The 184,229-nt window shown below is 70.9% G+C and carries 158 protein-coding genes; 88 read left to right on the top strand and 70 right to left on the bottom strand.

All coding sequences use genetic code 11. The features are described 5' to 3' along the window. Window positions 1-76 precede the first annotated feature (76 nt). Window positions 77-1,369 carry a helix-turn-helix domain-containing protein gene (locus ACESM1_RS11270; RefSeq protein ID WP_372620106.1) on the bottom strand — a complete coding sequence of 431 codons (1,293 nt, stop codon included), beginning with the start codon at window positions 1,367-1,369 and terminating at the stop codon, window positions 77-79. 167 nt (window positions 1,370-1,536) lie between these two features. After that, window positions 1,537-2,238 carry a response regulator transcription factor gene (locus tag ACESM1_RS11275; protein WP_372620107.1) on the bottom strand — a complete coding sequence of 234 codons (702 nt, stop codon included), beginning with the start codon at window positions 2,236-2,238 and terminating at the stop codon, window positions 1,537-1,539. A gap of 103 nt (window positions 2,239-2,341) precedes the next feature. On the opposite strand from ACESM1_RS11275, the gene ACESM1_RS11280 reads away from it, so the two are divergent. From ACESM1_RS11280 to ACESM1_RS11290, 3 genes are all read left to right on the top strand, one after another. After that, window positions 2,342-3,103 carry a HugZ family protein gene (locus tag ACESM1_RS11280; protein WP_372620109.1) on the top strand — a complete coding sequence of 254 codons (762 nt, stop codon included), beginning with the start codon at window positions 2,342-2,344 and terminating at the stop codon, window positions 3,101-3,103. 135 nt (window positions 3,104-3,238) lie between these two features. Then, the gene (locus ACESM1_RS11285; RefSeq protein WP_372620111.1) at window positions 3,239-4,834 is read left to right on the top strand and encodes a phosphoenolpyruvate carboxykinase; all 1,596 of its coding nucleotides are present in this window, start codon (window positions 3,239-3,241) and stop codon (window positions 4,832-4,834) included. 64 nt (window positions 4,835-4,898) lie between these two features. Further along, window positions 4,899-5,315: a DUF2237 family protein gene (locus ACESM1_RS11290; protein ID WP_372620113.1), complete on the top strand. Its 417-nt coding sequence runs from the start codon at window positions 4,899-4,901 to the stop codon at window positions 5,313-5,315. Window positions 5,316-5,318: 3 nt separating this feature from the next. Here ACESM1_RS11290 and ACESM1_RS11295 read toward each other — a convergent pair whose 3' ends face one another. Genes ACESM1_RS11295 through ACESM1_RS11315 form a run of 5 tightly spaced genes read right to left on the bottom strand, consistent with a single transcriptional unit; the run spans window position 5,319 to window position 11,541 of the window. After that, window positions 5,319-6,524, bottom strand: a complete 1,206-nt coding sequence (locus ACESM1_RS11295) for an MFS transporter (RefSeq protein ID WP_372620114.1) — start codon at window positions 6,522-6,524, stop codon at window positions 5,319-5,321. Continuing rightward, window positions 6,521-9,421, bottom strand: coding sequence for a DNA polymerase I (gene polA / locus ACESM1_RS11300; RefSeq protein ID WP_372620116.1), 2,901 nt, complete (start codon window positions 9,419-9,421; stop codon window positions 6,521-6,523). Before polA ends, ACESM1_RS11295 begins: the two co-directional genes overlap by 4 nt. Further along, window positions 9,381-9,605 (bottom strand): zinc-finger domain-containing protein, encoded by a 225-nt coding sequence (locus ACESM1_RS11305; RefSeq protein WP_372620118.1) that lies wholly within the window; start codon window positions 9,603-9,605, stop codon window positions 9,381-9,383. The genes polA and ACESM1_RS11305 overlap by 41 nt, the downstream gene beginning before the upstream one ends. Window positions 9,606-9,652: 47 nt before the next feature. Beyond that, window positions 9,653-10,585: a 2-dehydropantoate 2-reductase gene (locus ACESM1_RS11310; protein ID WP_372620120.1), complete on the bottom strand. Its 933-nt coding sequence runs from the start codon at window positions 10,583-10,585 to the stop codon at window positions 9,653-9,655. Window positions 10,586-10,605: 20 nt separating this feature from the next. Next, the gene (locus ACESM1_RS11315; protein WP_372620121.1) at window positions 10,606-11,541 is read right to left on the bottom strand and encodes a 2-dehydropantoate 2-reductase; all 936 of its coding nucleotides are present in this window, start codon (window positions 11,539-11,541) and stop codon (window positions 10,606-10,608) included. Between the two features lie 72 nt (window positions 11,542-11,613). Here ACESM1_RS11315 and ACESM1_RS11320 point away from each other — a divergent pair, with 72 nt between their 5' ends. The 4 genes from ACESM1_RS11320 to ACESM1_RS11335 are packed head-to-tail and all read left to right on the top strand — an operon-like array spanning window position 11,614 to window position 16,125. Further along, entirely contained in the window at window positions 11,614-13,251 is a 1,638-nt protein-coding gene (locus ACESM1_RS11320; protein WP_372620123.1) for an efflux RND transporter periplasmic adaptor subunit, read from the top strand. A 2-nt stretch (window positions 13,252-13,253) separates the two neighbouring features. Beyond that, complete coding sequence (locus ACESM1_RS11325) at window positions 13,254-13,979, top strand: ABC transporter ATP-binding protein (RefSeq protein WP_372620125.1); 726 nt, start codon at window positions 13,254-13,256, stop codon at window positions 13,977-13,979. Beyond that, window positions 13,976-15,298 (top strand): ABC transporter permease, encoded by a 1,323-nt coding sequence (locus tag ACESM1_RS30395; RefSeq protein ID WP_372620126.1) that lies wholly within the window; start codon window positions 13,976-13,978, stop codon window positions 15,296-15,298. The genes ACESM1_RS11325 and ACESM1_RS30395 overlap by 4 nt, the downstream gene beginning before the upstream one ends. Window positions 15,299-15,327: 29 nt before the next feature. Next, on the top strand, window positions 15,328-16,125 hold the full coding sequence (locus ACESM1_RS11335; RefSeq protein WP_372620127.1) for a class II aldolase/adducin family protein: 798 nt from the start codon (window positions 15,328-15,330) through the stop codon (window positions 16,123-16,125). 60 nt (window positions 16,126-16,185) lie between these two features. Here the strand turns inward: ACESM1_RS11335 and ACESM1_RS11340 are convergent, their stop codons facing one another. Together ACESM1_RS11340 and ACESM1_RS11345 are read right to left on the bottom strand one after the other, a co-directional pair. Further along, complete coding sequence (locus ACESM1_RS11340) at window positions 16,186-16,605, bottom strand: hypothetical protein (RefSeq protein ID WP_372620129.1); 420 nt, start codon at window positions 16,603-16,605, stop codon at window positions 16,186-16,188. Between the two features lie 96 nt (window positions 16,606-16,701). Next, window positions 16,702-17,349, bottom strand: coding sequence for a hypothetical protein (locus ACESM1_RS11345; RefSeq protein WP_372620130.1), 648 nt, complete (start codon window positions 17,347-17,349; stop codon window positions 16,702-16,704). Between the two features lie 37 nt (window positions 17,350-17,386). On the opposite strand from ACESM1_RS11345, the gene ACESM1_RS11350 reads away from it, so the two are divergent. Further along, the gene (locus tag ACESM1_RS11350; protein ID WP_372620132.1) at window positions 17,387-18,217 is read left to right on the top strand and encodes an aldo/keto reductase; all 831 of its coding nucleotides are present in this window, start codon (window positions 17,387-17,389) and stop codon (window positions 18,215-18,217) included. A 166-nt stretch (window positions 18,218-18,383) separates the two neighbouring features. Here the strand turns inward: ACESM1_RS11350 and ACESM1_RS11355 are convergent, their stop codons facing one another. The 4 genes from ACESM1_RS11355 to ACESM1_RS11370 form a co-directional block, all read right to left on the bottom strand. Further along, window positions 18,384-19,649, bottom strand: coding sequence for a Gfo/Idh/MocA family protein (locus ACESM1_RS11355; protein WP_372620134.1), 1,266 nt, complete (start codon window positions 19,647-19,649; stop codon window positions 18,384-18,386). Window positions 19,650-19,764: 115 nt separating this feature from the next. Then, window positions 19,765-20,226: an SAM-dependent methyltransferase gene (locus ACESM1_RS11360; protein ID WP_372620135.1), complete on the bottom strand. Its 462-nt coding sequence runs from the start codon at window positions 20,224-20,226 to the stop codon at window positions 19,765-19,767. Beyond that, a complete protein-coding gene (locus ACESM1_RS11365) occupies window positions 20,223-21,617 on the bottom strand; it encodes a TRAP transporter large permease subunit (protein WP_372620137.1) in 1,395 nt (464 codons plus the stop codon). Before ACESM1_RS11365 ends, ACESM1_RS11360 begins: the two co-directional genes overlap by 4 nt. Window positions 21,618-21,634: 17 nt before the next feature. Continuing rightward, the gene (locus tag ACESM1_RS11370; RefSeq protein WP_372620139.1) at window positions 21,635-22,186 is read right to left on the bottom strand and encodes a TRAP transporter small permease subunit; all 552 of its coding nucleotides are present in this window, start codon (window positions 22,184-22,186) and stop codon (window positions 21,635-21,637) included. A 147-nt stretch (window positions 22,187-22,333) separates the two neighbouring features. On the opposite strand from ACESM1_RS11370, the gene ACESM1_RS11375 reads away from it, so the two are divergent. From ACESM1_RS11375 to ACESM1_RS11410, 8 genes are all read left to right on the top strand, one after another. Then, window positions 22,334-24,424 carry a proton-conducting transporter membrane subunit gene (locus tag ACESM1_RS11375; protein ID WP_372620141.1) on the top strand — a complete coding sequence of 697 codons (2,091 nt, stop codon included), beginning with the start codon at window positions 22,334-22,336 and terminating at the stop codon, window positions 24,422-24,424. Next, complete coding sequence (locus tag ACESM1_RS11380) at window positions 24,421-25,380, top strand: respiratory chain complex I subunit 1 family protein (RefSeq protein ID WP_372620143.1); 960 nt, start codon at window positions 24,421-24,423, stop codon at window positions 25,378-25,380. Before ACESM1_RS11375 ends, ACESM1_RS11380 begins: the two co-directional genes overlap by 4 nt. Beyond that, window positions 25,380-26,048, top strand: a complete 669-nt coding sequence (locus ACESM1_RS11385) for a hydrogenase-4 component E (protein WP_372620144.1) — start codon at window positions 25,380-25,382, stop codon at window positions 26,046-26,048. Before ACESM1_RS11380 ends, ACESM1_RS11385 begins: the two co-directional genes overlap by 1 nt. A 157-nt stretch (window positions 26,049-26,205) precedes the next feature. Further along, window positions 26,206-27,660 (top strand): proton-conducting transporter membrane subunit, encoded by a 1,455-nt coding sequence (locus ACESM1_RS11390; RefSeq protein ID WP_372620146.1) that lies wholly within the window; start codon window positions 26,206-26,208, stop codon window positions 27,658-27,660. Beyond that, entirely contained in the window at window positions 27,657-29,168 is a 1,512-nt protein-coding gene (locus ACESM1_RS11395) for a hydrogenase expression protein HypE (protein WP_372620147.1), read from the top strand. The genes ACESM1_RS11390 and ACESM1_RS11395 overlap by 4 nt, the downstream gene beginning before the upstream one ends. Beyond that, window positions 29,168-29,401: a hypothetical protein gene (locus ACESM1_RS11400; RefSeq protein ID WP_372620148.1), complete on the top strand. Its 234-nt coding sequence runs from the start codon at window positions 29,168-29,170 to the stop codon at window positions 29,399-29,401. Before ACESM1_RS11395 ends, ACESM1_RS11400 begins: the two co-directional genes overlap by 1 nt. Before the next feature lie 10 nt (window positions 29,402-29,411). Next, window positions 29,412-29,966 carry an NADH-quinone oxidoreductase subunit B family protein gene (locus ACESM1_RS11405; protein ID WP_372620150.1) on the top strand — a complete coding sequence of 185 codons (555 nt, stop codon included), beginning with the start codon at window positions 29,412-29,414 and terminating at the stop codon, window positions 29,964-29,966. Window positions 29,967-30,708: 742 nt separating this feature from the next. Continuing rightward, a complete protein-coding gene (locus ACESM1_RS11410) occupies window positions 30,709-31,626 on the top strand; it encodes a hypothetical protein (protein WP_372620152.1) in 918 nt (305 codons plus the stop codon). Window positions 31,627-31,629: 3 nt separating this feature from the next. On the opposite strand, the gene ACESM1_RS11415 is transcribed toward ACESM1_RS11410, so the two are convergent. The 12 genes from ACESM1_RS11415 to ACESM1_RS11470 form a co-directional block, all read right to left on the bottom strand. Then, window positions 31,630-34,665: a caspase family protein gene (locus ACESM1_RS11415; protein ID WP_372620153.1), complete on the bottom strand. Its 3,036-nt coding sequence runs from the start codon at window positions 34,663-34,665 to the stop codon at window positions 31,630-31,632. Window positions 34,666-34,669: 4 nt separating this feature from the next. Continuing rightward, complete coding sequence (locus tag ACESM1_RS11420) at window positions 34,670-35,686, bottom strand: hypothetical protein (RefSeq protein ID WP_372620155.1); 1,017 nt, start codon at window positions 35,684-35,686, stop codon at window positions 34,670-34,672. A 68-nt stretch (window positions 35,687-35,754) separates the two neighbouring features. Then, complete coding sequence (locus ACESM1_RS11425) at window positions 35,755-36,492, bottom strand: PP2C family protein-serine/threonine phosphatase (protein WP_372620156.1); 738 nt, start codon at window positions 36,490-36,492, stop codon at window positions 35,755-35,757. Beyond that, window positions 36,489-37,082 carry a type VI secretion system-associated protein TagF gene (gene tagF, locus ACESM1_RS11430; protein WP_372620158.1) on the bottom strand — a complete coding sequence of 198 codons (594 nt, stop codon included), beginning with the start codon at window positions 37,080-37,082 and terminating at the stop codon, window positions 36,489-36,491. Before tagF ends, ACESM1_RS11425 begins: the two co-directional genes overlap by 4 nt. Next, window positions 37,067-40,618: a type VI secretion system membrane subunit TssM gene (gene tssM, locus ACESM1_RS11435; protein ID WP_372620159.1), complete on the bottom strand. Its 3,552-nt coding sequence runs from the start codon at window positions 40,616-40,618 to the stop codon at window positions 37,067-37,069. The genes tagF and tssM overlap by 16 nt, the downstream gene beginning before the upstream one ends. Then, window positions 40,615-42,051 carry a type VI secretion system protein TssL, long form gene (tssL, locus tag ACESM1_RS11440; protein ID WP_372620160.1) on the bottom strand — a complete coding sequence of 479 codons (1,437 nt, stop codon included), beginning with the start codon at window positions 42,049-42,051 and terminating at the stop codon, window positions 40,615-40,617. Before tssL ends, tssM begins: the two co-directional genes overlap by 4 nt. Before the next feature lie 27 nt (window positions 42,052-42,078). Further along, window positions 42,079-43,404, bottom strand: coding sequence for a type VI secretion system baseplate subunit TssK (gene tssK, locus ACESM1_RS11445; RefSeq protein WP_372620161.1), 1,326 nt, complete (start codon window positions 43,402-43,404; stop codon window positions 42,079-42,081). A 117-nt stretch (window positions 43,405-43,521) separates the two neighbouring features. Next, the gene (gene tssJ, locus ACESM1_RS11450) at window positions 43,522-43,983 is read right to left on the bottom strand and encodes a type VI secretion system lipoprotein TssJ (RefSeq protein ID WP_372620162.1); all 462 of its coding nucleotides are present in this window, start codon (window positions 43,981-43,983) and stop codon (window positions 43,522-43,524) included. Next, window positions 43,980-45,485: a type VI secretion system-associated FHA domain protein TagH gene (gene tagH / locus ACESM1_RS11455; protein ID WP_372620164.1), complete on the bottom strand. Its 1,506-nt coding sequence runs from the start codon at window positions 45,483-45,485 to the stop codon at window positions 43,980-43,982. Before tagH ends, tssJ begins: the two co-directional genes overlap by 4 nt. Before the next feature lies 1 nt (window position 45,486). Then, the gene (locus tag ACESM1_RS11460) at window positions 45,487-45,777 is read right to left on the bottom strand and encodes a PAAR domain-containing protein (protein ID WP_372620166.1); all 291 of its coding nucleotides are present in this window, start codon (window positions 45,775-45,777) and stop codon (window positions 45,487-45,489) included. A 6-nt stretch (window positions 45,778-45,783) separates the two neighbouring features. Further along, complete coding sequence (locus ACESM1_RS11465; RefSeq protein ID WP_372620168.1) at window positions 45,784-46,374, bottom strand: DUF6931 family protein; 591 nt, start codon at window positions 46,372-46,374, stop codon at window positions 45,784-45,786. Continuing rightward, entirely contained in the window at window positions 46,374-48,326 is a 1,953-nt protein-coding gene (locus tag ACESM1_RS11470; RefSeq protein WP_372620170.1) for a type VI secretion system Vgr family protein, read from the bottom strand. Before ACESM1_RS11470 ends, ACESM1_RS11465 begins: the two co-directional genes overlap by 1 nt. 231 nt (window positions 48,327-48,557) lie before the next feature. On the opposite strand from ACESM1_RS11470, the gene ACESM1_RS11475 reads away from it, so the two are divergent. Then, the gene (locus ACESM1_RS11475) at window positions 48,558-51,545 is read left to right on the top strand and encodes a CHAT domain-containing protein (protein ID WP_372620172.1); all 2,988 of its coding nucleotides are present in this window, start codon (window positions 48,558-48,560) and stop codon (window positions 51,543-51,545) included. Between the two features lie 67 nt (window positions 51,546-51,612). Continuing rightward, a complete protein-coding gene (locus ACESM1_RS11480) occupies window positions 51,613-53,811 on the top strand; it encodes a serine/threonine-protein kinase (protein WP_372620174.1) in 2,199 nt (732 codons plus the stop codon). 179 nt (window positions 53,812-53,990) lie between these two features. Here ACESM1_RS11480 and ACESM1_RS11485 read toward each other — a convergent pair whose 3' ends face one another. Further along, complete coding sequence (locus ACESM1_RS11485; protein WP_372620176.1) at window positions 53,991-54,476, bottom strand: type VI secretion system tube protein Hcp; 486 nt, start codon at window positions 54,474-54,476, stop codon at window positions 53,991-53,993. A gap of 34 nt (window positions 54,477-54,510) precedes the next feature. Beyond that, entirely contained in the window at window positions 54,511-57,156 is a 2,646-nt protein-coding gene (gene tssH / locus ACESM1_RS11490; protein ID WP_372620177.1) for a type VI secretion system ATPase TssH, read from the bottom strand. A 126-nt stretch (window positions 57,157-57,282) separates the two neighbouring features. On the opposite strand from tssH, the gene tssA reads away from it, so the two are divergent. The 11 genes from tssA (at window position 57,283) to ACESM1_RS11545 (ending at window position 70,064) form a co-directional block, all read left to right on the top strand. Further along, window positions 57,283-58,428, top strand: a complete 1,146-nt coding sequence (gene tssA / locus ACESM1_RS11495; protein ID WP_372620179.1) for a type VI secretion system protein TssA — start codon at window positions 57,283-57,285, stop codon at window positions 58,426-58,428. A 190-nt stretch (window positions 58,429-58,618) separates the two neighbouring features. Further along, window positions 58,619-59,128, top strand: coding sequence for a type VI secretion system contractile sheath small subunit (gene tssB, locus ACESM1_RS11500; RefSeq protein ID WP_372620181.1), 510 nt, complete (start codon window positions 58,619-58,621; stop codon window positions 59,126-59,128). A 4-nt stretch (window positions 59,129-59,132) separates the two neighbouring features. Beyond that, window positions 59,133-60,623 (top strand): type VI secretion system contractile sheath large subunit, encoded by a 1,491-nt coding sequence (tssC, locus tag ACESM1_RS11505; protein ID WP_372620182.1) that lies wholly within the window; start codon window positions 59,133-59,135, stop codon window positions 60,621-60,623. A 113-nt stretch (window positions 60,624-60,736) separates the two neighbouring features. Further along, entirely contained in the window at window positions 60,737-62,293 is a 1,557-nt protein-coding gene (tssC, locus tag ACESM1_RS11510) for a type VI secretion system contractile sheath large subunit (protein WP_372620183.1), read from the top strand. Continuing rightward, window positions 62,290-63,114 carry a type VI secretion system accessory protein TagJ gene (locus ACESM1_RS11515; RefSeq protein ID WP_372620185.1) on the top strand — a complete coding sequence of 275 codons (825 nt, stop codon included), beginning with the start codon at window positions 62,290-62,292 and terminating at the stop codon, window positions 63,112-63,114. Before tssC (ACESM1_RS11510) ends, ACESM1_RS11515 begins: the two co-directional genes overlap by 4 nt. A gap of 5 nt (window positions 63,115-63,119) precedes the next feature. Next, window positions 63,120-63,635, top strand: a complete 516-nt coding sequence (tssE, locus tag ACESM1_RS11520; protein WP_372620187.1) for a type VI secretion system baseplate subunit TssE — start codon at window positions 63,120-63,122, stop codon at window positions 63,633-63,635. A gap of 147 nt (window positions 63,636-63,782) precedes the next feature. Continuing rightward, entirely contained in the window at window positions 63,783-65,609 is a 1,827-nt protein-coding gene (gene tssF / locus ACESM1_RS11525; RefSeq protein ID WP_372620189.1) for a type VI secretion system baseplate subunit TssF, read from the top strand. Further along, complete coding sequence (gene tssG / locus ACESM1_RS11530; RefSeq protein WP_372620191.1) at window positions 65,606-66,817, top strand: type VI secretion system baseplate subunit TssG; 1,212 nt, start codon at window positions 65,606-65,608, stop codon at window positions 66,815-66,817. Before tssF ends, tssG begins: the two co-directional genes overlap by 4 nt. Beyond that, the gene (locus ACESM1_RS11535; protein WP_372620192.1) at window positions 66,814-68,328 is read left to right on the top strand and encodes a class I SAM-dependent methyltransferase; all 1,515 of its coding nucleotides are present in this window, start codon (window positions 66,814-66,816) and stop codon (window positions 68,326-68,328) included. Before tssG ends, ACESM1_RS11535 begins: the two co-directional genes overlap by 4 nt. Before the next feature lie 130 nt (window positions 68,329-68,458). Further along, a complete protein-coding gene (locus ACESM1_RS11540) occupies window positions 68,459-69,025 on the top strand; it encodes an OmpA family protein (RefSeq protein WP_372620194.1) in 567 nt (188 codons plus the stop codon). 25 nt (window positions 69,026-69,050) lie between these two features. Beyond that, complete coding sequence (locus ACESM1_RS11545; protein WP_372620196.1) at window positions 69,051-70,064, top strand: hypothetical protein; 1,014 nt, start codon at window positions 69,051-69,053, stop codon at window positions 70,062-70,064. Window positions 70,065-70,126: 62 nt separating this feature from the next. Here ACESM1_RS11545 and ACESM1_RS11550 read toward each other — a convergent pair whose 3' ends face one another. The 6 genes from ACESM1_RS11550 to ACESM1_RS11575 form a co-directional block, all read right to left on the bottom strand. Then, a complete protein-coding gene (locus ACESM1_RS11550; protein ID WP_372620198.1) occupies window positions 70,127-70,480 on the bottom strand; it encodes an ArsR/SmtB family transcription factor in 354 nt (117 codons plus the stop codon). Window positions 70,481-70,552: 72 nt separating this feature from the next. Next, window positions 70,553-71,203 (bottom strand): flavin reductase family protein, encoded by a 651-nt coding sequence (locus tag ACESM1_RS11555; RefSeq protein WP_372620200.1) that lies wholly within the window; start codon window positions 71,201-71,203, stop codon window positions 70,553-70,555. A gap of 63 nt (window positions 71,204-71,266) precedes the next feature. Then, entirely contained in the window at window positions 71,267-72,043 is a 777-nt protein-coding gene (locus ACESM1_RS11560) for an ABC transporter permease (RefSeq protein WP_372620202.1), read from the bottom strand. Continuing rightward, the gene (locus tag ACESM1_RS11565) at window positions 72,040-72,834 is read right to left on the bottom strand and encodes an ABC transporter ATP-binding protein (protein ID WP_372620204.1); all 795 of its coding nucleotides are present in this window, start codon (window positions 72,832-72,834) and stop codon (window positions 72,040-72,042) included. The genes ACESM1_RS11560 and ACESM1_RS11565 overlap by 4 nt, the downstream gene beginning before the upstream one ends. Window positions 72,835-72,838: 4 nt before the next feature. Beyond that, a complete protein-coding gene (locus tag ACESM1_RS11570; RefSeq protein WP_372620206.1) occupies window positions 72,839-73,909 on the bottom strand; it encodes an ABC transporter substrate-binding protein in 1,071 nt (356 codons plus the stop codon). A gap of 75 nt (window positions 73,910-73,984) precedes the next feature. Next, window positions 73,985-75,049 carry an LLM class flavin-dependent oxidoreductase gene (locus ACESM1_RS11575; protein ID WP_372620207.1) on the bottom strand — a complete coding sequence of 355 codons (1,065 nt, stop codon included), beginning with the start codon at window positions 75,047-75,049 and terminating at the stop codon, window positions 73,985-73,987. Window positions 75,050-75,174: 125 nt separating this feature from the next. Here ACESM1_RS11575 and ACESM1_RS11580 point away from each other — a divergent pair, with 125 nt between their 5' ends. Both ACESM1_RS11580 and ACESM1_RS11585 read left to right on the top strand, forming a co-directional pair. Next, window positions 75,175-76,110, top strand: coding sequence for a LysR family transcriptional regulator (locus tag ACESM1_RS11580; protein ID WP_372620208.1), 936 nt, complete (start codon window positions 75,175-75,177; stop codon window positions 76,108-76,110). 31 nt (window positions 76,111-76,141) lie between these two features. Then, complete coding sequence (locus ACESM1_RS11585) at window positions 76,142-77,299, top strand: M24 family metallopeptidase (RefSeq protein ID WP_372620210.1); 1,158 nt, start codon at window positions 76,142-76,144, stop codon at window positions 77,297-77,299. Here ACESM1_RS11585 and ACESM1_RS11590 read toward each other — a convergent pair. From ACESM1_RS11590 to ACESM1_RS11605, 4 genes are read right to left on the bottom strand one after another with little or no spacing between them, the layout of a single operon-like run. Beyond that, a complete protein-coding gene (locus ACESM1_RS11590) occupies window positions 77,283-77,831 on the bottom strand; it encodes a MarR family winged helix-turn-helix transcriptional regulator (RefSeq protein WP_372620212.1) in 549 nt (182 codons plus the stop codon). The genes ACESM1_RS11585 and ACESM1_RS11590 overlap by 17 nt on opposite strands. Before the next feature lie 3 nt (window positions 77,832-77,834). Next, complete coding sequence (gene pcaG, locus ACESM1_RS11595; RefSeq protein WP_372620214.1) at window positions 77,835-78,413, bottom strand: protocatechuate 3,4-dioxygenase subunit alpha; 579 nt, start codon at window positions 78,411-78,413, stop codon at window positions 77,835-77,837. Window positions 78,414-78,424: 11 nt separating this feature from the next. Next, entirely contained in the window at window positions 78,425-79,141 is a 717-nt protein-coding gene (locus ACESM1_RS11600) for a protocatechuate 3,4-dioxygenase subunit beta (protein ID WP_372620216.1), read from the bottom strand. Window positions 79,142-79,155: 14 nt separating this feature from the next. Further along, entirely contained in the window at window positions 79,156-80,919 is a 1,764-nt protein-coding gene (locus ACESM1_RS11605; RefSeq protein WP_372620218.1) for a mandelate racemase/muconate lactonizing enzyme family protein, read from the bottom strand. Window positions 80,920-80,995: 76 nt separating this feature from the next. On the opposite strand from ACESM1_RS11605, the gene ACESM1_RS11610 reads away from it, so the two are divergent. Next, entirely contained in the window at window positions 80,996-81,925 is a 930-nt protein-coding gene (locus ACESM1_RS11610; RefSeq protein ID WP_372620220.1) for a hydroxymethylglutaryl-CoA lyase, read from the top strand. An 11-nt stretch (window positions 81,926-81,936) separates the two neighbouring features. On the opposite strand, the gene ACESM1_RS11615 is transcribed toward ACESM1_RS11610, so the two are convergent. After that, entirely contained in the window at window positions 81,937-82,932 is a 996-nt protein-coding gene (locus ACESM1_RS11615) for a Bug family tripartite tricarboxylate transporter substrate binding protein (RefSeq protein ID WP_372620221.1), read from the bottom strand. Window positions 82,933-83,060: 128 nt separating this feature from the next. On the opposite strand from ACESM1_RS11615, the gene ACESM1_RS11620 reads away from it, so the two are divergent. The 4 genes from ACESM1_RS11620 to ACESM1_RS11635 are packed head-to-tail and all read left to right on the top strand — an operon-like array spanning window position 83,061 to window position 87,566. Continuing rightward, window positions 83,061-84,023, top strand: coding sequence for an NAD(P)H-dependent flavin oxidoreductase (locus ACESM1_RS11620; RefSeq protein ID WP_372620222.1), 963 nt, complete (start codon window positions 83,061-83,063; stop codon window positions 84,021-84,023). Further along, complete coding sequence (locus ACESM1_RS11625; protein WP_372620224.1) at window positions 84,020-85,219, top strand: CaiB/BaiF CoA transferase family protein; 1,200 nt, start codon at window positions 84,020-84,022, stop codon at window positions 85,217-85,219. Before ACESM1_RS11620 ends, ACESM1_RS11625 begins: the two co-directional genes overlap by 4 nt. Beyond that, window positions 85,216-85,959 carry an enoyl-CoA hydratase/isomerase family protein gene (locus ACESM1_RS11630; RefSeq protein WP_372620226.1) on the top strand — a complete coding sequence of 248 codons (744 nt, stop codon included), beginning with the start codon at window positions 85,216-85,218 and terminating at the stop codon, window positions 85,957-85,959. The genes ACESM1_RS11625 and ACESM1_RS11630 overlap by 4 nt, the downstream gene beginning before the upstream one ends. Beyond that, a complete protein-coding gene (locus ACESM1_RS11635) occupies window positions 85,956-87,566 on the top strand; it encodes an AMP-binding protein (RefSeq protein ID WP_372620228.1) in 1,611 nt (536 codons plus the stop codon). Before ACESM1_RS11630 ends, ACESM1_RS11635 begins: the two co-directional genes overlap by 4 nt. 6 nt (window positions 87,567-87,572) lie before the next feature. On the opposite strand, the gene ACESM1_RS11640 is transcribed toward ACESM1_RS11635, so the two are convergent. From ACESM1_RS11640 to ACESM1_RS11650, 3 genes are all read right to left on the bottom strand, one after another. Then, window positions 87,573-88,442, bottom strand: a complete 870-nt coding sequence (locus tag ACESM1_RS11640; RefSeq protein WP_372620230.1) for a succinate--CoA ligase subunit alpha — start codon at window positions 88,440-88,442, stop codon at window positions 87,573-87,575. Beyond that, complete coding sequence (locus ACESM1_RS11645) at window positions 88,439-89,575, bottom strand: ATP-grasp domain-containing protein (protein WP_372620232.1); 1,137 nt, start codon at window positions 89,573-89,575, stop codon at window positions 88,439-88,441. The genes ACESM1_RS11640 and ACESM1_RS11645 overlap by 4 nt, the downstream gene beginning before the upstream one ends. Before the next feature lie 83 nt (window positions 89,576-89,658). Next, entirely contained in the window at window positions 89,659-90,462 is an 804-nt protein-coding gene (locus ACESM1_RS11650) for an alpha/beta fold hydrolase (protein ID WP_372620233.1), read from the bottom strand. A gap of 134 nt (window positions 90,463-90,596) precedes the next feature. Here ACESM1_RS11650 and ACESM1_RS11655 point away from each other — a divergent pair, with 134 nt between their 5' ends. From ACESM1_RS11655 to ACESM1_RS11665, 3 genes are read left to right on the top strand one after another with little or no spacing between them, the layout of a single operon-like run. Beyond that, complete coding sequence (locus ACESM1_RS11655; protein ID WP_372620235.1) at window positions 90,597-91,568, top strand: tripartite tricarboxylate transporter substrate binding protein; 972 nt, start codon at window positions 90,597-90,599, stop codon at window positions 91,566-91,568. Window positions 91,569-91,571: 3 nt separating this feature from the next. Further along, window positions 91,572-92,555, top strand: coding sequence for a dihydrodipicolinate synthase family protein (locus tag ACESM1_RS11660; protein WP_372620237.1), 984 nt, complete (start codon window positions 91,572-91,574; stop codon window positions 92,553-92,555). Then, entirely contained in the window at window positions 92,552-93,760 is a 1,209-nt protein-coding gene (locus ACESM1_RS11665) for an MFS transporter (protein ID WP_372620239.1), read from the top strand. The genes ACESM1_RS11660 and ACESM1_RS11665 overlap by 4 nt, the downstream gene beginning before the upstream one ends. 3 nt (window positions 93,761-93,763) lie before the next feature. Here the strand turns inward: ACESM1_RS11665 and ACESM1_RS11670 are convergent, their stop codons facing one another. From ACESM1_RS11670 to ACESM1_RS11705, 8 genes are read right to left on the bottom strand one after another with little or no spacing between them, the layout of a single operon-like run. After that, on the bottom strand, window positions 93,764-94,624 hold the full coding sequence (locus ACESM1_RS11670) for an aspartate/glutamate racemase family protein (protein ID WP_372620241.1): 861 nt from the start codon (window positions 94,622-94,624) through the stop codon (window positions 93,764-93,766). Between the two features lie 10 nt (window positions 94,625-94,634). After that, on the bottom strand, window positions 94,635-95,420 hold the full coding sequence (locus ACESM1_RS11675; protein ID WP_372620242.1) for an SDR family NAD(P)-dependent oxidoreductase: 786 nt from the start codon (window positions 95,418-95,420) through the stop codon (window positions 94,635-94,637). Window positions 95,421-95,425: 5 nt separating this feature from the next. Beyond that, on the bottom strand, window positions 95,426-96,397 hold the full coding sequence (locus ACESM1_RS11680) for a Bug family tripartite tricarboxylate transporter substrate binding protein (protein ID WP_372620243.1): 972 nt from the start codon (window positions 96,395-96,397) through the stop codon (window positions 95,426-95,428). A gap of 37 nt (window positions 96,398-96,434) precedes the next feature. Next, window positions 96,435-97,046 carry a carboxymuconolactone decarboxylase family protein gene (locus tag ACESM1_RS11685; RefSeq protein ID WP_372620245.1) on the bottom strand — a complete coding sequence of 204 codons (612 nt, stop codon included), beginning with the start codon at window positions 97,044-97,046 and terminating at the stop codon, window positions 96,435-96,437. Further along, on the bottom strand, window positions 97,043-97,885 hold the full coding sequence (locus ACESM1_RS11690; RefSeq protein WP_372620247.1) for a polysaccharide deacetylase family protein: 843 nt from the start codon (window positions 97,883-97,885) through the stop codon (window positions 97,043-97,045). The genes ACESM1_RS11685 and ACESM1_RS11690 overlap by 4 nt, the downstream gene beginning before the upstream one ends. Before the next feature lie 3 nt (window positions 97,886-97,888). After that, complete coding sequence (locus ACESM1_RS11695) at window positions 97,889-98,710, bottom strand: alpha/beta fold hydrolase (RefSeq protein ID WP_372620249.1); 822 nt, start codon at window positions 98,708-98,710, stop codon at window positions 97,889-97,891. Further along, window positions 98,707-99,792, bottom strand: coding sequence for a ketopantoate reductase family protein (locus ACESM1_RS11700; protein WP_372620250.1), 1,086 nt, complete (start codon window positions 99,790-99,792; stop codon window positions 98,707-98,709). Before ACESM1_RS11700 ends, ACESM1_RS11695 begins: the two co-directional genes overlap by 4 nt. Next, window positions 99,789-100,790: a Bug family tripartite tricarboxylate transporter substrate binding protein gene (locus tag ACESM1_RS11705; protein ID WP_372620251.1), complete on the bottom strand. Its 1,002-nt coding sequence runs from the start codon at window positions 100,788-100,790 to the stop codon at window positions 99,789-99,791. The genes ACESM1_RS11700 and ACESM1_RS11705 overlap by 4 nt, the downstream gene beginning before the upstream one ends. 124 nt (window positions 100,791-100,914) lie before the next feature. Between ACESM1_RS11705 and ACESM1_RS11710 the strand changes: the two genes are divergently transcribed. Beyond that, complete coding sequence (locus tag ACESM1_RS11710; RefSeq protein ID WP_372620362.1) at window positions 100,915-101,595, top strand: GntR family transcriptional regulator; 681 nt, start codon at window positions 100,915-100,917, stop codon at window positions 101,593-101,595. A gap of 9 nt (window positions 101,596-101,604) precedes the next feature. Here ACESM1_RS11710 and ACESM1_RS11715 read toward each other — a convergent pair whose 3' ends face one another. Genes ACESM1_RS11715 through ACESM1_RS11725 form a run of 3 tightly spaced genes read right to left on the bottom strand, consistent with a single transcriptional unit; the run spans window position 101,605 to window position 106,456 of the window. Continuing rightward, on the bottom strand, window positions 101,605-102,372 hold the full coding sequence (locus ACESM1_RS11715; RefSeq protein ID WP_372620253.1) for an SDR family NAD(P)-dependent oxidoreductase: 768 nt from the start codon (window positions 102,370-102,372) through the stop codon (window positions 101,605-101,607). Window positions 102,373-102,384: 12 nt separating this feature from the next. Next, window positions 102,385-104,346 carry a hydantoinase B/oxoprolinase family protein gene (locus ACESM1_RS11720; RefSeq protein ID WP_372620254.1) on the bottom strand — a complete coding sequence of 654 codons (1,962 nt, stop codon included), beginning with the start codon at window positions 104,344-104,346 and terminating at the stop codon, window positions 102,385-102,387. Between the two features lie 28 nt (window positions 104,347-104,374). Beyond that, window positions 104,375-106,456 (bottom strand): hydantoinase/oxoprolinase family protein, encoded by a 2,082-nt coding sequence (locus ACESM1_RS11725; protein WP_372620256.1) that lies wholly within the window; start codon window positions 106,454-106,456, stop codon window positions 104,375-104,377. 381 nt (window positions 106,457-106,837) lie between these two features. Between ACESM1_RS11725 and ACESM1_RS11730 the strand changes: the two genes are divergently transcribed. From ACESM1_RS11730 to ACESM1_RS11750, 5 genes are read left to right on the top strand one after another with little or no spacing between them, the layout of a single operon-like run. Continuing rightward, window positions 106,838-108,430 carry an ABC transporter substrate-binding protein gene (locus ACESM1_RS11730; protein WP_372620258.1) on the top strand — a complete coding sequence of 531 codons (1,593 nt, stop codon included), beginning with the start codon at window positions 106,838-106,840 and terminating at the stop codon, window positions 108,428-108,430. A gap of 40 nt (window positions 108,431-108,470) precedes the next feature. Then, a complete protein-coding gene (locus ACESM1_RS11735) occupies window positions 108,471-109,475 on the top strand; it encodes an ABC transporter permease (RefSeq protein WP_372620260.1) in 1,005 nt (334 codons plus the stop codon). Continuing rightward, window positions 109,475-110,329, top strand: coding sequence for an ABC transporter permease (locus tag ACESM1_RS11740; protein ID WP_372620262.1), 855 nt, complete (start codon window positions 109,475-109,477; stop codon window positions 110,327-110,329). Before ACESM1_RS11735 ends, ACESM1_RS11740 begins: the two co-directional genes overlap by 1 nt. Next, window positions 110,319-111,335, top strand: a complete 1,017-nt coding sequence (locus tag ACESM1_RS11745; protein WP_372620263.1) for an ABC transporter ATP-binding protein — start codon at window positions 110,319-110,321, stop codon at window positions 111,333-111,335. Before ACESM1_RS11740 ends, ACESM1_RS11745 begins: the two co-directional genes overlap by 11 nt. Beyond that, window positions 111,332-112,303, top strand: a complete 972-nt coding sequence (locus ACESM1_RS11750; protein WP_372620264.1) for an ABC transporter ATP-binding protein — start codon at window positions 111,332-111,334, stop codon at window positions 112,301-112,303. Before ACESM1_RS11745 ends, ACESM1_RS11750 begins: the two co-directional genes overlap by 4 nt. A 6-nt stretch (window positions 112,304-112,309) precedes the next feature. Here the strand turns inward: ACESM1_RS11750 and ACESM1_RS11755 are convergent, their stop codons facing one another. Next, on the bottom strand, window positions 112,310-112,807 hold the full coding sequence (locus tag ACESM1_RS11755; RefSeq protein WP_372620266.1) for a cupin domain-containing protein: 498 nt from the start codon (window positions 112,805-112,807) through the stop codon (window positions 112,310-112,312). Next, window positions 112,807-114,111 carry an NAD(P)/FAD-dependent oxidoreductase gene (locus ACESM1_RS11760; protein WP_372620268.1) on the bottom strand — a complete coding sequence of 435 codons (1,305 nt, stop codon included), beginning with the start codon at window positions 114,109-114,111 and terminating at the stop codon, window positions 112,807-112,809. Before ACESM1_RS11760 ends, ACESM1_RS11755 begins: the two co-directional genes overlap by 1 nt. A gap of 85 nt (window positions 114,112-114,196) precedes the next feature. Here ACESM1_RS11760 and ACESM1_RS11765 point away from each other — a divergent pair, with 85 nt between their 5' ends. From ACESM1_RS11765 to ACESM1_RS11785, 5 genes are all read left to right on the top strand, one after another. Next, on the top strand, window positions 114,197-115,081 hold the full coding sequence (locus tag ACESM1_RS11765; protein WP_372620269.1) for a VOC family protein: 885 nt from the start codon (window positions 114,197-114,199) through the stop codon (window positions 115,079-115,081). Window positions 115,082-115,175: 94 nt separating this feature from the next. Beyond that, the gene (locus tag ACESM1_RS11770) at window positions 115,176-116,777 is read left to right on the top strand and encodes an ABC transporter substrate-binding protein (RefSeq protein ID WP_372620271.1); all 1,602 of its coding nucleotides are present in this window, start codon (window positions 115,176-115,178) and stop codon (window positions 116,775-116,777) included. 4 nt (window positions 116,778-116,781) lie between these two features. Next, window positions 116,782-117,762: an ABC transporter permease gene (locus tag ACESM1_RS11775; RefSeq protein ID WP_372620273.1), complete on the top strand. Its 981-nt coding sequence runs from the start codon at window positions 116,782-116,784 to the stop codon at window positions 117,760-117,762. Beyond that, window positions 117,759-118,592 (top strand): ABC transporter permease, encoded by an 834-nt coding sequence (locus ACESM1_RS11780; RefSeq protein WP_372620274.1) that lies wholly within the window; start codon window positions 117,759-117,761, stop codon window positions 118,590-118,592. The genes ACESM1_RS11775 and ACESM1_RS11780 overlap by 4 nt, the downstream gene beginning before the upstream one ends. Next, the gene (locus ACESM1_RS11785; protein WP_372620276.1) at window positions 118,589-120,205 is read left to right on the top strand and encodes an ABC transporter ATP-binding protein; all 1,617 of its coding nucleotides are present in this window, start codon (window positions 118,589-118,591) and stop codon (window positions 120,203-120,205) included. The genes ACESM1_RS11780 and ACESM1_RS11785 overlap by 4 nt, the downstream gene beginning before the upstream one ends. 6 nt (window positions 120,206-120,211) lie before the next feature. Here the strand turns inward: ACESM1_RS11785 and ACESM1_RS11790 are convergent, their stop codons facing one another. From ACESM1_RS11790 to ACESM1_RS11810, 5 genes are read right to left on the bottom strand one after another with little or no spacing between them, the layout of a single operon-like run. Next, complete coding sequence (locus tag ACESM1_RS11790) at window positions 120,212-121,201, bottom strand: ABC transporter ATP-binding protein (protein ID WP_372620277.1); 990 nt, start codon at window positions 121,199-121,201, stop codon at window positions 120,212-120,214. Continuing rightward, window positions 121,189-122,196: an ABC transporter ATP-binding protein gene (locus tag ACESM1_RS11795; RefSeq protein WP_372620279.1), complete on the bottom strand. Its 1,008-nt coding sequence runs from the start codon at window positions 122,194-122,196 to the stop codon at window positions 121,189-121,191. Before ACESM1_RS11795 ends, ACESM1_RS11790 begins: the two co-directional genes overlap by 13 nt. 3 nt (window positions 122,197-122,199) lie before the next feature. Then, a complete protein-coding gene (locus tag ACESM1_RS11800; RefSeq protein ID WP_372620281.1) occupies window positions 122,200-123,126 on the bottom strand; it encodes an ABC transporter permease in 927 nt (308 codons plus the stop codon). Then, window positions 123,110-124,087, bottom strand: a complete 978-nt coding sequence (locus tag ACESM1_RS11805) for an ABC transporter permease (protein WP_372620282.1) — start codon at window positions 124,085-124,087, stop codon at window positions 123,110-123,112. The genes ACESM1_RS11800 and ACESM1_RS11805 overlap by 17 nt, the downstream gene beginning before the upstream one ends. A gap of 18 nt (window positions 124,088-124,105) precedes the next feature. Next, window positions 124,106-125,617 carry an ABC transporter substrate-binding protein gene (locus ACESM1_RS11810; RefSeq protein ID WP_372620283.1) on the bottom strand — a complete coding sequence of 504 codons (1,512 nt, stop codon included), beginning with the start codon at window positions 125,615-125,617 and terminating at the stop codon, window positions 124,106-124,108. 373 nt (window positions 125,618-125,990) lie between these two features. Between ACESM1_RS11810 and ACESM1_RS11815 the strand changes: the two genes are divergently transcribed. Continuing rightward, window positions 125,991-127,724 (top strand): M28 family peptidase, encoded by a 1,734-nt coding sequence (locus tag ACESM1_RS11815; protein WP_372620285.1) that lies wholly within the window; start codon window positions 125,991-125,993, stop codon window positions 127,722-127,724. Between the two features lie 3 nt (window positions 127,725-127,727). Here the strand turns inward: ACESM1_RS11815 and ACESM1_RS11820 are convergent, their stop codons facing one another. After that, the gene (locus ACESM1_RS11820) at window positions 127,728-128,849 is read right to left on the bottom strand and encodes a M20 family metallopeptidase (protein WP_372620286.1); all 1,122 of its coding nucleotides are present in this window, start codon (window positions 128,847-128,849) and stop codon (window positions 127,728-127,730) included. Between the two features lie 36 nt (window positions 128,850-128,885). On the opposite strand from ACESM1_RS11820, the gene ACESM1_RS11825 reads away from it, so the two are divergent. Both ACESM1_RS11825 and ACESM1_RS11830 read left to right on the top strand, forming a co-directional pair. Beyond that, a complete protein-coding gene (locus ACESM1_RS11825) occupies window positions 128,886-129,917 on the top strand; it encodes an NADPH:quinone reductase (RefSeq protein WP_372620287.1) in 1,032 nt (343 codons plus the stop codon). Window positions 129,918-129,988: 71 nt separating this feature from the next. Then, complete coding sequence (locus tag ACESM1_RS11830) at window positions 129,989-132,070, top strand: hydantoinase/oxoprolinase family protein (protein ID WP_372620289.1); 2,082 nt, start codon at window positions 129,989-129,991, stop codon at window positions 132,068-132,070. Window positions 132,071-132,112: 42 nt separating this feature from the next. On the opposite strand, the gene ACESM1_RS11835 is transcribed toward ACESM1_RS11830, so the two are convergent. Then, entirely contained in the window at window positions 132,113-133,954 is a 1,842-nt protein-coding gene (locus tag ACESM1_RS11835) for a hydantoinase B/oxoprolinase family protein (RefSeq protein WP_372620291.1), read from the bottom strand. 117 nt (window positions 133,955-134,071) lie between these two features. Here ACESM1_RS11835 and ACESM1_RS11840 point away from each other — a divergent pair, with 117 nt between their 5' ends. Both ACESM1_RS11840 and ACESM1_RS11845 read left to right on the top strand, forming a co-directional pair. Beyond that, a complete protein-coding gene (locus ACESM1_RS11840) occupies window positions 134,072-135,832 on the top strand; it encodes a hydantoinase B/oxoprolinase family protein (protein WP_372620293.1) in 1,761 nt (586 codons plus the stop codon). Then, window positions 135,819-137,864, top strand: a complete 2,046-nt coding sequence (locus ACESM1_RS11845; protein WP_372620294.1) for a hydantoinase/oxoprolinase family protein — start codon at window positions 135,819-135,821, stop codon at window positions 137,862-137,864. The genes ACESM1_RS11840 and ACESM1_RS11845 overlap by 14 nt, the downstream gene beginning before the upstream one ends. 2 nt (window positions 137,865-137,866) lie before the next feature. On the opposite strand, the gene ACESM1_RS11850 is transcribed toward ACESM1_RS11845, so the two are convergent. After that, the gene (locus tag ACESM1_RS11850) at window positions 137,867-139,882 is read right to left on the bottom strand and encodes an FAD-dependent oxidoreductase (protein ID WP_372620296.1); all 2,016 of its coding nucleotides are present in this window, start codon (window positions 139,880-139,882) and stop codon (window positions 137,867-137,869) included. A 95-nt stretch (window positions 139,883-139,977) separates the two neighbouring features. On the opposite strand from ACESM1_RS11850, the gene ACESM1_RS11855 reads away from it, so the two are divergent. The 15 genes from ACESM1_RS11855 to ACESM1_RS11925 all read left to right on the top strand — a co-directional run bounded on the left by ACESM1_RS11855 (window position 139,978) and on the right by ACESM1_RS11925 (window position 155,060). After that, window positions 139,978-141,603, top strand: coding sequence for an FAD-dependent oxidoreductase (locus tag ACESM1_RS11855; RefSeq protein WP_372620298.1), 1,626 nt, complete (start codon window positions 139,978-139,980; stop codon window positions 141,601-141,603). A gap of 82 nt (window positions 141,604-141,685) precedes the next feature. Further along, window positions 141,686-142,663 (top strand): Bug family tripartite tricarboxylate transporter substrate binding protein, encoded by a 978-nt coding sequence (locus tag ACESM1_RS11860; RefSeq protein ID WP_372620300.1) that lies wholly within the window; start codon window positions 141,686-141,688, stop codon window positions 142,661-142,663. A gap of 171 nt (window positions 142,664-142,834) precedes the next feature. After that, the gene (locus ACESM1_RS11865) at window positions 142,835-144,244 is read left to right on the top strand and encodes a xylulokinase (protein ID WP_372620302.1); all 1,410 of its coding nucleotides are present in this window, start codon (window positions 142,835-142,837) and stop codon (window positions 144,242-144,244) included. Between the two features lie 49 nt (window positions 144,245-144,293). Beyond that, window positions 144,294-145,253 (top strand): ABC transporter permease, encoded by a 960-nt coding sequence (locus ACESM1_RS11870; protein WP_372620304.1) that lies wholly within the window; start codon window positions 144,294-144,296, stop codon window positions 145,251-145,253. A gap of 13 nt (window positions 145,254-145,266) precedes the next feature. Then, window positions 145,267-146,226: a sugar ABC transporter substrate-binding protein gene (locus tag ACESM1_RS11875; RefSeq protein ID WP_372620306.1), complete on the top strand. Its 960-nt coding sequence runs from the start codon at window positions 145,267-145,269 to the stop codon at window positions 146,224-146,226. Window positions 146,227-146,235: 9 nt separating this feature from the next. After that, window positions 146,236-146,973: an ATP-binding cassette domain-containing protein gene (locus tag ACESM1_RS11880; protein WP_372620307.1), complete on the top strand. Its 738-nt coding sequence runs from the start codon at window positions 146,236-146,238 to the stop codon at window positions 146,971-146,973. An 88-nt stretch (window positions 146,974-147,061) separates the two neighbouring features. Beyond that, the gene (locus ACESM1_RS11885) at window positions 147,062-148,120 is read left to right on the top strand and encodes an ABC transporter ATP-binding protein (RefSeq protein WP_372620309.1); all 1,059 of its coding nucleotides are present in this window, start codon (window positions 147,062-147,064) and stop codon (window positions 148,118-148,120) included. Then, a complete protein-coding gene (locus ACESM1_RS11890; protein WP_372620311.1) occupies window positions 148,117-148,950 on the top strand; it encodes a hypothetical protein in 834 nt (277 codons plus the stop codon). The genes ACESM1_RS11885 and ACESM1_RS11890 overlap by 4 nt, the downstream gene beginning before the upstream one ends. Next, window positions 148,947-149,984, top strand: coding sequence for a Gfo/Idh/MocA family protein (locus tag ACESM1_RS11895; RefSeq protein WP_372620313.1), 1,038 nt, complete (start codon window positions 148,947-148,949; stop codon window positions 149,982-149,984). Before ACESM1_RS11890 ends, ACESM1_RS11895 begins: the two co-directional genes overlap by 4 nt. A gap of 50 nt (window positions 149,985-150,034) precedes the next feature. Further along, entirely contained in the window at window positions 150,035-151,282 is a 1,248-nt protein-coding gene (locus tag ACESM1_RS11900; protein ID WP_372620314.1) for an ABC transporter substrate-binding protein, read from the top strand. Further along, a complete protein-coding gene (locus tag ACESM1_RS11905) occupies window positions 151,279-152,196 on the top strand; it encodes a carbohydrate ABC transporter permease (protein ID WP_372620315.1) in 918 nt (305 codons plus the stop codon). Before ACESM1_RS11900 ends, ACESM1_RS11905 begins: the two co-directional genes overlap by 4 nt. After that, window positions 152,196-153,008, top strand: a complete 813-nt coding sequence (locus ACESM1_RS11910) for a carbohydrate ABC transporter permease (RefSeq protein ID WP_372620317.1) — start codon at window positions 152,196-152,198, stop codon at window positions 153,006-153,008. Before ACESM1_RS11905 ends, ACESM1_RS11910 begins: the two co-directional genes overlap by 1 nt. Window positions 153,009-153,046: 38 nt before the next feature. Then, window positions 153,047-153,382, top strand: a complete 336-nt coding sequence (locus tag ACESM1_RS11915; protein ID WP_372620319.1) for a carboxypeptidase-like regulatory domain-containing protein — start codon at window positions 153,047-153,049, stop codon at window positions 153,380-153,382. Next, complete coding sequence (locus ACESM1_RS11920; protein WP_372620320.1) at window positions 153,379-154,149, top strand: shikimate dehydrogenase family protein; 771 nt, start codon at window positions 153,379-153,381, stop codon at window positions 154,147-154,149. Before ACESM1_RS11915 ends, ACESM1_RS11920 begins: the two co-directional genes overlap by 4 nt. Further along, window positions 154,146-155,060 (top strand): polysaccharide deacetylase family protein, encoded by a 915-nt coding sequence (locus ACESM1_RS11925; RefSeq protein ID WP_372620321.1) that lies wholly within the window; start codon window positions 154,146-154,148, stop codon window positions 155,058-155,060. The genes ACESM1_RS11920 and ACESM1_RS11925 overlap by 4 nt, the downstream gene beginning before the upstream one ends. Window positions 155,061-155,076: 16 nt before the next feature. Here the strand turns inward: ACESM1_RS11925 and ACESM1_RS11930 are convergent, their stop codons facing one another. Together ACESM1_RS11930 and ACESM1_RS11935 are read right to left on the bottom strand one after the other, a co-directional pair. Further along, window positions 155,077-156,786: a gamma-glutamyltransferase family protein gene (locus ACESM1_RS11930; protein ID WP_372620323.1), complete on the bottom strand. Its 1,710-nt coding sequence runs from the start codon at window positions 156,784-156,786 to the stop codon at window positions 155,077-155,079. Window positions 156,787-156,871: 85 nt separating this feature from the next. After that, window positions 156,872-158,122: an NAD(P)/FAD-dependent oxidoreductase gene (locus ACESM1_RS11935; RefSeq protein ID WP_372620324.1), complete on the bottom strand. Its 1,251-nt coding sequence runs from the start codon at window positions 158,120-158,122 to the stop codon at window positions 156,872-156,874. 161 nt (window positions 158,123-158,283) lie between these two features. Here ACESM1_RS11935 and ACESM1_RS11940 point away from each other — a divergent pair, with 161 nt between their 5' ends. The 7 genes from ACESM1_RS11940 to ACESM1_RS11970 are packed head-to-tail and all read left to right on the top strand — an operon-like array spanning window position 158,284 to window position 165,936. Continuing rightward, window positions 158,284-159,165 carry an oxaloacetate decarboxylase gene (locus ACESM1_RS11940; protein ID WP_372620326.1) on the top strand — a complete coding sequence of 294 codons (882 nt, stop codon included), beginning with the start codon at window positions 158,284-158,286 and terminating at the stop codon, window positions 159,163-159,165. Window position 159,166: 1 nt separating this feature from the next. After that, window positions 159,167-159,769: an HD domain-containing protein gene (locus ACESM1_RS11945; protein WP_372620328.1), complete on the top strand. Its 603-nt coding sequence runs from the start codon at window positions 159,167-159,169 to the stop codon at window positions 159,767-159,769. Between the two features lie 7 nt (window positions 159,770-159,776). Next, complete coding sequence (locus ACESM1_RS11950; protein WP_372620330.1) at window positions 159,777-160,310, top strand: TRAP transporter small permease; 534 nt, start codon at window positions 159,777-159,779, stop codon at window positions 160,308-160,310. 13 nt (window positions 160,311-160,323) lie between these two features. Next, a complete protein-coding gene (locus ACESM1_RS11955) occupies window positions 160,324-161,643 on the top strand; it encodes a TRAP transporter large permease (protein WP_372620331.1) in 1,320 nt (439 codons plus the stop codon). 39 nt (window positions 161,644-161,682) lie between these two features. Then, complete coding sequence (locus tag ACESM1_RS11960) at window positions 161,683-162,702, top strand: TRAP transporter substrate-binding protein (protein WP_372620332.1); 1,020 nt, start codon at window positions 161,683-161,685, stop codon at window positions 162,700-162,702. A gap of 43 nt (window positions 162,703-162,745) precedes the next feature. After that, window positions 162,746-165,052 (top strand): xanthine dehydrogenase family protein molybdopterin-binding subunit, encoded by a 2,307-nt coding sequence (locus tag ACESM1_RS11965; RefSeq protein WP_372620334.1) that lies wholly within the window; start codon window positions 162,746-162,748, stop codon window positions 165,050-165,052. Continuing rightward, window positions 165,049-165,936 carry a TauD/TfdA dioxygenase family protein gene (locus ACESM1_RS11970; RefSeq protein ID WP_372620336.1) on the top strand — a complete coding sequence of 296 codons (888 nt, stop codon included), beginning with the start codon at window positions 165,049-165,051 and terminating at the stop codon, window positions 165,934-165,936. Before ACESM1_RS11965 ends, ACESM1_RS11970 begins: the two co-directional genes overlap by 4 nt. A gap of 25 nt (window positions 165,937-165,961) precedes the next feature. Here ACESM1_RS11970 and ACESM1_RS11975 read toward each other — a convergent pair whose 3' ends face one another. Together ACESM1_RS11975 and ACESM1_RS11980 are read right to left on the bottom strand one after the other, a co-directional pair. Continuing rightward, window positions 165,962-166,744, bottom strand: a complete 783-nt coding sequence (locus tag ACESM1_RS11975) for a class II aldolase/adducin family protein (protein ID WP_372620337.1) — start codon at window positions 166,742-166,744, stop codon at window positions 165,962-165,964. Window positions 166,745-166,763: 19 nt separating this feature from the next. Then, window positions 166,764-167,744, bottom strand: coding sequence for a Bug family tripartite tricarboxylate transporter substrate binding protein (locus ACESM1_RS11980; RefSeq protein WP_372620338.1), 981 nt, complete (start codon window positions 167,742-167,744; stop codon window positions 166,764-166,766). Window positions 167,745-167,910: 166 nt separating this feature from the next. On the opposite strand from ACESM1_RS11980, the gene ACESM1_RS11985 reads away from it, so the two are divergent. Genes ACESM1_RS11985 through ACESM1_RS11995 form a run of 3 tightly spaced genes read left to right on the top strand, consistent with a single transcriptional unit; the run spans window position 167,911 to window position 171,319 of the window. Further along, the gene (locus tag ACESM1_RS11985) at window positions 167,911-168,711 is read left to right on the top strand and encodes an HpcH/HpaI aldolase family protein (RefSeq protein ID WP_372620340.1); all 801 of its coding nucleotides are present in this window, start codon (window positions 167,911-167,913) and stop codon (window positions 168,709-168,711) included. Between the two features lie 7 nt (window positions 168,712-168,718). Then, a complete protein-coding gene (locus tag ACESM1_RS11990; RefSeq protein ID WP_372620341.1) occupies window positions 168,719-169,813 on the top strand; it encodes an Ldh family oxidoreductase in 1,095 nt (364 codons plus the stop codon). A gap of 39 nt (window positions 169,814-169,852) precedes the next feature. Continuing rightward, window positions 169,853-171,319: a protein adenylyltransferase SelO gene (locus tag ACESM1_RS11995; protein ID WP_372620343.1), complete on the top strand. Its 1,467-nt coding sequence runs from the start codon at window positions 169,853-169,855 to the stop codon at window positions 171,317-171,319. Between the two features lie 4 nt (window positions 171,320-171,323). Here the strand turns inward: ACESM1_RS11995 and ACESM1_RS12000 are convergent, their stop codons facing one another. After that, window positions 171,324-172,142, bottom strand: coding sequence for a hypothetical protein (locus ACESM1_RS12000; RefSeq protein ID WP_372620344.1), 819 nt, complete (start codon window positions 172,140-172,142; stop codon window positions 171,324-171,326). Window positions 172,143-172,215: 73 nt separating this feature from the next. On the opposite strand from ACESM1_RS12000, the gene ACESM1_RS12005 reads away from it, so the two are divergent. Then, window positions 172,216-173,589, top strand: coding sequence for an acyclic terpene utilization AtuA family protein (locus tag ACESM1_RS12005; RefSeq protein ID WP_372620346.1), 1,374 nt, complete (start codon window positions 172,216-172,218; stop codon window positions 173,587-173,589). Window positions 173,590-173,593: 4 nt separating this feature from the next. Beyond that, window positions 173,594-173,911 carry a DUF4387 domain-containing protein gene (locus tag ACESM1_RS12010; RefSeq protein ID WP_372620347.1) on the top strand — a complete coding sequence of 106 codons (318 nt, stop codon included), beginning with the start codon at window positions 173,594-173,596 and terminating at the stop codon, window positions 173,909-173,911. 6 nt (window positions 173,912-173,917) lie between these two features. Here ACESM1_RS12010 and ACESM1_RS12015 read toward each other — a convergent pair whose 3' ends face one another. After that, a complete protein-coding gene (locus tag ACESM1_RS12015; protein WP_372620349.1) occupies window positions 173,918-174,760 on the bottom strand; it encodes an alpha/beta fold hydrolase in 843 nt (280 codons plus the stop codon). Continuing rightward, entirely contained in the window at window positions 174,760-175,926 is a 1,167-nt protein-coding gene (locus tag ACESM1_RS12020) for an acyl-CoA dehydrogenase family protein (protein ID WP_372620351.1), read from the bottom strand. The genes ACESM1_RS12015 and ACESM1_RS12020 overlap by 1 nt, the downstream gene beginning before the upstream one ends. Between ACESM1_RS12020 and ACESM1_RS12025 the strand changes: the two genes are divergently transcribed. Continuing rightward, on the top strand, window positions 175,925-177,091 hold the full coding sequence (locus tag ACESM1_RS12025) for an aminotransferase class V-fold PLP-dependent enzyme (protein ID WP_372620353.1): 1,167 nt from the start codon (window positions 175,925-175,927) through the stop codon (window positions 177,089-177,091). The two genes, ACESM1_RS12020 and ACESM1_RS12025, sit on opposite strands and share 2 nt — an antisense overlap. 11 nt (window positions 177,092-177,102) lie before the next feature. Beyond that, a complete protein-coding gene (locus tag ACESM1_RS12030) occupies window positions 177,103-178,203 on the top strand; it encodes a DSD1 family PLP-dependent enzyme (RefSeq protein WP_372620354.1) in 1,101 nt (366 codons plus the stop codon). A gap of 24 nt (window positions 178,204-178,227) precedes the next feature. Here the strand turns inward: ACESM1_RS12030 and ACESM1_RS12035 are convergent, their stop codons facing one another. Then, entirely contained in the window at window positions 178,228-179,529 is a 1,302-nt protein-coding gene (locus tag ACESM1_RS12035; RefSeq protein ID WP_372620356.1) for a D-alanyl-D-alanine carboxypeptidase family protein, read from the bottom strand. 370 nt (window positions 179,530-179,899) lie between these two features. Here ACESM1_RS12035 and ACESM1_RS12040 point away from each other — a divergent pair, with 370 nt between their 5' ends. From ACESM1_RS12040 to ACESM1_RS12055, 4 genes are all read left to right on the top strand, one after another. Continuing rightward, window positions 179,900-180,418: a phasin family protein gene (locus ACESM1_RS12040; RefSeq protein WP_372620358.1), complete on the top strand. Its 519-nt coding sequence runs from the start codon at window positions 179,900-179,902 to the stop codon at window positions 180,416-180,418. Window positions 180,419-180,784: 366 nt separating this feature from the next. Then, window positions 180,785-181,138, top strand: a complete 354-nt coding sequence (gene clpS / locus ACESM1_RS12045; protein WP_372620360.1) for an ATP-dependent Clp protease adapter ClpS — start codon at window positions 180,785-180,787, stop codon at window positions 181,136-181,138. A 148-nt stretch (window positions 181,139-181,286) separates the two neighbouring features. Continuing rightward, window positions 181,287-183,638, top strand: a complete 2,352-nt coding sequence (gene clpA / locus ACESM1_RS12050; RefSeq protein WP_372620361.1) for an ATP-dependent Clp protease ATP-binding subunit ClpA — start codon at window positions 181,287-181,289, stop codon at window positions 183,636-183,638. Between the two features lie 99 nt (window positions 183,639-183,737). Beyond that, a complete protein-coding gene (locus ACESM1_RS12055; RefSeq protein ID WP_372620363.1) occupies window positions 183,738-184,079 on the top strand; it encodes a carboxymuconolactone decarboxylase family protein in 342 nt (113 codons plus the stop codon). Window positions 184,080-184,229: the final 150 nt, after the last annotated feature.

The raw sequence follows: 184,229 nt of genomic DNA on the forward strand, positions 1-184,229 counted from the left end.
CGCCATCGGCAACCTCCTTGACCGCTTCAGCCCCGAAGAATGCACCGACTACCTGCGACACTGCGGCTATGCACAGTCAGGCCAATAATGGTCTAGCCCGCGCGAGTTCTGCACCGGCGGCCAGCGGCGCGTCGCTGCCGATGCGGCGCAGCAGGCTGCCGAAGTCTTCCGCCGAGCCGTCGTCCCACCGCGAAGGCGGCCCATTTGGTAGCTGCATCCCGGCCATCACCGCGGCGCGCGCTTCGCGCGGCGTACAGCCGAAGGCAGAACGGAAGCTGCGGCTGAACGAGCTGGGGTCGAAGAAGCCGACGCGCTCCGCGAGGGTCGCGATCGGCACGGCGGCGAGCGCGGGGTCGGAGAGCAGCGTGTGCACGACCTTCAGCCGCAGCGACTGGATGTAGGTGGCAACACCCCCGTGCGGCTCCATCAGCCGGTACAGCGCAGAGCGCGACATCCCGGTCATGCGGCTGAGGCGCTCGGTGTTCAGTGTCGGCGAGGCCAGGTGCTGGCGGATCAGCGCACGCACCCGCTCGAACTGCGCCACGGCCACGGCTTCAGCCGTCACGGCGCGCGGTGCGGCGGTGCGGAGCAGGCAGGCGGAGAGCATGGCCCGCGTCACCTCCCCAAGGGCAGCCACGTCGGCGGGCGTGGCCTCGCGCAGGTGACGCTCGAGCAGTAGCAGGTAGTCGGCCAGCATTGGCACGCCGGGCCCGTGCAACGGCCCTGGCCCGAGCGCGGCGAGCCCGGCCGAAATCGCAGGGAAGGCGTCACGCGGCAGGTTGATGGAGACCCACTCGCTGGCGGTCCAATCGCTGATCCAGGGTTCGGCCAGGGAGAACAGGAAGGGCTGGCCCGGTGCGAAGACATGCCGGTCCTCGCCGAGCTGCACCTTGTTGGTGCCATGCCGCAAGACGCGCACGACCCAGTGGTCGAGGGCGTCCCGGCGAAGATGATCCCGATGCCGCTCGAAGCGGCACGCGCTGATCCGGCTGATGCTGAACATCATGTTGCCGAGCAGCCAGTTCTCGTTGCGATAGTATGGCGTGCTCGCCACCGGGTCGGGCACCAGGATCGTGTTCAGCGTCTGGAAGCGAGCGTTCCAGGCGTCCAGCCGCTGGCGATGTGGCAACCCGTCCGCCGTGAAGACGATGGGTTGCAGGCGGTCGGCAGATGCGGGTGCCGCCTCGGTCTGCCCAGCATGGGGCGGGTCATGCGTAATCGCGCCACCTCCCGCGTTAGGGCATCGCGCTGAACCACTACGGTTCTGACAGCAGTTGGGAAAGTCGAAACAAGAGGGTCGCGCGTCCGCACACGCAAACGTGAGGTCGGGCTCGCCGCCGGACGCGTGAGCGCCCGACGGGGCGGCCATCGCGGTTGATCTCGGGTAGATCGGGCCCCTGGCATCCGTACCCCCGGAGCACCGACTGTCAGCCCGAAGCGACGGGCATGCGGGCACGGGATCAGCGCAGGCCTGCGTGCGGTCACATGACTGCTTCGTGTCTGCCGACGTCCCGACCAGCTCCGCGCCGGCCGCTCCTACGCCTCCTTGTAGCGATACCCCAGCCCGTACAGGGTCTCGATCTGCGCGAAGTCGTTGTCCACCTGGCGGAACTTCTTGCGCACGCGCTTGACGTGGCTGTCGATGGTGCGGTCGTCCACGTAGATGTTCTCGCCATAGGCCGCGTCGATCAGCTGGTCGCGGTTCTTCACCATGCCCGGACGCACCGCCAGCGCCTTCACCAGCAGGAACTCCGTCACCGTCAGCTGCACCTGCTGGCCCTTCCAGATGCAGGTGTGCTTCGTCTCGTCCAGCACTAGGTCGCCGCGCGCGATGATCCCCCCCGCCGGCGTGCCGCTGCCCTCGGCGCGAGAGGCCTCGTTGCGGCGGAGCAGGGCGCGGATGCGCTCGAGCAGCAGGCGCTGGCTGAAGGGCTTGGTGATGTAGTCGTCGGCGCCCAGCCGCAGACCCATCAGCTCGTCCAGCTCGTCATCCTTGCTGGTGAGGAAGATTACCGGCATGGCGCTGCGCTGGCGAAGGCGCTGCAACAGCTCCATCCCGTCCATGCGCGGCATCTTGATGTCGAGCACGGCCAGGTCCACCGGCCGCGCCATCAGCCCTTGCAGCGCGCTTTCGCCATCGGTGTAGGTGCGGACCTGGAAGCCCTCCTGCTCCAGCGTCATGGAGACGGAGGTGAGGATGTTGCGGTCGTCGTCGACGAGCGCGATGGTAGCGGCCACGGCGGTCACTCCTTGGGGTCGGCGGCTTCTGGACCCCGGCAGGGCTATGATGCGGTTCTGAGCCCAGATTGTGGCAAAGACGGGTCGGGCAATCGGAGACGATATGGCGACGGAAGGTCTTGGTTTCGAGGCAAGGCGGCTGATCCGCGCCGCCAGCGCCGCCACGCTGGCCACCAGCGCGGAGGGCATGCCCTTCGCCAGCCTGGTCACCCCGGCGACGGAAGGCGACCTCTCGCCGCTGCTGCTGCTCTCCTCCCTCTCCGAGCATACCCGCCACCTGAAGGCGGAGCCGCGCTGCTCCCTGCTGTTCGTCGGTGCGCCCGAGGGCCTCAATCCGCAGACCGCGCCGCGGGTGACGCTCACCGGGTTGGCCGAGCAGGTCCCGGCGGAGGAGGTGGCGTCGCTCAAGGCCCGCTGGCTGGCGCGCCACCCCTATGCGGCGCTCTACGCCGATTTCGGCGACTTCGCACTCTGGCGGGTCCGCCCAGGTGGCGCGCTGCTGGTCGGCGGCTTCGCCCGCGCCACCCGCCTGCGGCTGGCGGATCTGCTGCCGGACCCGGCTGCGGTGGCGGCGCTGGCAGCGGCGGAGGCGGAGATCCTCGGCCATGTGAACGCCGACCACCCCGATGCCGTCGCAGTGATCGCAGAACGGCTGCTCGGCGGGCCGGCTGGGGCCTGGCGCCTCGCAGCGGTGGACACCGACGGGTGCGACCTGGCGCTGGAGGAACGGGTGATGCGCCTGGACTGGCCGGCGCCGGTCGCCGACGCGGATGGCGTGCGGGCCGGGCTGATCCGGGCGGCGCGGCAAGCGCGTGCGGCGCAGCAAGGGTTTGCACCGCAACACAAGCCCTTGTCAGGCGAGTAACCGGCCGGTTCGCATTGCGTTCCGGTGCTTAGCCGCCCTAATTTCGCCGCCCTCGCCCGCGAAGGGTGCGAGTGCGCGCAGACACCGGCCTGACCTTTCCACCAGCCGGGCTCTGCGCCCCACCGGAGGAACTTGATGACGTCCGTTGATGCTGCGCTTTCGGGAACCGGCGTGACCGGCCCGGCGGCCATTCACGCCAACCTCACCGCACCGGGCCTCTATGCGCATGCCCTTCAGCGCGGCGAAGGGCGGCTCTCCGCGGACGGGGCCTTCATGGCGGTGACCGGCCAGCACACCGGCCGATCCGTGCAGGACAAGTTCGTCGTGGACGACCCGGAGGTGCATGACGCCATCTGGTGGGGCAAGGTCAACCGGCCGATGCCACCGGCGAACTTCGCCAGGCTGACGGCGAAAGTGCGCACCTGGCTCGGCCAGAAGCCCGAGCTGTTCGTCCAGGACCTCTATGCCGGCGCCGACCCTGCGCATCGCATCCGCGTGCGGCTGGTGACCACGAACGCCTGGCACGCGCTGTTCGCGCGCAACATGTTCATCCGCCCGCCGCGGGAGGAACTGGCCGCCTTCAAGCCGGACTACGTCATCCTGCACGCGCCGGAATACGAGGCGGACCCGGAGGAGGATGGCTGCCGCAGCGCGACCTGCATCGCGCTGTCCTTCGCCGCGCGCACCATCTGCATCGCTGGGACCAGCTATGCCGGCGAGATCAAGAAATCCATCTTCACGGTGATGAACTGGATCCTGCCGGAGCGCGGGGTTCTGCCGATGCATTGCAGTGCCAATGTCGGCAAGGCGGGCGATGCGGCGCTGTTCTTCGGTCTGTCGGGCACCGGCAAGACCACGCTGAGCAGCGACCCGGAGCGTGCGCTGGTCGGCGACGACGAGCATGGCTGGTCGGATGACGGCATCTTCAACTTCGAGGGCGGCTGCTACGCCAAGGTCATCAAGCTGTCCCGGGAGGCCGAGCCGCAGATCTGGGATGCCTCGCACCGCTTCGGCGCGGTGCTGGAGAACGTGATCGGTGACGCGTTCGGAAACCTCGACCTGGACGACAACAGCCTGACCGAGAACACCCGGTCCTGCTACCCGATCGAGTTCATCCCGAACACGGTGCCGGGCGGTGTCGCGGGCAAGCCGAGAAACGTCGTGATGCTAACGGCGGACGCCTTCGGCGTGCTGCCGCCGATCGCGAAGCTGACGCCGGCGCAGGCGATGTACCACTTCCTCTCCGGCTACACCGCGCGCGTTGCGGGCACCGAGAAGGGGATGGGGAAGGAGCCGCAGGCGACCTTCTCCACCTGCTTCGGCGCGCCCTTCCTGCCGCGCCATCCGGAGGTGTACGGCCGGATGCTGGAGGAGCGCATCAAGCGGGACGGCGCGCAGGTATGGCTGGTCAACACCGGCTGGACCGGCGGCGCCTATGGCACCGGCAAGCGGATGAGCATCCAGCACACCCGCGCGCTGCTGCGCGCCGCGCTGGATGGCAGCCTGACGAAGGCGGAGTTCGTGCGCGATCCCTTCTTCGGCCTGATGATCCCGAAGGCAGTGCCGGGAATCCCGAGCGAGGTGCTGAACCCGCGCGAGACCTGGGCCGACAAGGACGCCTATGACCGCCAGGCGAAGCAACTGGTCTCGCTGTTCGAGAAGAACTTCGAGAGCTTCGCCGGCGCCGTCGGCGATGACGTGAAGGCCGCCGCGATTCGGGCGGCTGCGTAACCCGCGTAGCCCCCGCGCAAGCGACCCCCTCCCCCGCGCGCGGGGGAGGGGGTAGCATTGGGCCATGCCCCTCGACGACACGAACCGCCGCCGTGGCGGCGGCGAAGGCCCGCCGCCGGCGAAGAACGTACTTGGTGGAGCGCTACTGCCCTGCTCGGTCGCGCCCCTGACCGGCTTCTTCCGCGACGGCTGCTGCAACACCGGGCCGCATGACCTTGGCCTGCATGTGGTCTGCGCGCAGATGACGGCGGAATTCCTCGCCTTCTCCAGGGCGCGCGGCAACGACCTCTCGACGCCGCAGCCCGAATACGGATTCGCCGGCCTCAAGCCCGGCGACCGCTGGTGCCTCTGCGCCGCGAGGTGGGAGGAGGCGCGCGCGGCCGGCATGGCGCCGCCGGTGCTGCTGGAAGCGACCCATGTCGCGGCGCTGGCGGTGGTGGCGCTGGACGATCTGCGCGCGCACGCGCTGGACGCGGGGTAGCGGCTACCGCCGGCGGACTTCCTGCAGCGCGGCAACCACGGCGGTGATCGCCATGAAGCCGGCGCCGAGCAGGAACACCGCGTTCGGGTGGCCGGCATCCATCAGCCAGCCGAAGAGCCGCGGGCCGATCAGCCCGCCGTTGTTGACGCCGGTGGAGACCAGGCCGAAGGCCGCGCCCGCCTGGCCGGGCGGGGCCGCGGCGCGCACCATCATGTCGCGCGAGGGCATGCAGAGCCCGGTCAGCACGCCCGAGAGACCGAGCAGCGCGACGACGGCGACGCCGGGCAGCGGCAGCGTGGCGACGCCGAGCGTCAGCACCGCCGCGGCGGCGAAGCCGGCGGCCGCCACCAGCCCATGGCGCTGCGATCGGTCTGCCAGGCCGCCGCCGAGCAGCACGCCGCAGGCCGAGCCGACCAGGAAGGCGGTCAGCCCCGCGCTCGCCGTCGCCAGCGACAACTGGTGGCCATCCACCAGCGCGGCGATGGCGAAGCCGTTGGTGCCGCTGATCGAGAGCGAGATCAGGACGAAGAATCCGGTAAGGCTGAGGATCGCCGGGCTCAGCAGCCGCGGCGGCTTCTCCCCCTCGGCGCGTTTCGGCTTAGACACCGCCACGTCGCGTGGGCAGGCCAGCCAGAGGAAGCCCGCCACGCCGAAGGCCGCGAGCCCGGCGCAGAGCACCGCCCCATGCACCCCGAACACCGCTGCGAGACCAAGCATGGCCGCAGGCGCGGCGGCACCGCCGGCGTAGCCGGCGAAGGTATGCAGCGAGAAGGCGCGGCCCATCCGGGACGAGCCGATGCCGCCGTTCAGCAGCGCGTAGTCCGAGGGGTGGTAGACGGCATTCGCCAGCCCGGCGATGGCGCCGGCCAGGATCATCCAGCCATAGCCGCCGAAGATCGCGAAGGCGGTGAAGGCGATGCCGCCAGTCACCAGCCCCGCGGTCAGCACACGCCGCGGCCCGATGCGGTCCACCAGCAGGCCCATGGGCGCCTGGGTCAGCGCGGAGACCACGCTGAACACGGTGACCACCAGGCCGAGCTCCAGGAAGCTGACGCCCAGTTCCGGCCGCAGCAGCGGAAACAGCGGCGGGAACACCAGCATGTGCATGTGGCTGAGCGCATGCGCGGCCGCGACGGCGGTCAGCAGCCGTCGTTCCTCGCCGGTCCACCCCTGCGCCCCGGGAGGGATCGCGGCCGTTGCAGTACTCAATGCGCCTCCGCCCAGTTGCGCCCATGCCCGACTTCGACGGCCAGCGGGACCGACAGCGTGGCGGCGTTCTCCATCACCTCGCGCACCAGGCGCGCGGTGGCTTCCGCCTCCGCCTCGGGGAGTTCGAAGACCAGCTCGTCATGCACCTGCAGCAGCATGCGCGCGGAGAGACCGGCTTCGCGCAGCGCGAGCGGCAGCCGGACCATGGCGCGCTTGATGATCTCGGCCGCGCCGCCCTGGAAGGGTGCGTTGATCGCGGCGCGCTCGGCGCCGGCGCGGCGGGCCTGGTCTCTGGCGCCGATCTCGGCGATCCAGATCTTGCGGCCGAAGGGGGTTTCGACGTAGCCGCGGGTGCGGGCGTCCTCCTTCAGCCGTTCCATGCAATCGCGCACGCCGGGATATTGCGCGAAATAGGCGTCGATGATCGAACGCGCCTCACCCGGCGGGATGCCAAGGCGCGCCGCCAGGCCGAAGGCGGACATGCCGTAGATCAGGCCGAAATTGATCGTCTTGGCGCGGCGCCGCGCTTCCTTGTCCACCTTGGCGGGATCGAGGTGGAAGATGTCGGCGGCGGTCCGGCTGTGGATGTCCTCGCCGCGCGCGAAGGCCTCCTTCAGCGACGGCACGTCGGCGACATGCGCCAGGATGCGCAGCTCGATCTGGCTGTAGTCCGCGCTGAGCAGCACGTTGCCGGGTTCGGCCACGAAGGCGGTACGGATGCGCGCCCCTTCTTCCGACCGAACCGGGATGTTCTGCAGGTTCGGTTCGGTGGAGGAGAGGCGGCCGGTGGTGGTGACGGCCATGGCGAAATCGGTGTGCACGCGCCCGCCGCCATCCGCCTTCTGGGCCAGCGCATCCACATAGGTGGATTTCAGCTTCTGGATCTGCCGCCAGTCCAGCACGCGGCGGGCGAGCTCCACGCCCTGCGCGGCCAGCTCCTCCAGCACGGAGGCATCGGTGCCCCAGGCGCCGGTGAGCTTGCTGCGCTTGCCGCCGGGCAGCTTCATTTCGTCGAACAGGATCTCCCCGAGCTGCTTCGGCGAGCCGACATTGAAGGGGCGCCCGGCAAGCTGGTGGATGTCCTTCTCGTAGGTTACCAGCTTTTCGGAGAAATCCTCGCCGATGCGGGCGAGCTCGGCGGCGTCCACCTTGATGCCGGCGAGCTCCATGTCGCGCAGCACCGCCACCATCCGCCGCTCCACCTGCTCGTAGAGCGAAAGCGCCTTCGCCTCCCGCAGCCGGGGCTTCAGCAGCGACCACAGGCGCAGCGCGACATCGGCGTCCTCGGCGGCATAGGCGGTCGCCTTGTCGAGCGGGACCTGGCTGAAGGGGATGCGCGCACGGCCGGTGCCGGTGACGGAATCGAAGGTGATCGGCGTATGGCCGAGATGCCGCAGCGAAAGCTCGTCCATCCCATGCCCGTGCCGCCCGGCATCCATGGCGTAGGAAACCAGCATGCTGTCATCCACCGGCGCGACGGCGATGCCGCCGTTCTCCACCCGGCACAGCACTTCCATGTCGTATTTGGCGTTGTGCAGCACCTTGAGGACCGAGGGGTCCTCCAGCAGCGGCTTGAGCTCGGCCAGCGCCGCACCGGCGTCGAGCTGTGCGGGCCGCCCCTCGCCCATCAGGTCGCCGCTGCCTTCGTGGCGCAGCGGCACGTAGCAGGCGCGGCCGGGTGCCGTGGCGATCGAGAGGCCGACGAGATTGGCCTTCAGCGCATCCAGGCTGTCGGTTTCGGTGTCGAAGCCGATCACGCCCGCCTCGCGCGCGGCGGCGATCCAGCTGCGCAGTGCGTCCGGCGTGGTGACGGTCTCGTAGGGGCCGAAGGGCGCCGCCGCGGCAGGGGGCGTTGGCATCGCCTGCGCCGCGCTGGGCGAGGAGAGGCGGTGGTTGCGCGTGGTGGGTGCGGCGCCGTCGCCGAAGCCGAGGCGCGCGAGCAGGCTGCGGAAGCCGTTCTCGCGCAGGAATTTCTCAAGCGCCGCCGGCTGCGGCGCGCGGGCGACCAGCTTCTCCACCGGGGCGGGCAGCGGCGCGTTGTCGTCCAGCTGCACCAGGCGGCGGCTGATGCGCGCCTTCTCGGCGTTCTGCTCCAGCGCCTCGCGCCGCTTCGGCTGCTTGATCTTCGCCGTGCTGGCCAGCAGCGTTTCAAGGTCGCCGTATTCGGCGATGAGCTGTGCCGCGGTCTTGATGCCGATGCCGGGCACGCCGGGGACGTTGTCGGTGGCATCGCCGGCCAGCGCCTGCACCTCGACCACCTTGTCCGGCGTCACGCCGAACTTCTCCAGCACCTCGGGCTCGCGGATCGGCTTCTGCTTGATCGGGTCGAGCATCTCCACGCCGGGCCGGATCAGCTGCATCAGGTCCTTGTCGCTCGACACGATGCTGACGCTGCCGCCCTCGGCGGCGAACACCTTGGCATAGGCCGCGATCAGGTCGTCCGCCTCGTAGCCCGGCTGTTCCAGGCGGCAGACGCCGAGCGCATCGGTCGCGTCGCGGATCAGCGCGAATTGCGGCACGAGCTCCGGCGGCGGCTCCGGGCGGTGCGCCTTGTATTCGGGGTAGAAGTCGTTGCGGAAGGTGGTCCGCGCGCTGTCGAACACCACCGCGATGTGGGTTGCCGCGTGTTTCGCGAGGAACTGCGACAGCATGGAGGTGAAGCCATAGACGGCGTTCACATGGGTGCCGTCCGGCCGGGTCATCGGCGGCAGGGCGTGGAAGGCGCGGAAGATGTAGCCCGAGCCATCCACCAGGATCAGCCGCTTCTCCCCCGGCGCGACCGGGGGGAGGGGGCCGTTCGTGCCGTTGCCGGCGCTCGCCGGCGTGGCTTCCGCGACGATCCCGCCGGCGGCGGGCTCAGTGTCCGCCGTCGTCACCCGCACCCTCGGCGAGCACATATGTGCTCGAGCAGTAGGGGCAGGTCACCTGCCGGTCCACGATGCGCAGCCACACCTGCGGGTGGCCGAGCTGCCCGCCGCCGCCGTCACAGGCCACGGAGCGGGTCTGCACGGTGAAGGTCTCCACCGGCGTCACGCCGGGAATGAGGACGGGCGTGTAGCCCGTCTGTCGCGGATCGCGCATGCGGCTCCCTTGTGCTGGCCGGGCGGAAGATAGGCCCCCGGGGCCGATCAGGCCAGTCCGCCCGCTTCCCGCAGGCGCCGCTGGTCCTGCGCCCTGGCGTGGAGCAGGGCGGCGCGCTGCAGCTCGTGCGGGATGCCGGCGCGGCGCGCGCCCTCGACCAGGAAGCCGAGGATGTGGTCGGCCTCGTTCGGCCCGCCCCGCTCCACGTCCCGCAGCAGGGAGGTGATCGCGGCGCTCCGTTCGTCCGCGAAGGCCCGCTCGACGAAGGGCCGCACATCGGCCGAGACGGCGTGCCCGTTGGCGGCGGCGACGGCGGCGTTGCCCTCGAGCATCGCCAGCGCCAGGTCCCGCCCGCCGGCGCGCACGATATCGCCGATCGCCGCGCGGAACAGCACCGTGGCGCCGGCCAGGGTACCGATGATGACCAGCTTGTCCCACATCCGTTGCAGGATGTCGGGCACGGCGATCGCCTCCAGCCCGCGGCCGCGGCCGAGGGCGGCGGCAAGCACGGCGGCGCGGCCGCCCATCCGCCCGTCCTGCTCGCCGAAGACGAGTTCGCTCAGCTCCCCGGTCTGGCGTACTACGCCGTCCGGCGTCATCCCGGCGACGATGCGCGCCATGCCGCCCCAGACGCGCTCCCGCCCGAAGGCGGCGTTGAGGCGGTCCATGTGCGACAGGCCATTCAGCACCGGCAGTACCGCGGCACCGGCCTCGACCGCAGGGCGGATGGTGTCGATGGCGCTGTCGAGGTCGTAGGCCTTGGCGGTCAGCAGCACCGCGTCGAAGCCCGGGCCGGCCACCGCGGCCGTGGCAACCGAGCGGCGGATGTCGCCGGCCGGGCTTTCCACCACCAGCCCATCGCGGGCGAGCTGTTCGGCCCGCCGCGGCCGCACCAGGAAGGTCACGTCGAGACCACGTTCGATCGCGCGCCCGCCAAACACGGCGCCGAGCGCCCCGGCGCCAAGGACCAGCATCCGCATCGGCCCGTCCCTTCCGTGGATCAGCCCGTGGCGGGCAGCCGCCCCGCCTGCCGGCGCTCATCGTAGGCGCGGGCATGCAGCACGGCCAGGGCGTGTAGCTCCGTCGGCACCTCCACGCGGCGCGCGGCCTCGGTGAGCCAGGCGAGGATGTGCTCTGCCTCGGTCCGCCCGCCAGCCTCCAGGTCGCGCAGCATGGAGGCGGTGTAGGCGCTGGCCGGGTCGGAGAACAGCGCGCGGTAGCTCTCCAGGAATTGCGACGTCATCGCATGGCCGTGCGCAGCGGCGATGGCGGCGTTCCTCTCGAGCAGGGTCAGCAGGAAATCCCGCCCCCCGGCACGCACGATCTCGCCGACATTGGCGCGCATCAGCACCGTGCCGGCGGCGACGGTGCCGAGATGCACCAGCTTCTCCCACATGCGGCGGGCAATGTCCGGCACCGCCTCGGCCTCCAGCCCGTGGGAGCTGCCGAGGGCGGCGGCAAGCGCGGCGGCGCGGCCGTCCATCCGCCCGTCCTGCTCGCCGAAGGTCAGCCAGCGCCAGTCGCCGAGGTGCTTCACCACGCCCGCTTCCGTCAGCGTCGCCTGGCACTTCGCCAGCCCGCCCCAGACGCGGCCGCGGCCGAAGACGGCGTTCAGCGCGTCCATATGCGCTAGGCCGTTGAGCACCGGCAGCACGCAGGCGCCCGCCTCGACCGCCGGGCGGATCGCGGCGATCGCGCCGTCCAGGTCGTAGGCCTTGCAGGAGAGCAGCACGACGTCGAAGCCCGGCCCGGCCGCGGCGAGCGTGGTCACCTGCCGGCGGATGTCGCCGAGGGGGCTTTCGACCACCAGCCCGTCGCGGGCGAGCTGTTCCGCCCGTCGCGGCCGGACCAGGAAGGCGACATCCAGGCCGCGTTCCAGCGCCCGCCCGCCGAAATAGCCGCCGAGCGCCCCGGCGCCGAGCACCAGAATCCGCATGTCGTCCCCCGTGATCTTTTGGTGCAACACCGACATTGGCGAGTTACATCATCCTGCGCAAATCAGGATCCCATGCGCCGCTTCCCGCTCCTTCTCGCCGTCCTTGCCGCATTCGGCGCCGTCGCCTGGTGGGCCGGTGCGCCCGCCGCCATGGGCTGGCTGCCCGCCCTGCCGGGTTGGGCCGGCGGCGGCGCCACCGACGGGCCGCAGCTGCGCCTGGCGGAGACCGATCGCGGCCCGATCACATCGGTCGTCGCGGCGACGGGCACGGTGAACCCGGTGCTCTCGGTGCAGGTCGGCAGCCAGCTCTCGGGGCAGATCCGCGAGCTGTTCGCCGACTTCAACACGCGTGTCACCGCCGGCCAGCCGGTCGCACGGCTCGACACGCGCACCATCGAGGCCCGCCAGGCGGCCGCCGCAGCCGACCGGGACTCCGCCGACGCCGCCGTGCTGGTGGCGCGCGCCCAGGCGGAGCGCGCCGCGGCCGAGCTGGGCTCCGCCACCGCCCAGCTCACCGCCGCGCGCGCCCGCGCCGACAGCGCCGACGCCCAGGCCCGCGACGCCGAGGCCGAACTCCGCCGCGCAACCGAGCTCCGGGCCCGCGGGGTGAACGCCGAACGCGATCTCTCCCGCGCCCAGTTCGCCGCCGAGCGGATGCGCGCCGATGCCGCCGCCGCCCGCGCCGCCGCCGCCCAGCAGGAAGCGGCACTGGCCGGCGCCGAGGCGGCGATCCGCACCGCCCAGGCGCAGGTCGCCGCCGCCGAGGCCGCGGCGGCGCAGCGTGCCGCGCAGCTCCGCCAGGTGGAGGTGGATCTTGCGAATGCCACCATCCGCGCGCCGATCGACGGCGTGGTGATCTCGCGCAGCGTTGATATTGGCCAGACCGTCGCGGCCAGCCTGCAGGCGCCGGTGATCTTCATGATCGCCGCCAGCCTCGACGAGATGGAGGTCTGGGCCACGGTGGACGAGGGCGACATCGGCCGCATTCGCGCCGGGCAGGAGGTCAGCTTCACCGTTGCCGCCCATCCCGGCGTGGATCTGCGCGGCTCGGTGAAGGAGATCCGGCTGGCGCCGACCACTGTGCAGAACGTGGTGACTTATACAGTCGTGGTCAGCGCTCCCAACCATGGCGGCCGGATGCTGCCAGGCATGACGGCCACGCTGCGCATCGTGACGGACCAGCGCGCCGCGGCGCTGCGCGTGCCCAATGCCGCGCTACGCTGGCGGCCACCCGGCGGTTCGGCCGACGCCGTGCCACAGCCCGGCGTCGGCGGCGGCCCGATCGAGCAGGCGCTGCGCGAGCTGCCGGACCTGACGGACACGCAGCGCGCCGAGATCGCAGCCGCCCAGGCGGAGCTGCGCGAGCGGCTGGCGAACCTGAACGGCGAGCCCGAGGCGCGCCGCCGGCAGGCCCAGGCGGCACGCCAGCGCATGGTTGGGCGTTTCAACGCCGTGCTGACCGCCGAGCAGCGCGCCCGGCTGGCGGAGATGCGCGCGGGCGGTCGCGGCCGCGGCGCCGCCGGCACTGTCTGGGTGGCGGAGGAGGGGGAGACGCCGCGGCCCGTGGCGGTACGCACTGGCCTGACCGACGGCTCCGTCACCGAAGTCCTTTCGGGGCTGGAGGCGGGCATGCGCGTGGTGGTCGGCACGGAGCGCGCCACCGGTCGCGCCACCGCAGCGCGCACGGCGACCGGGCCGAGGCCCTTCTGACCGTGCCGCTGATCGAGACCGAGGGCCTGAGCCGGCACTACCCTGCCGGCGACGGAGTGGTGGCGGCGCTGCAGGCGGTGACGCTGGCGATCGGACCGGGCGCCTTCGTGGCGGCGATGGGGCCCTCCGGCTCCGGCAAATCGACCTTCCTGAACCTGATCGGCTGCCTGGACCGGCCGACGCGCGGCACCTATCGGCTGATGGGGGAGGACACCGGCACGCTCTCCGCCGACCGCCTGGCGGAGCTGCGCTCGCGCCGGCTCGGCTTCGTGTTCCAGTCCTTCAACCTGCTGCCGCGGGTGGATGCGCTCGGCAATGTCGAGCTGCCGATGGTCTATCGCGGCGTGTCGCGCCGGGCGCGCCGCGACCGCGCGGCGGAGGCGCTGGAGCTGGTCGGGCTGGGTGAGCGCCTGCACCACCGCCCGACGCAGCTTTCGGGCGGGCAGCAGCAGCGCGTGGCGATCGCGCGCGCGCTGGTCAACGGCCCCGACCTGCTGCTGGCGGACGAGCCGACGGGCGCGCTCGATTCCCGCACCGGGCTTGAGATCATGGCGCTGTTCCAGGAGTTGAACCGCGCCGGCGTGGCGGTGCTGATGGTCACCCACGACGCTGAGGTCGCAGCCTTCGCCAGCCGCACGCTGCGCTTCCGCGATGGCAGGCTGGTGGGCGACACACGGCAGGCGCCGCGCGATGCGGCCGCGGCGCTGGATGGGAACCTGGCGGCATGAATGTCGAGGTCCGCCCGGAGCGGAGGCCGCCTTCCGCCACCCCGGCGCCGCGCATCCTGCCGCCGCTGCCGCCGTCGCGGGCCGGCATGGCGCCGGCCGAGGCGCTGCGCGGCGCGCTCGGCGCGCTGGCGGCGAACAAGCTGCGCGCGATGCTCACCGCGCTCGGCATCTTCATCGGCGTCGCGGCGGTGATCGCCACCGTCGCGGTGGGCGCCGGTGCGCGGGACCAGGTGCTGCGGCAGATCCAGTCGCTCGGGGCCAATGTGATCGTCGTCTGGGGCGGCAGCGTGAATGCGGGCGGCGTCCGGCTCGGCGCCGGGCAGCGGCAGAACCTCACCTGGGACGATGCCCGCGCGATCGAGCAGGAGATCGGCGCGGTGGCGGCGGCCTCGGGCAATATTCGCAGCCAGCAGCAGGTGATCGCCGGCAACCAGAACTGGGCGACCGCGGTGCAGGGCAGCGACCCGCAGATCTTCGCGGTGCATGACTGGCCGGCCGAATACGGCAGGCTGTTCACCGCCGAGGAGGCGGCTGCGGGACGCAAGGTGGCGGTGCTGGGCGCGACGGTGGCCGAGATGCTGTTCGGCGAGTCCGACCCCGTTGGGCAGGAGATCCGCATCCGCACCACCCCCTTCCAGGTGATCGGCGTTGCCGCGCGCAAGGGCCAGAACGCGCAGGGCCAGGATCTGGACGATGCGGTGTTCATCCCCTTCTGGGCCGCGCGGCGCAGCGTGATGGGCGCCAGCGCCACCCGCTTCCGAGCGGTCAGCTGGATCGCGATCAACGTGCATGAGGGCGAGGACATGCACGCCACTGAGGAGGAGTTGCGCACCCTGTTCCGCCAGCGCCATCGCGTCGCGCTCAATGAGCCCGATACGGTGAACGTCCGCAACATGGCGGAGGTGGCAGCGACGCGGGACGCTTCGGCGCGGACGCTGTCCACGCTGCTGGCGGCGGTCGCGGCCGTCTCGCTGCTGGTGGGCGGGATCGGGGTGATGAACATCATGCTGGTCAGCGTGACGGAGCGCACGCGCGAGATCGGGCTGCGCCTGGCGGTGGGCGCACGGCGCCGCGACATCCTGGCGCAGTTCCTGCTGGAGGCGGTGATGCTCGCGGTGCTCGGCGGGCTCGCCGGGGTGGCGGCCGGCATCGGCGTGTCGCACCTGATGTCGGGCCTCGCCGGCTGGCCGGTGCTGATCCAGTGGGACGCGGTGGCGCTGGCGGTTGCCGTTTCCGGCCTGACCGGCCTGTTCTTCGGCTTCTGGCCGGCGCGGCGGGCGGCTATGCTCGACCCGATCCAGGCGCTGCGCAGCGAGTAGCGCACGCCCCGTCCGGAGGAAGGAAAGACATGCCCGACAGCGCCGCCGACCGTTTCCGCATCCCCTCGGTGCGAGACCGCGTCAGCACGGAGGAATGGCAGGCCCGCGTGGACCTCGCGGCCTGCTACCGGCTGATGGCCCTCTACGGCATGGACGACATGGGGGCCAACCACATCTCGCTCGCCGTGCCGGGGGAGGAGGGCGCCTTCCTCATCAACTCCTACGGCATGATGTACGAGGAGATCACGGCGTCCTCGCTCACCAAGATCGACATCGAGGGGAACGTGCTGATGAAGCCCGAATTCCCCGACGGGCTGAACTACGGCGTGAACCGCGCCGGCTTCGTGATCCATGGCGCGATCCACAAGGCGAAGCACGAGTACAAATGCGTCATCCACACGCACACCTGGCCGGGGATGGCGGTGAGCAGCCTGGAATGCGGGCTGCTGCCGATGAACCAGACGGCGATGCGCTTCGCCAAGATCGGCTACCACGACTACGAGGGCGTGGTGCTGGACCTCTCCATGCAGGAGAAGCTGGTGCGCGATCTCGGTGACTACCCGGCGCTGATCCTGCGCAATCACGGGCTGCTGACGGTGGGGCGGACGATCGGCGAGGCGTTCAACTGGATGCATCGCCTCGAACTCTCCTGCAAGGCGCAACTCGCCGCGCAGGCGACCGGGCAGAAGATCATCGAGGTGCCGAAGAAGGTGGTCGAGGAGACCTGGAACAACTACCAGCCCGGCACGCGGCGGCCCTATGGCGTGATGGAGTGGCCGGCGCTGCAGCGCAAGCTGGACCGGATCGACCCGAGCTTCCGGGATTGAGGCAGCACCGCCGCCGCGCCGGGAGCGCGCGGCGGCGGCATCGCCCGCGATGCGTCGGGGTCAGCGCATCGCGGCGATGTCGAGGATCTCGGCCTGTGGCAGGCCGGTGACCGGCCCGGCGGCGGTCAGAGCGCCGGTCTCCAGGTTCGCCATGTGCAGCGTGCCGGCTGCGAGGACCCAGGCGGTATCGGCGCCGCCTTCCGCCGCGATGATGTCCGTCGCGACACCGGCCCGCCGCCCTTCGGCCGCGGCGGCGACACGCTCCGGCGCATCGGGCTCCACAGGCTGGCCGGCGCGCGCGGCGATGCGCATGAAGGCGTCCTGCAGGGCATCCGCCGCGGCGTCTCGGTCGCGCAGGATCGCATTGGCCACGCCGAACAGGGGAACCGACTGGCGCTCGTACGCCGCCCGCAACGCTGCCCGATCGCCACGCGCAACGGCGGCGAGCAGCGTGGCGATCTCGGCCGGCGCATCCATCATCACGATATCTGACCCTGTCCAGCCAGCCTGCAAGCTCGTTGCGCGCGCGTCCACCCGGACGCTACGCGTCGCGCGTGCCGATGGATGCGGGCCGGGTCAGTTCCCGAACAGGCGTTGCAGCCGCAACAGGATGTCCGGCAGGGAGAGGGCGGAGGGCGCGGCGGAGGCGGCGGGGACGCTGCCCTCCGGCACCCGGGCGCGGTAGCGCGTCAGCGCCTCCCGCGTGCGGTCGAGGCGCAGCTCCGTCGGCTCGGAACTGCCGGAGCCGGCGCCGAAGCCGATCATGCGGACCAGGGCCGTGTTCGCGGTGCGCAGCTCGGCCGCTGCGCGTTCGGCATCCTCGGGCCGCGGTGCGCAGACCAGGTTGCGGCCTTCCAGCGTGCAGGGCATCTCGAAGAACTGGTTCGGCGGGAAGCGGAGCTGGGCGGTGCCGGTCAGCGCCAGCAGGCCGCGGCCGGCGCCTTCCAGCGTCAGGTCGCGCGCCACCACCACGGGCACCAGCCTGCCGCCGCGGTCCTGCACTTCCAGCAACAGGGAGGAGCCGGCGGCGCTCTGCGCGCGCTCCACCGGCTCCCGGTGGCGGAGCTGGCAGTCGGCGCGGTCGGTCATCCGGTCCGTGACGCAGGACAGCCGCCAGGTGCCGATCTCCTCCGGCGGGACGGCGGCGGGCGTGGTTGTCTGCGCCGCTGCGGTTGCGGCGAAGCCGGCCAGGGCGAAGCTGACGAGGAATCGTTTGGCGCGCATCATGGGAGATCATGTAGGCAATGCCGGGGACGGTTCCATGGCAATGGTGCAACTTCCGGACGGCACAGAGGTCCCGGCGCTGGGACAGGGCACCTGGCGCATGGGCGAGCGCGGCGGCGACCGGCGGGCGCAGGCGGCGGCGCTGCGGCTCGGCCTCGACCTCGGCATGACGCTGATCGACACCGCCGAGATGTACGGCGAGGGCGGCGCCGAGGAGGTGGTGGCGGAGGCCATCGCCGGGCGGCGCGACGAGGTGTTCCTGGTCTCCAAGGTCTATCCGCACAATGCCTCGCGCGGCCGGCTGCCGCGGGCGCTGGAAGCGAGCCTGAAGCGGCTGCGCGTGGAACGGCTGGATCTGTATCTGCTGCACTGGCGCGGCGGCGTGCCGCTGGCCGAGACGGTGGAGGCGATGCAGCGTGCGCGGGCGGAGGGCAAGATCGCGCGTTGGGGCGTTTCCAACCTGGACGTTGACGATCTGGAGGAGTTGGGGCCGGCGCTGGCCGACTGCACGACCGACCAGGTGCTGTGGAACCTCGAGGCGCGCGGGGTGGAGTTCGACCTGCTGCCCTTCTGCGCGAAGCACGGCATGCCGGTGATGGCCTATTCGCCGATCGGCCAGGGCGGGACGCTGCTGCGCGAATCCACGCTGGAGGTGATCGCGGCGCGGCACGACGCGACGCCGGCGCAGGTGGCGCTGGCCTTCGTGCTGCACCGGCCCGGCGTGATCGCGATTCCGAAGGCGGCAGATCCCGCGCATGTCCGGGAGAATGCGGCGGCGCGCGCGCTCAAGCTGGCCGTTTCGGACATGAAGGAGCTCGACTCCGCCTTCCCGCCGCCGCGGCGCAAGCGTCCGCTGGAGATGATCTGATGACGGCGCGCCTTCACGCCCCTTCGTGAAGGCCTTCTGACGCGAGCGCCGCTCCGCGGCTCGGCTGCCGCATCTGCGGCGGGCGCCGTTCGGCGCCTCGGCCGTCACGAAACGTGCCGGCCGCCACCGGATCACCGGCACCGCTTCCCCTCTGCAGGGCGGCGCTTCAGCCTTTCCAGGTCAGCGGCGCGATCGGCGGGAAGGTGGAGCCGATCGTCCGCACCGGGCCGAAGCGCTCGGGATACTGCAGCGTCTCTACCAGCTCGGTGATGTGCACGCCGAGTTCCGCCGAAAGCCGGCAGGGCCGGCCTTCGCGGATCGCCTCGGCCAACTCGGCGGGGCCGCGCAGGAAGTCCACCGGCTTGTTCCGCGCCGAACTGCGGAAGGCCGGCCGGCGCGCAAAGGCGTAGCGCCGGTCGAGCCGCAGCCCGTGCAGCGACCAGGGCACGCGCAGCGCATGCTCCAGGCGGTTCCGCAGCGCGCCGAGCGTCGAGCCCAGCTGCGCGGCGAGTCGGCCCGGTGCTTCGCGGCGGAGATAGACGGGCGCGGCATCGTCGCGCACGCAGGGGGTGTGGAGCACGCCCTCGTCGCCGATGATGGTGATGGAGCGGTCCGGCGGCGCGACCAGGCTGCAGCTGACCCGCGCGACGATGTTGCCGTCGTATTCCAGGCAGCCCTCGGTCAGGTCGGGCACCCCGGCGGCGCCCGCGACGCCCTTTTCGGGAAGCTGGCAGGCGGCGAAGGCGTGCACGCGCCGCGCCGGCCCGAAGAAGGCGGCGAGCCAGGTGAGGACATAGCCCGCATGTTCATAGGTGCAGCCCGTCGCGAACTCGTCCTCCACCGGCCAGGGGGCGCCGGAGGCGCTGCGCCAGCGCTCGGGGTGCTGGCGGTGGATCATCCCGTCGTGGAAATTCGCATGCACGAGGCGGACGCGGCCGATGGCGCCGTCTCGCACCGCCTTCCACATCGTCTGCGCCGTCTCGCCAAGCAGGCTGGCCGGGGCGGCGGCGAGATGCAGGCCCTGCCGCTGCGCCAGCGCCGCGAGCTCCGCCGCCTCCACCGACGCCATCGCCAGCGGCTTCTCGGAATAGACGTGCCGGCCGGCCTCGAGACAGGCGCGGGTCAGGGCGAAATGGCTGGCGGGGTTGGTGAGGTTCAGCACCATCTCGACCTCCGGCGCGGCCAGCAGGTGGTCGAGATCGCGGAAGGAGAGCAGGCCGTGGTGGCGGCAGAAGGCGGCGAGGCGATCCGGCTTGCGGTCGTAGGCGCCCACGATGCGCAGCATCGGGTGCGCGCCGATGGTCGCCATGTAGAAATCGGCCACGAAGCCGCAGCCAAGGATGGCGATGCCGATCGGCCGCTGCCCGGGCAGGGCCGGCGGGGCAGCGTGTCGGGGGGTGGCCGCCAGGGCCGGTTTTCGAATGCCCCCCATCTTCCCCATGCCGACACCACGCCCGTTGCGCGGGAACAATAGCCTGCGCAACGGACTGGCGTCATCCAGGACGGCACGGATGCGGAATAACGTCTTTGAGACCGCGTGTCGGCGGCTACCAGTAGCCCCGCATGATCTCGCGCGCCCAGTCCGGCTCCCGCACCTCGCCGCGCGGATCGAAGCCGGTCATATGCGGCTTGATGTCGAGCACCGGCGTGCCGTCCACCGCGTCCAGCCCGGCCACGCGGATGCGCATCCCGTCCACGCCGAGCAGGCGGCAGGTGGTGACGCCGAGCCGGTTCGGGCGCGGCGAGCCGCGCTGCGCGAGGATACCGGTGCGCGGCCAGTCCGTGCGGCCGCGCGGATGGCGCGCGTTGCGCTCCAGCTTCGCCGGGTCCAGCCGGTCGAAGACGAAGACCACGACGATGTGGCTGAAGCCATCGAGGCCGAGTGCCGCCTCGGGGCCGAGCTGCGCGGCATCGAGCACGATCTCCGCCTGCACCGCGTCCCAGGCATCGTCCGCCGGCTCGGCCCGGCCGCCGCGGACATGGCCGATGGGGGTGAGTGAGATGCTCACTGGAAGATCGGCACCGATTGCGGGTCGGGGATCTGCGGCGGGGGCACGTCGATGATCACCGTGCTCGGGTCCACCCGCGGCCCGCGGTCGAGGAACCAGGTGACACTCTCCGGCCAGGCGATGACGATCGCCACCAGCAGCAGCTGCAGGAACAACCAGGGAATGGCGCCGAGGTAGATGTCCTTGGTCAGCACCTCCTTCGGCGCGATGCCGCGCAGGTAGAACAGGGCGAAGCCGAAGGGCGGATGCATGAAGCTGGTCTGCATGTTGATGCAGATCAGCACCCCGAACCACACGAGGTCGATGCCCAGGTTCTTCGCCACGGGCGCGAGCAGCGGGATGACGATGAAGGCGATCTCGAAGAAGTCGAGGAAGAAGGCCAGCAGGAAGATGAAGACGTTGACGAAGATCAGGAAGCCTGTCGCCCCGCCGGGCAGGTAGCTCAGCAGGTGCTCGATCCAGATGCCGCCGTCCACACCCTGGAACACCAGGCTGAACACCGTCGCGCCGATCAGGATGTAGATCACCATGGCGGTGATGCGCATGGTGTTGGACATCGCCTGGCGGAGCAGCGCCCAGGTGAAGCGGCGATTGGCCGCCGCCAGCGCGATGGCGCCCACCACGCCCATCGCGCCGGCTTCGGTCGGCGTCGCCAGCCCCATGAAGATGGTGCCGAGCACCATGAAGATCAGCACGATCGAGGGCACCATGCCCTTCAGCACGCGCCACCACAGCCGCCAGTCGCGCGGCCGCAGCGCCTCCGGCGGCAGCGGCGGCACCTTCTGCGGCGCGACGATGCTGACCACCGCGATGAAGGCGAGGAACAGCGCGATCTGCAGGAAGGAGGGGCCGATCGCGCCGGCATACATGTCGCCCACGCTCTGGCCGAGCTGGTCGCCGAGCACGATCAGCACCAGCGAGGGCGGGATCACCTGCGTGATGGTCCCGGATGCCGCGATCACGCCGGTGGCGATGCGCATGTCGTAGCCGTAGCGCATCATGATCGGCAGGCTGATCATGCCCATGGCGATCACGCTGGCGGCCACCGTGCCGGTGATGGCGCCGAGGATGGCGCCGACGATGATCACCGCATAGGCAAGCCCGCCCGGGATCTTGCCGAAGAGCTGGCCGGTGCCTTCCAGCAGGTCCTCCGCCAGGCCGCAGCGTTCCAGGATGGCGCCCATCAGCGTGAAGAAGGGGATCGCCAGCAGCAGGTCGTTGGAGAGGATGGTGAAGACGCGCAGCGGCAGATTGAACAGGTAGGCGTCGGTGAACAGGCCAAGCTCGATCGAGACGAAGCCGAAGAACAGCCCGACCGCGGCCAGCGAGAAGGCGGCCGGGAAGCCGATCAGCAGGAAGATGATGAGGCCGCCGAACATCAGCGGCGGCATGATGTCTTCCCAGCCGCTCACTGTTCAGGCCGCGTATAGGCGGCGTGCAGCGATTCCTTCGGCACCCAATGCCCGCGCAGCACCGCGATGCGCTTGATCAACTCGGAAAGCCCCTGCGCCGTGATCAGCATGAAACCCAGCGGCATCAGCAGCTTCACCGGCCAGCGCAGCAGCCCGCCGGGCGAGGAGGAGGTCTCGTTCTGCGCCCAGGACTCCAGGAAGAAGGGCCAGCTCATCCAGGCCAGCAGCGCCATGGCCGGCAGCAGGAAGAGCGCGATGCCGATCACGTCCACCCAGACCCGCGCGCGGTCCGGCAGTGCGCCATAGACCAGGTCCACCCGCACGTGCTCGTTGCGGAACAGCGTGTAGCTGCCGCCGAGCATCACCATGCCGGCGAAGAAATACCATTGCGCCTCCAACGAGGCGTTTGAGCCCAGCGAGAAGGCGTAGCGCAGCCCCGCATTGCCGGCCGCCAGCAGGCAGGCCAGCAGTACGAACCACTCCGCCACCCAGCCGAGCCGGGTGTTCAGCGCGTCCACGGCGCGGCTGAAGGCGAGCAGGGGGCCCATCGGCCTTGGCGTGACCTCCCGGAACGGGCGCCCCGGCGGCGCCCGACGGTGCGGACTTAGCGCCACGGCCATGGCTTGGGAAGCGCTGAGGCCTGCCCGGCGCAGGTGGACGGCTTTCAACCCGGCGGGCCCTTCTGCCGTGCCGCCGTGGCCCGTAAACTCGTCCGCCGTGGCAATGCCATCCTCTGCGCCGTGCTGACTGCGCTCCTTCTCACCCTGCTCGGCCTGCTGCTCCTGCCGCTGGCCGCGGCGGCGCCGCTGGCCCGTGGGGTCGCCGCCGCGGTGGTGCATGGCGGCTCGCTCGCCGCTTCGGTGGCCTTCGCCGGCGTTGCGCTGGCGGCGCTGCTGACGGGGGGCGCCCTGCCGCAACCGCTGCCGCTGGCCGCGCCCTTCGGGCCGATGCTGGTCGCGCTCGATGCGCTCTCCGCCTGGTTCCTGCTGCTGCTCGGCCTGGCCGGCGCCTGTTCGGCGCTGTTCGCCCTGGCGCATGAGAGCCAGGCGCCGCCGCGGCTGCTCGCGGCCTATCCGCTGTTCCTCGGCGGCATGGCGCTGACGCTGGTGGCGGCGGACGGGCTGACGCTGATCCTGGGCTTCGAGGCGATGTCGCTGGCCAGCTGGGCGCTGGTGGCTGCCGACCATGCGAAGCCAGAGAACCGCCGCGCCGCGCGCCTCTACCTCGTTTTCGCCGCGCTGGCGGCCGCCTGCCTGATCCCGGCCATCGGCCTGCTGGCCGGGGCGGCTGGCGAGCTCGGCTTCGAGGCGATCCGCCAGCACCCGCCGCGCGGCTGGCTTGCGGCGCTGATCCTGGCGCTGGTGGTGGCCGGCGCCGGCGCCAAGGCCGGGCTGGTGCCGCTGCATGCCTGGCTGCCGCTGGCCCATCCGGCAGCGCCGAGCCATGTCTCGGCGCTGATGTCGGCGGCGATGACCAAGGTCGCGTTGTACGTGGCGGCGCGGCTGCTGTTGGATCTCGGCGGGCCGGCGCAGCCGCTGTGGTGGGGCGTGCCGCTGGTGGTGCTCGGTGCGGCCTCGGCGGTGCTCGGCGCGCTCCGCGCCAACCTGGAGGAGGAGGGCAAGACGCTGCTCGCCTGCTCCACCATCGAGAATGTCGGGCTGGTGGCCATCGGGCTGGGCCTCGCCGCCTGTTTCCGTGCCGCGGACCTTGCGCCGCTGGCGGCGCTGGCGGCCGGGGCCGCGTTGCTGCACGCACTCAATCACGCGGTCTTCAAGACGCTGTTGTTCCTCGGCATGGGGGAGGTCGCGCATGGCGCGGCGTCGCGCCACCTGGACCGGCTCGGCGGGCTGATCCATGCCATGCCCTGGACCGCTGCCTGCGTGCTGCTGGGCGCGGCCGCGGCGGCCAGCCTGCCGCCACTCTCGGGCTTCGCCAGCGAATGGCTGTTGCTGCAGGCGCTGCTGGCGGCCTGGCGGGTCGGCGACCTGATGTTCCAGCTGCTGATCCTTGCCGTGGCGGCGCTGGCGGCGCTGGCGGCGGCGCTGGCCGCGAGCGCGATGGTGCGCTTCTTCGGCCTGGTGTTCCTCGGGCGGCCTCGCACGCCACGCGCTGCCGGGGCGGAGGAGTTGCCGGGGGCTGCCCGGCTCTCGCTGCTGCTGCCGGCGGGGCTGACCGTGCTGCTCGGCCTGATCCCCGGCCCGATGCTGGCGCTCGGCGGCGAGGCGCAGCGCATCCTGGCGCGCGAGGCGATGGAGGGGCGCGCCGGGCTCTTCACCGTGGCGGTGGGCGATGGCGCCTCGCGCTACTGGCCGATCGGCATCGCGCTGCTGCTGGCGGCCGCGGGCGTCGCCGTCTGGGCGGCGGTGAAGCGGCGGGCGCCATCGGTCGCCCGCGACATCACCGGCGAGGACAGCGCACGGGGCCCGGCCTGGGATTGCGGCTTCGCCGCGCCGCCGCAGCACCTGCCCTTCGGCGACCCGGTGACCCAGCCCTCCGCGGCGGGGCTCGGCCAGCCGCTGCGGCGGATGCTCGGCCAGCCGGCGCTGGCGGCGCGCGAGGCGGTGACCATGCCGGATCCCGGCACCGTCGCGCCGGCGCGGCTGGATGCCGGCTTCGCCGATCCGTCCTTCGCGCTGCTGCTCGCCCCGCTGGCGGCGGCGCGCGAGGCGGTGGTGTCGCGCACCGAGCGGTTGCGCGGCCTCACCATCCGGCAGAGCCTGGTGCTGCCCTTCGTCACGCTGGTCGCGCTGCTCGTGCTGATCGCCTGGATGGAGGGAGGTGGATGAACCCCATCGCCGCGGTCTTCACGCAACTGGTGCATCTCGCGCTGGTGCTGGCGGCGGCGCCGCTGGTGGTCGGCGGCATACGTTGGCTGAAGGCGCGCATGATGGGTCGCGTCGGCGCGCATCCGCTGCAGCCCTGGCGCGACATCCTGAAGCTTCTGAAGAAGCGCCCGGTGCTGGCGGAGAATGCCAGCTGGATCAGCCGCGCCGCGCCCTATGCCGCCGCCGCGGCGGCGCTTGCCGCGCTGGCGCTGGTGCCGAGCTTCGCGCGTGGCATGGCCTTCGCGCCGTTGGCCGACCTGGTGCTGATCGCCGGGCTGCTTGCGCTCGGCCGGGTTGCGCTGGCATTGGCCGGGCTCGATGTCGGCACCGCCTTCGGCGGGCTCGGTGCGGCGCGGGAGATGTCCTTCGCGGCGCTGGCCGAACCGGCGCTGCTGCTGGTGGCGCTGACCTTCGCGATCCTCGCCGGTAGCACCGGCCTGGAGGCCATCGCCGCCACCTTCCAGGATGGTGCCGTCGGGCTGCGCGTCTCGCTGGTGCTGGCGCTGATCGCGCTCTGCGCGGTGGCGGTGGCGGAGAATGCGCGCATCCCGGTGGACAATCCCGCGACGCACCTGGAGCTCACCATGGTGCATGAGGCGATGATCCTGGAAGCCTCCGGCCGGCACCTGGCGCTGTGGGAGGCGGCGGCCGCACTCAGGCTGACGCTGTGGCTGGCGCTGATTGCGGCGGTGTTCTTCCCCGTCGCCACCGCGCCGGCCGGCTTCGCGCCCCTCGGCTGGATCACGGGGCTGTTCGCCTGGGTCGCGAAGATGGCGCTGCTCTGCCTGGCGTTGGCGGCCTTCGAGAGCGCGATCGCCAAGATGCGCGTGTTCCGTGTGCCGGAATTCCTGGGCGTCGCGCTGCTGCTCGGGCTGCTCGGCGGGATCCTGCTGTTCGTCTCGACGAGGCTGGCGTGATGGGCTTCGGCAGTGCGGCCTATGATGTCTCGCACCTGTTCGGCGGCGGCGTGCTGTTGCTGTCCTTCGTGCTGCTCTACCAGCGGCGGATCGGCGCGGTGATCAACGCCTTCGCGGTGCAGGGCGCGCTGCTGGCCTGCGCCGCGGCGTGGCAGGGATATGTGCAGGGCGCGCCTGGGCTCTACGTCACGGCGGTGATCGCCTTCGGCGCCAAGGCGGTGGCGATCCCGCTGGCGTTGCGCATGCTGGTCGGGCGGCTCGGCCAGCACACCGCGGTGGAAACCGCGCTCGGCGTCGGTGGCTCGCTGCTGGCGGCGATCGGGCTGGTGGGCCTGGCGGTGATGGTGGTGCTGCCGGTGACGGCGGGCGGGGCGACGCCGCTGGCGCGGGTGGACCTGACCATCGCGCTGTCCGTCGTGTTGCTCGGGATGCTGTCGATGATCGCGCGGCGCAACGCGATCAGCCAGGTGATCGGGCTCCTGAGCCTGGAGAACGGGCTGATCCTGGCCGCGGTGGGCGTGGCGGGGATGCCGCTGGTGGTGGAGCTGTCCACCGCTGCGCTGGTGCTGATGGCGGCACTCGTCGCGGCGGTGGTGGTGTTCCAGATCCGCGAGCGGCTGGACACGCTCGATACGCACATCCTGGACCGGCAGCGGGGCGACGCATGAGCGGGCCGCAGGCGCGCGAAGCGGCCCGGGCACCGGGCCGAGGCCGCGAATGCGGCCCGCCGCCGATGCGGCAAAGCCAAGCGGCCGGCTTGCGGCACTGCCGCCAGGCCGAAGCGCAGCGAAGGCTGGGCGCCCGGCGTTTGAGGGTATCACAAGGATGATGCCGCTGCCGTGGATCCTTGTCTTCTTTCCATGGTTCGGCGCCGTCGTTCTGGCGCTGATCCCGCCACGCTTCGGCATCGGACGCTTCGTCAATATCGGCATCGCCGCAGGCTCGCTGCTGATCGCGCTGATCCTGCTCGGCCATCCGCATGGCGAGCAGGGCTGGACGCGGACCGACGCGCTCAACCTGCCCTTCGTCGCCGTCGCCGCCCTGGTCGGGCTGACCACAGCGGTCTTCTCCGCCGCGACGCTGGATGCCGAGCGCTTCGACGAGCTCCGCATCCGCGCCTATCACGCCGTCTTCCAGCTCTTCATGGGCGCGCAGTTCCTGGCGCTCGTCTCCGACAATCTCGGCGTGATGTGGGTGGCGATCGAGATCGCGACACTTGCCTCCGTGCTGATGGTCGGCATCCACGGCACGCCGGCGGCGGTGGAGGCGGCGTGGAAATTCTTCATCCTCTGCGGCGTCGGCATCGCGCTGGCGCTGTTCGGGGTGATCCTGCTGTACCTCGCCGCGCAGCCGGTCGTGGGCAGCGGCGATCCGGGCCTGTCCTGGGCGGCGCTGCATGCGGTGGCGGCGCGCTGCGATCCCGGGCTGCTCTCGCTCGCCTTCGTCTTCCTGCTGGTGGGCTACGGCACCAAGGCGGGGCTGGTGCCGCTGCATTCCTGGCTGCCGGATGCCGAAGCCGAGGGACCGCTGCCGATCTGCGCCGTGCTCTCCGGCCTGCTGCTGAACGCGGCGCTGCTGGCGATCCTGCGTGCCGAGGCGATCGTCGGCGCCAACCCGGCGGCGCTGCCGGCGGGGCCGTTCCTGATCGGCTTCGGGCTGCTCTCGCTGCTGCTGGCCGCCTTCTCGCTGTGGCGACGGCGCGATGCGCGGCGGCTGTTCGCCTGGAGCTCGATCGAGCATGTGGGCCTGGCGACGTTTGCCTTCGGCCTCGGCGGCGCGGTGGCGAACCTGGCGGGCATCATCCACCTGCTCGGCCATTCGCTGGTGAAGAGCGCGGTGTTCTTCGCCGTGGGCGCGGCGGCGCTGATCAAGGGCAGCCAGAAGGTGGAGGATATCGGCGGCCTCGCCGCCAGCCACCCGGCGCTCGGCTGGGGTCTTGCGCTCGGTATCGCCGCGCTGGCGGGCATGCCGCCCTTCGCGCTGTTCGTCTCGGAGTTCCGGCTGGTCGCCGAGGGCGCGGCGCGCTTCCCCTGGCTGGTGCTGCCGGTGGGCCTCGGCCTCCTGGTCGCGGCGGCCGCGCTGATCCGCACGCTGCAGGCGCTCTGCCTCGGCGCGCCGACGCGCGACAACCCCGTGGCGGGCGCCTTCCCGCTGCCGGGCGGGCTGCTCTGGGTGAGCGGGCCGGTCTGGCTGCATCTGGTGCTGGCGGTGCTGCTCGGCTTCGCCGCGCCCGCGGGCTTCGTCGCGCTGCTGCGCGAGGGCGCGAGGATCCTCGGATGACCGGCGCAGCCTCCGACCTGATCCGCCGCGGCGCCCCGCAGGGCTGCCGCCCTTTCGAGCGCTTCCTGTTGACGCGCGACGCCTTCGCCGCGATGCGCGACGCGCTGCCGCAGCAGCCGACGCTGGCGCTGCTCTCGCTCTGGGCGGAGCCGGCGATGGTGCATGCCGCCTTCCTCGACGAGGCGGAAGGAGGGCTGCTGCTGGCCGGCGTGCCGGGCGAGGCCAGCTATCCCGCGCTCTCGCCCGTGCGTCCTGGCGCGGTGCGGTTCGAGCGGATGATCCGCGATCTCTGGGGGCTGGCGGGGGATGGCGCGGTGGATCTCCGCCCCTGGCTGGATCACGGCCGCTGGCCGGTGACGGCGCCGCTCTCCGCCCGCCCGCCGCGGAATGAATCCGCGCCGCTGCAGCCGGAATTCCTGCCGGTCGAAGGCGAGGGCTGGCACCAGATTCCGGTCGGGCCGGTGCATGCCGGCGTGATCGAGCCCGGCCATTTCCGCTTCAGCGTGCAGGGCGAGGTGGTGGTGCGGCTGGAGCAGCTGCTCGGCTACACGCACAAGGGCACGCTGTCGCTTATGCAGGGCAAGTCGCCGCGCGCGGCAGCGCGGTTCGCGGCGCGGCTCTCGGGCGACACCACCGTGGCGCACTCCCTGGCATTTGCGCTGGCCGCCGAGGCCGCCACCGGCACGCAGGCGCCGGCGCGCGCCGCGCAGCTGCGCGCGGTGATGCTGGAGCTGGAGCGCATCGCCAACCACCTCAATGATTGGGGATTCATTTGCAACGACGCGGCCTTCGCCTGGCCCCATGCGCGTTGCGGCGTGCTGCGCGAAGGCGTGCTGCGTGCCAATGCCGCCGCGTTCGGCCATCGGCTGATGATGGACCTGGTGATCCCGGGTGGCCTCGCCGCCGACATCGCGCCTGGCGGGCAGGCGCCGATCCTTGCCGCGCTGGCGGCGGTGGAGGCGGAAATGCCCGCGCTCGCCGCGGTCTATGACAGCCATGCCAGCCTGCAGGACCGCGTGGTCGGCACCGGCTTCCTGCGACCCGAGCTTGCTGCGCGCTTCGCCGCCGGCGGCTTCGTCGGGCGCGCTTCCGGCCGCGGCTTCGATGCGCGCCGTGCGCTGCCGCATGCGCCCTACGACGCGCTGCCGCCGGCGGTGACGGTGCTGACCGAGGGTGACGTGGATGCGCGCGTGCGGGTGCGCGTGGCGGAGCTGAAGGAGAGCATCGGCCTGGTGCGCACGCTGCTGGACTCGCTCGCGCCCGGCGAGTTGCACGCCGCGCTGCCGCAGCAGGGCGGGGAGGGCATCGCCGCGGTGGAGGGCTTCCGCGGCGAGGTGTTGACCTGGATGGCGCTGGATGACGGAGGCTTGATCCGCGCAGTGTTCCCGCGCGATCCATCCTGGCTGCAGTGGCCGCTGCTGGAGGCGGCCATCGAAGGCAACATCGTCGCCGACTTCCCTCTGTGCAACAAGTCGTTCAACTGCTCCTACAGCGGAGTGGACCTTTGATGGCGCGCTATCCGACGCCTGCGGGCGAGGCAACCGGGGCCAGCGGGATGTTCACCGTCACGCTGACAAAGCCGGGGCCGGGCCGGCAGGTGGCCGAGCACTGGGCCTATGACGAACGCGCGCAGGCGCTCGCCGAACTCGGCCTGATCGTCGAGCGCGTGCCGGCGGGCACCGAGCTCGTGCTGCGCGACCCGGAAGGCACCGACCTGCTGCGCATCGCGAAGTTGGCCTAGGACGACGGGAATGCTCTGGCCCAAGCTCGCGAAACGCCTGGTCTCCCGGCCGCTGACCGATGCGGTGCCGCTGGCGCCCGAGGAGGTGGTGCAGGCGCTCGCCGCCCGGCTGGAGGCGACGTCGCGCGCCCGCCTCGGCCGCAGCCTGTCCATCCGCGAGGTGGATGCCGGCAGCTGCAACGGCTGCGAGCTGGAGGTGAACGCCATGGCCGGCGTGCTCTACGACATGGAGCGCTTCGGCCTGCGCATCGTCGCCAGCCCGAAGCATGCCGATGTGCTGCTGGTGACCGGGCCGGTGACGCGCAACATGCGCGAGGCGCTGGAGCGCACGCGCGCCTGCACGCCGGAGCCCTGCTGGGTGGTCGCGGCTGGCGATTGCGCGGCGGATGGCGGTGTCTTCAAGGGCAGCTACGGCGTGGAATCGGGCGTGGCGCAGGTCCTGCCGGTGGACCTGGTGATCCCCGGCTGCCCGCCGAGCCCGATGCAGCTGCTCGAAGGGCTGCTCTCGCTGCTCGAAGCGCAGGATGAGCCGCGGAAGGCGCCGGGCGGCCACGGCGGGCGATAATGGCGCCCGCTCCCGGGTTCGGGGGCACGGCAAAAAGAATGGGCCGGCCGCATTGCTGCGACCGGCCCGAAGGGCCGATCCCCCGTTGGAGGTCCGGCCTCGTCGGCATCGGCCTGCCGGGAAATGGCCGATACCGAAGCGTTCGGCGCCGCCCCGCCGGACGGCGCCGGAAAACCCTCAGCCCTGCCGGGCCGAAGCGCGGCGCGCCCGCTGCGCGGCTTGCCGCGTGCGCCTCGCCTGAGCCGCCTGGCGCTGCCGGCGCGGCGCCTGCGCCGTCTGGCGGCGCTGCCGTTGCTGCGGCCTGGCCTGGGTTCCCGGCTCGGCCTGTGCCACCTCCTGATAGGCGGTGGGCGGCGACACCGCGCTGGCCGGCGCGGTGAGCAGCAACGGCGCGCCGAGAGCAAGCGCAAGAAGCGAAACTCTGAACAACCTCGTCATCGGCGATGTCCTGGGAAAGGCGTGGATGGGTGTGGAAGCACGCGTCCAAGCGCCCGGGGGCAACGCCGAACAGTGCGGAAGCATGGACAGCAAGGCCTCTCGCCCGCATGGGGGCGGGCTGAAATTGCGGTAATGAGCGCGCTCGCGTGCGTTTTCTTGCTGCGCCACCCCTCGGGTCGGCACACCAGACCGGTCCTCTCACAGCCGGGCCGATGCTGGTCTATGATCGTGGCCGCGAAGGTCACCGCCGCGGGGCGGCGAACGGCGCGGACAAGCGAGCCACCAGAGTTCCGGACAACCCGCCATGCGCCGCCTCCTCTCCCTGATGCTTGTCCTGCTTCCCGGCCTCGCCAGCGCGGAAACGCTGCGCGTCGGCCCCGGTCAGCGCTTCGAGCGGCCGAGCCAGGCCGCCGCCGCCGCACGGCCCGGCGATACCGTGCTCATCGCACCGGGCCGCTATGTCGATTGCGCCATCTGGCGCGCGGCGAACCTCCGCATCCGGGCCGATGGCGGGCAGGTGGAGATCACCGGCCCGGTCTGCGGGCACAAGGCGCTGTTCGTCACCGCCGCGCCCGACATCGAGATCGTCGGCCTCGCCTTCCTCGGCGCGACCTCGCAGGGCGGCAACGGTGCCGGCATCCGCGCCGAGGGCGGCAACCTGACGATCCGCGCGAGCCGCTTCGAGGCGAACGAGAACGGCATCCTCACCGCCCAGAACGCCGGCGCCACGCTGCTGATCGAGGACAGCGTCTTCCTGCGCAACGGCGCATTGCGCGAGGGGCGGGACTGCGCGCACGGCGTCTATGCCGGCGGCATCGGCGCGCTGGTCATCCGCCGCAGCCTGTTCGAAGGCACGCGCGTCTGCCACCACGTGAAGTCACGCGCCGCCCGCACGGAGATCACCGACAGCCGACTTCTCGACACGCCGGAAGGCCGCGTCAGCTACCTGGTGGACTTGCCGAACGGCGGCGATCTGCTGCTGCGCGGCAACACGCTGCGCAAGGGGCCGAACTCCGGGAATGCCGGTACCGCCGTCGCCATCGGCTTCGAAGGCGTTCGCCACCCCACGCCGCGGCTGCGCGTCGAGGCGAACCGCTTCGAGAACCTGCAGCCGCGCGGCACCGTCTTCGTCGCCAACCGCAGCGAGACGCCTGCCGAGCTGATCGGCAACATGCTCAGCGGACACGTCACGCCGCTCACCGGGCCGGGCAGCGTGCGCTGAGCGCTACCGCCGGACCTGCGCCATCGGAAAGCTGCGCAGGTCGCGCTGGGCGGTGCGGAACACCGCGTCCTGGCGGTGCCGCTTCTCCGCCGCCAGCTGCGGCACGCGGCGCATCACCCATTCGCCGAGCGCCAGCGCGCTGACCCTGCCTTCGCCATCCACCGCGGCGCGGCCCTGCAAGCCCTCGCGCAGCGCATAGGCGAAGACGCCGTTGCGGTCGTCGTAGCTGTCCAGCGCCTCCTGCACGCTGGTGCTGGCAGCGAGCAGGAAGCGGCCGGTTTCGTTGCCGAGCGCCGAGAGCTGATCCAGCGTCAACTGCCCGGCATGGCAGGTATCGAGCAGCAGGAAGCCATCGCGCGCGCGGATGCGCGAGACGGCGGCGACCAGCGTGGCATCCTCCAGCCCCTGCCGCCGCAGCGCATCCCAGCTCGATCCGTCCGTCACGTCGTGCGGCAGGAACAGGAAGCGGTTGTCGGGCTCGGTGCGCACGCCGTGGCCGGCGATGTAGAGCACGAAGGTGTCGCCCGGCAGGGTGTCGCGCGCCGCCGCCTCCAGCGCGCCGAGCACGCCCGCCCGCGTCGCTTCCGCATCGCGCAGCACGGTGGTCCGCACCTCCTGGAACAGGCCTGCGCCCTGCGCGCGCAGCGTCTCGGCGACCGTCATCGCATCCGGCACCGCATAGGCGAGGTTCAGCGTCGGGTTGGCATAGCGGTTCACGCCGATCGCCAGCACCACCAGCCGCCCGGCCCCCGCCGCGGCCTGCGGCCCGGCGGCGCGGCGCAGATCCAGCGTCGGGCCCTCGGCGAACACCGTGCGGTCGCCGCCATGCAGCCGGGTGGTGATGCGGTTCGGCCCGGGGTCGAGCGGCACTTCCACCGTCGTCGCCGCGCCGGCGGAAACGGATTCCACGCGGGCGGCGATGCGGTCGTTCACCAGCACGTCGAGCGGGCCAAGCCCGAGCCCGCGATCGGTGGCGGTGAAGGTGAGGCGCAGCGCGGTGGCCTCCTCCGGCAGGTCGCGCGCATCCCAGGCCAGTTCGGCGCAGCCCGCGTCGCTGACGATGCAGGCGCTGCCCGGAGCGAGTAGCGGCAGCCGGCCGAGCCGGTCCCGCACCTCGCCAAGCTGCGCCAGCCGCGCGAGGGCCGGCGCGCTGTCGCCGGCCAGCCGTGCACGCACCGCGGCGGGCGCGTAGAGCGCGCGATAGGCCTGGCGGAAGCTCGCCCATTCCGGTGTCTGGTTGCGCGCGCGGTTGAGGTGCAGGCCGACGAGCTCCTGGCCCCCGTTCGGCGCATGGTCGAACAGGCCCTCCGGCGTCCAGATCACCCAACGCAGCGTCTCCGCATGGATGAACAGCGCCGCATGCTCCGTGATGTCCGCGTCCGCGAGGCGGTACCAGCGCAGCGTGCCGTCGCCGAGCGCGGCCACCGCGACATCGCCGGCCGCTGCGACGCCCCAGGCGGCGCCGGGCAGCGAGAGCGCCGCGCGCGGCCGCCCGGCGGTGTCGTAGAGGCGCAGATGGTTGTCGGTGCCGAGCAGGATGCCACGGTCGCCATCGAGCAGCGTCAGGCTGCGGGCGAATTCACCCTCGCCCATGCGCAGCACCGTCTGGCCGAGGCGGGGGCGGTTGGAGTTCCGCCAGTCCGGAGCCAGGGCGAGCTTGCCGCCGATGGTCGCCCGCGCGGCGGTGAAGCCGCCTTCCTCGGCGGTGGCGCGGCCGAGCTGGCCGGACACCGCGTCGAACACCAGCGGCGCGGCGCCGGGGCGCAGCGCGATGCGCAGCCGCGTGCCGTCCGCCGTGATGGCCAGGCTGACGCCCGTGTTGCGGAAATCGGCCCCCGGCGGGCGCGGCGCGATCGCCACCGTGCCGTCCGGCGCCAGCCGCCCCCAGCCGGGATCGGCGGCCGCGAAGGCCAGGCCGCCGCCCTGGGGGATGGTCAGCAGATGCGCGATGGCGTCACGCGCGGCAGGGATGTCGGTGGCCGGGCCGAGCCCGAAATCCGCCCAGCGCCGGATGACGAAATCGCGCCGCTCCGCCGCCGCCGCCGGCGCACCGGGCACCGCGACGATGCCGCGCGCCGCTGCCGTGGCCGGCGTGGCGGCCGGGTTGGGAAGCCGCGCATAGCCGGCGGCGTGCAGCTGCACGCCGCCGCGTCCATCCGCCGCCCAGGCGACGGCCGGCAGGCCCTCGCCCGTCAGGCCCTCGATGCCGGGGATGAACACCGTGCGCAGATCGCCGGCGGCCAGCACCTCCACCCGCAGCCGGTCCTCGAAGCCGAGCGCGACCAGCGCGCCATCGGGCGACCAGGCGAGACCGAAGGGCCGCGCGCCCTGCACCGGCACGCGTTCCGCCAGCCTGCGGCCGGCGCGCGCCTCATGCACCCGCACCTTGCCATCGGCGCCGGTGGCGGCGAGCAGCGCGCCCCCCGGCGCGAAGCCCACCATCCGCGCCGGCCCGGCATAGGCGGCGTCTTCCCACAGCGGGCGGCCGTTGCGTGCATCCCAGACCCGGATCCCGGCCCGCCCGCCGAGTGCCGCGGCCAGCAGCCCGCCATCCGGCGAGACGGCCAGGTGCTGCACCGGCGCCGGCAGGCCAGGCAGCCGGGCGAGCAGCGCGCCGCTGCGCGTGTCGAACAGGTAGATGCAGAAGGCGCCGTCCCAGGCACCGCCCGTGAAGCCGGCGGCGAAGGCGCGCAAGCCGTCCGGCGTCAGCGCCACGGCGTAGAGCTCGCCCTCGCCTTCGGGCGCGATGGGCGGGCGGAGGACGCCGCGCGGCGTGCCGTCGGGCAGATCCCACAGGCGCAGCGTCTTGTCGTCCGAGACGCTGGCGAGCAGCCGCCCGGCCGCATCGGTCGCGAGCCGTGCGACCGGCGCGGTGTGGGCGGCGGCCTCGATCCGCAGGAAGGGCTGCGCCGGCGGCTCCGCTGCCGGGCGCGTCCCCGCCTGCTGCGCCCCCGCCTGCTGTGCCGAGGCCGCCGGAAGGCGCAGGCCGGAGGCGAGCAGCGCCGCCCCGGCCAGCGCGGTGCGGCGTGGCAGGATCATGCCGTCAGCTGGCGGCCAGCTCGAAGCCCTGGCCTTCGACGAGGCGCTGCGCATTGCCGACGCTCTCCGCGAAATTGTCGCGCCGGGCGATGTTGCTGGCAGCGAGCGAGCGCACATCGCCCTCATTCGCCACCGCCGCGACCGCCGGGCGGCTTCCAAGGCTACGCCCCTCCGGGAAGGCGGAGGAGGGGGCGTATCCGCGCAGGCCCGTGCTGGTCTCGACCAGCGCGAAGCCGCCGGTGGCGGGTGCCAGCGTCACCCGCTCCCGCGGGCTGACCCGGGCGACTTCGGGCGCAGCGGGGTCGGGACGCAACTTCAGCGGAACGGTGGTGCGGGCAGCCACCGGCACGACGCGGCCGACCTGGGCGCCGGCGGCCACCTGCTCCTTCACGCCGGGGGCGACGGTCTCGATCGCGGTGTCGAACTGGGCGCCGCGCTCGGTGATGCGGCCGTTGATGGTCTGGGCGAGCTGCAGATCGCGCTGCGTCATCGCGCGCAGATTGGCCATCGCGTTCTCGGCCTGCCCGCGCTGGATACGGCCGGCGCGCAGATCCTCGCGGACGCGCTGGGCGGTGGCGAAGCGGCAGTCCATCAGCTGGTTGAAGGCGAGCTGGGTGCGGTCGAGCTGCGCATTCTCCACCGCCAGGTCGCCGGCGATGGTCTGGTTCAGCGTGGCCTGGTCCACCGCCTGCTGCTGGCGGGCCTGGAAATAGCCGGTGGTGCCGCCCGCGATACCGCCGGCTGCGGCGCCGATGGCCGCCCCGGCCGCGATGTTGCCGCCGCGCTGACCGGTGGCCGCGGCGATCAGCCCGCCGAGGATGGCCCCGCCCACAGCGCCCATCGCGGCGCCGCGGATGATGTCCTCGGCGAAGAAGTTGCCGGTGGAATCCAGCGCGACCACCTGCGCCCGGCAGGCATCCGAGCCGTCATCCGTGCCGATTCGCGCCTCGCGCGTCGTGCAGGCGGCGAGCAGGGCCACGGATGTCGCCATGGCGACATAGCGGCGAAGTCTGGGCGACATGGTACCCCCAAAAGGCGCAAGATGATGACCCAGGGTAGTCTTTACCCGGGCGAAGTTCCAGCGCCGCGCTATGCCTCGGCACCGGCTTCCACCGCCACGGCGGTGACGTTGTCCGAGGCATGGCGCGCCAGCGCCGCGGCGATCAGCAGCTCCGGCGCCAGCGCCGCATCGGGCACCGCGAGCAGCGTCGCGATCTCGGTGACCGGAAGCGTCTTCGAAAGGCCGTCGCTGCACAGCAGGAAGCGGTCGCCGGGCAGCACGCGGTCGGTGCATTTGTCGATCTCGAGCCCGTCCTCGCCGGCGCCGACGGCGCGGGTGATGACGTTGGCGCGCGGATGGCTTTCGGCGTCCTCGGGCCGCACCATCCCGGCATCCACCAGCTCCTGCACCAGCGAATGGTCGCGCGTCACCTGTTCGAGGCTGCCGTCGCGCAGGCGATAGAGCCTGGAATCGCCGGCCCAGAGGCAGGCGAAGTGACCGTTGCGCACGATCAGCACCACCACCGTGGAGGCGATGGTGCCGCGGTGTTCCGCGCCGGTTTCGCGCAGCGCATCGTGCACCAGCAGCAGGCGCTGGCGCACCTCGCCCAGCATGCGGCCGGCCGGCAGGTCATCGGGGATCGCCGCGAGCGCGTCGCGGATCATGCCGGAGGCAACCTCGCCCGCTTCATGACCGCCGGCGCCATCGGCCACAGCCCAGAGGCCGGCATCGGGCCGGTCCACATAGGAGTCCTCATTGTGTGTGCGGCGCGCGCCGGGATCGGTCTTGCCGGCGGAGCGGAAGCGGGTGGCGAGCTGCTCGCTCACGGCACGGCGTCTCCCGGGGCGGGGGGGGTGGCGTCCTGCAGCATCGCAGCGAAAGCCGCCGGGCCGGGCAGGGCGCCGGCGACGAATTGCCGCGGCGCGACGCGCGGCGCGCCGATGGTCCACCAGGAGCCCAGTGCACCGCCGGTGCCGCAGCCGGCCGGCAGGGCGGCGATGCGCTCCGCCACGCGGTCGGGCTCGGCATCGGCGAGCACGGCATCGAGCCCGGCGGCTTCCAGCAGGTCGAGCCAGGCCGGGTCCGGCGCCGGCGCGGCGGAGAGGCCGGCGAAGGTGGCGGCCAGCGTCAGCGGCCAATGGCGCCCGCTGCGGTCCACGCTCGGCAGCATCACGCCGGCGGCCGCCTCCGGCCCGCAATGGCCGGCGGGCAGGGCAAAGCGCCAGATCGGCGCCTCCAGCCAGGCGGGCAGCCAATCCTCGCCGAGGATGGCGCGGCTGCCCGACATCGCCTCCGCCAGCCAGGCATCCCAGGGCTCGGCGAAGCCGCGGGGAAGGCCGCGGCTGACGAAGTCGCCGCGCGCGGGTAGCTTCCCGAGGAAGCCGCAACGTGCCGAGAGGGCTACAGCGCCGGGCACCGGAATTCCTGCAGCACCGTGCTGGCAAGTGGGTTGAGGGTGGAGGAGGCGCGGATGTCGTAGGTGATGCTGCGCTCGCCGGCGCGGAAGCTGAGCGTGAAGCGCTCCGCGGCGCCGCCGCCGGTGATCTGGCCCTGCTGGAACAGGCGCAGCAGCGCCCAGGGGCCGTTGGCCTGCAGCACGCCGGGCCCGCTGGTCGGGGCCGGGTCGAAGACCAGGCGCACATTGGTCATCCGGTTGGCGCCCGGCCAGGTCACCTGGGTGGAGCGCGTCGGGCCGTGGGCATAGGTGATCACCACGCCGTCCAGATCCAGCGTCGCCTGCCGCGCCCCGGCATCGAGCTGCGCCGGCGCGATGTCGAAGCGGAAGCCGGGTTGCGGGCCGCCGGCGAAGAAGATGTCGCGGATCACGGCCGCGCGCTGGAAGTTCGCCACCGCATCGGCGGAGACCGGCGCCGGCACGCCATCCAGCGCCTGCGGCCGCCAGTTGCGGCCGGACATGTCCACGAAGGGCCGGATCTGGGTGTTGAAGAAGCTGTCCAGCATGCCGCCGGGGGCGAAGAGCCGGGCGAAATCGTCCATCGGGATCTCGTTCGGCGCACCGCGGCGGAAGGGAAAGCGCCCCTCCACCGCCTGCCGGCAGAGCTGCGCCGGCGAGATGCCACCGGCCGCCGCGCCGCCACCGCCGGCAGCGCCACCCGCCGCACCGCCATTCCAGGCCGCCGCAGCCTGCGCGCGCACGCCGCCGCCGCGCAACGCAATCGCGTTGCTCGCCAGGCTGGTGAGCCAGCGCGCCACCGGCTCGGGCTGGCGCGAGGCCTCAGCGCGCATGATGGCGATCGGGTCGGCGCCGGTCGGCAGCGGCGCGGCCGCGCCGCCCTGCTGCGCCGCCGCCACCTGGGCGAGCTGCTGCTGCAGCTGGGTGACCAGCGCGAGCAGGTTGTCGAGCGGCGCGCCGGGGCCGCTGCCGACCAGCTGGCGCAGCGCCTCGTAGCGCTCGTCCACCGCGATGCCAGGCGGCGGCGGCGGCGGGCCGCCGGCCTGGCCGAGCACCGCGCTGAGCCGCGAGGCCGCGGCGCCGGCCGCCCCGGCGCGCTGCGCCACTGCCTGCGCGGCCGCCGCTGCGCCCCCGGCCGCGGCGGCCGGCGGTTCCGGAGATACGCTCAGCGTGAGCTGGCGCGTGATGGCGACCAGCAGGTCGCGCATCGGCGATTGCGGCGCGCCCAGGATGAACAGGTCCTGCACCGCCTGCGGCAGGTTGCGCAGCGGCACCACGTTCAGGTCGGCGAGCATCGCCTCCCAGTGGCGGACATAGTCGTTGACGTAGAGGGCGACGACATCGCGCTCCAGAGTCTGCACCGCCGGGCTGTTGGGGTCGATCTCCGAGCGCTGGCCGAGCACCCAGGATTCGCCCGCGACCTCGCGCGCCGCCTGCGGCAGCGAGGGAAGTAGCACGCGGTGGAAGCCGTCCACCGTGTAGAAGCCCGGAATGCCCTCGGTCAGCGGCTTGCCGGAGCCGCGGATGAACAGCCGCGCACCGGCGGCGCCCGCGGCATCGCCCGGCCGCCAGGGCGGCAGGCGCACCGCCGCGCCGGAGGGGCGGATGCGCGAATAGACGCGCTCGGCGAGCGGGATGCGGCTGAAGGCGCGCTGCGCTTCCTCGACCAGCGCGCCGTCCAGCGCCACCTGCGGCAGCGGGTTGGCCAGCAGCGCGATGAGGTGTGAATCGAGCGAATCGCGCAGCGGCTGGTTGGGCGCGCCCGGATAGGCATTGGCCCAGTCGAGCGCCATCCACTCCCGCACCAGGTCACGGTCGAGCGGCCCGGCGGAGCCGAGCATGAGGTAGATGCGCGTCGCCTCGTAGAGCAGGTCGGGCTGGTTGAAGGCGCCACGCATCTGCGCCTCCAGCCGCCACAGCAGCCGCGGCAGCAGCGCGCGCTGGACGGCATGGCGATAGGTCACGTTCCCGGCGGCGGTGAGCTTGCCGGCTTGCGACATGCCAAGCCCCGCATCGGCCGCCGCGGCCTGCGCTGGCAGGGCGCGCGCGGCATCCAGCACCGGTGCGATGCGCGCGAGGTCGCCATCGCCGACCGGATCGGTCAGCACCGGCCCGGCCATCTGCTCATAGGCGGCGAGCGAGGCGGCGAAGCGCGCCGCGCCGCTCTCGGCGTTGCCGCGCTCCAGCCACAGCCAGCCACCACCGCCGAGCATCAGGATGGCGCTGCCCGCCCAGGCGGCGACGCGCAGCGCGCGGTCGCGGCGCACCCCGGCGGGATTGGCGACGCCGAGCATCGCCTCGCCGAACACCACGTCCTTCAGCAGGCGCTCGAGGAAGTAGGAGCGTCCCGATTCCGGGCGCAGCGCCGGGGCGCGGCGCTGGTCGATGCCGAAGCCGCGCGCCAGCACGCCGGTGAGGCGATCGATCGGCGTGCCTTCCTGCGTGCCCGACGCGAAATAGACGCCGCGCAGGAAGGGCGCGGGATCGAGGCGGGAGCCACCGAAGGCTTCGACGAGGAACTCGTTGAGCGGCGCCTCAAGGCTGGCGAGCTGGGTCGGGAAGCCGGCAATGGCGGCGCGGCGGTCCGGGTTGCGCTCGGCCTGCAGGCGATCCAGCACGCGGCCCTCGACCCGGTCGAGCAACGCCTTGAACTCGCCGCCGAAACCGGCGAGCGGCTCCTTCTCCGCGGGCGGGAAGGTGACGCCCCAGACCTGCGCACGGCGTTCGCGGTCGAGGTCGTCGAAATACTCGGTGAAGCCGCGCAGCAGGTCGGCCTTGGTCAGCAGCAGGTAGACCGGCACCCGCACGCCGAGCCGGTCCGTCAGCTCCTTCACCCGCTTGCGGATGGCGCGCGCGTGGGAGAGGCGCTCCGGCTGCGGGGCGGAGGCGATCTCCGGCACGCCGATCGCCACCAGCACACCGTTCAGCGGCTGCCGCGGACGCGAACGCTTCAGCGAATCGAGGAAGGCATCCCAGCCCGCCCTGTCCACGTTCTGGTCGGAATCCTGCGTGGTGTAGCGGCCGGCGGTGTCGATCAGCACCGCCTCGTCGGTGAACCACCAGTCGCACATGCGCGTGCCGCCGGCACCCGCCACCGCGCCCTGGCCCATCTCGGCGGCGAGCGGGAATTTCAGGCCGGCATTCAGCAGCGCCGTGGTCTTGCCGGCGCCGGGCGGGCCGATGATGACGTACCAGGGCTGCTCGTAGAGGTAGCCGCGCGTGCCGCGCGCCTTCGCCAGCGTGCCGAGCGCGCCGGTCAGCCGCTCGCGCAGCTTCGCCGCTTCCTCATCGGCCGCCAGCTTCGACGGGTCGGGGCCGGAGGTCGCACCCTCGACCAGCGCGGCCTCCTTCCTGCGGCGGCTGCGGCCGATCCAGAAATTCGCGCCGAACCAGACAAGCGCGATGACGGCGACGATCGCCGCGCGGATGATCCAGTCTTCCAGGAAAGACAGCAGCGGGCCGAACACCCAGACCAGCACCGCGATCAGCAGTGCGCCGATGCCGGAGAGGATCCAGCGCCAGGGCAGGCGAGACATCATCGCGCGCCCTCCCGGCGCAGCAGCACTTCGATGCGGCGGTTGGCCTCGCGCCCCTCGGCGGTGGCGTTGCTCTCCACCGGCTCGGAATCGGCGCGGCCCTCGGCGGTGACGCGGCCGGGATCGCCGAGGCCGCGCAGCAGCGCATTGCGCGCCGCCTCCGCCCGCGCGGTGGAGAGCGCGAAGTTGGAGGGGAAGGCGACAGTGCGGATCGGCACGTTGTCCGAATGCCCGATCACCAGGACGGGCCCCGGCTCGTCGCGCAGCGCCTCGCCGATGCGGGTCATGATCGGCAGGAAGCTGCTGGTCAGCGTGGCGCTGCCGGAGCCGAACATGCCGCGGTTGCGGATGCGGATCAGTGGTGCCGAATCGCTGCCCAGCACGCGGACGATGCCCTGCTCGATCTCGGGCGCGAGGAAGGCGCGCAGCTTGTCGAGCGGCCCGGGTGCGGGTGGCGTGAGCGGCGGTGGCGGCGGCGGCGGCGGGCGCACCGGCGCGGCGCGGGCGATCTGCGGCATCGCGGCGGGCGGCGCTGCCTGGGCGCGTGCGAGCAGCCCGTCCGTGCCCGATTCCAGATCGCCCGAGAGCCAGACGAACAGCCCGCCCAGGACGGCGGCGACCGCGCTGGCCATCACCCAGACCGGCACCCGCGCCTTGCTCGGACGGTAGGGCGCCGCGACGCCGCGCCAGCGGGGCGAGAGCTCGGGGTCCGGCGGGGCGGCGCGCTGGCGGATGATGGTCGCGTGCAACTCCTCCCGCACGCGATCGAGCTCCGCGGGCCCGCGGGGCGAGAGGCGGTAGCGGCCCTGGAAGCCGAGCGCCAGGCAGAGATACATCAGCTCCAGCACCGGCAGGAAGGTCGCCGGGACCTGCTGCATCTTCTGCAGCAGCGCGAAGAAGCGCTCGCCGCTGCCGGTCTCCTGGTGGAAGGTGCTGACCAGCGACCTTCCGGCCCAGGCGCCCTGGCTGCCCCAGGGGGTGTTCAGCACGATGTCGTCGAGCGCGGCGCAGAGCGCGTAATGCGCGGGGCGCAGCTGGTCCATCGGCACGTTGCCGGCGCGCGCCTCCTGCTCGAAGCGGCGCATTGCGGCGACCGCGCGCTCGCGCAGCTCGCCCGGATCGGGCTGGGCGACGGTGTTGCGCAGCCGGCCCATGAGTTGCAGCAGCGGCTGCGCCGCGGCGACCAGCGGCGAGGAGCCGACATGCGGCACCTCCACCGCCGCATCCAGCGGCGCGGCGGCATAGGCGGCGGCCGGCGGGGGCGCCGAGGCGAAGGGATCGCGCCCCTGCGGCGGGGCTCCGAACGAATCACGCGCCGGCGTCGCGCCGCCGAAGGGCGTGCCCGCCGGCTGCGGTGGCGGCGCGCTGCGCCCGCCCGGCGCAGGCCGGATGACGGTGCGGTCGTCATCGGGTTCGTGGAACGGGTTGTCGCTCACCCTGTCCTCCCGTTCGCTGTGTGTGCGCTAGCCGCGGATCGCCCAGAGTTCCAGCCGCAGGTTCGGGAACTCGCCCGAGACATGGATGGCGAAGCCGCCGGAATTCTGCATGTGTGCCCAGTGCGGGCTGCCGCGGTCGAGCTCGAAGTAGGTCGCACCCGCGTAGAAGGGGATCTGCCGCGGCGCCACCGGCAGCGGGCGGACGGAAATGCCGGGCATCGCCACCGTCACCAGCTCGCGGATGTATTCCGCCGCACCGATCTTGACCTGCTGCGGGAACAGGCGGCGCAGCTGCTCGGCCGGCATGTCCGCCTGCACCGACAGCACGAAGGAGGCCGCGCGCAGGATGGAGCGGTCGGTCAGCGGGCCGACGCGCACGCCGTGCTTGCGCTCCTGCAGCGGGATAGCCACCGCGGTCTGCTCGATCACTGCCGAGAGTGAGCGGCGCAGATCGGCGACCACCGGTGCGTAGCTGCGCTGCAGATCCTCGTGCCGATAGGCGGGATAGGTGCCGGGTCGGCGCGTGCTTTCGGTGAAGGTGGCGAATTCGCCGGCCATCTGCACCAGCGTCGCGTAGAGTTCCTCCGGATGCACCGCGCCGGCATCGGCCCAGTGCATCATCAGCTTCTGCCAGCGGTTGACCGATTGCAGCAGCAGGAAGTCCGCGACTTCCGCCACGCCACGGGCGCCGGGGGCGCTGAGCCGGCCGGCCAGCGCCTCACCGCGCTGGTTCAGCATGCCGGCGAGCTCCGCCAGCAGCCCGGCCAGCGGCTGCACCGCCGCGGCGAGCAGCGCTGGCGGAATCCAGCGCTCATCCAGCACCACCTGGCGGGTGGCGGAGACCTCCACCACGCGGGCGAGGCCGATGCAGAGATAACCGGAGCGGTCCTCGCTCTCGAGCATGTAGCGCAGGCGCAGCTTGCCGACCTGCAGCTCGGCCGGCTGGGGGGAGGCGGATTGGGTGTCGTAGGCGCCGAAGGGCAGCGCACCATAGCGGCCTTCGCCTTCCGGTCCGGCGACCTCGGTGGCACCCGGCTGGCGAATCGGCAGCGCGAGATAGACCAGCGCGTTGCGCGTGTTCTCCGGCAGCTCTAGCGGCGGCGGGTGGTCAGCCTCGCTCGGGATGGCGAAGGCGGTGCCGTCCTCGAACAGGCCGGCGGCGCTGCCCACGGCGAATCGGCCGGTGGCGAGCAGATCGCGGTCCAGCGTGAGCTCGGTCACGCCCCAGGGGTGCGCGCGCAGCGGCCGGAAGGCGCCGCGCACGAGCGATTCCAGCCAGCGGTCCTGCTGCTGGAAATGCTGCGCACGCAGGAACATGCCTTCCTGCCAGATCACACGGCTGGACCAGCTCATGCTCGCCTCATGTTTCGGCGCAGCCCATGCCTGCCGTTCTCCCGTCCCTGCGCCGCGAGGCTATCAGTATCGCGCGGCGGCGGTAAGCCAATTCAACCGCCGCGTGTCGCGGCCGGGTCAGGATTCGACGTTGGCGACCACCGCGTTGCGCTCCAGGCGCACCTTGATCTTCGTCGGGCCGCTGGTTGCGATCGGCAGCACGGCGCGCCAGCGCGCGCCGGCATCCACGTCGCGGAACAGCGCGACCAGGCCGATCGCCTGCACCCCGGCCCGCGGCTCGCGCACGATGGTGCGCTTCTCGCCGGGCGCGATGACGAACTGCTCGGACCCGGCGCTGTCGGCGCCGAGGGTGTCGCGCTCCCGCTCGGTCAGCGCGAAGACGTCGCCGCGCTCGAACTTGGCGGTGGCGTTCAGCAGGTAGACCTGCAGCGCGACGGGGGAGGGGCGGCCGCTGGCGTCCGGGTTCTGGTCCGCGCCGCCTTCCACCTCGATCGTCACCACGGCCGGCGGCGGCGGCGGCGCCGCGCAGGCGCCGAGTGCGAGCAGCGAGGCGAGCGTGGTGCGTCGGGTGGCTTTCATGAATCCTCCGGTCTGGCTGCAGCCTCGCGCAGCGCTTCCTCATAGGCCCGGGCGAAGGCCTTGCCGAAGGCGCTGTCGAAATCGTCGGAGAGCGCGCGCACGAGCGCCTCGTGCTGCGCCTCATAGGCTTCGAAGGCGCGTGCCTTCTTCTGCATCGGCAGCAGGCCGCCGCCGGCCTGCGCCTGCGCCGCCTCCGGCGAGAGCTGGGCGAGCAGCTCGCGGACCGCCGTCTGCATCGCCGCCACCGAGGCCAGTTCGTGCAGCTTCAGGTCGCGCAGCGCCTCGGTCACCGCCTCGGCCGGCCCCATGTTGGTGCGCCTGCCGGTGCCGAGCAGGGCGGAGAGCGCATCGTCGTCATCGGCCGAGAACTTCAACGGATTGTTGCCGCGGGCGCGGATCATCGTCTGCTCGATGCGGAACTCGCCCTTGATGGCGGCGCGCGCGATCAGCACGGCGCGCAGGCCGGAGACCATGGCCCGGAAGGCGCTCCCGAGCGCCTCCATCGCTGCCACCGGATTCTCGAGCCGCGCGCCGGGCATGCCGGCGCCGCGCACGAAAGCCGCGAGCAGCGCGGTGTCCGGCGCGGCGGCCGCCGACGCCACGGGCTGCGCGATCGGTGCCGCGACAGCCGGTGCCGGCATCGGGGCGGGCGTGAAAGCGGGAGGCGCTGCCTCCACGAAGGGCGCCGCGGCGGGTGGCGGCGCCGGCGGCGCGGGGAAGGGCTCTGGTGTGGCGTCGCCGAACGACGAGGCGGCGGCGGGGGGCGGCGGGGGTGTCCCGGCGAAGCCGGGCGGCCCCGCCTGCCAGGGTGTCGGCGGTTCGATCGCCGGCGCCGGCGGCGCCGGGGCGGGCGCGGTCGGCGGCAGCAGCGGCTCGTCGAGGTCCCAATCGTCGGGCAGCAGGTTGGCCGGGCCGGGGGCGGCGGAGGGTGGGCGGAAGGCGTCCGACACGGAGGAGCTGTGATCGGCGATGCTCGGGCCCTGGAAGGGCTCCGGCTCGGACGGCGCGAAGGGGTCGAAATCCGGCGGCAGCAGCGACGATTCGTCGCGCCACCCGGAAGCCGGGCCAACCGGCGACTCGGCCGGTGTCATGGCCGGCGCCGGCGCGAAGGGATCCTCGTCGAACGGGTTGGCGCCGCGCATACCGATCTGCGAGGTGCCCGCGCCGCGCGACGGCACCACCGCATCCTCCTCGATGCGCAGTTCGATCTCATACGCGCCGAGCCGGATACGGTCGCCGTCGCGCAGGTCGCGCACCTGCCCCTGGCCGATCGGCTCGGCCTCGCGGTTCAGGTAGGTGCCGTTGGTGCTGGTGTCGGCGATCTGCCAGCCACCGCTGCGGAAGGCCAGCACGCAATGCCGCTTCGAGAGATGGCGATCCGGATCGGGCAGCACCCAGGCATTGTCGGGCGCGCGGCCGATGGAGAACTCGCCGCCGCCGGTCACGCGTGTCTCCGGCGCGACGCTGTCGGGACAGCGGAGCGTCGAAAGTGTCAGACGCATCTCAGCCGCCGATCAGGACGGTGGGAAAGCCGAAGACGATGGATCCGCCATGTGCGCAGGTGTCGCCCATCCGCGCCGCCGGCATGTTGCCGATCAGCACCGTGGCGGAGCCCTTCGCGATGGTGTTCGGCGGCCCGACGCAGATCGCCGGATCGGTGGCGCGCGCAGCGGGCATGTTGCCGATCAGCACCGTCGGGAAGCCCATGGCGATGATGCCGCCGACATGCGGCACCGGCCCGGTGAACATCGGGCAGAGATGCGGGTCGGCGAGGCGGGAGGCGGGCTGTCCCATGGCGTGTTAACCCCCAGGCGGCAGGCGGCCGGCACCGCCGGCGGCGATGTCGCGGGCGCTTTCCAGGAACCGCGCGAGGCGCGCATCGCGCTTGAGCGGATCGCCGCGCACCGCGGCGAGGTTGACCGCGCCCGAGATCGCGGTGCCGGTCAGGTGCGGCGCCGGTGGCACCTTCGGGACGTCGGGCGGGGCCATCGAATCGCCGGCCCAGAAGGCGCCGACCGCCGCCCAGGCCTCCGGCGTGTCGAGCCCCTGCAACTGCGCCAGCGCGAAGGCGGCGCGGCGGCTCTCGTCGGTCTGCTTGCGCACCCAGGTCTCGGCGGCGGCGCAGAGCTCGGCGAGGCCGGGGGGCGCATCGGCGGGCACGGTGTGGCGGGCGCACATGCAGGCCCACCACACCGCCTCCCGCTTCGGCAGCGCATGCGCGGTAAGCTTCGCGGCCTCGAGCAGGAAGCCGCCACCGGCCAGGCGCTCCAGCGCCTCCGTCACGCGGGTTGCGCCGGCGATCAGGGGCATCGCCTCCGGCGGGGGGGCGATGCGCTCGATCAGCTCCGGCAGCATGCCGTCGAGCTTGGTTGGGGGTGCGGCCTGCTGCATCAGTTGATCATCACCACGCCGCCCTTGAGGGTCAGCATGCCGTCGCCCTTCACGGTGGTCATTGGCGAGGCGAGCTCGGCCATACCGTCGGCCTTGAGCTTCAGCATCGGGCCCTTGATGGTTACGCCGTCGGGCGCGATCTTCACTTCGCTGCCGCCGACCTTCAGCGTGATGGACTGCGCCGCCTCGATCGTCACCGCGCCGGCATCGGCCTTCATGGTCACGTTGCCTGTCTTGACGCCGAGATCATAGTTGCCGGTCTTCACGCCCATCTTGTAGTTGCCGGTGTCTACGCTTTCCTCGTAGTTGCCGGTCTTCACGGTCAGCGTGCGGTTGCCGTCTTCCACGATCAGGGTCTGATTGCCCTTCACCGTAAAGTCCTGCTTGCCCTTGATCAGGACCGTCTCGTCGACCTTCACCTCGACGATGCGGCAATTGTCCACCTTCAGCGTCAGGTCGTTCTCGACCTTGATGTTGAAGTCCTTCTGGGCGTGCAGGTAGACCTGTTCCTCGCCCGCCTTGTCGTCGAAGGTGAACTCGTTGAAGTCGGCCGCGGCGCCGTCATCCACCGAGCGGCTGCGGAAGCCGGACTTGGTCTTTTCCGCCTTGCTGTAGATCGGCGTGTCCACGCCGTTGTAGAGCCCGCCAAGCACCACCGGCCGGTCCGGGTCGCCATCCATGAAGGCAACCGCGACCTCGGTGCCGACGCGGGGGATGAACTGGCCGCCCCAGCCCTTGCCCGCCCAGGGCTGCACCACGCGCGCCCAGATGGCCTGGTCGGGCGCCGCCTCGGCGCGGTGGTCCCAGAAGAAGCGGACCTTCACCCGCCCGAGGTCGTCGGTGAAGATGTTCCCCTCGCCATCGGCGCCGAGCACGATCGCGGCGTGCACGCCGTCCATGCGCGGGCGGCGGGTCTGCAGCGGCTGGCGCCAGGGTGTCGCTTCCGGGAAGATCTCGAAGCTGTTGCCGTAGCTGGGCGGGCCGGAGCCGGTGAGCCAGGTCTCGTCGGCCGCCTGATGCACCACGGCGCGCACGCCGTATTTGCCGGGCGGCAGGAAGGTGTCCTCGCCGATCACCTCGAAGATGTGGCCAGGGGCGAGCGGGATCCAACTGCCATCGCCCGCCAGCAGCGAGGCGCCAGCCTCGGCCGCCTCCATTCGCAGCCGCGCACGGGCCGCGGCGGCGGCGGGGTCGTCGGTGCCGGCCGGCCAGACGAAACTGTCCGGGCTCAGCGTGCCGGTCGCCGCCAGCACCGTCGCCTGCTCGCCCTTCACTTCGGTGGTGGGCGAGACCGGGTCGTAGTCGGCGGTCATCTCCTTGCCGCCGGCGATGCCCTGCACCGCGTGGATGGCGTTGACCAGCGCGCCTGCGGCCGGCAGCGCACCGATGTCGCCGAGGCTAGCGTTGGCATCGGTGACGACCAGCGTCTCGCCTTCGAAGAAGTAGTACCAGCCCGCCTCCTCCATGATGCGCGCGGCGAAGCGCAGCCGGTCCTCGTTGAACTGGGTCCGGTAGGGCAGCGGCGGGTTGTCGCCGGTGATGCGGAACTCGGTGCCGGAGATCTGGCTCTCGTCGAGCAGCGCCTCGATGATCTCCTGCGCCGTCTTCTCCTGGAAGACGCGGCAGTCATTGGCCAGCGACAGCGCCCAGAGCTTCGGCACGATCTTCAGCGTGCAGGTCTCGTAGCCGCGCGCATCCTTGCCGAGCGGGATGTATTCGCGCACCAGGCCGTGGAAATCCCGCTCCACATCGTCGCGCCGCAGACCGACCACCGCGGGCTTCTGCAGGATGTCGGCCGGCGCGAAGGGCGCGCGGACATGGACCGCGGTGACCTCGATCTCATACGGCTCGGAGATCGCCTCGCGCACATGCAACCGCGTCGGCGCCAGCACCTCGGCGTCGCCGTCAAGAGACATCCAGATCAGTGCACCCGAGCGAACGGGCAATTCCACCGCCATGTCCTCGCCCTGTTGCCCCGACCACACCGCCCGGGCACAGCCATGCTACCCTTCCCCGGAGGCGTGCGCCAGTCGCGCGGTTCTCCCCGTGAAGTTGACGAAACACTTGTTGGCGGCGCGCGCACGCCGCACCTTGCTGTTAATGGTTCTTGCGAGGGCGACGGAATGGGCGGGTCCAGCGTGCCGACCGGAGCACGCCGTTGGCCGACAGGCCGGCTGCTCCCGATGCTGCTCGTGCTTTCGGCCTGCACCGCGCCGCCACCCTCGGCCTATGTCGGTGGCAGCGGCGGCGCTGCCGGCGGCGGCGAGCCGGTTGGCGCGAACACGGTCGGCGAGGCCTGCACGCGCCAGGCCGCGCCGGGCGGCGGCGCGGACATCTACTGCGGCACCTGGCAGCAGCCGAGCGCGAGGCTGCGTCCCGCCGGTCCGGCCGGGCCGGCCGAACTCGCGGCGCTGGCCGGCTCCGGTCCCTGGCGGGCCGCGCTCGACGCCCGCTATGCCTGCGGCGCGCCGCGCCCGACCACCATCCTCGGCGATGCGCCGGCGCTGCTGATGGAATGCACGCGCCGGCTGGGTGGCTGGCCGCATCTCGCCCTCGTCACCTCCGTCGGCGGCGACGGCTGGCTTGCCGATGGCGTGCTGCCGGCGCTCCCGGCGTTGGAGCGTGCGATCGGGCTGGCCACCGGCCGCGCGCGGCCGGAAGGCAGCGGCGCCGCGGCCTCCGGCGCCGAGGCGCTGCTGGCCGAGCGCTTGGCGGCGCGCGCTTTCGGCTCCGACGACATCGGCACCTACCAGGCCCTGATGGCCGCCGGCAGCCGCGCCAACCAGGCCGAGAACGCCGCCGCGGCCGAGACCGCCTACCGCGCCGCGCTCGGCGTGCAGGAACGCGCGCTGGGCAATGACGACCCGGCGCTGGCGACGACACTGGCACTGCTTGCGCTGCAACTCTCGAACCAGGGCCGCTATCCGGCGGCCGAAGCGGCGCTGGCCCGCGCCGAGTCGCTCGCCGCCCGCCCCGGGGCGGAGGAGGTGCTGCCCGCCCGCCTGGCGCATTACCGCGCGCTGCATCTGCTGAACCTCGGCCGCCACGCGCAGGCATTGGCGCTGCTCGACCAGGCCGCGACCGGCTTTGAGCGGCAATTGCCGCCGGCGATGCTCTCCGGCCGTCCCGCCCTGGCCGACGGCTTCGGCGAGGTGGAGGTGATCGCGCGGCCACAGGTTCGCTCCGCCCTGCTCGGGCTGATCGAGGTGCGGCGCTACCGCGGCGTGGCGCTGCGCGCCCTCGGCCGGCCCGCGGAGGCGGAGGCGGCGGTGCGTGGCGCGGTGACGCTCGCGCGGTCCAATCGCGTGGTGGCGCCGGTGGTCTCCGCCCGGCTGACGCGGAGCGCTGCGATGGTGGAGGCGCAGCAGGGCGACACCGCCGGCGCGGCGAGCGGCCTCTCCCGCGCCGCGCTCGCCTTCGCCCGCGGCCTGCCCGGCACCCGGCCGGTGGCACGCACCGAACTGCTGCGCGCCGGCGTGATGGCCAGTCTCGGCCGGCAGGAGGAGGTGCTCGCCTCCTGCCGTGTGGCTGTCGGCGTGCTGACCACGCTGCGCTCCGGCATCGAGGCGGAGTTGCTGGAGCCCTGCCTGGCCGCCTACGCGGCGGAGGCGGCGCGCGATCCCGGCAGCGCCCAGGCGGTGCTCGCCGAGATGTTCGCCGCCGCGCAGCTGGCGCAGTCCGGCGTGACCAGCCGGCAGATCGACCAGGCGACGGTGCGCCTGGCCGACGCGGCGCGCGACCCGCGCGCGGGCGAGGCGATCCGCCGCTACCAGGATGCGCAGGTGGCGCTCGGCGAACTGCTGCGCGAGCGCGACGAGGCGGCGGCCGAGGGCGCGGCGCGTGCCCCGGTGCCGGAGGCGCTGGCGCGGCGCATCGAGGAAGCGCAGGCCGAGCTGGCCGAAGCCGATGCGGCCTTGCAGGCGGCGGCGCCGAAATACGGCCAGCTGGTGCAGCAGGCGGTGACGGCGCGCGAGGTGCTGGCGGCGCTCCGCCCCGGCGAGGCCTTCGCCAGCGTGGTGCTGACCGGCGGCGGCGGCGGCTGGACCTTCGTGCTGCGCGAGGGCCGCATCGCCGCCGCGCCGGTGGTGGGCGGGGAGGCGCGGATCGCCGCCCTGGTGCGCCGGGCGCGCGCCGGCATCGAGCGTACCGGGCCGGAGCTGCCGCGCTTCGACACCGCGGCGGCGCAGGAGCTCTATGCGGCGACCCTCGGCGCGCTGGCGCCGGCGCTCGAAGGCGCGACGGCGCTGGCGGTCGCACCTTCCGGCCCGCTGCTGGCGCTGCCCTTCGAGGTGCTGCTCACCGGCCCCGCCGATCCCGACCGGCTGGCCGAGGCGCCGTTCCTGGTGCGGCGGATGGCGATCGCGCATGTGCCGGCGGCGGCGAATTTCGTCGGGCTGCGCGGGCTCGCGCCTTCGGCGGCGGCGCGGCCCTGGTTCGGCTTCGGAGATTTCCGCCCGCCCTCCCGCGCCCAGGCCGCTCGCAGCTTCCCCGCCGAAAGCTGTGCCGAAAGCGCGCACCTCCTCGCCGCGCTGCCGCCGCTGCCGGCCGCGATTCGCGAGCTGGAGGTGGCGCGCCAGCTGCTCGGCGCCGCATCCGCCGACCGGCTGCTCGGCCCGGCCTTCACCGCCGAGGCGGTTCGCCGTGCAAGCCTGAACGAATACCGCGTGCTGCACTTCGCAACCCACGCCGTGCTGCCCGCCGAGATCGCCTGCCAGCCGGAGCCGGCGATCATCGCCTCGACGCCGGCGAATGCGCCGGACGCCGCCCCGGCGCTGCTGACGGCCTCGGCCATCGTCGGCCTCGACCTCGACGCGGATCTGGTCGTGCTGTCCGCCTGCAATTCCGGCGGGCCCGGCGGCAGCACGGCGGGCGAGAGCCTGTCGGGCCTGGCGCGCGCGTTCTTCTATGCCGGCGCGCGCGCCTTGCTGGTGACGCATTGGGCGGTGGACGACCAGATGGCGGCCTATCTGGTGGCCACGACGCTGGCCATCCGTCGCGAAGGGCAGGGCGCCACCGCCGCTCTGCGTGCCGCGCAGCTCTCCGTGCTGCAGGATGCCGGGCGCATCCTGCCGGCGCAGGTGGCGCACCCCTTCTACTGGGCGCCCTTCACGGTGATCGGCGAAGGCGGCGCTGCAAGCCCGGTTTCGCTCGGCGCCGCTTCGCGCCTATGATCAACGAAGCAGCAATCTCCGCCCGGCATTGCAGGGCGGGCGCGATGCGCGGCGCAGGGGGACAGGCGTGACGGAGCCAGGTAGCCGGCTCGGCAAGTACGAATTGCGCGGGACCCTGGGGCGCGGCGCCATGGGTGTCGTCTATGACGGCTGGGACCCGGTCATCGCCCGTCGCGTGGCGATCAAGACCGTGAAGGTGCCGGACCCGACCGACGCCGAGGCGATGGAGGAACTCGCCCGCTTCCGGCGCGAGGCGCAGGCAGCCGGGCGGCTGACCCATCCGAACATCGTCGGCGTCTACGACTACGGCGAGGACGGCAACATCGCCTACATCGTCATGGAGTTCGTGGACGGGCCGACCCTGAAGAGCCTGCTCGAGAAGCAGGAGCGCATGGCGTTGCCCGAAGTCGCGCGGGTGATGGAGGACGTGCTGGCCGGGCTGGCCTTCAGCCATGCGCGCGGCATCGTCCACCGCGACATCAAGCCCGCGAACGTCATGCTGAGCTCCGACGGGCGCGGCAAGATCGCCGATTTCGGCATCGCGCGGATCGAGAGCAGCAGCATGACCCAGGCCGGCACGGTGATGGGCACGCCGGCCTACATGTCGCCCGAGCAGTTCATGGGCCAGACGGTCGATGCGCGCACGGATATCTATTCCTGCGGCGTGCTTCTCTATCAGTTGCTGACCGGCGAGCGGCCCTTCGAGGGCGGCATGACGGCGATCATGCACAAGGCGCTGAACACGGAGCCGCCGAAGCCCTCGGAGCTTTCGGTGACGGCTCCGCCGGCGCTCGATGCGGTGGTTGCGCGCGCCATGGCCAAGCGGCCGGAGGGGCGCTGGCCGAATGCGGAGGCCTTCGCCGCGGCGATCCGCCAGGCGCTCGCGGCACCGGCGGCTGCGGCCGAGTCGCCCTCCGATGCGACGATGATCTCCGCGCCGCGCGCGGCGCCGCATCCGGCCCCCACACCGCCCCCTGCGCGGGCTGCCGCAGCCGCACCGGCAACGCCGGCGCGGAAAGGATTGCCGATGGTGCCGATCGCGGCCGGTGTGGTCGCGCTGGCGGCGATCGGTGGCGGTGCTGCGTTCTTCCTGCTCGGCGGAGAGGCGCCGCCGCCGCCCGTGCCGGTCGCCTCGGTCCCCGCGATCAGCACGCCTGCTCCCACGCCCATCGCCGCGCCGCCGGCGATGCCCGTGCCCACGCCTGCGCCGGCGCCGGCAAGCCAGGCGGCGGCGCCGCCCGCCACGCCCGCGCCTGCCGTGCCACCGCTTGCCGTGCTTCAGCCGGCGCCCTCGCCAGAACCGATCACGCCGGCACCGATCACGCCGGCACCGATTGCGCCGGCGCCGATCGCGCCGGCACCGATCGCGCAGGCGCCCCCGCCAGGTCCGCAGCCTCAGGCCGAAGCGCCGGCGCCTGTCGCGCAGGCTCCGCTGGTGCCCGCCCCTCCGGCGCCCGTCGTGCAGGCGCCGGTGAGCGAGCCGGCCCCGGCCCCGTCGCAGACACCCGCCCTGCCACAGAACTTCGCGCTGGCCCCGGTGGCGCCGCCGCCCGCGCCGGCTCCGCCTCAGCCGGTGGCGCTGCCCTCGGCGGCATCGATCCGTGCGGCGTTGGCCTCGGCGCTGCCGCCACTCTCGTGCTCGCTGATCTCCGGCACGGTCACCGAGCAGCAGGTGACGCTGCGCGGGGTGGTCGGACTTGGTGCGCCGGAGCGGGCGTTGCGCGACGCCGCCACCGCCGCCGCCGGCCGATTGCCGATCGACTGGCGCGTCAACGGGTTCGATGCGCCGTTCTGCCAGGCACTCGATGCGCTGCGGCCCGCGGCACAACCCTTCGGCACGCCCGGCGCGCTGAGCGTGGCGCTTGCGGGCAACACGACAAGGCTGAGAGACGGCGAACTGGTGACGGTTGTGGTGAATGGGCCGGACTTCCCGGCCTATCTCCACGTTTCCTTCCTGGTGCATGACGGCACGCTGGCGCATCTGCACCCGACGCCGAGCGATCCGCAGCGCCTGCTTCCTGCGCGTGGCACGCTGCGGCTCGGCGATCCTTCGATCGGCGGTCCGGCCTGGGCGGTTTCGCCGCCCTATGGCACCGACCTGATCATCGCGGTCGCCTCCTCGGTGCCGCTGTTCGACCGCCCGCGGCCAGAGGACGAGGATATCGGTGCCTTCCTGCGCGGCCTGCGCGCGGCGCTGGAGCAGGCGCGCCGCCGCGGTGCACGGGTGGCGGCCGATGCCTGGGTGTTGGAGACGGCGGCGCGGTAGAGGCGATCACGCAGCGGCAGGACCGTCCCGCAGCGCGGCTCGCCGCCACGCGTGCCCGGCTTCCCCGCATGAGCGGTGGCGGGCCGGCCGCAGGGCCCTGAAACAGGATCGGGCCGACCTTTCGGCCGGCCCGTCCCGCACGACAGGCTCCCCGGATGGCTGATCCGGGGCGGCCAGGATCAGGCGTTGGCCTGCATCTTCTCGAGGTCGAAGGAGACCTTCTCGCCGTCCGTCGGATTGAGCTTCGCGTCGAACTTCTTCGGCGTGACCTCGATCTTGGAGAAGTTCAGCGACAGGCTCTCGGACGGCTTGTCGCCGCCGCTCGACAGCGAGTATCCGGAGATGCCGCAGTTCCACAGCTTGATCACCATGAAGGTGTCCTGCTTGTTCTTGCTCGTGGAGGTCATCTTGATCTCGACGTCACGGTCGAGCAGGCCGGCGACCGATTCCTCGAAGAACTTGGAGGAGGAGGTCGCGTCCCAGGTCTTGGTGACGGTGATCTCGCTGATGCTCGGCTCGCTGCCCTCGCGGTTCGCGCCGGCGCCGCGCGCCGAGCCGATGCCGCGGCCGGCACCCATCTGGAGCGAGCCGAGCTCGACCCAGTCCTTGAAGCCCTCGGTGTCCACCGTACCCTTGATGTCACCGTATTTCATGTAGATTGCCATGATCCAGTCCCTTTCCTGCCTGCCCTCGTGATCCTCACGCCGCCTCGACCGTGTAGACGAAGCCGCCATCCGGGGCGAGGCCGACCCGGATGCCCCCGACCTGGCGTCCGTCCGCCAGGTGGGACAGCACCTCTGCCGAGAGTTCCGGCAGCAGTGTGCGCGAGAGGATGTTCTCCACGTTGCGAGCGCCGGATGAAGCTTCCGTGCAGCGCGCTGCGATTGCTTCGACAAGCGCCGGATCCCAGTCGAACCCGGCGCGATAGCTTTCGAAAACCCGCTTGCGGATCTTGTTGAGCTGCAGGCCGACGATCCGCCTGATGATCTCGTCCGGCAGCGGGAAATACGGCACCAGCGTGACGCGGCCGAGGAAGGCCGGCTTGAAGTACTTCATCAGCTCCGGCCGCAGCGCGGCGGCGAGCCCATCCGCGTCCGGCATCGTCTCCGGATCGGCGCAGAGCTTGGTGACCAGGTCCGTCCCGGCGTTGCTGGTCATGATGATGACGGTGTTCTTGAAGTCGATGTCCCGGCCTTCGCCGTCCTTCATGTTGCCCTTGTCGAACACCTGGAAGAACACGTCCTGCACACCGGGGTGCGCCTTCTCCATCTCGTCGAGCAGCACGACGGAATAGGGCTTGCGCCGCACCGCCTCGGTCAGGATGCCGCCCTCGCCATAGCCGACGTAGCCGGGCGGGCTGCCCATGAGGAGCGAGACCTTATGCTCTTCCTTGAACTCGGTCATGTTGATGGTGGTGAGGTTTTGTTCGCCACCGTAGAGCAGCTCGGCCAGCGTCAGCGCGGTCTCGGTCTTGCCGACGCCGGAGGTGCCGACCATCAGGAACACGCCGATCGGCTTGCGCGGATCGGTGAGGCCTGCGCGGCTGGTGCGGATCGCCTGCGCCACGGCTTCGAGCGCATGCGGCTGGCCGACGACGCGTGCTTCCATCGCGTCCTTCAGGTTCAGCACGGTGCGGATCTCGTCGCCGCGCATGCGTCCGGCGGGGATGCCGGTCCAGCTCTCGACGATCTCGGCCACCGCCTGGCCGTCCACCACCGGATGCACCAGCGGATGCTCGCCCTGCAGGTCGCGCAGTTCCTTGCTGAGCGCTGCGAGCTGCGTGCGCAGCCCGTCCTTGTCGCGCGTATCCTCCGGGTTCTCCACCACGGTGCGGATCTCGGCGAGCTCGTTGGCGAGCGCCTTCTCCCGTTCCCAGCGGGCATCGAGCCCGACCAGGTCGCCTTCGGCCGTGCTCTTCTCGGCGATCAGCTCGTCGCGTCGCGCGGCGAAGTCGGCGCCGGCGGCCATCTCGCGGCCGATGATGCCGAGCTCGGTGTCGATCAGCTCGATGCGCCGGCGGCGGTCCTCGATCTGCGCCGGGATCGCGGCCTGGCTCATGGCCACGCGCGCGCAGGCGGTGTCGATCAGGCTCACCGCCTTGTCGGGCAGCTGGCGCGACGGGATGTATCGCGCGGAGAGGCGCACCGCTTCGCTGACCGCCTCATCCAGGATGCGCACCTTGTGGTGCTTCTCCAGGGTGCCGACCAGGCCGCGGATCATCGCGATGGCGACGGGGATGGTCGGCTCCTCGACCTTCACCGTCTGGAAGCGGCGAGTCAGCGCCGCATCCTTCTCGAAATACTTCTTGTACTCGGCCCAGGTGGTGGCCGCGACGGTGCGCAGCTCGCCGCGTGCGAGGGCCGGCTTCAGCAGGTTGGCGGCGTCGTTCTGGCCCTGCTGGCCGCCCGCGCCGATCAGCGTATGCGCCTCGTCGATGAAGAGGATGACCGGCTTCGGGCTGGCCTTGGTTTCCTCGATCACCGATTTCAGCCGGTTCTCGAACTCGCCCTTCACGCCCGCGCCGGCCTGCAGCAGCCCGAGGTCGAGCGTGCGCAGCACCACGTCCTTCAGCGCCGGCGGAACGTCGCCCGAGGCGATTCGCAGCGCCAGCCCCTCGACCACCGCGGTCTTGCCCACGCCGGCCTCGCCAGTGAGGATCGGGTTGTTCTGGCGGCGCCGGGTCAGGATATCCACCACCTGGCGGATCTCGGTGTCGCGGCCGAGGATCGGGTCGATCTTGCCGGCGCGCGCCCGCGCGGTGAGATCCATGGTGAACTGGTCGAGCGCGGTGCCGCCGCCCATCGGCGCGGCCGGCTCACCGCCGGCGCCTTCGGCGCCCGCGGCGGCCGAGGGTGCGGCGGACTGCGATTCCGGCGTGGCGCCGCAGATCGAGGCGTAGTCGCGCCGCAGCTGGTCGGCCGGGATGCGCGCGAACTGGCCGGATGCCTCCCGCGCCCGGCGCGCCAGCGTCTCGTCCGCGACGAGGGCAAGGATCATGTGGCCGCTGCGCACGCGCGTGGCACCCTGCTCGATCGAGGCGAGCAGCCAGGCCTGCTTGGCGAGTTCCACGAGCTCGGGCGAAAGGCTCGGCGCGCGGGCGTTGCCGGTCTTCATCCGGTCCAGCGCCTTGCCGAGGTCCGCCGCGAAGCGCGCCATGTCCACGCCGTAATGGCGCAGGATCGCCGCGAAATCGGTGTCCGAACGATCACCGAGAGCGACGAGCAGGTGCTCGATTTCAACATTGTAGTGGCTGCGCGACAGGGTGAGCCCCGCCGACGCTTCCAGGGCTCGCCGACACGTATCGTTAAGACGTCCGACAAGCTGCTTGAGATCAACCGAAGCCATGGGCCCCCCTTTGGCGCCACAACCCTATGTGATAATGACCCGGTCAGTCCAGCAACGATAGCGTTTCACGGGTTTCACCGGCCTCCCGAAACGACGCCATCGGCATCACGGACAGGAGAGCGCCGCATGCCTGACGACACGCCCGCGCCCGTTCTGCCTGACGGCTTCGACCTCGAGGCACTGCTGGCTGCGATTCCCGGCGACGCGCCGCAGGGCGCCGACCTGCGGGAGGACTACTCCGCCCAGTCCCCCTATTTCCGCCTCCGCGACGCGCGGTCCGAGGCGCGCGAGGCGGAGCGTCGTGCCGAGTCGCTCGGCGACGATGCCGAGGCCTCGACGCCCGCGCAGTGGAAGACCGTGGTCTCGCTGGCCAAGTCGGCGCTGGCGGAGCGCACCAAGGACATCGAGATCGCGGCCTGGCTCACCGAGGCGATGGTGCGGCTGAACGGGCTGCCCGGGCTGACCGCCGGCGCGCTGCTGCTGCGCGGCCTCGCCGAGCGCTACTGGGACGGCGTGTTCCCGCTGCCGGACGAGGACGGGATCAGCACCCGCGTCGCGCCCGTGACCGGGCTCAGCGGTGCGGAGACGGACGGCACGCTGATGCCCGCGCTGCGTCGCCTGCCGCTGTTCACCCGGCCGAGCGGCCAGCCCTTCGGCTGGTGGGAGTGGGAGCGTTCGCAGGAACTCGGCGCAATTGCCGATGCGGCGCGGCGCCAGGCGCGGCTGGATGCTGGCACGGTGCCGCCCGATGAGGTGGAGAAGGAAGCGGTCGCCGCCGGCGTTGCGCATTTCGGGCGGCTGCGCCGCAGCCTTGCAGATGCCTCCGCCGCCTGGGGCGGCATGGGCGAGACGATGGATCGGCTCGCCGGCGCGGACGGCCCGTCCACCGGGCGGGTGATGGCGCTGCTGCGCGCGATGGCGGAGGTGGTGGACCGATTCGCCCCGGCCGTCGAAGCGGAGGCGCCGGACGCCGCCGAGGAGGCATCGGCGGCGGAGGACGGCGCGGCAGGGCCTGCCGGCGGCGCGCCGCGCGCCGGCGGGGCGGCGCCGGGCCGCAGCCGGGAGGAATACCTGCGCCAGCTGGTGGAGATCGCCGATTATTTCCGCCGGACGGAGCCCAATTCGCCCCTGGCCTACACGCTGCAGGACGCGGTCCGCCGCGCCCGCCTCTCCTGGCCCGACCTGCTGGTCGAGCTGGTGCCGGACGAGACCACGCGCCTTGCGATCCTCACCTCCCTGGGCATCAAGCCGCCCGAACCGCCGAGCGAGTGATCCGCCCGGCCGCCTGAAGGGCGGCGGCCGGTGCTGTTTTCGGACTCTCCCCTCGCAGTTCCTTGACCCATGGTGGTGGAACCTCTTAGCATTAGCGCAATCCGCGGTGAGCACTCGGCGCGGCCCTGCCGCTGCGGGGGGCGGCCTTTCCGGCTGCCGCGGAACGCCAAAGCCGCGAGGGGTCCACGTCATGAGTGAAAGCGTACACGGCAAGCTCAACCGCGTGCGGAAGCCGCGCGTGCACATCACCTATGAGGTGGAGACCGAGGGCGCGGAGGTCGTTCGCGAGCTTCCCTTCGTGGTCGGGGTGATGGGTGATTTCTCCGGCGACCCGACGGCGCCGCTGAAGCCGCTGGCCGACCGCAAGTTCGTCCAGATCGACCGCGACAACTTCAACGACGTGATGGCTTCCTTCACGCCCGGGCTGAAGCTCAAGGTGGACAACACGCTGGCCGGCGACGGCAGCCAGATGTCGGTGGACCTCGCCTTCAAGTCGATCGACGATTTCGACCCGGCGCGCGTGGCGCAGAAGGTGCCCGCGCTGGCCGCCATGCTCGAGACCCGCGCCAAGCTGCGCGACCTCATGAGCAAGGTGGATCGCTCGGAAGAGCTGGAAAGCCTGCTCGAGCAGGTGCTGAGTTCCGAAGCCGAGCTGAAGTCGCTCTCGGAGCAACTCGGCCTCGACAAGAAGGAGGGCTGAGCCGATGTCCGAAAGTGCAGCCGCGGGCGGCGCCGCCGCCTCGACGACGGAATCCTTCAGCCTCCTGGACCAGATCGTCTCCGCGACCAAGGCGACGGAGCCGGATCGCGCACAGGACCTGGTGAAGAACCTGATCGAGCAGGCGCTCGCGGGTACCGTCACCATCGACAAGAACCTGTCGCGCACCTTCGACCGCGCCATCGCTGCGATCGACGCCAAGGTGTCCGCGCAGCTCAACGCGATCATGCACGACCCGAAGTTCCTCAAGCTCGAGGGCTCGTGGCGCGGGCTGCACTACCTCGTGCAGAACAGCGAGACTTCCGTCTCGCTCAAGCTGCGCGTGCTGAACCTGCCGAAGCGCGAGATGACGCGCGACCTGACCAAGGCGGTGGAGTTCGACCAGAGCCAGCTGTTCAAGAAGCTCTACGAGAACGAGTTCGGCACCCCGGGTGGCGAGCCCTATGGCGCGCTGATCGGCGACTACGAGTGGACCAACCACCCGGACGACGTCGAGACTCTGCGGCTGATGTCGAACATCGCAGCCGCCGGCTTCTCGCCCTTCATCTCGGCGGCCGGCGCCGGGATGTTCGGCTTCAAGGACTGGCCGGAACTGTCGAAGCCCCGCGACCTCGCGAAGATCTTCGATGGGCCGGAATACATGAAGTGGCGCAGCTTCCGCGACAGCGAGGACAGCCGCTTCGTCAACCTGGTGATGCCGCGCGTCATCGCCCGGCTGCCGTATGGCGAGAACACCAAGCCGGTCGAGGAATTCGGCTACGAGGAAGCGCCGTCCGACGAGGTCACCGGCGCGGCCAAGCCGATGGGCCACCACGACTACTGCTGGATGAATGCGGCCTACGTGATGGGCGCGCGGCTGACCGACGCCTTCGCCAAGTATGGCTTCTGCGTTGCGATCCGCGGCGCCGAGGGCGGCGGCAAGGTGGAGAACCTGCCGACCCACGTCTTCACCTCGGATGACGGCGACAGCGACAGCAAGTGCCCGACCGAGATCGGCATCACCGACCGGCGCGAGTTCGAACTGTCGAATCTCGGCTTCCTGCCGCTCTGCCACTACAAGAACCAGGACTATGCGGTGTTCTTCGGTGCGCAGAGCACGCAGAAGCCGAAGAAGTATGACCGGCCGGAGGCGACCGCCAATGCGGCGATCTCCGCGCGCCTGCCCTACCTGATGGCGACCAGCCGGTTCGCGCACTACCTGAAGGTGATGGCGCGCGACAAGATCGGCTCCTTCATGGAGGCGTCGGACTGCGAGCGCTGGCTGAACCGCTGGATCAGCAACTACGTCAACTCGAACCCGAGCGCGGGTCCCGAGACCAAGGCCCGCTACCCGCTGCGCGAGGCGAAGGTCGAGGTGAAGGAGATCCCGGGCAAGCCCGGCTCCTACAACGCGGTGGCGTATATGCGACCCTGGCTGCAGATGGAGGAACTCACCACCTCCATGCGCATGGTCGCGCGCATCCCGCAGAAGGGGTGACCGGGCTGGCGTCCGCGCGCGGCCGCGCGGACGCGCCTCGGCCGGTGCCGGCCGCCATTCCCTTTGCGAGGTCAGCTTCGATGTGCCGCAGGCGAGGGATGGGGGGGCGGTAGGTGGACGAGACGATCGTCCTCCGTCCGTCGCGTCCGGCCGCTTCCCCGCTGCGCGAAGCGGTGCTGGCCGGTGCCTTCCTCGGCGAACGGCATGCCGAGGCCGGCACCCGCCTCGCCGGATTCGCGCGCGGCGGCACCGCTGCGGCGGCGGTGCGCGAGTGGTTCGGCGCCGCGGCGGAGCGCCTGCTGCATGACCAGGAGGCGCTGCGCGGCGCGCTGGACCGCGACATTGCCGCACTCGATGCCGCGATCGGCCGGCAGCTCGACGCGATCCTCCACCATCCGCGGCTGCAGCGGCTGGAAGGCAGCTGGCGCGGGCTGCACTGGCTTGCCGAAGGGATCGAGCCCGGGCGGAAGGTCAAGCTCCGCGTCTTGCAGGCCAGCTGGGCGGAGATCTGCCGCGACCTGGAGCGCGCGCCGGAATTCGACCGCAGCACGATGTTCCGCCTCATCTACGAGGAAGAGTTCGGCATGCCGGGCGGCGAGCCCTATGGCGTGCTGATCGTGGACCACGAATTGCGCCACCGTCCGGCAGCAGGTGCGCCGACCGACGATGTCTCGGCTGTCGCATCGCTCGCTGCGGTGGGCGCGGCCGCCTTCGCGCCGGTGGTGATGGCGGCGCATCCCGCGCTGCTCGAAGTGGAAGCCTGGCCCGAGCTTCAGGCGGTGCAGGATGTCACCGCCCCGCTCGCCGGGCCGGAGCATGCACGCTGGCGTGGCCTGGCTGCCCGCGCCGACCTGCGCTTCATCGGCGTCACCCTGCCGCGCCTGCTGGCGCGTGCGCCCTGGCGCGATGACCCGGCACGGGTGGACCGTTTCCGCTACGCCGAGCATGCGCCGGGCTGGCGGAGCCGCGTCTGGATGTCGGCAGCCTACGCCTTCGCCGCCAGCGCCAGCCGCGCCTTCGCCCAGCATGGATGGCCGGCCGATGTGCGCGGCGTGGAAACCGACCGCGTGGGCGGTGGCCTGGTCGAGCACCTGGCCGAGGAGCGTTTCGCCTCCGGCCCAGCCGAGGCCTGGCACCGCATACCGGCCGAGATTTCGCTGACCGACCGGCAGGAGCGCGCGCTGGTGGATGCTGGTCTGATGCCGGTCTGCGCCATGCCCTATGGGCGGGAGATGGTGTTCGGCTCGGTGCGCAGCCTGCAGGCACCGGGGCGCTATGGCGGCCCCAATGCGGCGGCGGCGGACGCGAATGCGCGGATGTCGGCGCAGGTCAATGCGCTGCTCTGCGCGGCGCGCTTCGCGCACTACCTCAAGGTGATCGGCCGCGACATGGTGGGCAGCTTCCAGGAGGCCGACCGCATCCAGCGCCGGCTGCACGAGTGGCTGCAGCGCTATGTCAACGCCAACAGGAACGCCACCGGCGACCAGCGTGCCCGCTACCCGCTCGCCGAGGGTCGCATCTCCGTCGAGGAGAAGCCGGGCAAGCCCGGCGTGTACGGCTGCACGGTGCATCTGCGCCCGCACCACCAGCTTGACGACGTTTCCGCCACCTTCATCCTGCTGACCGAGATCTCGGCACCAGGCCGCAGAGGAGCCAACGCAGCACCATGAGTGGCAACGCTCCCAAGCCCGGCGAAGCCGGGAATTTGTTCCACGCCGGAAAGCTGGCCGATGCCGTCGCCGCGGCCGGCGCGGCGGTGAAGCGAGCGCCGGGCGACCTCGGCGCGCGCATCCTGCTGGCCGAGCTGCTGGCCTTCTCCGGCAATGCGGAGCGGGCGGACGTGATCCTCGACGCCGCGGCCGATGTCGAGCCCGCGGCCGCGGTGGCGGTGGCGGAGTTCCGCCAGCTGCTGCGCGCCGAGGGGGCGCGCCGGCAGCTGTTCCGCGATGGTCGCGTGCCGGAATTCCTCGGCGAGCCGAATGCCGCGCAGCGCCACGCGCTGGCCGCGTTGGTGGCCTTGCGCGCCGGCGACGCGGCGGAGGCCGCGCGGCTCTCGGCGGAGGCGGAGGCGGCGCGACCCAAGGTCGCCGGCCGCCACGAGGGCCACGCATTCGACGACATGCGCGACGCCGACGACCTGCTGGCCGCCAGCTTCGAGGTGCTGACCACCACGGGCAAGTATTTCTGGATCCCGGTCGAGCGCGTCGCGAGCGTGGAATTCCACGCGCCGCGGCGCCCGCGCGACCTGCTGTGGCGGCGCGCCAGCATGTCGGTGAACCAAGGGCCGGATGGCGACGTCTACATCCCGGCCATCTATGCGCCGCCCGAGGGAATGGACGACGCCTCGCTGCTGCTCGGCCGCTCGACCGACTGGGTCGGGCCGGAGGAGGGGCCGGTGCGCGGCCTCGGCCAGCGCACCTTCCTGCTCGGCGAGGAGGCTGCGACGATCATGGAGCTGAAGACGCTGACCTTCGGCGCCGCAGAAGGCTGAGCGGGATGTCCGGCCAGGGTAGCGGCGGGCGGCGGGAGCGCACCGAGCAGCGCGCCCAGCTGCCGCTGCTCGACCGGCTGCTGGATGACGCGCCCGACCAGGAGCGCGACCGCGTGCTGTCCAACGCCGAGGTGCTTCAGAAGCTGCGCGAGGCGGTGCGGCGCGACCTGCAGTCGCTGCTCAACGCAAGGCGCCGCTGGCGCAGCTGGCCGCCGGCCTTGCGCGAGCTGGCGACCTCCCCGGTGGGCTATGGGTTGCCGGATTTCAGTTCCGGCGCCTTCGGCGATCCGGCGCGACGCGAGCTGCTGCGCCGCGAGGTGGAGGACACGATCCGCCGCTTCGAGCCGCGCTTCCTGTCGCTGAAGGTGCACCTGGTGGATGCCAACGACCAGCTGAGCGGCACGCTGCGCCTGCGCATCGAGGCGCTGCTGGACGCCGACCCCGCTCCCGAGCCCGTCGGCTTCGACACCCTCCTCGACACCGCCAGAGACGACGTCGTGGTGCGCGAGACCGCGGCGTGACCAACATGTCGCACACTGCAGACGAGATCGGCGCCCAGGCCGGCAAGGCCGGCCCGCGCGCAGGGCGGCCATATGGCCCCACGCAACAGCGCGTAGGCGCGCTAGCCAAGCCCGCGGATGCGGGCGCCGGCGCCTGAGGCCAGAACAATGTCCGACGCGCTGCTGCCCTATTACAACCGCGAGCTCGATGCGATCCGCAGGCTCGCAGCCGAGTTCGCCGTCGCGCATCCGAAGATCGCCGGCCGGCTGCGGCTGTCGCCCGACTCGGTGGACGATCCTCATGTGGCGCGGCTGCTGGAAGGCGTCGCCTTCCTCGCCGCGCGCGTCCACCATCGGCTGGACGACGAATTCCCCGAACTCACCGATGCGCTGCTGGAAGTGCTCTACCCGCACTACCTGGCGCCATTCCCTTCCTGCTTCGTGGCGCGGATGGCGCCGCAGGCGGGGCTGCAGAACGCTGCCTCGCTGCCCTCCGGCCTGATGGTGGACACCGAGCCCGTGCGCGGCGAGCGCTGTCGCTACCGCACCGCCTATCCGGTCACGGTCTTCCCGGTGGAGATCGAGGCGGCTCGGCTTTCCGGCCTGCCGATCATGGCGCCGGCCAACCCGCTGGCGACCGGCGCGGTGGCGTGCCTGCGGCTGACGCTGAAGGGGCTGGCGCCGGATGTCAGCTTCACCAAGCTCGGCATGGACCGGCTGCGGCTGTTCCTGCGCGGCGCCGGCGCGGCAGGACTGCATGAGCTGATCTGCGCCCATGCGATCTCGGTCGGCTATGCCGATGGCCCCTCCGATCCACGGCCGGTGATCCTCGGGCCGGAGGCGATCGAGCCGGTCGGCTTCGCGCCGGAGGAGGCGCTGCTGCCCTGGCCGGCACGCAGCTTCGCCGGCTTCCGCCTGCTTTCCGAATACTTCGCCTTCCCGGAGAAGTTCCTGTTCCTCGATCTCTGCCGGATGGACGCCAAGACGCTGGTCGGCGCCGGCAACAAGCTCGAGGTCTTCATCTGGCTGTCGCGTGCCGTGCCGGAGCTTGAGCGGGTGGTGGATGCCGGCAGCTTCGCGCTGGGCTGCACGCCGCTGGTCAACCTCTTCCCGCAGCGCTGCGAGCCGATCCGGCTGGACGACACCGCGATCGAGTACCGCGTCGTACCCGATTCGCGCCGCCCGACGGCGACCGAGGTGTGGTCCGTCACCCGCGTGCGGGAGCCGTTGCAGGATGGTGGCACGCGGCCCTGGCGGCCGTTCCATCGGCTGACGCATGCCGACCCCGATGCCGGAACGCCCGGCGGCTCCTACGCGGTGGTGCGCCGCGCGGCGCCGCCGCCGGATGCGGGCACCGAGATGCATCTGGCGCCGCACGACCCGGACCTCGCGCCACGGCGTGCGCGCGATGCCGTGCTGTCGGTGGATGCGCTGTGCCTGAACCGCGACCTGCCCACCGAACTCCCCTTCGGCGGCGGCCGCCCCGGGCTCAAGCTGGTGGAGGGTGCGACGGCGGTTTCGGGCGTGCATGCGATGACGGCGCCGACGCCGACGCTGCGCCGCACGCTGCGCGACCGCACCGCCTGGCGGCTGGTCTCGCAGCTGTCGCTCGGCCATCTCTCGGTGGTCGGCGGGGCGGAAGGCGCAGCGGCGCTGCGGGAGGTGCTGCGCCTGCACGATCTCCGCGATTCGGCCGAGACGCGGGCGGCGGTCGCGTCGCTGCTGGAAGTGGCCGCAGTGCCGGGCGCCGCCAGGCTGCCGGCCGGGCCGCGCGGCATGGGTGGGTCCTTCTGCCGCGGGCTGGACGTGACGCTCACCTTCGATCAGCGCGGCTGGCAGACCGGCGGCCTCTATGTGTTGGCTTCGGTGCTGGATCGCTTCCTGGCGCTGCATGCCTCGGTGAATTCCTTCGTGCGGACGCGCGCCGTGCTGCGCGGCACCTCCGGCAACGCTGCCGCCTGGCCGGCGCGTGCCGGCTGGCGCGTGCTGCTGTGAGCACGCCTGCCTCGCCGCTCGAGCGTCTGGCCAAGGAGCCGGAGCGCTTCTCCTTCGACGCCGCGGTCCGACTGCTCTGCGCCGATCGCGACACCGACGAGCCGGCGGAGGCGGCGCGCTTCCATGCGGCGCACGGGCTCGCCTATCCCGATGGCGACGTGCTGCGCTACACGCCCGGCAACGGGAAGGAGCCGGCGGCGCTCGCGCTTGGCCTGATCGGGCTGACCGGACCCGCCGGTGTGCTGCCGCGCCACTATTCCGAGGCGGTGGTGCAGCAGGTGCGCGGCCGCGCGCGCGGCCTGCCGGATTTCCTCGACATGCTGGCGCACCGGCTGGTCGCGCACTTCGCCACCTCGGGCACGAAATACCGCATGCACCGTGCCGCCGACATGGCGGCGCTGGCCGATTCGCCGGAAGCGGGGCCGGTCGCCGGCCTGCTGCTCGCGCTCGCCGGCCACGGAACGCCGCACCTTGCCGACAGGCTCGCCGCCGGGGCGGAGCCGCTGATGCACTATGCCGGCCTCTTCGCGATGCGACCGCGCTCGGCGGAGCGGCTGCGCGCGCTGGTCTCCGATTGGCTCGGCCAGCCGGTGGAGGTGCTGCAGTTCGCCGGCGCCTGGCTCTCGCTGCCAGCGGACCAGCGCACGCGGCTGCCGGTGGGCCTCGGCTCCGGCCGGCATGCGCGGCTCGGCGTGGATGCCACCATCGGCGTGCGTGCCTGGGACGCCTCGGCGCGGATCGTGCTGCGTCTGGGGCCGCTTTCGGGCCCTGCCTTCGACGCGCTGCTGCCCGACCGGCCGGCGCTGGCGCGGCTGGTTTCGCTGGTCCGCTCCTTCCTCGGCGTGGAGACGGGTTTCGCGGTCAATCCGGTGCTCGCTGCCGCTTCGGTGCAGCCGCTGCGGCTGGACGCGACGGCGGATCCGGCGCCGCGGCTCGGCTGGAACACCTGGCTTCCCGCAGTCGGGCGCCGCGCCGACGGCGTCGAGGCGGTGTTCGAAGCCGAGGTGGTCGAGGGCTTCCGACCGGCCGCGTCAGCGGCCACGAACCCCCGTGCCGCCGGGGTGGGGAGCGAAACCCGCGCCACCGAAGCGGCCCCCGAACCCCGTGCCGCTGCGGCGGCCCTTGAACCCCGTGCCGCTGGCGCGGCCCCTGAACCCCGTGCCGCTGGGGCGGCAACCCAATCCGCCGCTGGAGGCGCATCTTCATGAGCAATGCCTGGGGTGGCGGCTACGTCACCGACATCACCTATGACTTCGGCTACTACCGTGAGCAGTCGCCGCAGCAGCTCAAGCTCACCTGCCTGCTCTCGGGCGTCGCCTGGGATGTGCCGGCGGAGGGCGCACACTACCTGGAGCTCGGCTGCGGTGTTGGCGTCGGCGCGCTGATCATCGCCGCGGCGAACCCGTCCTGGCGCGTCACCGCGCTGGACTTCAACCCCGCCCATATCGCCCAGGCGCGCGGCATGGCGCAGGAGGCCGGGCTCGACAACATCACCTTCATCGAGGCGGACCTGACCGAGTTCGCCGAAGGGCCCGTTGCGGCAGGGCTGCCGCCGGCCGACATCATCACCACCCATGGCGTCTGGAGCTGGGTCTCGCCGGGCGTGCGGGCGGGCATCGTGCGGCTGGTGCATGCCAAGCTCACCGCCGGTGGCGCCTTCCATGTCAGCTACAACGCGCTGCCGGGCTGGCAGGGAATGCTGGCCCTGCAGCGCCTGGTGCGCGAATCCGGGCTTCGCCTTGCCGGGCGCAGCGACCGCCAGGCGCAGGCGGGCTTCGGCGTGCTGCGCGAGCTGGCGGCGGCGGAGGCGCAATCCTTCCGCGGTGATGCACGCCTGGCCAGCTGGCTGTCGGACCACCCGATCCACTCGCCGACCTACCTGGCGCATGAGTTCATGAACGAGCACTGGTCCCCCTGCTGGCACGCCGATGTGGTGAAGGCGCTGTCGGCGGCGCGGCTCGACTGGGTCGGCTCGGCTGGGCTGGTCGAGAACTTCACCGAACTCGCGATGACCCCGCCGCAGCGCGCCGTCTATGACCGCTTCGAGGACCCGGTCATGCGGGAACTGGTCAAGGACATGTGCATGGGGCGGATGCTGCGGCACGACGTCTATGTGCGCGGTGCGTCCCGCATCTCCGCCGCGGCGCGGGATGCGGCGTTGCGGGAGCTGACGCTCGCGCTGGTGGTGCCGGCGCCGCGCGTGCAGCTCGAGGTGCAGGTGTCGGCTGGCAAGGCCGAGCTCTCGCCGGCCTTCTACCGCCCGGTGGTGGAGATGCTGGCCGCCGGCCCCGCGACCGTCGCCGCGCTGCTGAAGGCCCCGGGCGCGGCAGCCACCCGCGAAAACCCCGCCGAGCTGGCCGGCCTGCTCGTCGGCACGCGCCAGGCCGTGGTGATGGCGCGGCCCGGCGCCGCGGCGGAAGGCAGCGCGATGCGGCTGAACGCGACGCTGGCGCGGCGGCTTGCCACCACCGAGAATCTCAACCGAGGCGTCGCGCTGGCCAGCACGGCGATCGGCGGCGGCTTCGGCTGCTCGACCAGCGAGCTGTTCATGGTCGGCCGCCTGCTGGCAGGCGAGACGCATGATCGGATACCGGCCTGGTCGGCCGAGCTCGGCGAGGGCCTGGACGAGGAGAACCAGGGCCGCGTGCGCGAGACGATGCAGCGCGGCCGGCAGGAGACGCTGCCGCTGATGCGCATGCTGTCCTGCGTGCCCGCGTGACTCCTGTTCCGCTGACATTGCACGTCGGATGTGCTTTGCTTCGGCAGGGTACTGGATCTACGGCAGGGTCGCTGGACCGGCTCGCTCCGGTCAGGCGCGGCTGCGCCACAGAAGCAGGGGGGACGACCGGATGCGGCACGCCATAGCGATCGCGGTCCTGCTGGGCGCCTTCGCGCTGCCCATCGGCGCCGGCGCGCAGCAGAATCCGAGCTCGCAGCAGATCATCGACGCGCTGCGCCCGGGCGGCAACGTGCTGGGCGGGGCGACGCGCGGCATCCGCCCGGTGACGCCTGGCGCACCCGCCGGGGCGCCGTCGCAGCCCGCGACGGCCGCCGCGCCGGAGGCCGCACCGTCCGTCAACCTGACGGTCAATTTCATGACCGGCTCTGCCGAGCTGACGCCGCAGGCGGTGCGCGCGCTCGACGAGCTCGGCCGCGCGCTCGCCAGCCCCGACCTCGCCGGCTACCGCTTCCGGGTCGAGGGCCACACCGACACGGTCGGCAGTTCCGAGCTGAATCAGGCGCTGTCGGAGCGCCGCGCGGCGGCGGTGGTGGCGTACCTTGCCTCGCGCTTCGGGATTCCCTCGGCGCGGCTGGAGGCGGTCGGGCTGGGCGAGAGCCAGCCCGCCGTCCCGACCGGCGACGGGGTGAACGAGCCGCGCAACCGCCGGGTCCAGGTGGTCAACATCGGCGCCTGACCGCATCCCGGCAGGGCGGGCCGCGATGCCGCCGCATGGCAAGGACGATACGGTCCGGCTGCGGCCGGCGACGCTGAAGCCGTCGCCGGCACCGCAAGCGGCGCGGAGTCACGGCGGCGCGCGTCCGCTGCTGCTGGCCGGGGCGCTTCTTCTGCTCGGCGCGATCGGCGCGGTGCTGTTGCTGCGGAGCGGCCCGGCACCCCTTGTCGAGGCGCCACCGGCACCGATGGTCGCGATGCCCGCGCCCCCGGCGCCCGCGCCGCCGCCCGTCGCCATCGCCCTGGCGAGCGAGGCGGAGATCCTGGCGAACCGCGCCCCGGAACTCGTCATCCGCCGCCTGGCGCCCAATCCCGATGTGCTGGTGCTGGACTTCCCGACGCTCGGCGAGCAGGCGCGCATGCTGAACCGGATCGCGGCGCTGGTGGAGAAGGCCGGCCTGCCGCGCGACCGTGTGCTGGACGATGTGGCACTCGATGCGGCGGTGCGCGCCGGCGGCGGCACGGCGGAGACCTTCTACTATGGCCACAACTACCGCGCCGCCGACCTGGCGCGGTTCTTCGCGCTGGCCCAACGGGACGGCGTGCGGCTGACCGCGGAGGAGGAGCGGCTGCGCGCGTTGCTGAGCGATCTCGGCTGGCTCCGGATGGATGCCGGCGGCGCGCTGGTCTCGGTGCCGCAGGAAGGCGTCGAGGCCTGGCTCGATGCGGGCGCCCGCGCGGCGATGCTGCGCCACGAGCTTTCGCATGGCGAGTTCTTCACCAATCCCGCCTATGCCGCGCAGGTCTGGCGCTTCTGGCGCGAAATGCTCACCGAGGAGGAGCGGCAGCGCTTCCGCGCCGTGCTCACGAACGCCAGCTACGACCCGGCGCAGGAGGAGGTGATGGCGAACGAGGCGCACGCCTTCCTGTTCCACACCGCGGATGAGCGCTTCTTCAGCCCGGCAATGGCCGGGCTTTCGCCTGAACGCGCAGCGGCGCTGCGGGACGCCTTCATCGCCGGGTTGCCGCCCGGCTGGTTGAGGGATGCGATGGCGCACTGAGCGCGCACCGGCCAGCTGCCCGATCGCGCAGATCGGTCACGATCCGCGGGATCTGTCATGCGTCACTGCGTGGCCTCCACCGCGGCCGGCGCCATTGGACAGAAGATCCCATGCAGCGCGGACAGCAGCTGGGTGACACGCGGATCGGCGATGCGGTAGTGGAGCGCCGTGCCCTGCCGGCGGGCCACCACCAGCCCATCCTCGCGAAGGCGCGTGAGATGCTGGGAGAGCGCAGGCTGGCTGAGGCCGGCGCTGTCCGCCAGCCGTCCGACCGTCACCTCGCCCTCCGCCGCCAGACGGCAGAGCACCAGCAGGCGCCGGTCGTTGCCGAGCTGGCGGAGAAGGGAGGCCGCTTCGAGCACCTGCGCTTCGAGCGCGGGCAGTCCGGCCGGTATGGGGGTATCCGTCGAGGTCATCGCCGTTCCATTCGCTTCTTCGCATCTTACCACATGCATCCGCGGATGTGATCGCGAACAGCGGGCCGGCGCCTACTCCTTCGCGGGTGGCCAGGCGCGGCGTGCCTGGAAGGCATCCAGGCTGATGCGCGGCATTTCGAAGCGGTCCGTCGTCCGCACATAGGCGTTCGGCGCCTCCATCCGGCCGATGAGCCGGAGCCTGGCCGTGTCGATGTAGTGGCGTTCGGCGTCCAGGACGCAGTCGTCCCGCACATGCAGGGCGAGCGCGCGTCCGAGCACCAGCAGATACGCGCCGATCGGGATCGTCTGGAAGGTTTCGCACTCCAGTGCGACCGCACTCTCGGCGATGCGCGGCGGTGCGACGCGGGTGGATGGCAGCGTGCCAAGACCGGCCTGTGCGATCTCGTCCACGCCCGGCGGGAACTCCACCGCCGTGACGTTCATCGCTTCGGTCGTGTCCTCCCCCACCAGGCAGACGACGAACTGGCCGGTCCTGCGGATGTTCCCGACGGTGTCCTTGCCGCCGCCCGACGCCCTGGGGCCGATGCTGAAGCCAACGACGACCGGGTCGTTGGCGAGCACGTTGAAGAAGGAAAAGGGCGCCGCATTGCAGCGTCCCTCCTGGTCCAGCGTGACGACCCACGCGATGGGCCGCGGCACGATGGTGGAGGTGACGAGCTTGTACTGCTCCTTGGGCGGCAGGCTGGGCAGGTCGAACAGCATGGCGGGTCCCCCGAAAGAGCTGAGCGGCGCGGTTCGGCCGGCCGCAGCCTGCCCCGCGTGCCGTCAGCTGCGGAAATGCTCCTCCGCCCGCGCCCAGAAGACGATGCGCCGCTGCGCCCATTGCAGCGTGGCGTGCAGGGTGACTCCCATGATCGAGAGCACCACGAACAGCGCGAAGGCCGCCGCGATGTCGAGAGAGAAATTCGCCTGCAGAATCAGGAAGCCGATTCCCTTATTGGCCCCGACGAACTCGCCGACGATGGCGCCGATCACGCTGAACACGATGGCGGTGTTGAGCCCTGCGAAGATGAAGGGCAGGGCGTTCGGCAGCCGCAGGTAGCGCAGGATCTGCCACCGGCTGGCCGAGAGCGCGCTCATCAGGTCCAGCCGATCCTGGTCCACCGCCTTCAGCCCGGCGATCACGTTCACCAGCACCGGGAACAGCGAGACCAGCGCCACGATGACGATCTTGGATTCGATCCCGAATCCGAACCACACGATGATCAGCGGCGCCACCGCCACCTTCGGCACGGTCTGCAGCGCGACCACGTAGGGGTAGACGATGCGCTCCGCCGTCGGGAAGACCACGACCATGGTGCCGATGGCCAGCCCCAGCAGGCTGCCGGCGACGAAGCCGGCGACCGCCTGGAAGGCAGTGATCGCGGCGTGGCCGAGGTAGTTCGCCTCCGCGAAGCCGTTGACGAAGGCGCTTGCCACCGCGCTCGGCGCCGGCACCAGGTAGGGCGGCACCTCGAGGACACGGATCACCGCCTCCCACAGTGCGATGAAGGCCACGAAGGTGGCCAGTGGCAGTCCGGCGCTGCGCAGCCTGGCGCTCACAGCGCTGCCGCCGTCTGCGTGCCGCCGAGCAGACCGCGGATGTGGTGGACCATTCGGGCGAACTCCGGTGCCAGCGTGTCGTCCATGCTGCGCAGCCGCGGCATCGGGTTGGCGATCACGTCGATGATGCGGCCGGGGCGCGCCGACATCACGACGATGCGGTCTGCGAGGAACACCGCCTCCGCGATGCTGTGGGTGATGAACAGCACGGTCTTGCGGCTGGCTGCCCAGATCCGCTGCAGTTCGAGGTTCATCTGCTCGCGCGTCATCGCATCGAGCGCGCCGAACGGTTCGTCCATCAGCAGCAGCGGTGCGTCGTGCACCAGCGCGCGGGCGATTGCCGCACGCTGCTGCATGCCGCCCGACAGCTCCTGCGGGTAATTGTTCTCGAACCCGCCGAGCCCGACCAGCTCCAGCAGCGCCTTCGCTTTCGCCGTGTACTCGGCGCGCGGCAGCTTCAGCACGTCGGCCGGCAGCAGGACGTTGTCGAGCACCGTGCGCCAGGGGAACAGCACGGGTGTCTGGAAGACGATGCCGACGTCACTGCGGGGCCCGCTCACCGGCCGGCCATAGAGCATGATGGCTCCGGACGTCGCCGGCCGCAGTCCCGTGACCAGCTTGAGCAGCGTGCTCTTGCCGCAGCCGGACGGGCCGACGATGGCGACGAACTCCCGGTCGGCGATGTCGAGATCGAGCCCCGCCAGCGCCTCCACCGCGGACTCGCCGCGTCGATACACCATGCCGAGGTCGCGTATGGTCAGCGCGGCCCCGGTCGCGGCAGGCGACGCCATCAGATCAGGCCGCGCGTGCCCGCTGGACGATGGGCGCGGTATCCATCGCGTTCACCCGGTCGAGGAACTCCGTGGTGAACAGGCTGGCGCTGTCCACCGTCGCCGGCAGCAGCTTCTGGTCCACCATGAAGGCCTGGGTCGCATCCCATTGCGCCTTGGTCATGCTGCCCCAGGGCGTCGTGCTGTCGTCCCAGCGTTTCCACAGCTCGGCGGAGCGGGTCAGCACATGGGTGGCGCGCGCCATCGCCTCATCCTCCGAGAGGCCGGTCGGGCGGGTGAACATCTTCCAGTGCTCGCGCACCGTCGCCTGGGGCGCCACCTGCGCGAAGATGGAGCCGGCGACCACGCCGCGCAGCGCGCCGACGACCGCATCCGGGTTCTGCCGCATGAAGCCGGAATTGGCGATCAGCACCGTGGAGGGCTGGTCGCGCTGGAAGTAGCGCAGCTTCACGCCGAGCGTCTCGATCACCGCATGCTGCGCGCGGAACAGCGAGAGCGCCTGCACGCGGTTGGCGCGCAGCGCCGCGGCCGCCGCCGCGCCGTTGCCGACCGGCAGCATCTGCACATCCGATTGCGGGTCGAGCCCGGCATCGGCAAGCATGGCGCGCAGCGACGGGATGGCGCCGGAGGCCAGGTTGGCGACGCCGATGGACTTGCCCTTCAGGTCCGCGAGGCTGCGGATCATGCTCTCCTCCGGCACCACGACCTCGTAGATGTTGCCGCGGTCTTGCAGGTAGACGGCCTGGATCGGCAGCGTCGGATTACGCTGCTTGGCGAGGATCATCACCTCCATCCCGATATAACCGATCTGCGCCTGGTTGGTCGCGACCAGCTGCAACGTCGCCGCCGAGCCCGCTGCACTGCCGAATTCGGCCTCGATGCCCTGCTCGCGGTAGAAGCCGAGCGGAATGCCGAGGAAGAGGAAGCCGTGATAGGCCTCGATCGTCGCCGAGGCCCCCCAGATCCGCACCTTCGGCATGGCCTGTGCGCGTGCCACGCGCGCCCCGCCGAGGATCGCCGCCGCCGTGCCCGCGACGCCAGCCTTTGCGACACCGCGCCTGCTAATTCCGGTCATTGCCGTCTCCCTCTTACCAAGCCCCCGTGATGTTCCGCCTGTGCCGCTGCCCTTGTCGAGGGGCTTTCTCGCGGGTCAGTCGGCGAATCGCGGCATCACCTTCTCGCCGATCAGTTCGATGGATCGCATCACCTGGTCGTGCGTCGTGTGGCCAGCCTGGAGGAAGAAGATCATCTGGTCGATCCCGACCTTGGCCCATTTCTCCACCTGCCGGCAGACCGTATCCGGGTTGCCGCCGATCGCCATCGCATCCTCGATCAGTTCGTCGTTGCTGCGCTTGCCGATCTTGTCGCTGATCCTGCCGACGCCGCCATCGGTGGCGAAGCGCACCCGGTTCAGCTCCGCATCGTTGTCACCGTAGTACCACCGCGCCGCGGCGCAGGCGAGGTCGCGCCCGGTGCGGTCGTCGTCATGCACGCAACTGATCGCGAAGACGCCGGTCTGCGGGTTCGGCACGCGTGCGACCAGCGTGGAGGCATCGGCGTTGCGGATCGCCTCGCGGTAGGCGGCGATGGAGGGCGCGGTCTCCTCCGGCGTGTTGCGCGTCACGCCGATCACCCCGAAGCCCTGCCGGCCGGCATGCTGCCAGGTTTCCAGTGTGGAGGCGGCAACCCAGATCGGCGGATGCGGGCGCTGGACGGGGCGCGGCACGACATGGCGCGCGGGCAGGTCGAAATGCTCGCCCTTGAAGCCGGGGAACAGGTCGTTCTCCAGCATGCGCAGCACGGCTTCCATGGACTCGCGCCCGACATCGCGCCCGATCGCCGGGTCGTGGCCGAGGCCGGTGACGACATAGGGCGAGGTGCCGCGGCCGGCGCCGAAGTCGCAGCGGCCGTTGCTCAGCACATCGAGGGTCGCGACACGCTCGGCGATGTAGAAGGGGTTGTGCACGGGCATGAGGATCACGCCGAAGCCGAGACGCATGGTCTTCGTGCGCTGGCTGATCGCCGCCAGCACCATCTCCGGCTGGGAGCAGTGGCCGATCTCGATGAAGAAGTGCTGCTCGGTGATCCAGAAATGGTGGAAGCCGGCGGCATCGGCGGCTTCGGCCTGGGTCAGGCAGTTCCAGAAGCCGGTGCGTTCGGTGGTCTCGGTCCAGGGCCGCGGCATCTGGATCTGCGTCATCAGTCCGAACTTCATGCGCCGGCCGGTCCCCAAGCTTTCTCGGAGTGGGAACGCTATGGCGCGGCCAGCCTTCCGTCAAAGGCATAACCGGCATAGCGTCCATAACCCGGATGTTTGATCGCGCGGCGAAGGGAGACGCGATGGACACGCGTGCGCTGCGGTATTTCCAGGTAGTCGCGGAATACGGCTCCTACAGCCGCGGCGCGGAGTGGCTGCGCATCTCGCAGCCCGCCGTCAGCCGCCAGATCCGCCGGCTGGAGGAGGAACTCGGCTGCGAGCTGTTCCGCCGCAACGGCCATGGCGTGACGTTGACCGAGGCCGGGCGCGTGCTGCTGGAGCGCTCCCAGGCCGCGTTCCGCACGCTGGACCAGGCGCGCGCCGAAATCCGCGGCGGCGCGCAGGGCCCGACCGGCGCGGTTTCGATCGCCGTGCCGCCGGCGGCGGGGCGATGGCTGGTGCCGCCGCTCGCCGAGCAGATGGGGAAGCAACTGCCGGGCGTGCAGCTCCGCGTGCTCGGTGGCTTCTCCGGTACGATCGACGAATGGCTGGTACGCGGCCGCGTGGATCTCGCCCTGGTGCATGATCCGCTGCCGCGCCGCGGCTTTTCCATCACGCCGCTCGCGGAGGAGGAGGTGTGCCTGGTGGGCCTCCCGGGCGCGCCCGGCCTTGCGCGGCGGCATGTGCGGCCCGCCGACGTGCTGCGCCTGCCCTTGGTGCTACCGGGGCGGCCCAACGCCTCGCGCCGCCTCCTGGATGCCTGGCTGGCCGCGGAGGGAGGTGCGCCGCCGCCGCGGGTCGAGGCGGACGACCACTCCGTGCTCCGCGCCCTGCTGCGCGCCGGCGCCGGCTACACCCTGCTCACACGCGGCGGCTTCGCGCAGGAGGCGCGGCGCGGCGAGCTTGCCGGTGTGCCGTTCCGCCCGCGCGTCTGCTGGACGCTGGCGCTGGTCGCCGCCTCGCAGCCGGCCGATCCGGATGTCATTATGCCGGTCGCACGGCTGCTGCGGCGTGTCGTCGGCGATTCGGTTCGCAAGGGCTGGCCGGCCCGTGCGCTTGCCGGCACCGCGCTGCCCTGACTAGCCTGCCCGCAACGGAGGGCAGGGCCGCATGTCGAAGCACGATTTCACGCCGGAGGAATTTGCTGCCCGCCTGCGTCGCGCGCGCGAAGCGGTGGGCGCGGCCGGTCTCGACTGGCTGGTCGTGCTGCATCCCGTCTCGATCCACTGGCTGACCGGCGGCGAGGCGAAATCCTACCAGGCCTTCCAATGCCTGCTGCTGGCAGCGGAGGAGAAGCCGCTGACACTGCTCTCGCGCGGCTCCGATATCGGCGAGTGGCGGGACGACGCGCTGGTGGACGAGGCCGTGTCCTGGGGCGGGCCGGAGCCCGAGGATCCGATCGCCGCCTTCGCCCGGTTGGCGCGGGAGCGCGGGCTGCTTTCGGCGCGCGTCGGCATCGAGGTGCCGGGCTACTACCTGCACCCGCACCACTACGTCCAGTTGAAGGACCTGCTTGGCGGCGCGCTGGTTGCGGAGCCGACCAACCTGATCCACGAGCTGAAGGCGGCGAAATCGCCAGCGGAACTCGTGCTGGTGCGCCAGGCTGCGGCGCATGCGGATGCGGCGCTGCACGCCTGCCGGGCCGTGGCGACCGCGGGCCGCAGCGAACTGGAGGTGGCGGCGGAGGCCTATCGCGCGCTGCTCGCCAGCGGCTGCGGCCTGCCGGCGAGCACGATGAACCTGGTGAGCGGCGAGCGGCTCTGCTACCCGCATGGCGCGCCGACACAGCGCGTGCTGCAGCCGGGCGATGGCGGCAACATCGAACTCGGCGCGGCCTTCCGCCGCTACACCGCGACGCTCGGCCGCAATTTCCAACTCGGCAAGCCGCCGGTGCGGCTGCGCGAGATCCATGCCGTGGTGCGGGAGGCCGGCGACGCGATGATGGCCGCGATCCGGCCCGGTGTTCCGGCGGTCGAGCCGCACCTCGCCGCGAAGCGAATCATTGCCAAGGCGGGCTTCGATGCGGGGCGGCTGCACACCTCCGGCTATGGGCTGGCGCCGGGCTTCCCGCCTTCCTGGGGCGAGCCGCTCAACATGTTCGGCGGCGCGACCGGCGTGATCGCGGAAGGCATGGTGCTGACGATCGAGCCGCCGATCTTCCTGCATGCGGAGCGACTTGGAGCGCGCCTGATCGACAACGTCGTCGTCACCGCGAGCGGCGCCGAGATTCTCTCACACGTGCCACGCGAAATCATCGAGGTCGGCTGACTGGCCGCGTGCGCCGCGGCTCGCCCTCCGGCGCGGCAAGTGCGGTCTGGCGGCGCGCTTCCGCTTCCAGCTTGCGCAGCGCGGAATCCATCACGCGCCGCTCCTCCTCGGACAGGCAGGCCTGGAAGGCGGCGTCGCGCTCCCGCGCGGCGGCGATCAGGCCGGCATAGGTGCGGCGACCCTCGGCCGAGAGGCGCAGCGCGACCTCGCGCGCGTCCTCCCGGCCGATCTCGCGCAGCACCAGGCCGCGCTGCACCAGATCTGCGACCGCGCGGCTCGCCTGGCTCTTGTCCAGCCCGCTTTCCCTGGCGAGATCCTTGAGCGTCAGCGGCGCGAAATCGCCGAGCAGGGCGAGGATGCGCCATTCCATCAGGCTGACGTCGAAGCCCTGGCGGTAGCGCAGCGCAGCACCACGCGAGAGCGCATTTGCCACGCGATGCATGCGGTAGGAGATCAGGTCCTTGATGGTCTGCGCGCCATCCGGCTCGGCATCCGGATCGGCGGGCGAGGTGCGGCGGCGCGCCGTGGGCATGCGTCAATCCTCGAAGAAGGGTGTCTCGGCCTCGGGCGGGCCGTGCAGCAGCAGGTCGAAGCGGAAGGCGGGGATGTTGTCCTCCATTCCGTCCGGGAGCGCCACGAGCCTGTGGCGCAGCGCTGGCGGCAGGGCGAGCAGCACCGGGTCCTGTGCGTTTGTCGGCTCGCCGGGGAAGAAGACGGTGGTCAGCAGTCGGCCCATGATGCCGGAGCCGATCAGCAGCAGGTTTACATGCGGCGCACGCGTGCCGGCAGGATCGGCATAGGAGCCAGGCCGGATGGAACGGAAGCTGTAGCGCCCCTCCGCATCCGTCCAGGCGCGGCCCCAGCCGAGGAAGCCTGGATCGGCTTCACCAGCGGCGGCGTCGAGCGGGTGGGCGAAGCGGCCAGCGGCATCGGCCTGCCACGCCTCCAGGACGACGTTGACGCAGGGGCGGCCGCCTTCCTCCAGCACGCGGCCGCGCAGCAGGATGCGCTCGCCATGCGCGGCGCCGCGCGCCATATCGCTGTCGCCTTCGCGAAAGAAGCTTTGCGGGAAGAAAGGGCCGATGGTGTGCCAGGGCGTCGGCGTGCGGGTCATGGCGGCGCGCCTCAGGGCAGGGCGGGCGTGGCGCGGCGGCCGCGCAGCACCAGGTCGTGCACGAAGCCGAGCCACTCGCCGGGCACCTCGGCCGGCGGAAGCTGGCGCGCCATCAGGCTCTCGCGCGCCGCCGCGTCGGGCACGGCGTTGAGCAGCCGGTCATGCGCGTTCAACGGATCGCCCGGGAAATACATCTGCGTCACCAGCCGCGAGAGGCAGGAGGGGCCGAGCACCGACATGTGGATGTGCGGCGGCCGCCACCAGCGCCCGGACTCCGGCACGGGATAGGCGCCGGGCTTGATGGTGAAGAAGGCGTAGCTGCCTTCCTCGTCGGTGCGCGTGCGGCCATTGCCGATGAAGTCCGGATCGAGCGGCGCGTCCCGCGTGTCGAGCGGGTTCAGGTAGCGGCCGGCGGCGTTGGCCTGCCAGAGCTCGACGATGGCGCCGCGCACCGGCCGGCCATCCTCGTCCAGCACGCGGCCGGCGACATGGATGAGCTGGCCGATCGCGATGCGACCGGGCGCAGTGCGAGCGAGGTCGTTGTCGCCGGGGTGCAGCAGCGGGCCGAGGTCGCGCGGCCCGGTCAGCTCGGTGCGCGTGAGCGGGCGGCGGAACGGCGCGCGGTTCGGGTTGCGGCGCACCGTGTTGGGATAGCCGGCGATGGGCACGGCGGGCTGCACCTCTGCGCGCAGCGGGTCGAAGCAATTGGCGGGCAGATCGTCCGGCATGCGGTGCATCTCCTTCAACACACGACGATCGGCTCGGCGGTGGCCAGCGCGGCGAGGCGCGCGGGATCGGGTGTGAGGCCGAGGCCAGGGCCGGTCGGCGGCGTCAGACGGCCGTCGGCGATGGCGAAGGCATCCGGCGCGACGATGTCCTCCGCCAGCAGGGGCCAGCCGCAATCCACAGGGTGCGGATCATCGAGGCGCAGCGCCAGCGCCATCTGCGCATTGGCCGCGGTGCAGAGGCCCGTCTCGTAGAAGCTGTGCAGCGCCGGCGTGAGCCCGAGAAGCCGCGCCACCGCCACCATGTCGCGCAGCGCCGCGACGCCGCCCCAGTAGAACAGGTCGCTGAGCACGATGCCGAGGCCCGGCCGCCGCGCCGCCGCGGCGAGATGCTCCGGCGACAGGATGCACATGTTGGTGGCGAGCGGCGTCGTGACGTGATGCGCGAGGCGCGCCATGCCCTCGAGCCCGTCGGTCGGGTCTTCGAGGAACTCGAGGCTTAGCGGCTCGAGGGAGATGCAGAGGCGCCGCGCCTCCTCCACCGGATAGGCGGCGTTCGGATCAAAGCGCAGCCGCGCCGCGGGCCCGAGCGTGGCGCGCAGTGCGGCGAGCGCGGCGAGGTCCCAGGCGGCATTGCCGGCACTCTTGTACTTGAAGGCGGTGACGCCCCAGCGCGCGGCGATGCCACCGGCGAGATCGGCCACCCGCGCGGCGTTGCCGGCATCGGCCATGTGCGCGGCGAGTTCCGCCCGGTTCAGCATGCGCCCGGGGACGGCGGCGGGAAGCGGACAGGCAATGGGGACGGAGCCGCCTTCAACGTGATCGCCGAGTGCGGTGCGCAACGACAGGCCATCGTGCCGCGCCGCGGCGTCCCAGGCGGCGAGGTCGAGGCCGGCGAAGGCGGCCATACCGTCGCGACCCTGGCGGTTCTCGAAGCCGATGCGCGCGAAGCGGCGGCGCAGGGCGGCGCGGCCGCTGCCGATGTCCTGGCCGATCCAGCCGCGCGCCATGGTCGCGACCAGCGGCGCGATGGCGCCATGCGTCTCGCCCCAGCCGACGGTGCCACCGGCGGTGCGCAACTCCACCAGCGTGCGCGCCTGGCGGTCGGTGATGTACATCGAACTGACATAGAGATCGCGCAGCGGCAGGGCGATCCGGTGCAGTCGCACCTCACGCACGGCCAGCGCATCGCTCCCCGTGGTGATGGTGGGCGACGGGAAGGGAGAGGCGACGGCGGCGCCGATATGCGCGGCGAGGCGCGCGGTGCCGCCGGCCTCGCCGGGATCGGGCCGCAGTGCGAGCCGCACGTCGAAGGCGCGCGCCAGTGCCGCGAGATCGCGCAACCCTTCCGGCCCGCCGGTCCGCGCATCGGCGACGAGCAGCGTGCGCGCGGGGTCGAGGCAGGCGGCGACCGGGTCCTGTGTGGCCGGCTCGTCGTTCTCGAGCAGCGGCGGCGGCGCCATCGGCCCGCCGGGCAGCGGCGGCGCGCCGAGCGCGTCCCGCAAGGCGCCGCGGGCGGCGAGGACGGCGCCGAAGGCGGCACGCTCCACGCCATCCAGCGACAACCAATGCCGCAGCGCGCCTTCCGGCATCTGCGCCAGCGCTGGCGTATTCACCAGGTCGCGCGCCAGCCGCAATGCTGCCGCTGCCGCATCGGGCGGCAGCGCACAGGCGCCGTTCTCCCCGCTCCCGGCGCGCAGCACGATGCGATCGTCCAGCAGTTCCGCGGCGGTGATGCGCGGGCCGTGGATGTGGATGGTGGCAGGCATCGCGGGGGGCATGGCCCTTCCCATGTTGACCGGCTTGACGGAGTTAGTTTACTTCCTCAACCAATTCGTCGCAAGGTCCGATGCCGCCATGTCCAACGGTCCCGAGGTTAATCTGTGCGAGTGCCTGGCCCGCGACGGGCTGCAGCATGAGGCGAAGGTGATTCCCGTCGAAGCAAAAGCCGCGATGCTGGAACGCATCGCCGATTGCGGCTTCCGCCGCATCGAGATCACCTCCTTCGCGCACCCGAAATACGTGCCGCAATTCGCCGATGCCGATGCCGTGCTGGCGGCGGTTCGGCCGCGGCCGGGCGTGCTGTTCAAGGCGACCTGTCCGAACCCGCAGGCGGTGACCCGGGCGCTGGCCGCGCATGCGCGCGGGCGCGGGCCGGAGGAGCTGAGCTTCCTGGTCTCCGCCTCGGAAGGCCACACGCGGAAGAACCTGAGGCGCTCGCGGGAGGAGCAATGGGCGAATGTGGCGGAGATGGCGCGCCTTGCCGGCGATGCCTTCACGCTGGTCGGTACCATCTCGGTGGCCTTCGACTGTCCGTTCGATGGACCCGTTCCGCCGGACAGCGTGATCGCCGATGCGCAGCGCTTCGCCTCGCTCGGCGTCAGGCGCATCGCGATCGGCGATACCATCGGCAGCGGCACGCCGCCGCGCGTCAAGGAGCTGGTACGCCTGCTGCGGGAGGCTTTGCCGGACGCGCTGTTCATCGCGCATTTCCACGACAGCCGCGGCACCGGCATCGCCAATTGCGTTGCCGCGCTGGAGGCGGGGCTGCGCCATTTCGACACGGCGCTCGGCGGCACCGGCGGCCATCCCGCAGGCATCGCCTATGGCGAGGGCTTCACCGGCAATGTCTGCACCGAGGATCTCGCGACGCTGTTCGCCGCGATGGGCGTCGAGATGGGCCTCGACCTCGACCGCGTGCGGGAAGCCGGCCGCGCGGCCGAGGCGCTGCTCGGCCGCCAGCTCTATGCGCGCACGGTGCGCATGGGCGAGAAGGCCACCGGCTGATCCCGACCGGATCAGTTCGCCGTGATGCCGGCCCGCTGCACGACCTCTCGCCACATCGGCACTTCCTCGCGCAGCCGTGCCGCAAGGGGAGCGGGGCCGTCCAGCAGGAGGCGCCCACCGGAATCCCGCAGCCGCTGCGCCAGCACCGAACCCTGCGCGAGCGGCGCGACCTCGCGCGCGAGCAGGTCCACCACCTCCTGCGGCGTGCCGCGAGGGGCGAGGATGGCGTACCAGATGACCATGCTGTAGCCGGGCACGGCTTCGGCGATGGCGGGCACATCTGGGACAACCGGGCTGCGTTGCGGCGAGGTCACGCCGATGCCGAGCAACCGTCCCTCGCGGATATGGGTGACGCCTTCGATCAGCCCGGTCACCATGAGGTCGGTGTCGCCCGCATAGAGCGCGTTGACGGCCTGCGCGACGCCGCGATAGGGCACGTGCATAAGGTCGATGCCCGCGCGCACCTTCAGCAACTCGCCCGCCAGGTGCGTGGTGGCACCGACACCGGAGGAGCCGTAGGTGATCTTGCCCGGCTCCGCCTTCGCGTGGGTCAGCAGGTCCTGCAGGCTCTTCACCCGACCATCCAGTCTGGCGAGAATCGCGAGCGGCACTTCCGAAACCAGCGTCACCGGGACCAGATCATTTAGGGGGTCGTAGCCGGGATTGCTGCGAAGCGCCGGGACGATCGCAACGGAGCCGGTCGTGAAGACGAAGCTGTGCTCATCGCGCGCCGCGAGCACCGCCTGGATGCCGAGCGCACCGCCCGCGCCAGGCCGCGCCTCCACGATCACCGGCTTGCCGAAGCGCTGGCTGAGGTGGTCCGCGATGAAGCGCGCCGGCACTTCGACAGGGCCGCCAGGCGCGAAGGGCACCACGAACCGGACGTTGCGGCTCGGCCAGCTGGCGCTGGTGGCGACCTGCGCCCGCGCCAATGCAGGCAGGGCGAGCGCCGGCAGGGCGGCGAGAAGCGTGCGTCGATCCGGGCGGATTTGGCGATCGCGGGGCATCCGGGCGTCTCCTCGGTTTATTGTTGACATCATCAACAGACTGCTCCATTGCCGCCGACCGTTGATATTGTCAACGGAAAATGCCGTCGCGTTTGTGAGTCGCGTTCGGGAGGAGTGAGATTTCGCGGATGGTCGAGCGCCTGGGTTTCCCGAGCCGCCTGCCGGCGCTGCTCGGCATCCGCCTGCCGATCGTGCAGGGCGGCATGTCCTGGGCGTCCTCCTCGGCCGCGCTGCCACTGGCAGTGGCGCGTGCCGGCGCGCTCGGCACCATCGCGGCCGGGCCGATGCGGCCGGAGGCGCTGGTGGCCGCGATCCGGGAGCTGCGCGCCGGCACGGATGCGCCCTTCGCGGTGAACGTGCCGCTCTACAACAAGCGCTCGGCGGAGTTCCTCGACATCGTCGAGGCGGAGCGCGTGCCGATCATCATCGCGTCGCAGGGCGGTCCGAAGGCGCTGCCGCGCTTCCGCGCGATCGGGACGAAGTGGGTTCACGTCGTTGCCTCGCCGCTGCACGCCGCGAAGGCGGCGGAAGCGGGGGTGGACGCGGTGATCGCGGTGGGCGGGGAGGCTGGCGGCCATCCGGCGCCGGACGAGGTCTCCGCGATGGTGCTGGTGCGCGCGGTGGTGCGCGCGGTGACCATCCCCGTGATCGGCGCAGGGGGCGTCGCGGATGGCGCCGGCATCGCCGCGATGTTCGCGCTGGGTGCGGAGGGCGCGCAGCTCGGCACGCGCTTCCTGATGACGGAGGAGGCGACGGTGCACCCCGACTACAAGGCGCGCGTGCTGGCGGCGGGGATCAGCGACACGCGGCTGGTCGGGCGCGGGCGCCTGCCGATCCGCCAGCTCCGCAACCGGTTCACGGACGAGGTGGATGCCGCCGAGCGCGCCGGGCGGCCCGCGGAGGAACTGGCTGCACTGCAGGCGAGCCGCTCGTTGCGCGAGGCGGCGCTGGAGGGCGATGTGGAGTTCGGCAAGGTGGAAGCCGGCCAGACCGCGGGCCTGATCGACGACATCCCGCCCGCCGGCGAGCTGGTGCGGCGGCTGGCCGCGGAAGCCGAGGCGGTGCGGCTGCGCTTGGCGGGTGCGGCATGAAGCCGCTGGCGGGGATCACCATCCTCGACCTCTCGCGCGTACTGGCCTGCCCCTTCGCCTCCATGGTGCTGGCGGAACTCGGCGCTGAGGTCATCAAGGTGGAGCAGCCCGGCAGCGGCGACGAGACGCGAGGCTTCGAGCCCTTCGCCGAAGGTCCGCAGGGCGAGCGCGTCAGCGGCTACTACATGGCCTGCAACCGATCCAAGCGCTCCATCACCGTGAACATGCGCCATGCCGAAGGGCGCGCGATCATCCGCGGCCTGGCGGCGCAGGCGGATGTGCTGGTGGAGAACTTCCCGCCCGGCACGCTGAAGCGGCGCGAGCTGGACTGGCCTTCGCTGCGCGAGGTCAATCCGCGGCTGGTCTTTCTCTCCTGCACCGGCTTCGGGCAGAGCGGGCCATACGCCAAGCGCAAGGGCTACGACACGGTGTTCCAGGCGATGGGCGGGCTGATGTCGCTGACGGGCGAACGCGGCGGCGGGCCGGTGAAGCCGGGGCTGCCGGTGGCGGACCTGACCTCCGGCCTGTGGGTGGCGATCGCGATCCTGTCGGCGCTGCGCGGGCGGGATGCAACGGGGCAGGGCGGCTTCGTGGATTTCTCGATGCTGGACGGGCAGGTCGCGCTGCTGACCATCGCCGCCGCACGGCTCTTCGCGCTTGGCGAGGTGCCGCCGCGGCTCGGTACCGAGCATCCCGGCCGCGTGCCGACCGCAAGCTTCCGCTGTGCCGATGGGCGCTTCCTGCACATCACCTGCAGCGACCAGCACTGGCTGCCGCTGTGCAAGGCATTGGGGCTGGAGGCGCTGGCGGCGGATGCGGGCCTCGCCACCAACGCCGGCCGGCTGGCGCGGCGCGCGGAGGTGATGCAGGCGTTGGATGCGGCGATGGCCCGGCTGACGCGGGCGGAGGCGGTGGCGGCGCTGGATGCCGTCGACGTGCCGAACGGCCCGGTGCTGGCGCTGGACGAGGTGGTGGCCGACCCGCATGTGCAGGCGCGCGGCATGGTGCATCGCTTCGCGCATCCGGCGCTCGGGGAGTTCCCGGCGCTGCGCGTGCCGTTCCGCTTCGAGGGGTGGGACGATCCGGCGGTGGCGCGCCCGCCGCTGCTGGGCGAACACACCGAGGAGGTGCTGGCGCAGCGCCTCGGCTACGATGCGGTGCGCATTGCGGCGCTGCGGGAGGAAGGCGCGATATGAGCGATGATCCGATCCTGTTCGAGCTCTCCGCAGAGGGCGTGGCCACGGTCCGGCTGAACCGCCCGGCCGCGCGCAACGCCCTGAACACGGCGCTCGCCCTGGGGCTGCTGGAATCGGCGCAGCGCGCGGTGGCGGAGGGCGCGAAGCTGGTGCTGCTGCGCGCAGCCGGCACGGTGTTCTGCGCCGGCGCCGACCTCAAGGAACGCCAGGGCATGAGCGACGACCAGGTGCGCGCCCGCCGCGTGAAGGCCTTTGCCGCCTACAACGCGATCGAGCGCCTGCCGATGCCGGCGATCGCCGTGGTGGAGGGGCCGGCGATCGGGTCAGGCTGCGAGATCGCCGCCGCCTGCGACTTCGTCGTCGCCACGCCGGCTGCCAGCTTCCGCACGCCGGAGGCGCTGTGGGGCACGGTCGGCGCCACGCAGCGCCTGCCGCGCGTCCTCGGCAAGCGGCTGGCGAAGGACATGATGTTCACCGGCCGCACGCTCTCCGCCGAGGAGGCGCGCGAAGCCGGGCTGGTGACGCGCGTGGTGGCGCCGGAGTCGCTGGAGACCACGCTCGCCGACATGGCCGCGACGATCGTGAAGGCGCCGGCTTCGGCGCTCGCCCTGGCGAAGCGCTGCGTTGACGAAGGCGTGGAGCGCGACCCGCGCGGCGCGCTGGCAACCGAACTGATGGCCATCGAGGAGAGCCTGGCCGCCGCCGAATGGCGCCGCACCATGGCGGGCTTCGGGCGGTGAGCGACTGGGTTCGGCGCCGGCTCTCGGACTTCCTGGACGCAAACGCCGCCGGGCGCGGCGCGGCCGAGGCGCTGGTCACCGAGAAGGAACGCCTCAGCCACGCCGCGCTGCGGGAGGAGGCGCGGGCCGTCGCGCGTTCGCTGCTGGCGCTGGGCATCAGGCGTGGCGAGCATGTCGGCGTGCTGACCGGCAACGACGCCGACTGGGTGCGCATCTTCTATGGCGCGGCGCTGATCGGCGCGGTGACGGTGCCGGTGAACACGCGCTTCAAGGCGCCGGAGATCGCCTTCGCGCTACGCCAGGCGGATTGCCGCGCGGTGTTCGTGCGTGGCCGCTTCCTGAGGATCGACTTCGCCGCGGCGCTGGCCGAGGCGGAGCCCGCCGTCGCCACCGGGCTGCCGGGCGAGGCCCTGCCGCTGCTGCGCCAGGCCGTCGTCATGGGCGAGGAGGTGCCGGCCGGTGCGCTCCCATGGTCCGACTTCCGCGCGCGCCAGGCGAGCGAAGCGGCACTGGAGGAGGCCATCGCCGCAGTCACGCCGGACGACCCTCTGCTGGTGCAGTTCACCTCCGGCACCACCGCCTATCCGAAGGGCGTGCTGCTGACGCATACCAACATGCTGCGCAACGCCTGGGCCGTGTCGCAGCGGCTCGGCGTGCGGCCCGATGACCGCTACCTGAACTGCCGGCCGTTCTTCCATGTCGCCGGCTCGACGCTCTCGCTGCTGGTCTGCCTCGTCACCGGCGCGACGATGGTGACGCCCCCGACCTTCGAGGCGGGCGCCGCCCTGCGACTGCTGGAGCAGGAGCGCTGCACGCTGACCAGCGGCAATGACAGCATATTCCAGATGCTGATGGCGCATCCCGAGTACCGGCGCGAGCGCCTGCATCTGCGCGGCGGCTGGGCGGCAGCCGGTCCCATCACGATGCGCCGCGTGATCGAGGAGATGGGGGCGAAGGAGCTCTGCTGGGCCTATGGTCTTTCCGAAGCTTCGCCGAATGTGGTGCTGAGCGACCATCGCGACCCGGCGGAGCTGCGCATCTCCGGCCGCGCCGCCCCGCACCCCGGCGTGGAGGTGCGCATCGCCGATCCCGCTACGGGCCGCATCCTGCCGCCCGAGGCGCGCGGCGAGATCCAGGTGCGCGGCTGGGGCATCATGCGCGGCTACTACAACAACGCGGATGCGACGGCGAAGACCTTCACGCCGGATGGCTGGCTGCGCACCGGCGACCTGGGCGCGCTGGATGCAGAAGGCCGGCTTCGCATGGAAGGTCGGCTGAAGGACGTGCTGCGCGTTGGCGGCGAGAATGTCGCGCCGGCGGAGGTGGAGGAGGTGCTGCTCGCCCATCCCGCCATCGCCATGGCGCAGGTGGTCGGCGTGCCGGATGCGCGGCTTGGCGAGGTGCCGGCGGCCTTTGTCACGCTGCGCGCCGGTGCGGCCCTGACGGACGCCGAGTTGCTGGATTGGCTGCGCCCCAGGCTGGCGAATTTCCGCATGCCCCGGCACCTGCGGATCGTGCCGGATTTCGAGGCGATCGGCATGACCGCCAGCGGCAAGGTGCAGAAGACGAAGCTGCGCGAGCACGCGGTGGCGCTGTTCGCACGCTGATCCGCGTCAGCGCGCCAGCAGCTTCTTCAGGATTGCGATGGCCTCGTAGGGCGTGTTCGCGGTGTGCGCGCCGGCTTCGCGCAGTGCGGCGAGCTTCGCTGCCGCACTCTCGCGCTCGCTGCCGATCAGCGCGCCGGCATGGCCCATCTGGCGGTCGGCCGGGGCGTGGCGTCCGACCAGCGTCGCCACCACGGGATGCGGGAAGCGCGCCAGCGCCTCGGCCAGCGCGTATTCCTTGTCGCCGCCGATCTCGCCGCAATAGAGCACGGCGCGGGTACGCGGATCATCGGCCAGCGCAGCCAGATACTCGTCCGGGTTGCGCCCGATCACTGCGTCGCCGCCGACATGGATGGCGATGCGCTGGCCGATGCCGGCCGCCGTCAGCAGCCGCGCGACGGTGAGCGTCAGCGTGCCGCTGCGGCCGATCAGCGCCACCTCGCCCGGGCTGCAGAAGGCCGGGGCGACGGAGCCGAGGAGACCTTCTTCCGGCACGCAGAGGCCGAGCGTGTTCGGCCCCACCAGCCAGCTTCCGGCCGCCCGCGCTTCCTCCGCCGCGCGCAGCGAGTCGTGCAGCGGCACGTATTCCGCCGCGGCGACGATGGTCGGGATGCCTGCGGCCGCGCATTGCCGGATGGCATCCGCCGTGCCCTCGGGCGGCGTGTAGAGCACGGCGGCGTCGGGCTGTTCCGGCAGCTGCGCCAAGCTGTCGAACAGCGGCAGGCCATCGAGGCTGCCGCCGCCACGGCCGAGCGCGATGCCGCCCAGCAGCTGCGTGCCGGCCTCCTTCATCGCCGTGACCTGCCGTGCGGCGTAGCCGCCGGTCGGGTTGAACACCACGACGCGTTGCGGGAAGCGCTCGAGGAAGGGGAGGGTCATGCCACGTCCTCGGCCATCCGGCGCACCAGGGCCAGCGGGTCTTCCTCCAGCGCGGCGATTCCGGCGGCGCGCAGGCGCTGCGTCGCCGACGCCACGTCGAAGCCGCGCGTCGCGGAAGGCGCGGCGGCGAAGCCGACGAAGAGCGGCTTCGGCGCCGGCTGCTTCGCGAGGAAGGCCAGCAGGCCGTCGATGCGGTCGCTCAGTGGGCGGGAGGCGAGCGTGGTGTAGAAGAGGATGGCCTTCACCTCCGGTCTTGCCGCGATCTCGAAAGCGGCGGTGAGGCGCGCCTCGGTCGTGTCCATCGGGCCGCCATGCAGGTTGTCCATGAAGCAGGCGGCGCGCAGGCCGTGGTCGGCGATCAGGTCCATCAGGAACATGCCGAGGCCCGCGCCGGCCGAGACCAGCGCGACATCGCCGGGCATCTCCACCAGCGCGAAGCCGGCATTGCGCGCGCGGCGTTCGAGCGGCGTCAGGGCCGTGTCCTCCAGCGCCGCGCTCATCGCTGTGGCGTCCGCATCGTGGCGGCCGGCGGCGACGGCATCGCGCACCAGCTTGGCGTCGCAGGCGACAAGGCCCGCCCGCGTGACCGCGAGCGGATTGATCTCCAGCAGCGCGAGGTCCTCGTCCCGCGCGATGCGGGCCAGCCGGGCGGCCAGCCGCGCCACGCGCGCCGCGAGTTGCGCCGGCAGGCGCTCGCGGATCGCCGGGAACACCTGCTCCGCGGCATCGGGGGCTTCGGCGTGCAGCGCGACGCGGCGGAGGTCGCCGGCGGTCTCGATCTCGACACCGCCTTCGGCGGCGAACAGCAATTCCTGCGTCTGCCGCGTGCCGTCCACCCGAAGCGCGAGGTACAGCTCCTGCTCGATCGGCACGGCCTGCTCGACCAGCACGGCGACGGGACCGGCGATGGCGGCGATCGCCTCGCGCGCGGCGGCGAGTTCGGCGGGTGTCGTCCGGCGCACCAGGCAGCGCTTGCCGCGCCCGCCTTCGAGGACCTGGGCCTTGACCACCAGATCAGGCAGGGCGCCGAGCCATGGCGGCGCATCCTCCCCCGGCGCGAGAGCCACGCCGCGCGGCAGGGCGATGCCGTGGCGCCGCAGCAGGGCCTTGCCGTCGGCTTCCGTCAGCCGCATCCGCCTTCCTCCGCGTGACGTCGCAATTGGTTGATACGATCAACGATGGGGTGGTGCAATCGGGCGCGCGCTGCGCCCGTGTCTCAGCCGCCGCGCCTGGCCAGGAAATCCAGCAAGGTCCGCGTGCAGGTCTCCGGCGCCGCGTCGCCGATGTTGTGCGGCATGCCCTCCAGCGAGACCAGCTGCGCATCGGGAATCAGCGCCTGCATGCGCTCGTACTGGTCGTTGGAGCCGATGGGCTCGTGCCCCGGCGCGACGATCAGCGTCGGGCACGCGATGCGCGGCAGCTCGTCCTCCCAGTCGCGGCTGCTCATGTGGGCGACGAAGCGGCCGACGAAGGGCAGGTCGTTGCTGCCGGTCTGGCGGCAGAACCAGTCCACCAAGCCAGGATCGGCATCGGGCGGGAAGCGTTCGGCGATGCCGGCGCGCATGAAGGCCTCGAGCCCCATCGCCGCGGCCTTGGCCGGCCAGGTGCCGGCTTGGCTGTTCTTGAGCCCCGGCGTGGAAGCGAACAGCGCCAGAGTGGCGACGCGGCCGGGATGTGCCATCGCCAGACGCTGCCCGACATAGCCGCCCGCCGAGAGCCCGACGACATGCGCGCGCGCGACGCCAAGGTGGTCCAGCAGCTCCACCACATCGGTGACCAGCCGTTCCACGGTCAGCGGCTGCGCTTCCGTCGGGATCTGCGAGGCGCCATGGCCGCGCAGCTCCAGGCTCAGCGTGGTCCAGTGGCGCGCCAGCTCCGGGATCCAGCCGAACCAGCGGCGATAGGCGCCCATGGCGGCATGCAGCAGCAGCACCGGCGTTTCCGGCGTGCGCCAGGGCGGCGTGAAGTCGTCCACGCGCCAGGCGAGCCGGATGCCGTCACTGGCCGTCAGGAAAGACATGTTCGGCTGCAGCATCAGTGGGTCCCGCCTCGGTTGCGAATGCTCGGGGCCGATGGTCACGCGACCGGCGCCATTGCGCAATCTGCCCCCGCGGTTACGATCGGGGCAGCCGGATAGGAAAGGGAGAGAACGAGATGAAGATGCTCCATCGTCGTCATGTGCTGGCCGCCGCTGCCGCGCTGCCCCTGGTGCGCCCTGCCGTGGCGCAGAGCTATCCCGAGCGCCCGCTGCGCGTCGTCGTGCCCTTCGGTCCGGGCGGTGGCACCGACAACCTGGTGCGGGTGATCGAGCCGCATGTGCGCGAGGCCTTCGGCCAGGCGCTGGTGATCGAGAACCGCGCCGGTGCGGGCGGCACGATCGGTACCGACCTCGTCGCGCGCGCGCCGGCGGATGGCTACACGGTGCTGGTGGTGGACAGCAGCTTCGCCATCAACCCCTCGCTGTTCCCTAGCCTGCCCTTCGATCCGGCGAAGGATTTCGTGCCGGTCAGCCTGCTGGCGACCGGGCCGGTGATCCTGCTGGCGCATCCGTCGCTGCCGGTGAACTCCGTGCAGGAGCTGGTGGCGATGGCGAAGGCGCAGCCGGGGCGGCTCAGCTACGCCTCCGGCGGCAACGGCGCCTCCACGCATCTGGCGGGCGAGCTGCTGAAGATGGTGGCCGGCATCGACCTCGTGCATGTGCCCTATCGCGGCACCGGCCCGGCGACAACCGATGTGGTGGCCGGCCATGTGCCGCTGATGTTCAACGGCATCAGCGCCGCGCGGCCGCATGTGGATGCCGGCAGGCTGAAGCCGCTGGCCGTTACCGGAGAGCGACGCGCCGGCGCGCTGCCGAATGTGCCGACATTCGCCGAGTCCGGGCTGGCGGGCGTTGCGGCCTCCACCTACTGGGGCGTGTTGGCGCCGGCTGGCACGCCGCAGGCGGCGGTGACCCGGATCGCTGAGGCGTTCCGCGCCGGCGTCACGCACGCGGCGGTGCAGGAGCGCCTGCGCAGCCTGGGCTTCGAATCGATCGGCGGGCCGCCTTCCGCCTATGCCGAGAACCTGCGCACCGAGACGGCGAAATGGGCCGAGGTGGTGCGCCGGGCCAATGTGAAGCTCGACTGACGGATGCGCTACGCAGCCGGAGAGGCGCGCGACTGGGTGCGGGCCAGCCTCTCCGGCTATCTCACCATCCTCTACACGCCCTTCCACGCCGACGGCGCGCTGGATGAGGCAGGGCTGCGGCACAATGTCCGCCGCACCATCGCGCTGCCGGGCGTCGGCGGGCTTTCCGTGCATTCCCTGCACCAGGAGTTCTGGGCGCTGACGCTCGCCGAGCGGAAGTGCGTGACGGAGATCGTGCTGGACGAAGCCGCCGGGCGCGTGCCGGTGGTGATCGGCTGCTCCGATCCCGCGGCGGCGAATGTGGTGGAACTGGCCCGGCATGCGGAGGCCTCGGGCGCGGACCTGGTCATGGTCTGGCCGCCTTATTACGGGCCGCGCGATGCCGCCGGGGTGCGCGCCTTCTACGAGCATGTCGCGGCCCATATCGGCATCGGGATGGTGGTGTACAGCACCACGCTCTCCGAGCTCGGCTACTACCTGGCGCCGGAGCAGGTTGAGGCGCTGCTGCATCTGCCGAATGTCTGCGCGGTGCAGGACACCACGCTGAACTTCGCCAGCTATGCGCGCATGATGGAGCGCGTGGGCGACCGCATCTGCGTCTCCACCTCGCTCGAGGAATACTTCCTGTTCGGCCGGCTGACCTTCGCGGAGCGCGCGCCGCGCTTCATGATCGGGTCTTCCCGCCCGGTGCTATGCCAGACGCTGGAGGTGCCGCATTGCGGGCGCTTCGCGGACGCCGCGCTGCGCGACGACTTTGCCGCGGCCGCGGTCCACCTGCGCGAGATCAGCGCCATCGCCAGCCGGCTGCAGAGCCGCTATTTCGCGCAGGGCTTCCACCACGTCGCGCTGTTCAAGACCCTGGCGGGGCTGCTCGGCATGGAGGTGGGTGAGGGCTGGCGCCCGGCACTGGCGCCGCCCGATCCGCGGGACGTGTCGGAGTGCATTGCCTTGCTGCGGCGCGCAGGCCTGCTGGCGGAGACCGCATGAGGGCACCCTGGATCGCGGCACTTGGCGCGACGCTGCTGATGCAGGTCATCGCCTCCTTCATGGCGCAGAGCCTGCCGGTGGTGGCGCCGCTGCTGACCGAAAGCCTGGACCTGGCGGCGGAATCGATCGGCAATCTCTCGGCGCTGAACGCGCTCGGCACGGTGCTGTTCCTGGCCTTCGGCGGACCGTTCCTGGCGCGGCTGGGGCCGGTGCGGATGCTGCAGGCGGGGGCGGCGCTGTCGGCGCTGGGGCTGCTGGCGCTCGACATCGGCACGGTGCCCGCCCTGGCCTTCGCGGCGCTGCTGCTGGGCATCGGCTACGGGCCGAGCCCGCCGGCGGGCAGCCGCATCCTGGCGGCGACGGCGCCACCGCAGCACCGGAGCCTGATCTTCTCGGTGAAGCAGGCGGGCGCGCCGCTGGGCGGCGTGCTGGCGGGGCTGATCACCGCGCCGATCGCCAGCGCCTTCGGATGGGGGACGGCGCTGATCGTCTGCGCGGCGACGGCCTTGGTCGCGGCGGCCTCGATCCAGGGGTTGCGACAGGAGTTGGACGCGGAGCGCGACCGCACGCGCTCCGTCTCGCTGGCGAGCGTGTTCAGCCGCGGCACGCTGGCCGCACCCTTCACAGCGTTGCGCGTGGCGCCGGCGATCCTGCCGCTGACCTGGCTGGCGATCTCGTTCGCCATCGTGCAGGGCTGCCTGTTCACCTTCACCGTCACCTGGCTGGTGGAGACGCGCGGGCTCTCGCTGGTGCAGGCGGGCAGTGCCTTCGCGGCGATGCAGGGCTCGGGCGTGGTGGCGCGCATCGTGCTCGGCTGGCTGGCGGACCGCACGGGGCGGCCGGTCGTGAACCTGCTGGTGCAGGGGCTGGTGGCCTCGGGCGCCGTGCTGCTGCTGGCCGCAATGCCGGCCGCGCCAAGCCTTGCACTGGCGGCGACGCTCTCGGGCCTCGCCGGCTTCGTCGCGGCGAGCTGGAACGGCGTCTACATGGCGGAGGTGGCGCGGCTCTCGCCGCGCGACCGCGTTTCGGATGCGACGTCCGGGTCCACGCTGCTCACCTTCCTCGGCTATGTGGCCGGGCCGGCGCTTTACGGCGTGATCGTGACGCTCAGCGGCGGCTGGGTGGTGCCGATGATCGCGATCGCCGCACAGCTCGCGGTGGTGACGCTGCTGGTGGCGCCGTCGCTGCTGCGGGCGTCGCGGTAGCGCTCAAACGAACTTGCGCCGCCGCGTGCGCTTCGGCGGATCGGCGGGGAAGGCCAGGCCGCTGGCATCCACGCCAAGGTCCACCAGCATCTTCGCCTGCGCAACCGCGGCGCTGTAGCCCTCGAGCACCGGCACGTCCCAGCCGAGCGCGGCCAGCCGCTCGCGCAGCGGCGTCTGCAGCCAGTAGGCGGCGGAACAGCCGAGGATGATGCTCTCCGCGCCGTCCTCCTCGATCGCGGCGACGGCTTCCGTCACCGCGGATTCCAGCATGGCGGAGGGCTCGCCGCGGGCGTGGCGCTCGCTTTCTTCCTGCACGTTGGGGCGGCCGGCATGGGCGGGGCGGGGCAGGGGGAATTCCACGTTGCGGATCGAGGCGCAGCGGTCCGTCATGCGGTACTGCACGACCAGGTCCGCCATGCGCAGATTGTGGTTCTCCGAGATGTCGAGGACCGTGAAGCGCGTGCCAAGCAGGCAGGCCGCGTGCATCTGGGCATGCGCGCAGGCGGTGACGACGACGCGATGGCGATGGCCGATCTCGCGCGCCTCGACATAGCCGGGATCGCCGCCGCCGAGCAGGATGATGGCATTCCACTTGCCGCTCTGGCAGGCCTCGCGCACCAGCGGCAGGCGGTTGACGCCGGTGATGGCGAATTCCTCGCGCATCTCGACGGGGTGCTGGCCATGCGTCGCCGGCGCGCCGGGATGCACGTCCCACTCCACATCCTGCAGCAGCGGCGCCAGGCGCTCGCCGTTCAGCAGCATGTCTTCCTTGCGGCCGCGGAAGGCGCGCATGCGATAGCCCGCGCCCTCCGGCAGGGAGAAGGCGCTTATCAGCAGGAAGCGGTAGCGCGCGGGCTCGCTCATGCGCTGGTCCTCAATAGGCGGAACGGCCGCCATCAGCGGCGATGGTCGCACCGGTGATCATGCGCGCCGCATCCGACGCCAGAAAGACAGCGGTCGCCGCGATATGCTCCGGCTCGCCGACCCAGAAGGGGTATTCCTTGGCGCGGCCGACGGGATCCTGCGGGTCGCGGTGCGCGTCCTGCTCCGTCAGCTCGCCCCAGTCGCGTTTGATGCGGTCGGTTATCACCCGGCCGGAGGCGATGACGTTGGCGCGGATGCCCTGCTTCGCATAGGTGCCGGCCAGCGCGCGGGTCAGGCCGAGTACGGCGCTCTTCGCGGCGGTATAGACGTGGAAGGGGCTCGCCCCGCGCAGCGCGGCGCCGGAGGACATGTTGACGATGGCGCCGCCCCCGGCGCGGATCATGTGCGGGATGGCGTGGCGGCAGCAGAGAAAGGTGCCTCGCAGGTCGAGGCCGATGGTGCGGTCGAACACGTCGAGCCCCACATCGGTGATGTTGCCGTCCTGCGGATCGGTGCCGCCGGCGCAGTTGTAGAGGATGTCGAGCCGTCCGAAGCGCGCCACCGCGGCCGCGACGGCAGCGGCGACCTGCGCATCCTCGCGCAGGTCGGTGGGCAGCGCGATGGCTTCGCCGCCCGCGGCGACCACGGCCGCCGCGCTGCGTTCCGCCCGCGCGGGATCGAGCTCGCAGACCGCCACCTTGGCGCCGGCCGCGGCGAAGGCGAGGCAGGCGGCGTGGCCGATGCCGCCGCCGCCGCCGGAGATGAAGGCGACCTTGCCGTCGAGACGTGGGTTCACCGCGTTCAACCCGCCTGGATGCCGGCCTGACGGATGATCGGGCCCCATTTCGCAAGCTCCCGCTCGAAGCGGGCGCGGTACTCCTCGGGCGTGCTGCCGCGCGGGACGAAGCCGAGGGATTCGACGCGCTCCTTCACCGCAGGCACCTTCAGCACCTCCGACAATTCGCGCGCAAAGCGCTCAGCCGCCGCGGCGGGCGCGGCGGCGGGCAGCCAGAAGCCCCACATCGTCTCGGCATCCATCTCGGGCAGGCCAGCCTCGGCAAAGGTCGGGATGTCCGGCATGGAAGGCGAGCGGGCGTCGCCGGTGACGGCAATGCCTTTCAGCCGGCCGGATTCCACATGCTGGCGGGTGGAGCTGATGCCGGCGAACATGATCTGGGTCTGCCCGCCGAGCAGGGCGGTGACGCCGGGGCCTGTGCCCTGGAAAGGCACGTGCACGATGTCGATCCGTCCGACATGGCGCAGCAGCTCGCCCGATAGATGGGTGGAGGTGCCGTTGCCGCCGGAAGCGAAGTTCACCCGGCCCGGATTGGCACGCGCATAGGCCAGCAGCTCAGCCACGGTGCTCGGCGGGAAGGTCGGCGCCGCCACCAGGATCACCGGCGCGGTCGCCGCCAGCGCCACCGGCCGCAGGTCCCGCTGCGTGTCGTAGGGCAGGTTGCGATAGAGCCAGGGATTCACCGCAATGGCGGTATCGATCATCAGCATGGTGTGGCCGTCGGGCTCAGCCTTCGCGACCATGTTGGTGCCGATCGTCATGCCGCCGCCGGCGCGGTTCTCGATCAGCACCGGCTGGCCGAGCCGTTCCTGCAGATGCGGCGCGACGATGCGGCCGAGGATGTCTGTGCCGCCGCCCGGCGGCACTGGCAGGATCACGCGGATCGGCCGGCTCGGCCAGGCCTGTGCGACCGCTGGCCGCGCGAGCGTGCCGAGGGCGAGCGCCGCCGTGGCGGTGCCGAGGCTGCGTCTGCGCATAATGCGTGATCCCCTTCCCGTTCCATGCCTGGGCGACTCAGGCGACGACGCGGCCGCCGACGCGCGGCTTCTTCTGCCATTCGCGCTCGATCGCCAGCACCTCCGGCGGCTCGACCTTCACGCCGAGGCCCATGATCAGCGCACCGGCGGCGATGTAATAGGCGGCGAGCACCGCGATGTCCGTCGCCTGGCGGGGTGTGAAGCTGCGTTGCACGGCCTGCCAGGTCGCATCCGGCGTGCCGCCGAAGCCGGTGACGGCGAAGGTGAAGTCGCAGAGCGCGGTGTCGGCGGCGTTCATTCCGTCCGGCGTGCGGCCCGCCTTGATGGCCGCGAGTTCCGCCTCGGTGACGCCGGCATCGAGTGCCAGCGGCGAGTGATGCGCCCAGGCATAGGGGATGTTGCGGCCGACGATGCAGATCACCAGCTCGCGCTGGCGCTCGTTCAGCTCCGTGCCGTAGCGGCCGTAGTGGCCGACGGCGGAGAAGCGCGCCAGCGCTTCCGGCGCATGGCCGAGCGAGGTGAGCAGGTTGGAAACCCAGCCCCGGCTTTCCGCCACCTTCGCGAAGACGCCGGCGGTCTCGGGCGCCGTCTCGGGCGTCGGGTCGGGCAGGTTGCAGGCGCGGGCGGGGCCGGTCCAGTCGGCGCTCATGCCTGGCCTCCCGCCACACGGGCCCGGAACTCCTGCTGCAACTCGTCCAGGGTGAGGAACACGGCGCCCTCCGCGGTCAGGGTGTCGATCAGCTTCTCGAGCATCAGCATGCGGTGGCCGCGCCCGACGACATAGGGGTGGAAGGTGTAGACCAGCGCGCCCCATTCCTCGGTGCGCTTCATGTAGGCGAAGTCGGCCACCCAGTTCTCCAGCACGGCGTTGGCGTTGGACAGGCCGGGCAGCACCTCGGTCTTGGCGCGGATGAACTCGAAATGCGGGTGGTCGTCTAGCGACCAGCTGATGGGGATCTCCACCAGATCCGTGGTCTCGCCGAACTTCATCGGCTGGTCGGCCGCCACCACATCGCCACGTCGCGCGAAATAGGGCTGGCAGTCATGCCCCATCATGCTGCTGTCGTAGCGTAGGCCGTGCTGCGCGATCAGGTCGATGGTGCGGTCGCTGATGTCCCAGGAGGGCGAGCGGTAGCCCACGGGCTTGCGGCCGGTGAGCTTCACGATGGTTTCCACGGCTCGGCCGAACTCGTCGGCCTCCCGCTCGGCTTCCAGCCAGGCGGGCGGTACGTGGCTCCAGCCGTGATGGCCGACTTCATGGCCTTCCTTCACCACGCGCTCGCAGGCGGCGGGATAGGTCTCGATCACCACGCCGGGGATGTACCAGCTCGACCTGATGCCGCGCGCGTGAAGCAGGTCCAGCAGGCGCGCGGCGCCGACCACGCCGAACTCGCCGCGCGAGGTGGGCGTCGGTGTGGTCATGCCGCGGGCGGCAAAGCCGGACCAGGTGTCGAAGTCGAAGGAGAGGCAGGCGATGTGGCGTGGCATGGCTCAGACCTTCGGATGGCCGAACTTCGCCGAGAGGAAGGCCAGGATGTCGCTCACGCAGCGATCGGCCATCATGTCGGCGATGTTGTGCGGCATGTGGGGATACTCGATCATCTTCACGTCCGGGATGCGCTCGCGCATCGTATCGTAGCTGTTGGCGCTGCCGACGGTCTCGCCGCCGGGATAGATCACCAGGGTCGGCGCCTTGATGCGCGGAAGCTCCTCGCTCCATTCCTGGGTCGCCATGTAGCCGATGAAGCGCACGACATAGGCGGGGTCGTTCTCCGCCGTCTGCTTCAGGAACCACTGCACCATGCCGGGATCGGTGCTCTCCAGGTCGAAGCGCATGGCGATGGTGCGCGTCAGGAAGGGTGTCAGGCCCTCCTTCTCGATCATCGGCAGCCAGTCCAGCGCGCTGGGGCTGAGGCCGGGGGTGGAGCCGACGACCGCGAGTCCCAGCACGCGCTCCGGCCGGGTGATCGCCAGCTTCTGCGCCAGGTAGCCGCCGGCGGAATTGGCGACGATGTGCGCCTGCTTCGCGCCCACGGTGTCCATGAGCTCCTCGACGTCCTTCACGAAGCGGTCCATCGAGAGTGGTGTTTCGGGCTTCGGAACCTCTGATCCGCCGTGGCCGCGAAGATCCATTCGCACGACGCGGAAGTGCCGTGCCAGGCCGGGCACCCAGGAGTAGAAGCGCTGCGAGTCGCCCATCGCCGAATGCAGCAGCACCAGCGTCGGCGGCGACGTCCAGGGGTCGGTGAAGTCATCGATGTAGTAGGCGATCTTCAGGCCGTCGCTCGCCGTGAAGCTCTGGCGTTCCGTCATGCGGTGGTGCTCTCCGTCTGCCCGGCGATGCGGGCGATGTTGCCGGGATCGAGGGGCAGGCGCCCGCGCTCGGCCTCGGCGATCAGCGCGGCGATGCGCGCATGGGTAGGCGCGGGAAGGCCGAGGCGCGCGGCCTCCTGCGCGATGTAGCCGTTGAAGAAGGCGACCTCCGTGGGACGGCCCTTGGAAAGGTCCTGCAGCGTGCCGGACATGCCGCCCTCCGCCATGCTCGCCGCCTGCACGGCCATGGCCGCGAGCGCCGCCGTCTTTGCCTGCGGATCGCCCTGGGCGGCGTGTCGCCAGGTTTCCGGCGGTTCGCCGAACAGCTTCTGGAGTCGGAAGCCCAGCGCCTCGCCCACAGCGATCGCCTCGGCGGCGAGGCGGATGGCGATGCGGCGGGTGTCCTCTCGCGAATAGACCTGCTTCAGCGAGAGGCCGGTCAGCCCGGACAGACCGGAGGTCATCGTGTTGGCCGTCAGCTTCGACCAGCGCTCGGTCCAGAGATCGGTGGTGACCGCGCTGGTATCGGCGGCAGAGAGCAACGCCGCGATCCGCTCCGCGCGCGGCGTGCGGCGGCCATGCACCTCGCCCACCTTGAACACCGTCCCGCCGGCGGCACCACGCTTGCGCGACCGCTGCATCTCGCCGGGGCCGGCGAGCAGCACGTCGAGTCCGCTGCCGATGGCGCCCAGCACGCGCCCCCACCCGAGGGCACGTGCCACCCGCTCCTCCACCAGTGCATTCTGCAGCGTCACCACCGGCACCGAGGGCGAAAGCCACGTGGCGAGCAGCGCGGCCGCCCAGTCGGTGTCGTAGAGCTTCACGGTGAGGAAGGCGACCTCCGCGTCCAGCGATCGCAAGCGATGCGCCTCGCCGAGATGCCAGGCCTCCGGATGGGTGCGCTGCGCGCCTTCGGGGCTGTTCAGCAGCAGGCCGTTGGCCTGGATGGCGGCGACATGCTCGGGCCAAGCGTCGATCAGCACCACCTCGTGGCCGGCAGCCGCGAGGCTGCCGGCGACAAAGCTGCCGACCGCGCCGCCGCCGAGCAGCGCGATGCGGCCCGGGGCGGCCGCGCCGCTCATGTCGGCGTGATGCCGGCCCGCCGCACGATATCCGCGAACTTCACCTTGTCGGCGGCGATGCGCTGCGCGAAGGCGTCGGGGCCCAGCTTGCCCGGAGTGATGCCTTGCGCCGCGAAGCGTTCGCCGAAGGCTGCACCGTCGAGGATCGGCCGCACCGCGCCATGCGCCTTCTCCACGATCGCGCGCGGAAGCCCCTTCGGACCGACCAGACCCCACCAGGCGCCCATGTCGAAGCCCGGATAGCCGCTCTCGGCGACGGTCGGGATGTTGGGCGCCATGGCGAGGCGCTCGGCGCTGGAAACGGCCAAGCCGCGCAGCGTACCGGCCTGGATGTGCGGCCAGGTGGGCGGCACGGAGATGAAGGAGACCTGCACGCGGCCGGCGGTGAGGTCCACCATCGCGTCGGCGTCGCCGCGATAGGGCACGTGGTTCATCTCGATGCCCGTCACCGCCATGAACAGGCTTGAGGTGAGATGCGGGCCGGCGCCGACGCCGGAGGAGGCGTAGCTCAGCGCTCCAGGCCGCGATTTCGCCAGAGCCACCAGTTCCGCGACGTTGCGCGCCGGCACGCTGCTATGCACGACGAGGAAGTAGGGCGCGGAGGCGCAGAGGGCGATCGGCGTGAAGTCGGCGACCGGGTCGAAGCTCACATCGCGTCGCACGAAGGGGGCCAGCACCTGCGCGCTCGACATCATGTAGAGCGTCTCGCCGTCCGGCGCGGCGCGCTTCGCCGTGTCGGCGGCGATGGTCCCGGCGGCACCGGTGCGGTTCTCCACCGTGAAGGGCTGCTTCAGCGCCTCGGCGAGCGGCGCGGCGACGGCACGTGCGACCAGGTCGTTGGCGCCGCCGGCGGGATAGCCGACAAGGATGCGGACCGGCCGTGTCGGCCAGTCGGTCGCCTGCGCCCAGGCGGGGCCCGCGAGTGCGGCGCTACCGAGCCCGAGCAACGCGCCGCGGCGCGTGATGGCGCCGCCGGGTGCCTTCGACTGATCATGCATGGTGCTGTTCTCCCTGTCTTGTCGCGCAGACCGTAGCGTGATGCGCCGGCGCACTGGAATCGCCTGCTGGCCGCCTTGCATGCCCAGCCTTACCCGAGCGTCATACGTGATATATCAGTTGAGCATGACACTCGACCCACGCCAGCGCAAGCGGGCCTCCGCAGCGCAGCCGATCGTCTTCCCGAGCCGGCAGGAGACCGTGGCCGCGGCCTTGCGGCTCGACATCCTGCGTGGCCGCGCGAGCGCCGGATCGCGGCTGGACATCGACGAGATCGCCGCCCGGCACGGCGTCAGCCGCACGCCGGTCCGCGACGCGCTGAAACAACTCGAGGGTGAGGGCCTGGTGCAGGTCCTGCCTTACCGCGGCGTGGAGGTGACGCGACTTTCCGGCGAGGATCTGCGGGAGCTCTTTTCCATCCGCATCGCGCTGGAGCGGTTGGCGGTGGCGCGGGCCGCCGCGAATGTCTCGCTCGCGGAATTGGAAGGGCTGCGGAAGATCCTGCGGCGGATGGATCGCGCGCGTGGGCGCGATCAGTCATGGACCACGCTGAACACCTCGTTCCACGACGCGGTGCATGCGGCCTCTCGCTCGCCACGCCTTATCGAGATGATCCGCGTGCAGAGGACGAATGTGGACCGCTACGTCCGGGCCGGCGCCGCCGACCTCGGGACCGAGGCACAGCAGCAGGAGCATTGGGCGCTGCTGGAGTCGCTGGCCGCGCGCGATGCCGCGGCCGCACAGTCCGTCATCGAGCGCCATCTGACCCGTACGGCGGAGACGCTGGTGCGCCTGGCCGGCGCCTGACGGCCCCGCTCAACTCCGCGCTCGGGTGGAGGCGCCGTCCCGACGGTTGATGTGCCCGCCGGCGCCGACATCGAGCACTGATCCGGTCATGAAGGCCGCCTCGTCCGAGCAGAGGAACAGGATCGCGCCCGCGAAATCCTCCGGACGGTTGGCACGGCCGAGCAGGTTGCGCGCACGGATCGCATCGGCATAGCCCGCCGGCATGGTCACTTCGGCGCTGCCCTCGGCGAACCCCGGCCGGGCGGAGTTCACCCGCACGCCGGAGGGGCCGAGTTCCAGGGCGAAGGCGCGCGTCAGGTACTCCAGCGCGCATTTGGAGGCGCCGTACGGCACGCCGTTGCCGCGGATCACCTCGGCGGCGGAAGAGGTGACGTTGACGATCGAGCCGCGCCCGGCCGCCGCCATCGCACGGCCGATGCCCTGCATGAGCCGGAATGGCGCGCGGGTGTTGACGTCGAGGATCAGGTCGTATTCCGCAGGCGTCACCTCCATCAACGGGATGAAGGGGTAGAGGCCGGCATTGTTGATCAACACCTCGGGCGCGCCGCCCGCGGTCGCGGCCGCCACCAGCCCGTCGAGCGCCGCGTCGTCGCGCAGGTCGGCGGCGTGCAGCGCGAGGCGCGATGCCGGCAGGTCCGGCGCACCGGCGGCGAGCGCGGCGGGGTCACGGTCCGAGAGCAGCAGCATGGCGCCTTCGGATGCGAAGGCGGCGGCCAGGGCACGGCCATAGACCCCGGCGGCACCGGTGATGACGACCTTGCGATTCTCGTAGCGCATCGGCGTGGTCCTTCAGGCGATCTGCGGGAACTCGGCATGCAGCGCGGCGCGGGCCGCCCGCACCTCGGTGCCGTCGCCGCGCCGGTTCGGATCCGCGGCGACGGCGGCGAAGATCCGGCGCTTGGCATAGTGGCGCCAATGCACAGGCAGGCCAGCAAGCGCTTCGGTCAGCACGGCGTAGTTGGCTTCCGTCCAGACCAGCTCGAAAGCCGCGCGTTCGGGGCCAGCGTCGAAGGCGGGCTGCGGCGCGGCGGCCATCGCCGCGCGGCGGGCTTCGGTGGCGAGGGGATCGCCGGGCACCACGCCATAGTCGCGCGCCGCCGCTTCGGCGCTGACCTTGCCGGCCGCGACATCATCGAGCACCGCCTCGACAGGCCGCTGCCAGGGCGGGCCCCAGCCGGACGCGCCGGAGCAGACGATGCGGATCACGTCGCCGGGATCGAGCGCGACGACATCGGTGTTGCCCAGGTTCTCGGCGCGCGGCGTCCCCGGGTTGCGCCAGAACTCCGAAGGCGCACCGGCACGCCCGCCCAGCACGCCCCAGGAGCGGAAATGCGTGCGGTCGCGGTTGCGCGCCGTCACCACCGTGCCCGGCGCCTGCACGCGGAACTCCAGCACCGTCGCCAGCCCGCCGCGATGCAACCCGGCCCCGCCGGAGTCCGGCGAGAGGCCGTAGCGCAGCACGCGTATCGGCACCTCCGCCTCGTTGATCTCGACCGGCGTGTTCTTGAGGAAGCCGCTATTCGCGCCGGAGCCGTCCATCCCATCGCCGAAGGGCGAGCCACCGGCGCCGCCGGTGATCGGGTCGATCGCCGCCATCACGCGGCGGCCGGTGCGGTTGTCGGTGGTATTGACGTTGGTCATCGGCCCGCCGCTCGCTGGGCCGGCGGGCAGCCGCTCCGGCACGGCACGCTGGAAGGCGCCCATGACCACGCCCTGCAGCCGCATGCAGGTCATGGACCGCATGCCGACCGCGGCGGGGAAGACCGGGTTGAGAACCGTCCCCTCGGGCACGATGCAGGTCGCCGGGCGCGTGAGCCCGCTGTTCAGCAGCACCGTCGGGTCGAGCGTGTAGAGAACGTAGTTCCAGCCGACCATGAGCAGGATGTGCCGCGGATCACCTCCCGTCGGCATGTTGAGCGATGCGGCGAGCTGCGGGTCGGAGCCGGTGAAGTCCAGCTCCGCCGCCTCGCCGCGGATGCGCAGCGTCAGCTTGAGTCGGCAGGGAAGGCCGCCGGGGCTGTCCTCGTCCATGTAGTCGGTGAATGCATATTCGCCGTCCGGGATGGTGGCGAGCACGCGGCGCGCCTGGCGCTCCGCCAGGTCGAGAAGCTCGGCGATGCCGGTGCGGAAGGTCTCGATGCCGAAGCGCCGGATCATCTCATGGACCTTGCGTTCGCCGGTGTTCATGGCGGCGAGCTGCGCCTTCAGGTCGCCCCAGTTCTGTGTCGGCGCGCGCACGTTGGTGAGCATGATGTCGAGCAGGCCTTCGTCGAGCACGCCCTCCCGCACCAGCTTGCGCGGCGGGAAGCGGATGCCTTCCTGATGCACCTCGGTGAGCGCACGCGAGAGCGAGGCAGGCACCGCACCGCCGACATCGGTGTTGTGGATGTGGCCGACCGCGAAGCAGACCAGCTCACCCTGCCAGAACACCGGCTTCCACAGATGGATGTCCGGTGAGTGGGTGCAGACGAAGCCGCTGTAGGGGTCGTTCGTCATGCAGACATCGCCTTCGCGATACTCCGCAATGGCACGGATCACCGGCCCGTAATCGAGGCCGACGAACCAGGTGGCGCCGAGCTCGCGCGGCGAGGCGAAGGTCTGCCCGCTCGGCGTGGTGAGGCCGGTGGTGAAGTCTTCCGTTTCCTTCACGAAGGTGGAATGGGCGGTGCGGAACAGCGTGAAGGCCATGCTCTCGGCCGCGGCCTGGGCGTGGTTGGCCAGGATCTGCAGCGTGACAGGATCGATGCTCACAGTCGGTTCCCTCATCTGCGCGGCCGGTTCAGACCCGCGCACCTTGCGGCGCTTTGGTCGTCGGAGGCGGTGCGGCAGTTCCCAGGCGCAGATTGCCGAAGCGATCCACCTCGCCCGACATGCCGGGCGGGATGCAGGTGGTGCAATCCTCCTGCAGCACGATGCAGGGGCCGGCGAAGCGGTGGCCGTGGCGGAGCGCCTCGCGGCGATAGAGCGGCGCGCGGCGGCTGGCGCCGTCGAGGAAAACCGCGGTCTCGCCGATCGGCTCCGGCGTTCCGGAGACGCGCTCCTGCTCCGGGAAGCGCGGGATGGGGACTGCGCCGGCGGCCACCATGCGCAACGCGATCGCCTGGATCGGCGCAGCGCGGTCGGCATGGCCGTAGAGCTGCTCATGCGCCTGGTGGAAGGCGTCCGCCATGGCGGGCAGGTCGCCGGCTGCGAGCCATTCGGGCCGGAGCTTCACCTCGATCTCGAAGGACTGGCCGCGGTAGCGCATCTCTGCGGCTGGCAGCAGCTGGGCCTCGCCGGAGAAGCCCTGTTCCTCGCGCAGCCATCGAAGTGCCTGCGCCTCCAGCCGTGAGAAGCTGGCCAGCAGACCGGGCAGGGAGGGCGCGTCGAGATCGGCATAGACGGTCTCGAGGAAATCGTTGCGGATGTCGGCGATCAGCCCGCCCAGCGCCGAGAGCACGCCGGGTGTCGCCGGTACCAGCACCTCGCGCATGCCGAGTTCGCGCGCGAGCAATCCGCCGAGCATCGGGCCGGCGCCACCGAAGGGCATCAGGCAGAAATCGCGCGCGTCCACGCCCTGCCGCGCGGCGAGCTTGCTGACCTCCTTGTACATGCCGCTGACCGCGACCTGCACGATGGCCTCCGCTGCCGCCTCGCGCGAGCGGCCGAGCGCCGCGGCGATGCTGTCCACCGCCTGTTCCGCCAGGTCGCGGCGAACGGTGACGCTGCCATAGCCGAGCTCGCCATGCCCGATCCAGCCGAGCACGCACATCGCATCCGTGATGGTGGGCCGCGTGCCGCCGCGGCCGTAGCAGGCCGGGCCGGGCGTGGAGCCGGCGCTCTCCGGCCCAACGGTCAGGCGACCCAGCGCGTCCACCGCCGCGATCGAACCGCCGCCCTCGCCGATGGAGGAAACGGCCACGGTCGGAATGTAGACGGGGAAATCCCCCACGCGCTCCCCCGTGCCATAGCCCGGCGCGCCCTCCAGGATGACCGCGACATCGGCGCTGGTGCCGCCGATGTCGAGGCTCATCGCCCGCGCCACGCCTGCCTGGCGCGCGACGAAGCCGGCGCCGATCGCGCCGGCGGCGGTGCCGGAGAGCAGCATCTCGACGCAGCGTGTCTTGCCGAGCTCGGCGCGCATCACGCCGCCATTGGATTTGGTGACCATCGCCTCCGCCTGCACGCCGGCGCGCTTCAGCGCGGCCTGCAGCGAGCCGAGGTAATGCGCCACGCGTGGCTGCACATGGCCATGCACGCAGGCGGTGACGGTTCGCTCGTATTCGCGGATGATCGGCCAGACCTCGGCCGAGCAGAACACCGGCAGGTCCGGGCGCCGCGCGGCGATGATCGCCCTGGCGGCGTGCTCATGCGCCGGGTTGCGCCACGCATGCAGCAGCGCGAGGACGATGCCCTCGGCGCCGGCCGCTTCCGCCGCGGCCAGCGCCGCTTCCACGCTGGCGGCATCGAGCGGCTCCGCCTCGCTGCCATCGGCGAGCAGGCGGCCGTCCACCTCCAGCACGCGTTCCCGCGGCACCAGGGGGGGCGGGCGGCGCGAAAGCAGGTGGTAGGGGTCCGGCGTCTTCAGGCGTGCGAGCTCCAGCACGTCACGGAAGTGCCGCGTCACGAACAGTGCGAGCGGGATCCCCTTGCGCTGGATCACCGCATTGACGCCGACCGTGGTGCCGTGGGTGAACCAGGTTATCGCGTCGGGGCCGATGCCGAAGCGCTGCTCCAGGCCCTGCAGCCCGGCGATCACCTCGGCGCCCGGCGTGGCCGGTGTGGAGAGGACCTTGAGAGTCGAGAGCGCGCCGGTCGCCTCGTCCAGAAGGCAGAAATCAGCGAAGGTGCCGCCGATGTCAACGCCGACGCGGTGGGCCATGCGGGTCGGATCTCCAGAGCCGGGAACGGTGCGGCACCACGCTAGGCGGGCGGGCGAGGGGCGGCAATGTCCACCTCCGGCGATCCTCGGTCGGCACCCCGCTATGCGCGGCCGGATCGCCTCTGCCAGCGCGTTCGACACCATGGGCCCGCAAGGTCGCTGCTCGGCGCATGCCGCTGACGAGTCGCGGCTCCGCAAGCCGGCGAGTTGGCCGGGCGATAGGTTGAGCGGGCCGCGCGGCACCCGGCCGAGGCGATCGTGCGAGACAACATGCGCGGGCTGGACACGGCGGCTTGACGTGCCTCGCCGCTGGTGGCCAGCATTGGCGCGGGAGACGACGGCGTCGGCGCTCCGGCGCATGCAGGCAAGGAGGCGGAAGCGATGCAGGACGTAATGAGGGCGGCAAGCGCCGCCGGCGCTGGCCGGCGCAACCTGTTGCGTGCGGGAGTGGCGGGCGCCGCCCTGGGTGCCCTCGGCATGCCGGGCGCCGCCATGGCGCAGTCGCGCGGGCGCATCGCCTTCGCGAACGGCAGCGCCTACGACACCATGGACCCGCATGCGACCTTCGATGTCGGCCGTGTGGCCTATCGGCTCAACCTGTATGATGGGCTGATGCGCTGGCTCGGCAACCCGCCGCAGCTGGAGCCTTGGCTGGCGGAGAGCTTCACAGTCTCCGAAGACGGCAAGCAGTACGTTTTCAAGTTGCGCCAGGGCGCCAAGTTTCACGACGGCACGGACCTCACCGCAGAGGACGTGGTGTATTCGATGGAGCGTATCCTGGCCGTGAAGAAGGGAGCCTACCCGCTCTTCGCGACCCTGGTGGACCCCGGCTCGACCAAGGCGCGGGACCGCCACACGGTCGAATTCAACCTTAAGGCGGCCTCGGCGATCTTTGCGGCGACCACGCACGACATCTACGTGGTGAACAGTGCGCTGCTGAAGCGCAACGAGCGCGACGGGGACTGGGGCCAGGGCTGGATCGCGCGCAACGACGCGGGCTCCGGCTCCTACATCCTGCGTCGCTTCGACCCGGCGCGCGGCTTCCTCGCGCAGCGCTTCGACGGCCACTTCAAGGGGCCGGCCGGGCTGCAGGAAATCGACTTCCGCTACGTGGCGGAGGTAAACAGCCGTGTGCTCGGCCTGATCCGTGGCGATTTCCAGGGGACTGATCCCTACATGCCGCAGGACCAGATCACGCGCCTGCAGGGCGACCCCAACATGAACGTCATGGAGGCGGAATCCACGCGCCTCTTCTATGCCACGATGCACCACAAGCGGCCGCCCTTCAACGACATCAACTTCCGCAAGGCCATCTGCCACTGCTTCGACTATGATGGCTGGATCAACAACATCCTCAGCGGCTCCGTCGTCCGCAACACGCACGTCATCCCCAATCCGATGTGGGGGGCGCCGACGGATGTCGCGGGCTACACATTCGATATCGACAAGGCCAAGTGGTACCTTGGGCGGGTGCAGGCGCCGCTGCGCGAGATCACGGTGGCCGGCATGATCGGCTACGAGCAGTCCATGCAGGCTGCGGCGCTGCTGCAGAATGGGCTGACGCGGGCCGGCATCCAGAGCCGGCTGGTGAACGAGCCATGGCCGGTGGTGTCCAACAAGATGCGCGATCCGGAGCAGATGTACGACATGCTGTTCCTGTGGCGCAGCACCTACTACGCGGACCCGCACAACTGGGCGGGTGAGCTTCTCGCGACCGAGCGCCACCGCGGGGGCAACGCCAGCTACTACAGCAACCCCGAGGTTGACAGCCTGCTCGCCCGGGCGCTCGCCGAATCCGACCAGGCGAAACGCAAGCCGCTCTACGAGCAGGTTGCGCGGATCACCAGCGAGGATGCGGCCGCGCTCTTCATCCACAACACGAAATGGTACGGCCCGTTCCGCAAGAACGTGCAAGGCGTGCGGTTCTGCCCGATCGGCGACGGGCAGGAGATGCGCTGGCTCAGCATCACGTGAGGGCTGCGGCTGCAGGCGGGGCGGCGGAGAGCGCCGCCCCGTGAAGACGCTTGTCCTGGTCGTCAACCGGCTTGCCTGGTTCATCCCGACGCTGCTCGGGCTGCTGGCGATCGTATTCTTCATCTCGCACGTCATCCCCGCCGATCCGGCGGCCTTCGTCGCCGGGGAGAACGCATCGCCGGCGACGATCGCCGAGATCCGCGCGCGGCTCGGGCTCGACCAGCCGCTGCACATCCAGTTCTGGCGCTACATCCAATCCATATTCTCCGGGGAGATGGGGCGCAGCATCTACACCGGCCGGCCAGTCGCCGAGGATCTTCTGAGTCGCTTGCCGGCGACGCTGGAACTCGCGCTTGCCGCGGTGGTGGTGGCGAGCATCATCGGCGTGCCCCTTGGCGTTCTCAGCGCACTTCGCCGCAACTCGATGCTCGACCACGGGCTGCGCGTGGTGACGATCGCGGGGCTGGCCATCGCCAGCTTCTGGTTCGCGATCCTGCTGCAGCTGTTCTTCTCGATGCGCCTCGGCATCACGCCACTTCACGGCCGGATCGAGGGCTGGGGGCCGGAGCAGATCACCGGCTTCTACACCATCGATGCGCTGATCCTGCGGGACACGGAGGTGCTGTTCGACGCGCTGCGCCACATGATCCTGCCGGTGGCAACGCTTGCGCTGCCGGCAACGGCGACCATCGTGCGCTTCACCCGCGCGGGCGTGCTGAACGCGCTGCAATCGAACTACGTGCTGTATGAGACGGCGATGGGCTATCCGCGGCGCCTGGTGGTGTGGAAATACGTGCTGCGCAACGCACTGATCGGCACTGTGACGCAGATCGGCCTGATCTTCGGCATCCTCCTCGCCGGCGCGGTGGTGGTGGAGGCGGTGTTCGACTGGCCCGGCCTCGGCATGTTTGCCGTCAACTCCATCCTCAACTCGGACTACAACGCCGTGATGGGGTTCACCCTGATCGCCGGCGCCATGTTCATCGTGGTGAACCTGCTGGTGGACATCCTGCACGGCATGATCGACCCGCGGGAAACCCGCTGATGCTCTTCATCCTGCGCAAGCTGGCGGAGGACCGCGCCGCACTGGTCGGCCTCGGGCTGATCCTGCTGCTGGTGCTGGCGGCCATCCTGGCGCCAGTTCTCTCGACGCATCCCGGTGATGTGACGGAGTTCCACACCGCCAGGCGGCTCAGCCCGCCAGGTCCGGAGAACTGGCTCGGCACCGACCGGATGGGCAGCGACATCTATTCGCGCCTGCTCTATGGCGCGCGTATCACCATCACCATCGCGGTTACCGCGATCACCGTCGCGGTCGTCATCGGCGTGCCGATCGGGCTGATCGCCGGCTATTACGAGGGCCTCGGCAGCGATCTTCTGATGCGCCTCTCGGACGTCTTCCTCGCCGTGCCGCAGATCGTCCTGGCGATTGCGATCGCCCAGACCCTCGGTCCTTCCATCGAGAACGTCATCCTGGCCTTGTCGGCGACCTACTGGCCGTTCTGGGCGCGGCTGGTCTATGCCGAGACGCGCTCGATGAAGAACGAGCCCTTTGTGGAAGCGGCAATCGCACTCGGCTGCTCGCCGCTGCGGGTGATGGTGCTGCACATCCTGCCTTCGATCTCCTCCTCGATCATCGTGCGCACCACGATCGGGATGGGCGGCACCATCCTCACGGCGGCGACGCTCGGCTTCCTTGGCCTCGGCCCGCCACCGCCGACGCCGGAATGGGGGCGCACCATCGCGGAATCGCGGGAATTCCTGCCGATGGCCTGGTGGTACGCAGCGTTCCCGGGGCTGGCGATCTTCCTGGTGGTGATGGGATTCAACCTGCTCGGCGACGGGCTGCGCGACGTGCTCGATCCACGGCTTCGGCGGGCGGCCCGGCATGGCAAGTGAGCTGATCGCCGTTCGCGGGTTGCGGGTCTCCTTCGCCTCCGATGCCGGCCTCGCACGCGTGCTGGATGGCGTGGATTTCGGCATCCGCCGCGGTGAGATCATGGGCCTTGTCGGCGAATCCGGCTGCGGCAAGACGACGCTCGCGCGCGCCATCCTTGGCATCCTGCCGGGCAACAACGCACGCATAGATGGTGGCGAGATCCTGTTCGAGGGGCGCAATCTGCTCGAACTGAGCGAGGATCGCCTTGCGACGGAACTGCGCGGGCGGGAGATCGCCTACATTCCGCAGGATCCCTTCACGGCGTTCAATCCGGTCTTCACCATCGGCACGCAGATCGACGACCTGATGCGCTTCAAGTCGCCGCTGCTGCGCACCCAGCCGGAGATGCCGCGCCGCGAGCGGCAGCGTGCCGACCGCGCGCGCGTTGTCGAAATGCTGCGCCTCGTGCAACTGCCGGATCCGGAGGGCGTGCTGCGGAAATACCCGCACGAGGTCTCCGGCGGCCAGCGTCAGCGCTTGATGATTGCCATGGCGCTGCTGCCGGATCCGAAGCTCGTGATCGCCGACGAACCGACCACGGCGCTCGACGTGACCGTGCAGGCGCAGATCCTGAAGATCCTGAAACAGCTCGCACGGGAGCGCGGCGTGGCGGTACTCTTCACCACCCACGACCTCGGCACCGCCTACGAGATCTGCGACCGCATCACCGTGATGTATGCCGGGCAGGAAGTGGAAGAAGCGCCGGTCGCCAGCTTCTTCGAGCGGCCTTCGCATCCGTACACGCGCAAGCTGCTCGACAGCCTGCCGTCATCCGAGAACGGGATACGCGGCATCGCCGGCGAGATACCTCGGCTGGTGGATCCACCCTCCGGGTGTCGCTTCCATCCGCGCTGCGATCGTGCAACGGAGGCATGCCAGGCGCAGCGCCCGCCGCCTTCCGCGGTGGACGAGGCGCACAGCGTGCGATGCCACCATCCTCTGCTGGCGACGGGAAACGCCGTATGAGGCCCGCCGAGCCGATCCTGCGGATCGAGAACCTCAGCAAGCACTTCCCGGTGCGCAATGTGTGGAAGCGCCGGATCGGCTGGCTTCGGGCAGTGGACGATGTTTCGCTCGAGGTCGGGCGCGGCGAGATCCTTGGCATTGTCGGGGAATCGGGGTGCGGGAAATCCACGCTCGGCAAGACGCTGATGGGCATCCATCCCGCCTCTGCCGGCCGCGTCGTGTACGAGGGCAACGACATCGTCGGCCTCAAGCCGCATCAGAGCCGCAAATACCGGGAGCATGTGCAGTACTGCTACCAGGATCCCGGCGCTTCGCTCGATCCGCGCTGGACCATCCGCAATTCGCTCCATGAGCCGCTGATCGTCCACACCAGCCTGCCCGAGGACGAACGCGAGCGGCGCGTGCGCGAGATCCTGCGCGCGGTCGGACTGCCGGAGACACATCTCGATCTGTATCCGCACGAGATCAGCGGCGGCCAGCAGCGGCGCGTCGGGCTGGCGCGCATTCTCACGCTTAAGCCCTCCGTCGTGATCCTGGACGAGCCGACCTCGGGCCTGGACGTCTCGGTGCAGGCGACGATCCTGAACCTGTTCCTCGACCTGCAGCGCGCCTTCGGCCTGACCTACCTCTTCATCTCGCACGATCTGTCGGTGGTGCGGCTGATCTGCGACCGGGTGGCGGTCATGTATCTCGGCCGCATCGTGGAGATCGGCGAGACGCAGGCGGTGTTCGAGAACCCGCGGCACCCCTATACGCAGTCGCTGCTGGCAGCGATCCCGAAGATCGGCGGCCCCCGCGTGACCGACACCTTCGCCCTCGAAGGCGAGCCGCCGAGCCCGACCAACATGCCCTCCGGCTGCCGCTTCCGCACGCGCTGCCCTCGTGCGCAGGCGCTGTGCGCCGAGCAGGACCCGCCGCTGCGCGCGGACTGGCCGAAGCAGCAGGCCGCCTGCCACTTCGCGGAGTGATCGGCCTCAGCGCGTCGGGGTCTGTTCCGCCCAGCCGAACACGGTGCGGCGCTCGATCTCCGCGACGTCCGCCGGGCGCGGGAAGGCCTCTGGTGCGGGCTCGCCTGGGCTGCGGGGGCGCCCGATGGCGGCGAAGAAATCTTCCAGTCCGCCGGGGGTCAGGAACCACACGAAGGTCAGCGGCTGCGGGCCCGGGTTGATGAAGGCGTGCCGCCGGTTGCGGCCGAGGTAAAGGGTTGAGCCCGGCTCGATGGCGCGGTCCTCGCCGTCCAGCCGTGCGAGACCGTGGCCGGAGACGACGTGGATCACCTCCTCGTGCCGGTCATGCGCGTGCTCGCGGACCATGCAGCCGGGCGCCACGGTCTGGGTGCCCATGGAGAAGTTGGTGCCGAGCTCCCGCCCGCTGAGGATGCAGCGTACGAAGCCGTTCGCTGGCACGGGCTGCCAGTAGCTTGCGCCCTCCTCCGGACCGACGAGCCGGACCTCGCCTCTTTCGCCGTCCATCACGCCACCTCCCTTGCATCACGCCAGCGATACAGCATCAGCATCAGCGGTGCGACGCGGCGCGCCACGCCGTGCAGCGGCATCGGCGTCGGCTCGGTGAAGGGAAGGCCGAGCTCGGTCTCGGGCGTCCCCTGCACGGCGCGCGCGAACTCGCGCCCGAGCGCGACCGAGAGCGCCACGGCGCGGCCGTTGCAGCCGGCCCAGGCATAGCCGTCCGGCCCCAGCCGATGCAGCCGCGGGAAGTAGTCGGGCGTCATGCTGAGATTGCCGCTCCAGACATGGTCGAAGCGTATCTCGCCGATCTGCGGCCAGAGCCGTTGCAGGCGTGCGGCGATGAGCGGCCGCAGGCGCCGCGCCTGGTCCATCTGCAGCGCCAGAGCGCCGCCGGTGACGAGCCGGCCGCGTGCATCCCAGCGGGAGAAGTACAGCTCGCCATGCGTGTCGGACATCGCCTGGCGGCCGGGGATGATCGTCGCCGCGACGTTGTGCGAGATCGGCTGCGTCGCCAGCTGCCACGAGAGCGTCGGCACCATCTCGCGCGCGACATCCGGTGCGAGTTCACTGCTGAACGCGCCGGTATAGGCGTTGGTCGCCAGCACGAGCGCGCGCGCGGTCACGCTGCCGCCGGCCGTCGTCACCACCCAGCTTCCGTCGCGATGCTCGATCCGCTCTGCGGGTGAGCGGGCGAAGATGCGGGCACCGAGCGCGAGCGCGGTCTGCGCCATGCCGCGGGCCAGCGCGAGCGGGTTCACATGGCCGCCGCTGCGGTTCCACCAGCCGCCATGCCAGGCCTCGGAGCCGAGCATGTCGCGCACCCGCGCGCGGTCCAGCAGCTCGACCGGTGCGCCGCGGCCTCCCCATTCGCGGACGCGCTTCTCCGCGACCTTCATGCGCCCCGGCGTGTGTACGGGCTGCACCCAGCCGGTCTGCTCCGCCTCCGCCGGGATCGCGTGCCGGCGAACCAGGTCGAACAGCGTCGAGGCGCTGTCGCGTAGCACGGCTACGAAGCGCTCGCCGGCCTCGCCATGCCGCGCGACAATGGCGGAAGGGTCGTGCTTTGAGAGCGTCGGGATCACCTGGCCGTTGTTGCGCCCGGAGGCACCCCAGCCGGGCTCCGCGGCTTCCACCACCATCACCGGCACGCCCGCCTCGCGCAGGTGGATGGCGGTGGAGAGGCCGGTGAAGCCGGCGCCGATCACCACCACCTCGGCCTGCTCCGGGCCGTGCAGCACCGGCAGCTCCGGCCCGGGCGGGGTCACCGCGGCCCAGAGGGAGGGCGGCCAGGTGACGCCCGTGCTTGTCATCGCGATTCCGTCCTCGCTGCGTTCGCTCACTGCATCAAAGCCAAGGGCGGGCTGAGGCTCAAGAGACGTTGCGCGCGCCGCCGCCATGCGCTGCTATCCCGACAAGGCGATGGAGGCGGTGGCGATGGCATTGCGGCATGTGATCGGGCTCGACCATGTGGTCGTCTCGGTGCGGGATCTGGATGCCGCGGCGGCGGCCTGGCGGAAGCTCGGTTTCACCGTCTCGCCGCGCGGCACGCACAGCGCGCATATGGGCTCGGGCAACTACACGATGATGTTCGGCGAGGACTACATCGAACTCCTGGGCGTGCTGACACCGACACCGCACAATGCCCCGATGCGCGCCTTCCTGGAGACACGGGAAGGGCTGGAGCGCGCCGCCTTCACCACCGATGACGCCGCGGCCGGGGCCGAGGAACTGCGCGCACGAGGCATCGCTGCGATCGGCCCGGTCCATTTCGGTCGGCCGGTGACGCTGCCCGACGGAGGCCAGGCGGAGGCCCGCTTCAACGTCTTCCAGTGGCCTGTCGAGGAGAAGCCGGGCGGCCTGCGGATCTTCGCCTGCCAGCATCTGACGCGCGAGAATGTGTGGATCCCTGCGCTGCAGTCGCACCCCAACGGCGCTGCGCGCATCCTGCGGCTCGAGGTGCTGACGGCCGATCCTGCCGGGGCTTCCGCGCACATGGCCATGCTGCTCGACCGCGCGGCGGAGCAGGAATCGGACGGCGCACAGCGCGTGCCGACGGGCAGCGGACGCGCCGACATTGTCTTTCTGGACCGCACCATGCTGGCCGCGCGCCATCCGGGCGTGACGCTGGAGGGCCTGCCGGCCGAAGGTGCGGCTGCGCTGGTGCTCGGCACGCACGATGCCGAGGCAACGGCGCGCAGCCTCGGCGTCGCGCCCGGCGCAACGCTTGCCGTGCCGGCGACCGCCGCCAGCGGCATCATGCTCCGCTTCCTGCCCATGTGAGCAGGTTCTTCTTATTCCGGGGCGCGCGTTGACGGAGCGCCCCCCGGCACATCATGTTGCATCGCAACACAGGCCGTCCTGGAGCTTCACCGCCATGACCCTCACCCGCCGTGCCGCCCTGGCCACCTCCGCCGCGCTCGCTTCCAGCGTGCTGATGCCGCAGCGCACCTTCGCGCAAGAGCAGCCGCGCCGTGGCGGCGTGATGACGGTGCATTTCGCCACCGAGCAACGCATTCTCAACCCCAGCCTGCAGGCCTCCACCGGCGTCTATATCGTCGGCGGCAAGATCCAGGAGCCGATGCTGGACCTGGACGAAGCGGGCAACCCGACGCCGTGCCTGGCCGAAAGCTGGGAGAGCTCGCCGGATGGCAAGGCCATCACCTTCAGGCTGCGCCGTGGCGTGACCTGGCACGACGGCAAGCCCTTCACCTCCGCCGACGTGCAGTTCACGGCGATGGAGATGTGGAAGAAGATCCAGAACTACGGCACTGCGCTGCAGCTGTTCCTGACCGCGGTGGACACGCCGGATCCGCACACGGCAGTGTTCCGCTACGAGCGGCCGATGCCACTGAACCTGCTTCTGCGTGCGCTGACCGATCTCGGCTATGTCTCGGCGAAGCACGTCTATGAAGGCAGCAACATCCGGCAGAACCCGGCGAACACCGCTCCGGTCGGCACGGGTCCCTTCAAGTTCATGCAGTATGAGCGCGGGCAGTTCATCATCGCCGAGCGCAACCCGAACTACTGGCGCAACAATTTCCCCTATCTCGACCGCATCGTCTGGCGCGTCGTGGGCGACCGGTCGGCGGCGGCGGCGCAGATGGAGGCGGGGCAGATCCTGTTCGCGCCCTATTCCTCGCTGGCGATCGCGGATTTCCAGCGCCTGGGCGACGACCCCCGCTTCGAAGTGACGACGCGCGGCAACGAGGGGAATGCCCGCACCAACACGCTGGAGTTCAACTTCCGCAACCCGCTCCTGGCCGACATCCGCGTGCGCCGGGCCATAGCGCACGCGATCGACGTGCCGTTCTTCATCGAGAACTTCCTCGGCGACTTCGCCAAGCGCGGTACCGGCCCGATCCCCTCCGTCTCGACCGACTACTATCCAGGCGCCGACATGCCGCAATATGCGTTCGACCGGCGCAAGGCGAACGCGCTGCTGGACGAGGCCGGCCACCGCCGCGGGGCGGGCGGGGTGCGCTTCAACCTGCGCCTGCACCCGGCACCCTGGGGCGAGGACATCGCGCTGTGGTCCACCTTCATCCAGCAGTCGCTGCAGGAGGTCGGAATCCGCGTGGAGGTCGTGCGGCTGGATGCAGCGGGTTTCCTGCGCACCGTCTACAACGACTGGAACTTCGACCTTGCGACCGGCTGGCACCAGTACCGCAGCGATCCCGCGGTCTCGACGACCGTCTGGTACCGCTCCGGCCAGCCGAAGGGTGCGCCCTGGACCAACCAGTGGGGCTGGGAGGACCCGGAGACCGACCGGATCATCGATGCTGCGCAGACCGAGCTCGACCCCGCGAAGCGCAAGGCCCTCTACGCAGACTTCGTTCGCCGCGTGAACACCGAGCTGCCGCTGTGGATGCCCATCGAGCAGATCTTCGTCTCGGTGTTCAACAAGCGACTGCGCAACTATGCCAACAACCCGCGCTGGGCGTCGTCCTCCTGGCACGATCTCTGGCTCGCTGAGTGATCCGATGCGGGTTCTTGCGCTGGCAGGAAGGCGGCTAGCCGCCTCCCTACCTACGCTGCTGATCATCCTGGTCGGCATGTTCCTGCTGCTGCAGCTTGCGCCGGGTGACACGGTGGATGCGCTGATCGCGCAGACGGGCGGCGGCGGCGATGCACGCGTCGCGGCGGAGCTGCGCGCCTTCTATGGGCTCGATCTCTCGGTCCCGGCGCAGCTCGGCAATTACCTCTGGCGCCTGGTGCGGCTCGACCTTGGCTTCTCGTCGATCTACGGCAAGCCGGTTTCGACGGTGATCCTGGAACGGCTGCCGGCGACGCTGCTGCTGATGACGGCGGCGCTTTCCTTCGCCTTCTTCGTCGGGCTGGTGCTGGGCGTGCTGGCGGCGCGGCGGGTGAATGGCTGGCCGGACACGCTGATCTCCACGCTCGGCCTGGTCTTCTATGCGACACCTTCCTTCTGGTTCGGGCTGATGGCGATCGTGCTGTTTGCCGTACACCTGGAATGGCTGCCGGCCGGCGGCTTCGAGGAGATCGGCGCCGGCTATACGGGTCTGCGCCGCGCGCTCGACATCGCGAAGCACCTTGTGCTGCCGACGCTGACCCTCGGGCTGATCTTCCTGGCGATCTACCTGCGCATCATGCGTGCCTCCATGCTGGAGGTGCTGAGCCTCGATTTCGTGCGCACCGCGCGCGCCAAGGGGCTGGACGAGACGCGGGTGGTGGTGCGTCACGTGCTGCGCAACGCACTGCTGCCGATGGTGACCCTGGTCGGGCTGCAGGCCGGCACCATGCTCGGCGGATCGGTGGTGGTGGAGAGCGTCTTCTCCCTGCCGGGGCTCGGGCGGCTTGCCTATGAATCCGTGGTGCAGCGGGATCTCAACACGCTGCTCGGCATCGTCTTCGTCTCCGCCATCCTGGTGATCAGCGTGAACTTTCTGGTGGACCTGCTCTATGCGCGGCTGGATCCGCGGATCGGGGCGGGCCAGTGAGGCGGACCCTTTTCGCCTATCTGCGCAGCCCTTCTGCGATCCTCGGGCTGCTTCTGCTGCTGGCGGTGATCGGCATGGCTTTGACCGCCGACTGGTTCTTCCCGCGCGATCCGCTCTCGCTCGCCGGGCGGCCGCTGCAATGGCCAGGCGCAAGCCCGCGCTTTCCGCTGGGAACCGACAATTCCGGGCGCGACATCGCGGCGCAGATCTTCCACGGCGCGCGGATCTCGCTGCTGATCGGGGTGGTCGCCACCTCCATCGCCATCGCGGTCGGCATCGTGGTGGGCGCGCTGGCCGGCTATCATGGCGGCTGGGTGGACGACGTGCTGATGCGTGTCACCGAGGCCTTCCAGACGCTGCCCAATTTCCTGCTGCTGCTCGTCTTCGTCGCCGTCTTCGGCTCCGACATCATGACCGTCACCGTCGCCATCGGCGCCGTCTCCTGGCCTGCGCCGGCGCGGCTGACCCGGGCGGAATTCCTCAGCCTGCGCAACAGGGAGTTCGTCCAGGCATGCCGCACGCTGGGGATGGGCGACGGGCGGATCATCTTCCGCGAGGTGCTGCCCAACGCGCTGCCGCCGGTGATCGTCTATGCCTCGGTCGTCATGGCGGTGGCGATCCTGCTGGAGAGCGCGCTGGCCTTCCTGCGCCTGTCCGATCCGAACGTCGCCTCCTGGGGCAACCTGATCGGGCTGGGGCGCGACGTGCTGCGCGCGCAATGGTACGTCTCCGCCATCCCGGGTGTCGCGATCCTCGTCACTGTGCTGGCGGTGTCGCTGGTCGGGCAGGGGCTGAACGACGCGCTGAACCCCAGGCTGCGCGGCCGATGAGCGCGGTGCTGACGCTGGAGGGCCTGACCGTCGCGCTGCCGAAGGGCGCCGACCGGCCGCATGCGCTGAAGGATGTCTCGCTCACCCTGAATGCCAACGAGATCCTCTGCGTGGTCGGCGAATCGGGCTCCGGCAAGTCCATGACGGCCAGCGCCATCATGCGCCTGCTGCCGCACGGCGTGCGCATCGAGGGGGGCGCGATCCGCTTCGAGGGTCGTGACCTCGCCACGGTTGATGAGCGCACCATGCGGGCGATCCGTGGTGCCGGCATCGCCATGGTGTTCCAGGAGCCGATGACGGCGCTGAACCCGCTGCACACCGTTGGCGACCAGATCGGCGAGATGTTCCGCATCCATGGCGGCGTGCCCGCACGGGAAGTCGCCGCCCGCACGCTCGCGCTGCTGGAAGAGGTGCGGATTCCCGATCCGGCGCAGGCGGCGCGCGCCTATCCGCACGAGCTGTCCGGCGGCCAGCGCCAGCGCGCGATGATCGCCATGGCGCTGGCGCTCGATCCCAGGGTGCTGATCGCCGACGAGCCGACGACGGCGCTGGACGTGACCACCCAGGCGCAGATCCTGCACCTGATCCGTGAGCTCCAGCGCCGCAAGGGCACCGCCGTGCTGTTCATCACCCATGATTTCGGCGTGGTGGCGGAAATCGCGGACCGCGTGGCGGTGATGCAGCATGGCCTGGTGGTGGAGCAGGGGCCGGCGGAGAAGGTGCTGAACGCGCCGGCGCATCCCTACACGCGCGCCCTCGTCGCCGCGGTGCCGCCACTCGCCGCACCGCCACCACGTCCCATCGCGGCGGAGCCGATCCTCGTGATGGAGGATGTGCGCAAGACCTACCGCACCGGCGGCTTCCTCGGCCGTGGCAGCCGCGTGACGCATGCGGTGCGCGGCGTCTCGCTGACCTTGCCGCGGGGTGCGACGCTCGGCGTGGTGGGGGAGTCGGGCTCCGGGAAGTCGACGCTCGCGCGCTGCATCGTGCGGCTGATCGAGCCCGACGGCGGCGCCATCCGGCTGGGCGGGAAGGACCTGCTCGGCCTGCGCCGGCGGGAGATGCGCGCGGCGGCGCGGCGGGTGCAGATGGTGTTCCAGGACCCCTTCGGCTCGCTCAACCCGCGCCGCCGCGCGGGCGAGCTGGTGGCGCAGGGGCCGATCGTGCACGGCGCGAACCCGGCCGCCGCCATGGCGCGGGCGAAGGAGCTGTTCGCGCTGGTCGGCCTAGACCCCGCCTCCACCGACCGCTTCCCGCACGAATTCAGTGGCGGGCAGCGCCAGCGCATCGGCCTGGCACGCGCGTTGGCGCTGGAGCCGGAGGTGCTGGTGGCGGATGAGCCGGTGTCTGCCCTCGACGTCTCGGTGCAGGCGCAGGTGCTGCGACTACTGGCGGAGCTGCGGGAGCGGCTCGGCCTGTCCATTGTGTTCATCACCCACGATCTCCGCGTCGCCGCACAGGTCTGCGATCTTGTCGCGGTGATGAAGGATGGCGAGGTGGTGGAGCACGGCCCGATCGGCGCGGTGTTCAACAGCCCGCAGCATGCCTACACGCAGGCATTGCTGGCCTCGGTTCCCGGTCGGCATTTCGCGCTGGCGGCGCAGGAAGCCTGACGGCGTTCAGGCCAGATGGCAGGCGGCCAGCACACCGTCGCCGACCGGCCGCAGCGGCGGATCCTCCTCGGCGCAGCGCGGCACGGCGACCGGGCAGCGGTCCCGGAAGCGGCAGCCGGAAGGCGGCGTGCGCGCATCCGGGACATTGCCCTTGATCGGCAGCGGATCGCGCGGCTGATCCACGCGCGGCAGCGGCACGGCGCGGACCAGCGCGCGCGTGTAGGGGTGGCGCGGGTGGCGCACCACCTCCTCTGTTGGCCCCTCCTCCACGATGCGGCCGAGATACATCACCAGCGTGCGGTCACAGACATAGCGCACCAGCGCCAGGTCGTGGCTGATGTAGAGCGCCGCGACGCCGAGCGTCTCGCGCGCCTCCCGCATCAGGTTGAGGATGCCGGCCCGGACCGAGACATCCAGCATCGAGACGGGCTCGTCGGCGACCAGGAAGCTCGGCTCCAGGATGAGCGCGCGGGCCAGCACCACGCGCTGCAGCTGCCCGCCCGAGAGCTCGTGCGGGAAACGCGGCAGGTAGCCCTCGGCCGCGCCGAGCCGGACCCGGCGCATCGCCAGCGCGACGCGGTCATCCCACTCGGCGCGCGGGATGCGCATATTGCGCAGCGGCTCCACCAGGCTGTCGCGGATGGTCAGGCGCGGGTTGAGGGCGTCGAAGGGGTTCTGGAACACCAGCTGCGCCTGGCGGCGGAAGCCGCGCATCCCCTCGCGATCGAGCTGCGCGATGTCCTGGCCGCGGAAGGTAATGCTGCCGGCGCTCGGCTCCAGCAGGCGCAGCAGCAGGCGGGCGGTGGTGGTCTTGCCGCAGCCGGACTCGCCGACGATTGCCGCCGTCTCGCGCGGCGCGAGGCGTAGCGAGACGCCGTCCACCGCGCGCACCATCGGCCGGCGGCCGGCCAGCGCATCGGCCAGGCTGCGCGGCACGGCGAAGTGTCGCGCGAGGTTGCTCGCTTCGACCAGGACCGTGCCGTCTAGCGGCGCCATGTCGCGGCCTCCGCAGCCTGTATGCGCAGCGCCGGCGCCTCCTCCGCGCGCCAGCAGGCGGCGGCGTGGTCTTCTCCATCGGTCAGCAGCGGCGGCTCCGACGCGGTGCAGCGCGGCTGCGCGAAGGGGCAGCGCGGGGCGAACCGGCAGCCGCGTGGCGGGTCGAGCAGCGAGGGCGGGCTGCCTTCGATCGGCACCAACTCGCCAGCGGCGCTCTCGAGGTCGGGGAAGGCGTTGGTGAGGCCCATCGTGTAGGGGTGGCGCGGGCGCTCCAGCACCTCGGCGACGCGACCGGTCTCGACGACGCGGCCGGCATACATCACCACCACCCGGTCGCAGGCATAGGCGACGACACTGATGTCGTGCGTAACCAGCACAACGGAAAGGTGCATCCGCGCCTGCAACGCCTTCAGCACGTCGAGCACCTGGCGCTGCACGATGACGTCGAGCGCGGTCACTGGCTCGTCGGCTAGCACCAGCTTCGGCTCCAGCGCCAGCGCGATGGCAATGGAGGCGCGCTGCTTCATCCCGCCGGAGAACTGGTGCGGATAGTCGTCCAGCCGACGCGCATCGATGCCGACCAGCCCGAAGAGCTCCGCGGCGCGGGCGCGGGCCACGGTGCGGCTGCGGCCGCCGCGCTCCACCAGCACCTCCTCGATCTGGCGGCCAACGCGATAGACGGGATCGAGCGCGCTCATCGCCGTCTGCGGGATGAAGGCCATCTCGCGCCAGCGCAACGCGCGCCGCTCGCGCTCCGAAAGGCGGATCAGGTCGCGGCCCTCGAACAGCACGGGGCCGCCGAGGATCTCCGCGCTGCGCGGCACCACGCCCATCACGGCACGCGCGACGGTGGTCTTGCCGCAGCCGGACTCGCCGACCAGCCCGACCACCTCGCCGCGCGGCACGGCGAAGCTGGCTGCATCCACCGCGCGCACCGGCCCCTGCGGCGTGCGGTAGGACACGGTTAGATCACGGATGTCGAGCAGCGGCTCCATGGCTCAGGACCGCAGCCGGGGGAACAGGATCTCCTCGTAGCCGCGGCTTATGAAGAAGCCGGCGAGCACGACCAGGACAATGCAGATTCCGGGCGGGATGAACCAGTAGTAGGCACCGCGGCCCATCGCCTGGTTGGCATAGGCATCCTGCAGCATGCCGCCCCAGGAGATCACCGTGGGATCGCCGAAGCCGAGGAAGGAGGCGGAGGCCTCTGTCAGGATCGCCCAGCCCACTGCGATCGAGCCGTAGAGGAAGGAAAGCGGCAGGATTGAGGGTGCGACATGCACGAAGAGGATGCGTGCCGTCGAGCAGCCGGTGATGCGCGCGGCCTCGACGAAGCTACGTTCACGCACCGTCAGCACCTGACTGCGGATCACGCGCGCGGTGTTCGGCCAGAGCAGCACCGCGACCGCGAAGACGATGGTGCCGGTGCCGGGCCGGGTCAGTGCGGCGAGAACGATGACGAAGGGCAGGAAGGGCAGGCCGAGCACCACATCGGCAAGGCGCATGACGATGGTGTCCACCCAGCCCCGGAAGTAGCCCGAGACGAGGCCGAGCAGCGTGCCGATCGCCGCAACGCAGACGGCGGCGGAGAGTCCGACGATGACCGCGCTGCGTGTGCCATGGACCAGCTGCGAGAAGATATCGCGGCCGCCATGCGTCGTGCCCAGCAGGTGGTCCCAGGAGGGCGGCAGGTTGCGGGCGATGCGGTAGCGGCCAGTGTAGAGGATCTCGCCCGGGTCGTGCGTCGCGATCTGGTCCGCGAAGATCGCGGTCAGCACCAGCGCCAGGTAGATCAGCGTGCCGACCAGGGCGAAGCGGTCGCGCGCGGCAATGCCGGCGACGCGTGCCACAGGGCGCAGCGCGCCACGCCAACCGAGCGTCGGCGCCACTGGCAAGCCGATGCGTTCGTCAGCCCTTGCGTCCATGCGACACCCGCGGATCGAGCCAGCCATAGAGCAGGTCGGCGATCAGGTTCATCAGCACCAGCACCGCGGCGATGATCAGGAAGGCGCCCTGCGCCAGCGGATAGTCCGACCCCTGCACCGCCGTGACCAGTGTGCGCCCGAGCCCGGGCCAGGAGAACACCGTCTCGATCACCACATTGCCGCCGACCGAGCCGCCGACGCCAAGCGCGAAGGCGGTGGCCACCGGCAACAGTGCGTTACGCGCCGCGTGGCGGATCACGATGGTCCATTCCGAAAGGCCCTTCATGCGGGCCATGGTGACGAACTCGTCCTGCATCACCTCCAGCATGGTGGAACGCATCAACAGCAGCGGCAGGCCCTGCAGATAGACGGCCAGCGCGATCGCCGGCAGCGCCAGGTGATGCAGGAAGTCGAGGCTGAGGAAACGCTCGATCTCCGAGCCGTATTCGGCGCCGGCGCTCGCTGCGCCGCCGGAGGGGAACCAGCCATAGCCGAAGGCGAAGATCGTCAGCAGGATCATGCCGAGCCAGAATTCCGGCGCGGCGCGCGTGGCCAGCACCAGCGGGATGGCGATGCCTTCCGCCACGCTGCCGCGCTTCCAGGCCAGGAAGGCGCCGGCGACCACGCCGAAGGCGTAGGCGACGAGCAGGGCCGACAGGGTGAGGACCAGCGTGTTGGGCAGCGCCTCAAGCACCAGCTCCAGCACCGGCCGGCCCTGCAGGAAGCTCGATCCCAGCTCACCCTGCAGCAGGTTGCGCAGGTAGATCAGGTACTGCACGTGCAGCGGCTGGTCGAGACCGAAGGCGACCAGCATGGACTGCCGCTGCTCCTCTGTCATCGACGTATCGATGTAGTTGAGCGTGGGGTCGCCCGGCATCAGCCGGAACATCAGGAAGCACAGCGTCGCCACCACCCAGAGGACGAAGGCCGCCTGGACCAGCCGCTGCCCGAGATATCCCACGCGCCTGGCCGTGCCGCTTCAGTTCGGCGTCGTCTGCTCGCGCACGCCCGCGGGATAGTGCAGCCGCCCGTTCACGACGCGGTAGCCGGCCTCCTGCAGGATCCGTTGCGCAGTCTCAAGGCCGGTCGGCAGCATCTCGACGATACCCTCGCGGTGCCAGAAGGGCAGCGCGGGGGAGACGTGGCTGTTCGCGGGCTCCGCATAGCCGTTCCAGGCGGCGCCGGCCATCAGCTCGCGGTTCACCGCGGCCGACAGGGCGCGGCGGAAGGCTGGGTCGTTGAAGGGCGGGCGGCGATGGTTCCAGCCGAGGAACTGGAATCCGACATCCACTGCCTCGGACATCACGATGTTTCGGTTGCGCTGGGTGAGCTGCTTCACCAAGTCGGCATCGCCGGTGTAGTCAGCGAGAAAGTTGATCTCGCCGCGGTTCAGCATCCCGAGCGTCGCCTCGACATTCTGCACGATGCGCAGGATCCAGCGATCGATCTTCGGCGGCGACCAGTGCTGGGCGTTCTTCTCCAGCACCACCTCCTCGTTCAGGCGGGCACGCGTGACCTTGAACGGACCTGAGCCGATCGGGCGTTCCACCACGAAGCGCTCGATATTCTCAGGGCGGTTCTCATAGTCGCGCAGCACCGGCTCCCAGAAGGCCTTCGGGATGATGTTGAGCTTGGCGAAGCAGGAGGTGAGGAAGCCCGCATCGGCGCGGTTGAGCGCGACCCGGAAGCTGCGCTCGCCGGTCTTCTCGACATTGGCGATATTCAGGACGAAGGGGCGATACATCGGCGCTTCACGGCCGGTTGCCGGTGCCTGCAGGCTGAAGATGCAGTCCTCCACGGTGACCGGGGCGCCGTCGTGGAACTGCATGCCCTGGCGGATGGTCACGTCGATGGTGGTGGGATTCGCATAGGTGACGCTCTCCGCCGCCCAGGGGCGCGGCAGGCCATCGGGGCCAATCCGCATCAGCCGATCCCACACCAGCTCGGTCACCCAGGAATCGGTCGCGCCGCTGATCCATAGCGGGTGGATCGCCTGCAGCGGCTCCGAGGCATTCAGAACCAGGTCACGGCGGTTGCCGACCGGCTCCACGCCGAGATAGGTCCAGATATTCCTCAGACCGAGGCCGGCCTGGGAGACCAGCGTGCCCTCCTTCAGCTGCGTCTTGTTGAAAGCATGCACCTGCAGCGGGTGGACGAGGAAGAGGTAGGGCTGGGCTGCGTTCACACGCTCCTGCGCTTGGTGGATCAGGGCACGGCGACGGTCCCGGTCGGTTTCCGCGCGCTGCGCCTCGGCGATGCGGTCGTATTCCTGGTCGGTCCAGCCAACGAAGTTGAAGCCGGTGGGAGCCGTGCTGGAGTGGAACAGGTTGAAGACCAGCTCGTCCGGGTCGCTGCGTTCCGGCCTGCCGACCATCTGCCACATGGTCATGTCCCAGTCCTGCCGGCGGTTCCACACCACCTCCGACTGCTGCTGGCGCGGCAGCGGGCGCAGCTCGATCTCCAGGCCGAGCTTCCGCCATTCCTGGACCATGATTTCAGCCGCCTGATACGCTTGCGGGTTGTTCGATTGCGGTCGGCTGAGAAGGACGAGCTTGCGGATTGGGTCACCCGCCTGCTGCGCCGCAGCGGCGCGAATCCCGAGGCCGGTGGCGGTCACCGCCGCCGCGCCCGCCTGAACCAACTGACGACGATGCATGGTTCCGCTCCCGCTGCCCAGATGGATGCCAGCGCCGCGTGGCCTCGCCTCAAGACGCCGGCCTTTTCTCCCTGTCGGTGCAGTTTGGCGAAAGTGTTGGCGAATGCAACCGGCTTTAGCAGCGTCGGCACTTTTCGTCTTTTCGTCCGGACCGTTGAATGACAGCCTGTGCGCCAGACCTGCGACCGCCCTGGGGGAGGGACCTGCCGTGATCACCGATCAGGAACGACGCCTGCTCGACGCCGTGGCCCCGGACGCGCCGTGGGAGCTGGTGGAGCATTTCTCCCGCACGCCGCGCTGGCGACCGGAGGATGTGAACCGCGGGGCGGATGCCATCGTCGAGCGGCTCGGCCGCCTCGGTGTGCCGGTGGCGGTGCATCAGCCGGAGATCTATCTTTCCATCCCGCTCTCGGCCTCCGTGGAGGCGGGCGGCGTCGTGCATCGCGCCAAGCCGCCATCGATGTCGCTCTCCGTGCCCGGCGGGCGCGCGGCGCCGCTTGTCTACCTGCCGGCAAACCTGAAGGCGCTGCGCTCCTACTCGCGGGACGTGCAGGAGTTGTTCGGCGGTACCATCGCCTCGGAGGAGGAGGCGCGCGCCAGGGTCTCCGGCCGGATCGTGGTGACCGAAGGGTTCGGCAACCCGGCATTGAGCTCGCTGGTGGAGGAGTGGGGCGGTGCCGGGCTGATCGCCTGCAACCCGGGCGTGGACATCCATTGGGGCACCTGCACCACCATCTGGGGCACGCCGGATCTCGACGACCTGCCGCGCAAGCCGAAGATCCCTGTGGTGGCGGTGAACAAGGCGACTGGCGAGGCGCTGATGGCGCTGGCGCGCAGCGGCGGCGAGGCGACGATCCGCACCGAGATGCAGGAAGGCTTCTTCCCGCAGAAAATCCCGGTGGTGGACATCCCTGGCGCGGAGCCGGACTTCGTGCTGCTGCACGGTCACTACGACAGCTGGGATGTCGGCGTCGGCGACAACGCCACCGGCGACGCGACAATGCTGGAGATCGCGTGCGTGCTTTGGGCGAACCGCGCCGGATTGAAGCGCGGCGTGCGCATCGCCTGGTGGCCGGGCCACTCCACCGGCCGCTATGCCGGCAGCGCCTGGTTCGCCGATGCCTTCGCGCTCGAGCTCGACGAGCATTGCGTGGCGCAGGTGAACTGCGACAGCCCGGGCTGCCGCTGGGCCAATTCCTTCCACGCCACCACGACGATGAGTGAGACGGCGAAGCTTGTGGAAGGCGCGATCAAGGACATCGTGCCGGACGCGGTATTCAGGACCAAGCGGCCGAACCAGGCCGGCGACTACTCCTTCAACAACATCGGCATCAGCAGCTTCTACATGCTGAGCTCGACCATGGCCGACGACCTCCGGAAGGAGAAGGGCTACTACGACGTCTCCGGCTGCGGCGGAAACATCGCCTGGCACACCGAGAACGACCAGCTGGAAATTGCCGACAAGGACAACCTCCTCCGCGATATCCGTATCTACCTGCTCTCCTTGCTGCGAGTGGCGAATGCGGAACTTCTGCCCTTTGACTGGGTGGCCACGGCGGACGAGTTCGCGGCGACGGTCGAACGCTACGGCAGGGCCGCGGGCGACCATGCCGACCTTTCGCCGGCGCGCGAGGCGACCGCCGCTTTCCGCGGCGCAATTGCGCGGATGCAGGCGGATGCGGCGGCCGGCCGATTGCCGGCTGCGCGCGCCAACGAGCTGGCAAGGCAGCTGGCGCGCATCCTGGTGCCGATCAACTTCACCCGTACGCCGCGCTTCGCGCACGACCCTGCCTTCACCGCACCGCCGCTGCCGGGCCTGGCCGTGGCGGCGGAGCTGTCGCGCTACGAAGGTGCGATGCTCGGCTTCGCGAAGACGCAGCTGATGCGCGGACAGAACCGCTACGTGGCGGCGATGCGGGAAGCGACGCGGCTGCTGGACTGAGCGCTACTCCAGCGTCTCCATCAGCCGCCGCAGCAGCTTCGCACGCGGCACCAGCGACGCGATGTAGAGCTGCTCGTAGTCGGTGTGGCCGCCCTTGCCGTCCACGCCGAGCCCGTCGAGCGTCGGCGCGAGGTCGGCGGTGAAGTTGCCGTCGCTACCCCCGCCGGTCTTCAGGTCCTGCAGCTCGAAGCCGATCTCGGCGGCCACACCCTTCGCATGCTCGAACAGCGCGGCGATGCCCGGCAGCTTCTCATAGGGCGGGCGATTGAGGCCGCCGGTGACGGTGATCGTCACGTCCGGCCCGACCGGCGTCAGGCCCAGCACCTTCGCCACCATCTCCTCGGCGATGGCCGGGCTCGGCACGCGCATGTCCACCAGCGCATGCGCCTCCTCCGCCACCACATTGGCGCGCGTCCCGCCGCTGATCTTCCCGACATTCACGGTGATGCCGCGGCTGTAGTCGGTGAAGGAATGCAGCACGAGAATCTGCCGCGCCAGCTCCTCGATCGCGCTGCGTCCGTCCTGGTGGCGGCTGCCGGAATGAGCGGGGCGGCCCTTCACATGAACCTCGAATCGCGCGGCCCCCTTGCGCGCCGTGACGATCTTCCCGCCCTCCCGCGCCGGCTCCGTCACCAGCACGTATTTCGCACGCGAGGCCAGTTCGCGTATCAGCGCCACGCTGGTCGGGCTGCCGACTTCCTCGTCCGAGGTGAAGAGATGCGTCACGGGCAGCGCCACGTTCCGCCCTTCCTCGATCAGCGCCCGCAGCGCGGAGAAGGCGAGGAAGGCACCGCCCTTCATGTCGTAGATGCCGGGGCCGTGGGCGGCGCCGTCCTCCACGCGGAACGGCATGCGTTTTAGCGAGCCCATTGGGTGCACCGTGTCGAGATGCGACATCACCAGGATGCCTTCCTCGTGCGCCGCGCCCCAGGGGCTGCGGACTACCAGGTGGTCGCCGAAGCCGTCGCGGCCGGGGATCCGCTGCGTCCGGGCGCCGAAGCCTTCGGCCTCCAGGGCGATCTTCGCCATCAGGGCGGAGATCGCCTCCGGCGCATCCGTCGGCGTCTCGTGCTCTACCCAGGCGCGGATGCCTTGCAGCAGCGCATCGGTCTCGAACTCGGCCATGCTGGTCTTTCCCTCGTCCCGCGATAGGCTGCGGCGATGACAACAGGCCGCGCGCCGCGCGGCAAGGCGGGGGGTGCGATGCGCGCGATCCAGTGGCGACGGAACGGCCCGCCGGGCGAGGTGCTGGAACTGGTGGACCTGCCCGATCCGCAGCCCGCCGTGGGCGAGGTGCTGGTGCGCGTGCATGCCTCCGGCGTGAACCCGCACGACACCAAGGCGCGTGCCGGCTGGCGCGGCGTGCTGCACCAGGGCGCACCGGTGATCCCGCACAGCGACGGCGCCGGCGTCGTCATCGCGGTGGGCGAGGGCGTGCCGGCTTCGCGCATCGGCCAGCGCGTCTGGGCCTTCGGCGCGCGGCATGGCCGCGGCACCTGCGCTGAGCTTGTTGCGCTGCCGGGGAACCAGGCCGCCAAGCTGCCGGAAGGCGTCACCATGACGCAGGGGGCATGCCTCGGCGTTCCCTGCCTCACGGCACATCTCGCGCTGTTCTCGGATGGTCCCATCGCGGGACAGGCGGTGCTGGTGCAGGGCGGTGCCGGTGCGGTCGGCATGGCAGCCGTTCGCTTCGCGGCGCAGGCCGGCGCACGCGTGATCGCCACCGGCAGCACCGAGGCCAAGCGCCGTGCCGCTCATGAGGCCGGCGCGGCGGAGGCGCTGGACTACCGCGACCCGCGGGCGGCGGCGCGCATCCTGGACCTCACTGGCGGCCGCGGCGTGGACCGGATCATCGAGGTGGATTTCGGTGCCAACCAGGCGCTCGACGGCGCGGTCATCGCGCCGCATGGCGTCATCGCCGCCTATTCCTCCACGCGCGCTCCGCGGCCCGTGCTGGACTACTATGTGTTCGCGAAGAAGGCGGTCACCTTGCGCTTCGTGCAGGCCATGCTGCTGGACGGCGCGGCACGTGACGCGGCCGTGGAGGTAACCTGCCGCGCGGTGGCCGAAGGCTGGATGCACCTGCCCGTGGCCGGTCTCTTCCCCCTTGAGCGCACCGCGGAGGCGCATGCGGCGCAGGAGGCGGGCCCGGCCGGCAAGGTCGTGGTGGAGATCGCCGCTGAGGCTTGGTGAACGCCGCCGCACCCGGTTTGACGATGCCGCGCCATGCCTCCTAGCATCGCACCGGAATGGGCGGGGCTGCCATGGCGGAGCAGGTTGGGAACGCGGAACGCGAGGGGCGCGGGCCGCTCTCGGTCGCGGTGGATGCCGGGGGCACCTTCACCGACATCGTGCTGGTGGATCGCGGCAGCGGGCGCCGCTGGGAAGCCAAGGTCCCATCCACGCCGGATGATCGCTCGCGCGCCTTCGCAGAGGGTATCGCACAGGTGCTGGCGCTGGCCGGTCGTGCGCCGGGCGAGGTGACGCATGTGCTGCACGGCACCACGGTCGCCACCAACGCCATTCTCGAGCAGAAGGGCGCACGCGCAGGGCTGCTGACCACTGCCGGTCTGCGGCACGTGCTGGAGATCGGTCGCCACGACATTCCGCGCCACGAGGATCTCTACGCCTGGGTGAAGCGCCGCCGCCCGATCCCGCCCGAGCATGTGATGGAGGCGCGCGAGCGCCTGGACGCCGACGGCGCCGTGGTGACGCCGCTGGACGAGGCGGACGTACGCGAAGCGGCAGCGGAGTTTCGCCGGCTCGGCGTGCAGGCCGTCGCGGTGTGCTTCCTGCACGCCTACGCCAACCCGGAGCATGAACGCCGCGCCGGCGCCATCCTGGCGGAGGAACTGCCAGGCGTGCCGGTGACGCTGTCCACCGAGGTGCTGCCCGTCTTCCGCGAATACGAACGCAGCATGGCGACCGCGCTGAACGCCTATGTCATGCCCGCCGTCTCCACCTATGTCCGCCGGATCGAGGATCGGCTGCGGGAGGGCGGCATCGCCGCGCCGCTGTTGCTGATGAAGTCCTCCGGCGGCGTGATCCGCGGCCAAGGCGCGGCGAAGCAGCCTGTGCAGACCGCGCTCTCCGGTCCGGCGGGCGGCGTGGTCGGCTCGCGCGCGGTCGGGCTGCTGTCAGGGCATCCGAAGCTGATTACGCTGGATGTGGGCGGCACCTCGGCCGACATCTCGCTGATCGACGGCGAGCCGCGCCTGACGACGGAAGGCAAGGTCGGCGACTGGCCCCTGACGCTGCCGATGATCGACATCCATACGATCGGCGCCGGCGGCGGGTCCATCGCGCGCGTCTCGCCGGAGGGCGCGCTGCTGGTGGGCCCCGCAAGCGCGGGTGCCGATCCCGGCCCGGTCGCCTATGGCCGCGGCGGCGAAGAACCGACGCTGACGGATGCCAATCTGGTGCTCGGCCGCCTGCCGCCCGCGCTGCTCGGCGGCGCGATCCGGCTGGATGTGTATGCGGCGGCGCGCGCCATCGAGAATAGGGTCGCGCGGCCGCTCGGCATCTCCCTGTACGATGCCGCGCGCGGCATCGTCGCGGTAGCGGACAACGCCATGGCCGGTGCGATCCGCGTAGTGTCCGTACAGCGCGGCCACGACCCTGTTGAATTCGCCCTGCTGCCCTTCGGCGGCGCGGGTCCCCTGCAGGCGGGCGCGATTGCGCGGCTGCTCGGCATGCGGCGCATCCTGGTGCCGGGGCGGCCCGGCGTGCTCTCCGCCGAGGGGCTGCTCGCCGCGCCGCTGCGCAACGAGTTCGCGCGCACCGTCATGCTGCGCGCGCCGGTCGCCCACCCCGCACCGCTTGCGCGCGCCTTCGCCGCGCTGGATACGGAGGCGGCCACCTGGCTGGCGGGCGAATCCGTGTCGGAAGCAGCTCGGGAGATCCGCTGGCGTGCCGGCATGCGCTACGTCCACCAGGGCTTCGAGCTGTTCGTGGACTGGCCCGGCCGCAGCGCCGATCCTGCGACGCTCGCCGCCGCCATCGAGCGCTTCCACGACGAGCATGAGCGCCTTTACACCTTCGCCCAGCGTGACACGGCGGTGGAGATCGTGACGCTGGAGGTCACCGCGCTTGGTCGTCTGCCTGGCCCTGCGGCGGAGCAGATCGCACCTGCCGGTCACTTCGGACCAGCGGATGAGGCGCTGGTGCAGTTCGAGGACGGTGCGTCCAGCGTTCCGATCTGGCGACGGGAGGATCTCGGCGCGGGCGCCGTGCTGCGCGGCCCTGGGATCGTGGTGCAGATGGACGCGACGACCTGGTTGCACCCGGGCGACGTGGCGACGACGGATGCGTTCGGCAACCTCGTGGTGGAGGTGCCGGCACCGTAGCGGCGGGCCCCACGCTCCCCTGTGGGCGGGGAGCAAGGAATATCAGCTCGCCATTGCCTCCCACCACGCATCCGCGTCGCGATAGACGCCGTGCCTGTTGAACAGGCCGTCCACCCTCGGGCGCTGTGCCCGTAGTGCGGCCGTCGCCTCCTCGTCCACCTCGCGCTCCTTTCCCTCGCGCAGCGCCACGCCGTAGTCGTCGCGTGCAGCCTCCACCGAGACGAACCCGCCCAGCACATCCTGCCGCACGCGCCACGGCTCGCGGTCGTGCGGGTGCCCCCAGCCGCCGCCGCCGGTGCTTTCCATCCGGACGACATCGCCCTTCTTCGTCGGGATGCCCTGCGCCAGCCGCGGCAGCTCGCGTTCTTCCGACGTGCCGGGGTTCATGATGAAGCGCCCTGGCCGCCCGCTCTGGCCGCCCTTCACGCCCCAGGGCGGATTGTCGACGTTGTCCATGCGCGTGTTGAGCGTGGCGCCATCCACCAGCACCTCCATCTCGCGCACCATGCCGCAGCCACCGCGCCAGCGGCCCGGCCCACCCGAATCGCAGCGAATGGCATAGGTGCGGATGCGCACCGGCATGTCGGATTCGAGGAACTCGATCGGGTAGTTCTGCTGCGCGACATAGTAGATCACGTCGAGCCCATCGGCGAAGGGCCGCGCGCCCTGGCCGGTGCCGTGCCCGCCCGACTTGTAGAACAGCGAGCCGTCACGCGGCTGCCGGCCGGTCAGCGTGTAGATGGTGTAGATCGAGCTTGCCGCCGGGCTGTCGCCGCCGCGTGCCTGCGCCACCAGCCCGAGGCAGCCGGACACCACGCGCGCCAGCGAATTCGAGCGCTGCCCCAGCGGCGCCGGCCAAGCGGGCTGGATGATCGTGCCCTCCTTCGTGCGCACATCCTCGATCGCGGTCAGCAGGCCCTCATTCATCATCAGGCCCGGCTCGTCGGTCAGCAGGTAGAGGCCGAAGACGGTGTTCGGCACCGTCGGGTTCATCAGGAAATTGATGGGGCCCTTCGCCTGCGGATCGGATTCGGTGGCGTCGAGCGTGATGCCATCCTCGCGCGATTCCAGCTTGAAGCGAACCGTGAAAGGGCCGCCGCCCTTGCCATCCGCATCCACCCGATCGGCGAAGCGCCAGGTGCCGCCGGGTGGGAACAGCTCCTTCAGCCGCCGGCGCAGCAGGCGGGAGGACTGGTCGATCATCGCATCCACCGCACCGAGCAGCTTGCTTGTGCCGAAGCGCGCGAACAGCTCCAGCAGCCGCTTCTCGCCCAGCCGCACCGCCGCCGTCAGCGCCCGCGTGTCGCCGCGCGCATGTTCGGGGAAGCGGGAGTTGCGGACGAAGGTCTCGAACAGGTCGGTGTTCAGCACGCCTTCCCGGTAGAGCCGCACCGGCGGCACGATAATGCCTTCCTGGAAGATGCTCTCCGTGCCCGGCGTGTTCGATCCCGGCCAGGCGCCGCCGATGTCGCGGAAATGCGCCCAGCTCTGTGCGAAGGCGACCAATTGGCCGTCCACGAAGACCGGCGTGGCGAAGACCTGGTCCGAAGTGTGGGAGACGCCGCCGCGCGAGAAATAGCAGTCATTGTACCAGAAGATGTCGCCAGGCCGGATCTCCTCGGCCGGGAAGCGCTTCAGAATGGGTCGCAGCACGTCGCCGAACAGCGGCAGCTTGGTGCCGGTCATCAGTCGGCCGTCGGCGCAGTAGAAGCCGATGAAGTAATCCTGCTTCTCGCGGATCACCGGCGACATGGCGGTGCGTTCCAGCAGCGCCTCGCACTCCGCCTGCGCCGAGCGCAGCGCCCCCTTGATGATCTCGACCGTCACCGCATCCGGCGCCTGCCGCGGCTCGGCCCCCACCTGCTCCTTCGTCGCGCCGTCCATCGCCAACCCCGCGCCTGATGATGGAACGCTACCGGCGCGGCGTGCGGCGTGCAATGCGGCTTGGCAGGCGACGCGCGCGTGCTAGCCTCGCGCCACCATCCCGCCACCGGAGACCGCATGGACCGAAGCTGCGATGCCGTCGCCCTCGAGGTGATCCGCGGCGCCATCCGCGCCGCCCAGGCGGAGATGGAGGCGCTGATCGAGCGCACGGCCATGTCCCCCTTCATCCGCGAGAAGAAGGACTTCTACACCGCGCTGTTCGATGCCCACGGCGTGATGTGCGTCGGCTCCAACGTGCCGGTGTTCGGCGACGTCTGCGGGCCGGTCTTTCGCGACTTTCCTGCCGAGAGCATGCGGCCTGGCGATGTCTACTGGTATAACGACTGCTACGGCTCGGACGGCGCCGTCAGCCACTCCAACGACCAGGTTCTGCTTGCGCCGGCCTTCCACGGCGGCAGGCGGGTCGCGCTGGTGATGGCCTGGGCGCATTTCGCCGACATTGGCGGGCTGCGCCCTGGCTCCATCTCGCCCGATGCCACCGAGATCTTCCACGAGGGGATCATCGTCCCGCCGACCAAGCTGGTTGATGAGGGGCGCGTCAACGAGGCGGCGCTGCGCATCTTCTTCCGCAACTCCCGCTGGCCGTCGGCGGCGCAGGCCGACCTGCGCGCGTTGCTCGCGAGTGTCGGGCTCGGGCGGACACGAATGGCGGAGATCGCCGCGCGCTTCGGCGGCGACATCCTGGACGACGCGCTGCGCCAACTGCTTGCTCGTACCGAGCAGCAGGTGCGCACAAGGCTGCGGGAGATATTCCCGGTCGGCACGCACCGCTTCACCGACCGCATCGACGGCGATGGCAGGGGTAGCGGGCCTTTGGCGTTGCGCTTCGCGCTGACGCACGCACCCGATGGCCGCTTCATCCTCGACGCGACCGAGACCGACGACCAGTCGCCCGGCCCGGTCAACTACCTGATGAATCCCGATGTGCCCGGCATGGCGCTCGGCCTCTTCCTGCTCGGCGGTGATCCGACGCAGGTGACCAATGCCGGCGGCCCGCGCGCGATCGACGAGGTGAAGCTGCGCGAGGGCTCGCTGCTGCGGCCACGCTGGCCTGCGGCGCTCGGCATGCGCGGCCTCACCATGATGCGCATGCTCGCCGCGCTGAACGGCCTGGCCGCCGCCGCCGGCAGCCAGGCGCCGGCGGCGCATGCAGCCTATGTCATCCTGCTGCTGCGCGGGCTGGCCGATGGCAAGCCCTTCCTGATGAGCGATGGTATCGGCGTCGGCTATGGCGCGCGCGCCTTCGCAGACGGCACCGACGCCGTCTATTTCGTCGCGCAGGAGAACTACCCCGTCGAGTTCCTCGAGGCCGAGTATCCGGCGCGGCTGCTGCGCTACGGCATCCATTGTGACAGCGGCGGGCCGGGGCGCTTCCGTGGCGGCTGCGGCATCGTGCGGGAATACGAGATCCTGGCCGAGGAGGCCGTGCTCGCCGTGCGGATCGACGGCGTCGTCTGCCCGCCCTGGGGCGTTGCCGGCGGGCAGTCGGGCCGGCCCGGTCGTGCCGTGGTGAACTCGGGCACCGACCGTGAGCGCGTGCTGGCGCCGCTCTCCGACGGCAACCGGCTCGTGCGCGGCGATATCCTGCTGGTCGAGACCGGCGGCGGCGGTGGCCATGGTCATCCCTTCGACCGGCCGGCGGAGGACGTGCTCGCCGACGTCGAGAGCGGCTTCGTCAGCGAACCGTCCGCCGAGCGTGACTATGGCGTGATGCTGCGCGACGGCGCTGTGGACGCGGCGGCGACCGGACGACGGCGCGCGGACCGCCCCCCGGCGAAGGCGTTCCATCGCGGGGAGTATGCCGATGTCCTCGGCTGACACCTCTCGCCTCCTGGTTGTCGCCATCGACATCGGCGGCACCTTCACCGATGTCGCGCTGCAGGATCTCGCCACCGGCGAGGCCTGGACGGCGAAGACGCCCAGCACGCCGCAGGACCCGTCGCAGGCTTTCCTCACCGGTCTGCGTCTGGCTGTCGAGGCGGCCGGGCGCGACACGGCGGAGGTGGGCCGCGTGCTGCATGGTACGACGGTGGCGACCAATCTGATCCTGGAAGGCAAGGCGTCGCCGGCTGCGCTGATCACGACCGAGGGATTCCGGCATGTGCTGGAGATCGGCCGGCAGGACATCCCGCGCGCTGCGAATCTGTTCGCCTGGGTCAAGCCGCGGCGTCCGGTGCCGCCCTCGCGTGTGCTGGAGGTGCCGGGCCGCATCGCCGCCGATGGAACCGAATTGCAGAAGCTCGACGAGGCGGCGGTGCGTCGCGCCGCCGCGAAGTGCCGCGCGCTCGGTATGCACGCCGTCGCGGTTTGCCTCCTGCACGCCTATGCGAACCCCGACCATGAGCGCCGTGTCGCCGCGATTCTTCGCGCCGAACTTCCGCCCGATGTGGCCGTCTCAGCCTCGACCGAGGTGCTGCCGGTGATCCGGGAGTACGAGCGCAGCCTCGCGGTTGTGCTGAACGCGCAGGTGATGCCCGCGGTGTCGACCTATGTCGGCCGCATCGAGAAACGGCTCGAGGATGCCGGCATCCATGCGCCGCTGCTGCTGATGCAGTCGAATGGCGGCGTCGCCGGAGCCGCGGTGATCCGCCGCGCACCGGCCACGACGGCGCTTTCGGGGCCCGCGGCCGGCGTGGTCGGTGCGCGCGCCGAAGCGGCGGCCGCCGGTTTCCCGGATCTGATCACGGTGGATATCGGCGGCACCTCGGCCGACATCTCGCTCATCAAGGGTGGGCAGATCGGGTTGACGCAGCGTGGGCATGTCGGCGGCTGGCCGCTGCCGTTGCCGATGCTCGACATGGTGACGATCGGCGCCGGTGGCGGTTCGCTGGCGCGCATCGCAGGCTCGGGGGCGCTGACGGTCGGGCCGGAGAGCGCCGGCGCGGATCCGGGGCCCGCGTGTTACGGGCGCGGCGGTGAGCGGCCGACGGTCACCGATGCGCATGTCGCGCTCGGCCACCTTCCGCCACGCCTGCTCGGCGGCCGCATGCAGCTGGACGCGATGCGCGCGCGCGATGCGGTGCGCAGGCACGTCGCCGAACCGCTCGGCATGTCGGTGGAGGCGGCAGCGCGCGGGATGCTCGCCATCGTGGACAATGCCATGGTCGGCGCGGTGCGCGTGGTCTCGGTGGAGCGCGGGCATGATCCGCGCGACTTCGCGCTGGTCGCCTTCGGCGGCGCCGGGCCGCTGCATGGTGCAGCGCTGGCGGACCTGCTCGGCATCCGCACGGTGCTGGTGCCGCGCTATCCCGGCGTGCTTTGCGCGCAGGGGCTGTTGGCCGCCGATCTGGGTGCGGAGTTCACCCGCAGCCTGCGGCACGGCCAGGCGGAGTCCGACCAGGCAGTGGCGCAGGCCTTCGACGAACTCGAAGCGGCGGCGCTGCAGTGGTTCGCCGAGGAGGCCGTGCCAGAGGCGGCGCGCAGCATCACGCCGGTGGTGCTGATGCGCTATGCGGGGCAGGGCTCCGAACTGCCGGTGCCGTGGCGCGGCAGCGCCACGGCGGCCGAGGCCGATTTCGCGGCCGCGCATCGCGCACTCTATGGCTTCGACCTGCCGGAGGGCAGGCCCGAGCTCGTCACGCTGCGTACCGAGGCGCGCGGCCGGCTGCCCGACCCGCCGCCCGTAGAGCTGACCGCCGGGCGGGGCGCGCAGCCGGTCGGCACGCACGTCATGCATCTGCCGGACGGGCCGTGCGAGGCGGCGCTCCACGACCGCGGTTCGCTCGGTGCTGGCGATACCCTGGCGGGGCCTGCCATCGTGATGCAGTTCGATGCGACCACGCTGGTGCCGCCCGGTTGGCGTGCACGGATGCACGCCTCCGGCACGCTGCTGCTGGAGCGCGGCGCGTAACGTCAGATGCGCCGCGCGGCAATCTCCGCCTCGCGGATCGCCGCATCGGCGCGGCGCGGCGCCAGCGCATCGCCGATCAGATGCAGGTCGAGCCCCTGCGTGCGGCGTGGCGCCAGCGCGTGGAACAGGCTATCCTGCGCCTCCGCGCCAAGCGCCAGCACCACCGTGTCGATGCCTTCCCTCACCACTTCGGCACTCGTGTAGATGTCGCGCAGGCGTACGGTCGTGCCCTCGATCGCGACCAGTTCCAGATCGCATGCGAAGCGCATGCCCATGCGCTTGAGCATGCCGTAGGTCTTGCCCCAATCGCGGCTGCCGGCGAGGTCCGGTGCGGTCTGGCCGAGCCAGGTGACGAACTCCACCTCGGCACCCTGCGTCGCAAGGTACTCCGCCGCTACCACAGCCTGCCTTCCGCCAAGCCCATCGTAGACCAGCGCACGTCGGCCCGGCGCAGTACGCTCCTGCAGGGCTTCCATATAGGAGAGCACGTTGGGCTGGTCGGTGCCGGGCACTGCCGCGCCCTTCCACTTCTCCGGACGCAGCGGTGTCCAGCCATGGCGCAGCCCGCGTGATCCGGTCGCGACGACGATCGCCTCGTAGCCATCCGCGACCAGCATCTCCTCCGTCGCGATGGTCTGCAGCCGGATATCCACCTTCGCCTTCACGACCTGTCGTTCCAGCCAGTCGGCGATGCCGAGCAGCTCGCTACGCGAGGGGGCTCGCGACCACAGGCGGATCTGACCGCCAAGTTCATGCCCGCGCTCGAACAGCGTGACGGCATGGCCGCGCTGTGCCGCAGTCAGCGCAGCGCGCAGCCCGCCGGGGCCGCCACCCACGACCGCCACCTTCTTCTTCCGCGCCGCGCTCTTCAGCGTGCCGCTGCCGAGCTGCTTCTCGTTGCCGGCGGCGGGGTTGTGGATGCAGGCGATCGGGGCCTGGGCGAAGATCGAGGTCATGCACCAGTTGGCGCCGACGCAGGGCCGGATCTCCTCGCCTTCGTGGCGCGCCGCCTTGGCCACCCATTCCGGATCGGCGATCAGCGCGCGCGCCATGGCGACGAAGTCGCAATCCCCGGCGGCCAGGTGCTTCTCCGCTTCCGAAGGGCTGACGATGCGTCCGACGCCGACCACCGGCCTGTCCACCGCCTGCTTCACCTTGCGCGTCGCCGCCATCTGGTAGCCATGGCTCTCTGGCGAGGTCGGGTAGATCAGCATCCGGTTCAGATAGGTGCCATGACTGCAGGAGACGTAGTCGATCAGTCCGGAGGCGGTCATGCCCGCGGCGATCTCCGCCCAGTCGTCCGGCCGCAGCCCGCCCTCGTGCCCGTCATCGGAGTTGATGCGCACACCGACGACCATGTCCGGCCCGCATTCCTCGCGGGTGGCCTGGATGATCTCCATCACCAGCCGCAGCCGGTTTTCCAGGTTGCCGCCGAAGGCGTCGTTGCGATGGTTGGTAGCGGGCGAGAGAAACTGGTTCAGAAGGTAGCCATGCGCCATGGAGTGCACCTCCACGCCATCGAGCCCGCCACTGCGCGCATGCCGCGCCGTCAGCCGGTAGCCCTCGCGGATGGCGTCGATATCCGCCACCGTCATCACATGCGGCATCTCGCGATAGACGGCGCAGGGCACCGCGGAAGGCGCCCAGACCGGCGCACCCGAGGCGACCGAATTGGTCTCCCGCCCGCGATGCCAGGGCTGTGCCAGCAGAAGCGCGCCATGCGCGTGCACCGCCTCGGCGATCTTCGCATATTGCGGCACCATGCGCGGATCGAAGGAGAGCGCCTTGCCACGATAGGGCAGGGAGGTCTCGTGCACCGCCATGCATTCCATCGTGATCACCGCGACGCCATGCTTCGCGCGCTCGGCGTAGTAGGCGACATGCTCGTCGGTGAACACGTGGTCCTTCACCAGCAGCGTCGCATGCGCGCTCATCCAGCTGCGGTTGCGCGCCGTCTTGGGCCCCAGGCGGATCGGGCTGAACAAGGTGGGGTAGCGGGGGACGGGCGCTTCGGGCATCGCATTGCTCTTCCTGGACGGGGCGAGCCTTGCCAGCGCGCCGCTGCGCGTCAAGACTTCACCTGACCCGGGGGTAACGGCGCGGAGCGTTCGGCGTGGCGGAGCTGGAAGTCGATCTGGTGGTGGTGGGCACCGGTGCCGCCGGCTGCGGCGCGGCCTTGGCCGGCGCGGCCCGCGGGTTGCGCGTCGCGCTGGTCGAGAAGTCGGAGCGCTTGGGCGGTGCCACCGCCTCGTCGCTCGGCGGGCTCTGGGTGCCGGAGAACCACCTGGCCGCTGCAGCCGGCATGCCCGACAGCCTTGATGCGGCGCGGCGCTACATGCAGTTCCTCTCCGGGGGCTACGCGCTGGCGCCGATGACGGAGGCGTACCTGCACCATTCGCGGATCGCGCTGCACGACTTCGCGGCGGCTGGCGTGCCGTTCCGGTTGCTGCGCGGCCTGCCCGACCACTACTACCCGCAGGCCGAGGGCTCGGTGGCCGATGGCCGCCTGGTGGAGGCCGAGCCGATCACCCGTGACGCGCTCGGCGAATGGGGCGAGCGGCTGGAGGAGGGCGTCTACAACGAGGCCGGCGTGAGCTGGGGCGATGCGATCGCCTGGGGCGGCCTCGGCGCCCGTCAGCGCTGGCCCGAGGAGGAGCTGGAGGCCCGCCGCCAGCGGCGCCTGCTCGCCGCCGGCCCGGCACTGGTCGGCCAGTTCGTGACCCGGCTGATGGCAGCGGGCACGCCCATCATGGCCGGTTTCCGCGCCGACCGGCTGCTGGTCGAGGATGGCCGTGTCGTCGGGCTGGAAGGCTCGCGGCGCGGCTCGGCGCTGCGCATCCGCGCAAGCCGCGGCGTGGTCCTCGCCACCGGCGGCTACGAGGGCAGCCCCGAGCTGGTCAACCGCTTCGAAGGCTTGCCGGACTGGATGAACATCTTCCCGAAATCCATCGAGGGCGACGGGATGCTGATGGGCAGCGAGCTCGGCGCCGCCGTATGGCGGGTGCCGAACAACCTGGCGATGCTGGTCGGATATGCGATCCCCTCGCCGGAGGAGCCCGGCGAGCAGGTGTTCTTCAGCGCCGGCCTGCGCGGCCTCTCCTACCCGCACAGCATGGTGGTGAACGACCAGGCGCGCCGGTTCTGCGATGAGAGCCAGTTCCAGCATGTCGTCGCCGGGCTGACGCGCTTCGACCTCGGCCTGCACCGGCATCCCAACCTGCCGGCCTGGATGCTGTTCGACGCGCAGTATCTCCGCCGCTACAGCTTCGCCCGCCGCCCGCCCGGTGCGCCGGTGCCGGAGTGGGTGATGCGCGCGAACAGCGTCGAGGAACTCGCCGGCATGCTGGGACTGGAGCCAGCGGCGCTGGCCGCCAGCATCGCGCGCTTCAACGAAGGCGCCGCGCGCGGCGAGGATCCGGAGCATGGCCGCGGTTCCTCCGCCTTTGCGCGCTCCACCGCCGGCGATCCGCATGCCGCGCATCCGAATCTCGGCACGCTGGCGGAGCCGCCCTTCTGCGCCGTTCGGATCAAGCTTGGCGGCATCTCGGCCGCGGGCTTGCTGACCGATCCGGATGCGCGGGTGCAGCATGTCCGTGGCCGGCCGATCCCGGGACTCTACGCCTGTGGCAACGCCGCGGCGCCGACGGAATCCGGCGCCGGCTACCAGGCCGGCATCTCGCTGATGCGCGGGCTCACCTTCGGCTGGCTCGCCGCGCGTCACGCTGCTGGCGCGGCCTGAGATCGCGGCACCCGCTTGCGCTTCCTGGACGCGCCGCTGCCTTCGCCATAGGGTTCGCCCAACGACAATGAGGAGACGGAACATGACCCATGCCATTCAACGCCGTGCGCTGCTGTCCGCCGCGGCGCTGCTGCCGTTGCCGGCGCTGGCGCAGTCGCCCTGGCCGTCGCGCTCCATCCGTCTGGTGGTGCCCTTCGCGCCGGGCGGTACGACGGACATCGTCGCGCGCATCCTGGCCGAGCAGATGCAGTCGCGTCTCGGCCAGCCTGTGGTGGTGGACAACCGCCCGGGTGCCGGCGCCACGCTCGCCTCCGGCCAGGTTGCGGAGCAGTCGGCGCCGGATGGCTACACGCTGCTGATCTCGAACAGCGCCTCCCACGGCATCTCGCCGAGCATGTTCACCAATGTGCGCTACGATCCGCTGGCCGACTTCACCCATATTGCCATCGCCGCCACCACCTCCTCGGCTGTGATCGTGCATCCGCGCTACGAGGCGCAGACGGTGGCGGATCTGATCCGTCTCGGCCGATCCAAGCCGGATGGGCTGGATTTCGCAATCTCCGGCCACGGCACGACGACGCACCTGCTCGGCATGCGTATCGGCCTGGCGACCGGGATCAGGATGAACCCGATCCCCTACCGCGGCGCAGGGCCGGCGCTGCTCGATGTCATGGCCGGCAATGTCGGGCTGATGGTGGACGGGCTGCCTTCCTCGATCCGTCACATCCGCGACGGCGCGGTGAAGGCGATCGCGGTCGCCGACGCCGAACGCAACCGTCACCTGCCGCAGGTCCCGACCCTGGTCGAAAGCGGCCTGCCGGGCATGACCTCCTATTCCTGGTTCGGTGTTTCCGGCCCGAAGGGCATGGCCGCGCCGGTCGTGGATCGCCTGAACGGGGAGATCCGGGCCATCCTGCAGCAACCCGCCATCCGCGAGCGCTATGTGACACTCACCGCGGATGCGCCGGACATGACAGCGGCGCAGTATACCGCCTTCATTGCGGAGGAATTGCGCGTGTGGGGCGAGGTGGTGCGCGCCACCGGCATCCGCGCCGGGTGATCGGGCCGCGCGCGGCACAGTGTGCGCCGCGCGCGCCTGCTCGCCATCCCGGCGCCACCGGTGGGAGGTCGACGGCGGCACGTCTGGCGCCATCCGCCGCGGGCTGCGTGGAGCCTGCTTCTGCGGTCGGCAGGAGGCTTCGGCGTGGTCGTGCCGGGTGAGCGCTGAACCATGACGATGCAGGCAACGGTACTGGCCGTGGATCTCGGCGGTTCGAGCCTGCGCTGCGCGCTGGTGGACCGCTCCGGCAAACTACGCGCCCTGCACGCCGCGCCGCATCGCAGTGCTGAGGAGGCGGATCCCGAGACCTGGTGGCAGGGCCTGCTGGCCGGTGCGGCGGTGCTGCGGCGCGAGGACGCCGAGGGCTTCGCAGCCGTGCGCGCCATCGCAATCTCAGCCTTCACACGCAGCCTGGTCTTGCTGGACGCAACCGGAAACGTCCTGCGTCCCGCCATCCTCTGGAGCGACACGCGGGCCGAGGCGGCGCTGCCCGCCCTGCGCGCGCTGATGCCCGCGACGCATGCGGAAGCCGCCGAGATTAATGCCTTCCATCCACTTGCAAGGCTGTTCTGGCTGGCGCAGACGGAGCCCGCGGTGATGGTGCGCGCCTTCGCCGCGATCGAGCCGAAGGACGAACTCAACCGCAGGCTGACGGGCGTGGTCGCGTCCGATCGCATATCTTCCGCCCGCCTCGCAGCCGCCGCCGATCTGCTGCGGCCCCTCGGCCTGCCACCGCTGCTGCCGCCGCTGCGGCGACCCGTCGAGGTGGTCGGCCCGGTGAGCGCAGGCCTGCCGGGTGCGCTCGGCGCATTGGCCGGCGTGCCGGTGCTCGCGATGGCGAACGACACCTGGGCGGCGGTGACGGGGCTCGGCGCGATGCGCGCTGGCCTTGCCTACTGCATCTCCGGCACCACGGAAGTGCTCGGCCTGCTGCATGATGCGCCGGCGCGGGCGGAGGGGCTGCTCACCGTGGACTGGGACGGGCTGTGGCAGCTCGGCGGCCCGAGCCAGCTTGGCGCCGATGCGCTGGCCTGGCTGCGCGGGCTGGGCGTTGCCACGGCGGACCCGCCATCGGGCGACCCCGTGCCGATCCTGTTCCTGCCGAGCCTGGCCGGTGAGCGCGTGCCGCATTGGGATCCCGCGCTGCGTGGCGCCTTCCTGGGCCTCTCGCGCACGCACGGCACGGCGGATCTGGTGCGCGCCGTCATGCAGGGGATTGCCCTGAACAACCTGACGGTGCTGCAGCGCGCGGAGGCCGCGACCGGCCGACACGCCGGGGAGTTGCGGCTCGGCGGCGGTGGCGGCACGCCGGGTTGGGCGAGGATCCGCGCCGATGTGCTCGGCCGCCCGGTGGTGCTGACCGGCTGCCCCGAGCCCGGCCTGCTCGGCTGTGCCATCACCGCTTTCGCCGCCTTGGAGGGCGCGCCGCTCGCCAAGCTGCAGGACGAGCTCGTGCGACCCGCCGCGCGGTTCGAGCCGGACCCGGTGCGCCACGCCGCGGCACTCCGGCTGCATGCGCTGTTCCGCCAGGCCGAGGCCGCCGTCGCGCCAATCTCGCGTGCCCTGGCGGGGCCGGCTTGAAGCGGCGGCGGCCCGGCGCGATGCTGGCGCGACAACGGCCGGGGGATGCATGCGCGGCGTGCTGACACGCTATGGGACGGCGCTTGCCGGCGTGGTGCTCTTCCTGGCCTTCGCGGCCACGGCGCCGGTCTTCCTGACGATGGACAACCTCGCCCTGATCCTGAAGGAGACCGCCTTCCTCGGCATCCTCGCCATCGGCTTCACCCTGGCGCTGGTGACCGCCGAGATCGACCTTTCCGTCGCGGAGGTCGCTTCGCTCGCGGCGGTGGTCACCGGCGCCCTGGTGCATGCCGGCACGGCACCCTGGCTGGCCGTGGCCGCCGGGCTGGCGGTGGGGAGTGTCTGCGGCGTGGCGAACGGCGTCGCGGTCACCGTGCTGAAGGTGCCGTCGCTGATCGCGACGCTCGGCGTCGCGGCGATCGCGAAGGGGCTCTCCTTCATGCTGACGCAGGGCGTCGCCTTCGTCGGTCGGTGGCCCTCCTCCTTCACCGGCATCGCGCGCGGCACGCTGGCCGGCGTGCCGAACCTCGTCTGGCTGCTGGGCGCGACATCGCTGGCCGCGTGGCTGCTGGTGAAGTGGACGCGCACCGGCGCGCACCTCGTCGCCACAGGGGAGGCGGAGGAAGCGGCGCGGCTTGCCGGCATCAACACGCTTGGGATGAAGCGCCTCTCGCTGACGCTGGCCGGAGCCTGCGCCGGGCTGACGGCGGTGTTGCTGGCGTCCTCGCTCTCCTCCGCGGCGCCGGCGATGGCGAACGACCATTTCCTCTATGCCATCGCCGCCGTGCTGCTGGGGATGAGCATGTTCGAGCCGGGGCGGCCCAACATCCCGGGCACGCTCTTCGCCGCCTTCACGCTGAAGGTGCTCGGCAACGGGCTCGTGTTGCTCGGTGCCGAATACTATTGGCAGGACATCGTGCTCGGCACGATCATCCTGGTTTCGGTGGCGCTGTCCGCCAGTGGAACCGGCAAGGCACCCTTCGTGAAGAAGCTCAATTTTCGCAGGTGAGGAGACACGACCCATGACGGAGACGAAGCGTCGCGACGTGATGCTGGGCGGGGCCGCTCTGGCCGCCACCCTGGCTGCGCCGGTGGTCGCTCGGGCGCAGGCGACCGATGTGGCAATCATCGGCTTCCAGATGAGCAGCGAGACGCATGCGCGCGCCGCCAACGCCGCCGCGGCCGCCGCACGCGCCAAGGGCTGGGATGCGACGGTGCTGAACAGCGAGGGGGCGCTGCCGCGCCATGCCGAGCAGCTCGACACGCTGATCGGCCGCCGGCCGAAGGCCATCATCGTCTGCATGGGCAAGCCGGTGGAGGCGGAGGCGCAGTTCCAACGCGCCAAGGAAGCCGGCGTGCCGGTGGTGACGATCATGTCCGGCGCCTCGACGCACACGCTGTTCGATATCCAGGTCAACGAATACAAGGTGGGCGCCGAGGCGGCGCTGTGGCTCCTCGGCGAGCTCGGCTACCAGGGCAACATCCTGACGCAGCGCTTCGAGGGCAATGTCGGCACGCGCATCCGCGGCAAGGTGCTGGACGTCGTGCTGAGCGAGAATACCGGCGTGCGCGTGCTCGGGACGCACACCATGGCGCGCACCGCCTCCTGGCGCGACGATGTGCGCCAGGGCTTCCAGGCGCTGCTGCTGCGCCACGGCGCGCAGACCCAGGGCATCTGGGCCAGCTTCGACGGCCAGGCCTTCGTGATCGACGATCTGCTGAAGGCGCGCGGCGTTCAGAAGGGCCGCATCAAGCTCGTCTCGATCGATGGCGGCGCCGAAACCTATCGTCGCATCGCCGATCCGGACAGCACGCTGATGGCGACCGTCACCATCCCCTTCGAGGAGATGGGCACGCGTGCGGTGGAGGCGGTGGAACGCATCGTCCTGAAGAACGAGCCGAAGGGCGCGATCACCTCCGGCCCCTACCTGTTCATGGATGCCTTCCTGGTGGATGCCAACAACGTCCGCCGGTTCCTCTAGCTCGCGCTCGTGACCAGCCTGCTTTCCCTCCGCGGCATCGGCATGTCCTACGGCGCCGTGACAGCGCTGCGGGAGGTGGATCTCGATGTCGCGGCGGGCGAGGTCCTGGCGCTCTGCGGCGACAATGGCGCGGGCAAATCCAGCCTGGTGAAGATCCTGGCCGGCGCACAGGCGCCGAGCGCGGGGCTTGTGACGCTGGATGGCCAGGCGGTCACGCTGCGCAGCCCGCAGGATGCGCTCGCGCGCGGCATTGCGACCATCTACCAGGACCTCGCCGTCGCGCCCCGGCTTTCCATCTGGCAGAACGTCTTCCTCGGCTCGGAGCTGACGCGGCCGCCCTTCGGCCTGCTCGACAAGCGCCGCATGGCGGAGATGAGCCGCGGCTTCCTCGAACGGCTCGCCATCACGATCGATGATCTGGACACCCCGGTGGAGCGCCTTTCCGGCGGCCAGCGGCAGGCGGTCGCGATCTGCCGTGCGCTGCGGTGGGACGCCCGCATCGTCATCATGGACGAACCCACCGCCGCGCTCGGCGTGAAGGAGACGGCGCAGGTGCTGGACCTGATCCGCCGCCTCCATGCCGAGCGCCGCACCGTCGTCCTGGTCAGCCACGCGATGCCGGATGTTGTCGCGGTTGCCGACCGTGTCGTGATCCTCAAGGCGGGGCGCAAGGTGGCCGACAGGCCGGTGCGGGGCCTGACGCCTGCGGACCTCGCCGCACTCATCATGCACGGCGCGCCAGCCTGAACCTGCGCGCCGCGGCCTACCCGCCGCGGCGCTTGCCTTGCCCCACGGCCCATGACTAGCATCCGGCGGGGATGGAAACGGAGTTGGCGTGGCGACGGTCGAGCTCCGTGGCGTTCGCAAGCGCTTTGGCGACGTCCAGGTGGTTCATGGCGTGGACCTCGCCATCGGCGATGGCGAGTTCGTCGTGCTCGTCGGCCCGTCCGGCTGCGGAAAGTCCACCATCCTCCGCATGGTGGCGGGCCTCGAGGAGGCCTCGGATGGGCGCATTCTCATCGACGGCGCAGTGGTGAACGAACGCGACCCCAAGGACCGCGACGTCGCCATGGTGTTCCAGGACTACGCGCTCTACCCGCACATGTCGGTGGCCGAGAACATGGGCTTCTCGCTCCGCTGGCGCGGCGCCTCGCGGGCCGAGATCGCGCGTCGCGTCGAGGCGGCGGCCGGGGTGCTGGACATCGCGCATCTCCTGGAGCGTCGTCCGCGCGAGCTGTCCGGCGGCCAGCGGCAGCGCGTCGCGATGGGTCGCGCCATCGTGCGCGACCCCAAGGTGTTCCTGTTCGACGAGCCGCTCTCCAACCTGGACGCCAAGCTGCGCGTGCAGATGCGCACCGAGATCAAGCGGCTGCGCGACCGCCTGCGCGCCACCACAATCTATGTCACCCACGACCAGGTGGAGGCGATGACGCTCGCCGACCGCATTGTCGTGATGCAGGGCGGGCTGGTGCAGCAGGTCGGCACGCCGGAGGAGATCTACGATCATCCCGCCACCACCTTTGTCGCCGCCTTCATGGGCGCGCCGGCGATGAACCTGCTCGCCGGCCGCGTCGCGGACGGGCGGGCGGTGCTTCCGGACGGAACGACACTCCCCATCGCGCGCGCCGCGCCCGAGGGCGGCGCCACAATCGGCATCCGGCCGGAGCGGCTGATCTGGCTGCCGCCCGGCAGCGAGGCGCCAGCCGCCATCACCGGTCCGGCCATCGTCGTCGAGCCGCTTGGCAGCGAGACGCTGGTGACGCTCGACATCGGCGGCACCGACCTGCATGTGCGCGTGCCGCCGCGCAGCGTGCGGCGCGCCGGAGAGGCGGTGCGGCTCGCGCTCGCACCCGACGATATCCACCTGTTCTCGCCCGAGGGAGCGCGGATATGACCGATCCGCTGCGCATTCCGGCCGACGCGCTGGCGCGTGGCACGTCCATCCGGCTGGCGGTGGTGCCGGATGCGGCTGCGCTCACGGCAGCCTTCGCGGAGGCGTTGCTGACGGAGTACCTCGCGGCCCGGCAGGCAGGCCGCGCAACGGTGGTGTTCATCGTGCCGGTCGGGCCGGTCGGGCAATACGGCGTGCTCGCGGAACTCTGCCGCGCGCGGGGCATCTCGCTGGCCGACCTGCTGCTGCTCGGCATGGACGAGTACCTGACGCCAGCGGGCGCATGGATCCCCGAGGATGATCCGCTCTCCTTCCGCGGACACATGCGCCGGCACATGACGGATGCGATGTCGCCCGGCAACGCACCCCGCATCGTCTTCCCGGATCCGCAGCGGCTTGACGAGGTGCCGGGCCTGATCGCCGCGCATGGTGGCGTGGACGTCTGCTTCGGCGGCGTCGGCATCGCCGGCCACATCGCCTTCAACGAGCCGCCCGAACCCGGCGAGCCGATGGACATAGAGGAGTTTGCGCAGCGCCCGACCCGCGTGCTGCGCCTCACGCGCGAGACGCGGACGATCAATGCGGTGACGGCGACACGCGGTGCCATCGACCTGATCCCCGAGCATGCCGTGACGGTCGGCATGCGGGAGATCCTCGGTGCACGCAAGCTGCGGCTGTTCATGAACCGACCCTGGCAGACCGCGGCCCTCCGCAAGCTGCTGCACGGGCCGGTCACGCCTGCCGTGCCGGCAAGCTATGCGCAGCGCCATCCGGACTGCACGATCACCGCGACCGAGGAGGTGACGCGCATGCCTGGTGCCGTGCTCGCATGATGCAGGTGGCACTGATCGGCTATGGCGCCTGGGGCCGGCACCACGCACGCGCGCTGGAAGCCGCGCCCTCCGCCGCGCTGGCCGCCATCGTCGCCCACGGCGAGGCGAGCGCCGCGGCGGCGCGCGAGGAACGGCCGCGGGTGGCGGTTCACCGTGACATCGCGCCGGTGCTGGCGGATCCCGCGATCGAGGCGGTGGTGATCGCGACGCCGAATGCGCAGCACGCGCCATTGGCCCTCATGGCCTTGGGCGCGGGCAAGCATGTGCTGCTGGAGAAGCCGATGGCACTGACGCTTGCCGATTGCGACAAGCTGGTCACCGCCGCGAAGGCATCGGGCCGTGTGCTGACCATCGGCCATGAGTTGCGCGTCTCCACGCAATGGGGGCGCATCAAGGCGCTGATCGAGGAAGGCGCCATCGGCGCGGCGCGGCATGCAAGCCTTTCGCTGTTCCGGTTCCCCTACCGCACAGGCTCTGGCGGCTGGCGCTACGACCGCGCGACGGTCGGCTCCTGGGTCCTCGAGGAGCCCGTGCATTTCTTCGACCTGCTGCTGTGGTACGGCACCTCCTGGGGCAGCCCGGTCGCGCTGCGTGCGGTGGCGCAGGGCGACCCGGCAATGCCGCACGCGCTGGCGGTGACGCTACGCTTCGCCGGCGGTGAATTCGCCACGCTGAACACCGTGGTCGCAGGCTTCGAACACCATGTCGCGCTGCACGTCCTGGGCGATGCCGGCGCGATTCGCAGCCTCTGGTCCGCCGCGATGGACCGCAGCTTCGCGCCGACTGCCAGCCTGCACCTGTTCCGCGGTCGGGCACAGCCGGGCGAGGCCGCGGAGGCCGTGCCGCTGACCGAGACGGGGGAGGTCTACGAACTCGTCACCCAGGCGGAGCAGGCCATCCAGGGCTTCCGCGCCGGGCATGCCCTGGTGCCACCTGAAGCCGCCCGCGACGCCGTGCGCTGCTGCATCCTGGCCGAGCGCTCCGCCCGCGAGGGGCGCGAGATTCCATGGAACGAGGAGGCCGTCTCGGCCTAGGCTTCACCGCAACGACCCCCCGGCAGGGGATAAGACAGGAGGAGACGGTCATGCTGTCACGGCGTACGCTTCTGAAGGCTACCGCCCTCACGCCGGCGGTGCTCGCCGCTCCGGCAATCGGGCAGACCACGCGCCGCATCAGCTTCCTTACATGGAACATCATCGACCAGGAGCCTCTGATCCGCGGCTGGATCACCAGTTTCCAGCGCGCCAATCCGGGCGCCGAGGTGGAGTGGCTGGACAAGAAGGGACCCGAGCTGCCGCCCTTCTACCAGACGCAGCTCGCCGCCGGCACACCGCCCGACGTGATCAACACCCAGGGCGCGCTGTGGCTGGAATACGCCGCGAGCGGTGCGCTGATGGACATGACACCGCGCCTGGCCGCCGAGCCGGAGGTGCGCAGCCGATTCAACGCCGGCTACCTGGCGAACTGGACGCTAGGCGGCAAGAACTACATGCTGCCCTTCTACATCACCAAGACCTTGCTGTTCTACAACAAGGCCATGTTCCAGCGCGCCGGCCTCTCCGGCCCGCCGCAGAGCTTCGACGATATCCTGACCTTTGCCAGCCGCATGGCGCAGGCTGAGAACACCGGCTTCCTGACCTTGAACTTCGATTGGCTCTACTGGCCGCTCTTTGCCATGAACGGCGTGCAGCTGCTGACGCCCGACCTGAAGCGCCCCGCTTTCAACACGCCGAAGGCGGTCGAGGTGCTGGAGAAGCTGGCCCGTGCTTCGGACAGAGGTGCGATCAACAAGATCTCCTGGACCGGACGCTGGGTGGAGCCGAATGGTGCGTTCGCCGCCGGCAATGTGGGCATGCTGCACGCGCACAGCCCCGCCTATTTCTTCATCCGCGGCCAGGGCAGCTGGGTCAATGGCGAGACGCTCGGCGTCGCGCATGCGCCGGGCGGCTTCTCCACACCGAACAGCCACGGCCTCGGCGTCTCGCGCGGCTCCCGCAACCCGGACCTCGCCTGGGAATTCGTGAAGCATGTCACGGCGAACGAACAGGCCGGGCAACTGGCGACGCAGCGGCGGATCCTGACCGGCAATACGCAGGTGGACCAGGCGCTGCTGACTTCCCTGCGCAGCTCGGACCCGTTGGTGCATGCCGTGCTGACGACGCAGCTGGAGCACACCGACAAGATGGTGGGCAATTGGCCGATGCCGCAGGATGCACGGGTGAAGGATGCCTTCTGGCCCGAGCTGCAAAGCGCCCTGCTCGGCCGCAAGACCGCCGCCCGTGCCCTGGCCGACGCCGAGCGCCGGGTGGGTCGGGAGCTGTCTCGCGGGTGAGTGCGGCGGCCGCCGGCTGGTGGGGCAGGAAGCGGACGCGGCAGGGTCTGCTCGTCTTCTGCTTCCTGCTGCCCTCGCTGGCGATCTTCCTGTTGTACCGCGTGATCCCACTGGGCTGGAACGCGGTGCTCTCGTTCCAGTCGTGGTCGCCGATGCGCCCCGCGCAATGGGTCGGCTTCGAGCATTACGAGGAGATGCTGTTCTACGACGACATCTTCTGGGTCGCGCTGTGGAACACGCTGGTCTGGATCGCTGCCGCGCCCGTGGCGATCGTGCTCGCGCTTGGCATCGCGCTGCTGGTCAACTCCGATCTCAAGGCCGCGCCGGTCTATCGGACCATCGTGTTCCTCTCCTACCCGCTGATGACGGTGGCGGTCGGGATCATCTGGCGCTGGATGTACGACGAGCGCGGCGGATTCATCAACTGGGCCCTGCGCAGCGCCGGACTTATCGATCGCCCGCTCGGCTTCCTGCAGTCCTTCGACCTTGCGATGGCGAGCGTGATCCTCACCGACATCTGGCAGGTGATCGGCTTCTACATGATCATCCTGCTCACTGGGCTGCAGCAGATCCCGCAGCACCTCTATGAAGCGGCACGCGTGGATGGCGTACCGCGGCATGCGGTGTTCCTGCATGTCACCTTGCCGATGCTGCGACCGTCGCTGTTCCTTTGCGCCGTGATCGGGCTGCTCAACAGCTTCACCAGCTTCGACCTGGTCTATGTGATGACCAATGGCGGACCTGGCCACGCCACGGAGCTGCTGATCACCTACATCTATAAGCTCGGCTTCGGGCAGACGAAGTTCGACTACGCGGCGGCCGTGACCGTGGTGCAGTTCCTGCTGCTTCTTGTGCTGACCTTCGCGGCGAACCGGCTGGCAGGCGGGAACGCTGGCGCCGTGGAGAAGGAATGATGCGGCGCCGCATCCCCTGGGTGAGGCATGCCGTTCTACTGGTGGTGTCTGCCATCATGCTCCTGCCCTTCTACTGGGTACTCAAGACCGCGATCACCAACGAGAATATCTACACCTACCCGCCCCGCCTGCTGCCGTTGGACCCGCATCCCTACAATTTCGTGGACGTCTGGTACCTCATTCCCTTTCCGCGCTACCTGCTGAACAGCATCATCGTCTCGGTGCTCGCCGTGGTCGGCAACGTGGTGCTGAACGCGATGGCAGCCTATGCGCTGACGCAGAACTTCCGGGCGAAGAAGCTGGTCGTGTTGCTGCTGCTCTCCTGCATGCTCATCCCGTTCCAGGCGACCATCATCCCCGCCTATCTCATCACCGCCCGGATCGGGTTGCTGAACAGCTATCTCGGCCTCGCGCTGCCGCTGCTCTCCACCATCATCTGCATCTTCATCTACAAATCCGCCTTCGAAGCCGTGCCGCGGAGCCTAGTGGAGGCGGCGCGGATGGATGGGCTGTCGGAGTGGCGCATCATCGCCCATGTGCTGCTGCCGCTGTCGCGCCCGGCGATCGCGACGAACGTCATCCTCGCCTTTATCTGGTCGTGGAACAGCTTCATGTGGCCGCTGATCGTGACGCGCGATGCCGACATGCAGACGCTGCCGCTCGGCCTGGCGCGCTTCCTCTCCTACATGGAGGACACGACCGGCGCGCTCTACGCCTTCGTCTGCCTGGTGCTTGCGCCCGGCATCCTGGTCTTCCTGATGGCGCAATCCGCCTTCATCCGCGGGCTGACGCAGGGGGCGACGAAGGGATGAGCAGGGCACCACGGTGGCTGCTGTCGCGTTGGGTCGTCGTGCCGGGCACGCTGCTTTTGCTCGTGCTCGGCTGGAACATCCACGTTGCCGCGAACGCCACCGGGGTGGTGCGCGGCCGGGTCGTAGATTCCGCAGGGCAGCCGGTCGCGGGCGCGACGGTGCTGCTGTTCGAGCGGTCCTTCGTGGTCAACACGGAGAAGCAGCGCACGACGAGCGATCCGCGCGGACGCTTCCGCTTCGAGGGCAACGCCAGCCACGCCGTACAACTGCAGGCCGAGGCTCCGGATGGCGCCAGGTCCGATCGCGTCACCCTGCGGCTACTGTTCCGCGCGCAGGACGCGGATCTCCCTTCTCCCCTGGTGGTGGAACCATGATCTCTGGGCGTACGCGGCTCATCCTCCTCGCCGGCGACCCGATTGGCCATACCAAGGGCTATGCCGAGTATGCGGAGGCGATCGCCTCTGCAGGGCACGATTGCGCCTATCTGCCGGCGCACGTACCGTCGGGCACGCTGTCACGCTTCCTCGCCGGGGTGACGCATCTGCGCAACCTAGGCGGCGTCGTCTGCACCATTCCGCACAAGCAGGACGCAGCCCGGATCGGCCGGTGCGACGAGGCCGCGCGCCGCTCCGGCAGCGCCAACCTCCTGCGTCCGGACGGGCAGGGCGGGTGGGAAGCCTCCATGGTGGACGGCGCCGGCTTCCTGGCGGCGGCGCAGTCGGCAGGCATCCCGCTCGCCGGGCGGCGCGTGCAGCTGCTGGGAGCCGGCGGGGCAGGGCGGGCCGTGGCGATGGCAATCGCTGCGCAGCGCCCCGCTTCGCTTGCGATCCACGATCCCGATACGGCGCGCGCGGCCGCGCTTGCCGAGGTTCTGCTCGCGGAATTCCCGGGGCTGCCGGTCATCCCCGACCTCGGACCGAGCGAGGTGCTGGTGAACTGCTCGCCGCTGGGCATGGGCAATGACAGCCGGCTCCCCTGCGACCGGTCGCTGATTCCCGCATTCGTCTATGACATCGTCAACCGCCCGGACACGCCGTTGCTGGTTGCGGCGCGCGCGAAGGGCGCCCTGGCCGACCACGGCTACTCGATGATGGCTGCACAGATACCGCTGGTGCTGCGCTGGATGCTGGATCGCACATGAGCCCGACGCTTCACCTGCTCGGCCTGCCGGCCGACACGCGAATCGTCGTGCTGCATGCCGATGATGTAGGCATGTGTCATGGTGCCAACCGCGCCTTCCTGGAACTGTCCCGCGCCGGCCGCATCGACTGCGGCAGCATCATGGTCCCCTGTCCCTGGTTTCCGGAGATCGCGCGCGAGGCTGCGGCCGATCCGTCGCTCGATCTCGGTGTGCACCTCACCTTGACCAGCGAATGGTACGGCTACCGCTGGGGCCCCGTTGCGGTGCGAAGCGACGCATCGGGGCTGCTCGATCCGGACGGATATTTCTGGCGTGACTGCCTCGCACTGCGTCGCGCCGTGAGCCCCGCGGCGGCCGAGGAGGAGATGCGTGCACAGCTCGAACGGGCACTCGCGGCTGGCGTCGACGTGACGCACCTGGACACCCACATGGGCGCGGCGCTTCTGCCGGAACTGCTGCCCGCCACGCTGCGCATCGCGCGCGAATTTCGCCTTCCGCTGCTGCTGCCGCGCGAACTCGACAGCTATCTCTCCGTCCTGCGCCTCGGCAATGTGGACGCTGGCCCATACGCGCAGGCGGTGGCCGAATTCGACGCAGCCGGCCTGCCGGTGCTCGACCGCTTCGCGATGACGCCCGGCGTGCCATCCAACGAGTCCGAGGCGGCCTATGCCGCCCTCCTCGCGCCCACCGCGCCTGGCCTCACCTATGTGGCGCTGCATCCGAACGGAGCCGAGGATATTGGCGATATCCAGCGCCACCACCCGCGCGCCCAACCGCATTGGCGGACGGACGAGTTGCGCCTGTTCGGCAACGGACATTGCGATGCGGTGATCGCCAGGGCCGGCGTGCAGCGCCTGGGCATGCGCGCATTGCGCGACCTGCATCGGCGAACACCCGCGTTGCCCGCCTGACGATCCGCAGTCGCCCTCAACCGGCGATCGCGTAGGCCGGGCGACGCGGGTCGGCACCGGCGTGCAGAAGGCCCGTGGTGGGATCGCTGAGTACGGCTTCCACGCTGCCGGCCAGCCAGGTCGTATCCGGCCAGAGGCGAACCTCGTGGCCGCGGGCGGCCAGCGCATCGCGCACCTCGGCCGGAATGCGTGCCTCCACCGCGAGGCGGCCGGGAAAGAACTCGTAAGGAGCGAAGGACGAGGGGAAGGAATAGCTCGCAACGCGCGGCGCCTCGATCGCCTCCTGCACCTCCATGCCGAAATGCAGCACGTTGAGCAGCACCTGTAGCATCGCCTGGATCTGCACGTCGCCGCCCGGCGTGCCGAACGGCATCAACCCGCCGTCGCGCGTCACCACCAATGCGGGGTTGGGCGTGAGCCGCGGCCGCTTTCCCGGCGCCACCCCTGCCGGATGCGCCGGGTCGGGCCGGTTCTGCGAGCCGCGGCCGGAGACGACGAGACCGGTCCCCGGCACGACCGGCACGTTCCACGAGCCGTCGGATGGCGTGGCGCTGAAGGCGTTCCCCCAGCGGTCCACCACCGCCACGTAGGAGGTATCGGCCTCGACTTTCGGCAGCGCCTCGCCGGTTGCCGGCGGCAGCGCAGTGCCACCGGCGAGTAGCGGCCCCGGGAGCCCGGGATGGGCGCGTGCGCGATCCACCGCGGCCGCGCGTGCCGCCACATGCGCCTCCGACAGGAGCTCATCGAGCGGCACATGGCCCAGCGCCGGGTCGGTGAAGTGATACTCGCGATCCGCCAGTGCGCCCTTCAGCGCCTCGGTGATCACGTGCAGGTAGTCGGCCGAATTGTGCTCCAACCCGTCAAGGCCAAGGCGCTCGACAATCAGCAACGCCTCGAGCAGAGCAGGTCCCTGGCACCAGGGGCCGCAGACCATCACTTCGTGCCCGCGCCAGCGCCGCGCCACCACCGCCTCGATGCGCGAGCGGAAGCCGGCGAGGTCTTCCATCGAGAGAAACCCGCCTTCCTGCGCGATGAAGCGCGTGATCTCGCGCGCCAGGTCGCCGCGGTAGAAGGCGGCGTGCGCGGCGGCGAGGCCGGCGGCACGGCCGCCCGACGCGGCCGCGCGCTCCTGTTCCACCATGTGGCGCAGGCTGCGTGCGAGATCGGCCTGGACGAACTTCTCGCCGAGCCGTGGCGCACGGCCACCGGGCAGGAAGATCGCCGCGTTCTGCGGCCAGCGGCGATACTCCGCCTCGTGCGCGCCGATGCTCTCGGCGAGCAGGTCGTATGTGGCGAAGCCCTCCTCGGCGAAGCGGATCGCGGCGGCGGCGATGTCACCGAAGCTCATCGTGCCATGTCGCTCCAGTGCCTGGATCCAGGCATCGGGTGCGGCCGGCACCACCATGCGCCGCACGCCGGAGGGCATCTCGCCGCCGTGCTCGCGCATGAAGACGTCGGGCGGCAGGCTGGCGGGCCAGTGGCCCAGGCCGGCGATCGTCTCCGTCCGTCCGTCGGCCAGCCGGATCAGGATCGGCGCGACGCCCGCAACGGAAACCAGGTCAGGCTGCAGCACGCCGAGTGCGAGCCCTGCCGCGCAGCCCGCATCCACCGCATTGCCGCCGGCTTCCAGGATGGCGTAGCCGGCAGCGGCGGCCAGGTAGTGGCCGGCGCTGATGGCATGGCGCGTGCCGCTGACCGTCGGCCGTCCTGTCGCATAGCGTCGCATCGCCTTCTCCAACCTGCCTTGCCTCTCATCCTGCCTCGCCACATTGCGCGGATGCGCGCTGACTGTCATCCCGACGCGTGTTGCGTCAGGCGAAGCGCTCCGCAGCGAAGGGTGCGAAGTCCACGTTGGTCGGACGTCCGAGGATCGCCGGCGCCAGCATCCGCGCCGTGGGCGCGGAGCCGGTCAAGCCGAGATGGCCGTGGCCGAAGGCGAACCATAGCCCGCGCAGGCGTTGCGCGGGACCGATCACCGGCACGGAATCGGGAAGGCAGGGGCGGTGGCCCATCCAGAAGCCCTCCGTGCCGGCGAAGCGCGCCTGCGGGAACACCGCCGCCAGGTCGTCATAGAGCAGGCGCGCGCGCGCCTCGTTCGGTGCGCGGTCGAGGCCGCCGAATTCCACCGTGCCGGCGACGCGCAACCCGCCTTCCATCGGCGTGATGAACACCTTCCGATCCGCCGGCACGACGGGGCGGCTGATGCTGATGCCGGCATCCTGCAGGTTCACGTGGTAGCCGCGCTGCGTCTCCAGCGGGATGCGGTAGCCGAGCGGCGCGAGCAGCCGCGCCGACCAGGCGCCCGCCGCCACGACGATATCGTCCGCCCGGTGCGAGCGAGCCTCGCCCAGCGCACCGGTGACGCGCCCGTCTTCGACGGTGAGCGTGCGGATGCGGTCACGCCGGATCTCGCCACCGGCTGCAACGAACGCCGCTGCCACCGCCTGCGCATAGCGGTGAGGCGAGGCGCACCAGGCATGGTCGGGCAGGAAGACGCCGATCCGGTAGGCCGGGGCGACCTCCGGCTCCAGCGCCTCGATGCCGGCGCGGTCCAGGATGTCCACGCGCGCACCATGGGCACGCCGCAGGTCCCACCCAGCCTGATCCTTCGCCAGCTTCTCCGCGTCGCGATAGAGATAGAGATGGCCGTTGGCGTGGATCAGCTCCGGCGCGCCGACCTCGCGTGCCAGCTCCAGGTGCTGCTCGGTGGCAAGGCGCTGCAGCGCATCCAGTGCTGCGGCTGCGCGGGCGACGACGGAGGGGCGCGCGGCGGCGACGAACCTCAGCAGCCAGGGCGCCGCGCGCAGCCAGTAGCTCGCCGGCACGTGGAGCGGTGCGGCCGGGTCGAGCAGCATGCGCGGCACCTGCTTCAGCAAACCTGGCATCGCCAGCGGTGCAACGGAGCTGGAGCTGATTGCGCCGGCATTGCCGAAGCTCGCGCCGCCTTCGCCAGGCGGTTCGGGGTCCACGACTGTGACCTGCGCGCCCTGCCGGCGCAGCTGCCATGCGATGGCCAGCCCAACGATCCCGGCGCCGATGACGAGGACGCTGCGCTCTGCCATGCTGCTGTCCTCCAGCCGTCAGACGCCGTCGCGGCGCCGCCGCGATAAGGCCGCATCGCACGCGGGTCCGTCAATTGCCACCGGGTCCGCGTTGACAGGTTGCGGCGTCCGCCGCAGCCTCTTGCGGCGCAGCCAGGAAGCCGCCTGCGCGGGAGGACGCCATGGGAAGCAAGACCGCCATGTTGCGCAGTCTCATTGCGGCACGGACGTTCCTGCACATGCCCGCGGTGTACGACCCGCTCGGCGCACGGCTGGTGGCCGCGTCCGGCTTCGAAGCCGCCTATGTCGGCGGGTATGTCAGCGGCGCTTCCCGGGCGGTGAGCGAGCCGCTGCTGACCATGACGGAGCAGGTGGAGATCGCCGGCCAGGCCGCGGCGGCGGTGGAGATCCCCTTCGTCGCCGATGCCGGCGCGGGCTTCGGGGAGCCGCTGCACACCATGCGCACCGTGCGCGAATTCGCACGCGCGGGCATCGCCGGAATCCATATCGAGGACCAGCTTTTCCCAAAGCGGGCGCACTACCACAAGTACCAGGTGCACGCCTGCCCACCGGAGGAGTTCGCGCTGAAGATCCGCTACGCCTGCCGCGCGCGCGACGAGGTGGACCGGGACTTCGTCATCATCGCGCGCACCGATACCTGCCGGGAATTGGGCCTGGAGGAAGCGGTGCCGCGGCTGAACCGCGCCGCGGACGAAGGCGCCGATCTCGGCCTGCTCTTCCCGCGCAACCCGGCCGAGGCGGAGCGCGCGGCGCGCGAGTGCCGGCTGCCGCTGGTCTATGTCATGAGCCGCGGCAACCGTGACGGACGGCCCATCTTCACGATCCAGGAGTTGAAGGACATGGGCTATGTCGCCTGTATCGATGCGCAGATCATGCTGCTGACGGCGTTCGAGGCGAACCGCACCATGCTGAAGGAACTGCGCGCGACCGGCACCTATACGGCCATGGACGAGGGCGCCTTCCGCACCGCGCGCCAAGCAGTGGAAGACATCATCGGCCTGGAGGATTTCTACCGCATTGAGGCCGAGACGGTGGAGCGCTGAGATGCCGATCAACATCGATGAGGCCGGGCTTGCCGCGATCTTTCCCGAGATCGCGGAGATCCAGGACCCGACGCTGCGCCGCGGCGTTATCGCGATCTGGCTTGAGATCGCCGCCGAATGCCCCTGGGACCGGCTGGAGGATATCCCGAAGAACCTGGAAGCGGAGAAGCACCGGCGCCTCATCGACCACGTCCGCGGCGTCACGCGCATGGCGCTGGCCCTGGCCGAGACCGGCAAGGCGCATAGCGGCACCGACTACGACCGCGACAAGCTGATCGCCATGTGCCTGCTGCACGACGTCAGCAAGCCGATGGAGTGCGAACCCGATCCCGAGGGCGCGCCTTCCGGCGGGCCGGTGCTGCCCGGCCGCAAGAGCGCGATGGGCAAGCTGATCCAGCACGCCGTCTATGCCACCCACAAGGTCTTCGCGCATGCCCTGCCGCTCGAGATCGCACATGTGGTCAACACCCACACGCATCAGAGCGCGGTGCGCAGCGTGACGGTGGAGGGCGCCTACGTCTTCTATGCCGATTACGCCGACAGCGATGCCGTTCTCGTGCCGCAGGGCGGCAAGGGCTTCATCAGCCGCTGGCATCTGGGCTGAGCGGCGCATGTCCGTGCTGTTGCGGCTGATCGACCGCATCGAGACCTTCGGCATGGTCTTCTTCTTCTCCGCCGCGCTGGTGGTCGGCACTGCGCAGGTGGTCGCACGCTATGGCTTCAACACCGGCGTGGTGTGGTCGGAGCAGGCCTTCGTATACTTCACCATCTGGGCTGCGCTGATCGGTGCCTCGCGTGCGGTGCGCGATGGTCTGCATGTGCGCGTGGATGTGCTGGTGAACAGCCTTGGTGCGCGCTGGCGCCGACCGCTCGAGATCTTCGGCCTGCTCGTCAACCTCGTCTTCTGTGCCGTCCTGCTCTATGCCGCGATCGGCTACACCGACTTCCTGATCATGGTCGGCACCCGCAACGTGGACAGCGGCGTGCCGGAATGGGTGACCTATCTCGTCACGCCGTTGTTCCTGGCCCTGATGTGCGTGCGCTACCTCGCGCTGCTGCCGGTGACGATCCGCTCGCCCTCGGGCGATCCCTGGCATGCGGCGGCGGGCACCGAGCCCGGCATGCCACGGCCGCCGGCGCATTGAGGTAAGCGGCGCCATGGCAACGGCCACCGCGGTCATCCTGTTCCTCGTGCTCGTCGTGCTGGGCCTGCCCATCGCGGTGACGCTCGGCGCCGCGACGCTGGTCGCGCTGATGCTGTTCGACCCCATCCCGCTGCCGCTGATCGGCCAGAAGGTCCTGTCCAACGTGGACAGCACGACACTGATGGCCGTGCCTTTCTTCTTCCTCGCGGCCGCCTTCATGGAATCGGGCGGCATCGTTCGCCGCCTGGTGGCGCTCGCCACCGCGCTGGTCGGGCACCTGCGTGGCGGCATCGGGATGACCGGCGTGCTGGCCTGCATGTTCTTCGCCGCGATCTCGGGCTCGTCCGGCGCGACGGTCGCGGCTGTTGGCGGCATCATGATCCCGGCGATGCTCCGCCACGGCTACTCCAAGCGCTACGCGGTCGGATCGATGACCACCGCGGGGTCGCTCGGCATCCTGCTGCCGCCCTCGATCCCGATGGTTCTCTACGGCTTCCTGACGGAGACCTCGATTCCCCGGCTCTTCGTCGCCGGCATCCTGCCGGGCCTGCTGCTCGGCGTGATGCTGATGCTGCTCGCGCGCCATCTGGCGATCCGCGAGGGCGTGCCATCCATCCCGCGCCAATCCTGGGCGGAGCGGCGCCACGCATTGGTGGATGCGCTGCCGGCGCTCAGCCTGCCGGTCTTCCTGCTGATCGGCATCTACGGCTTCCCCGCCTTCGATCTCGGCGGGGTGCGCTACCAGGGAGGGGCGATCTTCACACCCACCGAGGCGGCGGTGGTCTGCGCGGCACTGGCTGCGCTGATCGGTACTCTGGCTTACCGCGAGACCAGTCTGCCGGGCCTGTTCCGCGTCATCCTCGACGTGACCCCGCGGATCGGAATGATCTTCTGGATCACCACCATGGCGATCCTGTTCTCCTTCATGCTGACGCAGGAAGGCGTGCCGGCCGCGCTGTCGGCGTGGCTGGTGGCGATGGAGATGCCGCAATGGCTGTTCCTGCTGCTGGTCAACCTGGTGCTGATCGTCGCCGGCATCTTCATGGATGGCGTGCCGATGATCCTGCTGTTCATGCCCATGATCTTTCCGGCCGCCACCTCGCTCGGGGTGGACCCGCTGCATCTGTGCATCATCGTGGTGGTCAACATCGAGCTTGCCCTGATCTCGCCGCCGGTCGGCATCAATCTCTATGTCGCGTCCAGCATCGCCAATGTCCCGATCCACCAGGTCGTGGTCGCCTGCCTGCCCTGGGTGGCGGTGGTGGCGGTCATGCTGGGGCTGGTAACCTATTTGCCCTTCCTGTCCACCTGGCTGCCGGGCATCCTGTTCTGATCATGGCCCGACGGGCCGAAACCGTGGGAGGATAACGAGATGGCAGCCTTCACCAGGCGAACGGTAGCCGCCGGCGCGCTCGGCGCGGCCTTTGCGGTGCCGGGCACCACGCCCACGCAGGCGCAATCCCCGCTCCGCATCATCGTCAACAACGACACCCAGGGCCCGACGCTGAAGGGCCAGACCTGGGAGCTGTTCAAGCGTGAGATGGAGCAGGCGCTCGGCGACCGCGTGCGGGTGGATCTGCATCATTCCGGGACGCTCTATGACCAGCGTGGCCAAGTGCAGGCGCTGCAGCTCGGCGCCATCCAGTTCATTTCACCGGCGATCGGCGTCTATGCAGCGACGGCGCCGAAGATCGCGGTGCTCGGGCTACCCTATCTGTTGCCCACGCCGCGCGCTCTGCAGGCGGTGATCGACGACGAGCAGATCTCCAACGCACTGTTCGGGGAACTGCGCGCCAAGGCCATGGAGCCAGTGGCCTTCTGGCTGAACGGCCCGCGCGATGTCGGCCGGCGCGGCACGCCGATCCTGCGGCCGGGCGACATGCGCGGCGTGAAGATCCGCGTCCCGCCCGGTGCGAACTACGTCGAGGCGTTCCGCGTGCTCGATGCGAATGTCGTCACGATCAACTGGGCTGAGGTGCCGACCGCGCTTTCGCAAGGCGTGATCGATGCAGTCGAACCCGTGGCGAATGCCTGGCTCGCCAGCCGGCTCTATGAGGTGGCGAACCAGATCACGCGCATCGGCTACATCCTCGACTTCTACATCGTCTGCACCAACAAGGCGTGGTGGGACCGGCTTCCGGCGGCGCAGAAGGAGGCGGTGCGCACCAGCCTGCGCCGCGCCACCGAATGGAACTGGGAGTCCACCGAGAAGGTGAACGAAGACGCCTATCGGCGAATCGCGGAGCTCGGCGCCACCATCCACACGCTCACGCCGGAGCAGCGGGCGGAGTGGCGCGAGGCGATGCGCCCGACCTGGGCCAGGCTCGGCGTGCCGCTGGTCGGCCAGGAGGTGATGGACCGTCTTGCGCGTATCGGCCAGGCGGCGAGCTGAGGCCGCGCTTCGCCGCGGCGCCTGCTGATCCGGGGGAGGAACGATGGCGTTCGACGTGCTTCCCGGGCTCGGCCAGCCGCTGCGGCGCATCGAGGATCCACGCCTGCTGACGGGTGGCGGCCGCTTCACCGCGAACCGCGCGTCGCCCGGGGCGCTGCACGCCGCCTTCGTCCGCTCGCCGCACGCGCATGCGCTGGTGCGCGAGGTGGCGACGCAGGATGCGCTCGCGATGCCGGGCGTCGTCGCCGTGTTCACCGCCGCGGACACGCTCGCGACCGGCCTCGGGCACAGCCCCGCCGTCACCGAGATCCGCGATGCTTCCGGGCGCCGCCACGTCGAGCCGCCGCGCCTGCCCATCTGCCCAGATCGCGTGCGCCATGTCGGCGAGATCGTCGCGATGGTGGTGGCCGAAACCGCGCATGCCGCGCGCAGCGGCGCCGAGGCCGTGGCGGTGGAGTACAAGTCGCTGCCCGCCGTCGTGTCGGGCGAGGCCGCGCTGCTGCCGGACGCGCCGCAGCTGCACGAGGGAGCGCCCGGCAACCTGGTCTGCGACTGGCGCAAGGGCGACGAGGCGGCTGTGCGGGACGCCCTGGCGCGCGCCGCGCATGTCGCGCGGCTGCGCCACCGCTCGCCGCGCATCCTGGCCGGCTACATGGAGACCCGTGCCGCGCTCGCCGAGTGGAACGAGGCCGCGCAACGCATCACGCTGACCACGCCTTCACAGGGCGTGCATGTCCTGCAACGCATTCTTTGCGACCACATCCTGAAGTTGCCGCGCGAGCGGCTGCGCGTGGTGACCGAGGATGTCGGCGGTGGCTTCGGCCCGAAGCTACCGCCCTATCCCGAACAAGCGCTCGCCTGCTTCGCCGCCATGCGGCTGAAGCGCGATGTGCTCTGGGTGCAGGACCGCACCGAGCATCACCTCGCCGACACCCACGCCCGCGATCTGGTCGCCGATGCCACGCTGGCGCTGGACGCGGAGGGCCGGTTCCTGGCGATCGACGTGCAGGCGGTGGCGAATTTCGGCGCCTATGTCTCGACCGTCGCGCCCACCATTCCGACCGGCGGCATGGCGAAGGTACTGACCGGCCTCTACGCGATTCCCGCCGCGCACATCGCGATGCGCTGCGCCTTCAGCAACACCGCGCCGGTGGATGCGGTGCGCGGCGCCGGCAAGCCGGAGGCGCTGGTGCTGCTGGAATGCCTGGTGGACCTTGCCGCGCGCCAGACCGGGCGCGACCCTGTTGAACTGCGCCGCCTGAACCTGGTGCCGCGCGAGGCCTTTCCTTGGCGCACCGCACTCGGCTACCGCTACGACAGCGGCGACTACCATGCGCTGCTGGATGCGGCGCTCGATGTGGGTGATGCCGCCGGCTACGCGGCGCGGCGCACCGATTCGGAGGCGCGCGGGCTTCGTCGGGGGCGCGGCGTCTCCTGCCATCTGCACGGCTCCGGCGGCTGGGGCGACGAGACGTCCCTCGTCGAGTTGCTGCCGGATGGCAGCGTGCTGGCGCGCACTGGCACGCAAAGCCAGGGCCAGGGCCACGCCACCGCCTATGCGCAGGTGCTGGCGGCGGCACTTGGCGTGGAGCCGGCGCGCGTGCGCATCCTGCAGGGCGACAGCGCGACCATCCCGCGCGGCGGCGGCACGGGCGGCTCCTCGTCCACCATCGTTTCCACCACCACTCTTGCGCGTGCCGCGGAAGCCGCGATCGAGGGCGGCCGCGACGCGGCTGCCGATCTGCTCGAAGCGGCGCCGGCGGATGTCGAATGGCAGGATGGCGCCTACCGGATCGTCGGTACGGACCGCCGCGTCGGCTTGTTCGAGGTGGTCGCGCGCCTTGGCGGCTTGCAGGGCAGCGCCGACTTTGCCGATACGGTGGAGACGTGGCCGGCCGGCATCGCGCTCTGCGAGGTCGAGCTCGATCCGGAGACCGGCGAGGTGTGGCTGGACCGCTTCGCCGCCGCCGTGGATGCCGGCACCGTCGTGAACCCGATGCTGCTTGCCGGCCAGCTGCATGGCGGCTTCGCGGCCGGCATCGGCCAAGCCTTGTGCGAGGACGCGCGCTACGACGCGGACGGGCAATTGTTGGCCGCAACGCTGATGGATTATGCCATGCCGCGCGCCGACACGCTGCCGCGCTTCGAACTCGTGGATGTGCCGGTGCCCTCGCCGAACAACCCGCTCGGCATCAAGGGCGTTGGCGAGTTGCCGACCAACGGCGCGCCGGCGGCAGTGGCGAATGCAGTGGCCGATGCGCTCGCCGGCGCGGACGCGACGCAGCTGGACCTGCCGCTCACGGCGGAACGGGTGTGGCGGGCGCTGCGGGCATCGAAGGAGGAGACATGACCATGGGGCTGACCGTCACTCCCTTGCATCCGCTGTTCTTCGCCAGGGTGGAGGGCGTGGACCTCCGTGCGCCGCTGACGGCGGCCCTGGCCGCCGAGATCGAGGCGGCATTGGATCGCCATGCGGTGCTGGTTTTCCCCGGCCAGGATCTCGACGACGACCAGCAGATGGCCTTCGGCCTGAACTTCGGCCCGATGGAGGAGCAGCCGGCTGCGGTGGACACCCACAAGCAGCGCCTCAAGCACGCGCAGATGAACGACATCTCGAATCTCGACGAGCACGGCCGGCTGCTGCAGGCCGATGACCGCCGGCGGATGTTCAACCTGGGCAACCAGCTCTGGCACAGCGACAGCAGCTTCAAGCCGACGCCGGCGAAATACTCGCTGCTGCATGCCCGCGTGATCCCGCCCGAAGGCGGCGACACCGAGTTCGCCGACATGCGTGCCGCCTGGGACGCGCTGCCTGCCGCCATGCAGGCGAAGCTGCGTGACCTGGTCTGCGAGCATTCGCTGCTGTTCTCGCGCGCCGTACTCGGCTTCACCGAGTTCACCGAGGAGGAGCGCGTGAAGTTCGCTCCCGTGCCGCAGCGCCTGGTGCGGCGGCACGAAGGCTCCGGGCGGCTCTCGCTCTATCTCTCCTCGCATATTGGCCGCATTCGCGGCTGGCTGGTGCCGGAGGCACTGGCGCTGATCCGTGACCTGACGGAGCACGCGACCCAGCGCGAGTTCGTCCATCGCCATGTCTGGCGGCAGCATGATCTTGTGATGTGGGACAACCGCTGCACCATGCACCGCGCGCGGCCTTTCGAGGATCGACGGCATCCGCGCGACGTGCGCCGCGTGACGATCAAGGATTCGCGGCCGACGCTGGAACAGGCGGCGTGATCGTGCGCCGCCTGCCCCTGTAGGCTCAGTTCCGGAAGTCGGGATCCGTGCGGTCCACCTGGCGCAGCAGGCCGGGCCATTCCAGCGGTCCGTAGCGGCGCGAGTTGGGCGGATCGTACATTGCGCAGGACTTCGCCACCACCTCGTCGGACGGCATCTCCAGCTCGGTGTTGCACGCCATTGCCTGCAGCTGCGCCTGGCAGGCGCGCTCCATCCCCCACATGGCGATGAACGCCTCCGCGACGCTGTCGCCGATGGTCAACAGGCCGTGGTTCTTCAGGATGCAGTAGTTGCGGGCGCCGATGCTGCGCGCGAGGCTCTCGCGCTCCGCCGGGTCACGCTCGGGGCCGCGGAAGTCGTGATAGGCGATGCGGCCGTAGAAGCGCGTTGCGGTCTGCGTCAGCGGCAGCAGCCCGCATTTCAGCGCGGAGACGGCCATGCCGGCGACGGTGTGGGTGTGCATCACTGCCTTCGCATCCGGCCGCGCCCGGTAGATGCTGCTGTGGATGGTGAAGCCCGCCGGATGCAGCCCGTAGGGCGTCTGTGGCCGGTAGAGGACCTCGCCCTCGATATTCACCTTCAGCAACGAGCTGGCGGTAATCTCGCTGAACAGCATGCCGTTCGGATTGATGAGGAACTGGTCCGGCGCATCCGGCACCCGGGTGGTGATGTGGGTGTAGATCATGTCGGACATGCCGTAGCGGTCGCAGAGCCGATAGCAGGCCGCGAGGTCCACGCGCGCCTGCCACTCGGCCTCGCTGACCGAGCCCTGGATCGGGGCGATGTCGAGCGGGTTGACGATGGTCATGGGGAGGCTCCCTCCTGGATCACTCGGGGCGGATGCCGGTCTGCGCGACGACACGGCGCCATTTGCCGATCTCGTCCGGCAGTCTGGCCGCAAGAGGGCCGGGGCCGTCGAGGCGGATCACGCCGGCGGCAGCGTCCATGCGGTCCTTCAGCTGGGCATCTTCGCGCAGCAGCGCGAGTTCGGCCACCAGGCGGTCGCGCAGCGGCGCCGGGAAACCCTTCGGGGCGAACATCGAGAAGAAGTTGGGGGCGGCGTAGCCCGGCACCTTTTCGGCGATGGCGGGCACGTCCGGCACCACGGCGACGCGCTGCTCGGTGGTTACGCCCAGCAGCCGCGCGCGACCCTGGCGGACATGCTGCAGCACTTCGATGGAACTGCCGAAGATGAGGTCGATTTCACCGGCGTAGATCGCATTCACCGCCTGCGAAATTCCGCGGTAGGGAATATGGGTCAGCTTGATGTCGGCCATCGAGGCGAACAGCTCGGTGGTCAGGTGGTTGGCCGAGCCGACCCCGCCAGACCCGTAGTTCAACTTCTCCGGATTGGCGCGGGCGAAGGCCAGCAGGTCGTCCAGCGAGCGATGCGGCGAGTCCAGCCGCACCATCAGCCCCGCGGGCAGGTCCACCACGATGCTGAGCGGGTCGAGGTCGCGAACCGGATCGAAGTTCAGGGATGGCCGCAGCACGGGAAGGATCGAGATGGAGGCCGAGATGAACAGCAGCGTGGCGCCATCCGGCGCCGAGCGCGCCACATGCTGCGAGCCGAGCCCTCCGCCTGCGCCGGGGCGGTTCTCCACCACGAAGCTGGCGTCGAGGCGCTGGCCCAGCCGGTCGGCGATGATCCGGGCCGGGATGTCTTGCGGCCCGCCGGCGGCGAAGGGAATGACGATGCGCACCTGGCGGACCGGCCAGGCGCCCTGATGCGGCTGCGCCAGCGCCGGCATGCACGCACCCAGGCCCGAAAGCCCCGCTGCGCCGAGCAGTACCTGCCTGCGATTCATCGTCCTCTCCCCAAGTCTCTTCGCGAGTGCAGCGCCGTAGCCGGCGCGCCGCCCTGGGTTGTAGCAGGCCGCACGGCAGCGCCTAGCTGCTTTCCCGCCACGCCCCCTTGGAGGGCGCGGCATCCCGTCGCAGTCTCCACGTCGAGAACCCTGGAGACGCCCGCCCATGAGCACCGCACAGGCCCTGCCGGAGAACCCGTTGCGCGCCGCCATGCGCGCGGGCGAGCCGGTGTTCGGCATGAGCGTCCGCCTTTCCCGCTCGCCTGACATCGCCCGCGTGGCGCGCGCTTCGGGCCACCATTTCCTCTTCATCGATGCACAGCACGCGGTCTTCAACCCGGAGACCATCGCCACCCTCTGCCAGGCCGCGGCGGCGCTCGGCGTGGTGCCGCTCGTGCGGGTGCGCAGCATTGACGACCCCGATGTTGCGCTGCTGCTCGACAACGGTGCCGGCGGTATCGTCTTCCCCGACGTCAACACGCCGGCGGAGGCGGAGCGTGCGGTGGACCGCTGCCTGTTCCGGCCCAAGGGGCGGCGCTCGGTAGCCGGCGGCTATCCGCATTTCGACTTCCGCGGCGTGCCGGTCGCGCAGGCCAGCGCGGCGCTCAACGCGGCGACGCTGGTCTGCTGCATGGTGGAGACGGCGCAGGGCCTCGACAGCCTGGAGGCCATCGCCGCGGTGCCGGGCGTGGACGTGGTGCATATCGGCGCCAACGACCTGCTGACCTCGCTCGGCAAGCCAGGCCAGTTCGACGATCCCATCCTGGTGGAGGCGATGGACCGTGCCATCGCCGCCACGGCGCGGCATGGGGGCTTCGCCGGCTGCGGCGGCAACCGCGACGTAGCCCGCCAGGCTGCTTCGGTGAAGCGCGGTGTGCGCTTCGTCACCACCCAGGCGGACACCGCCTTTCTCGCCGCTGCGGCCGGGCAATGGACCGCCGGGCTGCGCAAGGCGCTGGAGGCGTAGGGCGACGATGTCCGAGATTCATCTGGTTCCCGCCGAGACCTGCCACGCGCAGATCGTCTCCGTGCTGAGCGCCTGGGGCATGGACCCTGCAACGGTGCAGGTCACCGCCGAGGTGATGGTCGAGACCGACCTGGCCGGCGTGGACAGCCACGGCATCTCCATGCTGATGGACTATGACGGGAGCCGCCGCAAAGGGCGGCTGAACCTGAAGGCGCGGCCGCGGGTGGTGCGCGAAAGCCTGGTCACGGCGCTGGTGGATGCCGATGCGGGCCTCGGCCATCCGGCCTCGGTGATGGCGATGGATCTCGCCATCCTCAAGGCCAAGGCAACCGGCGTCGGCGTCGTGGCGGTGCGCAACTCGCACCATTTCGGTGCCGCCGGGCATTATGCGGCGATGGCGCCGAAGCACGGCCTGCTCGGCCTCGTCACCTCGGCCACGCGCACGATCGGCGTGGTGCCGACGCGCGCGGCGGTCCCGGTGCTCGGCACCAACCCGATCGCCTTCGCCGCGCCGGCGGCGCGCAACCGTCCGTTCCGGCTCGACATGGCAACCAGCACCGTCGCGGCCAACAAGGTCCGCGTCTATGGCCTGCAGGGCAAGACGTTGCCGGCCGGCTGGGTGCTGGATGGGCAGGGCCGCCCGATCACCGATGCCGACGCGGCCTGGGAGGTCATCAAGGAGCAGCCGGAAGGCGGCCTGACGCCAGTCGGCGGCACGGCGGAGATGTCGAGCCACAAGGGCTACGGCCTCGGCATGATGGCGCACATCCTGGGCGGCGTGCTCTCCGGCGCCTCCTTCTCGCCGATCCGCGTGCGCACGCAGCGGCCGCAGGATCCCGACAATATCGGCCACTTCTTCATGGCGCTCGATCCCACGGCGTTCCGGGAGGAAGGGGCATTCGAATCCGACCTCGACGACGCCATCGACGTGCTGCACGCGACACCGCCCGCCGATCCGGCGCTGCCCGTGCTGGTCGCCGGCGACCCCGAGGCGGACTCGCGCGAGCGCCGCCTGCGCGAGGGCATCCCCGTCTCGCCGACGCTGGCCGCCCAGCTGCGCGGCGTGGCCGAGCGCGCCGGGGTGCCCTGCCTGATGCCGTGACGCCTTGCCCCCGGGCATCCGGCACCCGATCTGCGGACCATGCAGATCCCTTTCGACAACACCTATGCGCGCCTGCCGGAGCGCTTCTTCGCGCGCCTCGACCCGACGCCGGTCGGGGCGCCTCGGCTGCTGAAGGTGAACGCCACGCTCGCCCGCACCCTCGGCATCGATCCCGACTGGCTCGCCGGGCCGGAGGGCGTGGAGGTGCTCGCCGGGAATCGCGTGCCGGAAGGCGCCGAGCCGCTCGCGCAGGCCTATGCCGGCCACCAGTTCGGCGGCTTCGTGCCGCAGCTCGGCGACGGCAGGGCGATCCTGCTTGGCGAGGTGGTGGGCGCCGATGGCAGGCGACGCGACATTCAGCTGAAGGGCTCCGGCCGCACGCCCTTCTCACGCGGCGGCGACGGCCGCGCGGCGGTTGGGCCGGTTCTGCGAGAGTATCTAGTCAGCGAGGCGATGGCCGCCCTCGGCATCCCGACCACGCGCACCCTCGGCGCGGTCGCGACGGGGGAGGTGGTGCGGCGCGAGACGGCGCTGCCTGGCGCGGTGCTGGCGCGCGTCGCGGCCAGCCACATCCGCGTCGGCACCTTCCAGTTCTTCGCCGTGCGGCAGGATGTGGAGGGCGTGCGGGTGCTCGCCGACCACGCCATCGCGCGCCACTACCCGGCGGCCGCCGAGGCCGAGGCGCCGTATGCTGCCTTCCTCGATGCGGTGATCGCCGCGCAGGCCGAGCTCATCGCGCGCTGGATGCTGGTGGGCTTCATCCATGGCGTGATGAACACCGACAACTGCACGATCTCCGGCGAGACGATCGACTACGGCCCCTGCGCCTTCATGGATGCCTTCCACCCCGGTACCGTGTTCAGCTCGATCGACCACGGCGGCCGCTATGCCTGGGGCAACCAGCCGCGCATCGCGATGTGGAACCTGACCCGCTTCGCCGAGACTCTGCTGCCCCTGCTGGCCGGCACCGAGGAGGAGGCGATCCCGGGCGCGCAGGAAGCGCTGGGTCGCTTCGCGCCGCGCTTCGAGGCCGCGTGGCTCGGCGGCCTGCTGCGCAAGCTCGGCATCGCGGCGCCTCGTGAGAGCGACGCCGAACTCGCGCAGGACCTGCTGACGCGCATGCAGGAGAACGAGGCCGATTTCACGCTCACCTTCCGCCACCTGGCCGATGCGGCGGCGGACGATGATGCGGCCGTGCGCGCGCAGTTCCGCGACCCGTCGGCCTACGATTCCTGGGCGGAAGGCTGGCGCGCGCGGCTCGCGGAGGAGGCGACGACGCCCGCGCAGCGCCGCGATGCGATGCGCGCGGTGAGCCCCGCTTTCATCCCCCGCAACCACCTGGTCGAGCAGGCCCTGTCCGCAGCGATGGAGCGGGACGACCTCGGCCCCTTCGAGGAACTTCTCACCGTGTTGTCGCGCCCCTTCGACGACCAGCCCGGCCGGGAGCGCTACGCCACGCCGCCGCAGCCTGAGGAACGCGTGCTGGCGACCTTCTGCGGCACCTGAGGCGCTACAACTCCGCCAGCCGGCCCGGCACCGGCAAGGGCTGCGTCACGCCGGCACGGCGCAAGGCGTGCCAGTAGGTGGTCGGGTTGCTCGCCAGCACCGGCTTGCCGAACAGCGTCTCCGCCGCCTGCGCAAGTACCGCGAACGGCAGGTTGGTGCCGACCTGCACGATGGCTTCCACCTCCGGGCCTTCGAGTTCGCGCAAGGCGTCGCGCAGCCGCTGCTCCGGCAGCAGCGCGATGGCGGCCGGGCTCGGTGCGCGCAGCCCGACCAGGCGCACCACCTCGTGCCCCGCCTCCTCGAACAGCCGCCGCGCGGCGGCATCGCCCACCGGCATGAACGGTGTGAGCACCGCGATGCGCGCCGGCCGCCCAAACAGTGCCTGCAGCGCCGCCAGCAGCGAGGAGGAGACGTCGGTTACCGGGCAGCCGAGGCGTTCCTCTGCATCTCGCAGCAGCTTCGCGCCGGCCTCGCCACCGCCGGCGAAGTTCTCCACCATCACCCCGATGGCGCAGTGATCCGGATGGCAGGGCACGAGCGTATCGAGCGCGTCCATCAGCCCCGCCACCATCGCCGCGCGTACCGCCAGCGTGTCGGCGTCCGAGGCCACGGCCTGGTCGCGGTTCGGGATGCGCGCATGGGCGTTGATGACGCCCGCCGGCCGCAGTGCCTCCATCTCCGGTTGTACCGTGATGTTGGTGGCGGGCGCGACCACGCCCATCAGCACTCGGCGCAGGGGATCGGTCATGCGCAACTCCTTCTTGGCAGGGCGCGGCGCCGCGCCGCCGGCAGGACGATCCACCGCGCCGGTGGTGCTGTCCATGGCCGCATGGCAGGCGGCTGGCGGTCAGCGCCGCCACGGCGCATCATGCTGCCGCCATCGACGGAGGAAAGGCATGACCGAGGTCAGGGTGCTGGCTGCAACCGGGATGCTCGGCTCGGGCTTCCTCGAATCCTCCTTCGCCCGCGGGGTGGCGCTGCAACCGCAAGTCATCGCTTGCGATGCCGGCTCCACCGATGGCGGCCCAGCCTATCTCGGCGCCGGAATGCCATTCTTTTCGCCGGAGGCGGTGGGGCGTGACCTGCGGCTGATGCTGCGCGGCGCGCTGCAGCTCGGCGTGCCGATGGTGATCGGCTCCTGCGGCTTTGGCGGCGGCGATGCCGGGCTGGAAGGCGTGCGCGACATCGTGCTCGACATCGCGCGCGAGGAAGGCATGCGGTTTCGCGCCGCCCTGATCCACAGCGAGCAGGACAAGGGCTACCTCAAGCGCCGCCTGGCGGAAGGCCGCATCCTGCCGCTCGATCCGGCGCCCGACCTGGACGAGGGCGTGATCGAGCGCAGCGCGCATATCGTCGGGGCCATGGGCCATGAGCCGATCGCGGCCGCCATCGAGGCCGGCGCGCAGGTGGTGCTGTGCGGTCGCGCCACCGACACCTCGCTCTTCGCGGCCGTGCCGGTGATGCGCGGCGCGGGGGAGGGGCCGGCCTGGCACGCCGCAAAGACGCTGGAATGCGGCACCGCCGCCACCGCCTTCCGCAAGCGCCCGGACAGCATCTTCGCGTGGGTGCGCGACGACCATTTCGATATCGCGCCGCTCGATCCCGATAGCCGCTGCACGCCGCAGAGCATCGCGGCGCATACGCTGTATGAGAACGCCGATCCCTTCCTGATCACCGAGCCATCCGGCACCATCGACACCACCCGGGCCCGCTACGAGGCGCTGGACGACCGCACCGTGCGCGTCACCGGCAGCGCCTTCAACAAGGCGAACCGCACCACCATCAAGCTGGAAGGCGCGGAACTCGCGGGCTACCAGAGCGTGATCGTCGCCGGCGTGCGGGAGCCCTTCATCCTGCGCCAGCTCGACAGCTGGCTGGCGGCCATGCAGTCGCGCTTCGCCGACCGTGTGCAGGAGGTGTTCCGCGGCCGCGTCGCGCCGGGCGACTACGCGATCCGCGTGCGCATCTATGGCCGTGACGGCGTGATGGGCAAGCTGGAGCCGCGCGCGGCGGAGCTCGGACATGAGGTCTGCCTGCTGATCACCGTGACGGCGGCGGACCAGAAGACGGCCAAGGCCATCGCGAAATCCTTCGCGCATTTCGCGCTGCACTTCCCGATCCCCGAATGGGGCGGGCTGATCAGCGGGCTCGCTTTCCCCTTCACGCCATCCGAGATGGACAAGGGGCCGGTCTACCGCTTCACGCTGAACCACATCGTGGTCCCCGACGACCCGCAGGAGATGTTCCGCACCGAGTTGCTGGAGGTCTGACGCCATGCCGATCCTGGGCGACCTTGCCAAGCTGATCCGCTCGAAGAATGCAGGGCCCTTCACGCTCACCTTCGACGTGATGTTCGACGACGAGGCGACCTATCGCCACGTCGTCGCCTCCCGCGTGCTCACGCGCGCGCGTTTCGCCGCGATCTACGGCGTGCCGGAGGAGAAGGTGATGTTCTTCGAGCACGATGCGGCGCGCGCAATCAAGATTTCCATCCCGCGCCCCTATGTGCAGTGCGATCTCGACGACGGCGATGCCTATGGCGGCCAGCAGCACGCGCCGCTGGTGGAACTCGAAGTGCCGGACCCGGCCTGAAGGGCGTCAGGCCGGCACGGCCTGGCCGCCGCTGCGCAGGAAGCGATCCATCACTGCGCCGAAGGCCTCCGGTGCTTCGTACATCGTCCAGTGTCCGGCGTTCGGCACCACCTCTGCCATCGCATCGGGGCGAACCTCGCGCACCGCGGCGATGCGTTCGGGAATGTGGCCGAAAGCCACCTGGTCGCGCTCGCCCCACAGCGCGCAGAGCGGCATGGAAGTGCGCGCCAACGCCTGCTTCAGCATCGTGGCGTTGGCAAAGCCGCGGCTGCGGAACCGCGCGAGGACGGTGTTCCGCTCCTGGATCGCCAGAGCCAGGTCGTCGATGCGCGCCGGGTCGGCGATCATCAGGGAGTGCAGGTTGAAGCGGTGCGCGGCGAGCCGCGCCTCGCCCGCCTTGTCGCGCACTTTCTCGAGCGGCACGGCATTGCGCGGCATGCCGAGCGAGCCCGCGCCCACCAGCATGAGGCTGCGGATGGCGTCGCCGAGCTCCGCCGCCACATGGCCGGCGACATTGGCGCCGAAGGAGAAGCCGACCAGCTCCGCGCGCTGCTCGCCGAGCACCTGGCGCAGGCCCGCGGCGGCAATGCGCGCGCTGTGTGGCGGATCGTGCGGCTCGGGCGGCATGGCGCTGTCGCCGAGGCCGGGCAGGTCGGGCGCGATGACGCAGCGCCGCGGCGCGTGATGCGCAATCTGCTTCACCCAGTGCCGCCAGGATCCGCTGCCGCCGTGCAGCAGCACCAGCGGGCTGCCGGCGCCGGCATTCCACACCCGCCAAACCATGATGCCGTCGCCGCAGGGCGTCTCGATGCGCGTCGCCGCGCGGTCCAACTCGTCGAGGATCTGCATCAGTAGCTCTTCGGCAGACCGAGGACGCGCTCGGCGATGTAGCACAGGACCAGTTGCGGGCTGACCGGCGCGATGCGCGGGATGAAGCTCTCGCGCAGAAGCCGCTCCAGGTGGAATTCCTGCGCGTAGCCATAGCCGCCGAGGGTCATCACCGCGGTATGCGCGGCCTCGAACCCGGCCTCGCCCGCCAGCCATTTCGCGGCGTTCGCCTCGGCGCCGCAGGGCAGGCCGCTGTCGTAGCGCCAGGCAGCCTGCATGGTCATCAGCCGCGCCGCCTCCAGCTTCATCCAGCACGCCGCGAGCGGGTGCTGCACGCCCTGGTTCTGGCCGATCGGGCGGCCGAACACCACGCGCTCCTTCGCGTATCCCGCGGCGCGCGCGATGGCGGCGTGGCCAATGCCGACCGCCTCGGCGGCGACCAGGATCCGCTCCGGGTTCAGCCCGTGCAGAATGTAGTCGAAGCCCTTGCCCTCCTCGCCGATCCGGTCCTCCAGCGGGATCTCCAGCCCGTCGATGAAGAGCTGGTTCGAATCGACGCCGTGGCGGCCCATCTTGGGGATCTCCCGCACCTCGACCTTCGTCCGGTCCAGCGCGGTGTAGAACAGGCTCAGCCCTTCGGAGCGCTTGCGCACCTGCTCGATCGGGGTGGTGCGCGCCAGCAGCAGCACGCGGTCGGCCACCTGCGCGGTGCTGATCCACACCTTCTGCCCATGCACCACGTAGCGGTCGTTCCGACGCTCGGCGAAGGTGCGCAGCTGGGTGGTGTCGAGGCCGGTGTTCGGCTCCGTCACCGCGAAGCACGCTTTCTCCCGCCCTGCGATCAGGGGGGGAAGCATGCGAGCCTTCTGCTCGGGCGTGCCGAACACCACCACCGGCATCGGGCCGAAGATGTTCATGTGCACGGCGGAGGCGCCGGTCATCCCGGCGCCGGATTCGGCGATCGCCTGCATCATCACCGCCGCCTCGGCCACGCCGAGCCCGGCGCCGCCCACTTCCTCCGGCATGCAGATGCCGAGCCAGCCTTCCGCCGCCATCGCCTGGTGGAATTCGTGCGGGAAGCGGTGCCCCTTGTCCGCCTCCAGCCAATAGGCATCGCCGAAGCGGGCGCAGAGCCGTTCGATCGCCTCCCGCACGGAACACTGGGTGTCGGTTTCGCGAAAATCCATGCCCGCCTGTTTCCTCTGCCCCGACCGTGCCAGTCTGGCGGCCGAACGCAACCCCGCGAGACACGCCGTGCCGCTGTTCGACCCTGCCGCCTTCCGCATACCGCCCGGCGCCGTGCATGTCTGCGCCGGCGGCGAGACGCCGGTGCTGCGCACCCAGGCCGCGGCGCTCGAACGCCACGCCGAGGACAAGTCCATTGGCCCGGCCAGCCGCCCGCGCCTGGACGACGAGGCCGATCGGCTGCGCGCCCGGCTCGCCGCCTTCTGGTCGGTAGGGGCAGAGGAGATCGGCCTCGTCTCCTCGGTCGCCGAGGGCATGTCCATCCTCGTTGAGAGCCTGGACTGGAAGCCGGGCGACAATGTCGTGCTCGCCGGCGACGAGTACCCCTCGGTCGTCGCCCCGCTGGCGCTGCGGCGCGGCGTGGCGCTGCGCTTCGCTGACATGATGGACCCGGCCGCGGTGGCGGCGGCCGTGGATGCGCGGACGCGGATGATCGCCGTCAGCGCCGTCTCGATGGTGGACGGCAGGCGCCACGACCTGCCGGCGCTGCGCGGAGTGGCCGATGGTGCGGGCGCGATGCTGGTGGTGGATTTCACCCAGGCCAGCGGGTGGCTGCCGATCGAGGCCGCCGTCACAGATTTCGCCTTCTCCGCCTGCTACAAATGGATGCTCGGGATAACCGGGATCGCGGTGGCCTACTGGAACCGTGCGCGCCAGCCGGCCTGGGCGCCGGCGACGGCGGGGTGGTATTCCGTCGTCATGGCGGGGCGGCCGGACTACGCGCAGCCGCTCGCGTTGCGCCCGGACGCCAGGCGCTTCACCCGCGGCAATCCGTGCCATGCCGGCGTCTATGCCATGCACGCCGCGATGGATGTCCTGGAAGCCTACCCGCGTGGCGCGGTGCAGCGGCACGTGCAGGGGCTGACCGTCGCTCTGCTGGACCGGCTCGCCGCCGCCGGCATCGCCTCCACCACGCCGCACGACGCTGCGCGGCACGGCGCGAATGTCTGCATCGCGCATGAGCGCGCCGCCGCCATCGTGGAGGCCATGGCATCACGCGGCGTGCTCGCCTGGAACGGCCGTGGCCGGGTGCGCTTCAGTTTCCACGGCTACAACGACATGGCAGAGCTCGACCGCATCATGGATGCGTTGCGCGCCAGCCTCTGAGGGACCATCCGATGCTGCAGCACCCGCCCGCCGAACCCGGCATGCGCGAGGAGGAGATCGACACCCCCGCGCTGGTGCTCGACCTCGACGCCTTCGAGCACAACCTCGACACCATGGCCGCGCTCCTGGCGCCGACCGGCACGAAGCTGCGGGCGCACGCCAAGACCCATAAATCGGCGGTCGTTGCCCTCGCCCAGATGCGCCGCGGCGCGGTTGGGCAATGCGTGCAGAAGGTGGCGGAGGCCGAGGCACTCGCCTGGGGCGGCGTGCCGGACATCCTGGTCAGCAACGAGGTGATCGCGCCGCGCAAGCTGGCCCGGCTCGCGGCGCTGTCCAGCATCGCGAAGGTCGCGGTCTGCGTGGACGACGCCGCCGGCATCGCCGCGGTCGAACAGGCCGCCGAGGCCGCCGGCATCCGCATGACCACGCTGGTCGAGATCGACATCGGCGGCGGCCGCTGCGGCGTGGAGCCGGGCCCGCCCGCTGTCGCGCTCGCCGAGCGCATCGCCGCCAGCCCGCACCTGATCTTCGGTGGGCTGCAGGCCTATCACGGCAGCGCGCAGCACCGCCGCACGCCCGAGGAACGCCACGCCGCCATCGCCTTCGCCGCCGAGGGCACGCGGCGCACGGTGGAGCAGTGTCGCCAGCGCGGCCTCGAATGCGCCATCGTCGGCGGTGCCGGCACCGGCACCTTCGCGCTGGAGGCTGCGAGCGGCGTCTGGACCGAGATCCAGGCGGGCTCCTATGCCTTCATGGATGCCGACTACGGCCGCAACCAGGATCCGCCGCCCTTCCGGCACGCGCTCTTCGTGCTGGCGCAGGTGATGAGCGCGCCGCGGCCGGGCATCGCGGTGGTGGATGCCGGGCACAAGGCGGTCGCGGTGGATTCCGGCCTGCCGCTGGTCCACGGCTTCCCCGGCACCCTCTACACCGGCGCCTCGGATGAGCATGGCACGCTGAAAGGCGAGGGGCTGCCGCGACTCGGCGAGAAGGTGCGGCTCATCCCCGGCCACTGCGACCCGACCGTGGACCGCTACGACTGGTATGTCGGTGTCCGGAAGGGGCGGGTGGAGTGCCTCTGGCCGATCGCGGCGCGCGGCGGCATGGCCTGAGCAGGCCTGCGCCGCGCGGCGGCGTCAGTTCAGCGTGGCCGCCCGAACCGGTGTGGTCGCGCGGGGCACCGGCGCGGGCAGGGGGCCTCCCGACCCTTGGCCACGTCCGGCCGCGAGTGCGCTGCGCGTCGGGGCCGCGGGCGCCCGGCGTGCGGTGGCCGGGCGAGCCGGCGTGTTGCGCGTGGCCGTGCTCCGCGTGGTGCGTGCCGGCGCAGTCCGGCGCGTGGCGGCGCTGCGGGACCGCGCCGTCGTCGTGCGCGCCGATGCCGCGCGGCGGGACGCGGTGGCGCGCGCCGGTTGGGCGGCCGGGCGCCGTGCCCTCTGCGTCGTGGCAGCCGGCCGCGAGGTGACCTGTTGCCGCGTCTGGGCCGCCCGCCGCGGTGTCTGCCGGGCTGAGCGGGTCGCCCGGCTGGTGGGGCTGGCGGCCGCGGCGCGCGGCAGCGCCGCCGCCGCCGCGCTACGCACCAGGATCGGCCGGGCGGCGGCGGTATGGGTGACGCCGAGCTGGTTGAAGCCGCGGTCGAGCAGGGTCGCCATGTGGCCGTCCCGCTCCGACCAGGAGCTGCCGCCGAACACCGCGCCAACCAGGCGCTGCCCGCCGCGGCTGGCGCTCGTCACGATGTTGAAGCCGCTGGCATTGATGTAGCCGGTCTTGATCCCGTCCACGCCCTCGTAGGATTCCAGCATCCGGTTGTGGTTGCGGATGCGGACGCCGCCGAACTGGGCATGGGTGATGCCGAAATAATGGTAGCGGTCCGGGAAATCCTGGAACAGGCGCAGGCCGAGGGTGGCCATGTCGCGCGCGGTGGTGATCTGCTCGGCATCCGGCAGGCCGGATGCGTTGCGGAAGGTGGTTCGGGCCATCCCGAGCCCGCGGGCGCGCAGCGTCATCATCTGCGCGAAGCGGGCCTCCGACCCGCCGAGGCGCTCGCCGACCGCGGTCGCGACGTCATTCGCCGAGCGGGTGACCAGGGCCAGGATCGCCTGCTCGACCGAAATGGACTGTCCCGCCGGCACGCCCAGCTTGGAGGGGGGGCGGGAGGCCGCCTCGGCCGAGATCGGCACGCGGGAGTTCAGCGTCAGGCGCCCATCCCGCAGCGCCTCGAACACCATGTAGAGGGTCATCATCTTGGTCAGCGACGCCGGGTGCCGCGTGTCGTCCGCATTGGCGGCGACCAGCACGCGGCCGCTGCCGTGGTCCAGCACGATGGCGGCGTAGCGTTCACTGCCGATCTGGGCACGTGCCTGGCCAGCCAGCCCGAGCAACGCAGTTGCGAGCGTGACACAGGCAACCAGCCCTGCACGCGTGGCGAGCCCGAACCGCATCGGCAATCATCCCCCCCGGGCGACACCCCCCGGTGCCGCGCCAGCCACCTCAAACCTATTGAATACAGGCCCCCTTTGTCGAGAGAACAGTGCTGGAACAATATGTAAAGGCAGAGGCTTGCGGCGCACTGCTCAAACACCGTCGCACGCAGCCCGCCGCCTCGCTGTCCGGGGCAGCTTCCCGGCCACGGAAGCGCGCGGGATAGTGAGAATCTGCTTATGCTGCGCTGCAAAAAAACACTTGCGATGGCAACGCGGACAAGGCTAGAAGCCTCGCGTGCTGCGGTGCAGCAAAAGTCCAAGGGGCCGGGTCTTCGGCTCCCGGTGGCCCTTCGGGGCGCGCCGTCACGGCAGTTGAAGGAGCACTCGGATGGCCTCGGAGACGAAGGAAAGCAAGCGGGCGGTCACGCTGGTCGAGACCACGGCGACCGCCCAGGGCGCTCAGGCGAAGAAGTTTGTGGAAGACGGCGCCACCCAGGCGCGTGCGGCGATGGAGCAGGGCATGGAACAGGTGACGAAGACGGCCGAGGGTTTCTTCAAGGCGGCCGAGGAAGCAGCGGAATTCAGCCGCGGCAACATGGAAGCGATGACGAAGACGGCTCAGCTGTTCGCCGTCGGCTTCCAGGACATCGGCAAGCAGGTCTTCGCCGTGAGCCAGGCGCTGACCGACCACGCGCTCGAGAGCGCCAAGGCAATGGCCTCCGTGAAGAGCCTGAAGGAAGCCGCCGACATCCAGGCCGCCTTCGCCAAGGCTTCCATGGAGCGCTCGATGAGCGAGGCCGCGAAGCTGCAGGAGGCGACCTTCCGCCTCGCCGAGACGGCCTACGCGCCGCTCACCGCCCGCATGACGCTGGCGGTCGAGAAGCTCGGCAAGCCGCTCGCGGCCTGACCACCGCCGCTCCGGCGGCAGAAATCCGGTCGCCGGGCACCCATGCGGTCCCGGCGACCCTCGCGAGGGGGCCCGCCCGCCCGTCCTTTCCGCCTGGTGCGGATCGGGCGGCCCGGACGGGCCCCTTATCCGTTGCGTGATTGCAACCGGATTACGGGACCGGACGGCCCTTTTGGCAAGCTTCCGGTCACCTTACTTGCGGATCATCGCGTCAAGCCCTTCACTCAGGCCCCGGCGCTCCGATATCTTGTGCCGAGCCCCGCCGCGGCGGACGGGGATAACAGCACGGCGCTGACCGGGCCATCGGGCCGGCCGGCGCAATCCGGCTTCCAGAACAGGCGATCAAGGCGCGCGACCAAGGCAGGCATGAGCGACAGCGACAAGCGGAACGGCCAGGGCAGCGGCTCCGGCAACGGGACGGAGGGCCCCAACACCGGCGTGGTGGTGAAGGCCCGGCCGCGTACCCGCAAGCCGTCCATGTACAAGGTCCTGATGCTGAACGATGACTACACGCCGATGGAGTTCGTCGTGCATGTCCTCGAGCGGTTCTTCAGCAAGAGCCGCGAGGAGGCGACGCGCATTATGCTGCACGTCCACCGCCGGGGCGTGGGCGTGTGCGGCGTCTATACGTACGAGGTCGCCGAGCACAAGGTGACCCAGGTGATGGACCTGGCGCGGCAGAACCAACATCCGCTCCAATGCACCATCGAAAAGGAATGACGGCCCTCTCATCCCGGGCCGTCGACCGCCCCACCTTCATGAAGGGCGGCACCTCTGTCGCAAGGGGGGGGGAGTGACCACATTGAGGGCAACCGCAGCAGGGACGCCCCGTTGAGCGCCTTGCCACCCGATAGGGAGCGTCAAGCCAATGCTGTCCCGTAACCTCGAGCAGACGCTCCACCGCGCCCTCGGCCTCGCGAACGAGCGTCGGCACGAGTATGCCACCCTGGAGCATCTTCTTCTCGCCCTCGCTGACGACGTGGACGCAGCCACCGTGCTGCGTGCCTGCGGGGTGGATGCCGAGAAGCTGAAGCGCGACCTGTCCGAGTTCCTCGACAAGGACCTGGCCGGCCTGGTCTCCGACCGCGCCGGCGACGCCAAGCCGACCGCCGGCTTCCAGCGCGTGGTCCAGCGCGCCGCCATCCATGTCCAGTCCTCGGGCCGCGACGAGGTGACCGGTGCGAACGTGCTGGTCGCCCTGTTCTCGGAACGGGAGAGCCACGCGGTCTATTTCCTGCAGTTGCAGGACATGACCCGGCTGGATGCGGTGAACTTCATCAGCCATGGCATCGCCAAGGCGCCCGGCCGCAGCGCGGCGCGGCCCGTGCAGGGCACGCCCACGTCCAGCTCCGAGGAGCAGCCGGAGAAGGAGGAGAAGCCGCAGCGCGGGCAGCGCGGGCAGGACGCGCTCTCCAACTACTGCGTCAACCTCAACAAGAAGGCGCAGCAGGGCAAGATCGATCCGCTGATCGGTCGCGACAGCGAGATCGAGCGGACCATCCAGATCCTCTGCCGCCGCACCAAGAACAACCCGCTCTACGTGGGCGATCCCGGCGTGGGCAAGACCGCCATCGCTGAGGGTCTGGCCAAGCGCATCGTCGAGGGCGACGTGCCCGAGGTCCTGCTCAAGTCCACCATCTTCGCGCTCGACATGGGCAGCCTGCTCGCCGGCACCCGCTATCGCGGCGATTTCGAGGAGCGGCTGAAGGCGGTGGTGAACGAGCTGGAGAACCAGCCCGGCTCCATCCTCTTCATCGACGAGATCCATACCGTCATCGGTGCGGGCGCGACCAGCGGCGGGGCGATGGATGCGTCGAACCTGCTGAAGCCGGCGCTGGCGCAGGGCACGCTGCGGTGCATCGGCTCGACCACCTACAAGGAATACCGCAACTACTTCGAGAAGGACCGCGCACTGGTCCGCCGTTTCCAGAAGATCGACGTCAACGAGCCGACGGTCGAGGACGCGGTGAAGATCCTGCAGGGGCTCAAGACCAACTACGAGAAGCACCACAAGGTCCGCTATACGCCGGAAGCCATCAAGGCGGCGGTGGAGCTCAGTGCCAAGTACATCCATGACCGCAAGCTGCCGGACAAGGCGATCGACGTGATCGACGAGGTCGGCGCCTCGCGCATGCTGCTGCCGGAGAACAAGCGCCGGAAGACCGTCACGCTGAAGGATGTGGAGGAGATCGTTGCGAAGATCGCACGCATTCCCCCCAAGAGCGTCAGTGCCGACGACAAGGAGGTGCTGAAGAATCTGGAGCGCGACCTGAAGGCTATGGTGTTCGGCCAGGACAAGGCGATCGAGGCGCTGTCGGCCGCGATCAAGCTGTCCCGTGCGGGCCTGCGGGATCCGGAGAAGCCGATCGGCAACTACCTGTTCTCCGGCCCGACAGGCGTCGGCAAGACCGAGGTGGCGAAACAGCTTTCCAAGACCCTCGGCATCGAGCTGGTGCGCTTCGACATGAGCGAATACATGGAGCGCCACAGCGTCAGCCGGCTGATCGGCGCGCCGCCCGGCTATGTCGGCTTCGACCAGGGCGGCCTGCTGACCGACAGCATCGACCAGCATCCGCATTGCGTGCTGCTGCTCGACGAGATCGAGAAGGCGCACCAGGATCTCTACAACATCCTGCTGCAGGTGATGGACCACGGGAAGCTCACCGACCATAACGGAAAGACGGTGGATTTCCGCAACGTCATCCTGATCATGACGACCAATGCGGGCGCAGCCGACATGGCCAAGCCGGCGATCGGCTTCGGTGCCTCGGTCCGCGTCGGCGAGGATCAGGAGGCGATCCAGCGGATGTTCACGCCGGAATTCCGCAATCGGCTCGACGCCGTTATCGCCTTCGCCGGCCTTGGCGCGGAGATCGTCGCCCGGGTCGTGGACAAGTTCGTCATGCAGCTGGAGGCGCAGCTCGCCGACCGCAACGTGACGATCGAGCTGTCCAGCGCAGCGCGGGAATGGCTGGCGGAGAAGGGGTACGACCCGCTCTACGGCGCGCGTCCGCTGGCCCGCGTGATCCAGGAGTACATCAAGAAGCCGCTCGCGGAGGAGTTGCTGTTCGGCCGCTTGGCGAAGGGTGGTGCGGTGAAGGTCGGGTTGAAGGACGGCGCGCTGTCCTTCGACTACATCGAAGCGGCACCGCCGGCGCTGCCCAAGCCAGAGGAGGGCGAAGGCGACCAGCCGGAGCGCGAGCCGGAAACCGCCGAGTAGGTCTCTGCCGGCTGCACTGTCCATGTTACGGAGGCGTCGCCCGGTGCGGGCGGCGCCTTTCGCGTGTGAAGGGGGATGGGGATGACGACCGATACGCGGATCGAGGACTGGGACGAGTACAACGGCGCGCTACGCGAGCGCGGCAAGGAGTTCTCGGCGCTGCACCCCGAGCTCATCAAGGGTTTCGGCGCGCTCAGCCGCGGCGCTGCGACGACCAGGCATCTCGACGCCAAGACCCGCGAATTCATCGCCCTGGCCGTGGCGGTGACGACCAAATGCCAGGGCTGCATCGATGCCCATGCGCGCAAGGCCAAGGCAGCAGGAGCCACCAAGGCGGAGATCGCCGAGGCGCTCGGCGTGGCGGTGGCGCTGAACGCCGGTGCGGCGCTGACCTATTCTTTCCACGTCATGGACGCGCTCGACGGAGCTGGCGAGGGATAGTGTCTGCGGCCAGGCGGACGCTGGCGGGTCGGCGACTTCCCCGCCGGATGGCCTAGGTCCTGTGGACTCTCAGGATTCCCCATTTGATTGAGGCATGATTCAAGGCTGTTCTGTGCGATGGGGGCGGCCTTGGCGGTGCTGGATCGGCTC

Source organism: Falsiroseomonas sp. (assembly GCF_041690465.1).
Classification (GTDB): Bacteria; Pseudomonadota; Alphaproteobacteria; order Acetobacterales; family Acetobacteraceae; genus Falsiroseomonas.

What these genes read in the sequence shown, in the direction of transcription:
- ACESM1_RS11810 (WP_372620283.1), bottom strand. Translation starts at nt 125,617, where the DNA reads ATGGTCCAGGAATGGCGGAAGCTCGGCCTGGAGATCGAGCTGCGCCCG.
- ACESM1_RS11270 (WP_372620106.1), bottom strand. Translation starts at nt 1,369, where the DNA reads ATGGCCGCCCCGTCGGGCGCTCACGCGTCCGGCGGCGAGCCCGACCTC.
- ACESM1_RS11570 (WP_372620206.1), bottom strand. Translation starts at nt 73,909, where the DNA reads ATGACCGGAATTAGCAGGCGCGGTGTCGCAAAGGCTGGCGTCGCGGGC.
- ACESM1_RS11975 (WP_372620337.1), bottom strand. Translation starts at nt 166,744, where the DNA reads ATGACCATCGTCAACCCGCTCGACATCGCCCCGATCCAGGGCTCGGTC.
- ACESM1_RS11350 (WP_372620132.1), top strand. Translation starts at nt 17,387, where the DNA reads ATGGCAATGGTGCAACTTCCGGACGGCACAGAGGTCCCGGCGCTGGGA.
- tssK (WP_372620161.1), bottom strand. Translation starts at nt 43,404, where the DNA reads ATGAGCTGGTCCAGCCGTGTGATCTGGCAGGAAGGCATGTTCCTGCGT.
- ACESM1_RS12040 (WP_372620358.1), top strand. Translation starts at nt 179,900, where the DNA reads ATGGCCTCGGAGACGAAGGAAAGCAAGCGGGCGGTCACGCTGGTCGAG.
- ACESM1_RS11660 (WP_372620237.1), top strand. Translation starts at nt 91,572, where the DNA reads ATGCGCTACGCAGCCGGAGAGGCGCGCGACTGGGTGCGGGCCAGCCTC.
- ACESM1_RS11415 (WP_372620153.1), bottom strand. Translation starts at nt 34,665, where the DNA reads ATGATCCTGCCACGCCGCACCGCGCTGGCCGGGGCGGCGCTGCTCGCC.
- ACESM1_RS11690 (WP_372620247.1), bottom strand. Translation starts at nt 97,885, where the DNA reads ATGCCACGCCACATCGCCTGCCTCTCCTTCGACTTCGACACCTGGTCC.
- ACESM1_RS11385 (WP_372620144.1), top strand. Translation starts at nt 25,380, where the DNA reads ATGGGCTTCGGCAGTGCGGCCTATGATGTCTCGCACCTGTTCGGCGGC.
- ACESM1_RS11620 (WP_372620222.1), top strand. Translation starts at nt 83,061, where the DNA reads ATGGTCGAGCGCCTGGGTTTCCCGAGCCGCCTGCCGGCGCTGCTCGGC.
- ACESM1_RS11465 (WP_372620168.1), bottom strand. Translation starts at nt 46,374, where the DNA reads ATGCAGCAGGCCGCACCCCCAACCAAGCTCGACGGCATGCTGCCGGAG.
- ACESM1_RS11750 (WP_372620264.1), top strand. Translation starts at nt 111,332, where the DNA reads ATGAGGCCCGCCGAGCCGATCCTGCGGATCGAGAACCTCAGCAAGCAC.
- ACESM1_RS11895 (WP_372620313.1), top strand. Translation starts at nt 148,947, where the DNA reads ATGATGCAGGTGGCACTGATCGGCTATGGCGCCTGGGGCCGGCACCAC.
- ACESM1_RS11925 (WP_372620321.1), top strand. Translation starts at nt 154,146, where the DNA reads ATGAGCCCGACGCTTCACCTGCTCGGCCTGCCGGCCGACACGCGAATC.
- ACESM1_RS11705 (WP_372620251.1), bottom strand. Translation starts at nt 100,790, where the DNA reads ATGCATGATCAGTCGAAGGCACCCGGCGGCGCCATCACGCGCCGCGGC.
- ACESM1_RS11545 (WP_372620196.1), top strand. Translation starts at nt 69,051, where the DNA reads ATGCCGCCGCATGGCAAGGACGATACGGTCCGGCTGCGGCCGGCGACG.
- ACESM1_RS11305 (WP_372620118.1), bottom strand. Translation starts at nt 9,605, where the DNA reads ATGCGCGATCCGCGACAGACGGGCTACACGCCCGTCCTCATTCCCGGC.
- ACESM1_RS11825 (WP_372620287.1), top strand. Translation starts at nt 128,886, where the DNA reads ATGACAACAGGCCGCGCGCCGCGCGGCAAGGCGGGGGGTGCGATGCGC.
- ACESM1_RS11580 (WP_372620208.1), top strand. Translation starts at nt 75,175, where the DNA reads ATGGACACGCGTGCGCTGCGGTATTTCCAGGTAGTCGCGGAATACGGC.
- ACESM1_RS11600 (WP_372620216.1), bottom strand. Translation starts at nt 79,141, where the DNA reads ATGCCGGACGATCTGCCCGCCAATTGCTTCGACCCGCTGCGCGCAGAG.
- ACESM1_RS11285 (WP_372620111.1), top strand. Translation starts at nt 3,239, where the DNA reads ATGACGTCCGTTGATGCTGCGCTTTCGGGAACCGGCGTGACCGGCCCG.
- ACESM1_RS11655 (WP_372620235.1), top strand. Translation starts at nt 90,597, where the DNA reads ATGAAGATGCTCCATCGTCGTCATGTGCTGGCCGCCGCTGCCGCGCTG.
- ACESM1_RS11980 (WP_372620338.1), bottom strand. Translation starts at nt 167,744, where the DNA reads ATGAATCGCAGGCAGGTACTGCTCGGCGCAGCGGGGCTTTCGGGCCTG.
- ACESM1_RS11970 (WP_372620336.1), top strand. Translation starts at nt 165,049, where the DNA reads ATGACCATGGGGCTGACCGTCACTCCCTTGCATCCGCTGTTCTTCGCC.
- ACESM1_RS12030 (WP_372620354.1), top strand. Translation starts at nt 177,103, where the DNA reads ATGCTGCAGCACCCGCCCGCCGAACCCGGCATGCGCGAGGAGGAGATC.
- ACESM1_RS30395 (WP_372620126.1), top strand. Translation starts at nt 13,976, where the DNA reads ATGAATGTCGAGGTCCGCCCGGAGCGGAGGCCGCCTTCCGCCACCCCG.
- ACESM1_RS11790 (WP_372620277.1), bottom strand. Translation starts at nt 121,201, where the DNA reads ATGGCGCCGCTAGACGGCACGGTCCTGGTCGAAGCGAGCAACCTCGCG.
- ACESM1_RS11380 (WP_372620143.1), top strand. Translation starts at nt 24,421, where the DNA reads ATGAACCCCATCGCCGCGGTCTTCACGCAACTGGTGCATCTCGCGCTG.
- ACESM1_RS11355 (WP_372620134.1), bottom strand. Translation starts at nt 19,649, where the DNA reads ATGGGGGGCATTCGAAAACCGGCCCTGGCGGCCACCCCCCGACACGCT.
- ACESM1_RS11395 (WP_372620147.1), top strand. Translation starts at nt 27,657, where the DNA reads ATGACCGGCGCAGCCTCCGACCTGATCCGCCGCGGCGCCCCGCAGGGC.
- ACESM1_RS11515 (WP_372620185.1), top strand. Translation starts at nt 62,290, where the DNA reads ATGAGTGGCAACGCTCCCAAGCCCGGCGAAGCCGGGAATTTGTTCCAC.
- ACESM1_RS11630 (WP_372620226.1), top strand. Translation starts at nt 85,216, where the DNA reads ATGAGCGATGATCCGATCCTGTTCGAGCTCTCCGCAGAGGGCGTGGCC.
- tssA (WP_372620179.1), top strand. Translation starts at nt 57,283, where the DNA reads ATGCCTGACGACACGCCCGCGCCCGTTCTGCCTGACGGCTTCGACCTC.
- ACESM1_RS11845 (WP_372620294.1), top strand. Translation starts at nt 135,819, where the DNA reads ATGTCCTCGGCTGACACCTCTCGCCTCCTGGTTGTCGCCATCGACATC.
- ACESM1_RS11725 (WP_372620256.1), bottom strand. Translation starts at nt 106,456, where the DNA reads ATGGCCCACCGCGTCGGCGTTGACATCGGCGGCACCTTCGCTGATTTC.
- ACESM1_RS11345 (WP_372620130.1), bottom strand. Translation starts at nt 17,349, where the DNA reads ATGCGCGCCAAACGATTCCTCGTCAGCTTCGCCCTGGCCGGCTTCGCC.
- ACESM1_RS11775 (WP_372620273.1), top strand. Translation starts at nt 116,782, where the DNA reads ATGCGGGTTCTTGCGCTGGCAGGAAGGCGGCTAGCCGCCTCCCTACCT.
- ACESM1_RS12035 (WP_372620356.1), bottom strand. Translation starts at nt 179,529, where the DNA reads ATGCGGTTCGGGCTCGCCACGCGTGCAGGGCTGGTTGCCTGTGTCACG.
- ACESM1_RS11585 (WP_372620210.1), top strand. Translation starts at nt 76,142, where the DNA reads ATGTCGAAGCACGATTTCACGCCGGAGGAATTTGCTGCCCGCCTGCGT.
- ACESM1_RS11940 (WP_372620326.1), top strand. Translation starts at nt 158,284, where the DNA reads ATGGGAAGCAAGACCGCCATGTTGCGCAGTCTCATTGCGGCACGGACG.
- ACESM1_RS11320 (WP_372620123.1), top strand. Translation starts at nt 11,614, where the DNA reads ATGCGCCGCTTCCCGCTCCTTCTCGCCGTCCTTGCCGCATTCGGCGCC.
- ACESM1_RS11535 (WP_372620192.1), top strand. Translation starts at nt 66,814, where the DNA reads ATGAGCAATGCCTGGGGTGGCGGCTACGTCACCGACATCACCTATGAC.
- ACESM1_RS11680 (WP_372620243.1), bottom strand. Translation starts at nt 96,397, where the DNA reads ATGCGCAGACGCAGCCTCGGCACCGCCACGGCGGCGCTCGCCCTCGGC.
- ACESM1_RS12000 (WP_372620344.1), bottom strand. Translation starts at nt 172,142, where the DNA reads ATGGACAGCACCACCGGCGCGGTGGATCGTCCTGCCGGCGGCGCGGCG.
- ACESM1_RS11830 (WP_372620289.1), top strand. Translation starts at nt 129,989, where the DNA reads ATGGCGGAGCAGGTTGGGAACGCGGAACGCGAGGGGCGCGGGCCGCTC.
- ACESM1_RS11365 (WP_372620137.1), bottom strand. Translation starts at nt 21,617, where the DNA reads ATGCCGCCGCTGATGTTCGGCGGCCTCATCATCTTCCTGCTGATCGGC.
- ACESM1_RS11290 (WP_372620113.1), top strand. Translation starts at nt 4,899, where the DNA reads ATGCCCCTCGACGACACGAACCGCCGCCGTGGCGGCGGCGAAGGCCCG.
- ACESM1_RS11755 (WP_372620266.1), bottom strand. Translation starts at nt 112,807, where the DNA reads ATGGACGGCGAAAGAGGCGAGGTCCGGCTCGTCGGTCCGGAGGAGGGC.
- ACESM1_RS11390 (WP_372620146.1), top strand. Translation starts at nt 26,206, where the DNA reads ATGATGCCGCTGCCGTGGATCCTTGTCTTCTTTCCATGGTTCGGCGCC.
- tssH (WP_372620177.1), bottom strand. Translation starts at nt 57,156, where the DNA reads ATGGCTTCGGTTGATCTCAAGCAGCTTGTCGGACGTCTTAACGATACG.
- ACESM1_RS11460 (WP_372620166.1), bottom strand. Translation starts at nt 45,777, where the DNA reads ATGGGACAGCCCGCCTCCCGCCTCGCCGACCCGCATCTCTGCCCGATG.
- tssJ (WP_372620162.1), bottom strand. Translation starts at nt 43,983, where the DNA reads ATGAAAGCCACCCGACGCACCACGCTCGCCTCGCTGCTCGCACTCGGC.
- ACESM1_RS11835 (WP_372620291.1), bottom strand. Translation starts at nt 133,954, where the DNA reads ATGGACGGCGCGACGAAGGAGCAGGTGGGGGCCGAGCCGCGGCAGGCG.
- tagH (WP_372620164.1), bottom strand. Translation starts at nt 45,485, where the DNA reads ATGCGTCTGACACTTTCGACGCTCCGCTGTCCCGACAGCGTCGCGCCG.
- ACESM1_RS11610 (WP_372620220.1), top strand. Translation starts at nt 80,996, where the DNA reads ATGTCCAACGGTCCCGAGGTTAATCTGTGCGAGTGCCTGGCCCGCGAC.
- ACESM1_RS11840 (WP_372620293.1), top strand. Translation starts at nt 134,072, where the DNA reads ATGGACCGAAGCTGCGATGCCGTCGCCCTCGAGGTGATCCGCGGCGCC.
- ACESM1_RS11990 (WP_372620341.1), top strand. Translation starts at nt 168,719, where the DNA reads ATGTCCGAGATTCATCTGGTTCCCGCCGAGACCTGCCACGCGCAGATC.
- ACESM1_RS11335 (WP_372620127.1), top strand. Translation starts at nt 15,328, where the DNA reads ATGCCCGACAGCGCCGCCGACCGTTTCCGCATCCCCTCGGTGCGAGAC.
- polA (WP_372620116.1), bottom strand. Translation starts at nt 9,421, where the DNA reads ATGTGCTCGCCGAGGGTGCGGGTGACGACGGCGGACACTGAGCCCGCC.
- ACESM1_RS12015 (WP_372620349.1), bottom strand. Translation starts at nt 174,760, where the DNA reads ATGCAGATCCTCGACGAGTTGGACCGCGCGGCGACGCGCATCGAGACG.
- ACESM1_RS11625 (WP_372620224.1), top strand. Translation starts at nt 84,020, where the DNA reads ATGAAGCCGCTGGCGGGGATCACCATCCTCGACCTCTCGCGCGTACTG.
- ACESM1_RS11730 (WP_372620258.1), top strand. Translation starts at nt 106,838, where the DNA reads ATGCAGGACGTAATGAGGGCGGCAAGCGCCGCCGGCGCTGGCCGGCGC.
- ACESM1_RS11700 (WP_372620250.1), bottom strand. Translation starts at nt 99,792, where the DNA reads ATGAGCGGCGCGGCCGCCCCGGGCCGCATCGCGCTGCTCGGCGGCGGC.
- ACESM1_RS11740 (WP_372620262.1), top strand. Translation starts at nt 109,475, where the DNA reads ATGCTCTTCATCCTGCGCAAGCTGGCGGAGGACCGCGCCGCACTGGTC.
- ACESM1_RS11615 (WP_372620221.1), bottom strand. Translation starts at nt 82,932, where the DNA reads ATGCCCCGCGATCGCCAAATCCGCCCGGATCGACGCACGCTTCTCGCC.
- ACESM1_RS11955 (WP_372620331.1), top strand. Translation starts at nt 160,324, where the DNA reads ATGGCAACGGCCACCGCGGTCATCCTGTTCCTCGTGCTCGTCGTGCTG.
- ACESM1_RS12010 (WP_372620347.1), top strand. Translation starts at nt 173,594, where the DNA reads ATGCCGATCCTGGGCGACCTTGCCAAGCTGATCCGCTCGAAGAATGCA.
- ACESM1_RS11930 (WP_372620323.1), bottom strand. Translation starts at nt 156,786, where the DNA reads ATGCGACGCTATGCGACAGGACGGCCGACGGTCAGCGGCACGCGCCAT.
- ACESM1_RS11645 (WP_372620232.1), bottom strand. Translation starts at nt 89,575, where the DNA reads ATGCGGCTGACGGAAGCCGACGGCAAGGCCCTGCTGCGGCGCCACGGC.
- ACESM1_RS11650 (WP_372620233.1), bottom strand. Translation starts at nt 90,462, where the DNA reads ATGTCTTTCCTGACGGCCAGTGACGGCATCCGGCTCGCCTGGCGCGTG.
- ACESM1_RS11765 (WP_372620269.1), top strand. Translation starts at nt 114,197, where the DNA reads ATGCGCTGCTATCCCGACAAGGCGATGGAGGCGGTGGCGATGGCATTG.
- ACESM1_RS11665 (WP_372620239.1), top strand. Translation starts at nt 92,552, where the DNA reads ATGAGGGCACCCTGGATCGCGGCACTTGGCGCGACGCTGCTGATGCAG.
- ACESM1_RS11280 (WP_372620109.1), top strand. Translation starts at nt 2,342, where the DNA reads ATGGCGACGGAAGGTCTTGGTTTCGAGGCAAGGCGGCTGATCCGCGCC.
- ACESM1_RS11800 (WP_372620281.1), bottom strand. Translation starts at nt 123,126, where the DNA reads ATGGACGCAAGGGCTGACGAACGCATCGGCTTGCCAGTGGCGCCGACG.
- ACESM1_RS12005 (WP_372620346.1), top strand. Translation starts at nt 172,216, where the DNA reads ATGACCGAGGTCAGGGTGCTGGCTGCAACCGGGATGCTCGGCTCGGGC.
- ACESM1_RS11935 (WP_372620324.1), bottom strand. Translation starts at nt 158,122, where the DNA reads ATGGCAGAGCGCAGCGTCCTCGTCATCGGCGCCGGGATCGTTGGGCTG.
- ACESM1_RS11945 (WP_372620328.1), top strand. Translation starts at nt 159,167, where the DNA reads ATGCCGATCAACATCGATGAGGCCGGGCTTGCCGCGATCTTTCCCGAG.
- ACESM1_RS11420 (WP_372620155.1), bottom strand. Translation starts at nt 35,686, where the DNA reads ATGTCGCCCAGACTTCGCCGCTATGTCGCCATGGCGACATCCGTGGCC.
- ACESM1_RS11550 (WP_372620198.1), bottom strand. Translation starts at nt 70,480, where the DNA reads ATGACCTCGACGGATACCCCCATACCGGCCGGACTGCCCGCGCTCGAA.
- ACESM1_RS11590 (WP_372620212.1), bottom strand. Translation starts at nt 77,831, where the DNA reads ATGCCCACGGCGCGCCGCCGCACCTCGCCCGCCGATCCGGATGCCGAG.
- ACESM1_RS11400 (WP_372620148.1), top strand. Translation starts at nt 29,168, where the DNA reads ATGGCGCGCTATCCGACGCCTGCGGGCGAGGCAACCGGGGCCAGCGGG.
- ACESM1_RS11640 (WP_372620230.1), bottom strand. Translation starts at nt 88,442, where the DNA reads ATGACCCTCCCCTTCCTCGAGCGCTTCCCGCAACGCGTCGTGGTGTTC.
- ACESM1_RS11695 (WP_372620249.1), bottom strand. Translation starts at nt 98,710, where the DNA reads ATGACGGAACGCCAGAGCTTCACGGCGAGCGACGGCCTGAAGATCGCC.
- ACESM1_RS11890 (WP_372620311.1), top strand. Translation starts at nt 148,117, where the DNA reads ATGACCGATCCGCTGCGCATTCCGGCCGACGCGCTGGCGCGTGGCACG.
- ACESM1_RS11995 (WP_372620343.1), top strand. Translation starts at nt 169,853, where the DNA reads ATGCAGATCCCTTTCGACAACACCTATGCGCGCCTGCCGGAGCGCTTC.
- ACESM1_RS11795 (WP_372620279.1), bottom strand. Translation starts at nt 122,196, where the DNA reads ATGGAGCCGCTGCTCGACATCCGTGATCTAACCGTGTCCTACCGCACG.
- ACESM1_RS11860 (WP_372620300.1), top strand. Translation starts at nt 141,686, where the DNA reads ATGACCCATGCCATTCAACGCCGTGCGCTGCTGTCCGCCGCGGCGCTG.
- ACESM1_RS11950 (WP_372620330.1), top strand. Translation starts at nt 159,777, where the DNA reads ATGTCCGTGCTGTTGCGGCTGATCGACCGCATCGAGACCTTCGGCATG.
- tssC (WP_372620182.1), top strand. Translation starts at nt 59,133, where the DNA reads ATGTCCGAAAGTGCAGCCGCGGGCGGCGCCGCCGCCTCGACGACGGAA.
- ACESM1_RS11865 (WP_372620302.1), top strand. Translation starts at nt 142,835, where the DNA reads ATGACGATGCAGGCAACGGTACTGGCCGTGGATCTCGGCGGTTCGAGC.
- ACESM1_RS11820 (WP_372620286.1), bottom strand. Translation starts at nt 128,849, where the DNA reads ATGGCCGAGTTCGAGACCGATGCGCTGCTGCAAGGCATCCGCGCCTGG.
- ACESM1_RS11315 (WP_372620121.1), bottom strand. Translation starts at nt 11,541, where the DNA reads ATGCGGATTCTGGTGCTCGGCGCCGGGGCGCTCGGCGGCTATTTCGGC.
- ACESM1_RS11745 (WP_372620263.1), top strand. Translation starts at nt 110,319, where the DNA reads ATGGCAAGTGAGCTGATCGCCGTTCGCGGGTTGCGGGTCTCCTTCGCC.
- ACESM1_RS11960 (WP_372620332.1), top strand. Translation starts at nt 161,683, where the DNA reads ATGGCAGCCTTCACCAGGCGAACGGTAGCCGCCGGCGCGCTCGGCGCG.
- ACESM1_RS11870 (WP_372620304.1), top strand. Translation starts at nt 144,294, where the DNA reads ATGCGCGGCGTGCTGACACGCTATGGGACGGCGCTTGCCGGCGTGGTG.
- ACESM1_RS11670 (WP_372620241.1), bottom strand. Translation starts at nt 94,624, where the DNA reads ATGAGCGAGCCCGCGCGCTACCGCTTCCTGCTGATAAGCGCCTTCTCC.
- ACESM1_RS11565 (WP_372620204.1), bottom strand. Translation starts at nt 72,834, where the DNA reads ATGGCGTCGCCTGCCGCGACCGGGGCCGCGCTGACCATACGCGACCTC.
- clpA (WP_372620361.1), top strand. Translation starts at nt 181,287, where the DNA reads ATGCTGTCCCGTAACCTCGAGCAGACGCTCCACCGCGCCCTCGGCCTC.
- ACESM1_RS11540 (WP_372620194.1), top strand. Translation starts at nt 68,459, where the DNA reads ATGCGGCACGCCATAGCGATCGCGGTCCTGCTGGGCGCCTTCGCGCTG.
- tssE (WP_372620187.1), top strand. Translation starts at nt 63,120, where the DNA reads ATGTCCGGCCAGGGTAGCGGCGGGCGGCGGGAGCGCACCGAGCAGCGC.
- ACESM1_RS11410 (WP_372620152.1), top strand. Translation starts at nt 30,709, where the DNA reads ATGCGCCGCCTCCTCTCCCTGATGCTTGTCCTGCTTCCCGGCCTCGCC.
- ACESM1_RS11900 (WP_372620314.1), top strand. Translation starts at nt 150,035, where the DNA reads ATGCTGTCACGGCGTACGCTTCTGAAGGCTACCGCCCTCACGCCGGCG.
- ACESM1_RS11760 (WP_372620268.1), bottom strand. Translation starts at nt 114,111, where the DNA reads ATGACAAGCACGGGCGTCACCTGGCCGCCCTCCCTCTGGGCCGCGGTG.
- ACESM1_RS11475 (WP_372620172.1), top strand. Translation starts at nt 48,558, where the DNA reads ATGCTGCTCGTGCTTTCGGCCTGCACCGCGCCGCCACCCTCGGCCTAT.
- ACESM1_RS11485 (WP_372620176.1), bottom strand. Translation starts at nt 54,476, where the DNA reads ATGGCAATCTACATGAAATACGGTGACATCAAGGGTACGGTGGACACC.
- clpS (WP_372620360.1), top strand. Translation starts at nt 180,785, where the DNA reads ATGAGCGACAGCGACAAGCGGAACGGCCAGGGCAGCGGCTCCGGCAAC.
- ACESM1_RS11605 (WP_372620218.1), bottom strand. Translation starts at nt 80,919, where the DNA reads ATGCCCCCCGCGATGCCTGCCACCATCCACATCCACGGCCCGCGCATC.
- tssB (WP_372620181.1), top strand. Translation starts at nt 58,619, where the DNA reads ATGAGTGAAAGCGTACACGGCAAGCTCAACCGCGTGCGGAAGCCGCGC.
- ACESM1_RS11710 (WP_372620362.1), top strand. Translation starts at nt 100,915, where the DNA reads ATGACACTCGACCCACGCCAGCGCAAGCGGGCCTCCGCAGCGCAGCCG.
- ACESM1_RS11965 (WP_372620334.1), top strand. Translation starts at nt 162,746, where the DNA reads ATGGCGTTCGACGTGCTTCCCGGGCTCGGCCAGCCGCTGCGGCGCATC.
- ACESM1_RS11340 (WP_372620129.1), bottom strand. Translation starts at nt 16,605, where the DNA reads ATGATGGATGCGCCGGCCGAGATCGCCACGCTGCTCGCCGCCGTTGCG.
- ACESM1_RS11875 (WP_372620306.1), top strand. Translation starts at nt 145,267, where the DNA reads ATGACGGAGACGAAGCGTCGCGACGTGATGCTGGGCGGGGCCGCTCTG.
- pcaG (WP_372620214.1), bottom strand. Translation starts at nt 78,413, where the DNA reads ATGACCCGCACGCCGACGCCCTGGCACACCATCGGCCCTTTCTTCCCG.
- tssF (WP_372620189.1), top strand. Translation starts at nt 63,783, where the DNA reads ATGTCCGACGCGCTGCTGCCCTATTACAACCGCGAGCTCGATGCGATC.
- ACESM1_RS12020 (WP_372620351.1), bottom strand. Translation starts at nt 175,926, where the DNA reads ATGGATTTTCGCGAAACCGACACCCAGTGTTCCGTGCGGGAGGCGATC.
- ACESM1_RS12025 (WP_372620353.1), top strand. Translation starts at nt 175,925, where the DNA reads ATGCCCGCCTGTTTCCTCTGCCCCGACCGTGCCAGTCTGGCGGCCGAA.
- ACESM1_RS11715 (WP_372620253.1), bottom strand. Translation starts at nt 102,372, where the DNA reads ATGCGCTACGAGAATCGCAAGGTCGTCATCACCGGTGCCGCCGGGGTC.
- ACESM1_RS11685 (WP_372620245.1), bottom strand. Translation starts at nt 97,046, where the DNA reads ATGAGCGCCGACTGGACCGGCCCCGCCCGCGCCTGCAACCTGCCCGAC.
- ACESM1_RS11370 (WP_372620139.1), bottom strand. Translation starts at nt 22,186, where the DNA reads ATGGGCCCCCTGCTCGCCTTCAGCCGCGCCGTGGACGCGCTGAACACC.
- ACESM1_RS11555 (WP_372620200.1), bottom strand. Translation starts at nt 71,203, where the DNA reads ATGCTGTTCGACCTGCCCAGCCTGCCGCCCAAGGAGCAGTACAAGCTC.
- ACESM1_RS11575 (WP_372620207.1), bottom strand. Translation starts at nt 75,049, where the DNA reads ATGAAGTTCGGACTGATGACGCAGATCCAGATGCCGCGGCCCTGGACC.
- ACESM1_RS11850 (WP_372620296.1), bottom strand. Translation starts at nt 139,882, where the DNA reads ATGCCCGAAGCGCCCGTCCCCCGCTACCCCACCTTGTTCAGCCCGATC.
- ACESM1_RS11310 (WP_372620120.1), bottom strand. Translation starts at nt 10,585, where the DNA reads ATGCGGATGCTGGTCCTTGGCGCCGGGGCGCTCGGCGCCGTGTTTGGC.
- ACESM1_RS11785 (WP_372620276.1), top strand. Translation starts at nt 118,589, where the DNA reads ATGAGCGCGGTGCTGACGCTGGAGGGCCTGACCGTCGCGCTGCCGAAG.
- ACESM1_RS11770 (WP_372620271.1), top strand. Translation starts at nt 115,176, where the DNA reads ATGACCCTCACCCGCCGTGCCGCCCTGGCCACCTCCGCCGCGCTCGCT.
- ACESM1_RS11985 (WP_372620340.1), top strand. Translation starts at nt 167,911, where the DNA reads ATGAGCACCGCACAGGCCCTGCCGGAGAACCCGTTGCGCGCCGCCATG.
- tssM (WP_372620159.1), bottom strand. Translation starts at nt 40,618, where the DNA reads ATGATGTCTCGCCTGCCCTGGCGCTGGATCCTCTCCGGCATCGGCGCA.
- ACESM1_RS11405 (WP_372620150.1), top strand. Translation starts at nt 29,412, where the DNA reads ATGCTCTGGCCCAAGCTCGCGAAACGCCTGGTCTCCCGGCCGCTGACC.
- ACESM1_RS11910 (WP_372620317.1), top strand. Translation starts at nt 152,196, where the DNA reads ATGCGGCGCCGCATCCCCTGGGTGAGGCATGCCGTTCTACTGGTGGTG.
- ACESM1_RS11920 (WP_372620320.1), top strand. Translation starts at nt 153,379, where the DNA reads ATGATCTCTGGGCGTACGCGGCTCATCCTCCTCGCCGGCGACCCGATT.